Consider the following 228,077-nt stretch of genomic DNA (forward strand, 5'->3'; position numbering starts at 1 on the left):
GGAGATCGAGAACACGTCTTCCACCGGCATCAGGAACGCCTTGTCCAGCACGCGCACCGGCTCAGGGATGTAGCTGTCCAGCGCATCCACCAGCGCAATGATCGCCGGCACGCCGATGTCCGACTGGTCGCCTTCCAGCGCCAGCTTGGCCGATCCCTTGATGATCGGGGTGTCGTCGCCCGGGAATTCGTACTTGCTGAGCAGTTCGCGTACTTCCATCTCCACCAACTCGAGCAGTTCAGCGTCGTCCACCATGTCGGCCTTGTTCAGGAACACGACGATGTACGGCACGCCCACCTGACGGCTCAGCAGGATGTGTTCGCGCGTCTGCGGCATCGGGCCATCCGCGGCCGAGCACACCAGGATCGCACCGTCCATCTGCGCCGCACCCGTGATCATGTTCTTCACGTAGTCGGCGTGGCCCGGGCAGTCCACATGGGCGTAGTGGCGGTTCGGCGATTCGTATTCCACGTGCGCCGTCGAGATCGTGATACCGCGCGCCTTCTCTTCCGGCGCCGCATCGATCTGGTCGTAGCCCTTGAACTCACCGCCAAAACGATCCGCTCCCACCTTCGTCAGCGCCGCCGTCAGCGTCGTCTTGCCGTGGTCCACGTGGCCAATCGTCCCCACGTTTACGTGCGGCTTGGTGCGTTCGAATTTACCCTTTGCCATGAGCGCTACATCCCAATGGAGTCTGAGTGATAAGGAAACCTAAACGAGCTATCAGGCGATACCGCTTGTAGCCAATGCGTGGTGCTCATGACTGGAATCGAACCAGCGACCTCTTCCTTACCAAGGAAGTGCTCTACCGACTGAGCTACATGAGCACAAAAAACTTGAGTGACGAGATCAATGGAGCGGGAGACGGGAATCGAACCCGCACCATCAGCTTGGAAGGCTGAGGTTCTACCATTGAACTACTCCCGCTCGGTGCGGAACTCGTCTCTCGACCGCATCGGCGCATTCAACCGCTTTTGCGATCTGCCTTCCAGTCTGACCACAGTCACCCGTGGCAATCGACTGGTGGAGGGAGGTGGATTCGAACCACCGAAGGCGTGAGCCAGCAGATTTACAGTCTGCCCCCGTTGGCCGCTTGGGTATCCCTCCAACAAAGAACGGCTATTGTGTGGATCGGGGCTTGGTGTGTCAACACCTTGACGAGCGAAACGGCCGATTTTTCGTGACTTTTCCGGACGAAGCAGCGCGTTGCTTCAGTCGTTTCCCGCACCGCGCGTATCGACCAATTGCGCCATGCTCTTGGATATCTCCAGTAGATGCCTTGCCTGCTCCTGCAACCGGCGCTCGTTTTCATCGCGCGGTGTCCACGGCGGCACGGGTGTGGGCTTGCCCTCAGGCTTGTCCAGCGCGACGAACACCATCACACAGCTGGTTGCCAGCCGCTCCTCGCCGCTACGCAGATCGCGCGCCAGCACATCCACCGCCATCTGCATGCTGGAGGTACCTGTGTAGATCAATTTAGCCCGAACGCTGACCAGATCGCCGATCAGGATTGGCTTGACGAACTGGATGCCGCTCACCGCCGCCGTGACGCAATATGCGCCACTCCAACCCACGGCACAGGCGTAGCCGGCCTGGTCGATCCACTTCATCACCATGCCGCCGTGCACCTTGCCGCCGAAATTCACATCGGAAGGCTGGGCAAGGAAACGGAATGTGACTTCGTGTTGCTGGCCTGACATGGGATCTCCAACCGATACGCCGACGCGGGGGCTGCATTATGCCCGCTTGCTACGCTGCATCGGCAACCGCAGGCTCATGGGTGTAGTGATTACGCCATTCGGCGAAGGCCGTTCTGGGCCGTCCGCATGAAAACCGAGACGAACGTATACAGGCACGGCACAACGCGTGGCATTGAGCGTGAATCGTCGAGTGCCGGCACGCCGAATCGCATCATGCAATGTACGCTGCCAAAGTCGGCGCGCGATGCCCTGCCCTTGATAGCGCGTACTGACGTAAAAATGCACGAGATGGCTGTCATCGCGCGTGGCCGCGACACCGACCAGCACGTCGCCCAAATAGGCCAAGTGGAAGCGCTGGCCATCCATGATCTTCTGACGCAGTATCTTGGCCGAAAGACGCGCGAGCAATTCGCGGCCAATTTTGCGCGACTGATCGGGCAATACCCATCGCTGTACGACGCGACGACTGAGTACGCCGATGGCGCGCGCATCATCCGTTTGTGCGAGTCGTATCCGCAATACATCTTGAGACATCGGCATCTACTCCATGCACCGGGGTACATGCTCGCATGAAAAAAGCCCCGCTTACGCGGGGCTTCAAACCTCAGACGTTGAACAGGAAGTGCATCACGTCACCATCCTTCACGACATATTCCTTGCCTTCCTTGCGCAGCTTGCCGGCTGACGCAGCACCCGACTCGCCCTTGTACTGAATGAAGTCATCGTAGGAAACCGTTTCTGCGCGAATGAAGCCACGCTCGAAATCCGTGTGAATCACGCCCGCAGCTTGTGGCGCAGTGAAGCCGCGCTTGATGGTCCATGCACGCACTTCCTTCACACCGGCAGTGAAGTAGGTCTGCAGATTGAGCAGCTTGTAACCGGCCCGAATCACACGGTTGAGACCGGGTTCTTCCAGGCCAAGATCCTTGAGAAATTCGTCACGGTCGGCATCATCGAGCTGCGAGAGCTCCTCCTCGATGGCCGCACACACCGGCACCACTTCAGCACCTTCAGCGATGGCACGGGCACGCACGGCGTCAAGATGCGGATTATTTTCGAAACCGTCCTCGCGCACGTTGGCGATGTACATCAAAGGCTTCAACGTGAGCAGAAACAGATCACGCACCAGCGCCTTTTCATCTTCATCGAGGCCCAGGCTACGCGCCGTCTTGCCCTCATTGAGGCCTGCAGCGAGCTTTTGCAGCACCGGCTTCTTGGCCAGCGCTTCCTTGTCATTGGCCTTGGCGGCGCGCTCGGCACGATTCAGTGCCTTTTCAACGGAATCGAGGTCAGCCAGTGCCAGCTCGGTATCGATGGTTTCGATATCCGCGATCGGATCGACCTTGCCGGCCACATGAATGATGTCGCCGTGTTCGAAGCAGCGCACGACATGTGCAATGGCATCCACTTCGCGAATATGCGCCAGGAATTTGTTGCCCAGGCCCTCACCTTTCGAAGCACCGGCCACCAGACCGGCGATGTCGACGAACTCGACGGCGGTGGGAATCACCTTCTGCGGATTGACGATGTCCGACAACGCCTGCAGACGCGGATCAGGCACCGGGACCACGCCCACGTTCGGCTCGATCGTGCAGAACGGGAAGTTCGCCGCAGCAATACCCGCCTTGGTCAGCGCATTGAACAAGGTGGATTTGCCGACGTTAGGCAGGCCGACGATGCCGCATTTGATGCCCATGGTTTGTTGATCCGGATATGAAACTGAAAAGGGAAATAGTAAACGGCCATCGGCCGTTCAACGCATTGCTGGTGTATGCAACTGCTGCATCGCCTTGTCGAACTGCCCATCAACCGCCAGCGGCAGTACGTTCAGCGCGCGAGCCATGCCGTCCAGCATCGCGTCTTCATCATTGGCGGAGGGGGGACCCAGCACCCAGGACGTGACTTGATCCTTGTGGCCGGGATGACCGATGCCAAGGCGCAGTCGATGAAATTTGCCATGACCAAGATGAGCCATGATGTCGCGCAAACCATTCTGACCACCGTGACCGCCATCGAACTTAAGGCGCACAGCACCGGCGGGCAGATCCAGATCGTCATGCGCGACCAGGCACTCCTCCGGCTCAATCTTGTAGTAACGCAGCGCTGAAACGACGGCGATGCCGCTCTTGTTCATGAAGGTGGCGGGCTTCAGCAGCCACACCGATTCACCGCCGATGCGCAGCTTGCAGATTTCCCCATGCAATTTGCCGTCGAAGCCGAAGCGCTCGTTCTGCCCCGCTGCCAGGGCGTCAACAAACCAGAACCCGGCATTGTGCCGGGTTCTGAGGTATTCGGTACCGGGATTACCCAGTCCGACGATGAGTCGTAGGCCTGCCATGGGTCGGAAGTTCGCCGCGAGGTTGGCCCCTCACCCCTCCCCCTCTCCCGGAAGGGGGAGAGGCAAGTTCGAGGAGAAGCGAATTACTTCTTGGTTTCCTTGGGAGCCTCGGCAGCCGGCTGGCCCTCGGCACCTTCGGCGGCCGGTGCTTCTTCCACTTCTTCCTGCACCGTCACAGCGGACACTACTGCCACGTCGTGATCGACACCCAGGTGCAGTGCCGGGATTTCCACGTTCGCCGATAGCTTGAGCTGCGACAAATGGATGATGTCGCCGGGCTTCAGATCAGCCAGGTCGAGTTCGATGAACTCCGGCAGATCCTTCGGCAAGCAGGAAACTTCCACTTCGTTGAGGTTGTGCGAGATCACCACGCCCGAGGCCTTGCCGGCCGGGGACTTTTCCTGATTCAGGAAGTGGACCGGCACATTCACGCGGATCGCTTCGTTCTCGTTGATGCGCTGGAAGTCCATGTGCAGCATCTGGTGCTTGAACGGATGCTTCTGCCAGTCGCGCACCAGCACCTTCTGCACCTTGCCGTCGACGTTCAGGTCAAGCACGGAGGAGAAGAACCACTCGTGGCGGGCGGCGAGCAGGATGGTGTTGTGCTCGATCTGGATGCTCTCTGCGGCCTGGCCCGCACCGTAAACCACTGCGGGCACGAAGGACGCACGACGCAGGCGGCGGCTCGCACCTTTCCCCTCGTCTTTGCGTGCTTGCGCCGCGATTTCATGAGTCTTAGCCATGTTGGTATTGCCTTGGGTTGGAAAGCCGCCTCACGGCAGCTGAACTGACTCTCCCGCGACCAGGAGAGCCGGAATGCCCACGAAGGCGGGCAGAAAAGAGCGAAATGATACACGAAATCCGCGAACAGCTCCCTCTCCCCCTCGGGAGAGCAAGAAAGGCGGCCGTGCTTTTAGTCGATGTAGAGCGAACTGACCGACTCACCGAAGGCGATACGCCGGATCGTCTCCGCCAGCAGTTCCGCCACCGAAAGCTGGCGAATCTTGGCGCAATTCCTTGCGTCCTCGCGCAATGGCAGGGTGTTGGTGACCACAAGTTGGTCCAACTGCGACCCTTCGATGTTGCGGATCGCCGCACCGGACAGCACCGGGTGCACGCAGTAAGCGACCACCTTGCGAGCCCCCCGCTCCTTCAGCGCCGCGGCAGCAGCACACAAGGTACCGGCGGTGTCGACAATGTCGTCCACCATCACGCAAGTCTTGCCTTCCACGTCGCCGATGATGTTCATCACCGTGGCCACGTTGGCCTTGGGACGGCGCTTGTCGATGATGGCCAGGTCAGCGTCATCAAGGCGCTTGGCGATGGCGCGCGCGCGCACCACGCCGCCTACGTCCGGACTGACCACGATCAGGTCGTCCATGCTGTAGCTGCGCCAGATGTCCGCCAGCAGGATTGGCGAGGCGTAGACATTGTCCACTGGCACGTCGAAGAAGCCCTGGATCTGGTCGGCGTGCAGGTCGACGGTAAGCACACGATCCACACCGGCCGTACCGATCAGGCGGGCCACTAGCTTGGCAGTAATCGGCACGCGCGCCGAGCGCGGGCGGCGATCCTGGCGGGCATAGCCGAAGTAAGGAATGACTGCCGTGACACTGGCCGCCGAGGCGCGCTTGAGCGCATCGACCAGGGTCAGGAGCTCGAACAGATTCTCCGCGCTCGGCGCGCCGGTCGGCTGCAGCACGAACACTTCCTGGCGGCGAACGTTCTCTTCGATCTCGATCTGGACTTCGCCATCGCTGAACTTGCCGGCCAAGGCCTTCCCCAGCGGGATTCCCAGGCGATGAGCGATATCCTCGGCCAGGGCACGGTGCGCATTGCCGGTAAACAGCATCGGGCTGGACGTATCCACGATTGTTTCCTCAGAACCAGGCCATTGAGTGAGCTACGGTTGAAAGGCGCAGTCCCCGCTCCCTTCAACTACCCCTCCGGTACATGTCCGAATGGAGCTTGAAAAACGTCGAGCACACAAGTGCCCGAGGTGATGCAATCCATCCTTAAGACTGCGCAAACAGGGGGTCGAACGACCCCCTATGAGAAATGGCTGGGGCGGTAGGATTCGAACCTACGCATGCGGGAATCAAAATCCCGTGCCTTAACCAGCTTGGCGACGCCCCAGTATTCGTTGGCTTTTTACCCCCGGCTCAGCGTAGTGACCGGGAAGCAAAGAAAGAAAATTGTGGCGGGGAGCGCCATGCGTGTCAATTCAAATTGCTGACCGCGTGTGTGCGGTGAGAACCCCTCAAGCCCAAAGTGTGCGTGACATGAACACGCGAAGTTCGTCCGGGAATCCGTTTTCGCGGTCACGCTCGCGTGCATAGGCGAAGGCGGGGTCACTCTTGTCAACGACCATAAAGCCATGTCTGGCGTAGAACGGCGCGTTCCACGGCACGTCGGGCAGCGTACCGAGATCGATGCGCCGATAGCCTTTCTCCTCTGCCCACGCGCAAGCGTGTTCGAGCAGCGCCGAGCCGATGCCGCGCCGATGAAATGCCGGCAACACGTCGATCTCGGCCACGCTGACGACATCGCCATGCAACTCCACGTCGAGCCACACGAAGCCCACCACATCGCCACTCGCTTCGTCCACGGCCACCCAAACGAAGCCGCGCCGGATTTCTTCGGCCAGCAAGTCTTTCGGAATGGAAAGACGCGCATAGAACCGCCAAGCCGGGTGATCACGGAACAACTGCACCGCCTCGCGCTCGATGTCGCAGATGACATCGACATGAGCAGCCGTGGCGCGTTGAATACGAAATGACATCGGCGCAGTTCCTAGGCCTGGTTGATGCGAAGCATTCACTGCAAGCTCCACGACTCGATCGCCAGCTTCACCTTGTATGGCGGCTTGTCTGCAAACACTTTCGCCGGCAGCGGCGGCTGGCGTGTTGTATCCCAAGCGGGATAGCTCACTGTCCACCCATCCTGTAACAGCACCGAGGGGAGGCGGTTGTCGCCAAAACTCAGATCAGCCTGCGCACCCTGCGCCCGCAAGCCGAGCACCCAGGCGCGTAGTTCATCAAGTGGAACTTCCCAACGCAGTGCTCGGCGCATCAAGCTCTCTGCATCCGGCCCGCGTTGAGGGCCGCCCTCCGCGCCATCCAGTTCCGCCCCGTCTGGACCACCGGTCAGCCGATAGCTCTTACCGGAAATAGGCAGGCGGAAGACGAACTCATAGCGATCGCCATCCTGTGTCCAGGTGAATGTGCCGCTGCCACCGTCCTGCGCGCTGTATATACCCAACTTACCTTGCAGAACCCAATGGTCGGCATTCGCCAGCTGCTGCTCGCGAGCTTCCTGCTGCGCCATCGCGGCCGCATCGCCCTTGTTGCGCACCAACGGCGTCGTTGCGCACGCAGCCAGCAGCAGCGGCACGAGCGCTGCAAACACGCGAAGGAAAGATTTCATGTCCCGAGCCGCTTCAAGGTTTGCTGCAGGGTGGCATTCTGCGGATCCATGTTGCGCACTTCATCGAATACTTGCTGCGCCTGATTGCGATGCCCCTGTTTCCACAGTACTTCGCCGAGATGGACACCGACATCAGCATCCTTGCCCGTCTGCCACGCGCTGCGCAGCACAGCGACAGCCTGATCAAGATGACCCAGCCGGTACTGCAGCCAGCCCCATGAATCGGCGATGGAAGGATCATTCGGCTTCGCCGCACGCGCCGCGGCGATCAGCTGTTCCGCTTCCGGCAGATCACGATCCGCATCGGCAAGCGTGAAACCCAACGCATTGCTGGCGTCGATGTCGCCAGGCTTGAGCTCCAGCAGGCGACGGAAGTCCGAGACGGCAGGATCGATCTTGCCAATTTCCGCGTACGCCAACCCGCGTCCGTACAGCAGATCCGGATCGTCCGGCGCCACCTGCAGCGCGTGAGTGAACGAATCGATGGCTTCGGTGTAGCGCTTCTCGCGCAGGTAAAGGTCGGCATCCACCTCATAGGCACGACGCAATTGCGCAGGCTGGTCGAGGTAATCCGTCTGCATTTCGGCCAGTTGCTGATGCGCTTCCGCACTCCGGCCCAGGTCCTGCAGCAGGATCGCGCTGCGCAGATCGGAGTCAAAAGCATGGTCATCGTCGTCCGGCACCTGGTCGTACCACTTCAGCGCGTCTTCCTTGCGGCCAAGCACCTCGGCGAGCTGGCCGAGCAGATAGGCGCTGGTGTTGCGCACGTCATCCGGCGCCTGCGACAGCTGCGCGTAGACCCGCTGCAGCGTCTTGTCGTCCTTTGCATTGGCCGCCAGGGCAGCACGCAACGCGTAGGTCTGTGCGTTTTGCGGACCTTTTTCGAGCAGTTGGGTCGCCTGCGCGTACTGGCCGCTCTGCCCCAGCAAGGATGCGTAGGTGAGCCGCAGGCCGATATTGTTCGGGTCCTTCACCTGTGCCTGGCGCAACAGGTTGAGGCCGCCGGAGCGGTCGCCATTGTTGAGCTTCAGCTGCGCGGCCCAGGCGTACGTCTCAGCCGTGCCGAAACGCTTCAAGGCGCCATCCGCGATCTGCTGCGCGTAGACATGCCGGTTCAATTGTTCGCCCAGTTCGCTCATCGCCAGCCACGCCTTGGGATCGGCTGGGAGATGGTCGGGTGTAGCCAGGGACTCAAGCAGGTTCCCAGCGAGGGCCGGGTCACGGCTACCGATCAGCACGCGGCCGAACATGCGCCAAGCGTCCTTGTCGCCACTGGTGATCAGCAACGACAGCTGCTGCCGGGCTTCCTCCGTCTTACCCTGCTCCACCGCCAGCTGAGCCCGCGCCTGTGCCAGCTGTGCGGGTGTTGCACCAAGCTTTTGCCAACGGTCGATACCACGCTGTGCCGCGTCCGGATCATGGATGGCGACGGCCAAGGCAACGGCTTTGCTGGCCACCTCGGGGTCGTTGGAGATCATCATCGCCTTGTCATAAGCCTGCGATGCGGCCTTGAGATCGGCGCTCGACAACGCCAATTCACCGGCCAGCAACTGGGCCAGCAAGTCGTGATCCGTGTCCGGCGTCGCCACCACCATCCGCGCCAGCGGCTGCGCCGACGCCGCCGATGGGGTGTTCGACCGCTGTGGTACCGCCGCACATCCGGCCAGCCCAAGTACGACCAACCCACCAGCTACAAACCGCCGCACTTGCTTGAACTCGACCGTCCCGCTCAGCACACTATTCCTCCAACCAATTCGCCATTTTGGCGCACTTAGGGATGCTCAGATCATTCATGCGCAGGCGTAAAATGAATCTGAGCACACCTAGTCTACGCCGGCCCACGCCCGTCGCCCTCACTCGCATCACGTCATGAAGCTGATCGCCCTCGGGCTCAACCATCTCACCGCGCCGGTCAGCCTGCGCGAACAGGTGGCGTTCGACGAGGACGCGACCAGCGCCGCCTTGTGCGAACTTGCGCGCGAACCCGGCATTGACGAAGCGCTGATCCTCTCCACCTGCAACCGCACCGAACTTTACGTCAGCGTAACGGCCGGCGCGGAAAACGTCCCGCAGGAGTGGCTAAGCCGTCACCACCGTCTGACTCCCGGCAAGCTTGACGAGTTCCTGTATCGCCATGATGACGAGGCGGCCGTGAGACATATGTTTCGGGTCGCCACCGGCCTGGATTCGATGGTGCTCGGCGAACCGCAGATTCTCGGCCAGGTCAAGGACGCCTACCAGCAGGCCCGCGACGCTCACGCGCTGAAGACGCCGATGGATCGCCTGCTGCAGCACACCTTCTCGGTCGCCAAACGCGTGCGCACTGATACTCGCATCGGGGCGCATACCGTGTCGGTAGCATTCACCGCGGTGCGGCTGGCCGAACGCGTTTTTACAGACCTGCGCCAAGCCTGCGTGCTGCTGATCGGCGCGGGGGACACCATCGAGCTGGCCTCACGTCACCTGGCCGAAAAGCAAGTGCGCCGACTGATCGTCGCCAATCGCACATTGGAAAACGCGCAAGAGCTTGCGGGCAGGTACGGCGGCTACGCCATCTCGCTGCATGATCTGCCGCAGCATCTTGCCGAAGCAGACATCGTGATCGCTTCTACGGCTGCACGGCAGCCCGTGCTGACGCGCACCGTGGTGGAAAAAGCCATCGCCGCGCGCCGCCGCAAGCCGATGTTCATGGTCGACATCGCCGTACCGCGCGATATCGAACCTGCGGTCGGCGAGTTGCCGGACGTCTATCTCTACGGCATCGACGACCTGCGTCAGGTCATCGACGACAACCGCCGTTCGCGCGAAAACGCCGCACGCGAGGCCGATGCGATCATCGATCTGCAAGTCGAACGCTACATGTCCTGGCGCCGTGCGTTGACCGTGCGCAATCCCGCCGTCGACCTGCGTGCGCACGCCGAAATCTATCGCGACCAGGTGTTGGAAAAGGCGCGTGCCATGCTCGCGCGCGGCAAGTCGCCGGATGAAGCGCTGGCGTTCCTGGCCAACACCCTGACCAACAAATTGCTGCACCATCCCAGCGCGCGGTTGCGCGAGGCCACCCTCAGCGGCGACTACGATCTGCTGCATGCTGCGGGCCGTCTATACGGCCTGGGTGAAGACGAAAAAGTCGGGACGAGCGACGAATAGCGAGTGCGGCTGGCTGCCGCGTTACGTGTGTTCTCGCTTGTCCCCCCCTACTCTTTCGCCGCCCATGACACCTTCCATTCGCAGCAAACTCGAAGCCACCGTCGAACGCCACGAAGAACTCGCCCTGCTGCTTAGCCAGCCCGATGTGCTGGCCGACAACGCGCGTTTCCGCGAACTGTCGCGTGAATACGCCCAGCTTCAGCCGGTCGCCGATGCCATGCGCGAACTGGCCAACACCGAACACGAACTCGACGACGCGCGCGCCATGCTGGATGACCCCGAACTGCGCGACATGGCCGCCGAGGACATCGCGCGCCTGGAAACCCGCCTAGCCCAACTCGACGGCGAACTGCAACTGCTGCTGATCCCCAAGGATCCACGCGACGAAGCCAACCTGTTCCTCGAAGTACGCGCCGGCTCCGGCGGCGATGAAGCCGCCATCTTCGCCGGCGACCTGTTCCGCATGTACACCCGCTACGCCGAACGCCAGCGCTGGCAGGTGGAGGTGCTCAGCGAAAACCCCGGGGAATACGGCGGCTATAAAGAAATCATCGCCCGCATCGAAGGCAAGGGCGCCTATTCCCGGCTCAAATTCGAATCGGGCGTGCATTGTGTGAAGCGTGTGCCGGTGACCGAATCACAAGGTCGCGTACACACCTCCACCGCCACCGTGGCCGTGCTGCCGGAGATGGACGAGATCGAAGACATCGATATTTCGCCTGCGGACCTAAAGGTCGACACCTTCCGCGCCTCCGGCGCCGGCGGCCAGCACGTCAACAAGACCGATTCGGCGATCCGCATCACGCATCTGCCCAGCGGCATCGTGGTGGAATGCCAGGACGAACGCAGCCAGCACAAAAACCGCGCCCGCGCGATGAGCCTGCTCAAGGCACGCCTGCTGGACGAGGCACAGTCCAAGCAGACTGCCGAGCAAGCGCAGTCGCGGCGCCTGCAGGTAGGCACCGGCGATCGCAGCCAACGTATCCGTACTTATCGCTACAAGGACAACCTGATCACCGACCATCGCATCGGCCTGGACCTGCATAACCTGCCAGATGTGATGCAAGGCCACCTGGACGAGCTGTTCGGCTCGCTAACCAGGGAACATCAGGCGGATGAGTTGAAATCGCTCGGCGGCCATTGACGGCTAAGGCCCGTAGGTTGGGGTGCAAACCCCAACATTGCGATGCCCATTTAAGACCCCGAGGTTGGGGTTTGCACCCCAACCTACGAGTGAAGTTCGCAGTACTCTAAAGCTAGTTACAGGGGCCAGTCTTACCAGCTCGTCGCGCCAGCGCTGATGGCAGGCTTCTTCATCTTGATGCACTGCCGCCAGCCAATGACCGACGCCCCACTCACCGACATCACCTCCACCCTGCAAAAGCTCAGCGAATTGCTGCAGCGTGATGCCAACGAGGAAGCGGCCCAATTTGCCGCCGCAGCGCGGCGGCAATTCCCGGTATCGGCCGAGCTGATTCGTTTGCATGGCGTAGCGCTGTTACGTCTGGATCGCCGCCGCGACGCGCAAACGGCGCTGAATCGCGCCGCGGAACTCGCCCCGAACGACGTCGAGCTGCAGTGCAATCTCGCCAGCCTTGCCATGGCCGACGGCCGTCTCAGCGCCGCCATCGAGCGCCTGCAGAAAGCACTGGTCAAAGCGCCGGGACATCCGGCATTGCTGCAAGCGCTGGGCACGGCGTACATGTCCACCGGCCAGCGCGTACAGGGGCGCGATGCGTTTGCGCAGGCCTTGCAAAGCATGCCGCAGCACCCGGCCCTGCGCCTCAACCTTGCCGGAGCGGAAATGGAGCTGGGGCGTTATGCAGAAGCCGAGCCCCTGGTCCGCCAGGTGTTGCAGCAAGCGCCCAATACCGAGTTCGCCCACGCCATGCTCGGACATCTGCTGCATCTGCAGCGCCGGCCGCAAGAAGGCGCCGCTTCACTGTTACAGGCCGGCAAGCTGGCGCCGAACAACGTGCAGCACATGTTCCAGGCAGCATTGATGCTGGACGAAGCCGGCGACCTGACCGCTGCACACGATGCTTTTACCGAAGCCCTGGCGCGCGCACCCGATTCGGTACCGGTGATGGCGCAATTGTTGTTTGTGCGACGCCGTCTGTGCCGCTGGCAAGACATCGACGCACTCAGCGAGCGTGTCATCCGCGCCGTCTCAGAAGACAGCCCAGGCGTCCATCCGTTCGCTTTTCTTAGCGAAGATGTCGATGCCGAGCTGCAACTGCGCTGCGCAAAAAACTATGCATCGCTCATCGAAAACCAGGCAGCCGGGTTCCGCCAGCAACTGAATCTGCGCCACGCACTACCCATGCCGGACACCCCGGTCCGTGTCGGCATGCTGGTAGAAGGCTTGAACGAATCCGCCTTTGGCCAACACATTGTCGCCATGATCGAGGCCTTGTCCGATAGCGATCTGGACATCCACCTGTTCGCCACCACGCCCGACGACGGCAGCGCGGTACGGCGGCGCCTTTCCGCGACAGCGACATTGCACGACGTCTCCGCACTGAATCGCGTCCAGGTCGCGCAACGCATTCATGGTGCAGCGATCGAAATCCTGTTTGATCTCAATGGCTATCGCAGCCGCGGCAATGCGGAACTGATGGCCTTGTGCCCAGCGCCCATCCAAGTCGGCTGGCTAGGCTACATCGGCAGTTCCGGCGCGCAGTGGATGGATTATCTGCTTTCCGATGCGATCACACTGCCGCGCGAATTGCGCCAACACGTCTTCGAAAAGGTGGTGCGCCTGCCGCGCTGCCACCAGCCGAACGACCCGAATCGCGCCCAGGCGGAAGTTCCCTCGCGAGCGGCCTGTGGCTTGCCGGAGCAAGGCGTCGTGTTCGCTTGCTTCAACGAGACGCAAGCGATCAACCCGGGCGTATTCGCACGCTGCATGCTTATCCTGCAACAGGTTCCGGGTAGCGTGCTGTGGCTGCTTACGGGACCTGCGAACACGGACGACCACCTACGGCAAGCGGCGCTCGCGCTCGATATCGCGCCCGAGCGGCTGATCTTCATGCCGCGCATGCCGTATGCGGAATACCTGGCGCGCTACGCGCACGTGGATCTATACCTGGATACGCTGCCCATCAATTCGCGCGCACCTGCTTCGGATGCACTTTGGGCAGGCTGTCCGGTGCTCACCCGCACCGGCGAAACCATGGCATCGCGCACGGTCACGAGTCTGCTCCACCACCTCGGACTGCCCGAGTTGATCCTGGGCGACAACACATCATTCATTGGCATGGCCACCGCGCTAGGCAATGATCCGGAAGCGCTGGCGACACTGCGCCAGCACATCATGCAACAGCGCAGCAAACATCCATTGTTCGACGTGCAAGGTTTCGCAGCGGATTTTCGGCGCGCTGTGTTGGCAATCAGCGCGCGCTATCGCATCGGACGGCCACCTGCAGATATCGACTTGCAATAGGTCGAACAACAGGCAAGCCGCTAGAAAACGAGAAATCCTTTCGACACTTCACCTTCGTGCTTGTGGCGGCTCACCTCCGCCACCCTCGCGGCCGGCGGTCCATGCTGCAGCCATTGCTCGAGTTCGAGCAGTGCTTCGTCGCTGCCACTGGCAACCACTTCCACCCGGCCATCGCTCAGATTGCGCGCATGCCCCTGCAAGCCGCGGCGTTGTGCCTCGTTACGGGCGCTGGCACGAAAAAACACACCTTGCACCTTGCCGCTGACCACGAAACGCGCAGTGCTCATAAGCTTATTTTCCGATGGCTGCACTCAACGAAGCCGACGTCACCGGCCCCATGAAATGCTTGGCCACCTTGCCGTCAGGCCCGATCAAGTAAGTGGTTGGCAAGCCAAGCGGTTCATCGAAATCCGTCAACGGCTTGTCCATGGTGACCTGCGCCACCGGAAAGCTCACCGGATGCTTAACCAGGAAGGCGCGAATGTCGGCAGGATCGGTATCGTCATACGCAATGCCGATGGCGCGTACATTGGGGTGCGTCTTCACGAACTGCGAAATATCCGGCAATTCCTTGATGCATGGCACGCACCACGTCGCCCAGAAATTCACGATCACCCAATGCCCTCGCTCGGTAGCCAGGTCGTATGGCTTGCCATCCAGTGTCGTCACCTTGAGTGAAGGCTGGGTCGGCATGGCGGCATAAACGGGCGCAGCCAGCAGACATACCGCCAGCAGCAGAGACGATGCGAACCACTTCATGTTTCCGATTCCTGTGTTTGTGAGATCTGGCGCGAAGCGGCCAGCGAAGGGGTGACAGGATAAACTTTGTCCAGATGCGCCCCCAGTGTGGCATCCAGCGAATGTGCCAGCCGGGTAAGCAGCGCCAGCAATTCCGGCGGCAGCTTGATGCCCGAAGCAGCCGCCTGCTCGACCGGATTCAAAGGCAGGCGATAACCGCTGTGCCGATAGACGTGCAGCAGATCGGTACTGTCCAGGCTGCGCACCAGCGACAAGCCCCCTGATTCGCTGCGTTGGATGAGGCCTCCACGCAGCAGGTCATCAAAATAGGTGGCGATCGCCTCGCTGCGCAGACAGGGTTCGGCTTCGCGAATGGTGAGCAGGTCCACGCATCGTCCGGCACGTTGCGCGTCCACAAAATGGCGCAACACCACCAGCAGCCCCAGGAATTCCGAGCCTTCCGGCAATGCGTCGCATGGCTTCTGGTATTCGAATGCGGATACGGCTGCCGATACCGACGCGCACAGGATCACGATCACCCACGAGAAGTAAATCCACAGCAGCAGCAGTGGGATAATCGCCAACGCACCATAGATCTGCTGATAGTTGTGCGCGCTGCGCACGTAGTGCGTGAAGATCCAGCGCGCGATCTCGAACAAGATTGCACCCAGCATGGCGCCCATCGCGGTGTGCTTCTTGTTGACGCGTCGATTGGGAACCGTGGTGTAAAGCAGCCACAGGGTGAAAAACGTCACCACGAACGGCAGCGCTTTCAGCAATTCCTGCCCGATGCCAAGCTGCTCGCCGGCACTACGCAGCATCGGCACTGCCGCGACGTAGGACGTTAGTGCAATGCCACCAACCACCAGGATCGGCCCGAGGGTGAGCGCTGCCCAATACAGCAGCAGACGCGGCCCCCATGGGCGATGCTGGCGTACCTTCCAGATACGATTCAAACGGTCTTCGATGCTGATCATCATCGATACCGCACTGAACAGCATCACCAGAATACTGATGCCGGTCAGCTTGCTGGCGTTGGCGGCGAAATCCAGCAGTGCCTTCTGTACGGTCTCGCCCGCCGCTGGCACGAAATTGCTGAAGACAAAATTGATCAGCGTATCGCGCGCTTCCTCGAACATCGGAAACGCCGCGAACATGGCCAGCACCGCCACGGTAAGCGGCACCAGCGAAACCAGCGTGGTGTAGGAAAGCGCGCCGGCCGTCTCGAAGCATTTGTCATCGAGAAAGCGTTGCCACAGAAAGTGGCCAAATGTCGACGTGCGATGGCGGTCAAAATGCAGGTTCATACGCGAAATCTGCTCAACATCCTTATATCTCGCCCGTACACTACCCCATCCCGTTCCCATGTCCCAAACGATGAGCGACATCCTGATCCTGTACTACAGCCGCAACGGCCATACCGCCCAGCTAGCACGCCTGATGGCGCGGGGTGTGGAGGAGATTCCAGGCATGCGCGCTCGCCTGCGCCAGGTACCGCCGGTGGCACCGATCACCGAAATCGCGCAACCGCCGGAGCCGGAGGAAGGCGCGCCCTACGTCACCCGTCAGGATCTGCACGAATGCGTGGGCCTGGCCTTGGGTAGCCCGACCCGCTTCGGCAACATGGCCGCCCCCTTGAAGCACTTCCTGGACAGCACCGGCGCCGAATGGGCCAGCGGCGCGCTGGTCGGCAAGCCGGCCGCCGTGTTCACCGCCACCAGCACCATGCACGGCGGCCAGGAATCCACCCTGCTGAGCATGGCGTTGCCCTTGCTCCATCACGGCATGCTGCTGCTGGGTATTCCCTATACCGAACCGGCGCTTACTCATACGCTGAGCGGCGGCACACCGTACGGTGCCAGCCATGTGGCCGGCCCCAAAGGCGACAACAGCATCAGCGAGCATGAGCGAGAACTTGCTCGTGCACTCGGCCGGCGGCTGGCGGACACCGCCCGTAAGCTGGCCGCCAACGCATGAGCACCAACCTTCGCATCGGCATGGCAGCCTGGATGGCACTGATTCTGCTCCAATGCGTCTGGTATGGATGGCTGTTTCCGCCACAACACATGCCAGTGTGGCTGGCCTTGGGTATCACGGTCATTCCCTTGCTACTGCCGTTCCTGGCCATCGGCAACGCACGGCGCGCCTTGCTCTGGGTGGGCATGCTCAGCCTTCCGTATTTCTGTCATGGCATTGCCGAAAGCTGGAGTTCGGCGCAGGAGCGCGTGCCGGCCTTGCTCGAAGTGCTACTTGCGTTGCTGCTGATTGGTGCACTTGGCGCAGGCGTAAAGCGCCGGCAAAAAGCGTAGATTGGGGTGCAAACCCCGACATGGCGATGAGCATGGCAACGTTGGGGTTTGCACCCCAACCTACGAGCGGGGCCTGGATTTGGTAGGTTAGGCGCAGACTTGCTGAGGTAGCCACCATGGGATTCCTGCAAGACGCTCCGCAGCTTGCGCATCCATATCGCAGTGATCGCTTGTTGACCGCCCTGCTCGATCGCGTGCTGCCCAAAGAGCGGCGTACCGCGCTGGATGCCGATCTCGATGCCCTGGGCGACTACGCCCTGATGGCCTTCGAGCGCAGCCATCGCAGTACGCGCCGCAAACCCATACTGACGCAATGGGATGCCTGGGGCCGCCGGGTGGATCGCGTCGAACTAACTACGGCGTGGCTTGAAGGCCCCGAACTCACGACACGTCACGCGATTCTCGCCGCCGGGCACGAATCGCACGAATTCGCGCGATTGGAAGAGTTTGCCCGCGCCTACCTCTATCACGTCGCCAGCGAGTTCTACACCTGCCCGCTGGCGATGACCGACGGCGCCGCCACCGCCTTGAAAGCCTCCGGCAATCAGGCCTTGATCGATCGCGCTTTGCCGCATTTTCTCAGCCGAGATGCCAGCCAGTTCTGGCTGTCCGGACAATGGATGACCGAGAACACTGGTGGCTCCGATGTAAGCAACACCGAAACCGTCGCCAAGCAGGATGCCGAAGGCCATTGGCGCCTGTATGGGCGCAAATGGTTTAGTTCGGCCGTAGTGGGCGAAGCAGCGTTGGCGTTGGCTCGGCCCGAAGGTGCCGGCGGCGGTGCCGCGACGCTGGCGTTGTTCTACGTGGAAACCATGAACGGTCATGACCGCAAGCCGGAACTGGTCATCGATCGCCTGAAGGACAAGCTCGGCACGCACGAACTGCCAACGGCAGAAATCCATCTGGAAGGTTTGCCCGCCTGGCCGTTAGGTGACCTCGCCCACGGTGTTCGTCAGGTCGCCCCAATGCTCAACATCACGCGCACCTGGAACGCGATCGGCGCTGTCGCCAGCATGGCGCGCGCCATCAGCCTTGCGCGCGATTACGCACGGCGGCGCCAGGCGTTTGGACGTCCATTGCTCCAGCAACCTTTGCACGCGCAAACACTCGCCGACATGCAGGCCGAATTCGAAGCTGCCTTCGCGCTCGTATTTGAAGTAGCACATCTACTGGGGCGCGTGGAGCAAGGTGTTGCCACGCCACAGGAAGCCGATTCGCTGCGCCTGCTCACGCCACTGGTGAAATTGTGGACCGGCAAGATGGCCGTGAATCTTTGTTCGGAAGCGCTGGAATGTTTCGGCGGCGCCGGCTACATCGAAGATACCGGCCTGCCGCAGTTGCTACGCGACGCGCAGGTGTATGCCATCTGGGAAGGCACCACCAATGTGCTGTCGCTGGACAGCCTGCGTGCGCTGGGCAGCAATGATAGTTTCGCCGCCTTGCGCAAATTGATCGGCCAATGGTTGCGGCCTGCGCACAACACGCAAGCGTCATTCACCGTGCAAGCTGCGCTGGATGCCGCCGCCATGCATCTGGACGGCAAGAAGGTCGACCGACCGACGCTGGAGGCCGGCGCACGCGGCGTCGCTATCACCTTGGCACGCTGCACGGCAGCAGCGCTGTTGGCACGCCAGGATGCCTGGTCATCCGCACACGGCGACAAGCGCCCAGCGGCGGCTCTGCGCCGTTTCCTGGGCCACGGTCTGCTACGGCTTTCCGACATCGACGGCGAAGATACCGGCCTGCTGCTGGAATGATCGCCTACGCCAGACCAGCTAGAATGCGCAGCCACCCTCTTCACGCGCCTACGATCATGCAGCATCTGACCATCGTCACCACCGGCGGCACCATCGACAAGATCTACTTCGACGACAAGTCGGACTACAAGATCGGCGCACCGCAAATCGGCGAGATCCTGAGCCAGCTTGGCGTAGCGTTTCAGTTCGACGTGATTCCGATTCTGCGCAAGGACAGCCTGCACATCACGCAGGAAGACCGCGCCTTGATCCGTTCCACTATCGAAGCGCAGCCGAACCGCCACGTACTGGTCACGCACGGAACCGATACGATGGTGGAAACCGCAAGGGAACTCGCCACTCTCAAGGGCAAGGTGATCGTGCTCACCGGTGCATTGAATCCGGCGCGCTTTCAGGGTTCGGATGCGGTGTTCAATATCGGCTGTGCAGTAGCTGCCGTGCAGACACTGCCAGATGGCGTTTATATCGCCATGAACGGTCGTGTGTGGGACCCCGCCAAGGTGCGCAAGAATCGCGATGCGAATCGCTTCGAGGAAGTGCACAACTGACGTAGGTTGGGGTGCAAACCCCAACATTGCCATCTACCCGCGCATCAAGGTGTTGGGGTTTACACCCCAACCTACTTAAAGCATCCCTGTTTCGAGCTTCGCCACTTCCGACATCATCGAGTGATTCCACGGCGGATCGAATACCAGGTCGACATCCGCCTCCTTGATCGTCGGAACCAATTCGAGCTTGGTGCGCGCATCGTCGATCAGCACGTCGCCCATGCCGCAGCCCGGTGCGGTGAGCGTCATCTTCACGTACACCTTGCGCTCCTCGGGAGCGGTGGTTTCCAGGCTTACGTCGTAGACCAAACCCAGTTCCACCACGTTGATCGGGATCTCCGGATCAAACACGGTGCGCAGTTGCTGCCACACCAGCGCTTCCACGTCGGCATCCGTCGCGTCGTCGGGGAGTTGCAGCGGCGGCGGCGGTTCCTTGCCCAGTGCATCGGCGTCGTTGCCGGCAATACGGAACAGGTTGCCTTCCACGTACACGGTAAAACTGCCGCCGAGCGCCTGTGTGATGTAGCCCACCTGGCCGGCCGGCAACACCACGTTCTCGCCCTGGGGCACCATGACTGCGCTGCAATCCCGTTCCAGGGTGAAAGGCTCGCTGCTAAGACTGAAACCGCTCATGTCATTTCTTGGAATAATCGTGGAGGCATAGCCGGCCCGGGGCATTCCGGCTCTCTATTATGCCGGCCGCGGATAGGGACTGTCCTTCACATCAGGCTGAATCGGCCGAATCTCAAGGGAAGATGGGCCTGATTTCGGCCCAATCAAGCTAAGATGCCCGCTTTGCTTTAACGCAGGACCTCGCGTGACCGTGCTCCCCGTCATCCGTAGTAACCGCCCATGATCGTGCGCCAGATCGTCGGCGAATGTTTCGCCTTGTGTTGCGCGGTCATGCTCGGCCTGGCCGCTGGCGCCGTCTGGCTGGTACCTACCGCGTACTTGCACCGGCCGCTGCCTTGGTTCGCCGTGCCGGCCGGCTGGCTGCTCGGCATCGCGATCAGGCAGTGGGTACACAACAAGAAGTGGAATGCCGCGCTGTTGGCTGTGCTCGCCACGGTGGTAGCAAGCGTATACATCCGCGTGCTGATCACTGCCGCCAATATTTCCGCCATGACAGATTACGGCTTGGTCGATGCCGCGCGCATCGCCGGCCTGTCGATGCTGCTGGATTTCACGCGACTTACGGTGAGCAAGCTCGATATCGCTTGGAGCTTGGTGGGCGTGGTAGTTGCGGCGGTGACGGCCATGCGTTCGCCCGCCGCCGCCCCACGCAAGGCACGTTAGCCATCCAGCGTCTTCAGTTCTGCCACTAGCTGGCCAGCTGCTGCCTGGCCATCGCCATACAGCATTCGCGCGTTGTCGGCATAGAACAGCGCGTTCTCGATACCCGCAAAGCCGGTGCCTTTGCCGCGCTTGACCACGATCACCTGCTTCGCATCGGCAACGTCGAGAATCGGCATGCCGTAGATCGGCGATGCGGGATCCGTCTTTGCCACCGGATTGACCACATCGTTGGCACCGATCACCAGTGCGACATCGGTGACGGGAAATTCCGGGTTGATGTCTTCCATGTCTACGATCAGGTCGTACGGCACGCCCGCCTCGGCGAGCAACACATTCATATGTCCCGGCATGCGGCCGGCTACCGGGTGAATGGCGAACTTCACCTTCACGCCGCGCGAAATAAGCAGTTGCGCAAACTCCCACACTTTGTGCTGCGCCTGCGCGACCGCCATGCCATAGCCCGGCACAATCACCACGCGTTCGGCATAAGCCATCATCACGGCGGCGTCGGCGGCTTCGATCGGTTTCTGGCTGCCGCTGATCGCCTGCGCCTCACCGCCCACTACCGCACCGAAACTGCCGAACAGCACGTTGCCGATCGAGCGGTTCATCGCCTTCGCCATCAGCTGCGTCAGCAGGGTGCCGGCGGCGCCGACCACCATGCCGGCAATGATCATGGCTTCGTTTTGCAGCACGTAACCTTCGAACGCCACCGCCAGACCCGTAAAGGCGTTGTAGAGCGAAATCACGACCGGCATATCCGCACCGCCGATCGGCAGCGTCATCAACAAGCCGAACAGCAAGGCGAGCACGAAGAACGCACAAACCAGCGCAATGGTGAGATGCCCCGTGGCCAGCATCACGCCGATCACCACTGCGCCCGCCAGCACCAGCAGGTTCACGATCTGCTGGCCGGGGAAGACAAAGCGCCTGTCCAGCCAGCCCTGCAGTTTGGCGAATGCAATCAGCGAACCGGAAAAACTCACCGAACCGATCAGCGCACCCAGCACGCCCAAGGCCAGCGCCACCGGACTCAGCGGTGCGACAGCGGTTGCGCCATGCAGCGGTGACCAGCTTTCCGGCATCAGTGGAAAGGTGTTCGGCGCCACGACGCGAACAGCAAGATCCTGCGCATGGCTGACCAGTTCCGAAGCGCCGATCGCCGCGGCCGCACCACCACCCATGCCGTTATAGAGCGCCACCATTTGCGGCATGGCAGTCATCGCCACCCGCCGACCCGACCACCAGGCCGCTGATACGCCGATCAGCACGGCGGCGACGATCAGCCCACGGTTCTGCATGTCTGGAAGCAGCAAGGTCGCCACCACCGCCAGCAACATGCCGAAACCAGCCCACACGATGCCGCCGCGCGCCGTGCGTGGGGAACTCATGCGCTTCAGGCCAAGGATGAAAAGAAGAGCAGCGATGAAATAGCAGGCGTCGATCAGGGTCTGTGGCCAAGCCATCACTTGGCCTCCTTGCTGTCCGGAGCGGGCTTGCTGGTCTTGAACATCTCCAGCATGCGCTCGGTGACCACATAGCCACCTGCCGCGTTGCCGGCGCCCAGAAGTACGCCAATGAAGCCGATCGCAAGTTCAAACGATGTATGCGCATGACCTAGCGCTATCATGGCTCCAACCAGCACAATGCCGTGGATGAAGTTGGAACCGGACATCAACGGCGTGTGCAGAATCACCGGCACCCGCGCGATGATTTCGTAGCCGGTGAACGCGGCCAGCATGAAGATATAAAGCGCCAGGAACCCGTCCAGCATGTGCTTCCCCCGCCAATCGGTCATATTCGCCGCATCATACGGTGAGCGGGACGCTGCAATCCATGGCATTCCGCCGCATGGCGGGGTCGGTAACGTGGCCGTAAAGTCAACCCGGCCGGCTTCTGCGCGTTGATGGCGAGAGTCGAACAGATGGAGCCTCAGGATGCTCGCCCGGACGATTCAGAGAACGGCGCCATGAACAGCGTCTCGGCTGTTTTCGAGGCGGAACTTCTTGCGCAGAACGGCCAGGCCGTGCCTGCGACCCTGGATGCGTTTCTGGCGAGCATGGAGCGCCGGGCCTTCCGCATGGCCGAGCTGCACCTTGGCAACCGCGAGGACGCGCTGGATGCCGTGCAGGACGCCATGCTCCGTCTGGTCAAGCATTACCGTAACAAGCCCGCAGAGGAATGGACGCCACTGTTCTGGGGCATCCTGCGCCGGCGCATCGTGGATTTGCAGCGTCGCCGCAAGGTGCGCTCTATCGTGGTCGGCTGGCTGGGTGGTGGCCACGACGACGACGGCGACGAACTACCGGCTTGGGAACCGGCCGATACCGGCCCCGATCCACTGGAAAAACTACATGGCGAACAGTCCTATGCGGACTTGGCCGCCGCGGTGAAGAAACTTCCCCAGCGTCAGCGCGAAGCCTTCATCCTGCGGGTACTCGAAGGATTGGACGTGGCGGATACCGCCATGGCGATGGGCTGCTCGGAAGGCAGCGTAAAAACACACCTCTCGCGGGCCATGCAACACCTGCGCGAGCAACTGGAGGAGTGGCGATGAACTCGTCCGACAAACAATTCGAACAGCGGGCTCGCGCGCGCTACCAGGAGGCGATCCAAAGCATCGATCCGGTCACGGCCGGACGTCTGCGCGCTGCACGCCGCACGGCCCTCGAAGCCGCTACCGTGCAAGCCTCGCCGGGTCATCGCGCACGCGTGCTGCTGCCGGTGGGTGCACTGGCCGCCATGGCGCTTGCCGCGCTGATAGTCTGGCAGCCGTCGCCGCAGCCACAGCCCGAAAACAAGCAAGCGGCAGCGACCGAGCAGGAAAATGAATATCTTCCGCCGGAAGCCGATAAAGCCGATCCCGGCCTTTACCAAAACCTCGATTTCTACAGCTGGCTCGCTGCGAACAACAGCGACCAGACCAAACGCTGATCCATGCTGCCACGAAGAGTACGCCTGCCAACGCTGCTGGTCTTTCTGCTCGGTCTGATGATCGCGGCACCGTCGTATGCGCAAGGCGCTCGTCCGTGGGGCAGCTTGAGCCCGCAGCAGCAATATCTGCTTGGCCCGCTGCAATCGCAGTGGAATACGCTGCCGCCGCAACGGCAGGAACACATGATCCAACGCACGCAGGACTGGATGAAGCTGCCGCCGGAGCGCCAGCAGGAAATCCGCGATCGTATCCAGCGTTGGCAGCAGATGACGCCCGCTCAGCGCGAGCAGGCGCGCCAGAACCAGCACCTGTACGACACCCTGCCGGCTGAAAAACAGCAGCAGTTGCACGATGCGTTCAAACGCTACCAGCAGCTTCCGCCCGACCAGCGCGAAGAGCTGCGCCGACGTTGGCTACAACAGTCACCCGAGCAGAAGCGACAATGGCTGGATCACATGGGACCTGGTTCAACCCTACCCGCGGGGCGCGCTTTCGGCATGCCCCGCGGTCGGCATTGATGGCAGTCGGTTCGTTACCGTCTGGTCCTACGCACTGAACAAAATCTCGCCCTGGCGCGTTACGCAGCTCTTTGCTACCAGCTCGTCGTTGAAGTCCGGTTGTAGCGCGCCATCGCGGATCAGCAACTCGGCAAAGTTGTAGATATTTCGCGCATACATCTCTGAGGCATGCAGTGGCGCGCCAGCAGCAAGATTGAGCGGCCCTAGAATGGTCACGTCGCCATGCTCAACGCGTTCGCCCGGGTGAGTCAGCTCGCAATTGCCGCCGCTCTCAGCAGCCAGATCAACGATCAAAGCGCCCGGCTTCATGCCCTCGACCATTGCCGTCGTGAGAATCTTCGGCGCAGCACGCCCCGGCACGGCCGCCGTGGTGACCACGGCATCGAAAGCCTTCAAGTGTTCCGCCAGCGCCTGTTGCTGCGCCGCGCGCTCTTCGGCGGTGAGTTCGCGCGCATAGCCGCCGCTGCCCGCTGCGCTGACACCCAGCTCCAGAAACTTTGCACCCAGCGATTCCACTTGCTCACGTGTTTCGGGGCGCACGTCATAACCTTCGATCTGCGCACCCAGGCGACGCGCTGTAGCAATCGCTTGCAAGCCGGCCACGCCCGCACCAATCACCAGTACCCGCGAAGGCCGAATGGTGCCGGCGGCAGTGGTCAGCATGGGGAAGAATTTCGGAGCGCTTTCAGCCGCGATCAGCATGGCGCGATACCCCGCCACAGCAGCTTGCGAGCTCAACACGTCCATCGCCTGCGCGCGCGTGGTACGTGGCAACAGTTCCAGCGCGAAAGCCGTCAGCTTTTTCTGTGAGAGTGCCGCGACGCGTGCAACTGCACCGTGCGGGCGCAGCTGACCCAGTACAACCGTGTTCTCGCGCAAATCGGCGAGCGCCGCGTCATCGGGTGGCAATACGCAGGCCAGCAAATCGGCCTGGGCCAACACCTGCGCCAGATCGGCAAACTCGGCATCCGCATAGCTCGCATCCGGAAACCCTGCCGCCTTGCCCGCATCGCGTTCGAGCAGCACGCGCAGCCCTTTGCCGCGCAGTTTCTTTGCCACTTCCGGCGTGATCGCCACGCGGCGTTCGCCGGCAGCGGTTTCACGCAATGCGGACACGGTGATCGACATCGGCCATCTCCTGCGGATGAGTCTTCTCATCGTAGCCGAAGCGCGGGGTAGACTGACCAGCCCCGAGCCGGGAAAACGAGGAGCACCGATGCCCGAGCAGATCGATGGCAGCACCCTGTTGGAGCTTGCCCGTAGTGCGCGCGATCTGGCCTATGCGCCTTACTCGCACTTCCATGTCGGCGCTGCCTTGCAAACCAAGGATGGCCTCGTATTTCCTGGTTGCAACGTGGAAAACGCAGCCTACGGCTTGTGCAATTGCGCCGAGCGCACGGCCCTCTTCAGTGCCATGGCCGCCGGCTGCAAGCCTGGCGATTTCAGCGCCATCGCCGTTATTGCCGATACACCGGAACCTGTCACCCCGTGCGGCTCCTGCCGCCAAGTACTGGCCGAGCTCTGCCCGGCGGACATGCCGGTGCTGCTGGCCAATACGGCCGGCTCGACGCGGCAGACGACCGTGGAAGCTCTGCTGCCCGACGGATTCCGGCTAGTCCTTGCGGGTTGAATCTGCAGCGCGCAGCAACTGCTCCAGCGCGCCATCGAATGCGCGCGGATCGTCCACGAAGACAGCATGTCGCGTATTCGGCACAGCGATGAAAACCGCACCATGGATGCTCTCGGCCATTTGCTTCTGTGCATCGAGAAGCGGTGAATTCGCCGACGCAATGACTAGCGCCGGGCGATCGATCTTCTGCAAAGCCGGGCGACGATCGGTACCGAAGATGTCCGACACCAGCATGGCTGCACCCACGGCGGGCGGCGTACGTTGCGCCTGCGCGATCACGGCATCGATGTTGGCCGGTGGTCGCTGGAAGATGGAGCGCACCATGCCGGCGTTGTAGTCGGCCGGCTGCGCTGCATACCGCGAGAGGCCCGTAAGAATGGCCTTGCTGAACGGCTTGCGCAGATCCAGTTCGCTGGTACCCGCGGAAACCGGTGAATCCACGAATACAACGCCGGCAAGTGAAGCGGTACCGAACTGCTGCACATATGCGGCGACATCCTGCGCACCTTGCGACCATCCCACCAGCACACATCGGTCGATATGCAGCGATGCGAGCAATTCGTGCAGATCCTGTGCACGGCGCTCTGGCGTGTTGCCGGTCAGCATGATCGACGACTCGCCTTGAGAGCGTGAATCCACCGCAATCACATGCCGGTGATCGGAGAATCGCTGCAACTGTTCGTGCCAAAGCGATGCCGTCAGCGTCCAGCCGGGAATCAACACCAGGGCCGGTGCCGAACCGTCTCCACCAGCCTGCAAATAGTGGATACGCGCGCCGTCGTCAGTGGTGACATAAGCGTCACGGATCGCCATCTCGCTGGCGTAAGAAACGGGTATCAGCGCAACCACCAGGCTCGCGACCAAGCCTTGCATCAGCTTCATACGGTGCACTCCTTGGACGATGGCGCGCATCGTACGCCCGGCGAAAAACGGCGTCTGCGTGACTGAAAGGCATCGTGACAAGCTGCAAACGGTTGTACGATAAGTTATTTCCCAAGCCCGACTCCCTATGCTCGACGCACTCTCCCTGCTGCAGCAACGCCATTCCGCACCTTCACGCCAGCTTGGCGAACCCGCGCCTGATGCAGCTACCTTGCGCACCTTGCTGGAAGCGGCCATTCGCGTACCTGATCATGGCAAGCTCGTGCCCTTCCGGCTGATTGCCATGCGCGACGAAGCCAAGCTGAAGTTCGGCGCCTTGTTGACCGAGCGCGCCATCCGGCGCGATCCGAATCTGCCCGACTCCAAGCGCGAAAAAGAGCGCCTGCGCTATACCTTTGCTCCGCTGGTCATGGTGGTGATTGCGCGCCTCGACCAGGAGAATGGCATTCCGGAAATCGAACAGAAGCTGTGCGCCGGCAACGTGGCCTACAACATTTTGCAAGGCGCGTATGCGCTCGGCTTCGGCGCGCAGTGGCTGACCGGCTGGGCCGCCTATGATGATGAAGTTGCCGAACTGCTCGGCCTGGCGAAGCACGAATGCGTGATCGGCTTCGTGCACATCGGCACACCACAGGCCGAGATTCCCGATCGCGATCGCCCTGCCCTCGACGATCTATTTACCGAATGGAAGGGCTGAGTACGTGTCCACCTTGCCTACTGCGCACTTGATCGACGGCAGCCTGTATGTGTTTCGCGCCTGGCATTCGATGCCTGACGAGTTTCACGATGCCGACGGCCACCCCGTCAATGCCGTGCACGGCTATACACGTTTTCTGTGCGAGCTGCTGGAACGCGAAGGCCCGACGCATCTGGCGGTAGCGTTCGATGCTTCGCTCACCACCTCGTTCCGCAACGCCATCTATCCGGCATACAAGGCGAACCGCGAATTGCCCCCGCCCGATTTGGAACGCCAATTCGTATTGTGCCGCGCCGTCACCGAAGCGCTCGGCATCCGCGTGATGATCGATCACAGCTTCGAAGCGGATGACCTGATCGGCAGCGCGCTATGGGGCCTGCGTGCACACGGCTTCCGCAGCGTGATCGTCTCGGCGGACAAGGATTTCGGCCAACTGCTAGGTGAGCATGACGAGCAATGGGATTTCGCGCGCAACCTGCGCTGGGGTCCTGCCGGCGTATTCGATCGCCTGGGCGTGCATCCGGTGCAAGTGGCGGATTTCCTGGCCCTATGCGGCGATGCGGTCGACAACATTCCCGGTGTGCCTGGCATCGGCGCAAAAACGGCTGCGGCATTGCTCGCGCATTTTGGCAGTCTGGACGAATTGCTTGATCGTGTGGATGAAGTGCCTTTCCTGCGCCTGCGCGGTGCGGCCAGCTGCGCGGCAAAACTGCGCGAACACGCCGAAGCAGCGAGACTGTATCGCCGGCTCACCCGCATCGCCCTGGATGCCCCCTTCGACGGCGGCGCGGAAACACTGATTCGCCAACGCAGCAACACGGCGCTCGAATCCTTGTGCGAGCAACTGCGCTTCGGACCGCTGACGCGCACCCGTTTGCGCACACTCAATGGCGCCTGAGTTTTTCGAGATCTTGAAATGAACGACATCAACCGCAAACCCGAAGACGCCAGCGCACCCTCCGAGATGCTTTACCAAGGACGCTGGCTGCGACTGCGCCGCCGCGGTCGCTGGGAATACGCCGAGCGCAATAATCCTGGCGGCGCGGTGATCATTCTCGCTGTGACGCCCGACGACAACATCCTGTTCGTCGAGCAGTACCGCGTTGCCATCCAACAGTTCACCATCGAGATGCCAGCCGGCTTGGTCGGCGATCTGGCCGATCAGGAACACGAAGGCTCTCTGATCGCCGCGCAACGAGAGCTGGAAGAGGAAACCGGCTATCGCTGCAGCCGCGTTACTTTCGTGCATGAAGGCCCCACATCATCCGGCATGAGCAACGAGATGATCGCGTTCGTGCGCGCACATGATCTGGTCAAGGTGAGCGACGGCGGTGGCGACGTGACCGAGAACATCACGGTGCACGAAGTACCGCGGCAAGAGGCGGGCGCATGGCTGCTGGCACGTGCGAAAGAAGGTTATTCGATCGATCCGAAGCTGTTTGCAGGCTTGTGGTTGATCGAGCACGCGGCGTTGTTCGGCTGAACCTCCTTCCTCCCCTGCCGGCAGGGGAGGATGACCCCGCAAGCTTTCAACTAACCCATGGTGCCGTCGCTGACCTGTCGTATTGCAACGTCATGCTCATCCAGCTCGGACAAGCGCAGCGTTTGCAGATTTCTTTTCAGCACCAGCGCCCAGCACTTGAGATCCTGCACGGCTAATGCGCTCTCCTGCAGCAGCAGATCGCTGTCGTCATCTTCCTCATACGGTTCAGGCGAGGCGAGATGCTGGGAAGCTGCTGGATGCGGCTTGCCCATGAAGGCGGTAACCTCGGATGCCTGGATGACGGAGTCGATGATCTGAAGCATTTGCACACCGGCCTGCTCCATCACCATAAGGCCCTGGCGAATGCGCTCCACACTGTCGGCGATGACGTTGTCGATCTGTTTGCACGTGGCCGAGCCGCGCTGGGCGTTTTTCAGAACCTGGTTGGCGAGCAGGGAAAAGTGATGTGCTTCCTGAAAATTCGCTGCACGCGACGGGAAAAGTTTTGATGTGGTGTGTTCCACCTCATCGATCAGCCTGACCACGTCATGCGACAACTCACTGAACACGCGTGCATTGTCGACCAGCTCAAAAGCAATGCTTCTGCCCCTGCCCAGCGAGAATGATCCGGATGATTTATCGCCCCTGATGCAGGTGTACTTCTTTGCCGCGCCCGGCTCATCATGCGAGCAAGCAGCATGGGTTTGAAAGGCGGCATTCCTGCATCGATGACTTGGAGCGCCGCCGTCTTCGGCCACGCGAGTGCGCTTGAGTGAAACGCGCCACTTCCTTGTCAATTTGAAACATTTTGCATTGCGCATGTGAGGTACCCCCCGGCATGCCTATCGATGATCAGGCATGTCGATGATCCGGCTCGTGCGAGCACCGACTGAGAAACAGGGGAAGTCAGGAACCCTTGGCTCTATCACCCAGCTCTATGTGTCCGGTTCATGGGTCCAAGCCGCCCTCGGTGGGCCTGGAATCCGTGCACCCGTCTGTGAGTGCCCCTTTCATCTCCCCGCGACGCCGTTTCCGCTCCCTGCGACATCGCCGCTGTGTTCATCAGCGAAATGTATGTTCATAGGCGTTGTAGTCCAACGCCAACTCGGGTGCAAGGGGGTAAGGCGGCCTTTAGCCGGGCATGGCCATTCAGATCGCAAACGGATAACGCAACTACATGTATTAAAACGAGAAAAGCGTTGCGCCAGCCTGGCAAGCCGTAAAAAACCGCAAAGGCGCCTGCGAAAAATCTTAAATTTTGTCGCAACGCATTGATCGGTAGGTTGGGATGTAACCCCAACATCGCCCCGTGTGATGCGCAGGATGTTGGGGTTTGCACCCCAACTTACGTGGCAGCCTTCAACGCACGCGCTCTCCAAAACGCCAGGGCCGCGCCAACCACCGCCAAGCCAAACCAGGCAGCCGCTGTCGAGTTGTCATTGCCCAACCACAGCACCGTATCGACGGCACCGACCACCAGCACTGCGATGGCCGGCGCGAGAATCGGATCGACGCGCCGGTAGTACCAGCGCAACAGCAAGCTCGCGCCCAGCCCGGCCAGCAGCACTGCTAGCACGCGACGAAGCCAGGGGTGCTCGGGCGGCAGCGGTGTATCGGAAAAAATATCGGACAGTGGCACGTCGCCAGATTGCACCGCATAGCCGGCACCATCCGTTGCATCGTCGGCAGGAACCAGCTTGTTGCCTTCCACCTTCGCCACGATAGTGACGGTTTGCACCGGCACCGCTTCCCACGTCACACGCAAATCGCCGACTTGCGGACGCGACGGCTCGGGGCTGGTGACCAGGCCACCGTTATAGAGACTGAAACTCGCGGCAAGATTGCTTGGCAGTCTGCGCAAATCCGGCGCAACCGACTCGCTACCGGTCAAGGCATGTACCAATGCCGGGGCGAGCACGAAATTGTTCACACGCACCAGGCCCGCATCGAATTGCGCGCCATCGAGTGGAAATTTGCCTGGATTGGTATGGCCTTCCGGGTGAACAAAGTGGCTGGAATCGATGGGGTGATCCTGCCAATCCTGCTCATATGTCGGGTCACCGCCATAACGAAGCTCGCGCCACTGAAACATCTGCACGTGGCGAATCAACACCGGCTGGTCCGTCTGCTGATTGAATTGCTGGTCGAGCGGCGCCTCCACCACTTGCAAGGGGCCGACCACGCGCACCATGAAACCCTGCATACCGGCGTCGGGGAGACCACGGCTGCCCAGATCAAGCACGTCACCACCATGGCGTTTCATCTGCGCGCTGTAATCAAGCTGCCCTCGTTCGACTACCGCTCCCACGCCTGCTCCGAGTAGCAGCAACACTGCTCCCAAGGCAGGCAATAGCAATTCTCGGATGGAGAGTGGCTTTCGCTCGCCGCTCATCGAGGCTCCAGTGGCTATGGATTCAAACGACGCCGCGCAGTTCGGGCTGCTCGTCGGTCGTACCATAGCGCCCGCGCTCGTCGCGTGTCACGCGGGCCATCGCGCAAGCGTGGTCGTGCGTAAAAAACAGCCGCACGTTGCGCGCGAACTTGTCTTCAAGGAACGCTCGCTTTTCATCGATGAGCGCTTCCGGATAACGGTCATAGCCCATGGTGATGGGCAGATGCACCCAGGAACGCCCTGGAATGAGGTCAGCGCAAAAAACCACGCCGGCCACTTCCGCCAGCATCAGGCCTGGCGTATGCCCATCCGAGAAAGAGAAGCGCACCGCGCGCCCAAGCGTCTGCGAATATTCGCCCGCCACCAGCTCCAGCCGCCCGCTGTCCTGCAGCAGATGCTGCAACTCAGGAACGAAAGAAGCGCGGTCGCGTGGATGCGGCTTCAACGCGCGTTGCCAGTGCTGCGCGCCGACCAGGAAGCGCGCGTGCGGGAACAACAGCTGCGGCGGTTTGCCTTCCTCCCACGCCGCGAGCAAACCGCCGGCGTGGTCGAAATGCAGGTGCGAAAGCACCACCACGTCGATGTCTTCATGCGACAGGCCGACTGCCGCCAGCGATTCGAGCAGCACGTGCCGGCTTTCCACCACGCCATAGCGTTCGCGCAGCGCCGGTTCGAAGAACGCGCCGATGCCCGTTTCGAACAGCACGTTGCGGCCTTCCAGATCCTTGACCAGCAGACAGCGACAGGCGAGTGGAATACGGTTGGATTCGTCCGGCTCGATCCACCGCGACCACATGGCCTTCGGCGCGTTGCCGAACATGGCGCCGCCGTCGAGTTTTTGCGTGTTGCCGTTGAGAGACCACAGTTGCATGACGAATTCCGGAAAGCCGCTTTCGAGTGCTTCGCACCGCTTATTAAAACCGAACCCCGGCATTCGCCGGGGTGACGGGTGTGTAAGTTTTTCGCCTATCCAGGTTTCAAAGGAAGGACAAGCGCTTTACTGCACCTTGCCCAGCCCATCATCCCTGCGTGGATCGCTCGCAGCATCCAGCTTGTTGGTGCGCCGGTCCCAGATCACAACATTCATGAAGCCCCACGGCCCGCGCTCCTTGAAGCTGTAACCCATCTGCGTCAACGCATTGGTGGTCTCTGCATCAAAAGCGCCCGGCTCGACCATGACGACATCCGGCATAAATTGATGGTGGAAGCGCTTCTTCGCCACGACTTGATGCGCATCGCCGCCATCGATGAACGCAAGGATGCCTTCCAACACCTGCGTGATGATGGTGGAACCGCCGGGTGAACCAATCACTGCCGTGCGATCCGGGCCGATCACGATGCTCGGCGACATCGACGACAGCATGCGCTTGCCGGGCTCAGGCGCGTTCGCCGTGCTGCCCAGCAGGCCATACACGTTCGGCTTGTTCGGCACCAACGCAAAATCGTCCATCTCGTCGTTGAGCAACACGCCGGTGCCCTTCGCGACGAAGGTGGAGCCAAGCAGATAGTTCACCGTAGAAGTGATCGCGACCATGTTGCCGTCGGCATCAATGATCGAAAAATGTGTGGTGTGCATGCCCGGGTCCTGGCCGCCTGAAGGCGCCAGCATCGAGGAAGGCGTCGCTTTGTCCGGCAGGATGCTCTGACGCAAGCCATCGGCGTAGTACGGCGACAACAGCATGTTCAGCGGCATCTTCACGAAATCCGGGTCGCCCAGATAATCGTTGTGGTCGCGGAACGCACGGCGCATCGCTTCGATCGTCAGATGAACGCGATGCGCTTGATCCAGCTTGCTGAGGTCGAAGCCAGAAAGAATGTTGAGGATTTCGGCAATCGCCACACCGCCAGACGACGGCGGCGGTGCGGTGATGATCTTGTAGCCGTGATAGTCGATGGTGATCGGCGTGCGTTCCTTCACGCGATAGGAGGCCAAGTCCTTCAGCGTCCAGTTTCCACCGGCTGCGTGTACGGCATCGACCAGCTTCTGGGCCGTTTCACCGCTGTAGAAACCGGCATCACCATAGTTCGCCAGCAGCTCCAGCGTGTGAGCCTGACCTGGATCGCGCCAGGTTTCGCCCGCGGCGGGTGCGTTGCCATTGGGCAGGAATTTCTCCGCAGAAGCGGGCCAGCGTTCGAGGTTCTTCTGTTCTTCCTTGATCGCACCGAGCAAACGGTCATCCGGCTTGAAGCCATCCCGGGCGGTACGGATAGCCGGTGCCAGCGACGCGGAAAGCGGCAGCTTGCCGTAGTTTTTGGCCAGCCACACCAGTCCGGCCGGCTCGCCGGGAATGCCGGCCGACAGCGGCCCCTTCAGCGCGGTATCGCGATTGGGCGTGCCGTCCGGATTGAGATAGTCCTTGGGATTGACGGCCGCCGGTGCCGTTTCGCGCGCATCGATGAACACGGTGCGCTTGTTGCCGGCGATGTACATGGTGGCCATGAAGCCGCCGCCGATACCGGAGCTTTCCGGCTCCACCACCGACAGCGTGGACGCCACCGCGATAGCCGCGTCGAAGGCATTGCCGCCCTTGGCCAGTACTTCAAACCCCGCTTCGGTGGCGAGCTTGTTGGCACTCGCGATGCCGGCATGGCCGGGACGTTCCGCCAGCTGTGCCGCTTGAGTGGATGGGGTGGGCTGGTCGGCGGCACATGCGCCGCTTGTTCCCAGTAAAAAACCTAGCAGCAGCACATGCCAACGCAACGCAAGCTTCATCCCTTGGCCTCCATCAGATGTTTGTATTTGTCTTCGAGCTGCTCGCGCGTTTCGGTATGCGCGGGATCGATGATGATGCATTCCACCGGACACACGACCACGCATTGCGGCTCATCGTGATGGCCGATGCACTCGGTGCACAACGCGGGGTCGATGACGTAGTAGTCCTCGCCGAGCGAAATCGCCTTGTTCGGGCAGACGGGTTCGCAGACGTCGCAGTTGACGCAGGTATCGAGGATCTTGAGGGACATGCCGGGTTAGTTTACATGGGCTGGCTGGAGGTTGTGCGAAGCAGCAACGGAGCCATCCATCTCAAAGGAGCGTGCTCGTCATTCCGGCACACAGGCCGGAATGACGGCGCGGAACGGTGCAACCTGGGGCAACATTGCCCCGCACCTTCCCCAGTTTTACATCTCGATGTAGCGAACCGTCGCATTCGTCGGCTTCAGCACATCTTCCACGCGCTGTTCGTCGGCTTTGTCGCCGATCACGACCACGATCACGCCCTTGAACGAACCCGCCTTGGCATCCTTGAAGGCGGTGGTCACGACGTCAGCCGTTTTGCCCGAATCCGGGCCGCCGACTGCCAGCAGGTTACCCGGCAGCACGCCGCGGGCCACGATGTCCTGGATGTTGCTGAGCTGGCGGTCGCGTGCGTCCTTGGCGTCGTCGGTGTCGCCGGCCGGCACCAGATAGGCATACGGCTGCGGCGCAGTCATACCCTGCATGTTGCTCTGCACGATCTGGCCGAGATAAGCACCCCAGGCCTTGGAGTCGTTCGGATCGCTAGGCTTGGTCAGCTTTTGCGGCTGCTGTGCCTGCTGCTGGGCCTGATCCTGCTGGTTGTTGCAGGCAGACAGTGCCAGGCAGCCGGTCAACGCAAGGGCGGTGGCGATGAGAGTGAGTTTACGCATAGTTATCCCCTTCGGTTTCGGGTTGCTTTTTTTGCCAGCGCTGCCGCATGGCCTGTTGGACCGCGGGATGCACGAAACCGGAAATGTCGCCGCCAAGGCGACCAATTTCGCGTACCAGCGAGGAAGAAATAAAGCTGTACTGCTCGGCTGGCGTCAAGAATAGCGTCTCAGCCTGCGGAATGAGATGACGGTTCATGCTCGCCAACTGGAATTCGTATTCGAAATCCGACACAGCACGCAAACCGCGAATGATCACCCCAGCACCAAGTTCACTGACCATCTGGGCCAGCAGGCAATCGAAGCCACGCACTTCCACGTTGGGCAGATCCGCCAACGCCAGACGCGCCAGCGTGATGCGCTCCTGCAGCGAAAAGCCCGGACCTTTGTTCGGGCTTTCGGCCACGGCCACGATGATGCGTTCGAACAAAGGCGCGGCGCGCGCGACGAGATCTGCATGGCCGTTGGTGATCGGGTCGAAGGTGCCCGGATAGACGGCGAGACGCTTGTTGACCGGCGGCTGGTTCACTTAGGAAGGCAAGACGGGCAGGGAAAGCACTAGCTTAACGGAACGCTTTGCGAGCGGCGATAGAGCGCATAGCGCACGTCACCGGCATGACCCTCGCGATGCGACACCCAGTTCGGCGGCAGTGCGAGGGATTGCCCCCGCGGAGATTCGACATAAATCTGTGCGGCATCAGCCAGCCAGCCACCCTGCTCCAGTTGCTGTGCCAGCGGCGTCCAAAGCTGCAAGGCAAATGGCGGATCGAGAAACGCCAGCCCGAACGGCCGCGGTGCACCGTGCAGAAAATGCATTGCATCCACCGCGACTACATCCGCGCCCTCCGCCTTTAGCCGGGCAAGGTTGCCACGCAAGGCTTCCGCCGCGGCTCGCTCCGGCTCCACGAACTGTACGGCCGCAGCACCACGCGAAAGGGCCTCGATACCCAGCGCGCCAGTGCCTGCGCACAGGTCCAGCGCCCGCACACCGGCGATGGTTGGCGCCAGCCAATTGAACAGGGTTTCACGCACACGCTCCGATGTCGGCCGCAGACCAGGAAGATCAGGCACGTTCAAGCGCGAATTACGCAGATTGCCGCCGATGATGCGGATTCGTCCTGGCATGGCCTTCATGCGCCGGCGCCCTCAGCAGGCAGTACGGGTCGGGGTGTTAGCATTCGCCCATTGTCTTTGAACTAACCCCCTCATGCTCAAGTTCTGGAAAAAGAAGCCCGCCGACCAGGGGGCCGGGGAAAACGAAGAAGTGACCACGCAGGCACCCGCCGAAGAAGTGCGGGCATCCGAGCCGGTGGCACCTGTGGCGGAGATTGCCATCCCCGTTGAACCCGCGGCCGAGGCAACGCCAGCCAAGCGCAGCTGGCGCGAGCGCCTGTCAGGCAGCGGCTTTGCACGCGGGCTTTCTTCCTTGTTCTCGCGCAACCCCAAGCTCGACGACAACCTGCTGGACGAGCTGGAAACCACACTGATCACCGCCGATGTCGGTATCGAAACCAGCACCTCGCTGGTGGAAAACCTCCGCAAGCGCATGCACAAGCGCGAGTTCGCCGACGCCGGCGCCCTGCTGCAAGCGCTGCGGCAGGAACTGGTCACGTTGCTCAAGCCGGTGCAAAAGCCGCTCGATATCAACGGCCGCAAACCGTTCGTGGTGCTTACCGTCGGCATCAATGGCGTGGGCAAGACCACCACGATCGGCAAGCTGGCACGCCGTTGGCGTGACGAAAACCACCAAGTGCTGCTGGCTGCCGGCGACACCTTCCGCGCCGCCGCGGTGGAACAGCTCAAGACCTGGGGCGAGCGCAATCAGGTGCCCGTCATTTCGCAGGGCCAGGATGCCGACGCCGCCAGCGTGATCTTCGATGCGCTGCAGGCCGCGCGTTCGCGCAACGCTGACGTACTGGTCGCCGACACAGCCGGCCGCCTGCACACGCAAGGCGGCCTGATGGACGAACTGGGCAAGATCGCGCGCGTGCTCAAGAAAATCGACACGGAAGCGCCGCACGAAGTACTGATGGTGATCGACGGCACCACCGGCCAGAACGCCGTGAACCAGGTGCGCCAGTTCCGCCAGATCGTGGGCGTCACCGGTCTGGTAGTCACTAAGCTCGACGGCACCGCCAAGGGCGGCGTGGTATTCGCGCTGGCGCGCGAATTCGGCTTGCCGATCCGCTTTGTCGGCCTGGGTGAAACCGCCACGGACCTGCGCGTGTTCGATGCGGATGCCTATGTCGACGGACTGCTCCCCGCCGATTTCGCGCGAGCCTGATGACGATCCCACGTCCACTGCGACTGCTACTGATAACGCTCGCCAGTTTCATCGGCGCCATCGTGCTGGTGGTGCTGGTGGGGCTATACCTGCTGCTGCAACCTGATCGCTTTACCGCCATGCTGAAACAGCATGCGCGCGAGGCCGGCTTGCAGCTCACACTCTCCAGCCCGGCCAGCCCCACGCTGTTTCCACGCCCGGCCCTGCAACTGGAAGGCATCACCCTCACAGCGAGCGACGCCGGCCCCAATGCCATGCCGATCCTGCTGGCCGCCAACGGCCGGCTCGTACTGCCATGGCGCACGCTGTTCGACCGCCAGGTGGTGATCTCGCACATGCAGATCAATTCGCCGCGCGTGGATTTGGACGCGCTGCAAGCGTGGCTGATGAACCTGCCCCAATCCGCCACGGTGCCGGACGAAATTCCGCGTATCGCCACCGGCGTGCGCATTCGCAACGGCAGCGTGGTGCAGAACAACAGCGAGTGGCTGAGCGACGTATCGCTCGACACCGGACGACTCGCACCCGGGCAAGCCTTCTGGGTGAATCTGTCCGCCAAGGAAACTGACGGCACACCGCTGCAATGGCAGCTCTCCAGCGTACCCAGCATTGCCGATGGTGCGCTGAAGCTTGATGCCATCGACATCCACGTGGCCGACAGCAGCGCCACCAACTTGCACCTCACCGGTCACGCGCGCTGGGCCGGCCTAGCGAACGCATCGCTGCAACTGCAAGGCAAGCTCCATCTCGCCGGTGAAGGCGACTACGATTCGGCGGTCATGCTTACGCCCGCTGCGCAAGGCAAGCCTTTGCTGCTGCACCTGAAGCTGCTCGGCACCGACAACCATATCGATCTCGAACTGCCACCGCTTGCGTTAGCGCAGTGGTGGAATCAGCTCGCCAATCCGCAAGGGCCGAGGCTGTCTACGCCTCCGGGTAATGGCCAGGTCGACATGGCTACGCTGGATGTGGGCAAGGTCCATATCGAAGGACTGAGCGTGCAAACCGGCGATGCCATACCCGCCGCCGCGGAAAGCTCTGCGCCCCCTGCCACTCCTGTAGCCCCACGACCGCAGTGACTCCTTTCGCCTCCACCCTGCTCGCCTGGTTCGATCACCACGGCCGTCACGACCTGCCCTGGCAGCATCCGCGCGATGCCTACCGCGTGTGGCTGTCGGAAATCATGTTGCAGCAGACGCAGGTGGTAACGGTCATTCCCTACTTCCAGCGCTTCGTATCGCAACTGCCCACATTGCCCGATCTTGCTGCGGCGGATGAAGACACGGTGCTCGCATTGTGGTCAGGGCTTGGCTACTACCGTCGCGCCCGCTTTCTGCATCGCGCAGCGCAAGTGTGCGTGGAAAAACACGGCGGCGAATTGCCGCGCGATTTCGATGCACTGGCGGCGCTGCCGGGCATCGGCCGCTCCACCGCAGGCGCCGTCCTTGCACAGGCCTATGGATTGCGTTTCCCTATTCTCGATGGCAACGTCAAACGCGTGCTTACGCGCTACCACGGCATCGCAGGCCACCCGAGCGAGCGTGACGTCGAGAAGCAGCTCTGGCTACACGCCGCTGCGCATACACCAGGCGAACGTACAGCTGACTACACGCAGGCGATCATGGACTTGGGTGCGACCGTCTGCGTACGCACGCGTCCGTTGTGTGCGATGTGTCCCATGCGCAGCGATTGCGTTGCCCACCGCGACAATCTCACCGCGCAGCTACCCACGCCCAAGCCAGGCAAGGCGATTCCCACACGCAACACCACCATGCTGATCCTGCGCGACACCGATGGTCGCGTGCTCCTGCAACGACGCGGTGCGCAAGGCGTTTGGTCAGGCCTGTGGAGCCTTCCGGAAGCCGACGGCACTGACGGCGCCTGGCGTGAAGCACAACGTCATGCACGCATCGACGACGCCCAAGCGCTGACGCCCTTCATGCATGTCTTCAGTCACTATCGCCTGCAAATCCAGCCGCTGCTGTTCGATGGCGCGACACCTGCACACGCCATCGCCGATAATGCCGACCTGCGCTGGTGCACGCTTGCAGAACTACCCTCACTAGGCCTGCCCGCGCCCGTGCGCTCGTTGCTGACGGCACTGCCCGAACCCACCGCGTTGTAACCAACAAGTAGAGATATTCCGATGAGCCGTACCGTTCATTGCGCCAAACTCGGCATCGATGCCGAAGGCCTGGACTTCGCCCCCTGGCCGGGGCCGCTGGGGCAGCGCGTTTTTGCCGAGATTTCCAAGCCTGCATGGCAGCAATGGCTGGCGCACCAGACCATGCTGATCAACGAATACCGCCTCAACCCGCTCGATCCGAAGGCACGCCAGTTTCTGGGTGGGGAGATGGAGAAATTCCTGTTCGGCGGCGAAGCCAAGAAGCCGGAGGGCTATAAGCCACCCGCGGCCGAGTCTTGACGTATTCCTCGCCATCCGATTTAATGAGCGGCTCCCATGCAACGCATGGCACCCTTGTGGCCGGGTAGCTCAGTTGGTAGAGCAGGGGATTGAAAATCCCCGTGTCGGCGGTTCGATTCCGTCCCCGGCCACCATCATTTTTAAGTGGCAAGTTAATAATTTAAGTCACTTTCAAAGCCCACCCATGAGGTGGGCTTTTTGTTCCATGCGTCACGCATGTAACACCCCTGTCTGGCTGTGCGCAAGCAAAGTACACCTTCTCTACGAAAGTGCCATTTTTCCATGTGGCACCCCCGAAGCACGGTTGCTTGAGCAATAAAACATGCTCAACGCGCGCGATGTTTCTAGCCTGAAACAGCAGACCCAAATATCCGCCTCACCATGATGGTCGGCCCGCGTGAAGTATTCGCAGGTTCGATGGATGCATCCACCTCAGCAAACACACCCAGGCTCGCTACGGTTCGATTCCAGTAATCAGCCAACCACTGCGCCTTTTCCAGCACGCTCCCCTTGTCCTCTCGTAAGCGACGACAAATGAAGTCGCGAACTCGCTGCGCGGGATCATCCATGATCACTTTTCCAGCATAGATAGGTTCATGCGTATAGCGCGAAAACCTCATGAGGAAATGTAGGAACCACCGTTCTTGGCCGTCCTGCTGAAAGCAAGCCAGACAACTTTCCCCGTACCCCTTCACATCATCCATCACTTCCGGTGAGCACAACACCATGGGATGGCGTGCTCCGGCATCCCGATCACTTTCGAGCACATAGGCTCTGTTGAGGGCTGTACCAAACACAAAGTCCTTATCGTGATGAGCGTTTCCCACTGTGAAACCTCCACGTACAAGAACATCGTGTTGAAGCAGGTTGAAGGTGAGCATATCGATGGACGCGGTCATCTCTGAAAGGCCCAACGCAGTTCGGGCTGCGGAAATCACGATGCAGTCGGAGAAATGCGTAAGTCGCATGTCCACCGCGGGTGGTTTCGCACAAACTGTCCTTCACCAACCTCAAAGCCCCTTCTAATCTCAGTTTCGCATCAAAAATGGAAACTGAGCGAAAGCCATATCATTGATTTCATCAAAGATCGCTTGATCGCCTGTTGTCCGATCAGTGGGATGAACGGTCAAGGTCAAGTAGTAGTTCTTCTTATCATGCTTGGCGAAAACGATCCATTCGCCGGTGAGTTTTTTTTGGCTTGCCCGTTCTTCCATCGCTCCATGCGTCAAGGCGCTGGCAAGTTCATGGATCATTTCTTTGGTTACTACCGGTGACTCCGCCGCATCAAAGATCCGTTTAACTGTTGCCTCGACCTTTTTCGGTGGCATATGGCTTGCGATGTTCTTAGGGATGAACCGCGCCGAGAAAAAATGCTGGTGCCACAACCCTTTCAGCGGCTCTTTGCTAAATTGGGTAGGAGCTTTCGTTTCGATAGCATCGTGGGACAAACCTTCAAGACGCTTCAACTCTTGAAGAATGAAGTTAGCCTCTATTCCTTCTATGGTCGTATAAAGAACAAACTTAAATACAAACAACAAGGAATATCGACCAGGCGCGATGTTGTCCAAACCAACATCCTTTGCGAACCTTTCGAGTTCTGTATCTTCGATCTGTAGCATGCGCCCGTCAGCCAGCTGAGTTTTATATGTGGACAAACTCATTCCCCTTTCTCTTCTATGGCCGCGAGCTTCCCTTGTATTAGGCTTTTAGCTTCATCCAAGGGTTCTCGCTGAGTAACGAAGCCAATAACATTTTCTAGTTTATCTACCAGCAAGGAAAGTGCGCGAAGACCGCCAGCATCACTAATCTCCGAGGCGGCCTCACGAATGGCCTTAAATGCCTTAGCGTTCACTGATGTGTGTGTATCCATGATAGTCATCTCTCTAAAAATGGAAAACGTCAAGGGTTTGGATTAATAGCTGACGTGCAACACATGAAATAAATGCACGCCCCCTAAGAACCCGTCATGTCGGAAGGCTTAGGAAATACACTTTTTAGGTAGTCACGAAACGCGATACGGGTATTGCGCGGCTCTTGGAATAGATCACTCTTTTCTTGGTCATCCGCCGTGGATACATAGCAGACACCCACCATCGCCAGATGCGCAAGTGCGAGCGCATTACCCACGACTTCTACGATCTCTCCCGGTTCTGTTCGGAAACCGATTTGTTCGTTGGTATAGGTAATCAGCGTAGATTTCCCGCCATGAACCATCCCACACAGCACATCCCATGAATATTGAACCATGTCGACGATCTTTGTGCTGGAGCCGACCGCCAACACATCACCCACCAAGGGGGCAAGTGTCTTGTGGTTAAGCCGCTTCGATTGCCCATCTTTGTTGGGGCGCTTTGGCATCTCGTCGTGTTTGATGAAATACTCCACCTCATCGTCCGTTGCCTCTTTCGCAAAGAACGCGCCCCGCAACAAGGTTTCGATCTGAACACGATGAAGCGCCAATGAGGACGAACCAAACTCCCACGGATGAATAGCGATCAGAAGGGCTAGGGCGTGCGCATGATCGATAGATGCTCGTAAAAGTGCGACGGATAGAGCATTCCGTTTTGACGCCGGTATAGGAAAGCCAGCGATTGCAACAAGCACGGCTTTTATCGCCGCTACTGCGAGATCGGCTGCCTGTTTTGTCTGCTCCATTCGAATAGGCGCTTGTGGCGTTGGTGAAGCCATCCCCTACCCCTTAGACGAACAAAACGCCTTCACGATGGCTTCCGCAGGCGTGTTTGGCGTCGCCATCATCTTGTTCATCACCTTCTCGCTTGAAACAGGTTGTCCAGCCTGCGCATCGCGGTACAGCATGCGCTGATCGACCAGAACAAACCCACTCACGCAACCTGCCGTCACATGTTCGCGGGCAATCGCATAGGTTTGTCCCGTCATCTCGTTCGTGCGCGGAGTGGCATAAACCCACTCAATCATTCCACCATGGTCCCCAGGCTTCGCCACAGTGGCATAGAGTTCCCAAGCTCCATCACCAGATCCACCGGAAGCAATCTTTTTCCACGTCACCTTGTACTGAAAAGTCGCAACACAACCGGTTCGCTCAACATTCGTATATTCCATGCTGCCATCCGGCTTCTGGCACCGGTACACAGCACCGCTGATCTCCGACGGCGGGCGGTTGCTGAGTTGCGCCATGCTCACCGTAGGAACGGTCAACCCACCAATCGCCAAGAACAAACCTATCGCCCATCCCAAACTGGTGCCGCGAACAGAACGCATCTCCATCCCCCGTTAGTAGGCGCTGGCCTCATGGTCGATCTGGTTCATCTCATCGGTATCCTGCTTAATTGTGCTGCCAACATCATCCATTTCACGAAGAACAATGGACTTGGCCGCCTGATAGTTTTTCTCGGCATCCAACTCCTGTACGCACGCGCTCAACTGTTCTTGACCGGCATGACAAGGACTAGCCGAAATCGCTGCATCAAACTGCCCAATATGGGTGTGCCCGCGATCCAGGTACTGCCCCCATGGAATGTCAAACTGGGTGAGTTGCACACTCAACTGACTGATACGGACAGCAACCTGTGATGCTTGAACACTACCCTTCGGGTAGTTCTTCTGGATGTTCAAGTCGTGCCGCGCCGCCGTCATGACCTTATCGTGTCCGTTGTGGAACGGAGACAGATCGTGGTGCTCTTGAACCATCGACGCGTACTTGTTCAACGCGTTGGCTAAATCTTGTACCCGCTGGTTGGCATTGTTGATCGCTGCCTGCTTTGCGTTCTCCGCAGCTATCTCTTGCTGCTTTTCCTGGTCAAGTTGCTGCTGCTGTGCGTTAGCCTGCTGAATGGCATTGCCTTCTTCACCTAACCGCTGGATCGCCGTTTGGTACGCCTCGGGCGAGGACAAAGCGAACCGTTCAATGCCATTGGGCTGGGTCACAGTAATAACCCCATGCTCCGCCGTGCCTGACATGTTGGTTGGCACCGCAAAAGCCTCATTGGCCTTGCCGATCAACGTCAACGCGTGCCCGTCGGTGTTGCCCGAAATATTGAGCGTGAACCGCTCCGAGCTACCGTCGGGTTTGATATCGAAGTGATTGAGCGTGCCCAGCAACTGACCATCTGGGGATTGAGTGATCTGGAGCAGCTCCACGAATTGCGGTCCCTGCGCCACATACGCCCCGGAGACGGTGTGCGGCGAACAGCCAGCCACCATCAACGCCAACACAACCTCACACCCACCCCGTCGGATGACTGCCATGAAGGCCCCCTGCTCCCTAGGCTCGGTCCATTCTATGGCAAGGCTGCTGACCTGCGCCCAGGGAATACGAAGACCACACACACGGGACGAGGAAGCGACCGGCGAGGCTGCGGACATCTTCCATGCCTTGGCTCTGAGCCCCCGTTTTGGCGCCCTGCGCCGCCTGTCCATGTACCATCGGCTTATGTAAGAGGTATGTAACAGGGTTTGAGGGGGTACCAGAGGGTAAAAAAGGGAAATCCTGAAAATCAGGCCTACGAAAAATCAATGGCTTAGCAATGAAAATCCGCAATATTTTCGTAGAGCTAAATCTTGAAAATCCCCGTGTCGGCGGTTCGATTCCGTCCCCGGCCACCATAAAATCAAACATTTAAGTCAATCGGGCCACTTGGCCCGTTTTTATTTCTGGCGCTGTTAACCGTTTGTTCGCCGTTCGCTCAATAGCGATAACTCGTCGACAAACGCAACTCTACAAGTTATCTACAGACTTACTGTCTCGTGACGTGAGACGGCTCCGCGTAGCATTGATTGCGCGGCCTCGCGGCCATGTCGTCATCCAATCGCTCAGGAGTCCAGAACATGCACATGCAAATAGAGGTCTCGCACGAATGGCGCGAAAACGTCGTCGTGAACGGCGAAACGTTTGGGCTTTTGTTCAACGCTACACGCAAGCAAGGGCACGTCACGGCGAATCATGTGCTAGCGACTCGCGAGGGTAATCTCCCGGCGATTCTGCTGCCCGACATGGACGCCCCGGGAACGTGGGACGACGCTTATCCCATCCTGATAGGTGGGGCGACCCAAAATCTGCGGCATCAACTTGCCGGCAGCAACGATGTTCGACACGGTGGCGCGGTCCTTGTGGGCATGTTCCTTGTGACGAGCGTCGAGACGGGAACTGCCGGAGCCAATGGTGTCGAATGGCGTTCGACGTGGTGCCTACATCGCTCGCCTAGTGGCAATGGGCGAGACTGGCAGAGGCACGAACTACTACCAACCGCCGGCAGCTTTACGAAAAGGGAGCATGCCGTAAACGCGGGCATGGAGGCAGGCATCATTCGCGCTCGCGAGATTCAAGGCAATGAATCACTTCAGCCGCAAGCATGGCGCTTACCGTTTCCGGAAGTCGAGCCTTATGACGCGGTGCGCCTGAAGGGAGACATGACTTGATCCACGAGAGCTGCTACTGGAAGTTGCCGCTTCTTGAGGCTGCGACAAGGCTCCAGGCTCTTACCGGCCCGGGTGAGTTGGGCGAGGAACAGTTGGCACAAATAGAGCGAGACTTGTTTATCAGCTTCTACGCCATTCGGAAGTTGCTAGAAGCGCCAGCGAAGCTCACTGATGCAGCGCATGCTCTAAATGTAAGCCTGACCTGTCATCCGAACAGGGAGCCAGTTACGCACCGGAACAATCATAAGATCGACGAGTTATATGACTTAGACGTTGCCACTCCAACAACGTTGCCTATCCGGTCAGCTTGCAACCAGATCATTCACAGCTTCGTATTTACGATTTGCGAACGGGAGCATGGGGGTCTAGCTGGCGTCTTCTTTGCCTCCGACCGGAACAAGAACTCTCAGCTTTATTTCCTCGATGCCGCTGAAATAGTCAAAACATTCGAGCATATCGGCAACGACAAACCCGTTTCGATCAAATGGTCATGTGACCCGAGGACGGGCAAAGAGACGATGGAGGTCAGGTGAACCGCGAAATCGGAGCCTGTTTTCCGCCTTGTAGACAAGGGTATCGGTCAGCAGCAGCGTTGTTTTACACCCCAACCGCAAGGGGTGGTGGAGCCCATTCAGGGGTTTCTTAATGAAGGGTTTCTTTTCGCCCCGACCTTGGTACTAGCGGTGTTGTGTCTACTAGGCGTTGGCCTAGGGGTGCAAAGGGATCGAAGCGCGAAGCATGTGTCACTGTCGCCAAGTAGCATGCCGTAACTACATAACTGGTTACGCGGAAAATGGGCGTAGCTTCACTACCGGACGTAGTGCCGGGTACGATTTACTCCGTTCGCGTGCCAAGCGGGCCAACTAAGCGCACCCTCCCTAGAGCTGAGGTGTGCTTGGGACCACTTGAAATTCAACATACCGATTTCGTGCTCGTCCTTTCGGTATGTCATTACTCGCGACAGGTTCATGACTGCCATGCCCCTCAGGTGGCAACAGCATGCTGGTTGGAACACCGTTAGCAACCATCCAATTGAACACCAACTCTGCACGCCGAAGTGATAGCGCCTCACACGCCTTCCCACTGCACTCTTTGCTATCGGTGTGTCCAACAATTTTGACCCGGTGCGGAGGCTTCAGGGATTTAATTGCATCGGCGTCGTTCTTCAGCACTTGCAAGGATTCGTTAGAGCCCACCAATGACGCATCCAGGGTGCCACCTTTTGCAGGCACGCCATCATTGAAAAATACAGCATCAATCGAGAAGTCCGTTGAGAATGCCGTTTGGGAGGACGCGCAAGCCATCAGCCCCAAAATCAGGCCTGTCAACATGGAGTTCTTAGTCCAACGCAGTTTCATGCCTTAGCTCTTCCGATTAGTGACCCATATCAACGTGGGTGGACCAAGTCGCCCTGTTTTTGTATCGCGTTCCAGTTGATACCACCACCATAAGTCCAGATGTTGCCCATACCACTGATTTCAGGGTACTGCTGGGCTTGGTCGAAGTAAGCCTTGCTGGTGTACGCATTAACTTCCGAATCGTTGACGGAAATGGGGTGTCCCGTCGCGTCGCCTTCGATGTCATCGACCAAATGCTGGCCCTTATGCGCACTTGGCCTGCAGTTGTCGAAGCTTTCCGTGCCAACTTCAGCCTCTACGAATCCGAATTCAATTTTGAAAACGGTGAGGAAAATAAACTGACAGGCAAGCTTGCGTCTGTGGCCTCATCTGCTCGGCGGCAAACCCAAAGGCTTCTTCAGAACGTGACTTTTGCGTGAGTGTTCGGTGAGTGTTCCGACACTGCACTAAATCCTAGAGCGGACACAGATACGCCACAGGAAGCAGGTCACCGCCTTTTCGGTTATAAGTGGCCGAATTGGCGCATTGACCCTGGAGGGTGGCAGTCGCATGCAGGCGTCCACGCAATCCACTGCAACGGTGGCATTGCCACGATGGCGCCGCCAGCTGTCCGTGACTGCGGTCGTGGCAGCAGCCACCACGTTCGGCCTGACGTATAGCCTTTCCGCGCCGCTTATCGCGATGAGTCTGGTCACGCGCGGCTATTCCAGCATATTTGTCGGCGTGAACGCGGCGATGCATGCGCTAGGGGTGTTGCTGGCGGCCCCGTTGTTGCCTGGATTGGCAGCACGATTCGGTGCGCGCCGCCTGACGGTACTGGCATTGGTTTTGGCTGGCGTGCTGCTGTTTCTGTTCCAGGTGTGGCCGGTTGTCTGGATATGGTTTCCACTGCGCATCATGCTGGGGGCTGCTGCCGAAGCGCTGTTCGTGATGTCAGAGACGTGGACCAACGTGCTGAGCGACGAGCATACGCGCGGGCGCACGATGGCCATCTATACCGCCGCCTTGTCGTTGGGCATGGTGTTGGGGCCTGCCTTGTTATCGCAGATCGGCGTCAACGATCGCGCCTTTACCGTCGGTGCAGCGATAGCCGTTGCCGCGGTGGTTTTTGTGGCTCCGCCGTGGGTACTGGCTCCCGGCCACAGCGAGCCTGAACGGGCGCAGCCGATGCGCTACGTAAAGCTCGCTCCCATCGCCATCGCTACTACAGTTCTCAATGCCGGTGTCGAAACAGCGGGCTTATCGTTTATCGCTCTATACGCGACGGGCATGGGTTGGAACGAAGATCGCGCAATGCAGCTGATCTCGACTTTGATGCTCGGCGCAATCGTTCTGCAAATCCCGATCGGCTGGCTCGCCGACAAGATGGATAGGCGGCGACTCGTGTTGATACTCGCCTGGATTTCCGCTTTTACAGCGCTGCTGTGGCCGTTTGCTCTCAAGGAAACACAGTTGGCATTTGCCATGGTGTTCGTTTGGGGCGGTTTGTTCGTCGGTATTTATACGGTGATGCTCGCCATGGTAGGCAGCAGCTTCCAGGGAAACGATCTTGTCGGCGTTTACGCGGTCATGGGATTGGCGTGGGGCGCCGGTGCTTTGATCGGACCGAGCCTGGCGGGCGTAGCTATGCTGGCCAGCGGACAGTTGGGTTTGCCAGGCATCATTGCTGCGGCCTGCGCTTTATTTGCCATATTCGTGATGCGATCGCGGAGCAGCACATGAATGCCAATCCTGGGCGAGAAGCGATGCACGAGGTGACATTGTGGTCCGCCTGATCTTGCTGCTGCTTGGTCACGATTTCACTCGGCGCCGCTGGCTGATGCTGGCATTGGTCGGGCTTATCTGGACCGTACTTGGTGCGGCTATTTTCGTCGATGCATTGGATGGGGTGGCCTATTTTCCCATCCATGTTTTCGGCTATCTGCTGCTAATCGAGGCCGTGGTGACGCTGGTGGTGTCGCCGCCTGGTGCCGATACGCGTGTCGTATTGCGCAAGGCACGCGGCGTCGTGTTTCTATTGTTCGGCCTTCTGGTGGTCGATGAGCATCACGCGGCAAATGTCATTCTTGCGATGTTGTTTGGCATTGCATTCCTGGCCGATGGCATTTTTCGCATGGCAGCCGCGGTTGTGGTGCGTTTCCCCGGTTGGCGGCTGTCGTTCCTAACGGGGCTGTTCGAAGTCGGTTTTGCCATCTTCATGTTTGAACCGTATCCCACGTTCTATGCAGGCACGCTGCCCTATTGCATCGGCATGGGTATTTTTCTTTCGGGCTGTGGTTTGGTGCGGCAAGCAATTCGCCTGAAGCGGCTTCCACGGCAAGCGACGGCAGCACGGTGGCGTTCGCGTGATTTGGCCATCCATGGGGCCTTGCTTACCGATGTGGAAGAGGGTGTTTCCGAACAAGAAGGGGAGCTGATCGTGCATGTGTGGACGCCGGCCGGCTCGGTGGACGAACCGGTGCCGCAACCTGTGATCGATCGCTACATCGCGGCCGTTGATAGCAAGGGCGTGATTTCAACCGGGCATGCGGCCCTGGAGGCGGCGCCGGACATCTACATCAGTCACTATCCCAAGGTCGAAATCGATCGATCGCAAACGGATTTCTCGCACGCGCTTCGTGCGACAGCGGATAACGATGTACCAGGCCGTTTCCAGCCTAGTTACCTCGTGGAGGCGACAGGGTGGTGCAATGCTACAGCCGAAGTGCGCTTTGGACGTTATAACCGCGCTCGCCTGGTGGCATTTTGGGAACACTATCGCAGCAACGACACATACAACCTTACCAATCGCAACTGCTCCAGCACGGTAGCCCACGCGCTGGAGGCGGCGCTGGAAGGTTCGCTTGCCCAATCCGGTTCAGGTTTGAACGTTTTCTTGCGTGCGGTGTTCAATCCGGAATTGTGGGTCGCTGCCCAATTGGAGCGACGGGCACGAGCGATGGCGTGGACACCGGGCCTTGTGCTCGATTACGCACGCACGTTGCGCGCAGCCATCCAACCCACACCGCTGGGATGGTCTACTTTGGTAAGCCAAAGCGCGCGATTCTGGCGTATTGTTCGACGCCACGAGCCGGTGCGGGATGTCGAGGCGATTCGCCATGAGGTGAAACGTCCTCATTGATTCGAGCCGCGTAGACATCGAATTTCCCTCGCCATGGTTCTCGACGATTTTGTTTTGAATCTTATGTCCGACCCAACCGACCTTGGCGGACGGGAAGCTCAAAATGAAAACGCTGCCAGAGGCCTGCGGCGGGATCTGGCGCGACAGCTCCGACACAGCCCGGGACCGCGTCCTTTACTTTCAATGAGTTAACGAATGAGCTGAAATGCGGCGACATATTACGAACAGCTTAAATGGGGATTGAAAATCCCCGTGTCGACCGTTCGATTCCGTTCTCGCCACCATCGCATTCCATGATTTAGCCCGCTCATCGAGCGGGCTTTTTCGTTTCAGAACATGACCCATGGCATTTGACGGCAGCGCCATTCCTGACAAATGATCGGGACAGGGAAATAGTCAGACTTTTCAAATGACCCATGGGGATGGGTCCATCACGACTGGGAACACTTAAAACCCAGCGCACAGGGAGAGCGGTAACGCGAGCAGCCGATACAGGGAAGCAAAAACCGGCATTGCCTTTTCAGCAAGCATGGCGTGAGCCGATGGCCGTCCATGACGGCCACTGCGGCTAGCGCAACTCGATTGTCACTCGTGAAACAGGAGTTTTCATGTACAGCAACAAATGCTTCAAAACCAGTTGGTCGCTTTCCCTGTGTAACGCGGCCATCATCATTGCACTGGGTGTCGTCAGTTCTGTGTCTCCATCGGCCGTGCGTGCACAGTCGACGACTGCCTCCATCTTCGGCCAAGCGCCCGCTGGAGAAACCGTAACGGCGCACAGCTCGGAGGGTATGCAACGCCACGACACCGTGAACAAAAAAGGCCGCTACAAGATCAACTCGCTGCCGGCAGGTGATTACACGGTGACGTTGCAGAAAGACGGGCAAACAGTCGACACGCGCTCCAATATTCCGCTGATCGTAGGCCGAGGCGCCGAAGTCGACTTCGCATGCCCCGGCGACCACTGCGAAGCATCCGCAAACCGCTAAAGCGACACAAACTGCTTGAGACAGACCCAACGTCGTCGCCATGCAAACCTGCATGCGACGACGATTGGTATCGACAGCACCCCATCAGCAAGTGCACGCACTGAACGTCACATGGTGCACAGCATGAACACTCCCCTACTTCGCTAATCTTTTCTTCACCCGCGATTGATTGCTGGCGACCAAGACTCCCAGGCAATCACAGGCAGCGAGGGCAAGTCCGTGAAGAAAATCGCTTCATTGACCATGGCATTGGCATTGGGCTGTGCCGGCGTGGCCATGGCGCAAGATGAGCGTGCGTTGACACAACAACAAATCGTCACGCAGTTGACCCAGCAGGGCTACACGGACGTTCACGATGTCGATTTCAGGGATGGCGTGTGGACAGCGCGCGCTCGCAGTGGCGACGGGTCACATGTGAAGTTGCGCGTGGATCCGCTCACCGGCCAGGCTTATCCGAACAAGCAGGTTTCGCGCATGAACGAAAAAGACGTGCGCGCCATGCTTTCGTCGGAAGGCTTTACGCAGGTGCATGATGTTGACTTCACGCATGGCGTTTGGACAGCCGAGGCGAAGAACAATGCCGGCGTGCGCGTATCGTTGCAGATCGATGCGGACTCGGGTCGCATCATCGGCACGAACTGAGCATGGCGGCCATCCCTCGGCTGGCCGTGATGAAATACACGGCCAGCCACATGCAAGTGCCTGTCACAGCGACGTCGAAAGATCCGTCACCCAATCCGGCAGCACACCGATGATGACTGCCTCCAATTGGTGATCAGTGCCGGTGATGATCAGCACGCCTACCAGCACGATCAACACGCCGAGCACTCGCCTGCCCCGCGTACCCGCCTCCATCAAGCGCCCGCGCCAGCGCGCCATCAAAGTCTGTGCGAACAACGCAAGGATCAGCAGCACGGTGGCAATGCCGAGCGCGAAGGCGCCCATCACCAGCGCAACCTGGCCCAGGTCCTTGCCCTGCGCAGCAAGTACCGTCGCCGCACCGAGGGTTGGCCCAACACAGGGACTCCACACCAGCCCGAGCAGCACGCCAATACCCGCCTGCCCCGCCAGTCCAAACTGTTCCAGCCGTGCCTGCCGTTCGCCCGCCCAGTTGGCCAACGGCCCTGCCGCGTGCTCGAACAACGCTTGCAATCGCGGCACGACAAGCACCACGCCCACGATTAAAAGCAGCACGGCGCTCCACAGGCGAATCGTCGTTGGATTCAAGCCAGCAGACGCACCAATGGTGGCAATAGCGAAACCCGTGAGAGTGAATGACGCCACCAACCCCAGCGCCAGCGCGAGCGGCCCCCAGCGATGACGTTGTGCCGCGCTGCCGAGCACGATGGGAATCAGCGGCAGCACGCACGGCGAAAGGATGGTCAACGCACCTGCAGCGTAGGCGACGGCTGGACTTAGACTGCCGCTCATGCGCGTACTCCGGAACGAACGGAACACTCGGGCTTACGGATCAACATGTTCAACTCCTTGTGAAACCTCTATCCACTTTTCGTTGAACAACATCGCCAGGTTACGTGTAACCCCATGCGTTTTGCAGCGAATACTCCTGTGCCACCGCAACAAGAAGGATCTGTCCATGTCTTTTCTCCGCAAGCTCTCCCTCGCCCTGGTGTTTGGCCTGATTACCGCCGCGCCGCTGATGGCGCAACCCATCCAGCCCTTCACCACCGCTGCGCTGAAAGCCGCGCAAGCCGCCGGCAAACCCGTCCTGGTCGACGCGTACGCGAGCTGGTGCCCCACCTGCCGCAAGCAGGCGCCCACGATCGATGCACTTGCCAAGGACCCTGCCTTCGACAAGCTGGTGATCTTGCGCCTGGACTACGACAACCAGACAGCGGAAAAGCGTGCACTTGGCATCGTCCAGCAAAGCACGCTGATTACCTTCCATGGCAGCAAGGAGACCGGCCGCGAGGTTGGCATTACCGATCCCGATCAGATCAGGAAACTGGCGCAATCGGCGCTGCAATAAGCCTCGCTGCCTGCAAGCTATCGGCCCGCATGGGCCGATAGCTTTATGCTGCGCCGATTCACCGGGAGGGCGGATCATGATCAAACGATGCAGCGCCACGGCGGCGTTAGTGCTCACGCTCTCCGCCTGTACATCCATGCCTTCCGACAACACCCACGCATGGGTGAATTACGCGTGCAGTGATGGACAGACGGTACAGGCCACCTACCCGGATACCAACACTGCCGTGATCAAGCTCGAAGGCGAAACCCACACCTTGCATATCGCCATTTCGGGCAGCGGTGCCCGCTATATCGGCGAAGGCTGGCAATGGTGGACCAAGGGTATGCACGATGGCCTGCTTGCACCGCTCGCAACAGGCGAAAGCATCGCCAGCGCAGCCGGCATTGCCTGCCATGCCGGCTGATTTCACAAGTTCCTAACGAGCGCCGCACGTAAATCACTAAAGCATCACGCTTCGCCATCGTAGTGACGCATGGGAATAATCCTCCCGTCATCACCGTGCGCGATGCTTTCACCATCGGTTTGAGAGCATATCCCGATGGTTTCGCAGTATGTTTTTCCCTCCAGCCGTGGCTTGTTTCGCATCGTCAAGCATGGCCACCGCTGGCGTTCGTTGGTCGAGGCAAAGGAAGTGGCTCGGCATGATTCCGCCGAAGCAGCGTTGGATGCGCTGCTTGAGGCTTGTCCACAGGCGCGCTTGCCGCAGACGCTGAGTGAATGGCGCTACGTCGCTGAAGCTGCGTATTTGCCGCATGCACGTCTGGCACGTGCCACCAATGGCATACGGGTTATTGGCATCGATCCTTCGCAACCGCGCGTGCGCCGCTCGCGTCGCGCCGGGGGTCGGCCAAGTCGTGACGTGACTGATCATGGATGATCGGTCACGGCCTCACGTAGGTTGGGGTGCAAACCCCAACATCACCTTGCATGGAGACATGGCAATGTTGGGGTTTGCACCCCAACCTACGATGCTACGATGCAGGCGTCATTCATTCCTTCGCGTTGATCACTTCCAAAAAATCCCGCCCGTAGCGCTTGAGCTTCGCCTCACCCACGCCGCTGATCGAGGCAAGTTCATCTTCGTTCTCCGGCATCGCACGCAGCATCGCCAAGAGCGTGGCGTCATGAAAAATCACATAAGCCGGCACACCGTGCTGCTTGGCCAAGCGCGAACGCAAGCCACGCAGCGCATCCCACATGGGTTGCTCGTAGGCTTCTATTCCCAAGCTCGCGCCCGTCACCAATTGGCTGTCGCGACGGCGTGAAGCACGGCGCACAGGGCGCGTTTCCTCGCGCATATGGATCGATTGCTTGCCGACCAATACATCACGACTGGCCGCGGTAAGACGCAAGGTTCCAAAACCTTCCGCATCTGTCGACAGCAAGCCTGCAGCCAGCAATTGGCGAAATACCGAACGCCACTGCTTTTCATCCATGTCAGCGCCAATGCCGAACGTGGTCAGGCGATCATGCCCAAGCTGGCTCATGCGTTCGCTGTCGATGCCGCGCAAAATATCGATCACGTGTCCCGCGCCAAATCGCTGGCCGCTGCGGTACACCGCTGACAGCGCTTTCTGCGAGGGGACGGTTGCATCCCAGGTCTTGGGTGGGTTGAGGCAGTTGTCGCAATGCCCGCAAGGGCCTTCGAAGGTTTCGCCAAACGCAGCCAGTAACAATTGGCGGCGGCATTTTGTGGTTTCGGCATAGCAAAGCAAGGAATCCAGCTTGGAGCGTTCGATGCGTTTGCGCTCATCGCCCGATTCGGACTGCGCGATCATCTGGCTCATCGCCACCATGTCGGACAGGCCATAAATCATCCATGCATCGGCCGGCAAACTATCGCGACCTGCACGGCCGGTTTCCTGGTAATAGCCTTCCATGCTGCGTGGCAAATCCAGGTGGGCGACGAAACGCACGTCTGGCTTGTCGATGCCCATGCCGAACGCAACCGTCGCCACCATCACGATGCTGTCTTCGCGCAGGAAACGTTGCTGATTCGCCATACGTGTCGCCGCATCGAGACCCGCGTGGTACGGCAACGCTTCGATGCCAGCGTCCTTGAGCCACTCCGCCGTGTCATCGACTTTGCGGCGGCTAAAGCAATAGACGATACCGGCATCGCCCCGGTGACCGTCCAGAAAACTCAACAATTGGCTGCGCGGATTGTGGCGCTGCGTGACGGCGTAGCGGATGTTCGGCCGGTCGAAGCTGGAAACGAACTGACGCGCATCCTGCAGCGCCAAACGCTCGACGATTTCATCGCGCGTGCGCGGATCGGCCGTAGCCGTAAGCGCCATGCGCGGCACCTGCGGATAGCGCTGGTGCAGAATCGTCAGCTCGCGATATTCAGGGCGGAAATCGTGCCCCCATTGCGAAACGCAATGCGCTTCGTCGATGGCGAACAGCGCCGTTTCCGTACGATCGAGCAGCTCAAGAAAGCGCGCGGTGAGCAAGCGTTCCGGCGCCACGTAAAGCAAATCCAGTTCGTTGGCGGAGAGCTTGCGCTCCATGTCGCGCTGCTCCTGGGCATCCAGGCTGGAGTTGAGATAAGCCGCTGCCACGCCTGCTTCGCGCAGCGCATCCACCTGGTCGTGCATCAATGCGATCAGCGGCGACACCACGATGCCGGTGCCCTGCCGCAGCAAGGCCGGAATTTGATAGCACAGCGATTTGCCGCCGCCAGTCGGCATCAGCACCAGCGCATCGCCACCTTCGGCGACATGCTCGACGATGGCTTGCTGGTGACCGCGAAAGTGCGAATAACCGAAGACGCTTTGGAGGATTTCTAGGGGCGTGGCGGGCATGCTTCTTTTTTCTCCCTCTTCCGTGTGGAGAAGGTTGGGGTGAGGGGCAACCTGGCAACTAAGCTTATGTCTTTCGTCCAAAGCATCGAGTAAGGGCGCGCGTCAGCGATTGCCGCCGTGACAAGCCCGGCCACTCACTTCCAACGCTCTCTCCGAACAGGAAGGGAACTTAGGGTAAACCCCACAACTCCCGATCCACATTCGCATCCAGTCCAAAGCGGGCTAGCGGCACGCGGCCGTTCTTCACTTCCACGCCTTCCGCACGCAATAACCGGCTTTGCTCACGAAAACCGCGGCTACCGGGCGGCATGGCGATCTGCCCGTTGGAACGCAGCACGCGGAACCACGGCAGCGTCATGCCATCGGGCACCTCGCCCAGCAACCGCCCAACCAATCGGGCCCGACCCGGCAGGCCGGCACGTGCTGCGATGGCGCCATAACTGGCGACGCGGCCCGGTGGAATGGCCGCGATGGCCTCAAAGACTTTCAGGTATTCCGGCTTCATGACAGCGTGCACTTTACGCGGATTTGATCCGCCCAATCCCGACTCGTGGCAAAGTAGCAGCGTACCGTATCCCGTCAGGGTAACCGCATGCATCACTTCGAAGCCGTGCGCTCACTGGTCGGCAGCCTGCATACGTTGCGGCGGAACGATCCGTACGTGATCAGCTTCGACCTGAGCCTGCCGCACGGCCGCCATCAAGGCATCTACCTGGCCGAACTGGAAGACGAGAACGGCCGCCGCTACCTACGGATATCCACCCCGATCGGCCCGCTGGCTGGCACCGATCCCAAGCGCTGCCTGCGCTTCAACTGGGAGCAACGTGTCGGTTTTCTGGCGGTGACAGACCTGGGCGGCGCCCCTTACCTGCATCTGTGCGAGAACCGCCCGTACGAGCTGGTTACCGCGCTCGAGCTCAAGCGCCTGATCAGCGAACTGGGCACCCTGGGTGATCAGCTGGAGCAGTTGATCGTCGATAGTGGTGACAGCTTCTAGTAGGTTGGGGTGCAAACCCCAACATCGTGATGCTTCCGGGCACGGCCATGTTGGGGTTTACACCCCAACCTGCAACATCACCCAAGCTGCCGCGCTACGTAGATAAATCCATACGCGATCAGGGCCGTCACCGGCAAGGTGAGTATCCACGCCCACACCATGCGCTCCACCACCGACCAGCGGATCGCATTGAAGCGCTTGGCGGAGCCCACGCCCATGATCGAGGACGACACCACGTGCGTGGTCGAGACCGGCAGGCCGAACGCTGAAGCGCTCAGAATCACCAGCGCCGAACTGCCCTCCGCCGCGAAACCGTTGATCGGATGCAGCTTCACCATCTTGTGGCCGAGCGTCTTGATGATGCGCCAGCCACCGCCCGCCGTACCACCAGCCATGGTGAGTGCGCAGAGCGCAGCGACCCAGTGCGGCACGGTGAAGCCGCCGGCCGCGGATTCGTGGATACGCAGGAACGACAGCCACGCCGGCAGATGATCGAACCGCCCTGCCGCGGTGGCGCTGGCCAGCGCCAGGGCGATGATGCCCATGCTCTTCTGCGCGTCGTTCATGCCGTGCGCCAGACCCATCGCACTGGCCGACAAGATCTGCACCTTGCCGAATACGCTGTTCACGAACGGCGTGCGGCCCAGATGGCGCAGCAACCCTTTGCTTGAAGCGAACCATGCCAGCAGCGCATACAGGCCGCCCATCAATAGAAAGCCCAGGATGAAGCCCATCACCGGTGAGACCACCATCGGCATCACCACTTTCGGCAACACACCCTTGCCTTCCCACCAGTGCAGGCCATCCTGCGCCCAGATCACGGCCTCGAAGTTGCCGCCGGCTTCCGCGATGGCAGCGCCGACCAGTGCGCCGACCAGCGCATGGCTGGAACTGGACGGCAAACCCAGCCACCAGGTGATCAGATTCCACACGATGGCCGCGAGCAACGCACAGATCAAAAGCTCCGGCCCCGCATGCACCACGCCCGTATTGACGATGCCGGCTGCAATGGTCGCCGCCACCGCCGTGCCCCACATGGCACCGATCATGTTGGTGACTGCCGCAAGCAATACCGCCTGACCCGGTGACAGCACCTTGGTGGCTACGACGGTGGCGATGGAGTTGGCGGTGTCGTGAAAGCCGTTGATGTAGGTGAAGATGAGCGCAATCAGCACGACCGCGATGACCAGGCCGAGACTCATGCGCGCACTCCCGTCAGTGCGCGCCAGGCATGAGATGAAACCTGCAAGGCATGCTCCTCAGGAGTTCTTCAATACGATGGAATAGACGATGTTGCCTACGTCGCGGCAGCGGTCGATGGCCTTTTCGATCAGCTCGAACAGATCCTTGGCCAGCATGGCGCGCATGGCGTCATCGCTTTCGAGATAGAGCGTGCGGTAGGGTGCCAGCAGCATGCGATCGCCCTCCGATTCCAGCGTCTGCATGCGATCCTGCAGTTTCTTCACCGGATCGATGCGCAGGCCACGGCGCAGCTCGCCGATCATCTCCACCACCACGTCGGTAGAGCGCGTCAGCACGAGGGTGCGCTGGCTGAAGTCCACGCCTTGCAGGCGGTTGGTGACGATGGCGTAGCGTTCGGCGAACTTCTCCACGCTTTTGGGGATTTTGTACAACGCGCTGTTGAGCGCCTCGATGTCCTCGCGATCCAGCGCCGTGACGAAGGTATTCACCAGCTCTTCGCTGATCTGCGTGGCCAGCGCCTTCTCCCGCTTGCGGGCGGCGGCGAAGGCGGCCATGACCGGCGTGTGGTCGGCCAGGGAAACCAGTTCATGCAGCGCCTTGGCGCTTTCGCGAGCTGCTTCGGCGCTCTGTTCCAGCAGACCGTAGAACTTGTCGCCTTTGCCGAAAATCGTCTGGAGTGAAAACATGCGGGGAATCTGGGCAGGAAAGGGATAAATATTTCCGGAATGTTACAGGAGCCCCCTGCCGCACCGCACCACCCGAGCCTCCCCTGGGGCTATCCCGAGACCTGGCTAGGTGCCTTACACTGGTCGGTATGCCCGCACCTGATGCCCTGTCGCGATGCTGACCACCATCGCGCTCGTCCTCCTCCTCGCCCTTTGCAACGGTTTCTTCGCGCTATCGGAAATGGCGCTGGTTGCCTCGCGCAAAAGCCGGCTCAAGCAAATGGCCCGCACCAGTCGCCGGGCCCGGGTTGCGCTGCGGCACGCCGAGGCGCCAGAACACTTCCTCTCCACGGTGCAGGTGGGTATCACCCTGGTGATGCTGATCACCGGCTCGGTGGCTGGCGACGCCATCGGCAAGCACATTGGGGACATGTTGCATGACGGCAGCATCGCCTGGCTGGTGCCTTACACGCGGCTCATCGGCGTGGTGCTCGGCTTCATGGTGATCTCCTTCATCCAGATCGTGATCGGCGAGCTGGTACCCAAGCGCCTGGCACTGTCCGCACCGGAGAAGGTGTCGAGCCTCGTCGGCATGCCGATGCTGGTGCTGTCACGGGCTTGCGCGCCGTTCGTGTGGATGCTCAACCGCTCCAGCGGCCTGCTGCTGAAACTTTTTCGCGTGAAGGATCGCGGCGACACCGCCGCCACCGAAGAAGAAATCCGCCTGCTGGTGGCCGAAAGCACCGAACAAGGCGTGCTCGATGCCGATGAGCAAGCCATGGTCAATCGCGTGCTGCGCCTGGGTGATCGCACCGTGGACAGCGTGATGACACCGCGCATGCGCATCGCCTGGCTCGATATGAACGCATCGATGGAAGAAAACCTGGAAGTGCTGCGGGAAACGTCCTACTCGCGCTATCCGGTCTATCGCGGGGATGAAAGCGACATCGTCGGCGTGATGGAAGTAAAGAGCCTGCTTGGCGGCATCGCCAAGGGCAAGCTGGAATTGTTCCGCACGCTCGCCAAGCCGCTATACGTACCTGGCACCGCACGCGCGCTCGATCTGCTGGAAGAATTCCGCGACGCCGAAACGCCGATGGCCCTGGTGGTGGATGAATACGGCGACATCGACGGCGTAGTCACACTCAACGATCTGCTCGCCGCAGTCGTCGGCGCCAGCCAGCTTGGTCATGGCAGCGGCGAAGAACACTCGCCCATCGTGCAACGCGAAGATGGCTCCTGGCTGATCGACGGCGCACTTTCCACCGACGATCTGCGCGAACTGCTGCACCTGGATCATCTGCCCGGCGAAGATGAGCACGATTTCCGCACCGCCGCCGGCATGGTGATGGCGGCGCTGGGCCATATTCCGCAAACGGGCGAAGTGTTCGCATGGCGCGGCATTCGCTTTGAGGTGGTGGACCTGGATGGTGCGCGTATCGACAAGCTGCTGGTGACGCCGGCGCCGCACATCGAACTCGCTGACGACGAGCAATGACGCGTAGGTTGGGGTGCAAACCCCAACATGGCCATGTCAATCAGGATCACGGTGTTGGGGTTTGCACCCCAACCTACGAATGAACCCCGCACTCGTAGCTACTTCTTGTCGTTAGCCAACCTCGCCATCCGCTGCGCATCCGCCAAAATCCCATGCAACATGCGCAGCTCGCGCTCATCCATCTGCGCACGCAAAAACAACTTGCGCAAACGCAACATGATCATGGTCGGCGAGCGCCCCTTGTGAAAATCGATATCGTCCAGCGTCTGCGCAATATGCTCGAAGAATCGCTCCATCTGCGCCGCATCGGCCGGCGGCTCGTCATGCAGCGGCGGCGGTGCCGGTAGCTTCTCGCCCAGCAAAACCAGGCGACATTCGTAAGCCATCACCTGAACCGCCTGCGCGAGATTCAGCGAGCTGAAATCGTCCACGCTGGGAATGCGCACCATCGCGTGGCAACGCGCCAGCTCCTCGTTCTCCAACCCGGTGCGTTCGTTGCCGAACACCAGCGCCACCTGCTCGCCACGCTCCGCCGCGGCCAGCGCCTGCGCAGCTGCCTCGCGCGGCGTGAGTTCCGGCAAGTTCACCCCGCGACGCCGCGCGGACAGGCCCAACGAAAAGCTCGCTCCAGCCAAGGCATCCACCAAGCCGGCATGCACGCGTGCCCCGTCCAGCACGTCATCCGCGCCCGCCGCCATGGCCGACACCTCCCGATCGGGAAAACGATGCGGTGAAACCAGTTCCATGCGCGTAAAGCCCATGGTCCGGATGGCCCGCGCCGCGCTGCCGATATTGCCTGGATGCGAGGTGCGAACGAGGACAAAGCGGAAACGGTTGGGAAGGTCGGCGATAACGCTCATGCGACAAACATCAGGCATTTATGAGGGTGGCAAGAATAGTCGAGGCGCCGCGAGAAGGGGGTGGCATCCGCTTGCCGGTCCTGCAATCGCTCGCCCCTCCCTGGCCGCTCTGCTATGATTACCGGTCGCTAACCCGTTCTTTTGCCAAGTCAAAGCCATGACCAGACCCGCCGTCAACGTCGCGGTACGCGCCGCGCGCTCCGCTGGTAACGTGATTCTGCGTTACATGAATCGCATCGACGGCCTTAACGTCGTCGAGAAGCAGCGCATGGACTTTGCATCCGAAGTCGACCGGCTGGCCGAGGCCGAAATCGTCAAAGAACTACGCCGCGCCTACCCCACCCACGCCATCCTCGCCGAAGAAGGCGGCGCGATCGGCAAAAGCCCGCTGGTGTGGGTCATCGATCCGCTGGATGGCACGCACAACTACCTGCGCGGCATTCCCCATTTCAGCGTCTCCATCGCCATGCTCGACAAGGGCGAGCCGGTGTACGCCGTGGTGTTCGATCCGCTGCGCGACGAACTGTTCACCGCCAGCAAAGGCGATGGCGCTTACCTCAATGACCGCCGCATCCGCGTCGGCAAGCGCGAAAACCTCAACGGCGCCATGATCGGCACCGGTTTCCCCTACCGCCAGCGCGCGCACCTGGATTCGCAATTGGCGATGACACGCGCCCTGCTCGGCCAGGCCGAAGACATCCGCCGTTCCGGTTCCGCCGCACTCGATCTCGCCTATACCGCCGCCGGCCGCTATGACGGCTTCTTCGAAATCGGCCTGAAGCCCTGGGACATGGCCGCCGGCGTGCTGCTGGTCCGCGAAGCCGGCGGTCAGTACTGCGACTTCGCAGGACGCGACGGCATTCCCGAAAGCGGCAACATCGTTGCGGGCAACCACCACGTCGTGAAAGCGATGCTGGAAGCAATCGGTGCAAACGCAACGCCGGCCTTGTTGCGAGCCTGACCGTAGGTTGGGGTGCAAACCCCAACACTGCCATGCCTGTCATCACGCCAAGTTGGGGTTTACACCCCAACCTGCTAACGCGTGCGAGCCGCCAACTCGTTTCAAACGAAAAAACTCACACAGCGCACCCACCAAAGATGTGAGGCATGAATAGCCAAGCGCGCACAAGACGGCTGCTCATTGGCTGATATCTGACAGCACTACCTGCGCCGGTATGATTTTTCCTCATTCATGGGGAACACCGGCACGACGATGGAGCTCAAGCTTTTTCGGCATGGATGCCTGCGGGCAGCAATGCTTTTAACCACTCTCGCGCTTTCTGCATGCGGCACGCCCGCCGCCAAGGATTTTGGCGGCCGCTGGCGACCTATCAACCAGCTTCCCACCAGCACGACGGCGATTCCGCTGAATCCGCCCTATGTCTTCTTCGCCGCGCCCACGGACATCACGCTCCGAACGATGCTGGCACGGTGGGCCAAAGACAACAGCCTGGATCTGTCTTACGAGCTAGGTAACGACTACACCCTGGTGCAGCCAGTCACGCAGGTGCGAACCGCCGACCTGCGCAGCGCGGTCGAGCAGTTGAATGCGATTTATGCGTCTTCGTTATTGCTTGTCAGCATCACCCATCACCAGATCTTGGTACAGCCCGTTTCCGCAAGCGCGCCGGCCACGACACCTGATGCGTCGACATCCCAACGATAGCGATCAATACCCCGTAAACAGCGATTACTTGAGTTACGACTCTTTGCAGGTCTTGCCATGTCAAGCAAAAAATCGCGCGGCTCCCATATCGACAAATCGATAGCCGCTGCCGTCAACTTCGAAGTCACCATTGCCGACATTGCCAAGCGCAGTGAACGACGCGCATGGCTCATCGCCGCGGTTTCGATCGTGCTGTCACTGATTCTTTTAGGCGGCTATTTCTATTTGCTGCCGCTCAAGGAAAAGGTGCCTTACGTCGTCATGGCCGATGCCTATACTGGCACCAGTTCGGTAGCGCGCCTTACCGGCGACTTCGCGCATCGTCAGATCACCACCAGCGAAGCCATCAATCGCAGCAACGTGGCGCACTTCGTGTTGGCGCGCGAATCCTACGACTGGGGCACCATTAGCATGCGCGATTGGCCCACCGTACTCACCATGGCCGCGCCGGACGTCGCGGCGGCATATCGCAACTGGCTATCGCAGACCAACACGGAAGGTCCACTTGCCATGTACGGCAAGAACCAATCGATACGCATAAAAATCCTCAGCATCGTCCTGAACGACAGCACACCCAACCAAACGCCAAAAAGTGCCACGGTGCGATTCCAGCGCCTGCTGTTCAACAACAGCAGCGGCGCTACCCAACCGCTGGACAGCAAGATCGCGACCCTGGTTTTCACCTATAAGCCAGATCTGCAAATGAATGATCAATACCGCGTCGAGAACCCGCTCGGCTTCCAGGTCACCCATTACCGCGTGGACGATGATTACGACACGCGCCCGCCGCCGAGCACTCCAACCAACGCGCAGCCCGCCGCATTGCCGGTTCCCACTGAAGAGAACACCACGCCTGATCCTTCCGGCAACACACCTGCGCCAGTTCCTTCACCGAGCCCTGCACAGACGCAATCCATCAGCCCCAAGGCCAATCGAACCCTCCAGGAAATCGGCGCCCGATGAACATGTCGATCCGAAACATCTTGCCGGTCATGTTGAGCCTCGCCTGCATGGCACTCACCACGCCTGCATCTGCCCAGGTGGTACAGCAGTACGAATACAAGTCCGACGCGATCTATCCCGTTCGCGCCGGACTTGGCATCACCACGCAGATCGAGCTGAGCCCACACGAAAAGATTCTCGATTTCAGTACCGGCTTCAGCAACGGCTGGGATCTGACGCGCCGCGAAAACGTGTTTTATCTCAGGCCCAAGAACGTCGACGTGGATACCAACATGCTGATCCGCACCGCCACCCACTCCTACATCTTCGAATTGAAGGTGGTCGCCACCGATTGGAAAACGCTGGATCAGGCCAAGCGTGAAGGCGTGCAATACAAGATCAGCTTCACATATCCGGCCAATGCCAGCTTCTCCGATCAGGTAACCAAGCTGGATAAAACACCGGAGCTCGACGTGTCCCTGGTCAAGGGCCGCGATTACAACTTCCACTACGACTACGCTGTGCGCAATGACAAGACACCGTGGCTGGTGCCCGTCTACGTGTATGACGATGGCCAGTTCACCTATATCAAGCTGAGCGATTTGAAGCAATTTCCCAGCGGCAATTTTCCCGCTGTCTACATGCGCGAAACCGCTCATGGGCAGGATGCGCTGGTTAACACCACCGTCGAAGGCAACACCATCATCGTGCACGGCACCTATCCCTACTTGGTCGTTCGACATGGCGACGATGTGGTCGGCTTGAGAAGGAACGCCCCGTGAGCGCGCATATCCCCAACAATTCCAACCAACAAGCACAAGACAGCAACGCCTATAGCAACCGCTATCTGCACACCCCTGCGCCCGACCTGGATGCCGGCACGCCCGTCCTGAAGTCACACGACATGGCGCGCCTCAACAAACGCGCAATGATCTTCATGGGTTTGATGGCAGCGATGCTGGTGTTGTTCGGCATCACATTCCTCAAGAACAGCATGGGACATAAACCCGAGGCCAAGCCCAAAGCGGAAACGGTCGTGGTGCCGGAAGCACCTCATACATTGGCGCCTCCGCCGCCAGCCCCCACTGCGGCACCTTCATCGCCCGCCACGCCACCGATCGGCCTGATCAACAAGCCATCGGTACCGGTACTGTCGCAAGTCCCGGCACGACAAGGTCTCACGCTCCTTGAACGGCGCATGCAGGATGCGAGCGCAGCAGGCGGCGCATCCGGTGACGGCCTGCAGAATCTGGCCACCCATCTTAGTGTGCCCGGCAATTCGTCAGCGCACATCGTGCCGGATACGCCAACCAGCGCGCAGCCGCTAACCAACCCCGAAACCCTGATGACGCGCGGCACCTACATCCGGTGCGTGCTGGAAACACGCATCATCAGCGACATTCCCGGCTTCACCTCATGCATCGTCACCGAGCCGGTGTATTCCTTTACCGGCCGCCGCCTGTTGCTGCCCAAGGGCTCCAAGGTACTTGGCAAGTACGAAAGCGGCCCACAGGGCAACCGCATGGTGGTGATCTGGGATCGCATCATCACGCCCAACGGCATCGACGTGAACATGGCCAGCCCTGGCGTGGATGAACTGGGCGGCGCCGGCCATCCCGGGCACCTTGACGAGCATTGGGCCAGCCGCATCAGTTCTGCCCTGTTGGTCAGCCTGCTCAGCGACGCGTTCTCGTATGAGGCTGCCAAACATGGCCCCAACACCGCCAGCATTTCCAATGGCGTGGTGGTGCAGACGCCGTTCCAAAGCAACACCGCGCAGACCTTGCAACAGCTTGCCGACCAGGCCGTACGCAAGTCGGCCAATCGTCCCGCTACCGTCACCATCAACCAAGGCACCATCGTCAACGTCTACGTCGCCAAGGACGTGGATTTCAGTGGCGTGGTCGCACGTTTTTAGACAAGTGACACAAGGATTGATCGCACATGGACGCGACAACGGATATTGCCCAGGTATCGCACGATTTTCTCCAATACCAATACGAGGTTTTGGGCATACGTGAATTCATGACCTCGCCTGACGTCACCGAAATCTGCATCAATCGTCCTGGCGAGCTGTACCTGGAAACGCGCAACGGCTGGCAGCGGATGGAAGTGCCTACACTGACGTTCGAGCGTGCACGCCAGTTCTGCACGGCGGTCGTCAACGAAAGCAACACCGGGCAGCGCATCACCGATACCGATCCGGCAGTTTCGCTCACCTTCCCCACTGGCCAGCGAGCGCAGTTCGTGATTCCACCCGCCTGCGCGGCGGAAACCGTCTCCATCACCATCCGTTTGCCCGCCAAGCACACCATGACGCTCGATCAATACCAGCAGGATGGCTTCTTCGATCATGTGCTGGAAGAAGGGCGGCAGCTTTCCGAGCACGACAAGCAACTGCTGCAACTGCGCGCGGAGCGCAACTACGCGGAATTCTTCAAGCAGGCGGTACTGCACAAGAAAAACATCGTCGTCTCCGGTGCCACTGGCAGCGGCAAAACCACATTCATGAAATCGCTGGTGCATCACATCCCGACAGAAGAACGTCTGGTCACTATCGAAGACGCGCGCGAGCTGTTCATTCCCCAGCCCAATGTGGTGCACTTGCTGTACTCCAAAGGGGGACAAAGCACGAGCAACGTCACCGCCAAGAGCTGCATGGAAGCCTGTCTGCGCATGAAGCCGGACCGCATCATTCTGGCGGAGCTGCGCGGCGACGAATCGTTCTATTTCATCCGCAATTGCGCATCGGGCCATCCCGGCTCCATCACCAGCTGCCACGCGGGCAGCACCGAGCAGACCTGGGATCAGCTGGCGTTGATGGTGAAGGCTTCCGTCGAGGGCGCGGGGCTGGAATTCGCCACCATCAAGCAACTCTTGAAGATGACCATCGACATCATCGTGCATATCAAGGCGCACGCCGGCCGCCGCTATATCACCGGCATCGATTTCGATCTGGCACGTAGCCATTGACCTGGTACATCGGAGGACACACCCATGCTTCCCGGATTGGAACTGATGACCTGCCCCAACCTGGCCGTATCGCCGGATGTGATGCGCCATCTGGCAAGCATCGAGTCCAGTCACAACCCTTATGCCATCGGCGTGGTCAACGGCCAGTTACAACGCCAACCGGAAAACCTCGCCGAAGCGATCGCCACGGCAAACATGCTCGAAGCCGAGGGCTACAACTACTCCGTGGGCGTGGCGCAAATCAATCGCGCCAATCTCGCCAAATACGGTCTCGATACCTACGAAAAAGCCTTCGACGCCTGCCTCAACCTCGCCGTGGGTTCGCGCATCCTTGCCGATTGCTACGTCAGCGCAGGCCAAAATTGGGGCAAGGCGTTCAGCTGTTACTACTCCGGCAACTTCGTCACCGGCTTCCGCGATGGCTATGTGCAGAAGGTCTACGAATCCATCGGCCGTAGCCTGCAAGTTGCACAAGCCAGCCCCATTCCATTGACCAACACAACGGGTGGAACGAACAACACCGACCCATCGATCAAACAGCCGATGGTGCTCAAGGAAAGCCCTTCGTATCGCGTTACGTTGCGCAGCGTGGCCCTGGACACCGCAACCAACACGCCGCAACTCCAAGCCACTTCACCGACAGATGCCGTGACTGCGACACCCACGTCAGTGCAACCGTCAGCGTCGGATGTCTTTGTGCCGATCGTACACAGCCCCGGTGATCCGACTACACCACTGCCAGCAGATGCCCACAGTACCGAAGCAGGCAACGCGACATCATCCCCAACTATCAAATCGGACGCGGATCCAACCGATCTGCAGCAGATGGGGAAAGACGATGCCTTCGTATTTTGAGTTCATGCATGTCTATGGACATGACGCATAGCGCATCCGTGCGCATCCACCCAACGAAAGGAAACCAACCCATGATTTCAAGGAATCGCTTGTCCCGCATCCATTCACTGACGTTGCTCGTGCTGGCCGCATCGCTGGTTCTGCCCAGCATGGGTTTCGCGCAAGATGCCAGCGAACTCACCCAGACCACCTGCGGCTTTTTCAGCAACATCAACACGGTGCTCAACGCCATCTCGATCGTGGTGGTCACGATCGCGGTCATGTTCTCTGGCTACAAAGTGGCCTTCAGCCATGCACGCATCGCCGAGGTGACGCCCGTGCTGATCGGCGCCATCCTCATCGGTGCAGCCAGCCAGATTGCCAAGCTGTTCCTCTCCGGCTCCGCCGGCTCCTCGCAATGCCAGGCCACTACCGGCCTCATTCCGCACGGCTTCGATCATGTCGCCGCAGTGGTCTACGCGGTGTTACCGCTGGTCTGACGCATGCACAAGAACGCCCTATTCCGCGGCTGTACGCGCCCGCCCATGTTCATGGGCGTGCCGTACATACCGTTCATCCTCGGCGTGGGCACCTGCTTGTTGCTGTCGATGTACTTCAACCTGCTGTTCCTGCTGCTGTTGCCGCCCGTCATCTTCGTGATGCGGCAGATGGCCAAACGCGACGAAATGATCTTCCGGCTGTTCGGGCTGCGCCTGCAGTTTCGCACCCGCGTACGCAACCTCAAGCAGCACGGTGACGAGTGGGTTTTCACGCCCAACAGTTACCGCGGACACAAGCCAAAACCCTGACACCACGGCCGCCCTTACGGCGGCCCTTACACGATCACATGCATGTTCAGCCCTGACGCTCCCATCAGCGACTTCATTCCCTTCTCCACCCACGTCTCGTCCCACGTGGTCAAGACCACGGGCGGCGACTTCCTCATCACGTGGCGCATGGGGGGCCTGCCTTTCGTAGGTCGCGAAGAGTGGGAGCTGGAGCACCGCCACAACAGCTTCAACCGCCTGCTGCAAACCCTGCGTGCACCGGACTTCGCCAATGTCGCCTTCTGGAGCCACGACATACGTCGCCGCAGCCGCATCGCGCATTCACCGCATTTCCGCCAAGCCTTCAACCAGCAGCTCTCCGACGGCTATTTCAACAAGCTGTCGCAAGAAACGCTGATGCAGAACGAGCTGTACCTCACCATGCTCTACCGGCCCATCGTTACCGGCAAACGCCTCGTCGCCAGATCGGCCGATCTGGCCCAGCTGGAAGCCGAACAGGCACAGGCCGTCGCCAAGGTGATGGAGCTGGCCGACAACGTCGAGGCCGCGCTCAAAGACTATGCGCCCCGCCAGCTAGGCATGGTGGAAGGCAGCAACGGCGTGATCTTCTCCGAGACCCTGGCCTTGTTCGGCTACCTGCTCAACCGCATCAATGATCCCGTGCCCGTGCTCAAGGCACCCGCGTATGCCTATCTGCCGGTAAGCCGCCATCGCTTTGCCAGCAAGAGCGGCGATTTCGTGATCACCACGCCCGAAGGCCGTCACCACTTCGGCGCGCTGCTCAATATCAAGGAATATCCCGAAGGCACCTATCCCGGCGTGCTCAACGATTTGAAGTATCTGGATTTCGAGTACGTGGTCACGCACTCCTTCAGCCCCATGGGCCGCCACGACGCACTAAAAGCGTTGGAGCGCACCAAGGGCATGATGATTTCGTCCGGCGACAAGGCAGTCAGCCAAATCATCGAACTGGACCAAGCAATGGACCAACTCGCCTCCGGCAACTTTGTGCTCGGCGAATACCACTTCACCATCGCGGTCTACGCACCCGACCAGAACACGCTCGCGCGTCATCTGGCCACCACGCGCGCCGCCCTGTCCAACGCCGGCTTCGTGTCGGTAAAAGAAGACCTCGCCTCCACCGCAGCGTTCTATGCGCAGCTGCCGGCCAACTGGCGCTATCGCACGCGCCTGGCCAACGTCAGCTCACTCAACTTCCTCGGCTTGTCGCCCCTGCACAACTTCGCCGGCGGCAAACCCGCTCACAATCCCTGGGGCGACTGCGTGACCGTACTGCAGGCCAGCAACGGCCAGCCTTATTACTTCAACTTCCACGCCACACATCCGTCGGAGAAATCCCTTGGCGAAAAAGCCATCGGCAATAGCTTGGTGATCGGCAAATCCGGCACCGGCAAAACGGCGCTGATCAATTTCCTGCTCAGCCAGGCGCAGAAGTTCGACCCGTGCCCCACCATTTTCTTCTTCGACAAGGATCGCGGTGCGGAGATTTTCGTGCGTGCCTGCGGCGGCACTTACTTCGCCATCGAAAACGGCCAACCCACCGGCTTCAATCCATTCCAGTGCAAAGCCAACCAGGAAAACATCCAGTTCCTGATGGAACTGGTGAAGATTCTCGGTGGCAAAAGCGTCTACAGCGCCGGTGAAGAGCAAGACATTCACCGCGCCGTCACCAACGTGCTCGACACGCCTGCGCACCTGCGTACCCTCACCAACCTGCAAAAGAGCCTGCCCAACCTCGGCGAAGACAGCCTGTTCGCACGCTTGCGCAAATGGACCGCCGGCAACGCCCTCGGCTGGGTCTTCGACAATCCCACCGACGCCATCGATCTCTCCCGCACGCCGATGGTGGCCTTCGACTACACCGACCTTTTGGATAACGCCCAGATTCGCGTACCGGTCATCCACTACCTGCTGCATCGCCTGGAATCGCTGATCGACGGCCGCCCGCTGATCTATGTGATGGACGAATTCTGGAAAGTGCTGGAAGGCGACAGTGGCCTGAAAGACTTCGCCAAGAACAAACAGAAAACCATCCGCAAACAGAACGGTCTCGGCATCTTCGCCACGCAAAGCCCGGAAGACGCACTTTCCAGTGATATCGCTGTCGCCCTGATCGAACAGACCGCCACCATGATCCTGCTGCCCAATCCCAACGCCAGCCGCGAGGATTACATCGAAGGGCTAAAGCTCACCGAAGCCGAATACCAGGAGGTCGTGAACCTGGATGAGCGCTCGCGGAAGTTCCTCGTCAAGCAAGGGCATGCCGCCGCGGTGTGCCAGCTGGATTTGAACGGACTCGACGATGCGCTGGCGGTGATCTCGGCCAGCACCGACAACATCCAGATTCTGCATGAGCTGCTTAAAGAACATGCCCAGGCAGCGGGTGTGAAGGTGGACGCGTTGCGGCCGGAGCAGTGGTTGGCGGCGTTTTATGAACATCGTAAGGGGCGCGGCAAAGCGAATGCTGCGATGCCTGCGCACACCCAGCGCTCCGAATGAATTACAAGGAGAAATCACTCATGTGTCGTTTTGCCCCTCGTCTTCGCCAAACCGATTTGATCCTCGGCCTGGGCTTGGCTCTCGGCCTCACTGCCACCTCCGCCTCCGCACAGACTGAGGTGGTGATCGATCCCTCAGCCATCGCCCAGAGCATAACCAACCTAGGCGAGGAGTTAGCCCAGATGCAGAAGCTATGGCAACTGGGGCAAGACCAGCTCAACCAGTTGGTCAGTACCATCGACGGCCTGCGCAACCTTTCTCCCGGTTTCAGCAGCCCGGCCTTGCAATCCATCAGCGACAGCCAGCGTAACGACCTCATCCGAATGAATTGCAAGACCACATCGGGCGGCCTTATCGGCAGCGCCTTGGACGCCCTGTTCTCCAGCTCATCATCCATCCAGGAACGCCAGCAAGCAATCTGCGCACAGATCGTTGCCACTCAAATCGATAAGTACAACCTGACCGTAGAGATGCTCAAGAACGTAGAGCAGCAAAGCAATTTCTTCACGGAAATTGCCGGCATCATCGGAAATATCAAGAGCATTGCGGACTCCGGCCGCATCGCCGCCCACGCGCAGTCCTACAGCAATGCACTCACCACCGATATGGCCAACTGGCGTACGCAGATGGATGCCAAGGATGCCATCATCCGCAACCTGCAGGCACAACAGGCTGTACTCGGCCGTGCCGCCCTCAATGGCAACGGCGCCTCCGACGCGATCAGCACAGGTGTATTGCTGGGTGTGCTCCAGGGGCTGAAATGAATCACTCTGCCGACGACCGGAACGCCATCTCAAGCTCAAGACAAACCTGCGCGCCTAAAGATGGATTGGCCACTACTGATCGCGCATTCGTCGTTCCAATGAAAGCTGAAATTCAATATCTCTCTTTTGAAAAGATGCTGACGCCAAGCTTTTCTCGCGACTCAAACCCGAGCATAGCCATGAGTGCGAGAACAAGGATGCTTGCTCATGCTTAATACAGATTTCGTTTTCTTCGTCATCATTTACAATTGGCTGGACAAGGAAATCGGAATTTTCACCGATCACCTCTTCGGCAACGCCATGCAATGGGTCGCCGCCATGGCCTACGTGCTGGTCACCCTGTGGATCATGTTCACTGGCTACCGCGCCCTCACCGGCACCCTGCATGAACCGCTCATGGCCACGGTCGTGCGCATGGCCAAGGTGGTGGTGATCATGAGCGCCGCTACTTCCATGTCCTTCTTCGGCTCTAGCCTCAGCGATTTCGTTACCAAGGATCTCAACCACAGCATCAACCAACTCGTTACCGGTGACGACGCCAGCATCAACGCATCCATCGATCGAAACCTCGCCATTACAGAAGTCGCGATGACGGCTATCGATGCTGTGCAACTAGGCACCGGCGACGCCGCCGATCAATCGGCCGCCAGTGATAAGTCCATGAGCAAGTACCTGGCTATGTTCGGAACGGCTGGTCCACCTCTCACCGCTGCCACCATGTTGCTCATGTACCGCTTTGCCATAGCATTGTTCATCGGTCTTGGCCCCATCTTCATCCTGTGCCTGATGTTCGACCAAACCAAGACATTGTTTCAGCGCTGGCTAATGTACGGCATCAGCACCCTATTCTCCATGGCTGTGCTCAACGTGGTGGTCGCCATGGTTATGAAGCTTAGCCTGGCCATTGCCGGCGCTGTATGGACGGGCAAGCTTCTCAGCAAGTTTCTGTTTGATCAGCAGCAGGGCATCACGCATGTCTCACTAGAACAAGGCGGCATTGGGCTGATTCTTACTATGTTGATCATTACCGTGCCACCCATGGCTGCGAACTTTTTTCAGGGGACGCTGGGTAACTTCATGCATTACTCAGGATTTGGAAATGGAAATGAAAAGTGGAAGAAAGTGAATGTTATAAAAAATAATACCAATTTATCATAAATTCAAATTAAAAATGATAAAGACATTGACAACATGATACCTCTCAAATCCATTCTTACTGCGATCTATGGATATTTTCAAGACAACATTTTTTACAATCAAACCAAGGAATTATCATGAATAAAAACATGATTAAATGGATAATAGGCGCAACATTACTTTTAGTCACCACCTTGACACACGCACAAGCTGGCCCATGCCCTCCTGGCATGAGCGAATACCCCGGCTCCAACGGCATTCCTTCATGCGGCCCACTTCGCTCCGATTACGAACAACCGAAAGGCTATTGGGCAGACCAATGGGCCGCGGTAGCAAGAAGCAACAATGGGACTGATGGTTTCGCATTAGATCAACCCAACGAAGAAACTGCCAAACAAGCCTCCCTTGAGAACTGCACGGTAATGGGTGGCACACAATGCGCGGTAGAAGTTACTTACAAAAATACCTGCATCGCAGTCGCCAAAGGCGTTGACGAGGCTGGCCAAGCACACAGCACCATATCCACTGCAGGAACACCCAGAGGGGCGATGAAAGAAGCCCTGAAGACATGTAAGAAGACATCGGAAAAACACAGCTGTCAACTCTCTGGTATCGCATGCGGCCTTCCCAAATGGGTCAGCTACTAACATCAAGTAATACGACAATCACTCATAAGCAAAACGATGCTCATTTTCTTTTTTGCAAGTATCGCTTTCAAAGGAGGTTGATTTGAAACGATTCTTCGATGCCATGCGGCACAACCTTCCACGAAGCACGCCAGGCGCACTGTACGCATTGATTCTCATAACAGGATGCTCAAATGCCATGACAAGCCCCCATTTTCAATTTGGCGAAGGTGATGCGGTCCGCAATACGTTTCCGCTGAAGTTCAAAGAGCACAACTTCAGTGCATTTTGCTACAACACCATTGGCTGCAAAGTGTTTTATGCGGGAATGTACATGACCCGAGATGACGACAATGAGAAGTCTCCGCCACCTCCGCCAGAGCTCCTAAAAAACATGCGCGCGGGGCATCTTGCCATCGATAATTTTCCGCCGCCCGCTATCGTTACGTGGCGTTCGCTGGACGGCGTAGCCCATGAGGCCAAGGTTGATATCGGGGCAATCTTCAAAGATCGACGTATTTTGCACCATGCTCCAGAACAGGAGATTCCTGCGGAAACAGCAGCACTTGATGGCGCCAATATCATCCTTCTGGTGATCGATCGCACCATCAGTGTCTACATGAAAACGACGATCTATTTGAAGAAGCCTCGCGACCCATCGAATCCACTAAGCAATACATCGCATGAAATGACTCTGGCTTACACCCACACCTACTGAGCTCAAGGAACACAAGGATGACCGAGAAACACAGAGTAGGTCCCGATGGCATTCTCGAAGACGGTACTCGACTGATTCCAGTCACACGTCAGGATTTTGTGCTGTACGACCAGGCGCAGCAGTCGCTGAGTCATCTGTCGGCACCAGTACTTCTTCACACCGATAATCCACATGAGCGCCTGTTTATTGCCAATTTTGACGGCACAGGAAACGATGCCGAACATGATCCCGGGCACATTACAACCATCGGTGTTTTCCAAAGCGTGCTGGAAACACTCACCAACCAAAACCCGCACATCGCATCTCAATATATTTCGGGACCCGGAACCCAATCTCATCTGTTGTCTCGCATTGCCGACAGTGCACTCGGCTACACCTACGACCGACGAGTTGAAACCATGTACGGCTTATTTATCCGCCAGGTTCGTCAATGGCGCGAAGAAGATCCCGATGTCCAAATCCGCGTCGTCGCCACGGGTTTCAGCCGAGGCGCCGAACAAGCCGCCGGCTTCACCCGCCTGGTGCACGAGCGCGGCATTCAAGATCCCGCAGGCGAAAAGATCCACCATCATCTCTTCCGCTCCAACACTGTCACCTACAACACCCCGCCCCTGGTAGCACCCGGCCAAATCCCTCAAGCCGTCATACTAATCGATCCAGTCGGCACCGGCCGTCCGCACAGCCGTGATCGCCAGCTGCCACCATCGGTAGTCTCCGGTTTCCAACTCACTGCGCGCGACGAACGACGTGATGCTTTCCCCGAAACGCTCATCATTCCGCTGGGAACTTCCGACGATGGTCGCTTTCTAGACGTCACCGTACCCGGCGCACATTCCGATCTGGGCGGCAGCTACCACCACGACGGCCTGGCCATTCTCAATCGCAACATGGCAGTGGATTATCTCAACGCGCTCAGCGATACGCCTTTGCTTCAGAAGCAGGCTGAGCCGCAGGACTTGCAACACTACATGATCCACCGTTCGGAGGATCACCAGGTTTTCTACGGCACTCGGTACGTGCGCGAACACGGCGAACGCGCCGAGCGCGGTGTGCAAATCGGAGCCCCCGACTGCCGTGCGACCCTGGCGTGTTTGCCACCGGAGCCCGTCGATGCGGCCATGGCTGCACAGTTGGCGGATCGCCACCCGGTCAGCATTGCACCGCTACCCTCGCCACCACAGGCGGTGTCGACACTTATGCAAACCGCCGTTGAGCCGCCTCTGGAACAACAACGATTACAGGAACTGCAACAGCTGCAAGAACTGCTGCGCTGGCAGAGACACCCGCACATGCACGACCAAGCCACATTACAGCAACGCGAACCGATGCAGGGAGTTGAAGCCGCCACCGCGCACCGCGTCGACGTCTCTGCCATCACCTCGCACAGCTCCATCGATGACATGTTCGAGGCGCTGTACCAAGCCACCGTCACAGAGGATCACGCAGCCATCAGCGCCGTGTCCCAAGCCTATCGGGAATCCCAGCATGGTCAGGCGTTTCTGCAGATGGGCAGGGATTACAACCAGCAACGCGAGATGGAGCAACAAACCATCCAGCAGAAGATGGTTCGCCAAGGGCCGGCCATGAGCCGCTGATTGCATTCGTCAAAAGGAACTCTCATGTCTACATTGGAAGTCAAGGCGCTGGCACTGCAGCTCAGCACTGCCATCGATGGAATGGAGAAGCGCATCGATCACGCCGCACGGCAATCGCTACAGGCAACCCGGGCGCTCGATCTGCAGTCGAAGCAATCGCTGGAAACAATCAACAACCTCGTTCAACAAGCACTGGAGCAATTTCGCCAAGGCGCCAGGCAAGCGATCGAAGAAGGCGTTCGCGATGCCATGGGGGAACTCGATCAAGCGATACAGGAGGGCGCCAGCCGGATGGATCGTGCTGTCTCGCAACTGGACCAGCGCACGCAGCACATCGGTCGCTTCAACGTTTTACACGCGTGGAAGACTTTTGTTGCCAGCGCACTGTGCTCGCTCGCTGTCATTACGGTGGCCATCTACGCAGGGTGGCAAGCCCATACGGATATCAAGCGCTCGGAATGGGTGCAGCAGATCAATGCTGCTGTCGAGGCCGGGCATTTGACGATCTGCCCAGAGGGTGGCCTGTGCGTGCAGGTGAACAGCAAGTGGGTGCGGTTGAGCGGCAAATAACTTCGCTCAGTTCAACAACACTAGGAAGCCGAATATCAGGTGCCGGTAAGCCTTGAGGAGCGCCTCCGAACCTCTCCGGTCAAGCAGACCAAAGCTCAGCGGCATGCCCATTGAACCTTCCCGGCATGAACGATGCTCTTGCGGTGATTTCCACCTCCACCGACAACATCGACGTCATGTATGAGGTTATACGCGAACGCGCCAATGCCGAAGGACTGGCGGTAGACGACCTGCAGTTAGAGCAGTGCTTGCCTGCGCGCAACTGCGGCGGCCCGAAATCGCGCTGCTCCGGTCCGATCCGGTGACGTAGATGTTATGCACGCACCAATCCAGCCAAACTAGCGCCGATAGCGTGACGAAGATCCTGATCTCGTCATGCTTTTGTTCGCCATCGCAGACGGCATACAAGTAATAAGGTTCGTATGGCCCAATAAGCGAAGGGATGCGGGATAGCTGATTGGCAAAAGCGATTTAAACGATTTTTACCCAGCTTATTACAGACTTTCGCTACAAAATTATCGGCACATACCGCCTGTATCCAAATCGCATCAGATTGGATATTAAAACCAGGGTCCGATTTCGAGCGGTGCACGGTTATCAAAAGAGCCGTGCGGACGTTCTTTTGCCAAGCAAAAACAAGGGAGTTGTCATGCAAAGCTATCGATTGAAGAGCGGTTTTAGAATGTTTGGCATTTTAGCCACAACGCTATTGGCGGGGTGCGCTCAGATGCAAGTAGGGGGAGGCAAGAATCCTGTTGGCGGTTCGGCTGCGGGCTCTGCTAGTACAGGAGCGGCGAGCAAGCTGGAACATTGCCCGCGTCCGCTCGGCACACTAGCAGTGGAAGAAAACATCAATGATCCCTGGTATGCGGTACTTACCCAGCAATACAAACTGCCATCGACCGTCCCGCTGATTCGCCTGATGGTGCAACAGAGTAACTGCTTCGTTGTCGTCGACCGGGGTCGAGCGATGGATTCGATGATGGGCGAACGTGGCCTGGCTGCGTCGGGCGAGCTACGCGGTTCAAGCCATATGGGACACGGCCAGATGGTCGCGGCGGATTACATCGTCACGCCTTCCATCCAGTTTTCGGAGCATACCGGTGGCGCACAGGGGGCTCTCTCCGCTATTGGCGGCAGCTATGGCGCAATCCTTGGTGCTGTTGCAGCCTCCATGAAGAGCAGCGAAGCATCCACCACCATGATGCTGACGGATACGCGCTCGGGTGTGCAGGTTGCGGCAGCACAGGGCAGTGCCAAGAACATCGACTTTGCCGGAGGTGCCCTGCTAGGGCAGTTTGGAACGGGCGGTGCAAACATGGGGGCTTATAGCCAGACGCCTGAAGGTAAAGTTATCGCAGCAGCTTTCCTGGACGCCTACAACCAGATGGTGCAATCCGTTCGCAATTATGCACCACAGCGCGTTGCCGGCGGCCTGGGCACGGGTGGGGTATTGGCTGTCGACGGCGCGAGCAAGCAAGGGACCGGCGGCAGCTATTCGCTTGCAGACGCCCAGCGCAAGCTGGCAGAACTCGGGCTGTACACGAGCAAGGTCGATGGCCTGCCCGGCCCTGGAACGAGCCACGCGATCAGCACGTTCCAGCAAGCCAACGGTTTGTCCGTTACAGGTCAACTCGACGCGGCAACTGTCAACGCATTGCAAGCACGCTAAGCTTTGCTGAAAGCGCCTGGCGAAAAATCGCCGGGCGCTTTGCTTAATTTGGGCAAAGCGAAAGTCCATATCGTGGACTTCAGGAAGGAAGCCGCTTTTTTTCAAGCTTGCACTCCGCGGCAATAAGCCAGCGTACCCAATGAAGCCTTCACGCCCCTGTTCAACCATCAACCGGAAGGCGTGCGCCGTCGGCGAAGCTGAGTGAATTCCGAAAATTCCCACCGGCGAAACGCAACGACAGCACTGCACCCATCGCGAACATTCAGAGGAAGGCGGGCATCCAGGCGCGCCAATTGCTCGAATTCCTCGATAAGTCGAGCCATCGCTGCCTGCATCCGCGCACGCGATCCCTCAGACAGTGCTGCGCCGACAAAATGAAAGGCGTCGCCCGGGCCATCAAACCGCTCGCCAAAAAATTCCGGCAGTACGCGGGTGATAAAATAACGATGTACCGGCCCATCCTTGCGCCAGGAAAAGTTACGCGCAGTGAGCTTGCGAATGCGGTCAGGCGGACGATATTCGATGATCTTCAGTGCATCGAGCTTCAGAAGTAGCGAAACCAGTTCGTTTTCGTCGATCTTGAAGGTCGACATGATTTCGCTAAAGCGCCAGTTGTTGAGAATCAGATAAGTCGTTAGCAACAGCTTGGGGTCAGCAACCAGCGATGCCTCTTGCTTTTGGCTGAGTTCGGTAATGGTCACCCCAGTGACGCGCCCATTGCCGATCAGGTCTTCCAGGCTCAGGCCGAGAATTTCACAGATATCATCTAGCCGCTGCAGGCTAAAGCCGCCGCGGCTGAGATCACGCTTGATGGTGGGTTCGCTCACCCCGAGTTGGGCAGCAAGCTCGCGATAAGTGATACCGCGGTGGCGCAGCTCGGCACGAATGGATTGCACAAGAATGGCGGAAGCGGACATATCAACATTCTTGATACCAGATGATCACAAAGTATCATATTTCGATACCATGGAGATCGCGTTGCTGCCATTTGGAATCAGAGCATTGTTTGGCGGCAGTTGCCTGACGCAACCTTAGTTCCGGCTGCTGATACGTCAGCAAACATGGAGGGGAACGACTTACATGCTATCGGTGCAAATACTGGGAACGGGGGAATACGTACCCACGCGCTGCGTCTATTCCTCAACGCTGGACGAGCGCTGGCATAAGCCCGCGGGCTGGACATCCCGGCACGCCGGCATCGAACGCCGCTATTACGCCACCGAGGATGAGACCACCTCTCTGATGGCCGCGCGGGCAGCGCAAGCGGCACTGACGGCGGCCAGTCTCGAAGCTGGGCAGCTCGATTGCATCGTGTCGGCGTGCAGCGTGATGGAGCAGGCCATTCCCTGCTCCGCGGCGCTTATCCAGCGACAACTCGGTTTGGGCGAAAGCGGCATTCCTGCATTCGACATCAACGCTACCTGCCTTAGCTTTCTGGCCGCGCTGGATACCATGAGCATGGCTATCGCTGCCGGCCGCTATCGCTACGTGCTCATTGTTTCCAGCGAAATCGCCTCAGCGGGATTGCGCGAAGACGATGCAGAAACCGCGATGTTGTTCGGCGACGGCGCCGGTGCGGTCGTGCTTGGGCCCACCACTGCACACAGCGGCACGGGCATCCAAGGCACTCACTTCGAGACATACGCGATCGGCGCCGAACTCTGCCAAGTGCGCTCCGGTGGTACGCGCATCAGGCCGCGCAAGGATATGCAGGCGTTTCTGGATGGTGCGTGTTTCGAAATGCAAGGTCGTCATACCTATCGCATGGCGGCGCAGCGGCTACCGGCCTTCCTGGAGCGGCTGTTTACGCGTGCGGGCGTCTCGCTTAGCAGCATTGATCGCATCATCCCGCACCAGGCCAGTGCCAAGGCACTCGCGCATCTTGAAAACCTGCTCAAAGTGCCAGCCGGAAAACTGGTGAAGGTTCTCGCCGAGCGCGGCAATCAGATGGCAGCCTCGATTCCGGTGACCCTGCATCACGCCGTCGCTACCGGCAAAGTGAAGCGCGGTGACGCCATCGCTCTGATTGGCTCCGGCGCTGGGCTTTCGTTCGGCGGCGTCATTCTTACTTATTGATATGGCGCGCATTCTCGTCACCGGTGCATCGGGGTTTATCGGCTCGCATGTTGCACGCGCGCTTTCGGTTGCAGGTCACGATGTACTGGCAACTGGCAGGGACGTTACACGGCTGGCCGGGTTCGCTATGTCACCCATCACGGTTGCTACGGCAGATATAGCAAGTGACCCGCTTGAAAAACTGGTGGCGAGTCGTGATGCCGTGGTCCATTGCGCCGCGTTGTCGTCACCCTGGGGCGCCCGCGGCGCATTTCAGCGCGCCAACGTCCATGCCACCGGGCGCCTGCTCCATGCTGCCCATGAAGCAGGTGTTGGGCGCTTCGTGCATCTGTCATCGCCCAGTATTTATTTCCGGCTGGCTGATCAGTTCAACATCCCCGAAGCCTTCACGCCGCCCAGACGATGGATCAATGCGTATGCGGAGACAAAGTGGCAATCCGAACAACGCGTGGCCGATACACGATACGCTGCCATGTCGCGCATCATCCTGCGCCCGCGGGCGGTGTTCGGTGAAGGTGATCGAGCCATCTTCCCGCGCATATTGAATCTGGCCAGGCGCGGCTGGTTTCCGCAGATCGGCAACGGCCAGGCGCTGATCGATACCACGTATGTGGGCAATGTCGCCGATGCCGTGGTCACCGCGCTATCGGTACCAGCCAACCCCACCACCAAGGTATTCAACATCACCAATGGCGAACCGATGCCGGTGCGCGAATTGTTGAATCAACTGTTCGCGGCGCTGGATATGAAAGTGCGATGGGTGCAGCTTCCCCGCCCGGTCGCCGTGACCCTCGGCACGCTGGCGGAAGGTATCGCACGCATTCGCCCCGGTCAGCCCGAACCACGTTTGAGCCGCTACGGCGTCGGCGTGCTCGGCTACACGCAGACCTTGGACATTTCACACGCGCGCACGGTACTTGGCTACCAACCACGCGTGTCGATCGATGAAGGCATCCGGCGCTTCAGTCAATGGTGGAGAGCACATGGTCCACATTGAGTGGCGAACTTACGAAGCTGGCCACTGCGTGCATCCACAAGGCAGTACGCGTCGCGGTAGCCCCTGGAAAATGACCTGTTTTCCTGCGCTGACCTTTCTGCTGCGCCATCCAACATTCGGCGCCATGTTGTTTGATACGGGTTACTCGCAACACTTTTTCGACGCGACACACCGCCTACCCGAACGTCTCTATCGCGCGATAACGCCGCCGCGTCTTGGCGAAAAGGAAAGCCTCCACAATCAGCTCGATCGTGATGGCATCGCATCGCACCATATTGCCGCCGTCATGCTTTCGCATCTGCATGGTGACCACATGGGTGGGCTGCACGACTTTCCGCATTCAACCATTCTGTGCTCGCGCGAAGGATGGAATGACCTGCGCGCGCATAGCCGGTTTGGCGCACTCAAACGAGGGCTTCTACCTGCCCTGCTGCCGGCCGATTTCGAACAGCGGGTGCAGTGGATTGAAGATCTGTCGCCTGTCGCACTATCCGATGCCTTCGCGGAATTCCAGACCGGCTACGACCTCTTAGGTGACGGCAGCATGTTGGCCATCGCTTTGCCGGGACATGCCGCTGGCCACTATGGCCTGTTGTTCCAGGCATCGAACGGTGAGCAGGTGTTTCTGATTGCCGATGCGGCATGGTCTTCCCAGGCATTGCTCGACGGCATTCCGCCTCCGGGCATCGTGACATCCTGGCTCGGCGATACGCCTTCGTATCTCGCCACGCTGGCACGCCTGCAGCGGCTGCGGCAATCCGACCCTGCCTTGCGCATCGTCCCTTCGCATTGCGAAGAGCATCGACCGCCATGAATCGGTTGAAGGATGCGATAGCTGTAGCGTTGCATTACCTGTCGGCGCGACGGCTGAAGCGCTTGCGAACGCGTGAGCAGATCGAAGCACATCAGCAACACCGCTGGCAGATGATGCGTACGCGCATCGCGAACGCTTCTCCCTTTTACGCCGCTTACCGGAACCTGCCGTTGGCGCAATGGCCGCTGATGGAAAAGCACGAATGGATGCAGCACTTCGACACCATCAACACAGCCGGCATCACGCTCTCACAGGCTTATGCGCTGGCGGAGCGCGCCGAGCACACGCGCGATTTCCGGCCGGCCCTAGGCGATATCAGTGTCGGCCTGTCCACGGGCACATCCGGCGCACGGGGCGTGTTCCTGGCCAGCAGCGCTGAGCGCCATCGCTGGGCGGCAACCATGCTTGCCAAACTGCTGCCTGAGGGATTGCTGGCACGCGAACGCGTAGCGCTGCTACTGCGCGCAGGCAGCAACTTGTACGACACGATGCATGGCGCCCGGCTGCAGTTCCGCTATATCGACCTGCTTCAGCCGTTCGACACGGTGCTGCGGCAACTGGAAAACTATGCACCAACCATCCTGGTAGGCCCGGCGCAGGCGCTGGTTCTGGTGGCCCGCGCGCCACGGAACGGTGGCGCACGTATCACACCGCGTCGTGTCATCTCTGCGGCAGAAGTACTCGATCCAATGGATCGCGCAGAAATGGAGCGTGCATGGGGAATTCGGATCGAACAGATCTACCAGGCTACCGAAGGCTTTCTCGGCCAGACCTGCATGCATGGCGCGATCCACCTCAACGAGGACTGCATCATCGTCGAGCACGACTGGGTCGACCAGGCGCATCGCCGCTTCGTACCGATCATCACTGATCTTTACCGTTTTACGCAGCCGGTGATCCGTTATCGCCTCAACGACATTCTGGTGGAGAGCGCCGCTCCCTGCCCCTGCGGCTCGCCGCATATCGCGCTGGAACGTATTGAAGGACGTGAGGACGATATCGTTTGGTTGGGCAACGAAACGAATACCAGTCTCGTACCTGTTTTCGCCGATAGCCTTACACGAGCCATATTGAATGCCGATCCGGCGATTCAGGATTATCAAATCGAGCAGCGCGATGCGAATACGTTTGCTATCGCCGTTGAACCGGCACCCGATGCCGCTCGCCAGCAGGCCATCCGCCTCGCGCTAAACGCCTTTTTCTCGACACTTCGAATGCCTATGCCGATCATCATGTTTTGCGACATGCCCAAGCGTGAGCTCGGCAGCAAACGACGGCGAGTACGCGGCCTACCAGCCTTGCGAGACCGAAAGCATGCGTAAGGTGTTTATTCTCGGAGGACGGTCGCCTGTGGCGCTCGATCACACTCGACGCTTCGCTGCGCAAGGTTGGCAAGTCATCGTCGGCGACAGCGTGCCGTGCCGGATTTCGACTTGGTCGCGCGCAGCGCATGCAAGCGTGGCACTGCCATCAGCGCGATATGGTATTCGCGAGTATGCACGCGCACTGAATCGAGTGGTAGACGCTCATCAGATCGACCTGGTGCTGCCTACGTGTGAGGAGGTGTTTTACCTGGCCCGCGCTCGCCCTGCACTACCGCGGCAGGTGCGCATTCTGGTGGACGACTTCGACATGCTCGCGACGTTGCACAGCAAGTGGCGCTTTCTGGAAGCAGCCCAGGACTGTGGCGTGATCGTTCCGGAAAGCGCCCTTGTAAACAGCATTGATGAAGCGCACGAATGGGCCAAGGACCGTCCGGTAGCGATCAAACCGGAATTTTCGCGTTTCGGCGTGCACGTGCGCCTGTATCCCGACGGCATTCCACAGGATGCACGACCGTTCGAACTGGACACGAAGTGGGTCGTGCAATCGTATTGCCGAGGCAAGGAATTGTGCTCCTACAGTGTCGTCGATCAGGGGCGCGTATTGGCGCACGTCACCTATCGGCCAAGCTATCGCATCAACGCCAGCTCCAGTTACGTGTTTGAGGTGTGCAACGCGCCGGGCATTGAAGCATTCGTTGAAAGCTTTGCACGCAAAATCCGCTACACCGGCCAGTTGTCATTCGATTGGATCGAATCCGACCAGGGCAGCTACCAGGTACTGGAGTGCAATCCGCGTGCGATCAGCGGCGTGCATCTGTTTGCCATGCATGATGCTCTGCCAGCTGCCTTGATGGGCGAAGCGGATGCCTGCATCAAGCCCAGCCTCATAGAAATGCGAATGATTGCAGCGGTGATGCTGGCGGCCGGTGTATGGCAGCCGTTACGACAACGACCGCTGGGCGAATGGTGGCGCGATTTCCAGGGCGCTCGTGATGTCATTGCGATCAAGGGTGATCGCATGCCTCTGCTTGGAGGCCTGCTGGATCTTGTATCGTACGCACGCATCGCCGTACAGCAACGATGCACCATGCGACAGGCATCCACGCGCGACACCGAATGGGACGGCGAGGCACTCGATACGCCATGACCGTGCTACCGGATGTCTCGCTGGATGAATTCAATGCACGGGCTGCAGCATTTCTCGCACTGCACCGGCAGTCGCCCAGCGAGTCGCTTATCAAAAATCTGCACACTCGTGTCGAATCGATCAGCGCGGGTAATGCGTGCTTACCCGTCACCGTCAACCATGCCGAAACCGATAATGCGTGGGTGTGCTCGCCCTACACGACTTACTGCAGTTACGCGATCGAGGAAACGGCCAGGCTTGGCCGTCCCGTGCTTACCCGGCCGTTGAGCAGACTCATCCATTGCATGGGAGCACTATTGAAACGGGCCGAGATCGACCGCGCTGTCGCGATAAACAACTGGCTCGTATCCACGAATTGCTATCCACGCCTGCGAGACGTGGACATCGACCAGGCGATCGATGAGGCCAAATCGCGTTGGCCAGATCACGCTATCTGGTTCCGATCGCTCAATGCAGCGCATCACGCGGATTGGCTGCACGCATTGGCCGATCGCGGCGGCATGCTTCTACCAAGCCGACAGGTTTATCTGTTTGAAAACATCGCCGAGCTGGTCAGACAGCACACGGACTTAAAGCGCGATATTTCTCTTTTACGACGTAAAGATGGCTTCGTGTGCGAACGAATATTGGATAACGAAACGGATTTCGTGCGCGCCGAAGAGCTCTACGACGACCTCTACATCCAAAAGTATTCCCGCCTTAACCCGCAATATCGTCACCCGCTGATCATGGCATGGAGTAAAGCCGGCTTGCTGCAACTATTCGGCTTGCGCGATACCGCTGGGATTTTGCAGGGGGTCGTTGGTTTGTTCGCTTTCGGCAACCTGATTACGTCCCCCATCGTGGGCTACAACACCCATCTTCCGCAGAAAGTCGGCCTTTATCGCAGACTGGCTGCCTGCGTGCTGCGCGAAGGGGCCACGCATGGACGACTGGTCAATCTCAGCGCAGGTGTTGCGCATTTCAAGCGTCAACGCGGCGGACGGCCCGCGCTCGAATACAGCGCCGTACTGGTCGACCATCTGCCGCCGCACAGACGAAGAGCCATCCAGGCGCTGGGTTTCCTGACGCGAAATATCGGTATTCCCATCATGCGGAAATTCAAACTATGAGCGCCTGGGCTGCACATCTGGAGCATCGCTGGTTTGCCGTGGCGCTGGCGGCGAAGATCGGGCGCAAACCGGTGCGGGCCATGTTGCTCGATCGGCCCATCGTACTTGCGCGCCTGAACGGCCAGCGCGTGGCAGGTTTTCAGGATCGCTGCCCACATCGTCATGCACCGCTTTCCCAGGGGCGGGTGATCGACGGCACGCTGCAATGTCCGTATCACGGCTGGCGTTTCGACGAGCGAGGCAAGCTGCAGGAGTTGCCCGGCGCACCACCGGGTACTTGTATGCCGGGCGTACACGCACGAGCGATTTCCGTTGTTGAGTATGACGGCTTGATCTGGGTGCGCTACGCCAAGGAGGGCGACGAGGATATTCCCGCTCGCGTTCGCGCACTCGCACCGGGCGATCGGAAGTTTCTGTGGCAGACGACCTGGCACGCGCATATTGTGGATGCACTGGAAAACGTGCTCGATCCATTGCACACCCATTTCGTGCACACCGGCCTGGTGCGACGAAAAGCTGCCAGACAGTCGATGCAGGTCAGCCTGCACGCAGATTCGGAAGGGTTTGTGGTGGATTATGTTGGCCAGAGTACACAATCTGGACTTCTGTACCGTCTGTTCGAATCACCGCGCGAAAGCGAGCGCGCCTGTTTTAGCGCTCCCGGTACGGCACAGCTCAACTATCACTACCGCAACGGCAGCCGCGCATGCATTTCGCTGCACTTCAGTCCGGAAACAACGGACCGGACGCGTCTGACTGGCATGCTTCATCTCGAAGGACGGCGCGTTCCAGCATGGATGGTGAGTGCATTCGTGTGGCCCTTCATCCGCAAAGTCGCCCAGCAGGATCAACGCATGCTCGCGATGCAGATAAGCAACAGCCGGATATTTCCCGACCGGAAGGATGTCATCACACGCTTCGACGTGGTGCGCAAACATCTGCTTAGCGCATGGAGCAGTCCGGAAGACGCAGCCGCCTATCCGCTCGGCGACTGCGAGACGACCCTCATGCTTTGATCGGTACGGCTGGACCGCTATGCCGCTTGATGACACACCGCTTCAATATTGTGCCCATCCGGATCCAGCACGTACGCAGCGTAATAATGCTCGTGGTAATGCGGCCGAACGCCCGGCGCACCATTATCGCGGCCACCCGCAGCCATGGCCGCCAGGTAGAACGCATCGACCATCGCACGGGTTTCTACACGAAATGCCACGTGGATGGCCGGCTGATTGGGCACACCTTTGCTGATCCAGAAATCCGGCTTGGGCGGCTCACCGAACCCGGCCACATCGGTGTAGCCCGTTACGGAGGCTGGGAATTCCATCAATAACGCGTAGCCAATGGCGGAGAGCGCCTTGACGTAGAACGCCTTGCTCTTTTCGAAATCACGTACAGAGACACCGGTGTGATCGATCATGCTTGCTCCTGGTAAACATTCACTCGGGCAGATTGAGCTGCCACGACACGCCAAAGCGATCATTGGCCCAACCAAACCTTTTACTGAAACCGTAATTGTCGAGCGGCATAAGCACCTTTCCACCAGCCGCGAGCAGGGAAAAAACCCACTCCAGGTTTGCCTCGCTATCCACATCGATGAACAACGAGAGCGACGGCGTAAACGTGAAGCCATGTTCTATCGGGCTGTCGGAACAATAAAAGGACCGCCCGCACAACGTGAATTGCGCTTTTTTTATCTTGCCTTCTTTGCCGACATCATGAGCACCCCAACGCTCCACTGAAACAATTCGGGAGTCATCGAACAAGGAAACGTAGAACTGCATCGCTTCTTCGGCAGCGCCTTCGAACATCAAAAAGGGAGTAATGGTGTGTGCCATCAGTCGAACTCCTCATGTTGTGGCAGCTCATCGGTAATCGTGTACCACGGCGCCTTCGAGCCGACAAAAATATGTGCAGTCGGCCGTATCGATGGCTCATCGGTCAGAGTACCCAAGGTAACGTGCACGTATTCCCCGTTACGAACAACGGAATACAGCAACGACCCACAGCACTGGCAATGAACGTCATGCCCGTGCTCGTCGCCAAATAGCAAAAGCGCTTCCTGCCCCTTGGTAAGGCTGAGCTTGGTCCGTTCAATGCCAGCAAACGGCTTGAAGGCAGAACCGGTGGCCTTCCGGCATTGCGAGCAATGGCAGTTCAGCGCATAGACAAAGCGATCCTCGACGCAATACTGGACATGGCCACACAGGCATTCGCCCGAAAGCATTCGAGCTGGGCTTGCTTCAGGAACATTCGCACTCATGCCTACTTTCCTCTGACAACCCAGACGGAACGCAAGAGACATTCAATGTGGCGAGTGATCGGCCTCGCGCAAGAACGTCCGCAGGAAAGGTACGGTAACTCGCCGCTGCGCCGCCAGTGACGCCTGGTCCAACCGGTCGAGCAGATCAAGCAATGCGCCCAGGTCGCGCGCATAGCGGGCAAACAACCAATCCAGCACGCTCTCGTTCAGCTCAATGCCACGCAATGCGGCTTGTTGCTTGAGTACTTCGCGGCGTTCGCCATCGTCGAGCGGCTTCAAGGCGAATTGCGTGCAGGCACCGAGCCGGGAGCGCAGGTCCGGCAACATGAGTGGCAGCTGCGTGGGCACGGCTTGTGCGGTGAAGATCAGCGCGGTGCCTTCGGCGCGAGCGCGGTTGTAGAGATCGAACAAGGCATGTTCGGCCTCGCGTTCGCCAGCCAGCGCATCCAGATCGTCGAACGCGATGAACTGGCTGCCCGCGACACCGCGGATCGCCATGAAGTGCTCGCGCAGGTTCTTCAAGGGTAGGTATTGCACGGTGCGTCCGGCTTCGTGTGCCGCCTGGCATGCCGCCATGAGCAGATGACTCTTGCCGCTGCCTGTTGCGCCGCTCAGGTACAGCCACGGTGCGCCGGGCTGCGTGGCAAGCACCTGCACGGCAGCCAGCGCGACCGCATTGGCGCCGGCATGAAAATGCTCGAAGCGCTGGCGGCGAGGCCAGCGCAACCCCAGTGGCAACTGCGCGGTCATGGTTTGTCGCTGTGTCCGGCGACGTGCACCGGCGTCTCGCCATGTTCTTGAACGGTTACGTCGATTTCAGCAATGGCGCTATCGGGCGCGCCTTTCTCGGTGTAGAGATCACTGAGCCTGTAGCGCTGCGCAAGATAGCGCAGCAATACCAGAATCACCGACGCGGCCGGCAACGCAAGCAACACGCCGAGAAAACCGAACAGGTAGCCACCGGCCAGCACGGCGAAGATCACCGCGACGGGATGCAGGCCGATCTTCTCGCCCACCAGCCGCGGCACCAACACATAACCTTCCAGCAGTTGCCCCACCACGAACACGCCCACCACCATCAACAGGTGCGTCCAGTCGCCATGTTGCACCAGCGACGCGATGATCGCCGCAACAAAACCGGTGATGAAGCCAAGATAGGGCACGAAACTGAGCAAGCCGGCGACCATGCCGATCAGCGGTCCCACTGAAATGCCCACGAGTGTCAGGGCAACACCGTAGTAGATGGCCAGCGCCAGCATCACCAGCAGTTGCCCGCGCACGAACGCACCGAGCACGGAATCGGATTCGCGCGCCAGATGTGCAACGGTCGGCTCAATCGAGCGCGGCAACATGCGATCGACCCATGCGACCAGCCGGTCCCAATCGCGCAACAGGTAGAACCACACCACCGGAATCAGTACCAGGTTGGTGAGCCACGCAACGATACCCACGCTGGAGCGCGAAATGGTGCCTATCACCGTACCGATGGAACCGATGTGTTGCTTGATCTGGTCGACCAGCCGGTCGGTGTCGAATGCCTTGGGATCCAGATGCAACTTGGCCTGTACCCACGGCAAGGCCGTGTCCTTGCCCCACTCCACGTAGCGGGGGAAGTTCTGCACCAGGTTTTCGATCTGCCGCGCAATCAACGGCACCAGCAACAACAGGGCTGCCGCGATCACCAGGATCAGCACCACGAACACGATGCCCACCGCCAAGGTGCGCCCCAAGCCGAACCGCTCCAGCCGATCGGCTAGCGGATCGCTGAGGTAGGCCAGCATGGCGGCCACGGCGAACGGCATCAGCACCGGTGCGAGCAGCCATACCAGCAGCCCGATGGTGATGATGATCGCCAGCATCTGCCAGCGGCGGGACGTCTCTTGGCTTATGGACACAAACGGCTCGTCAGGGAGGGGCGAACGGAAGCAAGTGTGGCTGATGTGAGGGGCCGTTCAAAGCCTTGCGGTCTCGCGGCGAGGCGCGTCCGTCACCCCAGCCTGCTTCCCGGTGGAGAGAGAGCGTTGGTATGTCGCGCCTGCCAAGCTCGATGCGACCAATAAAGTACGTAGTGTGCGCCGCTCGCCACGCACAGCACGGCCACCAGCCAGGCCAACACCGACGACCGCAGCACGGGCCAGTGCGCCAGCGCCAGCAAGACGGTTAGCAAATAGATGATCTGCGCGAGCGTGCAAGCTTTGGATAGCAGGCTGGGCCGTGGTTCGATCGGGCCGATCAGCACGCGCCAGCCGAGCGCACCCAGGGCGATCATCCCATCGCGGCCGCATACGATCACCGCCAGCCAGACAGGCGCTTCCTGCCGCCATGCCAGGATCACGAAGCAAGCGATCAGCAACAGCTTGTCGGCGACCGCATCGAGTATTCCGCCGAGCCGGCTCTGCCAGCCATAGTGACGCGCCAGAAAACCATCCAGTCCGTCCGATGCGCCAGCCACCGCGACCAGCAGCAGCGCGAGAGACCATTGCTCATGCCACAGCAGCCAGCAGATGGGCACTACCAGCAGCACCCGCAACATGGAGATGGCGTTGGGCAGATGCCGCCAAGGCGATTGCGACGCTGTCGGCATCGCGGCGGTCACGACGAACTTAATGCAACCAGCGCAGGCTGGCGTCCGCGCCATCGTGGGAATCGCCTGCCATCACGCGCCCGCCAGCGGCAAGGTTGGTGACGAGGTTATCCAGCGGCATACCTGCCTTCACCGACAACATCACGCCGTCGTCCTGGGCGCCAACCGTGGCGATGGTTCGTACGGAAGGATCGGCACGCAACGTGGCGAGCAGGCTGGCGTAATCCATCGCCGAATGCAGGCCAGACACCCACAACGTGCCGTTCACGTCGGCGGTGGCGATCACGTTGAGCGCCTGGCCCAGCCGGCCGGTGGCACTTTGGCCGGCATCGGCGAACAAGCCGTTCTGGTCGGTGCCCTGTGCGTTCCAGTGCTGGGACTGCCCGCCGCTGATCAGCGTCCAGTCGGCACTGTTTGCATGCAGGTCGCCGATCAGCACCAGGCCCGTGTGATAAATCCGGCTGATCGCGGACAAGGCAGCAGGATCGGCGCCCGCCAGCTTGCCCAGGTCTGGCAACTGCGAGGGATCGTCGGCATAACTCACCTGATAGCCACCTTTGTTGATCGCACCGGTAAGCGCACCGAGTTCATTCTGATTGAGCAGATGACCGTCACCGGCCTTCACCACCAGCAACAGCGGCGGCCTGACGCCGGCCGTGGTGGCGCCCAGTTGGGTGACCAGGCGTTGCACCGCGCCCTGATCGAAACTGACGGTCAGCGTGAAGGTGGGCGGGTTGCCGCCGTCGGCCTGATACTGGAACTGCTTCACGATGCCTGCAGCATTCTGCAAGGCCTCGGGATAGCCGGGCTTGCTGCTCAGATCCTGGCCGCCGGAGACGCGCACCAGCACCTGTCCCAATGCCGATTGGAATGCCTGGCTACGTTGCGCCGCACTGGTGTCAGTGACCGGTATCACGACGGTGTACGGCGAGTTGGTGGTCTGCCCTCGCGCCATCGGGGCGAGCCCCAGGGCGAGACCAAACAGCAGCAGGGCGATCGGCAAACGTGGCAGACGCATGTCAGGGGGCCGTATTCAGGTCAGGGGTCAAGGGATGATCTGATGAGTTCTGCGTAGGCGGCATGATGTCCAGAAGGCCCGCAGGGTGTGTTGCGTGGCGCAGAGCAGACTGGCCGTCTGTTCAAGTCGCGCGGCGCAGCCTGCGGGCCTTCTGGACATCACCCTTCGGGCCGGCACTGTCCGTCCGCATACCTTCGGCCCATCGTCTCGACAGACGGCCAGTCTGACTTCGCCGATGGTCCTGTGGTCTGCGAACGGACAGTGCCGGTGACGCCCACGCAGAACTCATCAGAGCATCCCGAAGTCTGCCCAATCCAGCCCTTAACGTCTATCATTGGACGTTTCTTCAAGCTCAGGTTGGCCATGTCCGACGCCCTTACCTACCGCGCCGCAGGCGTGGATATCGATGCCGGCAATGCCGTGGTCGAACGTATCAAGCCGCTTGTGAAGCGCACCTTTCGTCCGGAGGTGATGGGCGGACTGGGCGGCTTCGGCGGCCTGTTCAACCTGGGCACGAGCTACAAGGAGCCGGTGCTGGTCTCAGGCACCGACGGCGTGGGCACCAAGCTCAAGCTGGCTCAGCAGTTGAACCGCCACGACACCATCGGCATCGACCTGGTGGGCATGTGCGTGAACGACGTGCTGGTGCAGGGCGCCGAGCCCTTGTTCTTCCTCGACTACTTCGCCACCGGCAAGTTGGACGTGGATACCACCGTGGCCGTGGTCGGCGGTATCGCCAAGGGTTGCGAACTGGCCGGCTGCGCGCTGATCGGCGGCGAAACCGCCGAAATGCCCGACATGTATCCGCCGGGTGAATACGACCTGGCCGGTTTCACCGTCGGCGCGGTGGAAAAGGAAGCGTTGCTCAGTGGCGACAGTGTCGTAGCCGGTGACGTGATCCTGGCTGTGGCGTCGTCCGGCCCGCATTCCAATGGTTATTCGCTGATCCGCAAGATCGTCGAACGCGCAGGCAACCCGCTGGAGCTGGACCTCGGTGGCGTGAAGCTGGCCGATGCGCTGATGGCACCGACCACGATCTATGTAAAGCCGGTGCTGGAACTGCTGAAGTCTGTGTCTGTGCATGGCATGGCGCATATCACCGGCGGCGGCCTGAAAGAAAACATCATCCGCGTGGTGCCGGATGGCCTCGGCCTCAAGCTTGATGCCTCCGCCATCGTGCTGCCGCCGGTGTTCGATTGGCTGATGCGCGAGGGCAAGGTTGCACGCGAAGAGATGTGGCGCACGTTCAATTGCGGCGTGGGCTTTACCGTGTTGCTGCCGCGTGATGCGGTGAGTGCGGCGTCGGCATTGCTGGCCAAGCATGATTTGAAGAGCTGGGTGATTGGCGAGGTGGTGCAGGCACAAGCGGACGAGCGCGTGCATATTGGTTGAGACTTTCAACAATCTCGCGATAGAGCCCTGTGGCCGTCATTCCCGCGAAAGCGGGAATCCATGTTGGCTCTGATGCAAAAAGCAAAAATGGATTCCCGCTTTCGCGGGAATGACGGCCGGCAAGAACACCTTCTAATCGATCACCGAACATGCCCGCACCACTCCGCATCGCAGTCCTCGCCTCCGGCCGCGGCAGCAACTTCGCCGCGCTGCTGGCCGCGCGCGAACGCAGCGAACTGCCGGTGGAATTCGTGCTCGTCGCCAGCGACAAGGCCGACGCACCCGTGCTGCAATTCGCACAAAGCGCGGGCGTGCCAACCACCGTGCTCGATCCGCGTGGGTACAGCGACCGCCGTGCCTACGACGTCGCCCTGTTCGATCGCATCGGCGCCAGCAAACCAGACTTGCTCGTGCTGGCCGGCTTCATGCGCATCATCGATGGCGAAGCGTTGAAACCGTGGACAGGCCGGATGATCAACATCCACCCTTCCCTGCTACCCAAATACCGCGGCCTGCATACACACCGGCGCGCGCTGAAAGCCGGCGATCTCGAACACGGCGCAAGCGTGCATTACGTAACGGCTGAACTCGATGGCGGCCCGGTGATTGCCCAAACCATCTTGCCGATCGAAGCCGGCGACAACGAAAACACGCTGGCTGCACGCTTGCTGCCCTTGGAGCATCAACTGCTACCGGCGGTTGTCGCGCTGCTTGCTGCAGGCAGGCTGGCACTAAGCGAAGAAGGCATCACGTTCGACAATCAGCCACTTCGCAAACCCTTGCGATGGAAAGACGGCGAGCTCGTTCGCTAATCGCCATCAGGCGTTCAGCCTTCGCGCGTACACTGCCGACCCATGCGCACACACAACCTCCCCCGCTCCCTCCTCGCCGGCCTTGCGCTGGCTGTCTCCACCGCTGCGTTCGCCGCACAGCCGACACCGTTCACGGCCACCTACGCTGTGACAAGTCAGGGCCAGCCGATGGGTGAAGCGACCATCACGCTGAAATCGCTAGGCAACGGCCAATACGAATACAGCAACCAGATACAAGGCACGTCTGGCTTGGCGGCAGCACTGGGCGCCAACTCCAGTGATGTCACTCGCTTCCGCTGGAATGGCAATACGCCCGAGACCGAAAGCTATATGTCCAAGGTCGTTGCATTCAAAGTCAAGCAACGCAGCATGCAGGTGAACTGGAATACCAAGCAGGTAAGCGTGGACGAGGGCAAAGGTGTCACGAACTACGCCGCGGTTCCGGGCATGGTTGATCGCAATACCATCTCGTATGCACTTGGCTTGGCACTGCACAATGGCAATCAGAACGTGACCTTGCCGGTAGGCGTGAAGCAGCACGTGGAGCAGCAGCAATTCAAGGTGCAAGGCACCGAGAGCGTGAAAGTGCCGGCCGGGAGCTTCCAAGCTGAGCGCGTGACGCGCACCGATTCGGACAAGCACTTCGAAGCATGGTATGTGCCGGCTAAATATCCGCTGCCGGTGAAACTTGCGCAGAGCGATGGCGGGGATTTGACGTTGGAACTGGTGCGTTACAGCTCGCCGTAAATCACGTAGGTTGGGGTGTAAACCCCAACATGGTATGTATCCAGAATGGCGGTGTTGGGGTTTGCACCCCAACCTACGTCACGTCGGCAAACGACGAATCCGCGCCCCAAGCGTACTGAGCTTCTCTTCGATGTTCTCGTAACCACGATCGATGTGATACACGCGATCTACCGTGGTGTCGCCTTGAGCGACCAGTCCCGCCAACACCAGACACGCCGAGGCGCGCAGGTCAGTGGCCATGATCGGCGCACCGCTCATCTTGTCCACGCCGCGGATGATCGCGGTGTTACCTTCCAAGCGAATATCCGCACCCAGACGCTGCAATTCATGCGCGTGCATGAAGCGGTTCTCGAACACGGTTTCGGTAATCACGCCAACGCCCTCCGCCACACAATTGAGCGCGGTGAACTGCGCCTGCATGTCGGTAGGGAACGCGGGATACGGCGCGGTGGTGATGTTCACCGCCTTCGGGCGACGCCCTTGCATGTCCAACTCGATCCAATCCGGACCGGTGGAAACGTGTGCGCCGGCTTCTTCCAGCTTCACCAGCACCGCATCGAGCGTATTCGCGCGTGCATTGCGGGCACGGATCTTGCCGCCGGTCATCGCGGCGCCGACCAGGAAAGTGCCGGTTTCGATGCGATCGGGCAGCACTTCGTAATGGCCGCCATGCAGGCGTTCCACACCGTGGATCACCAGGGTGGAAGTGCCCGCGCCTTCGATCTGCGCGCCCAGCGTATTGAGGCAATTGGCCAGGTCGACCACTTCCGGTTCCTGCGCCGCGTTTTCGATGATGCTGGTGCCATCGGCGAGTACCGCCGCCATCATCACGTTCTCGGTACCGGTAACGGTCACCATGTCCATCATGATGCGCGCGCCCTTCAGGCGCTTGGCGCGGGCCTTGATGTAGCCGTTCTCGACGTCGATCTCCGCACCCAGTGCCTGCAGGCCGCGGATGTGCTGATCCACCGGACGCGAGCCGATCTGGCAACCACCGGGCAGCGACACCTCCGCCTGGCCGAAGCGCGCCACCAGCGGCCCCAGTACCAGGATCGATGCGCGCATGGTCTTCACCAGCTCGTACGGCGCGAAGTAACGGTTGGTGGAACGCGGGTCCACCTGGATCTTCATACGGTCGTCCAGCACCAGTTGCACGCCCATCTGGCCGAGCAGTTCCATGGTGGTGGTGACGTCGTGCAGGTGGGGCACGTTGCTGATCGTGACCGGCTCATCGGCCAGCAGGCAGGAAGCGAGGATCGGCAGCACGGCGTTCTTGGCGCCGGAAATGCCCACTTCACCGCGTAGCGGCTCACCGCCGCTGATCAGGATTTTTGCCATGGGTGAATCCTTGAAATAGGTGACGCCCGGCGCGGCGGCGTCAACGGCGCGCAGCGGCTTCATCGGGTGTCAGAGTCTTGAGTGCGAGCGCGTGGATGGCGCCTCCCATGAGGTCGCCGAGGGTGCCATACACCAGGCGGTGCCGCGCCAAGGGCAGCTTGCCCTTGAACTGCTCGGCCACAACTTCCGCCTCGAAGTGCACCCCATCGTCCCCCTGCACGCTTGCCTTGGCGCCGGGCAGACCCGTTTCAATCATTGCCTGGATGCTGGCTGCGTCCATCGGTTTTCCAAATACTTGCGATGCTGAACGCCGGTTGCCAACCCGTACAGGTGGAACCATCGGCGACAGGCATCAAGATAGAATGCGAATATGCCATGTTAATGGAAATCCGCTGTCGCAGAAACGACACAGTGTGTCGCCGCCCTGTCCAGCCCGCTGCCGAGGACGCATGAACGCACCCATCGCCAAGCCCAAATCCACCCGGGTGGACGCTGCCGCCGTCGTGCGCAGCGCACGCACGGTCATCGCCACCGAGGCCGCCGCCATCCGCGCGCTGGAGCCGCGCATCGACCAGACTTTCGTCGACGCCTGCCGGCTGATCCTGGGCTGCAAGGGACGCGTGGTGGTGACCGGCATGGGTAAGTCCGGGCATGTGGGGCGCAAGATCGCCGCCACCCTGGCCTCCACCGGCACGCCGGCGTTCTTTGTGCATCCGGGCGAAGCCAGCCATGGCGACCTGGGCATGATTTTGCCGCAGGATGTGGTGCTGGCCCTGTCCAACTCGGGCGAAACCGACGAAATCCTGTTCATCCTTCCGGTGATCAAGCGCCAGGGCATTCCGCTGATCGCCATCACGGGCAATCCCGATTCCTCCCTCGCCGGCCAGGCCGACGTGCACTTGGATGCCGGTATCTCGGCCGAAGCCTGCCCACTGGGCCTGGCCCCCACCGCCAGCACCACGGCGGCGTTGGTGATGGGTGATGCCCTCGCCATCGCGCTGCTGGAAGCGCGCGGGTTTACCTCCGAGGACTTCGCGCGTTCCCATCCCGCGGGCAGCCTGGGGCGCCGTCTGTTGCTGCACATCAGCGATGTGATGCACACCGGCCCAGGCATCCCGATGATCCACCCGGATGCCACGATCACCGAAGCCCTGATGGAAATGACCCGCAAACATCTCGGCATGACTGCCGTCGTCGACAGCGAACAGCGCCTGCTGGGCGTGTTCACCGACGGCGACCTGCGCCGCGCGCTGGACGACGATGGCGTCGACCTGCGCAATGCGCACGTCAGCGATCTGATGACGCGCGGCCCGAAGGTGATCGGCGCCGACAAGCTGGCCATCGAAGCGGCCCAGCTGATGGAGAAATACCAGATTCACGCCCTGCTGGTGGTCGACCACACACAACGCGTGGTCGGCGCTCTCAACATTCACGACCTGCTGCGCGCACGCGTGGTTTAAACAGGCCCGGATACCGCATGGATTATCTTTCCAACTTGCCTGCCGACGTGCTTGCCCGCGCCGCCAGGATTCGCCTGGCCGCGTTCGACGTGGACGGCACGCTCACCGACGGCCGCCTGTGGTACAGCGAAAGCGGCCACGAAACCAAGGTATTCCACGTGCATGACGGCCTCGGCCTGAAGCGCCTGCAGTCGCACGGCGTGCAAGTCGCCATCGTCAGCGCTCGCATCAGCCATCCGGTCGCCTTGCGCGCGGAAGAACTCAACATTGCGCATGTGTACCAAGGACAGACGGACAAACGCGAATGCTTGCGCCAGATGCTGGAAGCACTGGAACTCACGCCCGAAGAGGCCGCCTTCATCGGCGATGACCTGCCCGATCTGCCTGCCATGCAGATCGCTGGCTTGGCCGTTGCCGTCGCCAACGCGCACCCGTGGGTGGCGCAGCGTGCGCACTACCAGACGCATCTCGGCGGCGGCATGGGCGCGGTGCGCGAAGTGTGCGATCTGATCCTGCATGCGCAGGGCAAGAGTGCGGCAGAACAGGAGCACTGGCGGTGAACCTGCGCCAATTCCTGCGCGACAACCGCACCAACGTCGCGATCGCACTGCTTGCCATTGCCGCGCCGGCCAGCTGGATGCTGCGCAGCTGGGTGGTGGGCGAGCCGCCGGTGAACGAATTCATCGGCCCGCCGATTTCCGATTACGTGCTCTACAACGCCACCGTGTGGAGCTATGACACCAACGGCTTGCATAGTTTCACCATGACCGCACCGCGCATGGATCGCCGCGGCGGCGACGAATCGCTCTACATCAATGCGCCGGTATTCGAGATCGCCTCGAAAAACCCCGGCGTGCCGGATTGGCACGGCAATGCGCCCTTCGGCTGGGTCAACAAGGGGGGCACGGAAATGCGGCTGGACGGCGCGGTGTACATGCATCGCCCTGCCTACGCACAAGGTCCCATGGCAACATTATGTACCTCCAATGTCACCGGCTGGCCGAAAGAGAACCGCATGCAAACCGCGGATCAGGCCACGATGACGCAGGGAGCCAGCGTGATGTACGGCGTCGGCATGCGTGCCAGCCTCAACGATAACCATTTGGAGTTGCTCCATGACGTGCACGGCGTGCTGTATTCGAGCCAGAACAATGCTACGGCTAAGCCTGTTGACTGCAGGAATCTTGTCGCTGCAGCCGGCGCTGGCAAGGCAGGATGATCGCAACCAGCCGATCCACGTCGTGCATGCCGAAAGCTTCGACGGTTACAACCAGCCCAACAGCATCAGCACGTTCACCGACAACGTGCTGATCACCCAGGGCACGATGAAGCTCACCGGCGCATTGGCCAAGATCTATACGGCCAAGGAAGACACATCCGTCGACCACGTCATCGTGACCGGCACGCCACAAAAGCGTCCGCACATCGAACAGATCGACGACAACGGCAACCTGATGACCGGCGATGCCGATCAGCTGTATTACGACAACGTCAACGGCATCGCGATCCTGACCGGCAACGCCATCGTGCATCAGCAGAACAAGGGCGATGCGCACGGTGCCAAGCTCACCTACAACACGCAAACCAGCTACATGGTCGGCGAAAGCAACGGCGCAGGTCCGGTCACCATGACCTTCCTGCCCAAGCAGAAGCCCCTGCCGCCGCCGAAGCACGGCGCCGCGCCGGCAACGTCACCCGCCGCGCCAGCCAAGCCGGCTGCCAAACCTGCATCGTCATCCAGCACCAGCGCGCCGGCCTCCGCCAGCAGCGCCTCCAAGGAATAACCATTACATGCTGTCCGCAGAAGGCCTGCAAAAAAGTTTCCGTGCGCGCATGGTTGTGCGCGACTTCGCGTTCTCGATCCGTCAGGGCGAAGTGGTCGGCCTGCTCGGCCCCAACGGCGCCGGCAAAACCACCTGTTTCTACATGATCGTAGGCCTGATCGAAGCGGATGCCGGGGCGATCAAACTCGACAAGCAGGACATCACCGGCCTGCCCATGCATGCACGCGCCAAGCTCGGCATCGGCTACCTGCCGCAGGAAGCGTCGGTGTTTCGCCGCCTCAGCGTGGCCGACAACATCATGGCGGTGTTGGAATTGCGTGAAGGCCTGGACCAGCGCAAGCGCGATGCCGAACTGGAAAGCCTGTTGGATGAGCTGAAAATCGCGCATATCGCCGGCCAGAAGGGCATCAGCCTGTCCGGCGGCGAACGCCGCCGCGTGGAGATTGCGCGCGCGCTGGCCGCACAACCGCGCTACATGCTGCTGGACGAACCGTTCGCTGGCGTGGACCCGATTTCAGTGGGTGAAATCCAGCGCATCGTGCGGCACCTGAAGGAACGCGGCATCGGCGTGCTGATCACCGACCATAACGTGCGCGAGACATTGGGCATCTGCGATCGCGCCTACATCATGAACGAAGGTGAGGTGCTCTCGCGCGGCACGCCGGCACATATCCTGGCCGACGAACGGGTCCGCGAAGTGTATCTGGGGCGCGAATTCCGGCTTTGAGCAGCCGCCCCAAAAGCTAGGTAAATACTCCAACTTTTTTACCGGCACAAGTCTAATTTGAGCCGCTTCACATCCGCGTATAAAGCGGCACTACATGGCGCCTGTCAACTATGGCCGGCGCTCCGCCGAGGGGTTAGGATGAAGCCAGTTAAACCCTTTTGGCAGGCATGAAACCAGGGCTTCAGTTCCGTCTCAATCAACAGTTGGCTCTTACGCCGCAATTGCAACAGGCCATCCGGCTGCTGCAGTTGTCGCAACTGGAGCTGGCAGCCGAACTGCGTCAGCTCGCCGAGAGCAACCCCCTGCTCGAGTTCGCGGAAGACGCGACGGAAGAACAGGGCGAAACCGAAGTCGACGGCGAATACGACAACGAATTCGAATCGCTGGCCTCGGTGAGCAGCGATGCGGCACCCGGTGGCAGCGATGCCAACGATGAGGCCCCCGAGTGGACCGAGCCTGAGATCAGCTCCGACGAGCCGATCGATTTCTCCTCCAGCAACGGCAGCGGCAACGGTTCGGGCAACCGCGACGAAGAAGGCATGGAGCCGCAGAACGCAGCGGCCGAGTCGCTGCAGGAACACCTGCTGTGGCAGCTTAATCTCACGCCGATGGAACCGCGCGCGAAAGCGATCGCCACGGTGCTGATCGATGCGCTCAATACGGACGGCTATCTCGGCGAAGGCATCGATGCTGTGCTTGCTGCGCTGCCACCGCATCTGAAGGCAACCGTCGAGGAAGTGGAAGCAGTGCGCCGCCGGTTGCAGCACTTCGATCCCGCTGGTGTCGCCAGCATCGATCTTCCCGATTGCTTGCGCGCGCAACTCGAACAGTTCGATCCCAGCACGCCGTTTCGCGATCTTGCCTTGCGCATCGTCGAGCAGGAATTGGAACTCCTGGCCCGCAACGACATGGCCAAACTGGCCCGTCGCCTGCACGCCACCGAGGAAGAAACCACCGGCGCCGCCATCCTCATCCGCAGCCTGGACCCGCGTCCGGGCGCGGCGATGGATACCACGCCGGTGGAATACGTAGCGCCTGATGTCTACGCGCGCAAAGATGGCACACGCTGGCGCGTGCTGATGAATCCGGACAGCCAGCCCAAACTCAGCCTCAACCAGCACTACTGCAGCCTGATCGCACAAGCGCGCGGCGACGACGCCAGCTGGATGCGCGGCCAACTGCAGGAGGCGCGCTGGCTGATTAAAAGTTTGGAATCCCGTGCCGAAACACTCCTGAAGGTCGCCGAAGCAATCGTGCGAAGGCAGAGCGCCTTCCTGGACTACGGTCCGGAAGCGATGCAGCCGCTGGTGCTACGCGAAGTAGCCGAGGAGGTGGGTATGCATGAATCAACCATTTCACGTGTTACCACGCGCAAATACATTCACACGCCGCGCGGCACTTACGAGCTGAAGTATTTCTTCTCCAGCGGCGTGTCCACTGAAGACGGCGGCAGCGCGTCTGCCACTGCCATCCAGGCCATGCTGCGCAAACTTGTCGACAACGAAGATCCGCGCAAGCCGCTCTCCGATCAGGCACTCGCCGAGGAACTGCACAACAAAGGCATCCAGGTAGCGCGCCGTACGGTCGCGAAATACCGGGAAATCCTGCGTATTCCCAGCTCCAGCGAACGACAGCGCAATAGCTGACATGTCTGCACTCCGGTCACGCCGGGAACTTGCGGCACGGCAAAACAATCCCATATGCAGAGTTAAGGTCTAGCTTCACGGTGCAACGATCGGCTCCACGTTTTTCGATCCGCGCACTGATCAACGCCGCCACTGGCGGCCAGTTCCAAGAAGGAGGCGTAGCCATGCAATTCCAACTCAGCGGTCAGAAGATCGAAGTCACAGCGGCCCTTCGCAATCATGCCGAAGCCAAGCTCGATCGATTGACTCGCCTCGACGAACGCATCGTTGGCCTGAATGTCGTGCTCTCAGTCGACAAGCTGCAGCACTGTGCAGAAGGCACGCTGAAGGTTCCAGGCAAATCGCTGCACGCCGCAGCCACCGAAAACGACATGTACGCCTCCATTGACGTGTTGTTCGACAAACTTGTTGACCAGCTTCGCCGCTATCGAGAAAAGCTGCACGATAAACATCCGCATGAAGTGCGCGAGGCCCGACAATACGGGTAATCGCATGCGCCCCTTCCCCTCTCCCGTTCGTTACGTATTACTCCCTCCCCTGCTTGCAGGGGAGGGCCGGGGCGGGGTTGCATGGGCTTGCCACATAGATTGAGTTCAACGCGAGATTCGCTTCACCCCACCCCAACCATCCCCTACTGCACGTAGGGGAGAGGGCAAAAAACCCGCCGCTTCGTCCAAACTGGCACAATGTTCCCCGCCGCCGCCCTCTCCGAGGCAGCCACGCGGCGCAAAGGGAACTTCCTTGGACCGCCTTACCGCACGACAACTCTTCGACGACATCCACGAGCGCATGGCGCTGCGGTGGGTTGCTGGCATGCGCGGCGAAACGCGCGTGCTCGAATACGGCTCCACGCCAGCCCGACGCCCGTCGCTGGTGGGTTATCTCAATGTGATCTATCCCAACAAGATCCAGATCATCGGCACCGAGGAGCTGAGCTTTCTCGACAGCCTGGATTCGCGCCAACGCTGGGAAGTGGTCCACAAGGCGGCCGCCACGCAGCCGGTCGCCTTCATCGTCACCAAAGACCAGGCCATTCCCGCCGACCTGCGCGAAGTGGCAGAAGAAACCAACACACCGCTGTGGATCAGCGCCAAGCGCGGCCATGAGCTGCTGACCTGGATGCAATACCACCTGGCGCGCACCATGGCACCGCGCCTCACTTTGCACGGCGTGCTGCTGGAAGTGTTTTCCATCGGCGTGCTGATCACCGGCGAAGCCGGCTCCGGCAAAAGCGAGCTGGCGCTGGAACTGATCAGCCGCGGCCATCGCCTGGTCGCCGACGATGCGCCCGAATTTACGCTGATTGCACCGGACGTGATCGACGGCGCCTGCCCCGAACTCCTGCAGGACCTGCTCGAAGTGCGCGGCCTGGGCGTGCTCAATGTGCGCGAGATGTTCGGCCACACATCGGTCAAGACATCCAAATACCTGCGCCTGGTGATCCATCTCAAACCGTTGCGCGACGGCGAAAACGTCGATGCGCTCACGCGTCTTACCGGCGACGTGGGCCATCGCGACATTTTCGACGTGAAGATGCCGATGATCACCCTGCCCGTCGCCCCCGGCCGCAACCTGGCGGTACTGGTGGAAGCGGCAGTGCGCAGCCATATGTTGAAAAGCAAGGGCATCGACCCTGCACAGAGCTTCATGGACCGGCAAGCCCATCAGATGCGTCGTCTGCCCCCCTGGTGAACGCATGAGCCAATACGAAGCATTGATTTCCAGCGACGATCCGAATGCCATCCACCTGGTGGTGCTCACCGGCATGTCCGGCGGCGGCAAAACGGTGGCCCTGCGCGCGCTGGAAGATCTTGAGTTCTACTGCGTCGACAACCTGCCCAGCGCCTTGCTGCCGCAACTGGTGGAAGCGGCCACGCGTGGCGACAGCCATCGCCGCCGCATTGCCGTCGGCGTGGACGTGCGCAATCGCGATGAAGACTTCCGGCACATGCCCAAGGTGCTGTCGGTGTTGGCTGCCACCGTGCAAGTGCATTTGATCTTCATCGACTGCAACGACGCCGTACTCACCAAGCGCTATTCGGAAACCCGCCGGCGACACCCGTTGGCCGTTCGCGGCCGGTCACTCGCCGACGCCATTGCCGAAGAACGCCGGCTGCTGCGGCCACTGATGGCCATTGCCGAGCGCGTGATCGATTCCAGCGATCTGAATGTGCATCAACTGCGTCGATTGATTGCGACCGGCTATGCGCAGACCACGGCCGGCCTCACGCTGATGTTCCAGTCGTTCGCGTTTCGGCGCGGCTTGCCGCTGGATTCGGATTTCGTCTTCGATGCGCGCTGCCTGCCCAATCCGCACTGGGAACCCACGCTGCGCCCGCTGTCCGGCAAGGACGGCCCGGTGCGCGAATTCCTGGAACGCCAGCCGGTCGTAGGCGAATACTTCGACGACACCGTGCGCTGGCTGGATGCCTGGCTGCCCCGCTTCGAAGCGGATGATCGCAGCTACGTCACCATTTCCATCGGCTGCACCGGCGGCCGCCACCGTTCGGTATACCTGGTCGAGAAACTCGCCGCGCACTATCGCACCACGCGCGAAGGGGTTCTCACTTTCCATCGCGAACTTGAGTGATGTTTATGCTGTCTTTCACAAACCCAAACGAAGCCGCGGCATCATGAGCGTCGGCGTGCTTCTGATGACCCACGAGTCGGTCGGCCAGGCGCTGGTCAAAGCAGCACGTCATGTGTTGCCGAAACTGCCGCTTAGGGTGGCCACCGTGGAAGTGCCGGCACGGGCCGATCCGGATGTCATGCGCACGCTCACTGCCAAGCATGCGCGCGAACTGGATCAAGGCGAGGGTGTGCTGGTGCTGGCCGATCTGTATGGCGCGACGCCCTGCAATATCGGGCTGTCGTTGAGTGCGGTGGGCGTAAGGCTGCGCTGTGTTTCGGGATTGAACCTGCCCATGCTGCTGCGCGTACTCAACTACGCCGACAAGCCGCTGGACGAACTTGCGGAAATCGCGGCCAGCGGCGGTCGCGGAGGAATCTTCATCGATCATGCTTGAAAAAGAAATCGTCGTCTCCAACAAACTGGGCTTGCATGCCCGCGCATCGGCCAAGCTGGTGCAGCTCGTGCAAAGTTTCAAATCCACCGTCTGGTTGATCAGCAAAGGACGCGAAGTGAATGCGCAAAGCATCATGGGCGTGATGATGTTGGCCGCGGGCATCGGCACACCGCTGACGGTGCGCGCCGACGGCCCGGATGAATCGGCGGCGCTCGGCGCGGTGATCGATCTGTTTGAACGCAAATTCGACGAAGGGGCGTGAATGAGGCAAGGAACAGGAAACAAGGAACGGAAAACGTCATCGCCGCGACGTATTGCACGCTTGCGCGGTGCTGACATGCTCCATTCCCTGCTCCCTGTTCTGCACGCCGCCGCCGGGAGGCGCCCATGAGGCAAATCCTCGCCGGCACCATGGCCTCGCGCGGCATGACCCTGGGCCGTGCCCGCCTTGTGCAGCCCAGCCGCTACCTCGTCGATACACGCCCGCTCGCTGAAGAAGAAATTCCCTCCGAACTCGAACGCCTGCATGCCGCACTGGATACCGCGCGGCAGGAGCTGCACGAGTTGCGCGGCAAGTTGCATGGCGCCTTGGCGCGCGAAGTCAACGAATTCATCGATGCGCACAGCCTGCTGCTGGACGACGCGGAACTGATCCGCGGCCTCGACGAAATGATCACCATCGGCCGCTACCGCGCCGGTGCCGCGTTGAAGAAACAACGCGACCGTCTCGCCGGCGTTTTCAGTGCCATGGACGATCCTTATCTGCGCAGCCGCATGGAAGACGTCGATCAAGTCATCGGCCGCGTCATCTCCGCACTGCAACGCCAAACGAGTGCGGAAGAACGCAAGCTCGCCGCCCGCGTCGGCGAAATTCTCGTGGCCGACACCATCGCGCCGGCCGACATGGCGCACCTCGCCGGCAACGGCTTGCTCGGCGTCATCACCAGCTCCGGCAGCCCGTATTCGCACAGCGCCATTCTCGCGCGCAGCCTCAACCTGCCCATGCTGGTGGGTACGCGCGATGCGCTCTCCACCATCCACGACGATGACCTGATCCTGCTCGACACCGAGCGTGGCGAAGCCGTGCTGCATCCCACCGCGCAAGATCTCGCGCGCTACCGCTCATGGCAGCGCGAAGCCGCATTGGAAGGACGCCGCCTCGCCAGCCTGGCCAATGCGCCCACGCAAACACGCGACGGCATCAGCGTGCGCCTGCTGGCCAATGCCGAATCGGCCAGCGACGTGGCCCTCGCCCGTACCCGCGGCGCGGATGGCGTCGGTCTGTATCGCACGGAATTTCTATTCCTGCGCCACAAGGGTTTGCCCTCGGAAGACGAACAGTTCATTGCCTACCGCGACGTGGTCTTGGGCATGGGCGGCGCGCCGGTCACCATCCGCACGCTCGATCTGGGCGCCGACAAGGCCGATGCTGCGGGCCTGGTCATCCGTGGCGAAGAAAATCCCGCGCTGGGTGTGCGCGGCGTGCGTTTGTCGTTGCGTCATCCCGCCGTGTTCACCACGCAGATCCGCGCCATCCTGCGCGCCGCCTGCTACGGCCCGGTACGCGTGCTGGTGCCGATGGTCACGCAGCCGGACGAACTCATCGCCGTCCGCACGCTGTTCAAACTCGCGCGCCAGGAACTCAAGCGCGAAAACATCGACCTGCCGGAAAAACTCCCGCTCGGCGCAATGATCGAAGTGCCTGCCGCCGCCATCAACGTGCGCGCCCTGCTCGAGCACTCCGACTTCCTCGCCATCGGCACCAACGACCTGGCGCAATACGTGCTCGCCGCCGACCGTGGCAACGATGCGCTCGACAACATCTACAACCCGCTGCAACCCGCGCTGCTGCGCTTGCTCTCGCACGTGATTTCAGCAGGCCGTCGAGCCGGCAAACCGGTGAGCTTGTGCGGCGAGATCGGCGGCGACGAAAACTTCACCGCCTTGCTGCTCGCGCTGGGCCTGTGCGAATTCAGCATGCACCCCAGCCGCATCCTGCTCGTACGCGATCGGCTCGCCACACTCGATCACGCCAAACTGCGCAGCTACGCGCCGCGCTTGATTCGCGCACGCACACACGAAGAAGCGGAAGCCCTGCTCGCTTCCATTACCACCACCTGCCCCGAGTCGGCGTAGGTTGGGGTGCAAACCCCAACATCGTTATCCAGCTGACATGGCAACGTTGGGGTTTGCACCCCAACCTACGGCAAGCAGCCTATTGGCGAAGATAGTTTCGTGGCGCATCGTCATCCCGGCGAAAGCTGGGACCCAGTGTCTTTACCCAGGCCTTCGCCGGGGGCGACGATCCAGAACTTCCCTGGCAGTTAATCCAGGCTTTCCAGTATCCGATACGCAAGCCGAAGCCTTGCTGCCGTAGGGTGATTACGGTTGGCCAGTATCACGATGCCGATCTTCTTCGCGGGTACAAACACCACATAAGAACCGAATCCATTGGTGGCGCCGGTCTTGTTGACCAGTACATCCTGCTGCGCTGCCAGCGGCGGCTCCAAGCGCGTAACGGCGTTGTCCTGCAAAATCATCTTCGCCGCATTGCTTTCCAGCAGCGTATGGAGTTGCACCGGATAGTCCATCTGCTCCCAGATCAGATCCTGTGTCATCGGCCCGACTTTGAAATAACCGACGTGCGTCTGATCGAGTGCCTGTCGAAGCCTCGGTTCCACTTCGACCAACCCGAGGTTGGCCTCCACGACATGCAACATGTCCTTGGCGTTGCTCTTTACGCCGTAAGCCTCGTCCGCCAGCACGCCAGGATTGAGGCGAACAGGTTTGTTGTCGCTGTTATAACCCTGTGCGTAGAGCGACATCTTGTCCGTCGGCACATGGAGGTAGGTGTTGGATAACCCGAGCTTGGAAAACACCAGCTTCTGCATGGCCACATCGAATGGCATTTGCAGGCTCTTCGCCGTAATCATGCCGAGCATGCCGATGCTGGGGTTGGCGTAAGTGCGCGCGGTGCCGGGGGCATACCGCGGTTTCCAGTGCTTGAAATAGTCCATCAACTGGGCCGTGTCGTGAACGTCATCCGGCACCTGCAACGGAAAGCCGCCCGCCGTATGCGTACCCAACTCGAGCAAGGTCACCTTGTTGAAGTCGCTACCCGCCAGTTGCGGCACATACTTGCTCGGATGATCACTCAAAGAGAGTCGACCCTCAGCTTGCGCATAAGAAGTCAGCGTCGCGGTAAACGTCTTGCTGACCGAACCAAGTTCAAACAGCGTGTCGCTGGTGACCTTCTGCCTCGTTTCCCGGGATGCCACGCCGTAGTTGTAGAACCGCTGCTTGCCCTGCACGGTGATCGCAATCGCCATACCGGGAATATCGTTTTGCTGCATGAAGGCTTGCGCGGCATCCGCAACCGTTGCATCCAGATCGTGCGCAGGTGATGCGGCGACTGCGCTACTGACCACGGCAACACCGGCCATCAGCACCGTTATCGTACGAATGCTTTCCATGAATCGCGTCATGACTACTCCTATGTCCATGCTTAATCGGCGTAATAGAAGAAAATCATAGTTCGACTAACGAGGCAAACACGGGGCACGCATGTGGCTGTTGCGAGATGCTAGGCGGCCGCGAAGGTCCACCGTTGACTTGGGAGGTACGACGACTTTCGTGGCGACCTAAAAAAATGGCCGGTGTCCAAGACACCGGCCCAATTCGACCTGAGGAGTTTTTTTATCGCTGAAACTGCTTAGAGATCGAAGCCAAAGCCCACACCCACGTTGGCATCCGAACCGCTGACCGCACCGCCGATGCTGAAGCGGGCGCGTTCGTTGATGGCCTTGGCGTAACCCACCGCCAGAGCAGACTGGCCACTTTGGTAACCAACGCCCATGGAGACGCGGCCCTTGCCCGGCATCACGCCCGCGGAGTTGATCGCCATCTGCGTGCTGGCCGCGCTCATCGCGCCCATGCCGCTGATGCGCTTGTCCATCTGATGGAACTTCTGGTTCGCCCAATCCTTCACGCCATTGACCGCATCCTGCACCTGGCCCCAGTTCGCCGCGTCGGTACGCTGCGTGCCGGCTGCCACGTTGGTGATCTGGCGCTCGTTACCTTCCGAACCCACCGATACGGTGTTGTCGCGATCGGCCACCGAGCCTGCACCCAAGGCCACCGAGTTGTTGCCGGTAGCGCTGGCGTTGGAACCCAGCGCGGTGCTGTTCTGGCCCGTGGCGCTGGCGCTTTCGCCCACCGCCGTGCTGCCCGCACCGGAGGCCACTGCATTGGCACCATTGGCCGTGCTGTTGGTACCCGTGGCCGCCGAGTTGGCACCCGTCGCCGTGCTGTTGCTGCCGGACGCGACCGCATTGGCACCGTTGGCGGTGCTGTTGTCGCCCGAAGCCACCGAGCCCGCACCCGTCGCCGTGCTGCTAGCGCCGGAGGCCACCGAACCGTTACCCACCGCCGTGCTGTTATCGCCCGACGCGTTGGAACCGTTGCCAATCGCTGTGCTGCCGTTGCCGGACGCATTCGCACCGTCGCCGATCACCACGCTGTTGTCGCCCGAACCGGGGTTGGGGCCATAACCCGGTGTGCCGCCGCCGCCCTCGCCCGGACCGCCGATCGTGCCATCGGCAATGCCCTGCTCGATCGTACCGACACGGCCATCCAGATCGCTGTACTGGTTGCTGAGGTTGTTGTATTGGCTGTTGAGCGCGTCGTACTGGCTCTGGAAGTTCTGCTGCATGTCGAACAACTGGCCGCCGTTCACCGCCTGCATGCTGCCGGCCGCGACCAGGCCCGGTGCCAGGTTGTTGATCACGGTGCCGTTCGTGCCGCCCAGCGTCGCCGAGGTCAAGGCGTGATCGTCGTACGAGATCACCGTCATCGGATCGCCGGAAGGATCGTACAGACCGGCCGCCTTCAACTGCGACATCGTCACCACGTCGTCATCGCCGACGCCGTTTTCCACGCCAGTGATCCTGCGCATGCCGTCAGTGCCGGTGAAATCCACCAGGCCGCCACCGCTATTGCCTGCAACCGTGATCAGGCCCGTGGTGGCATCCTGCTTGACCAGACCCACCGCGCCGTTGCTGATATCGCTCTGCAACTGGCCGATGTTGGTTTCGTTGGTGGTCACACGGCCATCCAAGTTCGTCACGCTGGTGGAGAGGTTGCTCACATTCGTATTGAGCGTGCCGATGTCGGCAGTGTTCTTAGAGATATTGCCGTTAGCCGTGGTCAGCGCGGTATCCAGCCCTTGCAGCGCGTCAGTGATAGTGCTTGACGTGCCACCATTGGCCAAGTTGTAGGTAGGACCGGTAACGTTGCCATTTGCATCCATGGTGGCGCCCAGCGCGGTCAGCGCAGGCGACAGCTGGTTGACGTTTACCGCGTCGGTGCCGCTCACGCCATTGGCCATATTCACGATCTTGCTGTTCGTGGTGCCGTTACCGACTGAAACCGTATTGGCCTGATTGGCGACTGCGCCGGCACCCAAGGCAACAGCGTTCGACGCCGTGGCGCTGGCGCTTTGGCCGATGGCAATGGAAGTAGCACCGGACACGGTCGCAGCCTCGCCGAGGGCTACAGAGCCGCTACCCGCACTGGTTACAGAGGAGGACTCACCGATGGCGATGGAGTGAAGAGCTGATGCGTTCGCCGCCTGGACATTACTGCCACCAATCGCGACTGAGCCGTTGCCAGCCGCGACGGTACCGCTGCCTACCGCAGTAGCTCCTACACCAGATGCGTTCGCAGATTGGCCAAAGGCAACGGCATCATTGCCGGAAGCGGCGGAACTTGCACCGATGGCGATGCTATTCAAATTCGTTGCATTGGCACCGTTGCCGAGAGCGATGGTGCTGTCAGCCGTTGCATTGGACGACGCACCGATCGCAACGGCTTGGTTGCCGGTTGCACTCACGTTGTATCCCCCGGCAAATGAAGCCGTACCGGTCGTCTCCGTGCCAAGTGAAGAAGCCTCTCCGATATAAGTGGAGTTGGCACCCGTTGCACGTGCGTTATTACCAATCGCGGTGGATGAATCACCTATGGCCTGGGCTCCGCTGCCATAAGCAGAGGATGAGATACCCGAAGCAGTGGTGTTATTGCCAACCGCCGTGCTGTAGTCACCGCTTGCATTACCTCCACCCGCGCCATAGTTGGCGGTGGCGAGCGTGCCGACACTGCCCGTTACGCTAACGGAATCGACCGTACACGCGCCACGAGCATCCAGTACACCAGCTTGCCCATTGGACGTCATACAAGACGTACCAGGCACAACTGTGCCTTTCGCCATGACGGCATTGCCGCCGAAACCAAAACCAAGGGCGATCGCCATGACAAGCGCACCGACAACGCGGCTCTTCTTCTTGCGGCCCTTGGCCAGCTCAGAAGCCGCCACGAACGAACCGGTGGTCGCATTCCAGACAAGCTTGTAAATCGTATTCATAAAAATGTCCTCAAAACTCAGGTCGAAGGGGATGCCGTCTTCGGCATCGCGAATGGCCAGGGTCGAGGTGACGCCATAAGCCGGTTGGTATCGAACGCGGCGTCCTGTTGAAGCCGCTGAGACAAACGATGGCGAGTGCGGTGGTTATCAAAAACCCGCATCGAAACGCATGCCGTTACATGCATTGCCATCGGTTCGACTAGGACATTTCAGACGAGACCAGTCTTCGTGGACATAAAAAAACTACGAGATCGACCATGCACACGCGGCCAATCACTGCGCATACGGCGCGGATTCAAGCTGTTGAATGAAATCTCAAAAAAGAGTGATGTAAAACGAAACCTGAGCCATCGGTCGCTTGCACATGGCTTCTGCATGGCACACGAATCAGCACTCATATGGAACAACTTCTACAGTTGTCGCAATACTTTGTTGATGCTTTGCGCGGGCGTTTTGGTATCTGAGAGAGGCGCTAAAAAAGTCTAAATTACCTCAGCGTCATTCCGGCGAAGGCGCACTGCTGTCCGGGGAAGTTTCGTAGTACCTCACCGTCATTCCGGCGAAGGCCGAGGCGCTTTACAACAGCGAAGCTGGTCAATCCATGTCGAGTCTAGCCATGGATCGGCGATTACCTTTACTCCGCATGGATATAAATGGATTCCGGCCTTCGCCGGAATGACGATAAGGCAAGATTGAAGACTATGGTGAGAACAAGTTCCTCGCTGCATTCCTTTGCAAAAAGTGCCTATAGAACGGCGGTTTTATGAGCTTCAGCAAAATCTTCCTCGGACAGCAATGGGCGAAGGCCGGAATGACGCTGAGGTAAAAATGCCAAGTATTGGCCGCGAAAAAGCCCATCCTTGAACAGCTCGAAAAACGTGGGGATACCTCAGCGTCTGATGCCGTGGCCGGCATCGCGAATGGCCAGGGTCGAAGTGACGCCATGAGCCGGTGGCATCGCGACGTTGGGGTTTTCATCCAACCTGCTTGCTACTGCTCTTTCTTAACCTGATGCGAATGTTTCTTGCGACCCTGCTTCGCATCCGCATTTCCCGTCAAGCCATGGGTGAGCGTTTCCCATCGATAGTGAAATTCCCCACTGGTAGGTCTTGTCTGTTCCAGGAATTTCTGTGTTTCCGGCAGGCTCATTCCCTGTCGGATGGCATAGTGGTTGTAGCCGATTTCAAGCGTACCGATCATGCCGTGGTTGATCACCACGTCCTGGGGTGGAGTACCGCACGACAAAGCCGGCGGAGATCCGCCATTCTGAAATCGCGCGTGAAATTCCATCGCCTTGGTGATGCGCTCCGCTTCTGCCCCATACAAATCCACGCCTTGGATACGTGCCGTCTCGGCGGCGTTAATGATGGCCGCAAAACCGTAGGCGACATGCCCTTCATCGCGACATGTTTCCTGTGACAAGCCATCGATCCAATCACTCGGGACAAACCACTGCTTGACGATTTGCGTGTCATTGCGGGGGCACCACGGCGTACGGCGCGGAAGCGGTCCATCGGATTTCAGATAGATATAGGCGGGAACCAGTCCGCGCCATTTGGCCACGGCGTCATCGAAAAGCGTTGTATTGCGATTGAAGACCGCGATATTGAGCATGGCTTCAATGCCGCTAGCATGCCAATTGCCGTTGTAGCAGGCATATTTACTTTGGGTATCGAACATCTGCTCGATGGATGGCAGATATTGATCCTTGAACATCTTCGCAACTTTGTCCTTGTCATCTTGCGACCAGTAGTTGCCACCGTCCGGGCCGCCGCCTGGATCGTAGTATTTGACGATCTCCGCGGCCCGGGTAAATAGCTCCGCCGCCCAAGCCGCTTGCAAGGGGGCGTTTTCATTGGTGTGCCCGCCCTTCAGGGTATTCGCCCACGCATTGAGAATGTCGACGGCATTCGTCGCGTACTTTTTGTTTCGGGTGTATCGCCATAACAAGGCTTGCGTGTAGGCGGCCGTTGCATCATCGGTTTCTTCGTGGCAGCCGTTGTCAGGGTTCGAGCTTGACCCGCAGTCCACGGTTTCCCTGGGATGGGGTACGTAATCCAAGTTGGTATATTTCGCGTTGCCGTTCGACAACACCAACGCCAGCGCCGATTTCCATGGCTCTTGACCGATATGATCACGAACGTAGTTCAACTGATTATTGGTCACCAACACGCCAGGATGGACCAGCACCGTCTGTGCCACCACCTGACCCGAAACGAATAGCCCCAACAGAAGACAACCGGCTGTTCGACGCATACATCCTCCTAATCCATGATCAGTCAGGACGCGACAACAAACACCTCTCACACTGAATGCAAAAAAGCCTCGAGCGCCGCACCACGATATTTCTCGCGATGTAAAAGTATTGAGAGCTTTCTGCTCAAATCGAGGAACGGTGTTTTCAGTGCGGCCAGTCTTCCCGTCGCCAGCGCATCGGTCACCGCCACTTGTGGCAAGCAGGCGATGCCAAGCCCGGCGGCAACCGCCTGCTTGATGGCTTCGATCTGATCCAGCTCCATCACCGTTTCGCCTGGCGGCAGTTGCGCCAAGGCGCGTTCAGTGGTGATACGCGTCGCGGAACCGTGTTCGCGCAGGATCCAGCGCGCACCGGCGAAGTGTTCGGGCTTCAATGCACGCTTTTTTGCCAAGGGATGATCGGGTGGCGCGCACACCAGCAGCACATCGTCGCGCCAGGGACGCGCTTCCAGCAGCGGGTGCGTGACCGGGCCTTCCACGCAACCGACATCGAGGCTGTGATCGAGTACGGCAGCGGCAATGTCATCCGTATTCGCCACACGCAGACGAATGGCCACGTGGGGATGTCCGCGCACGAAATCGCCTAGCAACTCGCCAACAAGATAGTTGCCGACCGTGTTGCTCGCGCCGACACGCAGTTCACCGGCTAACGCTGCTGTCTTGCCGGTAGCGCGGCGCCCGAATTCGGCATGGCGCTCCAGCAGTTCCTGCGCCAGCGGCAGCAGTTCGCGCCCGCGCGCGTTGAGGCGCAGCCGGCCGCGCTCGCGGTCGAACACGGGGGCGTCCAGCTGCCGCTCCATTTCGGCCAGGGCCATGCTGGCGGCCGGCTGGGTGAGGTGCAGCCGCTCAGCGGCGGCGCGCACGCTGCCGTGCAGGGCAATCTGCACGAATACATCGAGCTGACGCAGGCTGACGTTGAGCATAAGCCAAGTTTATACACTTGATTAGATATTTCAAATTTTCCTAATACATGACGAATTGGAAAATGGCGCAGTCCCCACGGAACTGCCCGTCATGAACGCCGTATCCCTTCCCACCACGTCCCCCGCCCTGCAAGTTCGCGCCTCCGGTCTGTTGCTGGCCATCGCCATCGCCCTGGCGGCCTGGTGGCTGGGGCGCCAGGTGCCACTGATTGGCGGTCCGGTGTTCGGCATCGTGATCGGCATTGCGGTACGCAACCTGCTCTCGCCGGGTGAGCGCTTCAACCCGGGCATCCAGTTCGCCAGCAAGCAGATTTTGCAATGGTCGATCATCGCGCTTGGTTTTGGGCTGAGCCTCACGCAGGTGGCCAAGACCGGATTGGAATCGCTATCGGTGACGCTGGTGACCATGACGGTGGCCTTCGGGTCGGCATGGCTGCTTGGCCGCGTACTTAAAGTGCACGACAAGCTGAAGGTGCTGATCGGCGTGGGTACGGCGATCTGCGGCGGTTCGGCGATTGCCGCGGTGACACCGATCATCAAGCCGGACGATCACGACACCGCGTTCGCGATTTCCACCATCTTCCTGTTCAACATCGTGGCCGTGTTGCTGTTCCCGCTACTGGGGCACGCGCTGCATCTTTCCGATCTGGGTTTCGGCCTGTGGGCGGGTACGGCGATCAACGATACGTCTTCGGTGGTGGCTGCCGGTTACAGCTACAGCACCACGGCCGGTGATTACGCCACCATCGTGAAGCTGACGCGCGCTACGCTGATCATTCCGATCTGCCTGGTGCTCGCCATTGTGGTGGCGATGCGTGAAAAGCGTGCCGCGAAGCATGCCGGCGTGGTCAGCGACTTCAAGCTGAGCCGCATCTTTCCGTGGTTCATCCTGTGGTTCCTGGTGGCTTCGGCCGTGCGCACGGCGGGCTTTGTGCCCAGCGAGATCCAGCCGGCGATCCATGTGGCGGCGGAGTTCATGATCATCGTGGCGCTTACCGCGATCGGCCTGTCGGCGAACCTGCGCAAGATGGCGTCGACGGGCGTGCGGCCGATTCTGCTGGGGTTGGGTGTATGGGCGGCGGTGTCGGTGAGCAGCTTGCTGGTGCAGTGGGTGATCGGACAGCTGTAGGTTGGGTGCAAACCCCAACGCCATCACATGCATTCCGATGTTGGGGTTTGCACCCCAACCTACGCCCGCCCTTGCTCCGTCAACGTCAGCGCCACTTTGTCGCGCAAATACACCGGCAAGGCATGCTCTGGCGCCACCGCACGACCCGCATTGAATTCACGCACGGCCAGCGTCGCGACATGAAGTGCTTGCGGATAACAGCTGCCATCGGCCGAACGTGGCGCAGCGCCCAACCTGGCCAGTAATACATCTTTGTACGTCGCCCAACCGGAACCGGCCACGTTCCAGGCATCAGCCTGCGGCAACATCAAGGCATCGGGCAGGCAAACGCACTCTTCGTCCAACGCGATCAAGCCGCCTTCATCGTCACGTCGATAGCAGGCTGCGTAGATCTCGCCCATGCGCGCGTCGATCACGGCAAGAATCGCCGCATCGTCTTCCGGCGCTTCCAGGGCCAGCGCGGCGAGTGAAGAAACGGTGACCACCGGCCGATCCAGCGCCAGCGCCATGCCCTGCGCCAGCGATACCGCCAACCTCACGCCGGTGAAGGCACCAGGGCCGCGCCCTACGGCGATGGCATCCAGCGCATGCTTGCCGATCCCCGCTTCCGCCAGCAATTCATCCGCCATCGGCAGCACCCGCTCGGCGTGGCGACGCGGTGCCAGTTCGCTGCGAGCGATCACGGTTTCGCCGTGCACCAGGGCGACGGAGCAGGCTTCGGTGGCGGTTTCGATGGCGAGCAGGTTCATCGCGGCATTCTCGCACTCCACGCTCCGGCACGCATGCCGCTGCCTCTCGGCAAGCTCAATAGCGCTTGGCTTTCGGGTTGTAATAACCCGTATCACTCGCCTCCAGCAATGTGCGCATCGCCGGCCCGATGTGCTTGAAGCCATGCGCCGCCAACACTTCCTTCTTGCCCGGGATGTCGTATTGGCCGGATACGCCTTCGCGCTGTGCACCAATCGGCAAATCCGCCGGCCGCGGCAATTGTTCCGGCCAATGCTGGGCGTGCAACGTGAGCGGCGGACACCAGTGACGGTTATCCGGATGCACCGGCTCACGCTCCTTGATGTGAAGCACGGCACTCGCGCCAAATTCCGCGACAAAGGCGTGATAGAAGTCGTACTCCAGCGTGTTCTCGAACGTCGGCTGGATACCGTCGATCACCTTGAAGAAACGCGGATCGTTGCGTGCGATAAAGAACTGCGTGGACAGCGTCTGCTTGCGCTTGATGCCGAAGTCGTTGCCCAACGCATTAAGCACCTTCGCCGCGCCCAGTTTCACTTTCGCGAAGGGATGATTGAGACGCCGCCATTGCACACGTTGATCGGTGCTCCACGTCGATGCCGCGAGATGCGCTTCAGGATGGCGATCCAGCAGATCGATGTAGCGCTGGATGACGCCCTGGTCGAATACCCAGGTATCCGCCTCGACGTGCACCAGATATTGCGGGTTATAAACCTCCACCGCCGCACGGCAGGACTGGCGCAGCAGGTTCAGCGCGCCTTCGATGATGGAACGCGGCTGGCAGCGCACCAGCACGTCCTCCATGTGCGGCTCGTAGGTGGGATCGGAGCAGGCGTGCACGATCAGCCACGGCTCGGGATAGTTGAGCTTGATGATTTCCTGGTTGATACGCGCGCAATCGGGGCGTTCGTGGTTGGTCATGCAGACCACCACTTTGGGGCGATGCTCGGTTGCAGCCAGCTTTGGAAGACCCGCCGTGGCAATATCGACTTCGTTTCGTACTTCCATGCGCCCCTGTCCGGACGGGAGTGGTGAAATCAGTCAAGAACTATAGCTCCTTTCAAATCCCTCTCTCCGGAAAGGCTGCAAAAAACCCTTCAACCGTCGTCCCGGCGCACGCCGGGACCCAGTGTCTTGATGGGCCGACAAAGTCGCTGGAGCCCGGCGTTCGCCGGGGCGACGGGTCCGGCGTCGCTTTGGCACATCCCCACCCGGCCCTTACAATAAGAGTTTCTGTGTCTATCCACGCGTGCCTGCCCACCCGGCGCGCCAATGCGAGTCCCCGATGGAAAAGAGTTTCGAGCCCCGCCCGATCGAGTCGAAGTGGTATGCCCGCTGGGAGCAAAGCGGTGTATTCCACCCGCCCGGCCACGGCGAGCCGTACTGCATCCTGCTGCCGCCGCCGAACGTCACCGGCACCTTGCACATGGGCCACGCGTTTCAGCAGACCGTGATGGACATGCTGATCCGCTACCAGCGCATGCGCGGCATGAACACGCTGTGGCAGGTCGGCACCGACCACGCCGGCATCGCCACGCAGAAAATCGTGGAGAACCAGCTCGCGGTAGAGAGCAAGAGCCGCCACGACCTGGGCCGCGAACCTTTCGTAGAACGCGTGTGGCAGTGGAAGGAAGAATCTGGCTCCACCATCACCAACCAGATGCGCCGCCTCGGCGTGGCCGCCGACTGGTCGCGCGAGCGCTTCACCATGGACGAAGGGCTGTCGGCCGCCGTGCGCAAGGTGTTCGTGGAGTGGTACCGCGCGGGCCTGATCTACCGCGGCAATCGCCTGGTGAACTGGGACCCGGTGCTGGGCACGGCCGTGTCCGATCTGGAAGTGAACAATGTCGAGCGCGACGGGCACATGTGGTCGATTCGCTATCCGGTGACCGATAGCGACGAAAGCCTCGTCGTCGCCACCACGCGTCCGGAAACCATGCTCGGCGACGTCGCAGTCGCCGTGCATCCGGACGACGAGCGCTATCAGCACCTGATCGGCAAGACACTGACGTTGCCGCTCTCAGGCCGCCAGATTCCGGTGATCGCCGATGACTATGTCGATCGCGAATTCGGCACTGGTTGCGTGAAGATCACGCCTGCGCATGATTTCAATGACTACGCCATCGGTCAGCGCCACAAGCTCGCGCCGATCGAGATCTTCACGCTCGATGCGAAGATCAACGGCAATGCGCCTGCGAAGTATCAGGGCATGGATCGCTACGAGGCACGCAAGGCCGTGCTCGCCGATCTCGAAACGGCCGAACTGTTGGTGGAAACCAAACCGCACAAACTGCAGGTGCCGGTCAGCCAGCGCTCGGATGCAGTGATCGAACCGATGCTCACCGACCAGTGGTTCGTCGATCTCACCAGCGAGAAAGGTCGTAGCGCGATCACCGAACCTGCGCTTGATGCAGTGCGCTCAGGCGCGATCAAGTTCGTCCCGGAAAACTGGACGACGACCTACACGCAATGGCTGGAAAACATCCAGGACTGGTGCATCAGCCGCCAACTGTGGTGGGGCCATCGCATTCCGGCGTGGTATGACGGGGCCGGCAATATTTTCGTCGGCGAAGACGAAGCCGATGCGCGCAAGCATGCTTCCATCGAACCCGTTGGTGCGTTGAAGCAAGATGAGGATGTACTCGACACCTGGTTCAGCTCCGCACTGTGGCCGTTCTCCACCCTGGGCTGGCCGTTCCACGGCGAGGTGAAGAACGAACGCGGCGACGTGATCGCGAACTGGGAACGCGACAAGCTCTTTCTGCCCAGCGCCGTATTGGTCACCGGCTTCGACATCATCTTCTTCTGGGTCGCGCGCATGGTGATGGCGACTTTGTACTTCACCAAGCAGGTGCCGTTCCGCGAGGTGTACATCAACGCTATCGTGCGCGATGCGGAAGGCCAGAAGATGTCCAAGTCCAAGGGCAACACGCTGGACCCGTTGGACCTGATCGACGGCATCGAGCTGGAGCCGCTGGTCGAGAAATCCACCAAGTCGCTGCTGATTCCGCAGGTGCGTGAGAAGGTGGAAAAGCGCATCCGCAAGGATTATCCGCAAGGCATTTCCGCCATCGGCACCGATGCGTTGCGATTTACTTTCGCGGCGCTAGCCAGCTACAGCCGCACGATCAATTTCGATCTCAAGCGTGCGGAAGGTTACAAGGCGTTCTGCAACAAACTGTGGAATGCGGCGCGCTTCGTGCTGATGAATCTGCCGGAAGGCGAATTGCCCGCGCCGGCTGGTGCGCCGGTCACTGAAGCGGAGCGCTGGATTCTCACGCGCTTGAAGCACACGCTGGTGGAGGTGGAGCAGCACTTCGTCACTTATCGTTTCGACCTGCTGGCGCAGGCGCTGTATGAGTTCGTGTGGAACGAATACTGCGACTGGTTCCTGGAACTGTCCAAGCCGGCCTTGAACGGCGACGATGCCGTTGCCGCGGCGTCGACGCGCCATACGCTGCTGGTGGTGCTGGAAACCGTACTGCGCGCGCTGCATCCGATCATTCCGTTTATCACCGAGGAAATCTGGCAATCGGTGGCGCCGAAGCTCGGTATTCAGGCTGAAAGCATCTTCCTGTGCCAGTGGCCGAATGCTGGCGAGATGGCCGCAGATGAAGCAGCGACCGCCGAGATCGAGTGGTACAAGAACGTGCTGAGCGGTATTCGCCGCATCCGCGCGGAAATGAACATCGCGCCCGGCAAGACCATTCCCTTGCTGCTGGCCGATGGTGATGCCAGCGATCGTGCACGCGCCGCCAAGTTCGCTGCACAAATCAGCTTCCTTGCGCGCGTGGAAGCACCACAGTGGATTGCCACCGGCGCGGACGAACCCGCTGCCGCCGCAGCCGTGGTCGGCACGCTGCGCGTGCTGATTCCTCTTGCCGGCCTGATCGATCTCGACGCTGAGAAAACACGCCTGAGCAAGGAAATCGCCAAGATCGAAGGCGAAATCAAGAAGTGCGAGAACAAGCTGGGCAATGCCAACTTCGTGGCGAATGCACCGACGGAAGTGGTGGCGCAGGAGCGGCAGCGTATTGCGGATTGGGGGACGCAGTTGGGTGCGTTGCGTGAGCAGATGCGCAAGCTCGGCTGATACGCGATGCCTCCTACTCCCTCTCCCCTCCGGGGAGAGGGTTGGGGTGAGGGGCAAATCTCGCCGATAAATTCGCTCATTCCGCACCGTCATTCCGGCGAAGGCCGGAATCCATGGCGAGTGCGAAGCATGGATTCCGGCCTTCGCCGGAATGACGGTGCGCTTAAGACATGTAGGTTGGGGTGCAAACCCCAACATCGCGCAGTATGGAGATGACAATGTTGGGGTTTGCACCCCAACCTACGACGGAAACTCCAACGCCATCACGATCGCATCCTCGCGCCCATCATGCGCCGGGTAATACCTCGGCCGTCGCCCGATCTCATGGAAACCCAGCGACACATACAGCGCCTGCGCATTCGGATTGGACGGCCGCACTTCCAGAAACACCCGCTCGGCACCATTCCAGCGCGCGATATCCAGCAGGCGTTTCATCAAGTGTCGACCAAAACCCTGCCCGCGCTGATCCGGCGCAATGCACACGTTCAACACGTGCGCCTCGCCCGCGCCGATCGAAAGAATGCCGTAGCCGATGATTCTTCCTGCCAGACACAGCACCCAGGATGGATGCCCCGCCTTCAGGCAATCGCCGAAGATGCCCAGGCTCCACGGAAACGCATAGGAAGCATGTTCCAGCTCGCTGACTCGCGGCAGGTCTTCCCGCCGCATCGCGCGCATCTCCAGTGAGGGGCGCGCGACCGCAACCATCATTGGCCCCCGGCCGCCAGGGCGCGGCGCAGGGTACGCAACGCCTGCCATAGTCGCCGCTTGGCGCTGGCCTGCGTGAGGATGTCCGCGGGCGTATCGGCCAGCACGATATGCGCGTCGCGCATGACTTGCGCCGGCAGCGCACGTCCAAGCGCGTGGGCCTGGGCCTGACCGAAGACCAGATAGGCCGGCACGTGCGGTACTTGCATGGTTTCGTCGCCGAGCGCCTCGATGCGCGGAGCACGCGCAAGCTGGGCGCCGAAAGCCGATAGCGCGCGCCCGAGCAGATCGAGCTCACGCACCGCGCAGCCGGTCGGCAGCACCACCACAACACCGGCGCTGGCCGATGCCTGTTGAACGTCAGCGGATTGGACAGGCGACGCGGCAGGTGCCGTCCCGACGACCGTCCGCCGTTGCCACGCCACCACGCCTAATGTGCGCAGCACGCGGGCGCGATGCACCGGGCTGGCAACGACAGCGCTCATACCGCTCCACGGCGCGAACGCTTGCGATGCGTGGCAAGCCCCCACACCGTCACCACCGGTCCGGACAGCAGGAATAGCGAAAACACCGCCAGCAGCACGCGCGGCGGATCGACGAAGAACGGCACCAGGATCAGCACGGCCATCAGGATCCACAGGAACGGCACCTTGTCGCCCATCGGCAAGGACTTGAAGCTGTAATAGCGGAAGCGGCTCACCATCAGCAAGCCCACGATTACCGCCATGAACGGCATGACCATGTTGAGATCGTCGCCGCCGTAGCCCCAGCTATCCATGCTCCACACGAACGACATGCATACCGCCGCCGCCGCCGGGCTGGGCAGACCCTGGAAATAGCGCTTGTCGGCGACGCCCACCTGGGTGTTGAAACGCGCCAGGCGCAGCGCGGCGCAGACGGCGTAGATAAAGGCTGCCGCCCAGCCGATCTTGCCCGGCAACGGCCCGAACTCGCGCAGGCTGGAGAGCGACCAGTTGTACATCACCAGCGAAGGCGCCAGGCCGAAGCTCACCAGGTCGGAAAGCGAGTCGTATTGCACGCCGAATTCGCTCTGCGTGTGGGTGAGGCGCGCCACGCGGCCGTCGATGCCATCCAGCAGGGCCGCCACGAACACGGCAATGGCCGCGTCGGTAAAACGCCCGCCAATGCTCACGACAATGGCGTAGAAACCGGCGAACATGGCGCCGGTGGTGAACAGGTTCGGCAGGAGGTAAATACCGCGATGCCGCGGCACCTTGGCTGGTGTCGTCTCGGTCATGAAGCCATCCATGATGGAATGGAGCCAGTTTAGCAGGGTGGTGGGCGGCGCTTTCAGGGCCGCAGACGAGGAGCCGCACCGAACAATCGTGCGAGCCAGCACGTTCCCGATACTCCGTCCGCATTGCCCGCTTGAGTCCCAACCGCGCCGGTTGTTAACTAGCCGTGTTTTCCACCTTCCCGCTTTTTGGAGTCTGCTCATGCGTCGACTGTCCATTGCTCTGGCGCTGCTGTTGGTCGCGCCCCTGGCCTGCGCCCAGGTCTACAAGTGGACCGACGCCCATGGCACCGTCCACTACTCCGAATCCCCGCCGCCGACCGGCACCAAGTACTCCCAGGTCAGCATCAGCACCGGCAGCTCCGCGCCGGCATCCGATAACGCCACGCCGGCTTCCACTTCCACAAGCAGCAGCAATAGCAACGACTCTTCGCAGAGTGGCAATACCGCGCAACAGGGCAACGTGGCTGACACCCCGGAGAACCGCGCCAAACTGTGCACCTCGCTGAAGGCAAACATCACCACGCTGCAGGGCAGCGGCCCCGTGGTCATGACCGGTACCGGCGGCCAGCAGCAGTTGCTCAATCAGGATCAGCGCAAGCAGCAATTGGATGCCAGCCAGTCGCAGTACAGCCAGTACTGCGCGAATCAGTAACTCGCAGGTTGGGGTGCAAACCCCAACATCGCCATGTTCATCGGATCGGTATGTTGGGGTTTGCACCCCAACCTACGAAGATCGCCTGCTGCACTCAAACTGCCGGCTATAATCGACGCTTTATCCCGATAGCCGACCCGTCCCCATGCGCCTTAGCCAATTCCACCTGGCCACCGTCAAGGAAGTCCCTGCCGATGCCGAGATCGCCAGCCACCAGCTGATGATCCGCGCCGGCATGATCCGCAAGCTCGCCTCCGGCCTGTACACCTGGTCGCCGCTGGGTCTGCGCGTGTTGCGCAAGGTGGAAGCGGTCGTGCGCGAGGAAATGAACCGCGCCGGTGCGATCGAAATGCTGATGCCGTCGGTGCAGCCGCGTGAATTGTGGGAAGAAACCGGCCGCTGGGAAAAATTCGGCGGGCAGTTGCTCAAGATCAAAGATCGCAAGGAGCAGGAGTTCTGTTACGGCCCCACGCATGAAGAAGTCGTCACCGATTTCGCGCGCAACGAGCTGAAGAGCTACAAGCAGCTGCCGATCAACTTCTATCAGATCCAGACCAAGTTCCGCGACGAAATCCGTCCGCGCTTCGGCGTCATGCGCGCGCGCGAATTCCTGATGAAGGATGCGTACTCTTTCCATCTCACACAGGAATCGCTCGGCGAAACCTACGATGCGATGTACCAGGCATACACGCGCATCTTCACCCGCCTCGGGCTGAAGTTCCGCGCCGTGCAGGCGGATACCGGTGCCATCGGTGGCAACGCCAGCCACGAATTCCAGGTCTTGGCCGATTCTGGCGAAGACGTGCTCGCCTTCTCCGATGGTTCCGAGTACGCCGCCAACCTCGAAAAAGCCGAAGCCGTCGCGCCCGCCCTCAGCCGCCCTGCTCCTTCGGCTGCGCTGCAGCGCGTGGACACGCCGCGCGTGCGCACCGTGGAGGACGTCACCAAGCACTTCGGCATCACCGCCGACCATGTCTTGAAGACCTTGCTGGTGCGCGGCAAGGACGGCCTGGTGGCGCTGTGCCTGCGCGGCGATCACGAGATCAACGAGGTGAAGGCCGGCAAGCTTGCCGAGTTGCCGGGCGAATCCGTGCTGGCTTCCGACGAAGAAATCCTCGCCGCCGTCGGTGTGCGTCCTGGCTTCATCGGCCCCGTGGGCCTACCCGGCAACATCCCCGTGATCGTCGACCGCAGCGCAGCGGTGCTGGCCGATTTCGTGTGTGGCGGCAATGCCAACGATACCCATTACACCGGCGCCAACTGGGAACGTGATGCGCGCATCACACGCGTGGAAGACCTTCGCCAGGTGGTCGCGGGCGATCCCTCGCCGGATGGCCACGGCACGCTGCGGATCGCACGTGGCATCGAAGTCGGCCACGTATTCCAGCTCGGCAGCAAATATGCCGAAGCGCTCAATGCCACCGTGCTCGACGACCAGGGCAAGAAGCAGGTGATGCTGATGGGCTGCTACGGCATCGGCGTCAGCCGCATCGCCGCCGCCGCCATCGAACAGTGCCATGACGACGCCGGCATCATCTGGCCCGAGCCGATGGCGCCCTGGCGCGTGGCGGTATGCGTGATCAATCCCAAGAACGCGCCGGACGTACATGCCGCTGCCGAATCGCTTTACGACGAACTTAGCGCACGCGGCATTGAAACCGTGTGGGACGACCGCGGCCTGCGCCCCGGCGCGATGTTCGCCGATATGGAACTGATCGGCATTCCGCATCGCGTGGTGGTCAGCGAACGCGGCCTCGCCGCCGGCACATTGGAATATCGCGCGCGCACCGCGAGTGAGAGCAGTGCCATTACGCGTGATGAGCTATTTGAAATTTTGGCTGGTTAGGCTGTCCTGAAGATACGCCCCACACGACCGTCATTCCCGCGAAAGCGGGAATGACGGTCTTCTGGAAATTCGGGTACAGCGCTGCAAGCCTGCATTTGCATCGTGCCAAACACAAGGCCGCCCAGAGCGGCCTTTTTCATGTCATCGATGGCTTCATTAGCTGAAGGAAAATCATTTTTCCTACACAGCCATGCTTTACAATTTTGCAATTAATGCGAGAAAATCGAAAATGCGCCCGGGCATTTACTTCTAAATCAATAGCCCGGAATGTCCTGCTCATTTCTCTTTTACCGGAGCCCACCTTATGGCCATTGATATCAAGAGCCTCAACCATAATCAGCTCAATGACCTGATTCAGAAGGCGCAAGCGCGCCAGCAAGAACTCGAGAAAGAAAAAGTCTCCCGCGTGCGCGAAAAGGTGTTCGCCTTGCTGAAGGCCGAAGGCATCAGCTTTGAAGAAGTATTCGGCGGCGGTGGTGTCGTTCGCGGCAAGCGTCGCGGCACTGGCACCGTGGCACCGAAATATCGCAATCCGGCCGATCCGGAACAGACCTGGTCGGGCCGCGGCAAGCGTCCGCGCTGGTTCAACGATGCGTTGAAGGCCGGCAAGAAGGAAAAGGATCTGGCGATCTGATTTTTTTCGGATTGGGGTTGCAAGAAAACGCCGGCCTCACAGCCGGCGTTTTTGTAGGTTGGGGTGCAAACCCCAACATTGCCATGCATAAGAGCGTTGGGGTTTACACCCCAACCTACAACGACCTTCTCGGCGCAATCAGCAACTCGCCAAACATCAACCCCGCCACCAGCGAAATCAAAATCGTCACCAGCAGCACGGCGGAATCAAAGCCCAGCGATGCATTGCGCTCGAGCAAATAGGAAACACTGCGAAACCCCACACTTCCCGGCACCAGCAGCAAAATGCCTGGTTCGCGGATCACCGCACCAGGGCGTCCGGCATAACGCGCGTACACATTCGCCAAGGCGCTCAGCAAGAGTCCGCCGAGAAACACACCGAACGGCGCACCGTTCAAATTCGAGGAAATGGCGCCACCCAGGCGCGTCGCCAAATAGCCAACCATCACTGCCATGATCACCGCTGCCCAATCACGCCAGGCCGCGCGGAACAGCATGGCAAACGCGATCGCCGCCACCAGCAGGGCCGGATAATCCACCCACTCCGGCAACGCAGGCAGCGCGAAATCGCGCGGCTCGATGCCGAACACCGCGCATATCTGGGTCGCCGCCACCGTACCGAAGGTGAGCTTGAGCAAAGTCGACATCGCCCCGCCCATGCGGGCCATCCCCGCCACCAGATGCAAGCTGGAAATCTCGCGCACCGCCGTCGTCAACGACATGCCGGGCACCAGCACGATCAGGCCGGCCAGCACCACCGACTTGATTGCCAGCGGCACCACGAAGGCGCTGAAGACGATCGCGACCAAAGTAGCCACCATGGCGCAGATCGCGTCGCTGGCCACCTGCAAACGCGGGCGCGTGGCCGACAGGATGGTGATCATGCCGATGATCAGCCCTACGAAACCCGCGACGCAAAGATCCACCCACGAGCTATGCAGAAACAGCGCATCGATGGCCGCTGCGGACAAGCCGTAACTGATGATCACGCCAGCCTGCTGACGCGGCGTGTCCGGCAGCTCCAGCGCGCGCAACAGGCGAAAACCTTCACGCAAATCGAGCTCACCGTTGATCACCCGATCGGCAATCTCGTCGGCGCGGCACAGCTTGTCCAGGTTCACATCGCCCGGCAGCAGGCGGATCACCTGGGTGACCTGCGCTATGCGCGCCTCATCACCGTGCGCAAGATCCGAGAAGGAAATAATGATGGCGGTAGGGCTGGACCACACATCCGCACTCAGACCGATGCGCTGCGCCGATCCGCTGATCGCCATCTCCAGGCGCGGCGACGCAGCACCGTATTTATGCAGGCGCGTGGCAAGTTCCACCAAAAAGGCGATACGGGTATTGAGCGCCGTGGTGGCGAAGGTCGGCAACGTCGATCGGATGGCGGATGTAGGCATAGCGCCATTGTTACCGTAAGTGCCGCTGCATTTAAGCCCTCTCCCCTTCAAGGAGAGGGCGCAACGCGCCTCAAGCCGGCCGCACCTTCAACGTCGCCCCTTCCACCGCCACCACTTCCACCGTGCTGCCCGCCGGCAAATCCGGCCCGCTGACCAGCCACTGCCCGTCGCCGACCTTGGCCTTGCCGCGCCCGTTGACGATGGCTTCGATCAACACGTATCGCCGACCAATCAACTGCTCCCCACGCCGGTTGAGCCGTCCGTCATCCTGCTCGCCTTTCTGCAACGCCGGCCGCACGGCATACCAATAGACCGCGCACGACACGAACGCCAGCACCACGAACACGATCGCCTGGACCAGCATCGACAGCCCCGGCAACAGCAGCACCAGCAAGCCCGTAGCGGCAGCACCGATGCCAATCCACAGCATGAAATAGCCAGGCATGATCACCTCGATGGCGATCAGCACCAGCGCAACGATCCACCAGAGGTAATGCGCAGCGACGCTCATGTGGATATCCCCTAGTGCTCAGCTCATCGACGGCGGCGTGCGGCGCGTTGCAGCCAGCTTCTCCTGCTGCTGCCCTAGCGACTCTTTCGCCAGCTCCGCAATGCCCGCCAGCGAACCGAGAATGCCCGTAGCCTCAACCGGCAACAGCAGCATTTTCTGATTGGGCGAATTGGCCATTTCCTTCAGCGCCTCGACATACTTGTTGGCGACGAAGTAATTCAACGCATTGATGTTGCCGCTGGCGATCGCATCGGATACCAGCTTGGTGGCTTGCGCCTCGGCTTCGGCAAGACGAATGCGCGCTTCCGCCTCGCGGAACGCCGCTTCCTTTTTGCCATCCGCAGCCAGAATCGCCGATTGTTTCTCGCCATCGGCCTTCAGAATCGCTGCTTGACGCAGACCTTCGGCCTCCAGAATCTGCGCGCGTTTCTCGCGCTCCGCTTTCATCTGGCGCGCCATCGAATCGACCAGGTCGCGCGGCGGCGCAATGTCCTTGATCTCGATGCGGTTGACCTTGACGCCCCAGGGATGGGTAGCTTCGTCCACCACGGTAAGCAATTTCGCGTTGATCGCATCGCGCTGGCTGAGCGACTCGTCCAGGTCCAGCGAGCCGAGCACGGTGCGGATGTTTGTCATCACCAGCGCAAGCGCAGCCTGCTCCAGATTGGCCACTTCATACGCGGCCTTGGCGGCATCCAATACTTGATAGAACACCACGCCATCCACGCGCACCACGGCGTTGTCCTTGGTGATCACATCCTGGCTTGGTACGTCCAGCACCTGCTCCATCATGTTCATCTTGCGACCGATGTCGTAGATGAAGGGAATCAGGAAGTGCAGGCCCGGTGTCAGCGTGCGCGTGTATCGCCCAAAGCGCTCCACCGTCCATTCGTAACCTTGCGGCACGATACGCACCAGCTTCGCCAGCACGATGATCGCCACCACCACGACTACCAACGCAAAAATACTGCCCATGGCATGTCCTCCTTGTTGACTTGCAGGAGTATAGGGCAGCGCCTTGGACAGCGTGGCGCTCGCTGACGTGTGCGTCTTGGCTTGCAGGGGAAGCCGTAGATCTCGGCAAGCAACAAACGCTATGCGCTTGAACAAGATGCGTAGGTTGGGGTGCAAACCCCAACGTGGCGATCTTGATGGGCATGGCAATGTTGGGGTTTGCACCCCAACCTACGCATTACCCAGCACCTGTCGGCTGCGGCAACAACAAGGTCACACGCAACCCGCCATCCTCGCGATTGGCCAAGGCAATCCGCCCGCCATGCGCCTCGCTGATCTCGCGCGCCAGTGCCAGGCCCAATCCCGTACCCGAGCGCTTGGTGGAATAGAACGGCAACAGTGCCTGCGCCAATACCGCCTCGCTCATGCCAGGGCCGCGGTCACCCACCTCGATACGCAGCTCGTGGCCCACGATGCTGAGCGCCAGGGTCACGCCTTCTGGTGCACTACCCGACTCATGCGCATTCTTCACCAGGTTGATCAACACCTGCTCGATCTGCACCGGATCAAACAAACCCGGTTGCGTTGGAGCATGGCCCACCAACTGAAAATGACAATGCAACGCCAGCGCATCCAGGAACGGTTTCCATTCCACCGCCACCATGCGCGGTGCCGGCAGCTTGGCGAAACGCGCATAACCATCAATAAAACCATGCAAGTGACGTGCACGCTCGCCAATGGTGGCAAACACACCCGGCAGCCGCTGCACATCGCCCCGTCGTGCCAGTTCAGCGCCGGAATGCGCCAACGACGAAATCGGTGCCAGCGAGTTGTTCAACTCATGGCTGACGACACGGATCACGCGCTTCCACGCCGCCACCTCCTGCCGCGACAATTCACGCGTCATGCGGCGGAACAATTGCAGGCGATGCGGCCGTCCTTGCAAACGGAAAGCGCGCTGCGAGAGATGGAATGTTTCTTCGCTGCCATCCATTTCCACACTGAACAACGCGTCTTCCGAACCCTCCGTGGCCTTGCGCAACGCTTCGGGCATATCGGCGATCAGGTTGGCGAAGTGCAGGCCATTGAGGCTGCGCCCTTCATTGAACAGATGCCGCGCCGCGATGTTGGCATAGGCGACACGGCCGCTACTGTCGGTCAGCACCAGGGCCACCGGCGTGTTCTGCACCACGGTATCCAACAACAACTCGCGTTGCGCCAGGTTCTGTCGCTGTTCGCGCAGCGTCTGTCCCAACTCGTTATGCACACGCACGAGATCGCCAAGTTCGTCGTGTCGGTTGAGTGCGAGGGAAATGCTGAAATCACCGTCACGATAACTCGCCACCGCACCTTCCAGGGCACGCAGCAGGCGCTTCACCGGATCCATCACGATATGCGCGAACCACCACGACAGCGGCGCCAGAATCGCTACGCAGATGACGATCGCTTCCGTGCGGCTGGGCGTCGCCACCTGCAGCGGCAGTTCGTGACGCACCCACGCCAGGATGGCCGGTAGAGGCCACTGCGTGACGCCGACATAGACCAGCGCGCCCGTCAGCGCGGCCAAGGCCAGCAAGAAGGCGAGGCGTGCTTCCAGCGATCTCAGGCGCATGGGGTGATGCTGATGTGATGGCTGGAAGGAGGCATGGACGGTCTCCGCTTGAAGTGCGGTTGTTCTACACGTTGCTGCCTACGTACGCCACTGCCGGAAGCCTGTAGGTTGGGGTGCGAACCCCAACGTTGCCATGCTCATGTTGCGCGATGTTGGGGTTTGCACCCCAACCTACGATGGCGTTCCGACCGACCGCTCGCGCGAGATTGCTCCTCACGCTTGCGTCATCAACCCATACCGCTCCATGCGCCGATACAACGCCTGCCTCGACAATCCCAACGTCTGCGCCGCACGGCTCACTACACCATCCGCCTTCTGCAGCGCCGCCTCCACCACCTCGCGGCTGGGCTCGTCCAGATTGCGTACCGCTGCTGCGCCGGCATGCAGCGGCAGGTTGAGCAATTCGGGCGTGATCGGGCCGCTGCCGGCCAGCAAGGCGGCACGCTCGATCGCGTTTTTCAGCTCACGCACATTGCCCGGCCATGTATAGGTGAGCAAAGCCTCGCGCGCCGCCTCGCTGAGTTGCGCGCGGCCGGCGAGGAAATGCTCGGCCAGCGGCAGGATGTCGTCGATGCGCTCGACCAACGGCGGCAGATTCACGTCGATCACGTTGAGGCGGTAATAGAGATCCTCGCGGAACGTGCCCGCGCGAATCATGCCCTTCAGATCCGCATTGGTCGCACTCAGCACACGCACCTTCACCTTGCGCGTGCGGCCGGAGCCCAGCCGCTCGAACTGCCCGGTTTCCAGCACACGCAGCAACTTCATCTGGCCCGGCAGCGGCAGGTTGCCGATTTCATCGAGGAACAACGTGCCGCCATCGGCCAGCTCGAAGCGCCCTTCACGCGCCTTGTTGGCGCCGGTGTAAGCGCCGGCTTCCGCACCGAACAGTTCCGCCTCGATCAGCTCGCCCGGCAAGGCGCCGCAGTTCACCGCGACGAAGGGACCGTTCTTCACCGACGAGTTGGCATGCACGATGGCCGCGATGCGCTCCTTGCCGGAACCATTGGGACCGGTGATCAACACCGGCACCTCCGAACGCGCCACCTGGCAAGCCAGGTCGATCGTGCGCGCCATCGCTTCGGAAGCGAACACCAGGCCGTCGAGCTCATAGCGGCGCTGCAAGTCTTCGCGGCGCTTGCGGCGCTCCATGCGCGTGCGATTCACCTCGCGCGTGGATTCCGACAGCTCCAGCAGGTTTTCCACCGTGGCCAGCAGCTTGGCGTCATCCCAAGGCTTGGCCAGGTAGTCGGCCGCGCCGGCCTTCACCAGCTCCACCGCGGTTTCCAGATGGGTCCACGCAGTGAGCAGGATCACCGGTAGATCCGCATAGCGCTGGCGGATGGCGCGGAACAGCTCCACACCCTCCTCGCCGGAGGTGGTGTCGGCCGTGAAATTCATGTCCTGGATCACTACGTCCACGGACTGGCGCGCCAAGGTGGCCAGGCCGTCGTCCGGCGTCAGCGCTACCACGGGTCGCACGTCGTGAAGCGAAAGCAGCAGTGACAGCGCCTCGCCCACGGCCGGATTGTCATCGATGATCAGTACGGTACGCATTCGTCGTCTACACATGCAGGCATGGATGCCGCTCCCGCCGGAAAGGTTGCCATGCCAAATGGCCTACGTACATCAAAACCGGCGAGGTCATGTTCCATGGTCAGTGAATGGCCGGCAGTCTGGCCCCTTCCAGACGCTGGCGTGCCTTGATGTACTGGTCACGCGGCATCTGAACCAGGAGCGGCGACTTCGCCGGATCGAACCACACGATCAGCTGCTCGACGTCTCCCTTCGGCATGGCGGTACATCCCACCGTACCCTGGCCGGCCCCACGCCAGACATGCAGGAAAATGCAGGAACCACCGGCGGGCCTGGTTGGGTTGGTGTTGTGGTCGACGTACACGCCCCAGTGATAGAGCTCGTCATGTCGCAGCATGTGCTCGGAACTGTTCCAGTCCGGCGCGTTGATGTGCTGACGGTCGACGATGCGGTTGTAGTGCTGCGAGGCCGCATCATCCACGCACTCGACCGATGGCGTCAGTTGCACGTAAGACATGCGCGACCCCGCCAGCAACTGCGGCTCGTATCCGAATGCCTTGCCCAGCGAAAACACACCCGCCGGCGCCTTGCTGTCCCCTTCCCGCTTGATCGGATCACCCGCACCGGCGCCCAGCCGTTCGTTGCTGATCAAGCCACTCCCCCACGCCAGCCCGGCCTTGCCCACCACGATGGGAAACGGCTGCCCCACTGCCATCCACGTATCGTGCGGCCCGCTGCGTTCAAATCGATGCAGCGTGCCGCTCACGCTGTTCCAGTCGGCGGTGGTGACGACCACCATCTGGCGCGTGTCGTCGAGCGCGTCATGCGCTTGTGCGGGGAATGCGGGAAACAAGCCGGCCGCACAGATAGCCAACAGGGAAAAGCGAAGCCATGAGCTCATAAGCTTGGGGACTCCAGCAAGAATGGTGCTTATTTAAGCGTGCATCGCGATCACGACGAAAGACTGTCTCTGCTTTCATCGGGATCCCCTATACCATCGGCATGATTCATCTCATGAATCATCTTACCCACAAGCCATCCGCTTGATATTCATGAAGCCAGGTCAGACGGATCGCGTCGCCACCACCGGCGGCACAGCCGCTGCACGCATGGCTGGCCCCTGTACCGCAAGTTGCCCAAGCACCCACAAGGTCACGACACAGCACGGCAGGTAATACCAAGGCATCAACCGCATCTCGTAATGCTTGATCAGATAGATGTTGATGGCGAACGCCAAACCCATACCGATCGCCACACCTGCCGTGGTCAGCAAGAAATTTTCGAGCCGGAAGTAACCAAGGATCTGTCCGCGCGTGGCGCCTACCGCACGACGAATGCCGATCTGCCTGCGCCGCTGCTGCACCCAGAAACTTGTCAGGCCCATGATGCCGAAGGCTGTCACGGCCAACATCACGGCACATACCACTACCAGCGTCCAGGCCAGGCTGCTTGCATCGGCAAAATACTGGTCGCGCATATCCGTGTAGCGCTGCCCTTTTATCCGCGCTGAGGGATAGAGCTGATGCAGCTTGGCTACGGCAGCCTTGAGCACACGGTCGCGATCTCTTGGCGTACTGCGCAGCACGTAGTCGTTGACCGGATTGGCCGGCCCCAGTGAACCCAGCGCGCTCGCCGGGCTGATCGGGAAGAACACACTGTTGTAGAACCCCCTCCCGCCGGCATCACGCGTTCCGTCATCGGAGCACAGCACATCGTCCACCACGCCCACCACGGCGTACCAAAGCGCATCGGAATACAGGAGCTTGCCTAACGCCGACTGCCTCGGCCACATACGCTTGGCCAAACTGGCCGTAATCACCACGGCATGACCACTCGACACGAGTTCGCCATTGAGCGTGCTGTTGGCGTATTCATCGGCATCGAAGAAACGCCCTTCGATCAGGTGCAGCCCCATCGCCTTATCCGCGCCCTCGCCTACCAGGTAGTACTCGACATAGGCATTACGGATATCGTTCATCGTGGCACCCGGATGCATACCGAAACTCCATGTAAGACCCGAGTTGTCCAGCGGCATATCACTACTAGTCGCCACCGCACGCACGCCCGGGATGTTGCGCAATGCTGCAAGATCACGCGGGATGTCGCTTGCGGCAGTCTTCACCTCCGAACCGGAGATGCGCACGACGCTGATGCCACCTTCGTCGATCGCATTGCGAAGGCGGATGTCATCCATGTTCTGGCCGATCATGGACATGGCATTGCACAGCACGCCACAGGCCAGTGCGATTTCCGCAATGATCAAAAAGGCCGTCGTACGGTGCGCGCGAAGGCTGGCCAGAATCGGGCGAATGGCCATATCCATTTCAACCCGCCTTGATCTGCGAGGCCGGTGCCACGCCGCTGGCACGCCATGAAGGCAGCAGGCCGGCAAGCAGACTGGCCGCCAATGCCACTACGAAAGTCAGCAGGAACATCTTTGGGTCCAACCGCGCCAGGCTCGCGTATTCGGCCGGCTGATGCCGTGTGCCCCACAAACCCAGTTCGGCAAACAATAGGCCCAGCACGCCGCCAGCCACGCCTATCAATGCCGCCTCCATCATGAATTGGGCGAAGATGTGGCCACGCGTCGCACCCAATGCACGCCGCACACCAATCTCCTGTGATCGGCGCAAGCATTTGGCCAGCAACAAGCCAACCGTATTCACCACGCAGACCAGCAGGAAACCAAAGGCGAGTCCCGCCTTCAGTTTTACGCTATGCGGCACCAGTTCTTCCCGGTGCATCAGCTGGGTCAAATCAGGCAAGGCCGTGTCAGAGCGATAAAACTGCCCTTGCTTGATCTGATCACGCACATAGCCATCCAAAAGATTCCGGTAGTGCGCCACCGCTTCAGCACTATCAAGCTCCACCCAGAATCCGAGCCATGTGCATGGCATGGCTCTTGGATCACGCTGGTCACCCGTGCCGAAACACTGGCCCGGCATACCGCCGATACCAGCATCCAGCGCAGCCTCCAAGGGCATGAACACAGCATCACCATCGCCGAACGTATGTCCGTCCAATTCCGCACCATAGAAGCGCGGCTGAGGCGCCCAGTGCTTCAGCACGCCAACAATACGAAAATCGTGACCGTGGATGCGGACGCTTCGGCCGACGCTGTCAGCACCACCAAATAGTTGGTCATTGATATAGCCTGCAATGACGACGACACGCTGGTGTGCGGCATCATCGCCCACATTCCATCCGGCACCAAACTGGAAGGGCGAATCAAACATGGGGAAAAAGTCCGCCGTGGTCAGCACCCCATTGCCCCAGATCGGCTCTACGCCATCCGACTTCGTGACGCCTACCGTCGCAGCACTCACCAGGGCCTGACGATCAGCACGATGCAGCTGTAGCAGATTCATGGCATCGCGATAGGTCAGTGTAAACGGTGGCTGGGTCTGGCCGGACACGTAACCGTCCTGGGGAAACGGATCGATCTGCGGATGAAATAGCCGCCCGCTTTTTCCAGGCAAGGGATTGCCGGACAGGAGCGTCGCTACCGTCAACGTGGTGATCGACGCGCCGATGCCCAACGCCAGGGTAAGCACCATCAACAGCGTCAGCACTTTGTTGTGTTTCAGACTGCGTACTGCCAGATCCAGGTAGTAACCGAACATCCCGATACCTCATCGACCAACTGCCGGATAGAAAGCTCGCCTATACCGATCGCGTCGCCACCACCGGCGGCACAGCCGCTGCGCGCATGGCTGGAGCAAGCACACCGGCCTGCCCGATCGCCAGCATCACGGCGGCCCCGACCGGTAGATACGTCCAAGGCAAATGCGGCAGCTCGTAGTAATGCATGAGCAGGATGTTGCCGGCATAGGCGAGCACCATTCCGATGATGATGCCGGTGCCGACAATCAACAGGTTTTCTACGAGGAAGTCACGCAATATGTGTGCGCGGCGCGCGCCAAGGGCGCGGCGTATGCCGATCTGCCGGGTACGGCGCTGCACCCAGAAACCGGTAAGGCCCATGATGCCCACCAGCGTGACGATCACGATCGCCAGCACCATGCCCAGCAGCAGCCATAGTGCGGCACGGGCATTCTTGAAGGCATCGTTGCGTTTTTGGACATAGGTCTGCACGCGCGCTCGCGCACCGCCTGCGGTCGCGCCACCGAATTGACGCTTGATCGCATTTTTCACGCCTTGCAGCGCGATGTCGCGCATCGCCGGATCCACGCGTACGGCGTAGCTCAACATGGCTGTATTGCCGATATTGCGAGCCAGCAGCACGGTGTAATCGGCACGTCCATCCGTTGCCAGGCCAAGCTCGTTGCGCAGCAAGTGTTTGACCACACCTACCACTTGATAACCATGATCACTCTTGTCGTTTGGATCGGGATCATGCAGCCATTGTCCAACGGCGGGCGTTGCACCAAACAATTTATCGGCCAAGGCCTGCGTAATGATCACGGGCTGCGTGACGCCGGTATCCCAATCCGAATCAGGGCCATTGCTGGCGCCTAAACCCCATGGCCGATACTCGCTGGGCAGAAAATCCCGTCCAGCCACCATTTCCAGTCCCAGCGTCTGCACCAGATTTTTGCCAAAGAACGCGTTGACGCCAACCGCCGCATGCGTCGCCCCCTGCAGATTGACCATCAGCGACGCGATGCTCACCATTGGCAGCCCAAACCCGGATGACGCAGCACGCACTCCAGGCACCGCGCGCAGCGCGTCTTCTCCGGCAACGGATTCGGCCGCCGTGTAAGTACGCCCCTGCGCAGCCAGGTTATCCACCAAAATCAGGTTGTCGGCATCCACGCCACTGGGCGCCAGCATCGGCTCCAAGCGCTGCCAAGCCAGGAAAAACACATTGCAAAGAATGGCGCATGCCAAGGCTACCTGCAGCAGAACCAGCGCAGGCATCAAGCTATGTCGACGCATTGGAGCCAGGATGATACGCATGCATGTGCTCCTCAAGCGCTTTTGACTTGCAAGCCAGGTTGCACCATCGACACCCGCCACGATGGCAACAAGCCCACCAACACGCCGACAGCAAGAGCGAGTGCGAACAGTGCCGCAAACATCGCCACATCGAGCCGGGCCAGATCGGTGAAGCCCTGATCCTGCATCCGCAGCAAAGCCAGCCCCAACAAGGTGAGTGGCCACGCCAATACCCCGCCAAGCAGACAAACCATGCCGGCCTCGAACAAGTGGTGCAGCATCACCGCGCGCCGTGACGCCCCCAGCGCGCGCCGAATACCGACCTCGGCGCCGCGCCGCATGAACTTCGCCGCCAGCAAGCCCGCCACGTTCACCATGCATAACAGCAAAAACGAACCGGCCAACAAGACGTTGAGCCGCACGTTGTCCGGTATCGCGTTCTGTAGCGTCAACCACCGCTGCACGCTCAACAATTGCGACTGCGGTTTCTTGCCAAAGCTTCCCAGCGGCTGCTGTTGCGCGTAGTGATCGAGAAAGCTGCGGTATGCGGTGACCTCCTGCGGCGTGTCGAGCTGCACCCAGAAGGCCAGCCATTCGCAATGCATCGGATCAACGGCAATGTACTGCTTGCTTTTTTCCGTCACGTCATCGCAACCGTCGGTACTGGAAGACGCCAGACCAACATCGATGGCTGCGCCGAAAGGCACGAAAATGCTTTCACGCTCATTGCCACTGAAAGTCCAGGCATTCAGGCCATAGAAGTGAGGTTGCGGCGCATAAGGCTGACTGACGCCGATCACGCGGAAAGCATGGTGCTTGATCTGCACCACCCGGCCGATGGCCTTCGGCGTGCCGAACAGTTTTTGCGCCAGCTCACTATCGATAACGGCAACCGGCGTGCGTGCTGCATCCTCCGCCGCGGTCCAATTGCGCCCGTCCTGCAATGCGACGCCGAACATCGGAATGAAATCGCTGCTCGTGGCCAGCAGCTGCTCATTGGATGGCTCCCCCTTGTCGCCCCCGACCTGCGCGTCCAGGTCGGCCATCGCGGCCTGCAGCGTTCCTTTGTGTGCCGCCAGCAATGCCTCGGCGTCCGGCGTCTTCAGACGCTTGTAATCATAGGTGGCCCAGTCGCTATCCAGAGACCGGTACGTCTGCGACTTGGCCAGTACTGTATCGACCCAGGCGAGATGGAGATGCTGGCTACGCCCACGCAATGGATCGGCGGACAGCATGTGCAGCAGCGCCAACGTCGTCATGCTCGCGGCCAGGCCAATCGCCACCGTCAGCACGGCCAGTGCCGTGGTCTTCGGATAACGGCGCAAGCCCCGCAAGGCCAGTTCCATGCTGTATCCCATCATAGACAACGTCGCTCCCCTGTTCCTGTCGCAAGCAAATACCCACTACGCCGTCATACGGATCGCGTCGCCACCACCGGCGGTACCGCCGCCGCACGCAATGCCGGCCCAAGCACCGCAGCCTGTCCAAGGCACCAGAGCAGCATCGCGCCCACCGGCAAGTAAGTGAGCGGCAGACGCGGCAGCTCGTAATGCACGATCAGGAACAGGTTGATGCCGTAGGCCAGCACCATGCCGAGCACGATGCCGAACGTGGTGAGCAGAAAATTCTCGGTTTGAAAATAGGTGAGGATGTGCCCGCGCGTGGCGCCCAGCGCACGGCGCACGCCGATGCTGCGATTGCGCTGCGACACCCAGAAGCTGGCCAGACCAACGATGCCCAGCGCGGTGACAACCAGCAGCGCCAGGCAGACGCCCATCAGGATGCCTGCCATGGCTCGATCGTTACGAAAGAAGTTGTAGCGCATCTGGTCCCAGGTGCCGCTGTCCAGCACGATGCGGTTGGGATCGAGCGCGTTGAGCTTGGCGAGCGCCGCCTTCAACACGCGCTCGCGGTCCTTCGGGTCGCAGCGCAGTACGTAATACGAACCCGCCGACATCGACAGGCGCACCGGATGGATCAGGCTGTACTGGGCACCTCGCTCCAGCAGATTCGGGCGCACCAGTCCTTTCACGACGCCGACCACGGTGAGCGCGAAGTTCCTGCCGATGTAAACCTGTTTGCCCAGTGGATTTTGTCCGGGCCAAAGCCGGTCGGCCACGGCACGGGTGATCAGCACCGACGTGGGTATCTCTTTCATATCTCCGGTTTGCAGCGCCTTGTCGATCTTGTCCAGATCGCGGTATTCCTCGGGGTTGAACGCACGCCCGGCCTCAAGCTGCACACCCAAGGTGGAAAGCAGGTTCTCGCCGAAATATTGCGTGGCATCCATCGTTTCCATCTGTTGGGCCGGATCGAGCCACAAGCTGGAGTTCGAGGAAGAACCACTCATCGGCAAATGGTCGATGATCATCGCCGATTTGACGCCCTGCACTTCCCTCAGTCCGGCCAGGTCAGCCTCCGTACGCGCCATCGCATCAGGACGGGCGCCGATAAAGGCCAGCTGCAGGTAGACCAGCTCGTGCTCGGCGATGTAACTGGGTATCGCCATGCGCTCCAGGCGCTGGCTGATCAGGAAAATGGCGTTGCACACGATGGCGCAGGTGAGCGCGATTTGCGCGATCAGCAGAAACACCGTGAATTTGTGGCGCCCGAGCGTCGCGAGAATGGGTTTGATGTCCATGTCAGTTCGCCTTCAATTGCAGCGCCGGTGTGATCCGGCATGCACGCCAGGCCGGCAGCAAACCCGCCAGCAAACTGGCGCAGACCGCAAGCCCAAACGTCGTCAGCAGCATGCTTGAGTCCATATGCGCCAGCCTGGCGTAGTCCGTCGGCTGCTGGCGTACCAGCCACAAGCCGAACAACGCCAACAGCAAGCCGAGCGTGCCGCCAACCACGCCCACCACACCCGACTCCATCAGCAATTGCCCAAACAGCGCGCGTTGCGAAGCTCCCAAGGCGCGGCGCACACCTAGCTCGCCGGCACGGCGCATGAACTTCGACAGCATCAGGCCCACCGTATTGACCAGGCAGACCACGAGAAAGCCCAACGCCAGCCATACCTGCAGGCGTGTATCGCTAGGCACCACTTGCTGGTAATCCAGCCACTGCATCACATTGCGCAGGCGCACGTTAGGCGGGCGCAGGAATCGCCCTGCCGCATGCTGCTCCTGCGAGTAATGCACCAGAAAATCCTGATAGGCCGCCGCCTGCTGCGGCGTGTCGAGCTGCACCCAGAACTGCAGCCACACGCAAGACGCGTGCTCAAGCGTGTTGTTGTCGCCACCGCCATTGCCCCAGCAGTCCGTGTTGCCGGCGTGGTCCATGCGCACATCGCGCGACGTCGACAAGGGCAGGAATATATCCTCGTCGTCGGCATAGCTGCCCATATAGATCTGGTAGAAATGCGGTTGCGGGTGCCATGCGCCAAGTACGCCGATAATGCGGAAGGCGGTTTCCTGCAGCCGCAGCGTCTTGCCCACGCTGTTCTGGCCACCGAACAACTTGTCGTTCAACTTCGCACTGATCACCACCACGCGCGCCTTGCTGTCGTCCTCGATCGAACCCCAGGCATTGCCGTACTGAAACGGCACGTCGAACATCGGGAAGAAATCCGCCGATGTGTACAGCGCCATCGCATGAAACGGATAGATGCTCGACTGTGCCGGCTGCAGCGGCACCATCCCTCCGGTCATCAAGGCTTGTCGCGTGGCGCGCTTTGCGTGCAACAGATACATGCCGTCGATCCAGCTGACCTGATCCGGCGGTTCGACATTCGGCTCGTAATCGGCCATGTCACGCGGATCGATCTGCGGGTAATACAACGATGCGCTACGTCCCGGCAGCGGATCGCCGGACAACACATGCAACACCGTCAACGTGGTCATGCTGGCACCGATACCCATGGCGATGGCAAGCACCATCAAACCGGTCAGCACTTTGTTGCGCCGGAGGCTGCGTACCGCCATATCCAGGTAATAACCGAACATGTTCCCTCTCCCCTATATGGTCCGCGTTGCTTCCACTGGCGGTACGGAGGCGGCGCGCAAGGCCGGACCGAGCACGGCCAACTGGCCAAGCAGCCATAGCGCTGCAGCACCGCCACCCAGGTAATACCAAGGCATGCGGCTCACTTCGTAATGACGCATCAGATAGATGTTGATGGCGAAGGCCAGCACCAGGCCGAGCAACACCCCCGCGGTGCTCAGCAAAAAGTTCTCGGTCTGGAAGTAAGCCAGGATCTGTCGGCAGGAAGCGCCGACGGCGCGGCGTATGCCGATCTGCTTGCGGCGCTGTCCGACCCAGAAGCTGGTAAGGCCGACAATGCCCAGCGCGGTCACGGCCAGCATCACCACGCATACCAGCACGAGCATCCAGGCCAGATTGCGGCTGCCGGCAAAATAATCCGCGCGCACGTCGGCAAAGGTTTTCCCTTCCAGCACTGCGCCGGGCTCCAGCTTGCCGAGTGTTTGCATGGCCTGCTGCAAAACGTGGTCGCGATCGGCGGGATCGCTGCGCAAGATGTAGTTGTTCAATTCGGCACTGGGGCGCTGCGGAAAGAACACGCTGGAATATTTTCCGGACACGCCGGCGAAGCTCGGATCCTGCGCGATCACGTCGGCGACCACACCAATCACCGTCCAGGTATTGATGTCACTGTAGATTTGCTGCCCCAGCGCGCTCTGCCCCGGCCACCAGCGTTTGGCGTCGCTTTGATTGACCAGCACGACATGGCTGGCGGATTGATGGTTGGGCAGCAGTTCGCCCTGCGCGTATTCCTCGTCGGTGAAATAACGCCCTTGCAATAGCTTGAGCCCAAGGGCCTGCTCGGCGCCTTTGCCGATGAGATAGACCGAGCTGTTGACCTGTGGCTCCTCGTTCGGCTTGCTGGCAAAGCCGTTGAACATGGCGTCCGGCCCCAGAGGAGGCTCATTGATCGCCGCCACGGTTTTCACACCGGGCATCGCCCGCAAAGCGGCCACGTCGCGGGACACGCTATCGGCAGCCAGCCGGCCATCCAGGCCACCGATATGGATGACCGACACGCCTTGCTCATCGATGGCGTTCGGCGCACGCCCGTCGATCACGCATTGGGCGACCATGAACACGGCATTGCACAACACTGCACAGGCCAGCGCGATCTCCAGCACGATAAGCAAGGCCGGGACGCGATGCTTGTGCAGGCTGGCGAGAATCGGGCGGATTTCCATGCGTGATCCTCAGGCCGACTTCAGCTGCGGGGCGGGCGTCACGACACAGGCGCGCCATGCCGGCAGGATGCCGGCAACGAGGCTTGCCATCAGTGCCACGGCAAACGTGCACAAGAACATCTGGCCATTCAGATGCGCCAGACTGGCGTACTCGGCAGGTTGCTGGCGGATGCACCACAAGCCGAACAACGCAAACATCAAGCCCAGCCCGCCACCGACCAGGCCGATCAACCCGGCCTCCGCCATGAATTGCGCAAAGATCGCCGCGCGTGAAGCACCCAGGGCCCGCCGCACCCCAATCTCGTTCGTACGGCGCAAACATTTGGCCAGCAGCAGACCCACCGTGTTGACCATGCAGATCAGCAAAAAGCTGAAGGCAAGTCCGGTTTGCATGCGCACATTATCGGGAACCACCTGCTGGCTATCGAGCCATGGCATCAGGCCGGACAAGCCGATGCGCGATCGCTGGAAACGCCCCAGCGCAACCTGTTGCTCGGCGTAGCTGGCCAGAAAGGATTGGTACGCAGAGACTGCTGCCGCATCCGGCAATTGCACCCATAGCCCCAACCAGATAGTCGGCGAGTTCTCGATGACCTGCTTGTCACCGGCCGCGTAAGACATGCTGTTGATCGGATCCATGCCCGCCGCCCTGGCCGACTGCAATGGCAGGAACACCGCCTCACCCTTGCCGTAGTTGGGACCGCCCAGGTACAACGAATAGAAGCGAGGCTGCGGCGCCCAGTGCCGAAGCACGCCAATGATGCGGAAGTCCTGATCGTTGATGCGCAAACTGCGGCCGACACTGTTGGCGCCGCCGAACAGCTGATCATTGAGGTAGTCGGCGATCACCACCACCTTGGCGCGATTGTCGTCGTCCGCAGCGCTCCATCCGCTGCCATATTGAAATGGCGCCTCGAACATGCTGAAGAAATCAGCGGTGGCCATCACGCCATTGCTGAAGAATGGGCGTTGCTGCGTGGTCGTGGGTATCAGCTTGACCCGGGTCATCGCCATCGCCGCCTGGTGCTCGGCCCGATGTGCGTGCAGCAGATTCATGGCGTCGGTGTAGGTCGTCAGCCAGGGCAATTTGCCGCTGCGGGAGAACGGGCGATCCTTGGGATAGGGATCAAGCTGCACATAAAACAACTGCCCGCTCTTTTGCGGCAGCGGATCGCCGGACAGCAGCCGCAACACGGTGAGTGTCGTCATCGATGCGCCGATGCCAAGCGCCAAGGTGACCACCATCAAAAGGGTGAGCACCTTGTTGCGCTTGAAACTACGCAGCGCCAGATCGAGGTAGTAGCCCAGCATATCCTCGTTTCCCTCGCCTGGCTGGCGTCACGCCGCGCGCGTCGCCACCACCGGCGGCACATTCGACGCACGCCGCGCTGGTACGAAGACCGCGATCTGCCCTAGCGTCACCACCACGGCAAGACCAACCAGCACGTAGTAGGCCGGCATGCTCTCCATCTCGAACTTGCTCATCAGCAGCCGGTTCAATCCCACCGCCAAGGCAACGCCGACCACGGCGCCGCCACCGGCGATCATCAGATTTTCCAACTGGAAATAATGCAGGATGTCGATCTTCCTCGCGCCCAGCGCACGACGCACCCCGATCTGGCGGTGACGCTGGCCCACCCAGAAGCTGGTGAGGCCCACGATGCCGGCTGCCGTCACGGCGAGCAGGATCAAGCAGATCACGCCCATCAGCACCGCCATGCCGATATCCGCGCGATAGGCTTCGGCGCGAATATCCTTGAACGACTTGACGCTGTCGTCATCAAGCACACGCATGGGATTGACGGCGTACAACTTCGACGGCACCGCACGCATCACGTCATCGAGCCTCCCCGGCTTGGTGCGCACCGCATAGCGTGAAAAATTGGAATTCAAGCGAACCGGTTCGATGGTGGAATTCCACACGAAACTGCTGGCCCAACTGCTTACGGAAGGCACCTGCAAACGTTCCACCTCACCGATGACCGTGCTCGGCGTGCTCGAGCCATCCAGGTACACCACCTTGCCCACCGCATCGCTGTTTGGAAACAGCTTGTCGGCAAGCGGTTTGGTGATGATCACCAGATTCGCTTCGCTGGGATCACGGAATCCCTTGTTGGTCACGTCCGCGGCCGTGAAGTTGCGCCCGGCGATCAGATGCAGGCCCAGCGTCTTCATCAGGTTTTCGTCGCCAAAGTAATACGTCGTACGCGCATTGCCCGCGCGAAGCTCCGCGCCCGGCTTCAATGACATGGCGCCATTCCAGCTCGACGGGAACAGCGGCAGCGAATTGATCGGGGTGACGGACTCGACATCCGGCATCGAGCGCAGGGCACTGATATCCTCGTTCATCATGGCGTCGAGCTTCTGGATACTGGCCGGATCGTCGCCGTTCGGCGCACCCACCCACTGCTGGGTGATCATGAACAGATTGCTTTCATCCAGCCCGGTCGGGCGCTGCACGTTCTGGACACGCGCATAGATGATGAAGACCGCATTGCAGACAATGGCCAGCGTCAAGGCAATCTGCAGCGCGATCAGCACCACGCCCGCCTTGTGCTTGCGCAATGCCGCGATCATGGGATGCAAGGTCATGGCAGCGTCTCCTCAGTTCGTTTTCAGCTGCAGCGCAGGCTGCACGCGCGAGGCGCGGAAAGTGGGATAAAGCCCGGCCAGCATGGTGGCGATGATGGCCACTGCCAGGGTGAGCGCCAACAAATTCAGATCGACACGCGCGAGCGAGGCGATTTCCTTCGGCAGCACCCAACTTATGCCGTGGATACCGATCCAGGTCAGCAGCAGGCCGAGCACGCCGCCGGTCAGGCCCACCGTACCGGCCTCGACCAGGAACTGCGTATAGATGGCCATACGCGGCGCGCCCAGCGCACGGCGTACGCCAATCTCGGAACTGCGGCGCAGGAACTTGGCCAGCAGCAGGCCGGCGGTGTTCACCAGGCAGGCGATCAGCAGACCGAGCGCCACCACCAGGGATATCTTGGTGTCGCTCGGTACCACGTGCTCGGACTCCAGCCATGCCGGCAGATCACGCAAGCGGTTGTTCAAGGGCCAGTTGAATCGGCCGGACGCTTTCTGGTCGTTGAAATAGCCGTCCAGATAATTCTTGTAGGAAGACACGGCGGCCTTATCGTCCAGCTCCACCATGTAGGAAATCCAGACACAGGACGACTGCTGCAGGCCGACGAAGCCCGAGCCCTTCGGAATCTCCGAACAATTGGTGTTGCCATCGTTCTGCATATCGACGTCGATGGCGCGCGTAAACGGCAGGAACACATCTTCCTGGTCGGCGGTGAAGCCGCCGGTATTCACCACGTCGTAATACACCGGCTTGGGTGTCCAGTTATCCAGCACGCCGACGATGCGATAGTCCTTGCCATCGATGTCGAGCGTCTTGCCTACGCTGTTGTTGCCGCCAAACAACTTCTGGTTGAGCTTGGCGTTGATCACCACGACGGCGGCGCGTTGCGCATCGCTGTCGGCCGCCCAGGCGCTGCCATACTTGAACGGCACGTCCAGCATCGCGAAAAACTCGCTGTAGACCGCATGCCCGCCCACGTTGATCGGATGCATGTGCGCGTCAGGCGGCACGATCGATGGCGATACGCGATACATCGCGGACTGGTACTTGCCGCGATGGTCGCGCATCAAGGCAGTCGCATCGAGGTAGTCCATCGCATCCGGCGGATCGTTGTTGTTGGTCGCATCAAGACGGCCCTTGGGGCCCCACATATCGATCTGCGGTACGAACAGCCGCGACGATTTCCACGGAATCGGATCACCCGACACCGCGCGGAACACCGAATAGCTGGTCATGGACGCCGCCACCCCGAAGCCGACGATCAAGATCATCAACGCGGTGAGGCCCGGACTTCTTTTTAGACTTCTTATTGCCAGATCAAAGTAATAGCCAAGCATGTGCTATCTCCCCGTTTTCCGTTGAATATTCCTGCGCCAAAAAATGCCGTCCTTCATACCGATCGTGTTGCTTCCACCGGCGACACGCGCGATGCGCGCAGCGCAGGAGCCAGCACGGCCGCCTGCCCCAGCAACAACAGCGCCGCCACACCGGCCAACACGTAACCCGCACCAAGCCGGTCCATTTCAAACTGCTTCATCAGCCAGAGATTCAAGCCGATCGCCAACACGCCCCCCATCACCACGCCGGCGACGGCGATCAGCAGATTCTCGGTGAGGAAGTAACTGAGAATGTCGTGTTGCGTGGCGCCGAGTGCACGCCGCACGCCGATCTGCTTGCGGCGCTGGCCGACCCAGAAGCTGCTCAATCCGACAATGCCGGCGCCGGTAACCAATAGCAGCACCACACTGATGCCGCTCATCAGAATGGCCATGCCGCGATCATCGCGATAGGCCTCTTCGCGCACCTGCGCAAAGCTGCGCACACCATCCTTGGGGCTGATGACGCGCATGCGGTTGGCGGCGTACAGGGCGGCGCGGACATGCTGACGCACCTCGTCCAGCTGACCCGGCTGCACACGCACCACATAGTGCGTGATCGGCGTGAGCTGGCGATAAGGCACCAGCGTGGAGCAATCCGCCCATTTGGCCATGCTGTTGTCCACCCAGGGCGTACGCAGGCGGTCGACGACACCGATCACCATGCTTGGCGAGGCACTGATGTAGACAGGCTTGCCGATCGCCGACTCGTGCGGAAACATCTGCATCGCCAGCGCGCGCGTGATGATGATCACGGCAGGCCGCATATAACCTTTTCCATCGAGCAGACCGATCTCATCCGCACGGAAATTGCGCCCCTCCACCAATTTCAAGCCCAGCGTCGATAGCGTGTTCTCATCGCTGTAGTACGTCGCCGCACTGGTGACGTATTTGAGCTTTTCCGGTGAATGCCCCACGCCCATGACATTGCCGCCGTTGCCCAACGGATAGGCATTGGTGGCATAGACGTTCGCCACACCCGGCACGCGGCGCAGCGTGTCCAGATCCGCAGCGGTCAGCGATGCCATCTGATCGGCATTCGGTTTGCCTGCCCATTCATTGCCGATCACCAGCAAGCTGGCTTCGTCGATACCGCTGGGTTGCGACAGGCGCGCCAGCCGCGCCTGGACGATGAACAAGGCATTGCAGACGATCGCCAACGTCAGCGCAATTTGCGCGGCAATCAGCAAGGTGCCGGCCTTGTGGTGTCGAAGTGCAGCGAGAACGGGTCCAATCTGCATCGTCATCGCCTCAATTCGATTTCAGCTGCCACGCCGGCTGCACGTGCGCCGCGCGCCAGGTGGGATAGAACGCCGCAGCCACCGTCGCCACCAGTGCACACAGCAGGGTCAGACCCATCAGGCTCACGCTCATATGCGCCAGGCGTGCAATGTCCGGATCAAAAACCAGCCCAATGCTGAGCATGCCGATACCGGTAAACAGCAGACCTGCCACGCCGCCGGCAACCCCCACCATGGCGGCCTCGGCCAGAAACTGCAGCCATATTTCGCGACGCGACGCGCCCAGCGCACGGCGCACACCGATTTCGCCGGCGCGGCGCATGAATTTCGCTAGTAGCAAGCCCACCGTGTTCACCAGGCACACCAGGAAGAAACCCAGCGACAGCAGCAGGGACATGCGCGTTGCCGGTGGCACCACCTTTTCCTGCTGCAACCATTGGGTGAGATCGAACAATGCCGTCTTGGCCGGCCAGTGAAAGCGCCCCGCTCGATTCTGTTCGGCCACATAGCCTTGCAGATAGCCGCGATAGGCCTGCACGGCAGTACTGTCGGGCAGCTCGACCCAGAACGACACCCACGCGCAGCCCGAACGCAGCCAGCCATCCCAGCCGGGATCGCGCCCCGTCGTCCCGCGGCAAAGGTCGTTGCCGCTGGTGTCGGTGTGCGTATCGACGGCGTGCGTGAACGGCAGAATGAAATCCGGCGGATCGCTGAAGCCATCGTCATTGTTGACGTCGTAGAAACGCGGCCGGGGATTCCAGTCGGCCATGACCCCGACGATCCGATAATCGTGATCATCCAGCCGCAATGAGCGGCCCACACTGTTGGCGCCACCGAACACTTGTTGATTCAACTGGCTGCTGATCACTACGACGGCTGCGTGCGCATCATCCTGCGCGTGGTCCCAGCCGCTCCCATAAACAAAGGGCGCCTCGAACATGGGAAAGAAATCGGCATAAGCCGCATAACCGTCGACATGAAACGGTTCGCGCGAGACGTCATCCGGTATCAATGTATGGTTTATCGGATAGATCGCCGTTTGCCGCGCTCCCTTGCGATCGCGCATCAGCGCCATGGCGTCCGTGTAAGTGAGCGCATCCGGTATATCACTGCCATCGATGCGAGCCTGCGGTCCCCACGGGTCGATCTGCGGTACGAACAGCCGCGATGACTTGTCCGGCAACGGATTGGCGGATACCGCGCGAAACACGGCAAACGTCGTCATGGATGCAGCCACGCCCACGCCGATGGCCAGCACCATCAGTACGGTGAGCACCGGGTTGCGCCGCAGGCTGCGCAGTCCGAGCCGGAGATAGTAGGCAAGCATCCTGTTCTTCACTCCCCTTTCCGTTGGCGCGAATGCCGGCTCATGCGGGGCGCGTCGCTTCGATCGGCGGCACGCGCGATGCGCGCAGCGCCGGTGCAAAGACCGCGCCCTGCCCCAACAACAACAAGATCACGATGCCGCCCAGCACGTAGGTCAGCGGCAAGACGCTTAGCGTGAAACGCGTGACCAGCCAGAGATTGAGACCGAAGGTCAGCAGCACGCCGAGCGCCACGCCAGCCAGGCTGATCAGCAGGTTTTCCGTCATGAAGTAACTGAGGATGTCGCGGTGGGTGGCGCCGAGCGCGCGGCGCACGCCGATCTGCCGCCGCCGCTGCCCCACCCAGAAGCTGGTGAGGCCTACGATGCCGGCTGCCGTGATGGCCAGCAGCACCGCGCAGATGATGCTCATGAGAATCGCCATGCCACGGTCGCGCTCAAACGCACGATGGCGGACTTCGGCAAAGCTGAGCACACCATCCTTGGAATCGATCATGCGCATACGATTTTCCGCGTACAGCGCCTTGGGTGCTGCGCGCATGGCGGCCGTAAGCTGGCCCGGCTTGGTGCGCACGATGTAGTACCCGCCCCACGGCATGGCCATGCGAATGGGCACCACCATCGATTCCCCGGCGTAAGGCACGCTCCATGTACCCACGTCGGATCGTTGCAAGACATCCACGATGCCGACGATGGTGACGGGTGCACTGGTCATCGCGTAGAAGCTCTTGCCGAGCGCATCGCCATGCGGATACAGCTTGTCGGCCAACGGCTTGCTGACAATCGCCACCGAGGGATTCATTTTTTCGCGCAAGCCACGGCTCTGCACTTCGTCCGGACGGAAGTCGCGCCCGGCGATCAGCTTCTCGCCGAGGGCGCCGAGAAAATGCTCGTCGCCGGCAAAGTACGACGCGTCGGTCGTCTCCGTGCGCTGGTCCGGCTTCAAGGTGATCAAGTTATCCCAGCCGCCGCCCTTAAAGGGATACTGGTTGCTGGGGGTCACGTCCTGCACGCCAGGCACTTGGCGCAGCGCGGCTAGATCTTCCTGGATTCTCTCCAACGCCTCCTGCGTGGAGTACTGCTCTCCCCACAGGTTCTGTATCACGAATATGTTGGCTTCATCGACGCCGCTTGGTTCGTTCATGCGCGACAGGCGCTGATGGATGATGAATAGGGCGTTGCAGACGATCGCCAGGGTCAGCGCAATCTGCAGGGCGATCAGGATCGTACCGGCCTTGTGGCGGCGCAGCGCGGCGAGAATGGGCTGGATATCCATGAATGCTCCCCGGCCTCAGTTGGACTTCAATTGCCAGGCCGGCTGCACTTGCGCAGCACGCCAAGCGGGATAGAACGCTGCTGCCACCGTGGCGAAAATGGCCACCGCGAAAGTCAGCCCGATGAGCGATACATCCACATGTGCGAGTCGCGCTATGTCGGGTTCGAACAGCAGGCCCACGCCGGACATGCCGCCTATGGTCAACAGCAATCCCAGCAGACCGCCGGCCAACCCGACCGCTGCCGCCTCAACCAGGTATTGCGCATAGATTTCATGTCGGGTCGCTCCCAGCGCGCGGCGCACACCGATCTCGCCCGAGCGACGCATGAATTTCGCCAGCAACAACCCGACCGTGTTGACCAGGCAGATGACGAAGAAGCACATCGCCACGATCAGCGAAATGCGGCTCTCGGGCGGTACGACGTGCTGGACGTCAAGCCACTTCATGACATCGGGCAAGCGCACATTCGCTACCCAACCGAAACGACCGGCGCGCTGTTGGTCGGCGGAATAGCTTTCTAGGAATTGACGATAACGCGCAACATCGTTCGACGAGTCCAGTTCCACCCATGGCATCAGCCAGACACAATTGCTTTGCAGGAATTCATCCCAGCCGTTGTAAGTAATCGTTCCACGGCAGCTGTTCCTGCCGGCGTTATCGGCCCTCAGGTCCAGGGCACGATTGAGCACCAGATAAAAATCCGGCGGATCGTTAAAGCCGCTTTCGCCCCAAGCATCGTAAAAGCGCGGTGAGGGATCCCAGTGCTTGCTAACACCGACGATGCGGTAGTCATGTCCGGACAACGTGATGCTCTTGCCCACGCTGTTGGCACCGCCAAACATGCGCTGATTGAATTCCTGGGTCAGTACGATGTCGGCCGCACGGTTATCGTCTTCGGTGGCGTCCCAGCCACTGCCGTACAGGAAAGGCACATCGAACATCGTGAAGAAGTCAGCTGTGGCGGCAAAGCCCTGGGTCGATACCGGCACACTGTTGGCGTCATGCGGAAGGGCGGACAACATGACCTGGTATATCAGGGCCATGCGTGACGCCTGGTGCGCCTTCATCAAGGCCATCGCATCGACATAATTCAATGCGCCAGGCGGTTCGCCTTTTTCGTTGTATTGCGGTCCCCAGCTGTCGATCTGCGGCACGAACAGCCGCGAAGATTTTTCTGGAATCGGATCACCGGAAACGGCACGGAATACCGAGTAGGTAATCATCGACGCCGCCACGCCAAAACCGATCGCCATCACCATCAGTGCGGTGAGCATGGGGTTGCGCTTGAGACTGCGCACGCCGAGTTGGAAATAGTAAGTCAGCATGGATATCCGCTACTCCCCTTTCCGCTGATATGAAGTGTGTTCATGCCGTTCTCGTCGCTTCAATCGGCGACACGCGAGAGGCGCGCAACGCCGGGGCAAACACGGCACCTTGCCCAAGCAACAGCAACGCGATCGCCGCGACAAGCAAGTAGCTGCCCGACAAATACGCCACGCCGTAATGCGTCACCATCCACAGATTGATGCCGATGGCCAACAACGTGCCGACGACGATGCCGCCCACCGCAATCAGCAGGTTCTCGGTCATGAAATAGCTGAGAATGTCGCCCTGCGTTGCCCCCAATGCACGCCGAACGCCGATCTGCCGACGCCGCTGGCCGACCCAGAAACTGGTGAGGCCGACGATGCCTGCCGCGGTAATCGCAAGCAGTACCGCGCTGACGATCACCAGGAGAACGGCCATGCCGTAGTCGCGCTCGTAGGCTTTCGCGCGTACCTTTGCAAAGGTCACTTCCCCATCGTTGGCGTAGAAGATGCGCATGCGGTTCTGCGCAATCAGTGCTTTCGGGGCCTCGCGCATCGCCGCGGCGAGCTGCCCAGGACGAGCGCGGATCAGGTAATGGATATAGCCGCTGCCGACCTCCCGCATGGGCACGAGCACGGCGTTGTAGGCAAAGGCATTGTCGTCGCTGTCCATCATGTGCGACTGCAAGGTGTCGCTGATGCCGATGATTGTGGACGGCGTATTGTTGTTGGTGGCGTAGATCTGCTTGCCGAGTGCATCGCCCTTGGGGAAAAGCAAGGTCGCCAGATCTTTGCTGACGATAATCACGGGCCATGAAGCCATGGTTTGGATCGAGAGCGCCTGAACTTCGTTGGCCGTAAAGTTGCGCCCCGCGATCAACTTCACGCCCAGGGTATTGAGCGTGTGATCATCCGACAGATAGATCGACGAGTCCGTGGTCATATGGATCTGATCCGGCTTCATGCGGATGATGTTGTCCCAGCCGCTGCCGTGAAGCGGAAAGCTGTTGAGCGCCGTCGCATCCTCCACGCTGCCAAGCTGAAGCAGGGCATCCAGGTCGGCTTGAATTTGCACCGCCGTCTCATGGTCGGACAGGTTGCCCGCCCATACATTGGATATCACGAAAAGATTGGTTTCATTCACACCCGACGGACGGCTGACGCGAGCCATGCGTCCATGGATGATGAACAGCGCATTGCACACAATCGCCAGCGTCAAGGCGATTTGAAATCCGATCAGAATGGTGCCTGCCTTGTGGCGGCGCATCGCGGCGAGTATGGGCTTGATCTGCATCGTCATCGCCTCAGTTGGACTTCAGCTGCCACGCCGGCTGCACTTGCGCCGCGCGCCAGGTCGGATAGAACGCGGCGACAACCGTGGTCAATACCGCCACGACGAGCGTCGTGACCAACAGCGATACGTCAATGTGCGCCAGCCTCGCCACGTCCGGCTCGAACAACAAGCCGACGCCCTGCATGCCCGCCACGGTCAGCAACAGGCCCAGCACGCCACCCGCCAGCCCGACGGCAGCGGCCTCCATCAAGAACTGTGCATACACTTCGCGGCGGGTTGCACCGAGCGCACGGCGCACGCCGATTTCCGACGAGCGGCGCATGAATTTGGCAAGCAGCAGGCCAATGGTATTGACCAGGCAAATGATGAAGAACCCGATCGACACGAACAATGAAATGCGGCTTTCCGATGGCACTACTTTCTTGTATGCCATCCATTCGGTCACATTGCGCAGACGTACGTTAGGCGCCCAGTGGAAGCGTCCAGCTCGCTGCTGTTCGGCGGCGTAAGCCACAAGAAACGTTTTGTATTGCTGCGCATCGGCCTGGGTCGGCAATGCCGCCCAGAACGGAATCCAGGCACATTCGCGATGCAGCCATTCTTCATCGCTTGAGAAATGCATCGGAGGACCACCGCAATTATTGCGTCCCGTCATGCCGACGCGCAGGTCGATGGCCCGATTGAAAACGATGAACACCTGGGGCGGATCGGGATAAAACTCCATGCCGTCGTAGGCGTCGTAATAGCGCGGCTTCGGATCCCAGTGGTTCGTCACGCCCACGATGCGATAGGTATGCATAGCCAGCGTGACATCGCGGCCGACACTGTTGGCGCCGCCGAACAGTCTCTTGTTCAGCTCGTTGCTGATCACGGCGACGGACGCATGCGCGTCGTCATCGGCATTCGTCCATGGCGAACCGTATTGGAATGGCACGTCGAACATCGTGAAGAAATCGGCGCTGGTGGCGTAGCCATAGGCCGTGATCGGGAGATCGTTGGGGTTCTGTGGTAGCACGGAAGGCCCGATGTCGTACAGCAAGGTTTGATGCGGCGCCTTGTGGGCCTGCATCAGTGCGACGGCATCGGTGTAGTTGAGCGCTTCCGGCGGCTCGTTGGGTGGATCGTCGTATTGCGGGCCGCGGTCATCGACCTGCACGTTGTAGAGCTGGCTGGATTTCCACGGAATGGGGTTACCCGATACCACGCGGAATACCGACCAGGTGATCATGGAAGCGGCCACGCCAAAAGCGATGGCCATCACCATCAACGCGGTGAGCACAGGATTGCGCTTGAGGCTGCGCAGACCGAGTTGGAGGTAGTAGGCGAACATGCGTATCTCTGGCGAAGCCTGTTTAACGTGTCGTAATTCCACGTATCTCCATGGCCGTCATTCCCGCGAAAGCGGGAATCCATCTTGCTCTGATGCATCCTTGAATATGGATTCCCGCTTTCGCGGGAATGACGGCCTGCTGGATAACGTTCATCATGGCCAGTGCCGCTGCGTCGAAAACGGTCGACACTGAACCCTCCCCTGCACGCAGGGGAGGGAGTTATCAGCCCCGTACTTGTCCCGCCGCCGCGGCATACGCGGTGTGGAAGCGCGGATCCTCCGCCAAATCCACCACCTGACCATCGATGATGTGCACGTTGCGCTGCGCACGCGCCGCCAATTCCGGATCGTGCGTCACCATCACGATGGTGGCGCCATCGCGGTGGATTTCTTCCAGCAGCTCCATCACGCCGCGCGCCATCTGCGTATCCAAATTACCGGTCGGTTCGTCGGCGAGCAGCAAGCGCGGGCTGCCGGCGAGTGCACGCGCAATCGCCACGCGCTGTTGCTGACCGCCGGACAGTTCGGCCGGATAGTGCTTGGCGCGCGAAGCCAGGCCAACGCGTTCCAGCGCACCCATGATGCGTTCCTTGCGCTCCGGTGCCTTCATGCCGCGGTAGCGCAGCGGTACTTCCACGTTGTCGAACACATTGAGGTCGGGAATCAGGTTGAAGGCCTGGAAGATGAAGCCGATCTTTTCGTTGCGGATCTTCGAGCGCGCGTTGTCGTCGAGGTTGCTGACGTCGAGGTTGTCCAAGTGATACGTGCCGCCGGTGAAGGTTTCGAGCAAACCGGCGATGGTGAGGAAGGTGGTTTTGCCCGAACCGGACGGACCGGTCACGGCGACGAATTCGCCTTCCTTCACGTCGATATTGAAATCGCGAAGCGCGTAGGTTTCCACCACTTCGGTGCGGTAGACCTTGGAGAGGTGCGTCATTTTCAGCATGGTGTCATTCCTTCTGGGTTTGGCCATTAACGGCTTATCACGACGCGCTGCGCGCCTTTGAAGTTGTCGGTACCGGAGATCACGATGTTGTCGCCTTCTTTGAGCCCATCGAGGATCTCCACCTTGTCGATGCTGCTTTCGCCTGCACGGATCGGCGTCTTGGTGGCGATGCCATCGCGCACGACGTACGCATAGCTGCCGCCGGATTCGTCCACGAAGGAACCGCGTTGCACAGTGAGTACGTTGTCGCGGTGGTCGAGCAGGATGCGCACGGACAGGCGCTGGTTCTGGCGCAGCTGCTTGGGCGTGCCGCCTTCGAAGCGTACGCGTGCTGCCACTTCGCCATTCACCACTTCCGGCGAGATCGCACTGACCAGGCCTTTCCAGGTATTGCCGTTGCCGCTGATTTCGCCACCCATGCCGACAGCGAGGTCGCGTGCAAAACTTTCCGGCACCTTCACTTCCACTTCCAGCGCAGAGAGATCGATCACGCTGAGCAGTTGTGCATCCTTGGCTACGGTTGCGCGTTCGGCGATGAACAACTGGCCCACCTGGCCATCCACCGGCGAGCGCACATTGAGGTTGTCGACTTGACGCTGCAGATCCTGGACCATCAGCACCTGACGGTCGTGCGCAAGCTTCTTGGCCTTGATGTCGAAGACGCCGGTGTCGTTACCCAGATTCAGGTCGCCCTGCGCATGCGCCAGTGTGATCTTGGCTTTCTCCAGCGCGTCGTTGGCCCTGTCCACTTCCATCTGCGGCACGCCGCCGAGCTTGTAGGCGTTGTCGTAACGCTGATAATCACGCGCAGCGGTTTCTTCGTCGATCTTGGCGTTGTCGTACGCCTTCTGCATTTGGGACTGCTTCTGGCGCGCGTCGATCTGCGCGCGTTGATAATCCACTTCCATCGCATCGGCGTTGGACTCTTCCTGGGCGAGCTTGTTGATCAGCTCCGGGCTGTCGATCACCGCCAGTATCTGCCCTTTCTTCACCGTGTCGCCAGCATGCACTTTCAGTGTGACGGCGCCGCCGTAGGTGGCATACATCGTCGGGCTCACCGCCGCCACCACCTGGCCTTCGGCCGCGATGTCGCGCACGAAGGGGCCACGTTCCACGGTGGCGAATGCCAGCCTGGATGCGCTGACCGAGGAGTCGGCGGAAAAAAGACGCGTGACGCCGGGCAGGAAGAACGCCAATGCGATCACGACGGCCACCGCACCGCCGATCCACAAGAGCTTCTTCTTGGGATTGGACTTGACCTCGATCAGTTTGTCCTGGGCGGAAGTGTCACGAATCATGGATGTGGTCCTTGGCCGCGGACAGTGCGGCCCCACACCAGGATGAGCAATCCGCGTGCCAGCGCGCGGACGGTAAATTACCGAATTAATTTCAATGGCTTACCCAGGCAAAAGCATCGGACCCTGCTGTCCGCGGACACTCGCCGGACAGTGGACAGACGCTCGAGGCGGAGGTTGGGTTTTACACCCCGACCTGCACGCTTGCTGCGGGCAGTTGGATCCTGGCCCGGTCTCTACTTACGCGCTTGACGGCACTCATCATCCGGCAAGCTTGTAGCTGGCGAGCCGGTTGAGGCTGATGCCTTGTTCGGCGGCTTGAATGGCGAGGTGGCGATGCAGCTCGCTGGGAATGCGCACTCGGAACTCACCGCTATAGCGCTTATCGGCAATCGGCTCAGGAATTTCTTCGCCCGATGCCCGCATATCCTCAACGGCTTCGGCAACTACTTTGCGAATGCCTTTCAATGCCGCCTCAGGCGTTCCTGCAAGCCAGGAGAGGCTGGGAAATTCAGCACACAATCCCACGTGCTCGCCGTCGTCCGGCGACCAGGTGACACGGTAGGTGTAATGATCATTCACGGTTACTTCTCCTGAGATTTTGCTTTTCGCCACGTAGCCGTACTCGCTCCTTTCCTTAGTCACTTCCTGAGCTCCTTGAGCTTCTCAATGGCAAGCAGTACCTGCTTGACCTGATACGCCTTGGCTTTTCCGCGTGCATTCTGGATGTTGATCCGCGGATCACCGGTCCATGGCGTCTTGTAGACCGCGTGGCTGGTTCCATGCTGGCGAGGTTTGCCAAAGAAATGCGTACACAGCTTTTGAAGGTCGCTGAACTGGACATTGGCCGGTTGGCGCTTCATGTCTTCCATGAGGGCGTCGAGCTTCTCCATGGACAGATGGTGCCAATAATGGAACCGCTTGGCAATCGCTCTGCAGTAACCGCGACAGACCTACGAGAGCATTGCCCGCCCACATCCGCTGCGGGCAGTTGGGAGATGGAAAGCACTTAGGGAATAAGCACGGCAGATTCGGCGTGTGCAATACGGTTGGCGATGCGACCACCGAGTTGCGACAACACGGGTGAAGCGTCCTGTTCCAGCAGCATCAAGCCGGCAACTTCGCGCAGGTGAAAGCTCACCACGCTGGCACAGCCGGGCCGCCAGGGTTGCGTATCGGAAGGCGGAGAAACGGCGGCGCAGGCTGCGGTCAAGGCATCCCAGGCGAGATAGTCCGTATCCGGCAGCAAGTGCCACCGCGCTCGTGTACGGCCGCACACATCGACACACTCGCACCATTCGCGCGGGCCGTCGTCAGTGACCACGCTGACGGCAATCAGCCAGTGCGCACTCAGCAAGGGCAGGAAAGCGCACTGCGCCAACAGTCCTTGCGGCAAGTCGTCCAGTGTGGCCAGGTTCGATGCCGCATGCAGATAAAGCACGCTGCCGAGTCCTGGCAACGCTTCGATCAATGCACGCGGCGTGATACGCCGGGCACGCCGCGACACCACGGTGTGCGGCGCGCGGCGGCAAAGCGAAGGGGAATGAGCGGCGAGCCAGCCGAACATGGCGATCTCCTGCGTGAGACCCGGCTGGCATACGTGCTGGCGGAACGGGTTGGACGATGTTCTGAGGAATTACTTGGTAAGGATCAGCTTGCCGTTACGCGTGAGGCGCAAATGGTATTCGCTGCCCATGTGCTGGATGACGAGCTCGCGCTCGCCCGCCAGCAGGCGCTGGCTGGAAATGCGGCGAAGCGGTGTCGCCGGGGTGCCGGGTTCGGCCGTGCTGGCCAGCATCGGTGGCTGCGGCAAACGGGAAAGGGTGAGTAGCGTGCCGGTAGTGGACATGACTGGACTCCATCGTCGGGTAACGATTGAATGATAATGATTCTCATTTGTGAGTCAAGCCGGTATTCGTCGCCATGAGCGGATCCCGGCCGACGGAACGGTTTCCCCCAGGCAGGCGCCCTTCGCCTAGGAAATCACCGGCGACATGGCATCGTCACCGCCGGCGCTCACCGCATGGCGCATACGGCTGAGCAGCCATGGAAGCGTCACCGCAAGCAGGTAGAACTTGGACGCGAAGAATTTGTTGCCCAGACAATGGCGATGCTCCTCCAGCCATGTCGCTGCACCCGGCAACACCGCCCGTGCTTGCAGGGCAAAAGCATGCACTTGTTCGAAGCGTTGCCGTGCCAGGCCTGGCACGTTGAAACGGAATGAACCTTTGTTCTGCACATAGGGCAGACGCTGAAAGCGCTGCGCGATATAGCGACGCTGCAGTACCTTGTTCAGACCACCCGGGCCGATAAGGCGGTCATCCGGAACCTCGTTGAAGATCCACTCGCACAGCGGCTTGTCGCAATACGGATAAGCCATGCGCAAACCCATCGCCTTCGCGGAATACATGCTTTTGGCGAACCCGCCCGCTTCCAGCATGACAAGGACGATACGCCGCACGCCCTCCGCCGACCGCGCGGCGCGCACATCGTCCTGGAAAACGTCCATGCGCTTGCGCGAGTGCGTGGATGCGTTCCAGCCAAACAACCCGTTCACTTCGTGGTCGCTGAAACGCGAACCCGGGATATGACGCTCGAACCGGTTCATTTGCAGGCTGGCAAGCGCAAAGCAAAGTTTGAAGTTCTGGCGAATGAAGGGATATGTGAGCCATGCGCCGGGTATGGGCGCCTGCCTTGCCAGCCCTATGATCAGATGGTCTCGCAGATGCATGGGCACGCCGAAGAACAGATCCACGCCCATGCCATCGATGATGCCATCGCCTTGCTGCCGGCCGATTTCGGTTGCCAGGTCGGCATACGACAACAGAGCAAAATCCGCGGTCAGCAGAGGCATGCGCGGCACCATGGCAAGGTAACGGTCGTACGCGCGCCCCGGATCACATACCAAGGCTTCATGCCGCAGGCCAAGCTGGCGTGCGACAAAACGCGCCGACGCGACTTCGTTCTCCTCCCGTCCACCCAGATAGGTGAGACAGGTCGTGTCCGGACGCACGTCAGCGACGGCAATCGCCACGGAGGTGGAATCCTTGCCGCCGCTCTGCAAAAACCAGGGAGCCTTGAGGCTGGCCGTGCTTCGTTGCACGGCCTGTGAGAGCAACTGGTGATAAGTCCGCAGCAGGGTTTCGTCGCTTACGGTGTGGGAGAGAGGCCGCGCGGCAGCCAGCACAGACTGATAGACGAAATGAAAGCGCAACTCGTCTTCCCTGTCCTGCTGCGTGGCGAAGCCGGTCGTCATGATTTTTACGTCACGATAGATCGTGTGCGGCGGGTAGACGAAGGAATTTCGCAGCAAGTCGGCAAGCGAAACCATGTCGATCGATGCGCTCGCCGCCGCATCGGCGGTATCCAGGACAGAAAAATCCACGTCCCCGGCGTAAGGACTGGCGCGTATGTGCGTTTGCTTGAAGAGGGACGATGCTACGTACGGCCATTCGCGCGGCGACATATTCATGGGAGCACCTGATGGATTCAGCGGCACACAGTCGCTGGCACGCTGACGTACCGCGCGCTACAAAACTCAAGACCGGCCTGATCGGCGTTGTATTCCAGCTAAGCAATACGCATACCGTTCCCTGCCCTGCCGTCGTCGATGAGCGAGCAGTGAGTGCTGCCAAGCAAGACGCGACACCATCAGGTAATCCGAAGGTCGGTGCCTGCTGACGGAAAAAAGGTTGCGTTCGCATGGTGCGTGCTCAATAAGGAACGCGGCAAGCAACGAACGATCACGTTTAGCACACGCAATCTGGCCCGGTTTTTTTTAATCTGTCACGGTTTTTTTCGTGATCGCGCGCGCATCTTGCCAAGCGTTCGAGGCTTAGCATCCCGCCGCCGCATAGTGCGGCCAACGAGGAGAGCAGCATGAAACGTCTAGCATTAGCAGGTTTGTGCGCATTGTTGTTTGCGGGCCATGCGATGGCTCAGACGACGTGCTCCAATGCCACGCTCACAGGCACTTATGCCGGCATTAGCACGTCAGGAACTCTTGCTGGGTTATTGGGCGCCACGGCCATCCCCATTTATATCGAAGCGCAGGTCAAGTCCAACGGTACCGGCACGGCCACTGCCAACATCAACTACACCACTGTCGGTGGTGCCGTGAGTTCGGGAACGACTGAATCGGTCACCTTCACCATCAATAGCGACTGCAGTCTCACCGGCTCAGCGGTTATCGCAGGCATACCGGCAACATTGGTGGGTCACATTAACCCTTCCGGCGACACGGCTTATGTTGTCAGCCAAACAGTCGGGATCGGACTCAACGGGGTGTTGCACAAGGTCGATTGAAGTTTTAAAAGCGAGAGCGGCAGCAGCCGCTCTCGTTCTGCTCCAAGCAGATCATCAAGCCAGCACCTGCTCGATCCTTTCTTTCAAAGCCAGGTCAAACCGCGGCAACAGTTCCAGCGCACCCAGGTTTTGCTCCAGCTGTTCCTTCTTGCTTGCGCCCAGCAACACCGTCGACACGTTCGGATTGGCCAGACACCACGCGATCGCAAGTTGCGCCGGCGTGGCACCGACTTCTGCGGCAATCGCAGGCAGATGCTTTACCTTCTCCACGCGCTCTTCACCCTCGCCCAGCACCAGATCGCGCAACCACTCGTAACCCGGCTGCGTGAGGCGTGAGCCGTCCGGAACACCCTGGTTGTATTTGCCGCTCAACAAGCCTGATGCCAGCGGCGACCAGGTCGTGGTGCCCATGCCATAGCTGGCATACAGCGGCGCGTATTCGTGCTCCACACGTTCGCGGTGCAGCAGGTTGTACTGCGGCTGTTCCACCACCGGCGCATACATGTGCATGGCTTGCGCGATGCGGTGTGCTTCGTGAATCGCTGCAGCGGGCCATTCGCTGGTGCCCCAGTACAACACCTTGCCTTGGCGGATCAGCGTATCCATCGCCGCGACGGTTTCCTCAATCGGCGTTTCCGGATCGGGGCGATGGCAGAAATAAAGATCAAGATGCCCCACGCGCAAACGTTCCAGCGCCTGATGGCAAGCCTCGATCACATGCTTGCGCGACAAGCCGCGCTGCGTAGGCCGTGGCTTTTCTGCCGCACCGAAATACACCTTGCTCGAAACGCAATAGCTGTCGCGCGGAAAGCGAAGATCCGCCAACACGTCGCCCATCAGGCGCTCGGCGTCGCCGTGGTTGTAGGTTTCGGCGTTGTCGAAAAAGTTGACGCCGTGATCCCAGGCCATCGCCAGCAAGTCGCGCGCATCGGATCGGCCGACCTGGCGGCCGAACGTCACCCATGCACCGAAGGACAGCGCGGATAGCTGCAAACCGGTGCGGCCAAGACGACGGTATTGCATGGGGGGCTCCTTATTTTCTTGGCCGCCGCTCCTGCGAAAGCGGAAATGACGGCCCCGACTTCAATCAGTGAATCTGGAAATCAGTGATGATGCTGTCAACGGTCCGCTGCTGATTATGCGAACGCAGTGTGACAGCCACGGCATATTTATCGAGATACGCCAGCGTTACCTTGTCGGTCTCGATGCCGTTGGTGTCGATGACCCGGCAGTTCAATTCAATCGCCTGTCCGTCGATGGATGGGTTGAGCCGCGAAGCGCTGTAGCTTTTACCACTGTCACACAGGAACTGGCCTGGGTCCTGGAAGGTTTGGCCGCCCGTCATGCCATAGAGGTAGACGAAGGCGAAATGACCGCTGCTGCCGGTATCGAAGCGCAGCAGCTTGCGCGCCGCCTGTACGGGCGGAATGGTGTTGGCCTGCGGGGGAATGCCTTGCGTCAAGAACGGCAAATAGCCGCGATAAGTAAGCTCAAGCTGTGTCGCGACGGTATTGCCCTTGTCGTCCTGCACGGCTTCTATGCGACGCACCAGGCCGTGGCCGGCGTTTTCCAACGTCATCGCCGTGCTGAATTTGGAAGGTTGCTGGTGATCGGGTGACGTGACCGTATCACTGGTATGCAGGGTGATTTTCGTGAATGGCACGGGCGCGAGCTTCGCTTGCGTGATCGCGGCTTGCACATCGGGGGTAAGCGCGTCGAAGCTGAAGTGCTGCGTGAGATACGCCGACGCATCCGCCGCAGGGGCCTGCGGCGGCGGCGGCACCGCGTCTTGTGCGTGCGCGGCACCCGCGGCCACGAGCAGTGAAACGATCGCCGAGGCCGTCAGCCTTTTCGTCCATGCCATGCCCATGGCTGCTCACCTTAAGTGCTTGAAGAAGCGCCTACGATAACAAGGTCATCGCATATTCCGTTAGCCGCAAGCTGTTGCGCCTGGATACACCGCCGCATCCTGCCGATGCCGGGCGCATTACGCGTAGACAAGCACCAGCTTCAGTACGATGGCGGCGAAAACGCCGGCGACGACGTCATCCACCATCACGCCGAGCCCACCTTTCAGGTGTTTGTCCAGGTAACGGATCGGCCATGGCTTCCACACATCGAACAGGCGGAACAGCACGAAGCCGAGTATGACCGCCCACCACGGCGCCAGCAGCGCAGGCAGCAAGGCGATCCATTGGCCGATGAATTCGTCCCACACCAGGCTGCGGTGATCGTCGACGCCCAAGGCGCGGCCGGCAACATCGCAGGCCCATACGCCGATGGCAAAACCGATCACGATGATCAGCGCATTGAGCGGCCACGACAGCTGACGCAACAGCAGCCAGGGCAGGATCGCAGCGAGCGAACCGAACGTACCCTGCGCGACCGGCGCGAGTCCGGAACCGAAGCCGCAGGCCAGCCAGCCGGCTGGCGTCGAAAGCAATACACGGCGTTGCCCGGATGTAAGGACTTTGCGTTCGTTCATGCGCTGAAGTGATCCCAGCCTTGGCGGCCCGATAGACGATGTCCTTCACAATCACGCACCGTGACGCCCTCGCCTTCCACGATACAGCCGATACGCGTGGCACCGCAGCCGAGCTTCGCCAGATCCGCTTGCACCACGGCAACCTGCTGCACCGGCACGGTGAAGCACAATTCGTAATCGTCGCCGCCACTCAGGGCGAAGTCACGCGAGGTGGCTTCGTCGAACAGATCAAGCAAGGCCGATGAACGTGGCAGCAAGGCCGCATCGATCTCGGCACCGACATGGCTGGCTGTGCAGATATGACCGAGATCGGCAAGCAGGCCATCGGAAACGTCGATGCATGCGCTAGCGCGTCCGCGCAGGGCGAGACCTGCTGCAACACGCGGTGTAGGGCGGTTGAGGCGTTCGATCAGATGGTGAGTTTGTGTATCGTCGCGATGATTCTTCTGCTGCACGCATTGCAGCCCACCGGCAGCGTCACCCAACGCGCCAGTAACCAGCACCGCATCGCCCACTTGTGCGCCTGCACGCGTGAGCGCTTTGCCGGGTGGTACGAAACCATGCACTGCCACGCTGATCGTCAACGTGCCGCGGGTGGTGTCGCCACCGATCAGCGCAAGGCGATACGTTTGTGCAAGTTGCGCGAAGCCTTTGGCAAAACCGTCGACAAAAGCCTCGTCTGCATTCGGCAAGGTCAATGCCAGCAGCGCCCAGGCCGGTGTTGCACCCATGGCCGCAAGGTCGGACAGATTGACGGCGAGCGCCTTCCAGCCGATATCGGCAGCGGGCGTGCCAACGGGGAAATGCACGCCTTCGACCATGGTGTCGATGGCAACGGCCAGCTCCTGGCCAGGCGGTACGGTGAGCAGTGCGGCGTCATCGCCGATGCCCAGGCGCACATCGTCGCGATGTTGCGCGGTGAGGTCGCGGATGCGGTCGATGAGGGAGAATTCCATGGGTTTGCTATGGCCTCTTCGAACGCAGGCATCCACGCTTGCTTAATTGCTTGATCTTGCCTCTCGTCATTCCGGCGAAAGCCGGAATCCAGTCGAAATAAACCGTCCGAAGGACACAATATCATTTGATATTGAGTGCTTCGCACAACGTATTTGAACTGGATTCCGGCTTTCGCCGGAATGACGACTGGGCAAGACATACCATCACGCCAAGCCCAGAGCTCTCGCCCGAATGCTGGTCAGCCCTGCTTCTCCGTACCCCTAAGCTGCGCCGCCAGCTTGTCCAGCACACCGTTCACATAGCTGTGCCCATGATCCGCCCCGAAGCGCTTGGTCACCTCGATCGCCTCGTTGATGATCACGCGATACGGCACGTCCGGCCGATACTTCAACTCATACCCAGCCAGGCGCAGTGCGGCGCGCTCCACCGGATCGATCTGCTCGACATCGCGGTCGATGTACGGCTTCAGCGCGTCATCCAGTTCGGCAACGTGCTGCTCCACGCCACGCAGCAGATCCTCGAAGTACTCCAGGTCCGCCACTTCCATGTCCTGCTCATGGCGAAACTGGTCGATCACCGACTTCATCGAGCTGCCGCTCATCTGCCAGGCATACAGCGCCTGCAAGGCGCGGCGACGGGCGCGCGAGCGCGCCGCCAGATCGATGCCTTCGGGACGCGGGTGCATTACAGCTTTCCGTACAGATTGACCATCTCAAGCGCAGCGATGGCAGCATCGGCACCCTTGTTGCCGGCCTTGGTCCCGGAGCGCTCGATGGCCTGTTCGATGGTGTCGGTCGTGAGCACGCCGAAGGACACCGGCACGCCCGAACCCAGTGCGGCCTGGGTCAACGCCTTGGCACATTCGCCGGCGACGAAATCGAAATGCGGCGTGGAGCCGCGGATCACCGCACCCAGCGCGATCACCGCGGCGTAGTTGCCCGAGTGCGCCAGCTTGTGCGCGGCCAGGCCGATTTCCCATGCGCCCGGTACGCGGATCACGTCGATGGCGTCATCGCTTACGCCGTGACGCACCAGGGCGTCGCGTGCACCGGCGACCAGCGGTTCGACGACAAAGCCGTTGAAGCGGCCGGCGACAATGGCAAAACGGCCCTTGGGCGTGGCGAAATCGCCTTCGATGATCTTCATGCTGCGTGGATTCCTTTGAACGGGCGGCTCGGCCCTCGGCGAGCCCGCTATTTTACGGGTTTGCTCGCGGGCTTGCTTGCTGAGTGCCCGTCAGGCCATGGAAGGTTCGTGGCTGCGGCGTAGATACGGGTAGCCATGGAAATCCAGGCTGGCCCGCCGCCCCACCACGCGCAGCCGCGCAGGCACGCCGAATGGCAGGGTGAATTTGTCCGCCTCGTGGCCGAACGGCATGCTCGATAACACCGGAATACCCGCGATACGGCGAATCTGGTTGAAGCCGTCGGCCAGGTCGTAGCCGTTGTCATAAGGGGCCGGGCGGCATTGGGTGAAATCGCCCAGGATCAGCGCCCGCTGCTGCTTCAGCACACCGGACAAATGGAGCTGATAGAGCAGCCGCTCGATCCGGAACGGCGGCTCGCCAATGTCTTCCACGAACAGGATGCCGCCCTCGATACGCGGGAAGTAAGGCGTCTGCAGCAGGCTGCACAGCATGGCGAGGTTGCCACCCCATAGCGGTCCCTCCACCGCCAACTCCGCCGCCTCCCCGCAATCCCAGCTGGCGTTGCCGTGCGGTGAACTGAGCGTTCGCCAGAAATGCCGCCAGGTCAGCGGGCTGAGCCGCTGCGCACCAAAATCCGGGCCCAGCATCGGCCCGCCGAAGGTGACGAGGCCACTCCTGGCATACAACGCCATCTGCAACGCCGTGAAATCGCTGTGACCGACCAAGGCGATCGGTTGGCCGGCCAGGCGCTCGCGCAAGGCGTCGTAATGCAGATGCTCCAGCAGACGCGTGGCACCGTAGCCGCCACGAATCGACACGGCGATATCCGGCAAGGTATCCAGCGTGGCCAGGTGGTTGATATCAGCCGTGCGTTGCACATCGCTGCCGGCGTAACGCAGTTCCGTGCGATCGATCACCTCCGCGCCGTCCACCAGGCAGTTGGCATCACTTAGGCGCTTGATGCCGCGTGTCATGGCTTCGCGGTCGTGGGGGTAGCCGGATGGCGCAATGAGGCGGATGTGGCAGGAGGTTGGTGCCTGCATGGCTGGCTTTGACGTTTCGTGGATGAGGAAGGGCAATCTATACCATTCCAACAGACCGGCCTCAGATCTGTTGCGGCGTGACGCGGATGAATCGTGGCGTGGCGATGATGCTCGATCTTGCCTCACCGTCATTCCGGCGAACGCCGGAATCCAGTGCAAATGCGTTGTGCGAAGCACACAACATAAATAGTAATCGTGTCCTTTGGACGCGTATTTAGACTGGATTCCGGCGTTCGCCGGAATGACGGTGAGGTAATAACAGGTATTGTTGCGGGATTTACCACGCTCACCGCCAACCTACTTCAAGGCGCCATCGTCCCAGCAGCAACCGTCGCCGCACCATTCAACACAAAATCCCGCGACGAATGCCCCACCTGGATCGGATAACTCCCCGCCGCAATCTTCCATTGATGCCCCGGCACGTCGAACGTCGCCAGCAAGCGCGGATCGATGGTGACGGAAACCGTGCGGCTCTGCCCCGGCTGCAGCAACACCTTCTCGAACCCTGCCAGCCGGTGCGGCGCTTCACCGATGTCGCCCGGCAAGCTCACATAAACCTGCGGCGTATCTTTGCCTTCATGCTGGCCGACGTTGCTCACCTTGAAGCTGACCGTGACGTGGTCGCCTTGCGTGCTGACATGCAGATCGCTGTAGTCGAAGCGGCTGTAGGAAAGACCGAAACCAAACGGGAACAGCGGCTGCAGGTTTTTCTTGTCGAACCACTTGTAGCCGACGGCAGCGCCGTCAATGTTGTAGTCGACTTCCTGCGCGTTGGTGATCTGCGGGCGCGGCAGTTGTTGTTCGTCCTGCGGGAAGGTGACGGGTAGATGGCCTGACGGATTCACCTTGCCGGTGAGCACGCCGGCAATCGCTTCGCCGCCGCGTGCGCCGGGATACCAGGCTTCCACCACCGCACCAACCTTCGACAACCATGGCATCTTCACCGGGCCGCCGTTTTCCAGCACCACCACGCTGTGCGTGTTAGCGGCGGCAACTGCACCGATCAAGGCATCCTGCTTGTCCGGCAACGCTAGATTCGGTTGATCGACGCCTTCGCACGTCCATTGCGTGGCAAACACAACAACCACGTCGGACGATTTCGCCAAAGCTGCCGCTTTCGCAGGATCGCTGCCGTCGTCGTAGACGATCTTCGCGTCCGGCAGCAGTTTCTGCAGCGACTTCATCGGCGACGACGGGTCATACACCTTCCACTGCCAATCCGGCCCCTTTACCGCCGGAATGGCCGGGCCACCGATCGGCCACACTTCAGCCGAGCCACCGCCCGACAGCACGCCGGCATCGGCATGGCCACCGATGATCGCCACGGTCTTGATGTCCTTGTGCAAGGGCAACTGGTCGTGATCGTTCTTCAGCAGCACGATCCCTTCTTCCGCGGCGTGCTGCGCGACCAGTGCATCGGCTTCGACATCCAAGGGCTTCTTCACCGGCGGATGTTCAAACAGGCCTACGGCATACATGGAACGCAGGATGCGATGCGTCATGTCTTCCAGCCGGCTTTTCGGAATATCGCCCTTCTGGATCGCCTGCAGCAGCGGCGTGCCGAAGCTGCTGGACATCTGTCCCAAGCTGAAGCCGGTGCCATGATCGATGCCGGAGACCTGGTCGGTGCCGGCCATCGCATCCTGCACGCCGTGGTCGGCGCCCCAGTCGGTCATCACCCAGCCTGGGTATTTCCAATCGCCTTTGAGGATGTCATCCAACAGATGTTTGTTGGAGCAATCCCATACGCCGTTGACCTTGTTGTAGCCGCACATCACCGAACCGGGATGGCCGTCTTCAATGGCCAGCTCGAACGCAAGCAGATCCGACTCGCGCATGGCGGCTTCGTCGATGTTGGAGCTGACGGTCAGGCGGTTGGTCTCCTGATCGTTCAAGGCGTAATGCTTGATGGTGGAAATCACGTGCTGCGACTGGATACCGCGAATTTCGCCGCCATCGATACGGGCAGCAAGCAGCGGATCTTCGCCAAGGTATTCGAACGTGCGTCCATCACGCGGCTCGCGCGTGAGATTGATGCCGCCGGCCAACAGCACGTTGATGCCCTGCCGGTGCGCTTCGTCACCGATCATGCGGCCGCCTGCATACGCCATCTGCGGATTCCAGGTGGCAGCGATGCCGAGCGTCGAGGGCAGTGGCGTGGCGTTGCCTGCCTCCCCGCGCACGTGCGCCGGTTGCTTGCCCGGCCCCTGATCGATCGGATAGTTGTGCACGCCGATGCTGGCGTCGTTCTCCTGCAAGGCAGGAATGCCCAGCTTCGACAGCGCCGGCACGTAACCCGCCGCACCGATGCTGCCCGGCGGTTGCTGCAAGACCATCATGTCGTTGAAGCTCTGCACCATGTGGTGCATGTCCTCCAGCGACATGCGCTTGACCAGCTTGGCGGCACGCTGATCCGCGGATGAAGCCGGCTGATCGGCGAGTGCCGGTGTCAGGCAGGCCAGCGAAAGCGCAGTGAACAGGGTGGTGCGGGCGAAAGCGGCGGTACGCGACAGGCGGGCGAGCTTCATCCTGATTCCTTCCTTCGGGCTGGTTTCAACCCGGCGAAGGATGCCACGAAGTGAAGCGAGTGGTAGTGATGAATATGGCCAGTTACGCTTACGATCCTTGAGGCCACGCTTACCCTCAACGGCCGCCATTCCCGCGCAAGCGGGAATCCATCTTGCTCTGATGCAGCGTAAAAATGGATTCCCGCTTGCGCGGGAATGACGGCCTCCAGGGAGTTACGAGGCGAATCGCTATTCGGCGTATTCGACGAATTCCAGGCCGTATCCCGCCAGTCCCACCAGCTTGCGCGGCGTACCGAGCACGCGCAGGCGGTGCACGCCCAGGTCGGTCAGCATCTGCGCGCCCAACCCCAACTGCCGCCATTCCTGATGATGGTCGCTGGGCTCCTGCTGCACAGGTTGCCGGTTGAGGCGGCGAAGCAAGACATCCGCCGTATCCTCGCCGGACAGCACCAGCAGCACACCGCGGTTCTCGTCGGCGATGCGGCGCAAGGCCGCCGTGACGGTAAGGCCAAGATCCTCGCGCTGCAGATGCAATACGTCGGACAAGGTGTTGCGTACGTGCACGCGGCTCAAGACCGGCTGGCCGTCATCCACCTTGCCGCGTACCAGGGCGAAGTGCAGGCCATGACGAATCGCATCGCGATAAGCCACCAGGCGGAACGAACCGAACTCGGTTTGCACCTCTTCTTCGTACACGCGCTGGACGGTCTTTTCGGTTTCCATGCGGTAGCGGATCAGGTCGGCGATGGAACCGATCTTGAGCCCGTGCTTCTTCGCAAATATTTCCAGCTCGGGGCGGCGCGCCATCGAGCCGTCTTCGTGCAGCACTTCGATCAGCACCGATGACGGTTCCAGGCCGGCGAGTGCCGCGAGATCACAGCCGGCTTCGGTATGTCCCGCACGCGTCAGTACGCCGCCGGGCTGCGCGGTCAGCGGAAAAACATGGCCGGGCTGCGAGAGATCTTGGGGTTTTGCATCCGACTTCACCGCCACCTGGATGGTACGCGCGCGATCGTGCGCGGAGATGCCGGTGGTGACACCTTCCGCCGCCTCGATCGAGACCGTGAAGTTGGTGTGGTACGGCGAGGTGTTGTCGCTCACCATCGGCCGCAAGCCAAGCTGGCGCGTACGCTGTTCGGTAAGCGTCAAACACAACAGGCCGCGCGCCTCGCGCACCATGAAGTTGATGTCTTCGGGCCGCACCATTTGCGCAGCCATGATCAGATCACCCTCGTTCTCGCGGTCTTCGTCGTCGACGATCACGACCATGCGGCCAGCGCGGATGTCTTCGAGGATTTCGGGGATGGTATTGAATGCCATGTTCTATTCCTTGAGGACTTATGCAAAACCGTGCTGCTTGAGAAACGCTTCATCGATCCGCGGCGCTCCGCCGCCGGCGACCAAGCGCTCCACGTAGCGCGCCACCACATCCACTTCGATATTCACCGCATCACCGGCTTTGCGCGCATGAAAGGCCGTGTGTTCCACCGTATGGGGAATAAGGTTGACGCCGAAGCGATTGCCGTTGACCTCGTTGACGGTGAGGCTGGTGCCGTCGATGCACACGGAACCTTTCGATGCGATGTAGCGCGACAACTGCGCCGGCACTTCGAATGTCCAGCGCAACGAGCGGCCATCCGGCGCTATGGAAACAACTTTGCCCACGCCGTCGACATGGCCGGAGACCAGATGGCCACCCAACCGGTCCGCGAGCCGCAACGCTTTTTCAAGATTTACCGCATCGCCGGGCTTGTGTTTGCCTAGCACGGTCAGCGACAGCGTCTCGTTGGAGACGTCAGCCGCGAAGCCGCGCGATTCCAGCGTGACGACCGTAAGACACACACCGGATACCGCGATGCTGTCGCCCAGTTGCACATCGGAAAGATCCAGATCGCCGGTATCGACGTGCAGCCGCACGTCACCGCCGCGTGGTTCCAGCCGCGCAATGCGGCCGACGCTTTGAATGATGCCGGTAAACATCAGCGCACCTCCCCTGGGGGGACGGCTGGAGCTTGGTTGTAATGCTTAGACATGAACGTTCTCCACGAAATACCTGTTGTGGGAACGCCCCAAGGCAAATGGCACGTGCACCGCTACACGCGATGCATGGTGCCGTCTTCTTTCATCCGGACTGTGACCGTCGGCTCCGGCATTGGACCGGATCTGCTGACCTTCCGGCGTGACCGGAAGCGCTCGCGGGCTTGAGCCTTACGGCCCCTACCGCCGGTGGGGAATTTCGCCCCGCCCTGAAGACGTTTGTAGTGAGTGCCGAAATCGGCCGGCGAAGTTTAGCACTGAATGGGGCGGCGGCCGTTCACCTGGGTGGATGGTGTGTACTCGACTCTGCACAGGTTGGGGTGCAAACCCTGAGATATCCCCACGTTTTTTGCCCGTTATGCCGGAGAAGTCCTGGGTTTACATGAAGTTTGTTTCGAAGCCAGTCGTCATTCCGGCCTTCGCCGGAATGACGGTTCGCTCTGAAACAACAGTGACCTGAACTCCAACTTTTCCGCTTGGACAACGCAAAAAACGTGGGGATATCTCAGGGTGCAAACCCACGATCGTCATCCGCGCGTACACGGCTAGGCAAACACCTGCCCCGTCTGCTGCCGGTAATCACGCAGCACCTGGTCCATCACCCAACTGGTGCGGGCTGCAGACTCTGCAGTCGAAGGGCAGGCCCCTTTCTGTCCGCTCAGTTCCGCCACGATGGTTTCGATCAGCGGCTGCTGGATATGCGGAGGATTCGGAACGGCATATTCCTGCGTGCCTTGTTCGCTCTCCACGCGGATCGGGCTGTCACCAAAGGTGGCGAACACGATGCGCCCCGCGCCGCCGATCACTTCGACGCGGTCTTTGTGCCGGTGGCTGGCGAAATTCCAAATGCCAGTGCCCAGCATGCCGTTGCCGAAAGCAAAGGACATGGCGACGCTGTCCTCAGCAGGATAAGCGCCAAGCTGATTGCTGGCTTGTCCGCTGGCCATCACGATGGGGCCGAACAGCCAATCGAGAATATCGAGCGTGTGGCAACCGATATCCATGAAGATGCCGCCACCGGCAAGCTCCGGCTGCACGCGCCAAGGCAAATGGGTACGGTCGTGGTAACGCGGATGATGCGGCTCGTGCAGCACGATGTTGACGATGCGTGGCACACCTACCACACGCTGTTCGAACAGCAGCTCACGCACTTTGCGAAAGCGCGGCAGGCAGCGGCGATAGTACGCGACGAACACCGGCACGCCAGCATTTTGGCCAGCGCGAAGAATCGCCTGGCATTCCGCATGATCGCGTGCCATCGGCTTTTCCACGTAGACCGGCTTGCCTGCGGCAATGGCCATCAGCGCATACGATTTATGCGAGGAGGGCGGCGTGGCGACGTAGACGGCGTTGACTTCCGAGTCGGCGATCAAGGCAGCGGCATCGTCATACCATCGCGGCACACCGTGTCTCTGCGCGTAGTCGCGCGCCTTGTCGCCATCGCGACGCATCACCGCCGCCAGTGTTGAACCCTCGATGCGATTGAACGCCGGGCCACTTTTGACTTCGGTGACATCACCGCACCCGATGATGCCCCAGCGGATGGTTGCCGTGGTCATGTTGTTACTCCGAATCGTTGCGGACGAATTCAAACAGCAGGCCGCAAGCGCAAGCGCAGGTCTTGGCCGAGAGCACGGGTATCCAGCACGTTGAGCTTCCAGCGCGCGGTCATATCCGCCAGCGGAGGCAAAGCCAGCAAGGGCCTTGCGGTATCGCCCAGCAGCAGCGGCGCCATGTAGATCAGCAACTCATCGGCCAGGCCGGCGGCAAACAAGGCGCCGCATAAAGTGGGGCCGGCTTCGACGTGCAGCTCGCTGCAATGGCGTCCAGCCAGCAAGGCCAGCACGGCTTGCAGATCAAGCGCTTCGTGCTGTTCGGCGACGGCGATGCATTCCACGCGCGCGAAACGGTCGTCCGTGGCCGCCGCCGACGTTGAATGAAGAACGAGCGTGGGCGTTTGGCCGTCCAAAACATGACTGCCGGCGGGAGTGCGGAGATGGCGGTCGAGGACGACTCGCAAGGGAGAATAGGTGCGGCTCGATGGCTCCGCTTCTGCAGGCAGCCGCACGGTGAGCTGCGGATTGTCGGCAAGCACCGTGCCGATGCCCGTAAGAATGGCCGAACTGCGCGCCCGCCAGCGTTGCACGTCCGCCCGTGCTGCCTCTCCGGTAATCCATTTCGACTCGCCGTTCGCCAACGCGGTACGGCCATCCAGACTCATCGCCAATTTCACCCGCACCCAGGGACGGTGGCGTTCGATCCGGCTGAAAAAACCCAGGTTGATCTCCCTCGCGGCATCCCGCATCAAGCCGCTTTCCACGGTGATACCTGCGGAACGTAGCTTGGCGATGCCCTGCCCGGCTACCTGGGGAAACGGGTCTTCCGCGGCAATGACCACCCGGCTGACACCGGCGGCGATCAGCGCATCGGCGCAAGGAGGCGTTCGACCGTGATGGGCACAAGGTTCCAACGTGACATAAGCGGTGGCGCCGCGTGCTTCGTCTTTTGCTTCCCGCAATGCATACACCTCGGCGTGCGGTTCACCGGCGCGCTCGTGCCAGCCCTGCCCCACCACCCGTTCGCCGCGGGCAATGACGCAACCCACGCGCGGGTTGGGTTGGGTGGTGTAGAGGCCACGTTCGGCCAGGCGCAACGCCTGAGCCATGTGCATAGCATCGACGACGGAAACTGTCATAGAAGCGTCTGAATATGGTTATGCAAGATCGTCAGTGTGCGGGATCGCCCGGCATTTGTCGCGCGGACGAATTCGGGAGTAGCCTAGAAATCTTATCCGCGGACAGGCCATGGACATGATCTACGACAATATTCTCGACACCATCGGTAACACGCCCATCGTCCGCCTGCATCGCGTGGCGCCCAAGCACGTGACGCTCTATGCAAAGGTGGAAGCATTTAATCCTGGCGGTTCGGTGAAGGACCGCCTGGCCATTGCCATCATTCTCGATGCGGAAAAGAAAGGCCTGCTCAAACCGGGCGATACGGTGGTGGAAGCCACGTCGGGCAACACTGGCGTGGCGCTGGCGATGGTATGCGCCTCGCGCGGTTATCGCTTCGTGGCCATCATGACCGAGACCTTCTCGGTCGAACGCCGCAAATTGATGCGTGCTTACGGTGCCAAAGTCATCCTGACACCCGCTGCCGAACGTGGCACGGGCATGGTGCGGCGCGCGGAGGAATTGGCAAAGAAGCATGGCTGGTTCCTGGCCCGGCAGTTCCAGAATCCGGCCAATCCGGCTTACCACCGCAACACCACCGCGGCGGAAATCCTGCGTGATTTCGCCGGCAAACGGCTGGATGCATTTGTGACCGGCTGGGGCACGGGCGGCACGCTGACCGGCGTGGGTGAAGTGCTGAAGGTGGCTCGTCCCGAAGTGAAGATCGTCGTCTCCGAACCGGCGGGTGCATCCATGCTGCTGGACAAGCCATGGCAGCCGCACAAGATCCAGGGCTGGACGCCGGATTTCGTGCCGGAGGTGCTCAACCGCAACGTGTTCGACGTGGATCTGCCGGTGGATGAGGTGGTGGCTCGCGATACATCGCGCCGCCTTGCCAAGGAAGAAGGGATTTTTGTCGGCATCTCTGCCGGCGCTACTGTGGCCGCCGCGCTTCAATACGCGGAAAAGGCTGAGGAAGGTAGCGTGATTCTGGCGATGTTGCCGGATACGGGGGAGCGGTATTTGTCGACCTTCTTGTTTGAGGGCGTGGAAGAAGGGTCGGATGATGCTTGGCTGGAGAGTTTAGGCTAAGCGCTGAGGTGATCTCACCTCACCGTCATTCCACCGTGGACCGATCGTAGGTTGGGGTGCAAACCCCAACATCGCGCGGTGTGGAGATGGCAATGTTGGGGTTTGCACCCCAACCTACCGTAACTCAACCCTTGCGATGTCCCCGCTTTGCCGCAGCCGCCGCTCCGGCTTCACCCAGCAACGACAACTGCAAACTCTCCAGCCCCGGCAAATCACGTTCCAGCTTTTCGATCTCTTCGCGGAACGCATGCACGTCTTCAAACTTGCGATAGACGGACGCAAAGCGCACGTAAGCAACCTGATCGAGCTTCTTCAGTTCGCGCATCACCAGCTCGCCCACATAGCGCGACGGCACTTCACGCTCGCCGCTCCTGCGCAGATCGTCGATCACCGCGCGCACCGCAGCGTCCACGTCATGACTGGCTACCGGGCGTTTCTGCAAGGCGCGCTCGAAGCTGGTGCGCAGCTTGCGCTCGTCAAAACTCTCCCGCCGCTCGCCGCTCTTCACGATCGCCGGCAGTTTCAGCTCAGCCGTTTCGAACGTATTGAAGCGTTCACCGCACTGCGGACACTCGCGACGGCGACGCACCGTAGCACCATCGTCGGCAAGGCGTGAATCGATCACGCGGGTGTCTTCGTGCTGGCAGAAAGGGCAATGCATGAGTTAGGCAGCTTTCTCGATACGTAGCTCGCTCGCCACTTTGACGAATGCCTTGACCAGTGGCGGGCAAACACCCTGCAAGGCGTCGCGTTCGTGCTGGAACAGCGTCGCAATGAAGAACGGATGATCGTCCAATTCCAAGGCCCGCACATCATCCTGTTCGTCAACGGCCGCAACACGAAGAGGATGATCGCCTATCGCCTCGCGGAAGCCACTGCCCAAGCCGTAGCGGCAGTGATAACCCTCTTCAATCTCATCGGCCTGGTAAATGGCAGCGATGCGCGAACCTGGCAGTAACTTCACCGTGTCGCGCACTTCGACCAGACCGCAGCTCAGCGGCACAATGACGGGGCGTGCTGCATCTGGAGCAGTTTCGGCATGTTCCGCATCCGCCCAGCCAAGCACATGACGGGCGTATTCCACCACCGCGTGCTGAAAACCGCCGCATGTTCCCAGATAAGGCACCTGTGCTTCACGCGCATGGCGGATGGCCGTCAGGGCGCCGTCCATGCTGCGATATGGGCTCGCAGGTATGCACCACAGCGCATCGAAGGCCTCCAGCGCATGGCCGTCTCCCACCGTCTCGGTGCCGACCCAATGCAACTGGACCGGCACACCGGTCGCTTCGGCTGCCATCGCAAGCGCGACGGGAATCGCGCGATGCGCCACCACGCCGTCGTCACGATCACCGATCAAACCGATGTGCACGGTTTCCATCACACTCATCCGTAAACGGGGAACTTTTTGCACTGTGCCGACGCCTTCTCGCGCACGGCGTTGATCACGCTTTCATCGGCGGGTGCATCCAGCACGTCGCAGATCCACTGCGTGAGTTCCACCACGTCCGCTTCCTTGTAGCCGCGTGTGGTGATGGCCGGCGTGCCGACGCGCAGGCCGGAGGTGACGAACGGCGAGCGTGGATCGTTCGGTACAGCGTTCTTGTTGACGGTGATGTGCGCCTTGCCCAGCGCGGCTTCCGCATCCTTGCCGGTGACTTCGCGGCCGATCAGGTCGATCAGCATCAAGTGGTTTTCGGTGCCACCGGAGACGACCTTGTAGCCACGCTCGATCAGCGTCTTGGCCATGGCCTTGGCGTTCTTCACCACCTGCGCCTGGTACTCCTTGAAGGCTGGTTCAAGCGCTTCCTTGAATGCAACCGCCTTGGCGGCGATCACATGCATCAGCGGGCCGCCCTGGATGCCGGGGAACACGATGGATTGCAGCTTCTTTTCCAGCTCCTCGCTGGCGCCCTGGGCGATCACGAAACCGCCGCGCGGGCCGCGCAAGGTCTTATGCGTGGTGGAGGTCACCACGTGTGCATGCGGCAGCGGGCTGGGGTAGACGCCCGCTGCAATCAGGCCGGCCACGTGCGCCATGTCGACGAACAGGTAAGCGCCGACCTTGTCGGCAATGGCGCGGAAGCGCGCCCAGTCCATCACCTGCGAATAGGCGCTGAAGCCGGCCACGATCATCTTCGGCTTGTGCTCGATGGCGAGGCGTTCCACTTCGTCGTAATCGACCAGGCCTTGCTCGTTCACGCCGTACTGCACTGCGTTGAGCAGCTTGCCGGAGATATTGACCTTGGCGCCGTGAGTCAGGTGGCCACCGTGCGCCAGGCTCATGCCGAGAATGGTGTCGCCCGGATTGAGCAGCGCGAAGTACACCGCCTGGTTGGCCTGCGAGCCGGAATGCGGCTGCACGTTGGCGTAGGTGGCGCCGAACAGTTGCTTCAGGCGCTCGATGGCCAGGCGTTCGGCCACGTCGACGTATTCGCAGCCGCCGTAATAGCGCTTGCCCGGATAGCCTTCGGCGTATTTGTTGGTGAGCACCGAGCCCTGGGCTTCCAGTACGCGCGGGCTGGCGTAGTTCTCCGAAGCGATCAGCTCGACGTGATCCTCCTGGCGGCGGGCTTCGTCGGCAATGGCTTTGGCCAGCTCGTCGTCATAGCCGGCAATCGTTTGCTGCTTCGGGAACATTCGGGCCTCGTGGGGTGGCGTGGGACGGGGTTAAGACTTCAAAGTGTAATAGTCGGGGGGCTTTGCGGCCACCGTGGCATAACCGGAACACGCGTTTTCGCGCAGCCGCAATTTGCGCACAACCTATTGTTTCACCTTAAAAAACTGAATCGACATGTGCCGCTGTACGCACACCTGGCGCGCAATCATGCCAATGAGTCACAAGGACATAAGTGCAGGTTGGGGGTGCAAATCCCAACGTCGGCCTGCATGGCGATGGCAGTGTTGGGGTTTGCACCCCAACCTACACACCCTGCGTTCGCTGTTTCGCCACCGCGCTCACCATCACGTAGCTGATGATCATCAGCAGAAACCATGATCCCAGTTTCGACAGCGGCACCATGCGCCAACCGTGATGCTGCATGGGATAACGCCATGCGGCACTGAAAGTGCCGATGTTTTCGGCGAACCAAATGAACATCGCCACAAGCAGGAAACCCAGCAGCAGCGGCATGCGCCGATGCACATGGCGAATGCGGAAATAAACCCAGGTACGCCCGAACAGCAACGTCACCGCCGCAAACAACAGCCATCGCAAATCAGGTAGAAAGTGATGCGTGAAAAAGTTCGCATAGATCGCCACGGCCAACCACGCCGTTGCTGCAAACGGCGGATGCCGCGTGAACCGGAAATCGAACAGCCGCCAAGCCCGTGCGATGTAGCTACCCACCGAGGCATACATAAAGCCGCTGAACAAAGGCACGCCGCCGATGCGCAGCAGCGATGGCTCCGGATAAATCCACGATCCTACTGAGGTCTTGAAAACTTCCATCACCGTGCCGACGAGGTGGAAGAGCAGGATTACCTTCGCCTCTTCCAACGTTTCCAATCGGCTGACAATGAGTACGCACTGGATCAGCAACGCAGCGAGGGTGAGAAAGTCGTAGCGCGCCAACGCGGCATGCGGCGGGTAGAACGCCCAGGAGAGTCCAAGCAGCAACAGCATGCTGCCGCCGAACAAACATGCCGACGCCTGCTTGACGCCGAAGCAGACGAATTCATGCAAGACCACGGCAAGACGGCCACGCGAATGCGCCCACCTTCCAGCGCGCTCATCCCAGTGGCGCAGCACGCAAAGCACCTTGAGGAATCCGGTTTCTGTCGCCATTCGCCCTGCCACCACGCGTGTCGCCTGCTTGGCCGGCAAGCCTGGCAGTACGGTATGGCTCGGCGAGCGTAGAAAGTGGCGAACAGGTGACCATCGGCTCGCAAGAAGGCGGCGAGCCTCGCCACACCGTCACCGGCGCTTACGCATAAACCGCTATAATCGGACGTTTGATACCCACGCCTTTGCGCGTCGCCTGTCCCAACGGGCCGGTCACGCGCATGCCTACGGAGCCAGCATGCAATACATCTACACCATGAACGGGGTCAGCAAGATCGTTCCCCCGAAGCGCCAGATCATCAAGGACATTTCGCTGAGCTTCTTCCCGGGCGCCAAGATCGGCCTGCTGGGCTTGAACGGCGCGGGCAAGTCCACGGTGCTGCGCATCATGGCTGGCGTCGACAAGGACTTCCAGGGCGAGGCCCGTCCGCAGCCGGGCATCAAGGTCGGCTACCTGGCGCAGGAGCCGGAGCTGGATCCGGAGAAGACCGTCCGCCAGGCAGTGGAAGAAGGTGTGTCGGTGATCTTCGACGCCCAGAAGCGCCTCGAAGAGGTCTACGCCGCCTACGGCGAAGAAGGCGCGGATTTCGACAAGCTCGCCGCCGAGCAGCAGCAACTGGAAAACATCCTGGCCGTGAACGACGCGCACGCGCTGGAGCGCCAGCTCGAAGTGGCCGCCGACGCGCTGCGCCTGCCCGCGTGGGACGCCAAGATCGGCCCGCTCTCCGGTGGTGAAAAGCGCCGCGTGGCACTGTGCCGCCTGCTGCTTTCCAAGCCGGACATGCTGCTGCTCGACGAACCGACCAACCACTTGGACGCCGAATCGGTGGAATGGCTGGAGCACTTCCTGCAGGACTACCCCGGCACCGTGGTGGCCGTCACCCACGATCGCTACTTCCTCGACAACGCCGCCGAGTGGATTCTGGAACTCGACCGCGGCCGCGGTATTCCGTGGAAGGGCAACTACACCGAGTGGCTGGAACAGAAAGACCAGCGCCTGAAGCAAGAAGCGCAGCAGGAAAAATCACGCCAGAAGGCCATCGAAAAAGAACTGGAGTGGGTGCGCTCCGCCGCCAAGGGTCGCCAGTCCAAGGGCAAGGCGCGCTTGAACCGCTTCGAAGAGCTGAACGCGGTCGAATACCAGCGCCGCAACGAAACCAACGAAATCTTCATTCCGCCGGGCGAGCGCCTGGGCCAGGAAGTGATCGAGTTCAAGAACGTCACCAAGTCCTTCGGCGATCGACTGCTGATTGATGACCTGTCTTTCAAAGTGCCGCCGGGCGCCATCGTCGGCGTGATCGGTCCGAACGGCGCGGGCAAATCCACGCTGATGAAGCTGATCACGGGCGTCGAGAAGCCCGACAACGGCGAAGTGAAGATCGGCCATACCGTCAAGCTCGCCTACGTCGACCAGTCGCGCGGCGCGCTCGATGCGAAAAACAACGTGTGGCAGGAAGTCTCGGGCGGGTCGGACATCCTCACCATCGGCAACTTCGAAATCCAGTCGCGCGCCTATATCGGCCGCTTCAATTTCAAGGGCACCGATCAGCAAAAGATCGTCGGCAATCTGTCCGGCGGTGAACGCGGCCGCCTGCATATGGCCAAGACACTGCTGCAGGGCGGCAACGTGCTGCTGCTCGACGAACCGTCGAACGACCTGGATATCGAAACCTTGCGCGCACTGGAAGATGCGTTGCTGGAGTTCCCAGGCTGCGCGATGGTGATTTCGCATGATCGCTGGTTCCTCGACCGCATCGCGACGCACATCATCGCGTTCGAAGGCGACTCGCATGTGGAATTCTTCCCGGGCAACTACAACGAGTATGAGGCGGACAAGAAGCGTCGTCTGGGCGATGAGGCTGCGAAGCCGCATCGGGTGAAGTACAAGAAGCTGGCCTGACCTGCCCCCTCCCCTGCTTGCAGGGGAGGGCTGGGGTGGGGTGGCGAGCGAAAGCTCGCGTCTCGGCTTTGCCGGACTGAACCTCAGGCATGATTGAGCATCTTCGCGAGATTCGCTTCACCCCACCCCAACCCTCCCCTACTGCACGTAGGGGAGGGAGCAGATTGCGACAGCGCAGAAACTACAACGCTTACATCAATTCGTAGTTTGGCAAGGAGAGAGACCCATGCATTTCATGCAATCCCTGCAAGCCGCATGGACCCTCAACAACTCCCTCGTCTGCGTTGGCCTCGACCCCGAACCCGCCAAATTTCCCGCGCATCTCAAAGGCCGCCCTGATGCGGTATTCGACTTTTGCGCCGCGATCGTCGACGCCACCGCCGACCTGGTCTGCAGCTACAAACCGCAAATCGCCCACTTCGCGGCCCTGCGCGCAGAAGTAGCGCTGGAACGCCTGATCGCGCACATCCACGCCAAGCATCCGCGCATACCAGTGATCCTCGATGCCAAGCGCGGCGATATCGGCAGCACGGCGCAGCATTACGTCACCGAAGCATTCGAACGTTTCGGTGCCGATGCGGTAACGCTGAACCCTTATCTCGGCCGCGATTCCGCGCAGCCATTCCTCGATCGCGCAGACAAAGGCGTGATCTTGCTTTGCCACACATCCAATCCCGGCGCTGCCGATCTGCAGGACTTGGACGTGGCCGGTAAGCCGCTTTACCAGCATGTCGCGCGCATCATTGCGCAGGAATGGAATACGCACGGCAATTGCGCCCTGGTTACCGGCGCCACGTATCCGGAACAACTGGCCGAGGTGCGCGCACTGATCGGCGATACGCCATTGCTGGTCCCCGGGATCGGCGCGCAAGGCGGCGACGTGCAAGCCGTGGTACGCAACGGCCAGACCGTCGCCGGCACCGGCCTGATGATCAATTCATCCCGCGCGATTCTTTATGCCGGCAATGATGAGAATTTTGCCGACGCGGCGCGCAAGGCAACACTCGACCTGCGCGACAGCATCAATCAGTATCGGATGCGTTGATTCATCCGACACTTTTTCTTTCGAGGAACGCGCATCCATGCCGAACTTCGATCGTGACATCAATCTGCAACGAAGACGCTGGCTGCAGGCAGCGAGCGTGTCGCTGGGCGCCGCTGCAATAGGAACCTTGCCTTGCACACTCCGCGCCGCATCGGCGTCGCGCTCGCGCCTCATTCTGCTGGGCACGGCTGGCGGCCCCACGCCGAAACCGACGCGTTCCGCGCCAGCCAATGCGGTCGTGGTCGACGGTGTCATCTATGTGATCGATTGCGGCAACGGCATCGCTCGCCAGATGGTGAAGGCAGGGCTGGATCTCGGCGCTATCCGGCAGGTTTTCATCACGCATCAGCATTCGGACCACAACGCTGATTACGGCAACCTGCTGTGGCTGGCCTGGGCAGCCAAGCTGCACACACGGGTCGATACCTGGGGACCGCCGCCACTCATCGAGATGACACGGCTGTTCCTGCAGATGAACGACTATGACATCCGCATCCGGATGGCCGATGAGGGGCGCCCGCCGCTGGCACCGCTGATTGTGCCGCATGAAATCACCCAGGGCGGTGTGGTGATGCAGGATGAGCGCGTCAAGGTGACGGCTGCACTGGTGCAGCATCCGCCGGTATCACCTGCCTTTGCCTACCGCTTCGACTGCCCGGATCGCTCCATCGTTTTTTCCGGCGACACACGGCCTTCGGAAAACCTGGTCAGACTCGCGCACGGTGCGGACGTGCTGGTGCATGAAGTGATGTATCTGCCGGCGTTGGACAAGCTGATCGCCAGCGAGCCCCATGCCAAGACGCTGCGCGAGCACTTGCTGGCCAGCCACACCACCACTGAACAGGTGGGGCGCATCGCCACCGAGGCCGGCGTGAAAACGCTGGTGCTCAACCACTTTGTGCCGGGTGGCGACCCCAGCCTTACCGATGAGGTATGGCGTGAAGCGGTTGCTCCGCACTTCAAGGGTCGGCTGATCGTCGGGCGTGATTTGATGGAAATCTGATCGTCCGGAACTGTCCCTCGTTTGCCAGTGCTGTAGGTTGGGTTAGCGCAGCGTAACCCAACATTTTCGGGCGGCATTGTTGGGTTACGCTGCGCTAACCCAACCTACGACTGGCGTCCTAGCTCCCAATGCTGGGACATTGCCAGTCTTAAGCCACTCCGCGCACCTGTTTCCAGCTCTCCCCCGCCCAACGGCACTGTGTCAGTATCACCCGCGGAAATCGGCCCTTGCGCCGGTCGGGGAATCCTCAAGAGGGAACGTATGCGGACGTTGAATGAGCAGGCTCGGGACGTGGTCTCAAAAACTTGCGGTTTTATGCAGCGGGCAATGTTGACGGTGGGGTTGGTCGTACTGGCGCTGGGTTCGGTACAGCGCGTTTATGCCGCCAGCCCCGATCCATCGCTGGTATCGAAAATCAACGCGGCCACGTTCGAAGTGGTGATTCCACGCGCGGTAGATGATCCACTCACTTACGAAAAGCCGCTGCCGTTCGATTTGCTGCCGTATGAGGAACGCACCGACAAATATTTTTCCGTCGGCACCGCCTTTTCGATCGGGCATAACCACTACGTCACCGCGGGTCACGTGTTGCTCGCCGCGGTGGGTGATCTCACCGGTGCACCGGCGCTGCGCGACGCCAGCGGCCATGTATACGCCATCGACAAAATCGAGAAATTCTCCCTGCAGCAGGACTTCGTGATGTTCTCGCTGAAGGAGCAGCCCAAAGCCAATGCCGCGCTGGCCACGAACACCAAGGCCGCGTTGAACAGCGTGGTGTATGCGGTAGGCAATGCGCTGGGCACCGGCGTGGTGATTCGCGACGGCCTATATACCTCCGATACGCCGGAAGACGAAAACGGCCGTTGGAAATGGATGCGCTTTTCCGCCGCCGCATCGCCCGGCAACAGCGGTGGCCCGCTGCTCGATCAGGATGGCAAAGTCATCGGCGTCGTGCTGATGAAATCGCCCAACGAGAACCTCAACTACGCGCTGCCGATCGGCGAAGTGCTCAACGCCTCGGACAATCAGGCGGTGATGGACAAGCGCATGACCTATCAGCTGGACGTGGTGGAAGACACCCTGACCGGCACGTTCAAGGCCCAGTTCCCGTTGCCGGCGAGCTACGAGGATTTCAGCAGCACGTATCTGAAGCTGCTCTACACCCAAGGTGACAAGGAGCTGAAAGAGCTGCTGCAACAGCAAGGCAACGATCTGTTCCCGCACGGTGCCGGCTCCAACCACATCCTGCACGACACGCCGGAGCTGAGCCTGTTTCCCGAGCTGATCGTGCGCAACCGCAGCGGTCAGTGGACGTACACGGGACGCGAACTCAACCGCGTGCCGCTCAGCGGCAACGGTTACGTGGCCAGCGGTTACGTAGGCCACAACTTCCTGATGCATCTGCGCCGCCCCGACGACATGAAGGCGGCCACGTTCTACAACGATCCCAAGCAGATGATGGATCTGGTCCTGAAAACCGGCTTCTGGACACGCGAAGTCGGCCCGGAAAGGATCAAGATCACGTCGCTGGGCAATCCAGTCAGCAACACAAGCTATACGGACAACTGGCAACGTCACTGGAAAGTGCTGGTGTGGTCGCTGCCGTACATCAATGCGCAAATGGCCGTGTTTGCTCTGCCGGTGCCGGATGGTTACGCCATCATGATGCGTATGACACCTTCCATGAGCACGCATGACAGCCTGGCCGACATGACCGCGCTCACCGATTTCTTCAATGTCGACTACGGCGCCACGCTCGCGCAGTGGAAGGAATTCCTTGCCGAACCATCCCTGCTGCCTGACGTGTTGAAGGATGCGAACATCAATTTCGACTACGGCAAGCAACTCAGCTACGACTCCAGCAACATTGCTTTCAACTACCCATCCACGCTGCAACCGATCGCACCGGACAACATGCTTTCAGTGGGCGTCGGCTATTACCAGGACCACGGCAAATTCGCGCTGCAGACTGGCGTGATCGAGATTCGCAAGAACATCACCGATCCCGACCGCATCAGCATCAAGCGGCACATCGCTCCCAGCCCTGATCTCGATGACAACTTCAAGGAAGCCTGGGGCAAGTTGCAGCACAAACAGCATCCGTTCGACGGTGTGCCGTACAACGATGGCGACGAGATGGATGTGGCGACGGTGATCAAGGCACCCGACGGTGATGCAGCATCCGAGTTGTACACCGCGTTCTATGCCACTCAGGGAACGCACAAGCCGGAAGCGATGAAGGCGAAACTGAAGCTGTTGACGCAGCAGTTCAAGGTGAAGTCGCACTGACGCAAAAACGCCTCCTCCCCTGCTTGCAGGGGAGGAGGCGGCAAGCGAAGCTCGCTTTTGGCTGCACCGGGCATCAGCTTGAGTCACACAACTGAAACCTTCAGCCCCATGTGATGCATCACGTCCGCCCGTTACGTAGGTTGGGGGGAAACCCCAACATGGCGCGAAAAGTGGCATGGCGACGTTGGGGTTTGCACCCCAGCCTACGACTGCATCTTGCCTACTTGTCGACTTCCATTCGCACTCCCCTCATCTTTATTTCCGATAATGACCAGCCGGCCCTCCAAGCTGGCCCGATTTCCATGACCCCATAAGGATCGACGCGTGAACTTGTGGTTCCTGATTTTTTTGAGCGTGCTGCAGGGCGTAACCGAGCTTTTCCCCGTCAGCAGCCTTGGCCACACCCTATTGGTTCCTGCGCTGTTCGGCGTGCACATCGATAAGCATGCGCCGCAGCTGATTCCCTTTCTGGTCGCCTTGCATCTGGGCACGGCGCTGGCGCTGCTGGTTTATTTCCGCCATCGCTGGATCGCGCTGACTCGCGGCTTCTTCGCTTCGTTGGCGGGTCGCCACAATGATGAAGGGCACATGATGTGGGCGTTGATCATCGGCACGATTCCCGCCTGCGTGGTGGGGCTGTTGCTGGAAAAGCGGCTGGAGATGGTGTTCAAGGACCTGCGCATCGTCGCCGTGGCGTTGATCGCCAACGGCGTGCTGCTGTGGCTGGGCGATCGCCTGGAGCGTACGCGCCAGCACAAGGCGCCGGAGAAGCTCAATTTTCGCCAGGCCTTCCTGGTTGGGCTGGCGCAGATAGGTGCGTTGATTCCAGGCTTCTCGCGCAGCGGTCTCACCATGATTGCCGGTTCCGCCACGGGGCTGGACAAGGAAAAGGCTGCCGAATTTTCCTTCCTGCTCGGCACGCCGATCATTCTCGCCGCAGGTGTGCTGGAAATTCCGAAACTGTTCAAGGCACCGGAGCAACTGGGCACTGCCTTGCTCGGCGGCGTGCTGACGGCAATCGCGGCATGGTTCAGCCTGCGCTTCCTGATGCACTACTTCGAAGGCCGTGGGCGGCTATCGTCGTTCGGCACGTACTGCGTGATCGCGGGCGCGTTGTTCCTCGGCTGGTTCTTGCTGCATCCCCAGCCAACCTGAGCGTATGGCTCATCCTGGCGGTTCGACTGTCCAGCGCGCCGCCACGAAGTCGATGAATGCCCGCGTGCGCGCAGGCAACTGCTTCGACGGCGACCATACGATGTGCAGTGGCAGCCCCGGCAGCTGCCAATCGTCCAGCACGGTCTCCAGTCGCCGCTGGTCCAGCAAACTTCGCACTTGCCATAGCGCCGCCACGCCGATGCCCAGTCCGGCGATGGCCGCTGCGTTACAAGCCGCGGCGTTGTCGGCGCTGAAACGTCCGTGTACTTCCACGGCTTGCTTGCGACCACCGCGGCGATAGTCCCATCGTTGCGGCACGGGTTCGGCCGTTCGACGCACGATGCACGCGTGCTTGCGCAGATCGGCCGGCGTGCGCGGATAGCCGTGACGCGCGAAATAACCAGGCGCGCCGATCGTCACCATGCGCAGCATGCCCAGTTGGCGCGCGTGCAGGCGGCTTGCAGGTAATTCGCCGAGCCGAACCGCAGCGTCCAGTTTTTCGCGCTGCAGATCGGCGCGATGATCGGCCACCACCAACTCCACGTGCACGTCCGGGTAGCGCTCCATGAAAGCCGCAACTACCGGCACCAGGTAGGGCGCACTGAATTGGGTGGAACCGCCGACGCGCAGCAGGCCATCGATGCGCGCACCATGGTCGGCCAGCTCCGAGCGCGCCAGATCGATATCCGCCAACGCGGTTTTGATGCGCGCATGAAATGCCAGCCCGGCATCACTGGGCTGCGCACGGCGCGTCGTGCGTTGAATCAATTCCACGCCCAGCTCGCTTTCCAATGCCGCCAACGAGCGGCTCACCGCCTGCAGCGAACGCTGCAGATGCCGCGCGGCGGCACTGAGATTGCCCTGTTCCACCACGGCAATGAAAACGCGGTAGTCATCCAGGCTGGCCATGCCGATTCTCCCGATTTTCGGAATGATGCTTCCATCTTAGTGGCGATTCTCCCGAATGGCGCAGCTCCTCAAAATGAGCACCGGTCCTTCATTGGAGAGCGCTTCCATGTCCAGCTTGCTTCCCGCCGCCATCGATGATGTATGGAAACAAGTGCATCAGCATGGCTCGTTCGAAGATCCCGAATGGCTTGCCGCGTATCGCGAGACAGTGCCATGAACAACGCTGTCGCATCGCCAGCGCCGGTTCGATTGTTTGCGGTAGCGACCGCGGTCATCGTGCTGAGCCTGTACCAGGCGCAGCCATTGATTGGCATGATGACGCGCTCGCTCCACCTCACGCCGGCTGTCGCGGGACTCATATCCACGCTGACGCTGCTGGGTTATGCGTGTGGGTTGTTCTTGTTGGTACCGCTGTGCGACGTGTGCGAGAACCGCTCGCTGGTTCTCGCCACGTTGTTCGCCAATGCGTTGACCTTGTTGCTCGCCGCCTGCCCGATACCGGCTGCTGCATTTCTTGTCGCCAGCGGCTTGACGGGTTTCACCGCGACGGCGATTCAAATGCTGATCCCCATGGCCGCGGCGATGGTGCCGGAGGCACAGCGTGGCCGGGTGATCGGCAACGTCATGAGCGGATTGATCCTTGGCGTATTGCTTTCGCGTCCGCTTGCCAGCGTTGTGGCGGGGCGTTTCGGATGGCGCATGAGCTATTGGGTGCTGGCCGCTGCGGTGGGTGTGCTCACGCTCCTGTTGGCAAAGATGTTGCCACGCCGGTCGCCGCCGCATGCCGGCCGTTATGTTGCGCTGCTGTCTTCCATGGCCGGTTTGTTGCGCGAAGAACCCGTGTTACGCCGGCGTGCCTTTGCAGCGGCGCTTTGCTTTGCGGCCTTCAACGCGTTCTGGAGTACGGTGGTATTGCGCCTTTCGAGCGCACCCTTCGGGCTGAGCGCGGATGGCGTTGCCATCTACGCCCTGGTAGGCGTGAGCGGCGCGTTGGCTGCCCCGTTTGCTGGAAGACTAGGCGACCGCGGTTTTGACCGCATAGGTACGCACGCCGCGCGGATGGCCGTCGTACTTGCCATGGCGCTGGCCTGGATCGGCGGCGTGCTGACCACGCATCTGTCCCCGGCTCTATCGCTGAGCCTGCTGGTGATGGCAGCGATCCTGCTCGATGCGGGAACCATCGCCGACCAGGCGCTGGGGCGCCGTGCGGTGAACCTGCTTCGACCCGAAGCGCGCGGACGAATCAACGCACTGTTCACCGGCATCTTCTTCATGGGCGGCGCGCTGGGTTCCGCCTTGGCAGGTGTTGTGTGGGCGCGTGCAGGATGGCATGGCGTCTGCCTTGAGGCCATCGCGTTCGCCGTAGCAGCCCTGGTTTATGGCATGCGCCGCCACAGCACCGCGGTGTTGCTCGCTACCGAAGATTCCTGACGTATCAATCGTCCGCTTTCGGATCCATGCCGGGGAACAACACCTCGGTAAACCCGAACTTGGTGAAGTCGGTAATACGCGACGGATACAAGCGCCCGATCAAATGATCGCATTCGTGCTGCACCACGCGTGCATGGAAGCCATCTGCCGTGCGATCGATGCGCTCGCCCTTCGGATCGATGCCTTCGTAGCGAATCAACGAATAGCGATTCACGGCACCGCGCAAGCCCGGTACGGAAAGGCATCCCTCCCAGCCTTCCTCCATGTCCTGCGACAGCGGCGTGATGACCGGATTGAGCAGGATGGTTTGCGGTACCGGCGGGGCATCCGGATAACGCTCCGATTGATCGAAACCAAAAATCACCAGTTGCAGGTCCACGCCGATTTGTGGCGCGGCAAGCCCAACACCGCCGGCGGCATGCATGGTTTCGAACATATCGGCAATCAGCGCATCGAGTTCGGCGCCGCCGATCATGCTTTCGGGTACGGGCGGAGCGACGCGCAACAGACGCGGATCGCCCATCTTCAGAATGTCGCGGATCATGCCAACCTCGCAGGGGATATTGCTTGTTGCCCGAAAGTCTAACTGCGGACGGCACGGCATGAACGCAAGCTGCTCCGGCAGCTTGTCCTTGCCGTTCTGTCATGAAATGCGCTTGATCCGGTATTGACCCCTGCCCCGGACAGGAAGAACCTTAGCCCAGTCCAGGAATCCGGAGTTCTCATATGGCTACCATCGCAATGAGACCGACCAGCGTGGCGGGCAGGATTCTATGGGCCGCCATCGCCATGATCGGCGCCGCCTGCCTGGCGGTGATTGCCTTGCGCCGCGGCGAACCGGTCAACGCCATCTGGCTGGTGGCCGCGGCCGTGGCGATCTTCCTGATCGGCTACCGCTTCTACGGCAAGTTCATCGAGCACCGCGTGCTGCAGATGGATCCCACCCGCGCGCCACCTTCGGTGCTGCGCAACGACGGGCTCGATTACGTGCCCACCGACAAATGGGTGGTGTTCGGCCACCACTTCGCTGCGATTGCCGGCGCCGGCCCGCTGGTAGGTCCGGTGCTGGCCGCACAGATGGGTTATCTACCCGGCACCTTGTGGATCCTGTTCGGCGTGGTGCTGGGTGGTGCGGTGCAAGATTTCATGGTGCTGGGCCTCTCGGTACGACGCGATGCCCGCTCGCTGGGCCATATGCTGCGCGAGGAACTCGGCGCATTGGCCGGCGTCGTGGCCATGTTCGGCCTGCTGGCGCTGATGATGATCGTGCTGGCGGTGCTGGCGCTGGTGGTGGTAAAGGCGCTGACGCACAGTCCTTGGGGTACGTTCTCGGTCGCCTGCACGATACCCATCGCGCTGCTGATGGGTGTGTACCTGCGCTGGCTGCGTCCCGGGCGCATTCTGGAAGTGTCACTGATCGGCCTGGTGCTGTTGCTGGCGTCGATTGCTTACGGTTCACACATTGCGACCACGCCGGAGCTTGCGAAGCTATTCGATTTCGATGCGGCGACACTGGCATGGCTGCTGATCATCTATGGCTTCGTCGCCTCGGTGTTGCCGGTGTGGCTGCTGCTGGCACCACGTGATTACCTGTCCACCTTCCTGAAGATCGGCACGATCCTGCTGTTGGCGATCGCGATCATCTTCGCCGCACCGCAGTTGCAGTTGCCGGCAGTATCGCGCTTTATCGATGGCACCGGCCCGGTGTTCCAGGGTCAGCTGTTCCCGTTCCTGTTCATCACCATCGCCTGCGGTTCAGTGTCGGGCTGGCACTCGATCATCGCTTCGGGCACCACGCCGAAGCTGCTGTCGAATGAAGGCGAGGCACGCATGGTGGGTTACGGCGGCATGCTGATGGAAGCCTTCGTGGCGATCATGGCCTTGATCGCGGCAGCCTCGCTGCACCCTGGCGTGTATTTCGCGATGAACTCGCCTTCGGCGTTGATTGGCACCACGGTGGACCACGCCGCCAGTGTGATCAGCCAATGGGGCTTCGTGGTCACGCCGGATGAGCTGACACGCACCGCAAAAGACATCGGTGAAACCAGCATCCTCAGCCGTGCCGGTGGCGCACCTACGCTGGCGGTGGGCATGGCGCAGCTGCTGCACAACATCCTTCCCGGCGAAGGCATGGTGGCGTTCTGGTATCACTACGCGATCCTGTTCGAAGCACTGTTTATTCTCACCACGGTGGATGCGGGCACGCGCGTGGGCCGCTTCATGATCCAGGAGATCGCGGGGCTGGTGCACGAGCCGCTGAAGAGCACCGAGTCGTGGATCGGCAACGTGCTTGCCACCACGATCTGTGTGGCCTTGTGGGGTTACTTCCTGTACCAGGGTGCGGTCGATCCCCTGGGCGGCATCAATACCCTGTGGCCATTGTTCGGCATTGCCAACCAGATGCTGGCAGCGATCGCGCTGATGCTCGCCACGGTCGTCACGGTGAAACTCAAGCGCGAACGCTATGCGTGGGTGCCGGGCATTCCGGCGGCGTGGCTGGTCATCTGCACACTCACAGCGGGTTTCGAAAAACTGACCGGTTCGATCAGCTTTACTGCTTCCGCGCAGAAGTACCAGGACGCGATGAATGCCGGCAAGTTGCTGGCGCCGGCCAAATCCTTGGGTGAAATGCAGCGCATCATCACCAACAACAGCGTAGATGCGACGCTGACGGCCGTGTTCGTACTGCTGGTGTTGACGATGCTCGGTTTCAGCATCTTCGCCATCCTGAAGGCCGTGCGCAGCAGCGCACCAACGGCGCACGAAGCACCGCGTGTCGCGCTGGCCAGCGTTACAAGCGGGAGTACCTGAGCCATGACACTCCAGAAACTGTGGCAGCGCCTGGTCCAAACCGCCCGCCTGAGCTGTGGCGTACCTGACTATGACGTCTACGTCGCCCATCTGCGCGCCCATCATCCGGAGCGCAAAATTCCCACTTACGCTGAGTTCTTCCGCGATCGGCAAACGGCGCGCTACAAGGGCACAGGGGGGCGCTGCTGCTGACCCTGTCGTTTGTCACGCTGGAAATTCAAGGCCATGTCCTTATTGAAGAGGACATGGCCTTGTTATTTCTACCCGCGATTAAACTGTTTCTGTTCACCCGAACCATGGCCCTGGGCGCCCTCGCATGACCAAGCCCGTTTCCGAGATCGAACGCCGGCACAGTTTGGGCTTGCGCGTCATCGCCATCTACAAGGCAATCAAATCGGTGAGCCTGATCTTTGTGGCCTTCGTCGCGTTCGGCCTGCACAAGGAACAGAACTTCGAACACCTGGTGCACGCACTGGAGCATCTGTCATTGCAGGACAGCAGCGGCATGCGCTGGCGCCTGGTCGGTTTGCTGCAGCAATGGGGACCTAGCAAGTTCATGGCTGCAGGCATCGTGGCGCTGGCCTATGCGGCGATTTTCGCGACCGAAGGCACGGGCCTGTGGCTACGCAAGCACTGGGCAGAATGGTTCACCGTGATCGCCACCGGATCGCTGATCCCGGTGGAGGCGTACGAAATGTTCCACAAGTTCAGCTGGCTGAAGCTGGGTGCGTTGATTGGCAACATCGTGATCGTGATCTATTTGATTCGCCTCGCGATGCAGCCTCACGGACGCAAGCTTTAATTTTGTTTATCTAGGGATGCTCTGATCTATTCCACGTACCCGCCACCACACTGTATGCGCGCCTCGGTTTGCACCGACGGTGAAGGCATACTGGTTGTATGTCGAGACGGCGGGGCGAAGCGAGGCGCGCATACAGTGTGGCCCTAACTTTTTGAATGATATGAAGGGGTGACGTCCAGAAGGCCCGCAGGCTGTGCCGCGCGGCTTGCCAAGACGGCCAGTCTTCCCTGCGCCGCGCAACACACCCTGCGAGCCTTCTGGACGTCATGCCGGGCACGTGGAATAGATCAGAGCATCCCTAGGCCGTGTCCACACAAAGACATCGTCTTGTCGTAACGACCTGCGGTTAGACTTGTCCCTTTCACCCGAGCCATCGCCCTGGGCACCCCCACATGACCAAGCCCGTTTCCGAGATCGAAGCCCGACACGGCTTCGGCCTGCGCGTGATCGCCGTCTACGAGGTGATCAAAACGTTGTGCCTGATCCTGGTGGCCTTCGTTGCGTTCGGCCTGCACCAGGAACAAAACTTCGAGCGCCTGGTACACACGCTGGAGCATCTTTCGTTGCAGGACAGCAGCGGCATGCGCTGGCGCATGGTGGAATTACTGCAGGAAATGGGGCCCAGCAAGTTCATGGCCATCGGTATCGTGGCACTGGGCTACGCAGCGATCTTCGCAACAGAAGGCATCGGCTTGTGGCTGCGCAAGCACTGGGCTGAATGGTTCACCGTGATCGCCACCGCGTCGCTGATTCCGGTGGAGGCGTACGAGGTGTTCCACAAGTTCAACTGGCTGAAGCTGGGTGCGTTGATCGGCAATATCGCGATCGTGATTTACCTGGTCCGCATTGCGATGCAACCGCACGGGCGAAAACCCTCGTAGGTTGGGTTAGCGCAGCGTAACCCAACGATTTCGCGCCGAGCATGTTGGGTTGCGCGACGCTACACCTCGTGATGGATTGCTTCGGCCGGCAGCTCGCGACGTGGCATCAGCTCCACCAGGTACATCGCAGCCAGCACCAGGCCACCACCGCACAGCATGCGCCAGGTGAGCACGTCACTACCGAACGCTACGGCAAACGCCGCCGCGAAAACCGGCTCGGTGGTCATCACGATGGCGGCACGCGTGGCCTGCAAATGCGCCTGAGCCCAGGTCTGCATCAACATCGCACCTGCACCAGCCACCAGCGCCATATAGAGCACGGCAATCCATGCATTGCGATCAGGCGGCAACACCGGGCCGCCATGACCTGCGGTAGCAAGCAGGCAAACGAGCGCGATCACCGCCATCTGCACGGCAGACAGGCCGAACGCTTCGTCAGCGCGTGACCAATGCCCCAGCGCCACGATGTGCAAGCCATATAGCAAGGCCGAAGCGAGCGTCAGCCATACGCCGAGATCGACGGAAAAACCATTGAGCGAAAGCAGCGCCAGACCCAGCGTTGCCAGGCCGACCGCCAGCCACACCATGGCCGGCATGCGTTGGCGCAGCAGTAGGGTGGCAAGTATCGGCGTGAACACCACATACATGCCCGTTACGAAGCCGCTGACGCTGGGCGAGATCAGAGCCAGGCCCCAGGTCTGCAGCAGCTGGCCGCAGCCATAGATCGCTCCCAGTGCCATACCACGCCAAAGCTGCCTGCGTTCCAGCCGTGCTACGTGGCGATGGAACAATCCGAACATGGCGATGGCAGCGATGATGAAGCGCACGGCAAGAAAATCCGCCACCGGCATGCGATCGACCACGCCTTTGATCAGCACGAAGGTGGAGCCCCACACGGCGGTCATGGCCAGCAGCCCCAGGGTTGCCAGCAGACCGATGCGCGATGGGCTACTCATCGACGAACCATCCGCACCCATTGTCCAGGAATTTTCAGCAGGAACCGGCACCAGATGCCCAGCCACACCACGGCGGCAGTGAGCGGATTGCGTGCAGCCGGATCGAACTTGCGGAACCAGCGCCACATGCCTCGATGCTTGTGATAGCTCACGAACACGGGCCGATGCCGGCTCGATCCACCTTTGCCGTGCAGCACGCGAACATCGCCAGCCAGCAGTACGCGCCAGCCCGCATCACGCACACGGCGGCACAGATCGAGATCTTCGCAATGCAGGAAATACGTTTCGTCGAAACCGTGCAGCAGTTCGAACACGCGCAACGGCATCAGCATGACCGCGCCGGAAATGGCTTCCGCCTCTACCAGCTGATCGGGAATCTCCTTCGCATTCACCCCGCCGCTGCGCTTGAACAGCGTGGCGAGTGCACGCCTGATCAGGGGATCGCGGCGGAATGAGGCGGGATCGGGCACACCTTGCGCATCGCACACTACCGCACCGACAAGGCCGACCTTTTTCTCGTTGGCGAGCACATCCAGCAAGCGCTGCAAGGCATCCTGGTCGATCAGGCAATCGGGATTGAGGATCAGCAAGGTCTCGCCATGTGCCTGGGCGGCGGCACGATTGACTGCCGGGCCGAAACCGAGGTTGGCATGGTTGTAGATCACCTTGAGACGCGGGTCGCTTTCATGCGCACGAGCGATCGCCTGCGGAATGCTATCCGACGATGCGTTGTCGATCAGCAGCACTTCGAGTGGCATCGTGCATGCCAGCACGCTTCTTACGCAGTCGCGCAGGCTCGGGCCGCTGTCGGCGGAAACGATGATGACGCTGAGTTGCAGTTTTGATGAATCGAGTGCAGGCATGGTCGGGCGATGGATTCAGGTGCGGCGATCGTATCGTGGACTCGTAGGCTGGGGTGCAAACCCCAGCGCTGTGATTCTAGGAGGCAGGACCATGGTGGGGTTTGCACCCCAACCTACGGCTCGTCGATCACGTCCTGCCCTAACACATGCGAGAGCGCCAACGGCGGCTGCTCTTCGTCGCGACTCAGCCAGGCCTCGTCGGCATGCCAGCCGTACAATTGCCAATCTCGCAGCCGGTACGGCTTGTCGTGGGCGCGATCGTACAGCACTACGCCACGCCATGCCGCCATCGGCCATGCAAGCCAACGCGCTCCTGGTGCGATCGATACCTGTGGTTCGACATGGTCGATGCGTGCGTCTACACCGATCCGGCAGCTATGCGCGCCGACCATCGTCACATCAGCGGGAGCATCCGGTGACGTGCCGTCCAGCGCTATCCAATACGGCGCCTGCAATTCGATAAGGGTATCGGCGGGACCGATCGGCGCCAACGCCAATTCTTTCCAGTCCGGCGATGCTGCCGCGATGGCTGCACTGCGCCGGGGCTTATGGTCCTGCCAGGATTCGAGCAGCACCAGCACCGAGAAACCAGCCAGCGCCGCGAGCGCCGTCAAAGTGAGGCCGAGCCTATGGTTGTCGAAAGCGAGATAGGCGGCGACCAGCAAACCGGCAAGACCCCACCGCAAGGCATATCGGAGGAAGCCGTGATAACGCTGCAAGCGAGGCAATTGAATCGCCTGGATGGCGGCCAATCCCGACAACAGCGGCAAACCGGCCCACCACGGCATCAAGCCAAGCAAAACGGCCCAGGCGATGGCCAGCAACCAGGCCAGCCATCGACGCCGCTGTGCGGCAAACGTCAGCCGCACCACACCCTTGCGTTACGGAACATGCGCATCCACGGCGAATCCTCGCCCCAGTTATCCGGATGCCAGCTCATCTGCACGCTGCGGAACACGCGCTCCGGATGCGGCATCAGGATCGTCACGCGCCCATCCGCCGCAGTGAAGCCGGCGAGGCCGCCCGGCGAACCGTTGGGATTGAGCGGATAGTGTTCGGTGGGTTTGCCGCGGTTGTCGACGAAGCGCACGGCACTGCCTGCTTTCGAAGGGCTGCAGGACGCCGGAAACACGACGCGGCCCTCGCCATGCGCCACCACGACCGGAATACGCGAGCCGTTCATGCCCTTGAAGAAGATGCTGGGCGAATCCAGCACTTCGAGCGTGGCCAGGCGCGCTTCGTATTGCTCGGAGGCGTTACGCAAGAACTTCGGCCAGTGCTGCGCATCAGGAATGATGTCTTTCAACTGGCTCATCATCTGGCAGCCGTTGCACACGCCCAATGCGAACTTGGTGCTGTCGGCAAAGAAGGTGCTGAATTCTGCGCGCAGCATGTCGTTGTAAAGAATCGATGCTGCCCAGCCACGGCCAGCGCCGAGCACGTCGCCGAAGGAGAAGCCGCCGCACGCTGCAAAGCCGCGGAAATCTCTCAGCTTGATGCGCCCGCTGGCGAGATCGGACATGTGCACGTCCACCGCGTCGAAGCCCGCGCGCGTGAATGCCGCAGCCATCTCGACCTGGCCGTTCACACCTTGCTCGCGCAGGATCGCTACGCGCGGACGCGCCGCTTTGTTGATGTACAGGGCGGCGATGTCATCCGCCGGATCAAATGTCAGCTTCGGACTGATGCCTGCATCGGCATCGTCGATACGCCATTCCAGCTCCGCATCCGCGCTGACGGGGTTGTCGCGCAGACGTTGCATCGCGTGGCTGGTTTCATTCCACGCCTTGAACAGCTGCGTCCAGTTCCACTTGAACAGCGTTTCCTTGTTGAGGAAAAGCTTGATGCCGAGCTTTTCCTTCGGACGGCCGATGCGATTGCTCATGCCGGCCAGGCCATGCTTGATCAGCAACGACTCGAACGCTTCGCGGTTGGCCGTGGCCACTTGCAGCACCGCGCCGAGTTCTTCATTGAACAACGCGCGCAGCGTGGCTTCGGCCCAGCCATCCAAGGTAATTTCCAGGCCGCAACGGCCGGCGAAAGCCATTTCCAGCAGCGTGATGATCACGCCGCCGTCGGAGCGATCGTGATAGGCCAGCAACATGCCTGCACGATTCGCTTCCTGCACCAGATCGAACAGCGCTTTCAGGCGCTTGGCGTCATCCAGATCGGGCGGCATGCCGCCGCCACGATTGAATACCTGGGTAAGCGCAGAGCCACCGAGGCGGCCGCGGCCTGCGCCGAGATCGATCAGCCACAGATCGGAATCGCCGCGATCGAGCCGCAATTGCGGCGTAAGCGTGCGACGAACATCACTGACGCGCGTAAAGCCGGTAATGACCAGCGACACCGGCGCCACCGTGCGCTGCGGCGTATCGCCGTCGTGCCACACGGTTTGCATGGATAGCGAATCCTTGCCAACCGGAATGGAAATATCCAGCTCCGGACATAGCTCCATGCCCACGGCCTTCACCGCATCGAACAAGGCAGCGTCTTCGCCTGGGTGATTCACGGCCGCCATCCAGTTGGCGGAAAGACGCACTTCGTTCAAATGATCGATCGGCGCTGCGGCAAGATTGGTGATGGCCTCGCCCACGGCAAGACGCGCAGCTGCCGCGCTGTTGAGCAGCGCCACCGGCGCGCGTTCGGCTATCGCCATCGCTTCGCCCTGGTAGCCTTCGAAATCCACCAGCGTCACGGCGCAATCGGCCACCGGCACCTGCCACGGGCCGACCATCGGATCGCGTGCGCACAAGCCGCCCACGGTGCGATCGCCGATGGTGATAAGAAAACTCTTGCTGCCCACCGTCGGCAGGCGCAGCACGCGCATCAGCGCCTCGTCCATGCCGATGCCGCTGAGATCCGGAATCAAATCGATACGCGGCTTGATGTGCTTGGTATCGCGATGCATGCGCGGCGCTTTGCCGAACAGCACATCCATCGGCAGATCGATCACCGTCAGGTTGCGACGCGGATCGGTAACACGCAGCACGCGCTCCTTGGTGGCAGTGCCGACCACGGCATACGGGCAACGTTCGCGTGCGCAGAATGCTTCAAACTGCGGCACGTGTTCTTGCTCGATCGCCAGTACGTAACGCTCTTGCGATTCGTTGCTCCACACCTGCATCGGCGAGAGCGAGGGGTCGTCGCAGGGCACTTTCGACAAATCGATCTCGCCGCCTACGCCGGCATCGTTGAGCAATTCGGGGATGGCGTTGGACAAGCCGCCTGCGCCGACGTCGTGGATGCTGACAATGGGATTGTGCTCGCCCAGCGACCAGCAGCTATCGATGACTTGCTGGCAACGGCGCTCCATTTCCGCGTTGTCGCGTTGCACGGAGGCGAAGTCGAGTTCCGCGCTGGACGCACCGGATGCCATCGACGACGCCGCGCCACCACCCAAACCAATCAGCATGGCCGGGCCGCCGAGCACGATCACCGCATGTCCCGGCTGCAGCTCGCGCTTCTGCACGTGTTCGCTGCGCATGTTGGCAAGGCCGCCGGCGATCATGATCGGCTTGTCATAGCCGCGACGTACGCCGGCTTCGCCGGTTTCATGCTCGTAAGTGCGGAAGTAGCCGCCCAGGCAGGGACGGCCGAATTCGTTGTTGAAGGCGGCGGCGCCGAGCGGACCATCGCGCATGATTTCGAACGCGCTGGCCATGCGTGGCGGCAGCGGGCGTTCGACTTCCCATGGTTGCGGCGAGCCAGGAATGCGCAGATCCGATACGGAGAAACCGGTAAGGCCGGCTTTTGGCTTGGCGCCGCGGCCGGTGGCACCTTCGTCGCGAATCTCGCCGCCCGCACCAGTGGCGGCACCCGGCCAGGGTGCGATCGCGGTGGGATGGTTGTGCGTTTCCACCTTGATCGCATATTCGATGCGCTCTTCGCTTGCACGCCACACACCGTCGTCGCCGCAGACGAAACGCTTGCCGGGATGGCCTTCGATCACGGCCGCATTGTCTTTGTAAGCGGAAAGCGTGTAGGCAGGTGAATGCTGGTGCGTGTTCTTGATCATGGCGAACAGGCTTTTCTCCTGCGCTTCGCCATCCAGCGTCCAACTGGCGTTGAACACCTTGTGACGGCAATGCTCGGAGTTAGCCTGCGCGAACATGAAGAGTTCGGCATCGGTTGGATCACGGCCGAGTTCGGCATAACGCGCGGCCAGGTAATCGATCTCGTCATCGGCCAGCGCCAGGCCCAGGTCGGTATTGGCACGGGCGAGTGCTGCGCGCGGGTCGGTGCCCAACCTGATGTGCACCAGATCGCCCGGCTGCCCGGCAAGGAACAAGCCCTGCGCCTGCTCCAGGCGGGTGAGCACCGATTGCGTCATCGCGTCATGCAGCACCCCGAGCACGTCGCGGTAGCTTGCATCGTCGGTGGCCGGCAGGCCGCTTACCTGATAGGCCGTACCGCGCTCGACCCGGCGCGCGTCGAAGCCGCAGTCATGCAGGATATCGGTGGCCTTGCTCGACCATGGGGAAATCGTGCCCAGTCGCGGCACTACCCACAGCGAAGCCATGTCCGGCTTGCTGTCCTTGGCCTCCAGCGCCTCCAGCAAGCGCTGGCGCTGCTCGCCTTCCGGCTCGGCGGCCGCATCGATGACATAGACAAACCAGCAGGCCTGCACGCGGGTGCCACGGTGCAGGGCATCCAGGCGGGCATTGAGACGGTCAAGACGAAAAGGCGAGAGGGCGCTCTGCCCGTCGAGTGCGATCATTGCGGGGGGAAAAGGCGCTAAGCGATAGAAGCGCCGTATTCTACCTGAGCGGCGCCTATCCCTGCGCAGAGAGGGCTCGCGGGGCCTGGTTAGAGCTCGTCCCGCACCCGCATGAACCGTGCAAAGCGCGGCTTGCCACCGGCTGTCTTGCCCTGGTACCGGAACGTCACTGTGCTGCCGACCGGTGGCGGGCCGTGGCGTTGCTCGTCGGTAAAACCGGTGCCGATGCGAAAACGCGTGCCATCCGGCAGTTCCACCAGCAGCGAACCCATCATGCCGGCGTATTTGCCCTTGCCGGGCACATGAGCGACCACGCGGGCTTCGGCATCGTCGAAAGGCTTGAGCTTGAGCAAATCGCCCGTGCGGCCGGCGCGATACAGCGAGGCGCCACGGTGCAACACCAAACCTTCACCACCACCCTGCACGATGTCGTCGAGTTTGCGTTGCAGCTCGGCCGCATTGGCGACTTTGAACTGCGACACCGCCTGCACCCATGGACAATCAATCTGCGCCACAAGCTTCTGCAATACGGGAATGCGCTGATCGAACGTCCCCGGATGTGCAGGCAGGTCGAACACCATGTAGCGCATATGGCGCCATGCCTCGTCATCGGCAGACTGCTGGCGGATAGTGGACGAGGCTTGCTCGAATCGGTCACGCCCCGCCCACAACTCACCATCCATCGGCGTCTTGGGCAATTTGGCGGTAAACCACGCAGGCGCTGGAATGATTGCCCCACTGCGCGTGCGCAGTGTCTCGCCATCCCAATAGCCGCGCACGCCGTCGTACTTTTCGCTGACCCAGTAATCGCTGAGCGTAATGCCGGCATGATAGACATTCGCCAACATCACCGGCGACGGCGTGAGCGTCGCCGGATAAGCCGGCGCAACCAGGGTCAACCCAATCAACAGCGACAGGGTACGTATCACACCTGCCGAACGTTTCGCTTTACGCATGACACTTCCCTGTGAACGACGCAGCCGTTACGACGGCATGCGTCGATGTCGATAGATCAACTACCCTTTCCGGAATGCGCCTGCACCGCTTGCAGCATGTCCTGCGGTGACAGATAACCGCCGATCAAGGTGCCGTCCTCGGCGTAGACTGCCGGCGTGCCGGTCACGCCAAGCCGCAGGCCGAGATCGAATTGATCCTTGACCGGATTCTTGCAATCGGCAGGCTTCGGATCGCGGCCTTTCTTTGCTTCCGTGAAGGCATCGTTGCGGTCGGCGGAGCACCAGATCGACACCATTTCCTTGTACGTCTTGGTTAGCTGACCATCGTCGCCGGTGACGCCGGCACGCGGCCACGCCAGGTATTGCACGGCAATGCCTTCCTTGTTGATGGCCTTGATCTGCTCGTGCAGCACACGGCAATAGGGGCACGTCACGTCGGTGAACACGGTGACCGTGTACTTGGGATTCGGTGGCGCAAACACGATGCGATCCGACATCGGCACTGTGGCGAGTTGTGTCTTGCGATAGGCAGCCCAGGCGTCGTCGGTCAGGCTGGTACCCTTGCTGGCATCGATCAGCTCACCGTTGATCACGTACTTGCCATCGTTGCTGATGTACACCAGATGCCCCGACGCGATCACCTGATAGAAACCCGGTATCGGCGCTGGCGTGATCTGGTCGATCTTCGCCTTGGGGACGAGCTTCAACAACGTCTGGCGCACCACGCTTTCAGGTGTGTTGGCGACGGGAGGCGGTGTAGAAACCGTAGCCTGGGCCAGCGCCGCGCCTGCATGCAGGGTTAGTACGCCCATGCAAAGCAGCCAGAACTTCTTGGACATACAACCTCTTGCCAGGGCGGCTAAGTGAGAGAAATGCGGTAAGTATCGCATATCGACCGCAACGGCCCGCTAGGAAAACCCTGATCTGGTTGTCTCATCACACTTCGCTAACCACGAGGGTGATGCTGCGCGTGCAGTCGCTTCAAACCTTCTTTCGCCACCAGCGTATAAATTTGCGTGGTGCTCAATGCGCTGTGCCCCAGCAGCATTTGCAAGGCACGCAGATCCGCACCGTGATTCAGCAAATGCGTGGCGAATGAATGCCGCAACACATGCGGTGAAATGCGCTTGCTGTTGATGCCCACCGAGATGGCATGGCGTTTGACCAGCGTCCAAAACATCTGCCGCGTCATGCCCTCGCCGCGCTTGCTCAGGAACAGTGCTGGCGGTTGCCGGCCTTTGGCAAGCACCGGGCGCGCCTGGGTGAGATATGACTGGATGTATTCCAGCGCCACCTCGCCAACCGGTACCAATCGATCCTTGCCACCTTTGCCGGTCACGCGCAGCACACCTTGGCGAGGGTTGAGTGCGGCCAGCGGTAGCTCCACCAGTTCGGAAACGCGCAGTCCCGAGGCGTACATCAGCTCAAGCATGGCGCGGTCGCGCAAACCCAACGTGGTCGATATGTCGGGAGCATGCAGGAGGCCTTCCACTTCGCGTTCGGCGAGCGCTTTAGGCAAGCTGCGCGGTGTCTTGGGACGCTCGATCAACAACGTGGGATCTTCGAAGCCGGGTTCATTGCGCGCCATCGACGCATAGAAACGGCGGAACGCGGACTGGCGCCGCGCCATCGAACGCACTGCCACCGGTTGTGAGCCGTGAAAAGCCGAGATGTCCTCACGCCGCGCCGTGCGCAGCATTCGTTCGCGCGTCGCCAGCCAGCGCGACAACGCTTCGAGGTCCTGGCGATAGGCCTGCAGCGTGCGTTCGGCCAGGCCGTCTTCGGACCAGACGCGTTCGAGGAAGGCCGCGATTTCCAGCTCGTCCGCTTCAGCAATGGCAACCGGCTCTTTACTCGTGTTCTGTTTCATGCGCACGATGCTCGGTGTTACGCACAGGTAGTGCAAGCGTGATGCGGCATCCACACATTTTCGGAGTCGATGATCGACCATGACGCAAGCGACCACGATCGATACGGCCTGCCCGCTATGGCGACGCCTGCTCGCCCTGCTCTACGACCTGGTCGCGGTGCTGGCCATCGTGATGGTGGTGGGATTGCTGTGCCAGCTCGCCACCCATGGCCAGCTGATCACCACCGGTGCGCAGGTGCATATCGCGTGGTGGTACCAGCCGCTGCAAGGCTTGGTGGTGGCGGCGTATTTTCTGGTGTCGTGGCTGCGTGGCGGCCAGACATTGGGTATGCGGCCATGGCGCATCCGTGTCACGACCAACAACGGCGCGCGGCTAACAGTGCAGCAAGCGCTGCTGCGGCTGATCATCGCCGCCCTGCCCTTGTTGCTGCTGTTGCTGGCACCCGCGGTAGGCCTTCGCACAGCGCTTTGGACAATCGCTGCAGCGTGGTGTGTATGGTTCGCGGCAGCGCTTTTCGACTATCGCGCCCGGACGGTGCACGACTTGGTGGCCGGCTCCGAGGTACGGCGGATTCGCTGAAATCGCCGTCGCTGGCCGCCTGAGACACATCAATCTATAACTCATTGATACACAAGGCAGCCGCAGCCTGTCGCAATGCAGCATTACCACACATAAACGGCTATGATATGACTTTAGCCGCCAGTGCCCGACGACCATGCTTTACCAGCTCCATGAATGGCAACGCGCCTTCCTCGGCCCCTTGAGCCACTACGCCGAAGCCAGCGCCCGCATGCTCACCGATCCCAGCAGTCCCCTGGCCCAGTTGCCGGGCGCGCAGCGCATGGCGGCGGGCTACGAGCTGATCCACCGGCTGGGCAAGGATTACGAAAAGCCGGCCTTCGGCATCCACAGCATCTCCAATGCGCAAGGCAACCAGATCGCGATCATCGAGCGCATCGACCTGGAGACGCCCTTCTGCCAACTCCGCCGGTTCAAGCGTTTCAGTGACGATCCGGAAACCATCGAGAAGATGAAGTCCGAACCGGTCGTGCTGGTGGTGGCGCCGCTGTCCGGCCATCACTCCACGCTGTTGCGCGACACGGTGCGTGCGCTGCTGCAGGACCACAAGGTGTACATCACCGACTGGACCGACGCGCGCATGATTCCCGCCTCGGCCGGTCCGTTCCATCTGGACGACTACGTCGCGACCATCGAGAACTTCATCCGCCACATTGGCGCTGAATCGCTGCACGTGATCTCGGTATGCCAGCCGACCGTACCGGTGCTGGTCGCGATTTCGCTGATGGCCGCGCGCGGTGAAGCCACGCCACGCAGCATGACCATGATGGGCGGCCCGATCGATCCGCGCCGCAGCCCCACCAGCGTGAACAACCTGGCGACGCAGCAACCGCTGAGCTGGTTCCGCGGCAACGTGATCCACACGGTGCCGATCAACTATCCGGGCCATGGCCGCGAAGTGTATCCGGGCTTTCTGCAGCACGCCGGTTTCGTGGCGATGAATCCAGGCCGCCATCTGAGTTCGCACTGGGATTTCTATCTCAATCTTTTGCGCGGCGACCTGGACGACGCCGAATCGCACCGCAAGTTCTACGACGAATACAACGCCGTGCTCGACATGCCGGCGGAGTATTACCTGGATACGATCAACACCGTGTTCCAGCAATTCCTGCTGCCGCGTGGACTGTGGGACGTAAATGGCGAACGTGTGGATCCCAGCGCGATCAAACGCACCAGCCTGCTCACCGTCGAAGGCGAGCTGGACGATATTTCCGGCATCGGCCAGACCGAAGCAGCGCATGATCTGTGCACCGGCATTCCAGCTTCGCGCCGGGCGCATCGCGTCATCGAAGGTGCCGGTCACTACGGCATCTTCAGCGGCCGGCGCTGGCGCGAAGTGGTGTATCCGCAGGTACGTGACTTTATCCGCCGCTCGGAGTTGGCGCTGGTATCCAGCAAACGCGCCTGATCGCAGGTTGCAAGCACATGGCCGTCATTCCCAAAGCGGGAATGGCGGCCAACTTTTTAGCGGCCAAAGAACGCCGCAAACGCCTTGATCACGCGTTCGACGCCTGCATCATCGACATCCAGATGCGTCACCAGACGCAAGGTCGGCAAATATCCGATGCTGATGCGTATCGAAGCGGCACGCAGATGCGTATCCAGTTCGCGCAGCCGTTCGGCCGGCACGTCAATGAACACCATATTGGTGTGCTGACCAAGCAGCTTGATGCCCGCAATCTCGCTCAGGCCATTGGCCAAGCGCACAGCACGCGCGTGATCGTCCGCGAGGCGCGCCACATGGTGGTCCAGCGCATATGAGCATGCGGCCGCCAGGATGCCGGCCTGGCGCCAGCCGCCGCCTGCCACCTTGCGCCAGCGCCGTGCCTTCTCGACCAACACGGCGGAGCCGACCAGCACCGAACCGACCGGCGCGCCCAATCCTTTCGACAGACACACCGAAACACTGTCGAAGTGCTGTGCGATGTTACGTGGCGAAACGCCGCCCGCTACCGCTGCGTTGTAGAGCCGCGCACCGTCCAGATGCAAGGCCAGCCCGCGCTCGCGGGTGAAATCGCGGGCAGCATGCAGATAATCCTGTGGAATCACACGACCGTGCCAGGTGTTTTCCAGCGCCAGTAGACGGGTACGCGCGAAATGGGGATCGATCGGCTTGATCGCCGCCGTCACCTTGTCCAGCGGCAGCGTGCCGTCGACGTCGTGTGGAATGGGCTGTGGCTGGATCGAACCCAGCACTGCCGCGCCGCCACCTTCGAATTTGTAAGTGTGCGCATCGGCACCGACGATGTATTCATCGCCACGCTCGCAATGCGACATCAGGGCCAGCAGGTTCGATTGCGTGCCGGATGGGACGAACAATCCCGCCTCGAAACCGAGATCGGCGGCAAGACGTTGCTGTAGCGCATTGACGGTGGGGTCTTCGCCATAGACATCATCGCCGACCTCGGCGTCGAGCATGGCGTCGCGCATGGCGCGTGTCGGCTTGGTAACGGTGTCGCTGCGCAGGTCGATCCAGTCCATGGCGTCCTCATTGGGTGAGTGGGGTATCTATGACTTTGCCGGGTACCGTGACTGCGGGCAAGCCACGTAGGCTGGGTGCAAACCCCAACTTGACGCCATGTCATACATGACGATGTTGGGGTTTACACCACCTACGGGCTACGCGCTTATCGCCTCTCGCCATAACGCCGGCGGCAGGATCGCGAACAAACCTTCGCGTTGCGTGCGTCGGGCCAGGCGCAGCAACTCCTCGTCGCGTGTGAGCAATGCTCGTGCGCGAGCCTGGTAGGCAAGTTCCAGGAATTTCTGATCGTCACGATCACGGCAGCGCGGCAGCACCACACCGTCGTTTCTTACGAGGGTGTCCGAGGGCGCGATGCCATGCACGTACCGGTCAAAAGTCGCAATGGCTTGCAGGCGTCGCCGCTCATCCAGCTTCAACTGTGGATATGTCAGCACGGCGTGCCATTCGGCCCGGCAGTCCTCGCGGGTGACTAGCTCGACGTCACCCGCGCGCACCGCTTCCAGCAACGCGACACATTGCGGGTCTTCAAAGACAAACAGATCGAGGCATACGTTGGTGTCAGGCACGAACCGCAATGCGCCGGACACCTCACGCATTTTTACGGAAGTAGAACCAGGCGATGAACACCATCAGGAACGCCGGCAACACGTTCGCAGCCAGCGGCGGAATGCCGTACACCGTACCGAAGCTCACGATGGCCTTCTGCACGAAGTACCAGCTGATGGCGATGATCATGCCCATGAAAATTCGCTTACCCAGGCCGCCCGAGCGCAGCGCGCCGAAGGCGAACGGCATGGTGCACAACACCAACACCATCACGTTGAGCGGATACATCACGCGCCCCCAGAACGGTGTCTCGTAGGGCCGGGTGTTTTCGCCGTTCTTACGCTTGTAGGTGATGATGTGCTGCAGATCGCGCATGGCCAGGTACTGCGGCTGCACCAGCGACTGCTGCAGCACTTCCGGATCGAGCCTGGAATCCCAGCGTTCGTTGGCGGAAGTACTGCTGTGCACGCCGTTGTCGTCCATCGTGGTGGTGCGCACGTGGTCGAGTACCCATTGCTTGCCGACTTGCTCGGCCGTACTGGCCTCATCGAAGCGGCTCAGCTGCCGGCCATCGGGCGTGAGCGTGAATACGCGTACATCGCTCAGCTGTACGAAGGAGTGATCGCCCGCATTGCGCAGCGCGCTGTTCTTGGCGTTGATGATGCGGTCCCCATCGCGCGCCCACAAACCGCTGCTGGTAAGCCCGAGGTTGCCGCCGGAACGCAGACGCAATTGCAAAGCCTGCGCCTGCTGGTCGCCCCATGGCCCGACGGTTTCGCCCATGACGACCACGCCGGCCACCAGCACCGCCACCACACCCACCGCCGATACGGCAATACGCAAGCGCGACATGCCTGCCGCGCGCAAGGCGGTCAACTCGCCGGTGGAGGCCAGGCCGCCGAGCCCCATCAATCCGCCGATCAGCGCCGCAAAGCTGAACATCTCGTACATGCGGCGCGGAATCGTCACCACGATGTAGAAAATGGCATTGCTGAGCGTGTAGCCGTTGCGTCCGATGAAACCGAGCTGGCGCACGAACTGGATCATCGCATCCAGGCCCACCAGCACCAGCCACACCATCAGCAACGAACCGAAGACGGTCATGCCGATCAGCCAATCGACGCGCTTGATGCGCAAGCTAGCCATCAGGCCCTCGCCTTGCGCGGCGCACGCGCTGCATACTGATTGCGGAAATTCCAAGCGGCAATCGCAAACAATCCAAGACTGAGCAACCACATCGGTGTGGCGTGGTGCCAGTGTCCCTTGGCTAGCTGACCGCGGCACAAGGCGAGCAAGTTGTAGTAGAGGAAGAAGCCGAGCACGGCGATGAGCATGCGTCCGTAGCGTGGTTCACGCGGCGTCTGCTTCGACAGCGGCATCGCCAGCATCAGCAACGCCAGCGTCATCAGCGGCACCACCGTGCGCCACGCGAATTCGGCACGCGCATCGGGCGTGGTGTTGCGCAAGAGATCAGACATATCGAGGTTGTGAATCGGATCCGTTTCATCATCTGACTGGATCGCCGACAGCGCGCTATCGTTGCGCTCGTACTTCATGCGGCGCCAGTTGTCTGCACCCAGCGGAATCTCGTATTGCCAGCCGTCGTACAGCGCCAGGTAGCGATTGCTGCTGTCGCTGTTGGAGTAGAGGTTGCCGTGCTGGCCGGTGGCCATCTTCATCACCAGGCTGCCATCCTTGTTGGTGCGTTCGGCGGCGATGAAGGTACGGCCCAGCTTCTGGCCGTCGCGGCTCAGCGTATCGACCAGGATGATGCCGCCCTTGCCTGGCAGCTCGGTAAAGCGGCCCGCATCGAGACCCGCAGCAATGATGGAACGGTTGGCGGCTGCAACCAGGTTGTCGGATGTGCGTGCCGACCAGGGGCCCAGCCACATCGACACCGCACTGACCAGCACGAGCATGATCACCGCCACGATCGCCATGGGTCGCAGCAACCCGCCCATGCCCATGCCCGAGGAAGCCAGCACATGCATTTCGCTTTCGCGGTACATGCGCCCGAAGGTCTGCAGCACGCCCAGGAAGCCCGCCAGCGGCAGCATGCTGGACAAGGTGTCGACCATGTTCAGCCCCAGCACCTGGAACATCACACTGGCGGGGAAGCTGCCCTTGGCCACCTGTTCGAGCACGTGCGCGAAGGTGGTGCCGGCCATGATCACCAGCAGCACGACGACCGTGGCACCGATGGTCGTACCCAGTTCGCGCAGAAAATACCGGTCTAGGATGCTCAGCATGCGATAGAATTATGGGTTCCGTGCCTCGCCAGTCCTGGCAGGCAAACCCGTAGTCTAGCCGGTTCGGTGCGTGCCGGTCTTCCCGCAGGAACTTGACGATGACGCTTCAATTCAGCCCAGCCTCCGCCGCCCCCGAAACCGTCGACACCCCGTGCGTGGTGGTCGGCGTCTACGAAAATGGCCTGCTCACCAGCGCCGCGGCACGCGTGGACAGCGCGGCCGGCGGTGCGATCAAACGCCAGGTGGAAAGCGGCGACATCAACGGCAAGGCCGGCAGCACGACCCTGCTGTTCGCACCCGAAGGCGTGCAGGCCAAGCGCGTGCTGGTCGTCGGCCTGGGTGGCCAGAAGGGTTTCGATGCGGCGCGCTTTCAGAAGGTGAACCTGGAAGCAGCGCGTGCGCTCACGCGTCTGCCGATCGACAGCGCCGTGTCCTTCCTCGCCGAAGCCGACGTCCCCGGGCGTGATGCCGCATGGCGCGTGCGCACCGCTGCGCTGGCGGCCGATTACGCCACTTACCGCTACACCGCCACCTTCAAGCCGCGTGAGAAGACCGGCCAGCCGGAACTGCTCAGCATGGGCTTCGCCACGGACGCACAGGCGGGTCTGGATCAGGCCGTGGCCATTGCCGAAGGCGTGCGTTTCGCACGCGAACTGGCCAATTTGCCGCCAAATATCTGCAACCCGGCGTATATCGCCGAGCAGGCCGTGAAGTTTGCCGACGCCCATGCAGACAACCAAGTCAGCTGCAAGGTGCTCGATCACGAAGAAATGGAACGCCTCGGCTTCGGCTCACTGCTGGCCGTCGGCCGCGGCTCCGCCAACAAGCCGAAACTGATCGTGCTCGAGTACAAGGGCGCCGCCGCAGACGAGAAGCCTTACGCCCTGGTCGGCAAGGGCATCACCTTCGACACCGGCGGCATCAGCCTCAAGCCCGGCCCGGGCATGGAGGAAATGAAATTCGACATGGGTGGTGCAGCCGGTGTGCTCGGCGCATTCGTGTCAGCCGTGAAACTGGGTCTGAAGATCAATCTCGTCTGCGTGGTGCCGGCGGTGGAAAACATGCCCGATGGCGACAGCTATCGTCCCAGCGACGTGCTTACCAGCCTGTCCGGCCTCACCATCGAAGTGCTCAACACCGATGCCGAAGGCCGTCTGATTCTCTGCGACGCGCTGACCTACACCGCGCAAACCTTCCAGCCCAAAGTACTGATCGACGCTGCCACGCTGACTGGCGCCTGCGTGATCGCACTGGGCAAGTACGCCAGCGGCCTGATGAGCAAGCACGACGACTTGGCCGAAGAGCTGTTGAGCGCAGGCGACATCTCGCTCGACCGCGCCTGGCGGCTGCCGCTGTGGGACGACTATCAGGTGCAGTTGGAATCCGGCTTTGCCGACGTCGCCAACATTGGCGGCAAGAACGCCGGTGCCATCACGGCCGGCTGCTTCCTCTCGCGTTTCACCGAAGGCCAGCGCTGGGCGCATCTGGATATCGCCGGCACGGCGTGGGATGAAGGCCGCAAGGGCCTGGCCACCGGTCGGCCGGTGCCGCTGCTGGCGCAGTGGTTGATCGACCGCGCCGGCTGATCAAGCCTGGGAACAGAAGCCTTACGGCTTCTGTTCCCTTCCCTATTTCGCCATTGACGACGATGCCCCGCGCCGACTTCTACCTCATCGCCAAGCCGCGTTTCAGCGAGCAACCGCTGTTGCTCGTGTGCGAACTGGCGCGCAAAGCGTTCGCCGCGCAACAACCCACGCTCATCCTCACGCGTGATTTCGAGCAGGCAGAAGCATTGGATGAGCTGCTGTGGTCGTTCGACGACGACACCTATATTCCGCATCAGCTTGCCGGCGATGACGACGACACGCATACGGCCGTGCTGATTGCCCCGCCCGGTGTCGACACACCTGCGCGCCCGCTGATCATCAACCTGCGCGAACAATGTCCACAGAGCTACGGCGAGCGCGTGCTGGAGGTCGTGGCGGCGAACCCTGAAGAACGCGAAGGCTCGCGTGTACGTTGGCGCGAGTATCAGCGGCTGGGCTTTGAAGTGAACAAGCACGACATGTGATGCGGCCCGGCAATGGGCGTGCCGGCTTACGCTAGATGAGTCTGTTTTGAAGCGGCCGCGCGTGCCGCCATCGCGTCCTGCATCGCCGAGGCCAGTTGCATACCGTTCAACGGTTTGTGCAAGAACGCGTCGATGCCCACCTGACGTCCACGCATGATCTCCTCCTTATCGCCACGCACCGTCAAGGCAACGATCGGCACGTGTTCGCCGATGACTTCACCGTGACGTATCAATTGCGCCACCTGGAATCCATCGATACCAGGCAGATCCAGCTCAAGCAGCATCACGTCGCACGGTTCCGTAGCCAGTTCCGCCAAGGCATTCAGGCCGTGATTGGCATGGCGCACGCAGTGCCCCTGATATTCGAGCATCGCGCGAACGGTATCCGCAATCGTGGGATCCCCTTCCACCAGCAAGACATTCAGCACGCGCCGGTGACTGCGATCCGATTCATCCCGCGCCGTTGCCGGCGCAATTTCCAAAGGCAAACGCACGTGGAACGTGCTGCCTTCACCCAGGGTCGAATCCAGCGTCATACGGCCGCCCATCAGCCCGACCAGTTCGTTGCAGATTGCCAAGCCCAGGCCGCTGCCGATGCTGCGTTGCGGACCATCGTCCTGCTCGAAACGGCTGAACAAGCGCACGCGGCTGGTTTCGGAGATGCCGGGGCCGGTATCGCTCACGTCCAGCGACAACATGTCATCCGTCCAACTGACATGGATACGGATGCCGCCACGCTCGGTGAACTTCACCGCGTTGTTGACCAGGTTGAACAGCACCTGGCGAATACGCAACGCGTCGCCGATCAGCAAGGCAGGCACGTCTTCATCGACATGCAACTCGAGTGTCAGGCGCTTAGCGTGCGCAGCACCTCTTTGCAGGCGCACGACATCCTGCAATACCGGCCGCAGTTCGAATGGCGTCGGATCCAGCACGAGCTTGCCGGCTTCGATGCGCGCCAGATCCAGCGCATCGTTCAATAGCTTGAGCAACAGGTTGCTCGCGCGCTGCATGGATTCGGCATATTCGCGCTGCGTATCGTTCAAGGGCGTGGCCAGCAACAACTCGGCCATGCCCATCATGCCCGTCATCGGCGTGCGGATTTCGTGACTGAGCGTGGCAAGGAAGCGGCTCTTGGCGGCGCTCGCCTGCTCGGCGATCTGGTGCCGCTGTTCCGCGAACAGAATGCGGCGGCGGTGCGCCAAGCGGCGGCGCCACGCGTGCATCACCAGAAAGCCCAGGGCCACGATGACGCACACATAAAGCAGCCATGCCCACCAGCGCAGCCACGGCGGCGCTTGCACGACGATGTGCAACGGCGCGGCAAGCTGGACCCACTCACCCTCTGAGCTGCGCGCCATGACATCGAGGGTGTAGTTGCCACTGCCAAGGCCAGTGAATTCGCGCTCGCCATGGTTGTCGCGATCCACCCAGTCGCTGTCGAAACCATTGAGACGGAATCGATACTGATTGGCCGAAGGATTGATGTACGAGAACAACGTAGCCTGGATGTGCAACTGACTGTCGCGCCAGCTGACGCGGATCGGCTGCGGATTCAAAGGCAGATACCGCAACATCCCCTTGTGCTGCACGGTGATCCCCGTCACCGACAACGTAGACGGCAAGGGCGGCGGGTCCACCTTGTCCGGATCGAATCCAACCACACCGCCGTTCGTCGCCGCATAGAGATAGCCATTGGGCAGCAACGCATAACCGCGGTCGAACTCGCCATTCGCAAGGCCATTCTGCAAACCGACATGGTAGAAGCTGCCCTTTGCAGGATCGTAGCGCCACAGTCCTTCGATGCTGAAAATCCACACGCGTCCCAGGCAATCGAGGTCCACGTCCACGGCACGCAAGGATGGCCAGCCGTGTTCGGCGTCTACCGTCTTGTCCAGCACCATGCGCTGGCCATCGTGGTGGTAATGCGACAGGCCATCCTCGGTGGCCACCCAGACACCGGTGCGATCGAAGTCGAACGCATCAATGGCTTTGCCGACAGGAATGCCCGGCACCATCACGAAACGGTTGCGTGTCCGATCGAACCACATCAGGCCGCCATCGCTGGCGTACCAGAACGTGTCCTTGTAGAGCGTCATCTGGCTGCCCCACATCACCTTTTCGTTCGGCTTGTCCATGTCCACCGGCGACACCGCCAGCGTTTCCGGATCAATGCGGAAAATGCCGTCACCGAAGGTACGCGCGTACATCATGCCGTCGGGGCCGGGTTCGACCTCGAGCGGACGATCAAGCACCTTGTGTTGCGGATCGACCTGGTCGAGCCGGTTGTGCACATAGTCGTAGCGATACAACGCGCCCTGCTGATCGATCCACAGGCGCTGGCGGAAATCTTCGGTCATGCCGACCACATCGCCGCCGAGCCCGTCGAGAATGTGTTCGACCTTGCCGGTCACAGGGTCCAACCGGTCGACGCGGCCATCGCGTTCCCCTACCCATACGTGCCGGCCATCGCGGCCGCGCGCCATGCTGGTGGCCATCGAATCACGCAGGCTGTCGGGATCGTCGGGAATGTGCGTGAAACGGCTGAAGCGGTTCCAGCCGGGAGCGAGATAGGCAACACCGCCCTCGAATGTCGTTACCCACAGGCCGCCTTCACGATCGACCAGCGTCTGCCATATCCAGATACCCGGCAGATTGCCATGCAGTAACGGCTGATTGACCAATTGAATGACGGGCGCATCCGGGCTCATCTGCAGATACATGCCACGCTGAGTGCCGATCCACAGGTGACCGGCCTTGTCGCGCGTGCTGGTCATCACGTTGGTCTTGTGCGGAATGGTCGGTTCGCCAAACAGTCGGGCCACGTCGTCCGGTCCGACCATCAACAAACCTTGCCCGGTGGCAACCCGCACTTCATTGCCCTTGCCATTGATGCGCCAGGCATCCATCGATTGGCCGGGGTCTGCAGGCTTGATGCGTACGAAGCCACCATCAGCTTCGCGGCGAAACACACCGCGATCGGAACCCACCCACAGGCGTCCCTTGGGGTCGACATACAACGTAGCTACTGTCCCAAAATCGCTGGGGTACAGACCGAGCAAGGGATTGGTGACATGCTCGAAACCCTGGCCATCGGGCAGCATGCGATCCAGACCGTCGCCGGTGCCAACCCAGATCGTGCCGTCCGGCGTTTGCACGATCACCCACACCTGATCGCTGGCCAGGCTTTGTGGATTGCCCGGATCGTGTCCCCAGTGCGTGAATTTGCCTGTCGCAGCGTCGTAGCGATTCAAGCCGGCGTCCAGGCTGCCAGCCCAGAGCTTGCCTTGCTGGTCGACCAGCAAGGTCGAAATCTCGTTGTTGTAAAGCGAGTCCGGATCGTTCTCGATGTGCCGGAACACCTGGAAGCGCACGCCATCGAAACGGGCAAGGCCGCCCTTGGTGCCGAACCACATGGCGCCGTCATGATCCTGGACTACGGTGTAGACGACGCTGCTGGGCAGTCCATCCTGGGTGCCATAGCGGCGGAACTGGGGCGTCGGCAACGGCGCGAGGTCGGACGCATGAGTAGCCGCCGGCGGAGCCGGTGGGTTTGCCACAGATGCCGCTGCAGCACCGCCGGACGCCGACGCACCCAGCAGCAAAGCCAGCCCCAACATGAAAACCGCCACGAATCGGCCCTCACCCTCAAGCACGTCAGGCGAAGCAGTCACCCTACCCGTGCGCGTCGCAAAGAGAAATCATGCCAGTTCCGTCTGACTGTCGCACGTGTTGTTCATGGCAATGCAACAATCCGTTTCTGTCCGTGCGCTGGCGGAGCCAAAACGTTTCCGCCAGACTCCTAGGATGAACCTTCGCCGCCACGCCAATCTGTTGCTGACGTCATGTTTTGGCTGTCTGTCCATGCAACCTGCGCTTGCGGCGTCCGACAATTATCGCTACGACACGGTGCACAGCCAGATCGTCTTCAGCATCGACCACGATGGTTTCTCACGCCCACTGGGAAGGCTGCATATCGCCCAGGGCTCGCTGCGCTTCGATCCTGACGACTGGTCAAAATCCAGTACCGAGCTGGATATCGACATGCGCAGCCTGGACATGGGCGACGCCAGCTGGAACGACGCGGCATGCAAAACCTCGCTGCTCGATTGCAAGACCTATCCGACCGCGCACTTCGTCAGCACGTCGGTGGAACGCAAGGACGATACGCACGGCATGCTGCACGGCACACTCACCCTGCACGGCGTGAGCCAGCCGATCGATATGCCCTTTCGCGTCAATCGCATCGGCAAGACGATCTATGGCCTGCACACGGTGGCCGGTTTTTCCGCCACGGCCATGCTTGATCGCACTGTGTTCGGCATCAACGGCTTTCCCAATGCCATCGGCCATAGCGTTGCGATCTGGCTGGAACTTGAGGGCATTCGCGACAGTTCAAACAACGATAAGGAGCATCCATGAGTTTGCGTAGTGACGGCCGCCAGTGGGGTTCGGTCGCCAAGTTCTTTCATTGGATCGTCGCCCTGGGGATTCTCGGCAACGGTATATGGGGCTTGCTGATGACCGGCATGGCACCCTCGATGAGCAAGATCAGCATTTATGCCCTGCACAAGTCGATCGGCCTGACCGTGCTGGCGCTGTTTGCATTGCGCCTGGCCTGGCGGCTGTATGACGGCGCACCGCCTGACGAACCCATGCCGCGTTGGCAGCGTGTAGTGGCGCACCTCACGCACGCATTGCTGTACGCGTTCATCCTCGCCATGCCGTTGAGCGGCTGGTTGTTCAACTCGCTGCACGGTTATCCGCTGCAGTGGTTCAAACTGTTCAATCTGCCGGCGCTGGCGGCGAAGAACGACGATCTTTCGCATCTCGCGGGCGAGGTGCACGAATGGTTGTTCTACCTGTTGCTGCTTGTGCTGGCGGGACACGTCGGCGCCGCCTTGAAACACCATTTCTTTGAACGGGACAACGTATTGCGACGCATGCTGCCCTTCGCTCGCGTGCGTCAAAGCAAGACAACTTCAGGAGAGCTCACATGAATATCCGTATTTCTTCCCTTGCCCTGTTGCTTGCCTTGGCAACGCCATGCATCGCCAGCGCTGCCGATTACACCGTGCAATCGGGTAGCACGCTTGGCTTCACCAGCAACTTCCAGGGCAGCAGCTTCGATGGCCACTTCGGCAAATGGACCGCCGCGATCAGCTACGACGCAACGAAGTTGGCCACGTCGAAATTCGACGTGACGGTCGATCTTGCCAGCGCCAAGACCGGCGACAATGATCGCGACAGTGCGCTGCCTGGGGCAGATTTCTTCAACGTGGCGAAATACCCGCAAGCCCACTTCGTCACTACCGCATTCCATCAGCAAGGTAGCCAGGTGGTTGCTGATGGCATGCTGACCTTGCGCGGCGTGACCAAGCCGGTGAGCTTGAATGTCGTGTTCAAGCCGCAGGGCAACGGCGGCACGCTGGATGTAAGTGGCACGGTGAAGCGGCTGGATTTCGGCGTGGGCGGCGGACAGTACGCCGATACGTCGGTGATTGGGCCGGATGTGAAAGTAACCGCGCATCTAGTACTTAGCTCAAAATAATGCCGTAGGTTGGGGTGCAAACCCCAACATGGCGTGATGGCAAATTATGGCGATGTTGGGGTTTGCACCCCAACCTACGTCTATCGCTCGGCAATGATCCAGCGCGCCACCGCCACCGCATCGAACGGCCAGTCCAATTCACGCCCCGTGCGCACCTCGCACAGCACCGGCACCCGGGTGCCGTAGCGGCGCTCCAGCTCTTCACTGTCATCGACCCACACGCTATCGAAATCGGGCAAGCGCGCCTCGGCCAATACGGCCAATGCGATGTCGCACAGGTGACAGTAATCGCGTTGATAAAGCACGAAATCGGCCATACGTGCGCTTGCAGAATGCCCCGGCGGAAATGCCCGCGTAGAATAGCCCGTTCATCCCCGTCATCGCAGTGCCCCCACATGGCTGTCAGCGCCTTTGATATCTTCAAGATCGGCATCGGCCCGTCTTCCTCCCACACCGTAGGCCCCATGCGTGCGGCAGCCCGCTTTTCCGAGCGTTGGCTGGAGGAAAAAGGCGCACTGGATCGCGTCACCCGCGTGCGCGCGGAGCTGTATGGATCGCTGGCGATGACCGGCCGCGGACATGGCACCGACAAGGCCGTCATTCTTGGCTTCGAAGGTGAACACCCGGATACGGTCGATCCCGATCAGATTCCCGAGATTCTCAAGCGTGTGCGCACCACGCATCGCATCCGCGTGCTCGGCAAGCATGAGATCGATTTCGACGAAAAGCGCGACCTGGTGTTCAACAAGCGCCAGAAGCTGCCGTTCCACACCAACGGCATGCGCTTTACGGCCTATGATGCCGACGGCAACGAACTGGCGACGCGCGACTACTACTCCGTCGGTGGCGGTTTCGTGGTCAACCACGATGAGGCAGCGGAAGATCGCATCGTCGCCGACACCACCGAACAACCCTACCCTTTCCACACGGGTGAGCAATTGCTGGCGCTATGCGAGCAGCATGGCCTGACCATTCCGCAGCTGATGATGGAAAACGAGAAGGTCTGGCGCAGCGAAGCGGAAGTACGTGCCGGCCTGCTGACGATCTGGAAGGCCATGCAGGGTTGCGTCGAGCGAGGCCTGCGTTCGCCGGGCACGCTGCCGGGCGGCCTCAAGGTATCGCGCCGCGCGCCGGCCATGGCGTCGGAATTGCGCAACCAGCCCGAAGCATCGCTCAAGGATCCGCTCACCATTCTCGACTGGGTAAACCTCTACGCGCTGGCGGTGAACGAGGAAAACGCTGCAGGCGGACGCGTCGTCACCGCACCGACCAACGGCGCTGCGGGCATCGTGCCGGCCGTGCTGCATTACTACCATCGCTTCTGCCCCAAGTCCGACGAACACGGCGTGGTCGATTTTCTGCTTACGGCGGCAGCGATCGGCATTCTCTACAAAGAGAACGCCTCCATCTCCGGCGCCGAAGTCGGCTGCCAAGGTGAAGTCGGTGTCGCATGCTCGATGGCTGCCGGCGGTCTTACTGCGGCGCTAGGCGGCAGCATTCACCAGATCGAGAACGCCGCTGAAATCGGCATGGAACACAACCTCGGCCTCACCTGCGATCCCATCGGCGGACTGGTGCAAATTCCATGCATTGAGCGCAACGCCATGGGCGCCGTCAAAGCCATCAACGCCAGCCGCATGGCGCTGAAGAGCGATGGCAAGCATCGCGTATCGCTCGACAAGGTGATCAAGACCATGCGCGATACGGGTCTTGATATGAAGGACAAGTACAAGGAAACGTCGCGTGGCGGGTTAGCGGTGAACGTGATCGAGTGCTGAGGTAGGTTGGGGTGCAAACCCCAACATTGCCACGTACACCGTTGCGTTGGGGTTTGCACCCCAACCTACATTCAACGCTCGAAGACGATGCTGGCAATCGCCCCGTTGGCATCTGTGCGCGGCTTCATGGAGACATCCCAGCCGTAGAGTTCGCACAGGCGTCGCACAATCGCCAATCCCAGGCCGGCGCCACTGCCACCCGCACCTTCACCACGCACGCCACGCTGGAACAGACGCTCCGCGTCTTCGGGTTTGATGCCGGGGCCGGTGTCGATGATGTCGATGCGGCCTTTTCCGACCTCCACCGTGACACGGCCTTCCAGCGTGTATTTGATGGCGTTGCCGATCAGATTGGTGAGTGCTACCGATAGCACGGAAGCGGGTGCATTGACGGTCACCGAATCGTTCTGCAGCAGCTCGACTTCGATCGGCTTGTCCCGAATTTGCGGACGCTGGCTGTCGATGACGTCGGTAGCCACTTTCGCGATGTCGGTGATTTCGCCCCGCGTAGGTCCGCGGCGTTCGGCGCGCGACAGCAGCAAAAGCGCTTCGATCAGCTCGGTCGCCTGACGTGATGCTCGCTCGATGCGCTTCAAGCGTTCGCGCAGTTTGTCGGTGAGATCAGGCGAACCTTGCAGCAGTTCGGTGGTGCTGGAAATCACGGCCAGCGGCGTGCGCAACTCGTGGCTGACATCGGAATTGAATTCGCGGTCGCGCTCGACCATCGCCGTGAGGCGCGTGGAGTATTCATCGAGCGCCTGCGCAAGCTCACCCACTTCGTCATCGGCAAAATGGGGTGCCAGCAGTTCGGCACGCCCCGCCTTGCGAAAGTCACGCAGACGATGCGCCAGCTCGGTAACCGGCTTGAGTACTTTGCGCGACAGCCACATGCCGATCGCCAGCGACAGCAGGCTGAACAAAATGACGGAAGCGATCAGCGATGTGATGAGCTGGCGCTTGCCTAGGTCCTCACGACTGATGTCATAACTGATGAAACCGATCAGACCATATTTGCGCGCGACCGCAAGCTTGTAATGTCTGGGGTGGCCGTCCTTGTCCACGTCGTGCATGTCGTACACGCCAGTTGCAAGGTTCTGCCAGCCGAGCGGTGCCTTGTAGATGGTACGGTCGCTCCACATCCAGGCGTCGATTAGGCGCGATCCCACCGGCTGACCGGGATTGCTATGCGCATTTTCGACCGCCTGATCGACATCGCTTTGCAGACTCGCATTGACCAGCTGATTCTCGACCTTGGCGCGCACATACAACGACGCAGCCGCGAACAACGCGCTGAGGCCAAAACCAAACAGCGCGAATGAGATCAGCAGTCGAAATCGCAGCTTACGCCTGGACTGCATCCGGATCGACCATGCGGTAACCGATGCCGTGTCGTGTATGGATCAACGCCTTTTCGAACGGCTTGTCGATCGCGGCGCGCAACCCGTGGATGTGTACACGCAGACTGTCGCTGTCGGGCAGTTCCTCGCCCCACACCTTCTGCTCCAGGTCCTGGCGCGTGACCACGGAGGGGCTGGCCTCCATCAACGCCTGTAGAAGCTTCAGGCCGATCGGGTTGAGCTGGATGGACTTGCCGTCGCGGGTCACCGTGAGGGTGTCCAGGTTGTAGGTCAGGTCGGCCACCTTCAGCACCCGGCTCTGTGGACCTTTGCCACGGCGCGCCAGCACTTCCAGGCGCGCGGCCAGTTCCTGCAGGGCGAAGGGCTTGGTCATGTAATCGTCCGCGCCGGACTCGAAGCCGGTGAGCTTCTGTTCGAGCGCATCGCGGGCGGTCAGCATCAGTACCGGCGTTTGCTTATGGGCTTCATGGCGAAGCTTGCGGGCCACGTCCAGGCCATCCATGCCCGGCAGGGTCAGGTCGAGCACGATGACGTCGAAGTCATGCACCACGGCCAGATGCAGACCGGTGACGCCATCTCCGGCGAAATCCACGACGTGGCCACGATCTTCCAGATAATCGCCAATGTTGGTGGCGATATCGCTGTTATCTTCAATCACTAGAACGCGCATGCGTTTCTCCGCTACGCAACCGGCGCACCGGCCGGGACGTCTCCAAGCTTAACGAGTGCGCGGCGCAAATGTTAAGCGCCATGCTGAACGCCAGCATTCGGAAGGGGCATCGGACAAAGAAAAAGCCCGGATACCGCGACCGTGCGTCGCTGCACCCGGGCTGAAGCTACTGCCCCGATACCGTCGTCTGCTGTCGCCCTTGCGATTGAAGTAGCGAGCAAACAAACAGTGAGACCTTTATAGGGGTCAGGCAGTTACGTGGCAGTTAACCCGCACTCACTGCTTGGTTAATGGGGCAACATCCTTGGGATTTGTGTTGTCGGCGTGAAAACAGCTAAGCACGCTTCGGCGTCTTGCCAACGTGCCGCTCCAGATGACGAATGATGTGTTCGGCCACATTCACGCCCGATGCCGCTTCGATGCCTTCCAGTCCCGGCGATGCGTTGACCTCCAGCAGCAGCGGACCGCGCTTGGAGCGCAGCAGGTCGACGCCGGCGATGCCCAAACCCAGGGCCTCGGCGGCATCCACCGCAATGCGCTTTTCTGCAGTGGTCAACTTGGCGGCTACGGCAGTGCCTCCACGGTGCAGGTTGGCGCGGAATTCACCGGCCACCGCTTCGCGCTGCATCGCCGCAACCACCTGCCCACCGACCACGAAGCAGCGCAGATCGCTGCCCTTGGCTTCGGCGATGAACTCCTGCACCAGGAAGTTGGCGTACAGGCCACGGAAGGCCTCCACCACGCTTTGCGAGGCGCTGCGTTTTTCCGCCAGCACCACGCCGGTACCCTGGCTGCCTTCGTTGAGCTTGATCACGTGCGGCGGATCACCCAGCATGTCCAGCACGTCGGTGGTGTCGTCCGGGTTGTCTCCAAAGACCGTGACCGGCATGTCCAGACCTTTTGCGGCAAGAATCTGCAGACAGCGCAGTTTGTCACGTGCGCGCAGCACGGCGTCGGACGAATTGGGGGTGTACACGCCCATCATCTCAAGTTGGCGCAGCACCGCCGTACCGTAAAACGTGCTCGACGTGCCAATGCGTGGAATCGCTGCATCGATGTCGTGCAACGCCTTGCCCTTGTAGCGGATCTCCACCTCACCTGGCGAGATGCGCACATAGCACCGCAGCGGATCGAGCACGCGCACGACATGGCCGCGCTCGCGCGCCACCTCGACCAGACGCTGGGTGGAATACAGCCGCGCATTGCGCGAGAGGACAGCGATTTTCATGGCTTTTGCACCATAGTATGCGCGGGCTTGGGCAGGGTGTAGGAGAGTGCAGGGTCGACCTTGAAGCGCCCGACCAGGGCGGTGCGCCCCAATAGCATAGGAAACAGCATGTGCCGTCGATCCGTCAGATTTATGTCAACCTCGAAACGCTGGCCAGCCAGCATCACTTCGGTACGAATGAACCAACGCTCACTGCGCCCCCCGCCGGTGTCGACCACCACACGCCGATCGCAGGCTGGCGCCTCGCATTGCACCTGGCGTGCCGATCGACGGCCAAGCCCCACCATGAAGCGCAGCCATGTCTGCTCATCACGCGTAAAGGTTTCCAGTTCGTCCACGTGAAGCGAACTACTGCGCGCACCGGTATCCAGTTTGACCTTGAGCGAAGCGATGCCGAACTGCGGCAATGCCAAGCGTTCCCGCCAACCGAGGGTAATCACATCCGCCATGTCAGCTCACGCTGTCGGGTTGGGAAATCTCAGTGGGGACCGGAGAGGGATGCTTGGAGCGGGTGAAGGGAACAATAAGTGCACCTTAACTCGTTGATTAAAAACCATCTCTAAGCGAAGACTTGCCAGAAATGGCTCTCCAAGAGAGCGTCGATTATCACACATATTATTGATACTCATCACCCGCATTGACAATGAAGATGCTCGCCATGCGCCGCCGTCACCATCCGACGGCCTGCTTGTCACGGCTGCGCTGCAAAGCCGCCGGCCTGATTGCACTTGCGGAACTCGGCCTAATCACGCTCAGGAACGGAATGCCTGAACTTCGTCGGACTTGAAGTGCTCTTAATCAAGAGTGTCCCGATCAGCCCACGGAGGCGGCGCGTCGATGAAATCCACACACAACTCCCTACTCTACCTAGCTATGGCAACCTTGATGACGGGTCCTGCCGCCGCAGCCGATCTCATCAATTTCTGGAACAACCCGCAGAAAGGCGGAAACAGTTTCAACGGAGCACCACCGGACCAGGCTTATTTCAATGCGCTTGCGGAAACCGGTGCGACCTGGGTGCGCCTGACCTTCAGCAAATGGGAAGGAGAGGGGCGCGATTTTCTTGTTGGTGACGCCGATCATTATGATGGACTGAAGACTGCGGATCTCGCGGTCCTGCGCAAGACGCTTGACGCGGCACAGACGGCTGGCCTCAAGGTCGCCATCGTTCCTTTGGTACTGCCAGGAGCGCGTTGGACGCAGCAAAACCAGGGCAAATTTGACGATCGCCTGTGGACCGATCCCGCCTTTGCCAACCAGGCAGTGCGCTTCTGGAGAGATCTTGCCGCTGCGCTGAAAGACCACCCGGCAGTGGCGGCCTATAACCTCATCAACGAACCTGCGCCTGAAAAAAACACTGACCTTCCCGAAACCGCATCCATGCACGATCTCGAAGCCTGGCAGAAAGAACAAGCAGGGGGACCTCACGATCTATTGACGCTCTACGAAAGAATGATCGAGGCCATTCGTGCCGTCGATAAGCTCACACCCATCATGGTCGATAGCGGATTCCACGCCGGCTCACGCTCGCTCGCGGCATGGCCCCGAACACTGGACGACGACAAGCTGCTCTATGCCTTTCACATGTATGAGCCCTATGAGGCAACCAGTTCGCCGAACATGAGGCGCGAGAAGCCCTTGCGCTACCCAGGCACGACAACCGACTACGCCGACGGCACCTGGATATGGAACCGCAAGGGCGTCGCCAAGTATGTCGACCTGGCATTCGATTGGGCAAAGAAACATGAGATCAAACCCAATCGCGTGGTGGTCGGCGAATTTGGCTGCATGCGTCGCTGGACGGATTGCGGCCCTTATCTTGTCGATGTGATCGACGCCATCGATGCCCGTGGCGGCCACTGGGCTTTCTATGCTTTCCGCGAAGATATATGGGATGGCATGGATTACGAACTACCATTCAGCCTTAAACCAGGTCGGTTCTACCAATTCACGGAACAAGGCAAGAGCGAGGAGCTGCCACGAAACGGAGTACTGATGCAGCTGCTAAAAACTCGCATGCGCCGCTAGGGGTGCTTGTGCTGGCGTCAGATCCACATTTTCCCTTACCCCGGTTCGCGCGTGAGCTGCCACAAGGCGCGCATGAAGAGCTTGGGTTTCACCGGACCGCAGACCTCCAACATCTCAGTGATGTTCAAGGTAGCGTTCGTAGCACCGATTTTCTGACCTACCCATAATCCACGCTGTGCGATGGTCAGGGGTAGCGACATAGGCTGTTCGTAACTCACTCAGCATATCCTTGCGAAGGCATGCACCTCGGTCATGGCTGTGCGCAAATGTCTTTGCCATGACCAGCCGCATTGTGGTGAACATGTCTATATGTCATGCGGTATTCTTATCTAGAATCAGGTGTCTTGACGGGCGTGAAGTGGGAATCTCACGCAGAGCCTGCGTAGGTTGGGGTGCGAACCCCAACATGGCATGGCGATAAGCATGGCGATGTTGGGGTTCGCACTCCAACCTGCGAACACAAGGCAAGATCAAGCGTTACCACAAACCGGACATCTTCTCTTAACCCGCTGTAGTGAACAGCCTGGCTAAGGTCCGGCACCCATCAGATGAAGCAATATCCGATGATACGGCCTAATCGCGCTGCTGCTCGGGTGTGGAATGAGTCTTCCATGTAATCGGACGCGGGTCGGCAACCGTGTTTTTTTCCTGAGAGAAGTCGCCATATTGCGGCGCTATATCCGGATCATCTTCCCAGCTGGCCTGCTGCGTGAACTTGCCTGTCTTCCGATTGAACTTCAGATAATGGTGGGCGGTTTTGCCGCCCCAGTCGGATGAAGGAAGCGATATGTAATGAACCGAATACTCTTCATCATTCACATGGCCACGCACGACATACACACCGTAGTGCTCCTCCCCTTGCGAAATGATCTTGTACATGCCGTTGTCATAATAAAACAACGTCGCATCAGGAAAGGGCTTCTTTTCATACATTTTTCTGTAGAAAAGCTTCTGCTGGATCGTAGGCTTGCCCAACTGGACACTGATTGACGCTTGTTCAGTGGTGTCATTTCCAACAGGCGAAAGAGGCATGGCGGCCAACATCAAGAAGGAGATAAACATATTTTTCTCGTTACGGTAGCGATTTTTCTGGAAGCGACGCCCATCTTTGACAAAAAATGGACGCACACCAGCGTAAGCACGCTTGAACTTCGCGTCAAAGGGGAACGCCATCAAATAGCAAAACCAAGGCCGTTTCTACCGTAATCTTCTCGATCTTTATCGTAAGCGTAAGCTGACATTTCTTGCTTGCATCGCATCCCTGACTTCTCCTGCATATAGCCGCATAAAAGTGCACATCAATTGCGTGCTATTCAAGCGCATATAGGGTTGACAGTTGATATGACTCTACTACCAACATACTCGTCGACTTTGCAACACCTGTCAGGCAAATCCCGTGCTGCCTATCCCTCTACAACACTATGGCGAAAATTTCTGCCATACATATGTATCGCATACGCCAGGTCGCATTGATCGATAGTTCGCGCAGGGCACACGGAAGTTCCTAGGGTATGAAAAAAGCCGGGACCCATGGCGCTAGCCACTTCTTGCAAGCGCCATGGGTCTTGGCACTCGCCCCGACTCCTTCAATCGCGTCACCTGATTCATGTCTCTTGCCCGCGGATGCACGCCAGCATTTCGTCCGCAGTGGGTGCACCGTTAAACGGACATCATCAGACCACCAAGCCTGGCATAACCATTCGCGGCCTAAACCTTCATCGGCCATACCCAGCAAAGTGGCCATATCTTCTGTTGTCACGAGCCGGTCCATGTCACGCAGTGACATCACTGCCACCAGGCAGCACATAACGGAGGTTGCCGTCCCGGTCGTAGCACGGCAAGGGCAATTGATCTGTGTCGCGGCGATCAATCTCCACCCGCACAGGGCATTGCAACGTCCCATATGAACTGGACCTGCGCAGATGCGGTATCCAACCCTGCAGGGTGCGAGTGCCGAAGTGTTCCGTTTTAAGCATAACGATCATCCTTTTTTCGTTGAACTCAACAATGCCAGTCCTGGCAGCGAACATGTGGCCTGTATCAATCGGGCTGTAACCGCTTTCGCTGACGTACAACGTCGGTGCTACCTCCCACCGTGGCCTACGCAGGTTGCGCCTGGTCGTACATGACACGGGGTGTAGGTGTTGGATCGTCACGCCCAGGTTGCCAGCCTCCGCACCACGACACTCAGGGTCCACCGCGGCCTCTCTCGGCAGCACACCGACCTGCGCTGACCACCACGAACATGCGTACCCAGCCGCTATTGGCGCAGTTGGCGGAAATGAGTTTTCATCAATAGCAAGGCTTCATTGCAGACGATGCCCTACTGCATCTAATGCAGAAAACGCGAGGATGATGCATGCTCATTGATAACTGATCACAACCATAATATCGCTGGAGACTGCACCGGCCGTTGGCGTGCCGGTACGCCAGTAAGAAACACTTAGAGGAAGCGTGGCCGTGCCGCTGGACGCATCGACATCGATCGTGCGCTGATCCCAGCTGTCATTGGCGGGAAGGATGTGCCTTTGTCCATTGATGTTCCATGCCAATCCCACATCGATACCCTTCGCCCCATCTGCAGCCATGTTGGCAAAGCGATGGCCATCCGCTGACGATGGTGTTCCGCTAAATGTAAAACTGGCAATCGATACACCCTGACAAACAGCGCTGATCAAGAAATCCTTATAGCCAAAACCTTCATGCGATGCTGGAACATTCTTGAGCTGAAACGTATCCAGCACGACCTTGGCAACGGTAATGTCAAGATTGCAAGTGGGATGGGAGACGACAATATCCAACCCACCCAATAGAAGCGTGCCAAGCAGCGTAAGGGAATTAAAAAGGGGTACGCTACCTTTGGCACTCGGAACGTAGGCTTCGGTCGCATAGTCACGCCCAACTAGAGCACCAGGAAACCTGCCCGTAGCAATGGGACCCGTCTTTACAAGTTGCATGCTGGTATTAAGTGGCCCCAAGGCACTGTAGACCCCGAAAAATCCTTTGGCACCGCTACTCGGACTATCCGCTTGTGCCAATACAGGGCTTGTTTGCGCAGTTAAGGCTTGGCCATTCCAAAGAATAAGACGCACGCCAATGCCCGGATAGCCTGTCTCCCAGACGTCATTAAATCCGGACGCCAGCGATAGCGGTGTGGTCAGGGTAATGTTGCGGACCACGGGGTTGCCTATGGGAACGTTGCGGCAAATCATCCTGCTGCTCGTGCGGACGGTGAAGTTACGATCAACAAGCTGCTCCCCCACCCCTAATGATGATGGAACCACCAGCGAACCTGCTCCGGGCGTAAACGTCGCGTCGGACGGCGTATAAGTGCAAGAAGCATTACCCCGGGCAGAAGCTTGATGTGAGGTCATCGCTATGACCAAAGCAAAGCACGGCTTCCACCCAATAGAAGATGTTCTTGCATACCCTTTGGAGCGCACGGAAATTCGCGTACTTGTGACAAAGCTTTGCGCTCGAACGCGAGCTGCAAGGCCGTTTAATAATGTCGCCATCATGGATTCATTTCCTCTTGATCAGACAAGGCTGACAAAAGCGCATCATTTAGAAAGTCGATAGCTTCCAGGTAATAGATAACGATAAGGGAGGCATGGCCAGCCGTGCTCAATGCATGAATCGCATCGAACGAACGCCGGTGCTGCTTGCCTTGCGGTGGCAAGTCTGATCAGCGCGCACCGCGGTTTGCACCGATGGCGAAGGCATACTGGTGGTATGTCTAGACCGCAGGGCGAAGTGAGGCGCGCATACAGTGTGGCGGCGGATGCGTGGAATGGATCAGAGCATGCCTAGTGGCTACCACCCGACTGCCAAACCCACACCCACAGACACATCGCTGGATGAAGCCGAACCGCCAAACGACAGATTTACGTTCGGCCGAAGTTGGCGTGAATAACCAATGGCAACCGCAGATTGCCCCCCCTGATTGCCCACACCTACGCCCAACCGGTTCTTGGTTTCCAACCCTTGCGCGCTGAACGCCATCTGCCCGTAAGCAGCGCTCATCGCCCCCATGCGATTGATGCGCCTGTCGATTTGATGAAACTTCTGGTTAGCCCAATCCGTTACGTTATTGACCGTATCCTGCACCTGGCCCCAGTTAGCGGCATCGGTACGCTGCGTAGCGGCTGCTACATGGGTGATCTGGCGTTCGTTTCCGTCTGAGCCCACTGACACCGTGTTGTCGCGGTCGGCGATGGAGTTGGCACCCAGCGCCACTGAATTATTGCCCGTAGCTTTGGCATTGAATCCCAACGCAACACTGTTCTCGCCCGATGCGCTAGAGCTTGCACCCACAGCCGTGCTACCGCTAGCAGAAGCTACCGCACTCACCCCGGTGGCGGTACTGCCGGTGCCCGAAGCGACTGCACCGACGCCCGCTGCCGTGCTGTTGTCACCCGAAGCCACGCTGCCGTTGCCGATTGCAGTGCTATAGGAGCCCGATGCACCAGCGCCAGCCCCAACCTCCATACTGTTTTCACCCGAACCGCCGCGCGGGCCGTAGACGGGATCACCTCTGCCGATCGTGCCGTCGGCAATGCCCTGTTCAATATTGCCCACGCGGCCGTTTAGGTCACCCACCTGGTTATTAAGCCAGTCAAACTGATTTTGAACGTTCTCTTGCAGATCAAACAGCTGACCACCATTCACGGCCTGCATGCTGTCAGCCGCAATCAAGCCGCCTTTCAGATTGTCGATCAACGTACCACCCATACCACCCAGCGTAGCCGTGCTGAGCGTGAAATCGTCGTACACCAGCGCGCCAAGCTGCTTGCCGTTGGCATCGATCAAACCCGCCGCCTTGAGTTGCGCGATGGTCACCGCATCGCTGTCATCCACGCCGTTGGCGACGTTGGTGAGCTTTACCGGCGACGTTGTGCCGGCACCGCCCAAGGTGATCTGCGACTTCGTCGCTGGATCGTCATACAGCACGGCACCCGCCGCAACATGACCGATCTGCGTTCTCAAGCCGGCAATGTCGTTGGTATTCGTGATGACACGACCATCGAGATTGGAAAAGGCGCCTTCCACACCGCCCGCCACCGATTCACCATTGAGCTCATAGATCGGTGTCGTGATGGAACCATCCGGGGCAACAAGAGATCCACCACCCAACGCAACAACCATGCTGTCGGCGGTGCCGAACAGCTGCGCACCATTGATCGCATCGGTGCTGCGTGCACTGACGTTACCGCTGGCCACATTAGCGAGAGCTACCGGCACGACTGCCCCCGTGCCGCCCAACGTCACCTTTCGCTTGGTCGCGGGATCGTCGTAAAGCACCGCGCCGCCAGCCACATCGCCGAGCTGGGTCGTCAAATCAGCAATGTCGTTGGTGTTTTTAATGACACGACCATCGAGATTGATGAAGGCACCTTCCACGCCGCCCGCCACCGGCTTGCCGTCGAGCGTATAACTCGGCACCGTGATCGAGCCATCCGTGCTCACAGCGGAACCGCCACCCAATGCAACCGTCACACTGTGCGCGGTGCCGAACAGTTGCGAGCCGTTAATCGCATCCCTGCTGTTCGTATTGACGTTGCCGTTGGCGACGTTCGTAAGCCTCACGGGCGATGTTGAACCGGCACCACCCAGAGTAACCTGCGTCTTGCTGGACGAATCGTCGTACTGCACGCCACTGGCTGCGGTATGGGATATCGCGTTGTCCAATTCAGTGAGCGCGCCCCCGATCGTCGTCTGCGCCCCGCCATTGGCCAGGTGATAGACAGGCCCATCGAGAAGACCAGTCGTGGCATCGAGTGATGCGTTGCCACCAAGCGCCGCCGTCACTGAGGAAAGCTGCCTGACGTTCACGGCATCCGTGGCTTGCGTGCCTTCAGCCACATGAGTGATCTGGCGCGTCAAGGTGCTGTTACCTACCGACAAGCTGTACGCCCGGTCGGTAGCCGACGATTCGCCAATGGCAATGGCTTCGTCGTGGGAGGCAGTCGCGGCTTCGCCAATCGCTATAGCGTGAACGGCTGTAGCTTGAGCAGCCGTTGCTGCAGCTTGGCTGCCGCCGATAGCGATGGAGGCGTAGCCCACCGCATTCGCATACTGACCGATAGCGACGGATGAGTTGCCGGATGCCGACGTGTTATGCCCTATGGCGGTGGCACCCTCTGTAGTCGCTTGTGAGCTGACACCCAGGGCAGTCGTTCCTGCCGCTGTAGCATTGGCCAATGAACCGATTGCCGTGGCATTGCCAGCCGCTGCCAGGCTTCCTTGGCCAATGGCTGTGGTACTGATATCGCTAGCGGAAGCCGATTCCCCTACCACTACGGCACCATCGCCTTCCGCGATGGCGCCATAACCTACGGCAGTGGCTCCTGAACCGATGGCATTTGCGCTCGAACCCAACGCCGTAGCATTTAACTGCGTTGCATTCGCCCAGCTCCCCACCGTCAGCGAACTATACCCCGTCGCGGATGCCTGATATCCCACGGCGGTTGAACTACCGAGGCCTTCTGCAGTCGCGTTAGCTCCCAGGGCAACCGTTCCGGTATGGCCGGCCGACGCGTTTTGTCCGAGAGCCACCGAGGCACTGGCATAAGCAAATGCGGTATCACCAATGGCGACCGCACCCGTCGATCCGTCAGCACTACTATAAGTACTCGCATTATTGCCGATAATCACGGCATTGCCGACAGCCTTGCCCAATACATGACTCGGCGAGTATTGATCGGTAGCGTTTGCGCCGATGACAATGGAATTGGCTCCATTCGCCGATCCACCACCCGCCTGATAAGCGGCCAGCACTCCGATGTCGGAACGGAAGGCAGCGACTACGCCGTCATTTTCGGCGCAAATGCCCAATGCATCCAACGAGCCCTCACGTCCCTCCGCAGAGTGGCATATGTCAGTGGCTGAGACAGCACCTGCCGATCCACCCATCAGCATGGTCGCCATGGCGATCATCGCCTTCTTCCGCTTCACCGTCTTTTTGTGGCTCTTTGCCAACTCGGACGCAACGACGAACGAGCCCGTGGCAGCGTTCCATACAAGCTTGTAAACCCTATTCAATTGAAGTGCCTCATAACTCGTGTCAACGTACATACCGCCGTCAACGCCGCGAATAACTGCGCCGACATGGCAGGCGTGCCCGCAGCGCCAGTTCATCATCGTGTCCAGCCTTGGCCATTGGCGTACGCTTTATTGGAAACGCATCATGGAGATGCGATGATTTCCGGTGCGAATGCCCTGATGCCCTTTGCAACAGTTTCTATGCATGGCTGCAAAAGAATAAAATTTCTTTGCTTCATTCGGTGGTAACGGAGTACCGCACATCTTTATCAATCTAAAATTCGTCGCGACATCGCTCGGCATCATTGGCAGTGTCATGAGTAGTAGACACATGAAAAACAATGCGAAGAACATTAGATCGCCATGCGAAAACTGTTTTCCCAATTACCATACTTAAGACGCCGCCCTTCATTGACAAATACATGATTAAGCGGCATCACGTAACGCCAAAAATGCTAACTTTTTTTCAGCTCATTAATCATAGTTATTAAGACGTGGATACACTCGCATTTTCATCGAGGCGCAGCCATTTATCGCACTCTTATCCTTAGGTTTATCCAAGTTTTTGCCCGCCATTCCATCGA

General features: G+C 60.4%; 225 protein-coding genes, 5 tRNA genes and 1 riboswitch. Of the genes, 100 read left to right on the forward strand and 130 right to left on the reverse strand.

Annotation, left to right across the window (positions count from 1 at the left end; all coding sequences use genetic code 11):
* The 14 genes from IEX75_RS03610 to IEX75_RS03675 all read right to left on the reverse strand — a co-directional run.
* A partial coding sequence (locus IEX75_RS03610; protein WP_188792876.1) for a GTP-binding protein occupies nucleotides 1-672 on the reverse strand: 672 nt, incomplete at its 3' end.
* Between the two features lie 79 nt (nucleotides 673-751).
* A tRNA-Thr gene (locus IEX75_RS03615) sits at nucleotides 752-827 on the reverse strand.
* Between the two features lie 26 nt (nucleotides 828-853).
* A tRNA-Gly gene (locus tag IEX75_RS03620) sits at nucleotides 854-927 on the reverse strand.
* 94 nt (nucleotides 928-1,021) lie between these two features.
* Nucleotides 1,022-1,107: transfer RNA gene (locus IEX75_RS03625), tRNA-Tyr, on the reverse strand.
* A 104-nt stretch (nucleotides 1,108-1,211) separates the two neighbouring features.
* A complete protein-coding gene (locus IEX75_RS03630) occupies nucleotides 1,212-1,700 on the reverse strand; it encodes an acyl-CoA thioesterase (RefSeq protein WP_188792877.1) in 489 nt (162 codons plus the stop codon).
* Between the two features lie 36 nt (nucleotides 1,701-1,736).
* Nucleotides 1,737-2,234, reverse strand: coding sequence for a GNAT family N-acetyltransferase (locus tag IEX75_RS03635; protein ID WP_229720617.1), 498 nt, complete (start codon nucleotides 2,232-2,234; stop codon nucleotides 1,737-1,739).
* A 70-nt stretch (nucleotides 2,235-2,304) separates the two neighbouring features.
* Nucleotides 2,305-3,396, reverse strand: a complete 1,092-nt coding sequence (gene ychF / locus IEX75_RS03640; RefSeq protein WP_188792879.1) for a redox-regulated ATPase YchF — start codon at nucleotides 3,394-3,396, stop codon at nucleotides 2,305-2,307.
* Nucleotides 3,397-3,453: 57 nt separating this feature from the next.
* Nucleotides 3,454-4,038 (reverse strand): aminoacyl-tRNA hydrolase, encoded by a 585-nt coding sequence (gene pth, locus IEX75_RS03645; protein ID WP_188792880.1) that lies wholly within the window; start codon nucleotides 4,036-4,038, stop codon nucleotides 3,454-3,456.
* A gap of 83 nt (nucleotides 4,039-4,121) precedes the next feature.
* Nucleotides 4,122-4,781: a 50S ribosomal protein L25/general stress protein Ctc gene (locus IEX75_RS03650; protein ID WP_188792881.1), complete on the reverse strand. Its 660-nt coding sequence runs from the start codon at nucleotides 4,779-4,781 to the stop codon at nucleotides 4,122-4,124.
* 170 nt (nucleotides 4,782-4,951) lie between these two features.
* On the reverse strand, nucleotides 4,952-5,908 hold the full coding sequence (locus IEX75_RS03655) for a ribose-phosphate diphosphokinase (protein ID WP_423373140.1): 957 nt from the start codon (nucleotides 5,906-5,908) through the stop codon (nucleotides 4,952-4,954).
* Between the two features lie 189 nt (nucleotides 5,909-6,097).
* Nucleotides 6,098-6,174: transfer RNA gene (locus tag IEX75_RS03660), tRNA-Gln, on the reverse strand.
* Nucleotides 6,175-6,298: 124 nt separating this feature from the next.
* On the reverse strand, nucleotides 6,299-6,820 hold the full coding sequence (locus tag IEX75_RS03665) for a GNAT family N-acetyltransferase (protein ID WP_188792882.1): 522 nt from the start codon (nucleotides 6,818-6,820) through the stop codon (nucleotides 6,299-6,301).
* Between the two features lie 35 nt (nucleotides 6,821-6,855).
* Nucleotides 6,856-7,464, reverse strand: coding sequence for a lipoprotein insertase outer membrane protein LolB (gene lolB / locus IEX75_RS03670; RefSeq protein WP_188792883.1), 609 nt, complete (start codon nucleotides 7,462-7,464; stop codon nucleotides 6,856-6,858).
* A complete protein-coding gene (locus IEX75_RS03675) occupies nucleotides 7,461-9,200 on the reverse strand; it encodes a tetratricopeptide repeat protein (RefSeq protein WP_188792884.1) in 1,740 nt (579 codons plus the stop codon). The genes lolB and IEX75_RS03675 overlap by 4 nt, the downstream gene beginning before the upstream one ends.
* Nucleotides 9,201-9,333: 133 nt before the next feature.
* Here IEX75_RS03675 and hemA point away from each other — a divergent pair, with 133 nt between their 5' ends.
* The 3 genes from hemA (at nucleotide 9,334) to IEX75_RS03690 (ending at nucleotide 14,059) form a co-directional block, all read left to right on the forward strand.
* On the forward strand, nucleotides 9,334-10,614 hold the full coding sequence (hemA, locus tag IEX75_RS03680) for a glutamyl-tRNA reductase (protein ID WP_188792885.1): 1,281 nt from the start codon (nucleotides 9,334-9,336) through the stop codon (nucleotides 10,612-10,614).
* 64 nt (nucleotides 10,615-10,678) lie between these two features.
* A complete protein-coding gene (prfA, locus tag IEX75_RS03685) occupies nucleotides 10,679-11,758 on the forward strand; it encodes a peptide chain release factor 1 (protein ID WP_188792886.1) in 1,080 nt (359 codons plus the stop codon).
* A gap of 195 nt (nucleotides 11,759-11,953) precedes the next feature.
* A complete protein-coding gene (locus IEX75_RS03690) occupies nucleotides 11,954-14,059 on the forward strand; it encodes an O-linked N-acetylglucosamine transferase, SPINDLY family protein (protein WP_188792887.1) in 2,106 nt (701 codons plus the stop codon).
* A gap of 20 nt (nucleotides 14,060-14,079) precedes the next feature.
* Here the strand turns inward: IEX75_RS03690 and IEX75_RS03695 are convergent, their stop codons facing one another.
* The 3 genes from IEX75_RS03695 to IEX75_RS03705 are packed head-to-tail and all read right to left on the reverse strand — an operon-like array spanning nucleotide 14,080 to nucleotide 16,104.
* Nucleotides 14,080-14,346 (reverse strand): acylphosphatase, encoded by a 267-nt coding sequence (locus IEX75_RS03695; RefSeq protein ID WP_188792888.1) that lies wholly within the window; start codon nucleotides 14,344-14,346, stop codon nucleotides 14,080-14,082.
* Between the two features lie 4 nt (nucleotides 14,347-14,350).
* Entirely contained in the window at nucleotides 14,351-14,818 is a 468-nt protein-coding gene (locus tag IEX75_RS03700; protein WP_188792889.1) for a TlpA family protein disulfide reductase, read from the reverse strand.
* Nucleotides 14,815-16,104, reverse strand: a complete 1,290-nt coding sequence (locus tag IEX75_RS03705; protein WP_188792890.1) for a YihY family inner membrane protein — start codon at nucleotides 16,102-16,104, stop codon at nucleotides 14,815-14,817. The genes IEX75_RS03700 and IEX75_RS03705 overlap by 4 nt, the downstream gene beginning before the upstream one ends.
* 70 nt (nucleotides 16,105-16,174) lie before the next feature.
* Between IEX75_RS03705 and wrbA the strand changes: the two genes are divergently transcribed.
* From wrbA to IEX75_RS03725, 4 genes are all read left to right on the forward strand, one after another.
* Entirely contained in the window at nucleotides 16,175-16,774 is a 600-nt protein-coding gene (gene wrbA, locus IEX75_RS03710; protein WP_188792891.1) for an NAD(P)H:quinone oxidoreductase, read from the forward strand.
* Nucleotides 16,771-17,106, forward strand: coding sequence for a DUF2069 domain-containing protein (locus IEX75_RS03715; RefSeq protein ID WP_188792892.1), 336 nt, complete (start codon nucleotides 16,771-16,773; stop codon nucleotides 17,104-17,106). Before wrbA ends, IEX75_RS03715 begins: the two co-directional genes overlap by 4 nt.
* Nucleotides 17,107-17,222: 116 nt before the next feature.
* Nucleotides 17,223-18,866 carry an acyl-CoA dehydrogenase family protein gene (locus tag IEX75_RS03720; protein WP_188792893.1) on the forward strand — a complete coding sequence of 548 codons (1,644 nt, stop codon included), beginning with the start codon at nucleotides 17,223-17,225 and terminating at the stop codon, nucleotides 18,864-18,866.
* A 56-nt stretch (nucleotides 18,867-18,922) separates the two neighbouring features.
* The gene (locus tag IEX75_RS03725; RefSeq protein ID WP_188792894.1) at nucleotides 18,923-19,414 is read left to right on the forward strand and encodes an asparaginase domain-containing protein; all 492 of its coding nucleotides are present in this window, start codon (nucleotides 18,923-18,925) and stop codon (nucleotides 19,412-19,414) included.
* A 75-nt stretch (nucleotides 19,415-19,489) separates the two neighbouring features.
* Here IEX75_RS03725 and sufT read toward each other — a convergent pair whose 3' ends face one another.
* Nucleotides 19,490-20,047: a putative Fe-S cluster assembly protein SufT gene (gene sufT, locus IEX75_RS03730; protein ID WP_188792895.1), complete on the reverse strand. Its 558-nt coding sequence runs from the start codon at nucleotides 20,045-20,047 to the stop codon at nucleotides 19,490-19,492.
* Between the two features lie 219 nt (nucleotides 20,048-20,266).
* Here sufT and IEX75_RS03735 point away from each other — a divergent pair, with 219 nt between their 5' ends.
* Nucleotides 20,267-20,710 (forward strand): hypothetical protein, encoded by a 444-nt coding sequence (locus IEX75_RS03735; RefSeq protein WP_188792896.1) that lies wholly within the window; start codon nucleotides 20,267-20,269, stop codon nucleotides 20,708-20,710.
* Here the strand turns inward: IEX75_RS03735 and IEX75_RS03740 are convergent.
* Nucleotides 20,707-22,176: an NAD(P)(+) transhydrogenase (Re/Si-specific) subunit beta gene (locus IEX75_RS03740; RefSeq protein WP_188792897.1), complete on the reverse strand. Its 1,470-nt coding sequence runs from the start codon at nucleotides 22,174-22,176 to the stop codon at nucleotides 20,707-20,709. The genes IEX75_RS03735 and IEX75_RS03740 overlap by 4 nt on opposite strands.
* A complete protein-coding gene (locus IEX75_RS03745) occupies nucleotides 22,176-22,484 on the reverse strand; it encodes an NAD(P) transhydrogenase subunit alpha part 2 (protein WP_188792898.1) in 309 nt (102 codons plus the stop codon). The genes IEX75_RS03740 and IEX75_RS03745 overlap by 1 nt, the downstream gene beginning before the upstream one ends.
* A 195-nt stretch (nucleotides 22,485-22,679) precedes the next feature.
* On the opposite strand from IEX75_RS03745, the gene IEX75_RS03750 reads away from it, so the two are divergent.
* Genes IEX75_RS03750 through IEX75_RS03760 form a run of 3 tightly spaced genes read left to right on the forward strand, consistent with a single transcriptional unit; the run spans nucleotide 22,680 to nucleotide 24,163 of the window.
* Entirely contained in the window at nucleotides 22,680-23,267 is a 588-nt protein-coding gene (locus tag IEX75_RS03750) for an RNA polymerase sigma factor (protein WP_229720618.1), read from the forward strand.
* Nucleotides 23,264-23,644, forward strand: coding sequence for a hypothetical protein (locus tag IEX75_RS03755; RefSeq protein WP_188792900.1), 381 nt, complete (start codon nucleotides 23,264-23,266; stop codon nucleotides 23,642-23,644). The genes IEX75_RS03750 and IEX75_RS03755 overlap by 4 nt, the downstream gene beginning before the upstream one ends.
* Nucleotides 23,645-23,647: 3 nt before the next feature.
* Nucleotides 23,648-24,163 (forward strand): DUF3106 domain-containing protein, encoded by a 516-nt coding sequence (locus IEX75_RS03760; protein WP_188792901.1) that lies wholly within the window; start codon nucleotides 23,648-23,650, stop codon nucleotides 24,161-24,163.
* Between the two features lie 27 nt (nucleotides 24,164-24,190).
* On the opposite strand, the gene IEX75_RS03765 is transcribed toward IEX75_RS03760, so the two are convergent.
* A complete protein-coding gene (locus IEX75_RS03765) occupies nucleotides 24,191-25,291 on the reverse strand; it encodes an NAD(P) transhydrogenase subunit alpha (protein ID WP_188792902.1) in 1,101 nt (366 codons plus the stop codon).
* 88 nt (nucleotides 25,292-25,379) lie between these two features.
* Between IEX75_RS03765 and cdd the strand changes: the two genes are divergently transcribed.
* Nucleotides 25,380-25,793: a cytidine deaminase gene (gene cdd, locus IEX75_RS03770; RefSeq protein WP_188792903.1), complete on the forward strand. Its 414-nt coding sequence runs from the start codon at nucleotides 25,380-25,382 to the stop codon at nucleotides 25,791-25,793.
* Here the strand turns inward: cdd and IEX75_RS03775 are convergent.
* Nucleotides 25,776-26,675, reverse strand: coding sequence for an alpha/beta fold hydrolase (locus tag IEX75_RS03775; protein ID WP_188792904.1), 900 nt, complete (start codon nucleotides 26,673-26,675; stop codon nucleotides 25,776-25,778). The two genes, cdd and IEX75_RS03775, sit on opposite strands and share 18 nt — an antisense overlap.
* 127 nt (nucleotides 26,676-26,802) lie before the next feature.
* On the opposite strand from IEX75_RS03775, the gene IEX75_RS03780 reads away from it, so the two are divergent.
* Genes IEX75_RS03780 through IEX75_RS03790 form a run of 3 tightly spaced genes read left to right on the forward strand, consistent with a single transcriptional unit; the run spans nucleotide 26,803 to nucleotide 28,855 of the window.
* The gene (locus IEX75_RS03780; RefSeq protein WP_188792905.1) at nucleotides 26,803-27,372 is read left to right on the forward strand and encodes a nitroreductase family protein; all 570 of its coding nucleotides are present in this window, start codon (nucleotides 26,803-26,805) and stop codon (nucleotides 27,370-27,372) included.
* Between the two features lie 4 nt (nucleotides 27,373-27,376).
* Nucleotides 27,377-28,270 (forward strand): 5'-3' exonuclease, encoded by an 894-nt coding sequence (locus IEX75_RS03785; RefSeq protein ID WP_268236461.1) that lies wholly within the window; start codon nucleotides 27,377-27,379, stop codon nucleotides 28,268-28,270.
* A gap of 18 nt (nucleotides 28,271-28,288) precedes the next feature.
* Complete coding sequence (locus tag IEX75_RS03790) at nucleotides 28,289-28,855, forward strand: NUDIX hydrolase (protein ID WP_188792906.1); 567 nt, start codon at nucleotides 28,289-28,291, stop codon at nucleotides 28,853-28,855.
* Nucleotides 28,856-28,905: 50 nt separating this feature from the next.
* Here the strand turns inward: IEX75_RS03790 and IEX75_RS03795 are convergent, their stop codons facing one another.
* The 8 genes from IEX75_RS03795 to rsmD form a co-directional block, all read right to left on the reverse strand.
* On the reverse strand, nucleotides 28,906-29,676 hold the full coding sequence (locus IEX75_RS03795; RefSeq protein ID WP_188792907.1) for a methyl-accepting chemotaxis protein: 771 nt from the start codon (nucleotides 29,674-29,676) through the stop codon (nucleotides 28,906-28,908).
* A 524-nt stretch (nucleotides 29,677-30,200) separates the two neighbouring features.
* Complete coding sequence (locus tag IEX75_RS03800) at nucleotides 30,201-31,247, reverse strand: TMEM43 family protein (RefSeq protein WP_188792908.1); 1,047 nt, start codon at nucleotides 31,245-31,247, stop codon at nucleotides 30,201-30,203.
* 22 nt (nucleotides 31,248-31,269) lie between these two features.
* A complete protein-coding gene (locus tag IEX75_RS03805; RefSeq protein ID WP_188792909.1) occupies nucleotides 31,270-32,118 on the reverse strand; it encodes an MBL fold metallo-hydrolase in 849 nt (282 codons plus the stop codon).
* 126 nt (nucleotides 32,119-32,244) lie between these two features.
* Nucleotides 32,245-33,960, reverse strand: coding sequence for a gamma-glutamyltransferase (ggt, locus tag IEX75_RS03810; RefSeq protein ID WP_188792910.1), 1,716 nt, complete (start codon nucleotides 33,958-33,960; stop codon nucleotides 32,245-32,247).
* Entirely contained in the window at nucleotides 33,957-34,211 is a 255-nt protein-coding gene (locus tag IEX75_RS03815) for a YfhL family 4Fe-4S dicluster ferredoxin (protein ID WP_188792911.1), read from the reverse strand. The genes ggt and IEX75_RS03815 overlap by 4 nt, the downstream gene beginning before the upstream one ends.
* 156 nt (nucleotides 34,212-34,367) lie before the next feature.
* Nucleotides 34,368-34,874, reverse strand: a complete 507-nt coding sequence (locus IEX75_RS03820) for a hypothetical protein (RefSeq protein WP_188792912.1) — start codon at nucleotides 34,872-34,874, stop codon at nucleotides 34,368-34,370.
* Nucleotides 34,867-35,400, reverse strand: a complete 534-nt coding sequence (coaD, locus tag IEX75_RS03825) for a pantetheine-phosphate adenylyltransferase (protein ID WP_188792913.1) — start codon at nucleotides 35,398-35,400, stop codon at nucleotides 34,867-34,869. Before coaD ends, IEX75_RS03820 begins: the two co-directional genes overlap by 8 nt.
* Before the next feature lie 29 nt (nucleotides 35,401-35,429).
* Nucleotides 35,430-36,005: a 16S rRNA (guanine(966)-N(2))-methyltransferase RsmD gene (gene rsmD, locus IEX75_RS03830; protein WP_188792914.1), complete on the reverse strand. Its 576-nt coding sequence runs from the start codon at nucleotides 36,003-36,005 to the stop codon at nucleotides 35,430-35,432.
* A 73-nt stretch (nucleotides 36,006-36,078) separates the two neighbouring features.
* Here rsmD and ftsY point away from each other — a divergent pair, with 73 nt between their 5' ends.
* From ftsY to IEX75_RS03855, 5 genes are all read left to right on the forward strand, one after another.
* Entirely contained in the window at nucleotides 36,079-37,155 is a 1,077-nt protein-coding gene (gene ftsY, locus IEX75_RS03835; protein ID WP_188792915.1) for a signal recognition particle-docking protein FtsY, read from the forward strand.
* Nucleotides 37,155-38,234, forward strand: coding sequence for an AsmA family protein (locus IEX75_RS03840; protein WP_188792916.1), 1,080 nt, complete (start codon nucleotides 37,155-37,157; stop codon nucleotides 38,232-38,234). Before ftsY ends, IEX75_RS03840 begins: the two co-directional genes overlap by 1 nt.
* Nucleotides 38,231-39,280, forward strand: a complete 1,050-nt coding sequence (gene mutY / locus IEX75_RS03845) for an A/G-specific adenine glycosylase (protein ID WP_188792917.1) — start codon at nucleotides 38,231-38,233, stop codon at nucleotides 39,278-39,280. The genes IEX75_RS03840 and mutY overlap by 4 nt, the downstream gene beginning before the upstream one ends.
* A 21-nt stretch (nucleotides 39,281-39,301) precedes the next feature.
* Nucleotides 39,302-39,580, forward strand: a complete 279-nt coding sequence (locus IEX75_RS03850; protein WP_188792918.1) for an oxidative damage protection protein — start codon at nucleotides 39,302-39,304, stop codon at nucleotides 39,578-39,580.
* A gap of 58 nt (nucleotides 39,581-39,638) precedes the next feature.
* Nucleotides 39,639-39,714, forward strand: a tRNA-Phe gene (locus tag IEX75_RS03855).
* A 210-nt stretch (nucleotides 39,715-39,924) separates the two neighbouring features.
* Here the strand turns inward: IEX75_RS03855 and IEX75_RS03860 are convergent.
* The 6 genes from IEX75_RS03860 to IEX75_RS03885 form a co-directional block, all read right to left on the reverse strand.
* The gene (locus tag IEX75_RS03860; RefSeq protein WP_229720619.1) at nucleotides 39,925-40,479 is read right to left on the reverse strand and encodes a hypothetical protein; all 555 of its coding nucleotides are present in this window, start codon (nucleotides 40,477-40,479) and stop codon (nucleotides 39,925-39,927) included.
* Between the two features lie 129 nt (nucleotides 40,480-40,608).
* Nucleotides 40,609-41,241: a hypothetical protein gene (locus IEX75_RS03865; protein ID WP_188792920.1), complete on the reverse strand. Its 633-nt coding sequence runs from the start codon at nucleotides 41,239-41,241 to the stop codon at nucleotides 40,609-40,611.
* Nucleotides 41,238-41,450, reverse strand: a complete 213-nt coding sequence (locus IEX75_RS03870) for a hypothetical protein (protein WP_188792921.1) — start codon at nucleotides 41,448-41,450, stop codon at nucleotides 41,238-41,240. The genes IEX75_RS03865 and IEX75_RS03870 overlap by 4 nt, the downstream gene beginning before the upstream one ends.
* Nucleotides 41,451-41,533: 83 nt before the next feature.
* Entirely contained in the window at nucleotides 41,534-42,268 is a 735-nt protein-coding gene (locus IEX75_RS03875; RefSeq protein WP_188792922.1) for a DUF6988 family protein, read from the reverse strand.
* A gap of 3 nt (nucleotides 42,269-42,271) precedes the next feature.
* Nucleotides 42,272-42,820, reverse strand: coding sequence for a hypothetical protein (locus IEX75_RS03880; RefSeq protein WP_188792923.1), 549 nt, complete (start codon nucleotides 42,818-42,820; stop codon nucleotides 42,272-42,274).
* Between the two features lie 12 nt (nucleotides 42,821-42,832).
* Nucleotides 42,833-43,807: a hypothetical protein gene (locus tag IEX75_RS03885; protein WP_188792924.1), complete on the reverse strand. Its 975-nt coding sequence runs from the start codon at nucleotides 43,805-43,807 to the stop codon at nucleotides 42,833-42,835.
* 579 nt (nucleotides 43,808-44,386) lie between these two features.
* Between IEX75_RS03885 and IEX75_RS03890 the strand changes: the two genes are divergently transcribed.
* The gene (locus IEX75_RS03890) at nucleotides 44,387-44,977 is read left to right on the forward strand and encodes a hypothetical protein (protein WP_188792925.1); all 591 of its coding nucleotides are present in this window, start codon (nucleotides 44,387-44,389) and stop codon (nucleotides 44,975-44,977) included.
* Nucleotides 44,974-45,510, forward strand: a complete 537-nt coding sequence (locus IEX75_RS03895; protein WP_188792926.1) for a hypothetical protein — start codon at nucleotides 44,974-44,976, stop codon at nucleotides 45,508-45,510. Before IEX75_RS03890 ends, IEX75_RS03895 begins: the two co-directional genes overlap by 4 nt.
* Before the next feature lie 345 nt (nucleotides 45,511-45,855).
* On the opposite strand, the gene IEX75_RS03900 is transcribed toward IEX75_RS03895, so the two are convergent.
* Nucleotides 45,856-46,335, reverse strand: a complete 480-nt coding sequence (locus tag IEX75_RS03900) for an OmpA family protein (protein WP_188792927.1) — start codon at nucleotides 46,333-46,335, stop codon at nucleotides 45,856-45,858.
* A gap of 38 nt (nucleotides 46,336-46,373) precedes the next feature.
* On the opposite strand from IEX75_RS03900, the gene IEX75_RS03905 reads away from it, so the two are divergent.
* The 5 genes from IEX75_RS03905 to IEX75_RS03925 all read left to right on the forward strand — a co-directional run bounded on the left by IEX75_RS03905 (nucleotide 46,374) and on the right by IEX75_RS03925 (nucleotide 51,087).
* Nucleotides 46,374-46,754, forward strand: coding sequence for a hypothetical protein (locus IEX75_RS03905; RefSeq protein WP_188792928.1), 381 nt, complete (start codon nucleotides 46,374-46,376; stop codon nucleotides 46,752-46,754).
* A gap of 130 nt (nucleotides 46,755-46,884) precedes the next feature.
* Nucleotides 46,885-48,057, forward strand: a complete 1,173-nt coding sequence (locus IEX75_RS03910) for an MFS transporter (RefSeq protein ID WP_188792929.1) — start codon at nucleotides 46,885-46,887, stop codon at nucleotides 48,055-48,057.
* A gap of 40 nt (nucleotides 48,058-48,097) precedes the next feature.
* Nucleotides 48,098-49,456, forward strand: coding sequence for an HdeD family acid-resistance protein (locus tag IEX75_RS03915; RefSeq protein WP_188792930.1), 1,359 nt, complete (start codon nucleotides 48,098-48,100; stop codon nucleotides 49,454-49,456).
* 608 nt (nucleotides 49,457-50,064) lie between these two features.
* Nucleotides 50,065-50,445 carry a carboxypeptidase-like regulatory domain-containing protein gene (locus IEX75_RS03920; RefSeq protein WP_188792931.1) on the forward strand — a complete coding sequence of 127 codons (381 nt, stop codon included), beginning with the start codon at nucleotides 50,065-50,067 and terminating at the stop codon, nucleotides 50,443-50,445.
* A 219-nt stretch (nucleotides 50,446-50,664) separates the two neighbouring features.
* Nucleotides 50,665-51,087 (forward strand): PepSY domain-containing protein, encoded by a 423-nt coding sequence (locus tag IEX75_RS03925; RefSeq protein WP_229720620.1) that lies wholly within the window; start codon nucleotides 50,665-50,667, stop codon nucleotides 51,085-51,087.
* 63 nt (nucleotides 51,088-51,150) lie between these two features.
* Here the strand turns inward: IEX75_RS03925 and IEX75_RS03930 are convergent, their stop codons facing one another.
* Entirely contained in the window at nucleotides 51,151-51,876 is a 726-nt protein-coding gene (locus IEX75_RS03930; RefSeq protein ID WP_188792932.1) for a cytochrome c biogenesis CcdA family protein, read from the reverse strand.
* Nucleotides 51,877-52,042: 166 nt separating this feature from the next.
* Here IEX75_RS03930 and IEX75_RS03935 point away from each other — a divergent pair, with 166 nt between their 5' ends.
* The 3 genes from IEX75_RS03935 to IEX75_RS03945 all read left to right on the forward strand — a co-directional run bounded on the left by IEX75_RS03935 (nucleotide 52,043) and on the right by IEX75_RS03945 (nucleotide 53,315).
* Nucleotides 52,043-52,435 carry a thioredoxin family protein gene (locus IEX75_RS03935; RefSeq protein WP_188792933.1) on the forward strand — a complete coding sequence of 131 codons (393 nt, stop codon included), beginning with the start codon at nucleotides 52,043-52,045 and terminating at the stop codon, nucleotides 52,433-52,435.
* 76 nt (nucleotides 52,436-52,511) lie between these two features.
* Nucleotides 52,512-52,841, forward strand: a complete 330-nt coding sequence (locus IEX75_RS03940) for an MliC family protein (RefSeq protein WP_188792934.1) — start codon at nucleotides 52,512-52,514, stop codon at nucleotides 52,839-52,841.
* Between the two features lie 135 nt (nucleotides 52,842-52,976).
* A complete protein-coding gene (locus tag IEX75_RS03945; RefSeq protein WP_188792935.1) occupies nucleotides 52,977-53,315 on the forward strand; it encodes a hypothetical protein in 339 nt (112 codons plus the stop codon).
* Nucleotides 53,316-53,427: 112 nt separating this feature from the next.
* Here the strand turns inward: IEX75_RS03945 and recQ are convergent, their stop codons facing one another.
* Both recQ and IEX75_RS03955 read right to left on the reverse strand, forming a co-directional pair.
* Nucleotides 53,428-55,242 (reverse strand): DNA helicase RecQ, encoded by a 1,815-nt coding sequence (gene recQ, locus IEX75_RS03950; protein ID WP_188792936.1) that lies wholly within the window; start codon nucleotides 55,240-55,242, stop codon nucleotides 53,428-53,430.
* A gap of 169 nt (nucleotides 55,243-55,411) precedes the next feature.
* Nucleotides 55,412-55,747 (reverse strand): MGMT family protein, encoded by a 336-nt coding sequence (locus tag IEX75_RS03955; RefSeq protein ID WP_188792937.1) that lies wholly within the window; start codon nucleotides 55,745-55,747, stop codon nucleotides 55,412-55,414.
* Nucleotides 55,748-55,834: 87 nt separating this feature from the next.
* Between IEX75_RS03955 and IEX75_RS03960 the strand changes: the two genes are divergently transcribed.
* A complete protein-coding gene (locus IEX75_RS03960) occupies nucleotides 55,835-56,239 on the forward strand; it encodes a hypothetical protein (protein ID WP_188792938.1) in 405 nt (134 codons plus the stop codon).
* Between the two features lie 77 nt (nucleotides 56,240-56,316).
* Here the strand turns inward: IEX75_RS03960 and IEX75_RS03965 are convergent, their stop codons facing one another.
* Together IEX75_RS03965 and IEX75_RS03970 are read right to left on the reverse strand one after the other, a co-directional pair.
* Complete coding sequence (locus tag IEX75_RS03965; protein ID WP_188792939.1) at nucleotides 56,317-57,441, reverse strand: inorganic phosphate transporter; 1,125 nt, start codon at nucleotides 57,439-57,441, stop codon at nucleotides 56,317-56,319.
* A gap of 57 nt (nucleotides 57,442-57,498) precedes the next feature.
* Nucleotides 57,499-58,128, reverse strand: coding sequence for a DUF47 domain-containing protein (locus tag IEX75_RS03970; RefSeq protein ID WP_188792940.1), 630 nt, complete (start codon nucleotides 58,126-58,128; stop codon nucleotides 57,499-57,501).
* Nucleotides 58,129-58,282: 154 nt separating this feature from the next.
* Here IEX75_RS03970 and IEX75_RS03975 point away from each other — a divergent pair, with 154 nt between their 5' ends.
* Nucleotides 58,283-59,605, forward strand: a complete 1,323-nt coding sequence (locus IEX75_RS03975; protein WP_188792941.1) for a hemolysin family protein — start codon at nucleotides 58,283-58,285, stop codon at nucleotides 59,603-59,605.
* A 98-nt stretch (nucleotides 59,606-59,703) separates the two neighbouring features.
* Here IEX75_RS03975 and IEX75_RS03980 read toward each other — a convergent pair whose 3' ends face one another.
* Nucleotides 59,704-60,465 carry an RNA methyltransferase gene (locus IEX75_RS03980; RefSeq protein ID WP_188792942.1) on the reverse strand — a complete coding sequence of 254 codons (762 nt, stop codon included), beginning with the start codon at nucleotides 60,463-60,465 and terminating at the stop codon, nucleotides 59,704-59,706.
* Between the two features lie 157 nt (nucleotides 60,466-60,622).
* On the opposite strand from IEX75_RS03980, the gene IEX75_RS03985 reads away from it, so the two are divergent.
* The 19 genes from IEX75_RS03985 (at nucleotide 60,623) to IEX75_RS04075 (ending at nucleotide 77,270) form a co-directional block, all read left to right on the forward strand.
* Nucleotides 60,623-61,426 carry an inositol monophosphatase family protein gene (locus IEX75_RS03985; protein ID WP_188792943.1) on the forward strand — a complete coding sequence of 268 codons (804 nt, stop codon included), beginning with the start codon at nucleotides 60,623-60,625 and terminating at the stop codon, nucleotides 61,424-61,426.
* A gap of 294 nt (nucleotides 61,427-61,720) precedes the next feature.
* On the forward strand, nucleotides 61,721-62,131 hold the full coding sequence (locus IEX75_RS03990) for a hypothetical protein (RefSeq protein ID WP_188792944.1): 411 nt from the start codon (nucleotides 61,721-61,723) through the stop codon (nucleotides 62,129-62,131).
* 57 nt (nucleotides 62,132-62,188) lie between these two features.
* Complete coding sequence (locus IEX75_RS03995; protein WP_188792945.1) at nucleotides 62,189-63,094, forward strand: VirB8 family type IV secretion system protein; 906 nt, start codon at nucleotides 62,189-62,191, stop codon at nucleotides 63,092-63,094.
* 2 nt (nucleotides 63,095-63,096) lie between these two features.
* Entirely contained in the window at nucleotides 63,097-63,855 is a 759-nt protein-coding gene (locus IEX75_RS04000; protein WP_188794306.1) for a TrbG/VirB9 family P-type conjugative transfer protein, read from the forward strand.
* The gene (locus tag IEX75_RS04005; RefSeq protein ID WP_229720621.1) at nucleotides 63,852-64,991 is read left to right on the forward strand and encodes a TrbI/VirB10 family protein; all 1,140 of its coding nucleotides are present in this window, start codon (nucleotides 63,852-63,854) and stop codon (nucleotides 64,989-64,991) included. Before IEX75_RS04000 ends, IEX75_RS04005 begins: the two co-directional genes overlap by 4 nt.
* A 26-nt stretch (nucleotides 64,992-65,017) precedes the next feature.
* Nucleotides 65,018-66,046, forward strand: coding sequence for a P-type DNA transfer ATPase VirB11 (virB11, locus tag IEX75_RS04010; protein ID WP_188792946.1), 1,029 nt, complete (start codon nucleotides 65,018-65,020; stop codon nucleotides 66,044-66,046).
* 24 nt (nucleotides 66,047-66,070) lie between these two features.
* A complete protein-coding gene (locus IEX75_RS24370; RefSeq protein WP_188792947.1) occupies nucleotides 66,071-66,901 on the forward strand; it encodes a lytic transglycosylase domain-containing protein in 831 nt (276 codons plus the stop codon).
* Between the two features lie 71 nt (nucleotides 66,902-66,972).
* A complete protein-coding gene (locus IEX75_RS04020; protein ID WP_188792948.1) occupies nucleotides 66,973-67,380 on the forward strand; it encodes a TrbC/VirB2 family protein in 408 nt (135 codons plus the stop codon).
* A gap of 3 nt (nucleotides 67,381-67,383) precedes the next feature.
* A complete protein-coding gene (locus tag IEX75_RS04025) occupies nucleotides 67,384-67,689 on the forward strand; it encodes a VirB3 family type IV secretion system protein (RefSeq protein WP_188792949.1) in 306 nt (101 codons plus the stop codon).
* Nucleotides 67,690-67,731: 42 nt separating this feature from the next.
* Nucleotides 67,732-70,188, forward strand: a complete 2,457-nt coding sequence (locus tag IEX75_RS04030; RefSeq protein ID WP_188792950.1) for a VirB4 family type IV secretion/conjugal transfer ATPase — start codon at nucleotides 67,732-67,734, stop codon at nucleotides 70,186-70,188.
* Nucleotides 70,185-70,952, forward strand: coding sequence for a TrbJ/VirB5 family protein (locus IEX75_RS04035; protein ID WP_188792951.1), 768 nt, complete (start codon nucleotides 70,185-70,187; stop codon nucleotides 70,950-70,952). The genes IEX75_RS04030 and IEX75_RS04035 overlap by 4 nt, the downstream gene beginning before the upstream one ends.
* Nucleotides 70,949-71,167 (forward strand): hypothetical protein, encoded by a 219-nt coding sequence (locus IEX75_RS04040; protein WP_188792952.1) that lies wholly within the window; start codon nucleotides 70,949-70,951, stop codon nucleotides 71,165-71,167. Before IEX75_RS04035 ends, IEX75_RS04040 begins: the two co-directional genes overlap by 4 nt.
* The gene (locus IEX75_RS04045) at nucleotides 71,160-72,110 is read left to right on the forward strand and encodes a TrbL/VirB6 family protein (protein ID WP_188792953.1); all 951 of its coding nucleotides are present in this window, start codon (nucleotides 71,160-71,162) and stop codon (nucleotides 72,108-72,110) included. The genes IEX75_RS04040 and IEX75_RS04045 overlap by 8 nt, the downstream gene beginning before the upstream one ends.
* A 116-nt stretch (nucleotides 72,111-72,226) precedes the next feature.
* Nucleotides 72,227-72,736 (forward strand): DUF4189 domain-containing protein, encoded by a 510-nt coding sequence (locus tag IEX75_RS04050; protein WP_188792954.1) that lies wholly within the window; start codon nucleotides 72,227-72,229, stop codon nucleotides 72,734-72,736.
* An 82-nt stretch (nucleotides 72,737-72,818) separates the two neighbouring features.
* Nucleotides 72,819-73,433 (forward strand): hypothetical protein, encoded by a 615-nt coding sequence (locus IEX75_RS04055; protein ID WP_188792955.1) that lies wholly within the window; start codon nucleotides 72,819-72,821, stop codon nucleotides 73,431-73,433.
* Nucleotides 73,434-73,450: 17 nt separating this feature from the next.
* On the forward strand, nucleotides 73,451-75,028 hold the full coding sequence (locus IEX75_RS04060; protein ID WP_188792956.1) for a phospholipase effector Tle1 domain-containing protein: 1,578 nt from the start codon (nucleotides 73,451-73,453) through the stop codon (nucleotides 75,026-75,028).
* Between the two features lie 24 nt (nucleotides 75,029-75,052).
* The gene (locus IEX75_RS04065) at nucleotides 75,053-75,598 is read left to right on the forward strand and encodes a hypothetical protein (protein WP_188792957.1); all 546 of its coding nucleotides are present in this window, start codon (nucleotides 75,053-75,055) and stop codon (nucleotides 75,596-75,598) included.
* 125 nt (nucleotides 75,599-75,723) lie between these two features.
* Nucleotides 75,724-75,903 carry a hypothetical protein gene (locus IEX75_RS04070; RefSeq protein ID WP_188792958.1) on the forward strand — a complete coding sequence of 60 codons (180 nt, stop codon included), beginning with the start codon at nucleotides 75,724-75,726 and terminating at the stop codon, nucleotides 75,901-75,903.
* Between the two features lie 422 nt (nucleotides 75,904-76,325).
* Entirely contained in the window at nucleotides 76,326-77,270 is a 945-nt protein-coding gene (locus IEX75_RS04075) for a peptidoglycan-binding protein (protein ID WP_229720622.1), read from the forward strand.
* A 167-nt stretch (nucleotides 77,271-77,437) separates the two neighbouring features.
* Here the strand turns inward: IEX75_RS04075 and IEX75_RS04080 are convergent, their stop codons facing one another.
* Nucleotides 77,438-78,187, reverse strand: coding sequence for a helix-turn-helix domain-containing protein (locus IEX75_RS04080; protein ID WP_188792959.1), 750 nt, complete (start codon nucleotides 78,185-78,187; stop codon nucleotides 77,438-77,440).
* Nucleotides 78,188-78,350: 163 nt separating this feature from the next.
* Between IEX75_RS04080 and IEX75_RS04085 the strand changes: the two genes are divergently transcribed.
* The 7 genes from IEX75_RS04085 to IEX75_RS04115 all read left to right on the forward strand — a co-directional run bounded on the left by IEX75_RS04085 (nucleotide 78,351) and on the right by IEX75_RS04115 (nucleotide 85,757).
* Entirely contained in the window at nucleotides 78,351-79,346 is a 996-nt protein-coding gene (locus tag IEX75_RS04085; RefSeq protein ID WP_188792960.1) for a beta-ketoacyl-ACP synthase 3, read from the forward strand.
* Nucleotide 79,347: 1 nt separating this feature from the next.
* Nucleotides 79,348-80,343, forward strand: coding sequence for an NAD-dependent epimerase/dehydratase family protein (locus tag IEX75_RS04090; RefSeq protein ID WP_188792961.1), 996 nt, complete (start codon nucleotides 79,348-79,350; stop codon nucleotides 80,341-80,343).
* A complete protein-coding gene (locus IEX75_RS04095; RefSeq protein WP_188792962.1) occupies nucleotides 80,330-81,157 on the forward strand; it encodes an MBL fold metallo-hydrolase in 828 nt (275 codons plus the stop codon). The genes IEX75_RS04090 and IEX75_RS04095 overlap by 14 nt, the downstream gene beginning before the upstream one ends.
* Nucleotides 81,154-82,479 carry a F390 synthetase-related protein gene (locus IEX75_RS04100; RefSeq protein WP_188792963.1) on the forward strand — a complete coding sequence of 442 codons (1,326 nt, stop codon included), beginning with the start codon at nucleotides 81,154-81,156 and terminating at the stop codon, nucleotides 82,477-82,479. The genes IEX75_RS04095 and IEX75_RS04100 overlap by 4 nt, the downstream gene beginning before the upstream one ends.
* Nucleotides 82,472-83,629: an ATP-grasp domain-containing protein gene (locus tag IEX75_RS04105; RefSeq protein WP_188792964.1), complete on the forward strand. Its 1,158-nt coding sequence runs from the start codon at nucleotides 82,472-82,474 to the stop codon at nucleotides 83,627-83,629. The genes IEX75_RS04100 and IEX75_RS04105 overlap by 8 nt, the downstream gene beginning before the upstream one ends.
* Before the next feature lie 296 nt (nucleotides 83,630-83,925).
* The gene (locus IEX75_RS04110; protein WP_188792965.1) at nucleotides 83,926-84,741 is read left to right on the forward strand and encodes a hypothetical protein; all 816 of its coding nucleotides are present in this window, start codon (nucleotides 83,926-83,928) and stop codon (nucleotides 84,739-84,741) included.
* Nucleotides 84,738-85,757 (forward strand): Rieske 2Fe-2S domain-containing protein, encoded by a 1,020-nt coding sequence (locus tag IEX75_RS04115; RefSeq protein ID WP_188792966.1) that lies wholly within the window; start codon nucleotides 84,738-84,740, stop codon nucleotides 85,755-85,757. Before IEX75_RS04110 ends, IEX75_RS04115 begins: the two co-directional genes overlap by 4 nt.
* Before the next feature lie 17 nt (nucleotides 85,758-85,774).
* Here the strand turns inward: IEX75_RS04115 and IEX75_RS04120 are convergent, their stop codons facing one another.
* The 7 genes from IEX75_RS04120 to IEX75_RS04150 all read right to left on the reverse strand — a co-directional run bounded on the left by IEX75_RS04120 (nucleotide 85,775) and on the right by IEX75_RS04150 (nucleotide 90,606).
* Nucleotides 85,775-86,161, reverse strand: coding sequence for a VOC family protein (locus IEX75_RS04120; RefSeq protein ID WP_188792967.1), 387 nt, complete (start codon nucleotides 86,159-86,161; stop codon nucleotides 85,775-85,777).
* A gap of 19 nt (nucleotides 86,162-86,180) precedes the next feature.
* Nucleotides 86,181-86,579, reverse strand: coding sequence for a VOC family protein (locus IEX75_RS04125; protein WP_188792968.1), 399 nt, complete (start codon nucleotides 86,577-86,579; stop codon nucleotides 86,181-86,183).
* The gene (locus IEX75_RS04130) at nucleotides 86,579-87,004 is read right to left on the reverse strand and encodes a GFA family protein (protein WP_229720623.1); all 426 of its coding nucleotides are present in this window, start codon (nucleotides 87,002-87,004) and stop codon (nucleotides 86,579-86,581) included. Before IEX75_RS04130 ends, IEX75_RS04125 begins: the two co-directional genes overlap by 1 nt.
* A gap of 42 nt (nucleotides 87,005-87,046) precedes the next feature.
* A complete protein-coding gene (gene hda, locus IEX75_RS04135) occupies nucleotides 87,047-87,754 on the reverse strand; it encodes a DnaA regulatory inactivator Hda (RefSeq protein ID WP_188792969.1) in 708 nt (235 codons plus the stop codon).
* The gene (locus tag IEX75_RS04140; protein WP_229720624.1) at nucleotides 87,751-88,899 is read right to left on the reverse strand and encodes an AI-2E family transporter; all 1,149 of its coding nucleotides are present in this window, start codon (nucleotides 88,897-88,899) and stop codon (nucleotides 87,751-87,753) included. The genes hda and IEX75_RS04140 overlap by 4 nt, the downstream gene beginning before the upstream one ends.
* Nucleotides 88,900-88,991: 92 nt before the next feature.
* Nucleotides 88,992-89,600 carry a CDP-alcohol phosphatidyltransferase family protein gene (locus IEX75_RS04145; protein WP_229720625.1) on the reverse strand — a complete coding sequence of 203 codons (609 nt, stop codon included), beginning with the start codon at nucleotides 89,598-89,600 and terminating at the stop codon, nucleotides 88,992-88,994.
* Between the two features lie 7 nt (nucleotides 89,601-89,607).
* Complete coding sequence (locus IEX75_RS04150; RefSeq protein WP_188792970.1) at nucleotides 89,608-90,606, reverse strand: DUF2066 domain-containing protein; 999 nt, start codon at nucleotides 90,604-90,606, stop codon at nucleotides 89,608-89,610.
* Between the two features lie 363 nt (nucleotides 90,607-90,969).
* On the opposite strand from IEX75_RS04150, the gene purM reads away from it, so the two are divergent.
* From purM to IEX75_RS04165, 3 genes are all read left to right on the forward strand, one after another.
* Complete coding sequence (purM, locus tag IEX75_RS04155) at nucleotides 90,970-91,998, forward strand: phosphoribosylformylglycinamidine cyclo-ligase (RefSeq protein WP_188792971.1); 1,029 nt, start codon at nucleotides 90,970-90,972, stop codon at nucleotides 91,996-91,998.
* A 149-nt stretch (nucleotides 91,999-92,147) separates the two neighbouring features.
* Complete coding sequence (purN, locus tag IEX75_RS04160; RefSeq protein ID WP_188792972.1) at nucleotides 92,148-92,810, forward strand: phosphoribosylglycinamide formyltransferase; 663 nt, start codon at nucleotides 92,148-92,150, stop codon at nucleotides 92,808-92,810.
* Between the two features lie 42 nt (nucleotides 92,811-92,852).
* Nucleotides 92,853-93,557: a DUF3108 domain-containing protein gene (locus IEX75_RS04165; RefSeq protein WP_188792973.1), complete on the forward strand. Its 705-nt coding sequence runs from the start codon at nucleotides 92,853-92,855 to the stop codon at nucleotides 93,555-93,557.
* Between the two features lie 78 nt (nucleotides 93,558-93,635).
* Here IEX75_RS04165 and murA read toward each other — a convergent pair whose 3' ends face one another.
* Together murA and IEX75_RS04175 are read right to left on the reverse strand one after the other, a co-directional pair.
* Complete coding sequence (murA, locus tag IEX75_RS04170) at nucleotides 93,636-94,895, reverse strand: UDP-N-acetylglucosamine 1-carboxyvinyltransferase (RefSeq protein ID WP_188794312.1); 1,260 nt, start codon at nucleotides 94,893-94,895, stop codon at nucleotides 93,636-93,638.
* Nucleotides 94,896-94,935: 40 nt separating this feature from the next.
* Complete coding sequence (locus IEX75_RS04175) at nucleotides 94,936-95,175, reverse strand: BolA family protein (protein ID WP_188792974.1); 240 nt, start codon at nucleotides 95,173-95,175, stop codon at nucleotides 94,936-94,938.
* 169 nt (nucleotides 95,176-95,344) lie between these two features.
* On the opposite strand from IEX75_RS04175, the gene IEX75_RS04180 reads away from it, so the two are divergent.
* The 12 genes from IEX75_RS04180 to ptsP all read left to right on the forward strand — a co-directional run bounded on the left by IEX75_RS04180 (nucleotide 95,345) and on the right by ptsP (nucleotide 105,674).
* Entirely contained in the window at nucleotides 95,345-96,355 is a 1,011-nt protein-coding gene (locus tag IEX75_RS04180; protein ID WP_188792975.1) for a KpsF/GutQ family sugar-phosphate isomerase, read from the forward strand.
* Nucleotides 96,356-96,372: 17 nt separating this feature from the next.
* Nucleotides 96,373-96,915, forward strand: coding sequence for a KdsC family phosphatase (locus IEX75_RS04185; protein ID WP_188792976.1), 543 nt, complete (start codon nucleotides 96,373-96,375; stop codon nucleotides 96,913-96,915).
* Entirely contained in the window at nucleotides 96,912-97,574 is a 663-nt protein-coding gene (lptC, locus tag IEX75_RS04190; protein ID WP_188792977.1) for an LPS export ABC transporter periplasmic protein LptC, read from the forward strand. The genes IEX75_RS04185 and lptC overlap by 4 nt, the downstream gene beginning before the upstream one ends.
* The gene (gene lptA, locus IEX75_RS04195; protein ID WP_229720626.1) at nucleotides 97,540-98,139 is read left to right on the forward strand and encodes a lipopolysaccharide transport periplasmic protein LptA; all 600 of its coding nucleotides are present in this window, start codon (nucleotides 97,540-97,542) and stop codon (nucleotides 98,137-98,139) included. Before lptC ends, lptA begins: the two co-directional genes overlap by 35 nt.
* A gap of 7 nt (nucleotides 98,140-98,146) precedes the next feature.
* Nucleotides 98,147-98,866, forward strand: a complete 720-nt coding sequence (lptB, locus tag IEX75_RS04200) for an LPS export ABC transporter ATP-binding protein (protein ID WP_188792979.1) — start codon at nucleotides 98,147-98,149, stop codon at nucleotides 98,864-98,866.
* A 167-nt stretch (nucleotides 98,867-99,033) separates the two neighbouring features.
* Nucleotides 99,034-100,512 (forward strand): RNA polymerase factor sigma-54, encoded by a 1,479-nt coding sequence (locus IEX75_RS04205; RefSeq protein ID WP_188792980.1) that lies wholly within the window; start codon nucleotides 99,034-99,036, stop codon nucleotides 100,510-100,512.
* A 164-nt stretch (nucleotides 100,513-100,676) separates the two neighbouring features.
* Nucleotides 100,677-101,000 carry a ribosome hibernation-promoting factor, HPF/YfiA family gene (hpf, locus tag IEX75_RS04210; RefSeq protein ID WP_188792981.1) on the forward strand — a complete coding sequence of 108 codons (324 nt, stop codon included), beginning with the start codon at nucleotides 100,677-100,679 and terminating at the stop codon, nucleotides 100,998-101,000.
* Between the two features lie 253 nt (nucleotides 101,001-101,253).
* On the forward strand, nucleotides 101,254-102,204 hold the full coding sequence (hprK, locus tag IEX75_RS04215; RefSeq protein ID WP_188792982.1) for an HPr(Ser) kinase/phosphatase: 951 nt from the start codon (nucleotides 101,254-101,256) through the stop codon (nucleotides 102,202-102,204).
* A gap of 4 nt (nucleotides 102,205-102,208) precedes the next feature.
* Nucleotides 102,209-103,102, forward strand: coding sequence for an RNase adapter RapZ (gene rapZ, locus IEX75_RS04220; protein WP_188792983.1), 894 nt, complete (start codon nucleotides 102,209-102,211; stop codon nucleotides 103,100-103,102).
* A 43-nt stretch (nucleotides 103,103-103,145) separates the two neighbouring features.
* Nucleotides 103,146-103,538 (forward strand): PTS sugar transporter subunit IIA, encoded by a 393-nt coding sequence (locus tag IEX75_RS04225; protein WP_188792984.1) that lies wholly within the window; start codon nucleotides 103,146-103,148, stop codon nucleotides 103,536-103,538.
* Entirely contained in the window at nucleotides 103,531-103,800 is a 270-nt protein-coding gene (locus IEX75_RS04230) for an HPr family phosphocarrier protein (RefSeq protein WP_188792985.1), read from the forward strand. The genes IEX75_RS04225 and IEX75_RS04230 overlap by 8 nt, the downstream gene beginning before the upstream one ends.
* 125 nt (nucleotides 103,801-103,925) lie before the next feature.
* The gene (ptsP, locus tag IEX75_RS04235; protein ID WP_188792986.1) at nucleotides 103,926-105,674 is read left to right on the forward strand and encodes a phosphoenolpyruvate--protein phosphotransferase; all 1,749 of its coding nucleotides are present in this window, start codon (nucleotides 103,926-103,928) and stop codon (nucleotides 105,672-105,674) included.
* A 188-nt stretch (nucleotides 105,675-105,862) separates the two neighbouring features.
* Here ptsP and ampC read toward each other — a convergent pair whose 3' ends face one another.
* The 4 genes from ampC to IEX75_RS04255 all read right to left on the reverse strand — a co-directional run bounded on the left by ampC (nucleotide 105,863) and on the right by IEX75_RS04255 (nucleotide 113,135).
* On the reverse strand, nucleotides 105,863-106,981 hold the full coding sequence (ampC, locus tag IEX75_RS04240) for a class C beta-lactamase (RefSeq protein ID WP_423373276.1): 1,119 nt from the start codon (nucleotides 106,979-106,981) through the stop codon (nucleotides 105,863-105,865).
* 269 nt (nucleotides 106,982-107,250) lie between these two features.
* A complete protein-coding gene (locus IEX75_RS04245) occupies nucleotides 107,251-109,956 on the reverse strand; it encodes an ESPR-type extended signal peptide-containing protein (RefSeq protein WP_188792987.1) in 2,706 nt (901 codons plus the stop codon).
* 990 nt (nucleotides 109,957-110,946) lie between these two features.
* Complete coding sequence (locus tag IEX75_RS04250) at nucleotides 110,947-112,158, reverse strand: alginate lyase family protein (RefSeq protein ID WP_188792988.1); 1,212 nt, start codon at nucleotides 112,156-112,158, stop codon at nucleotides 110,947-110,949.
* A 101-nt stretch (nucleotides 112,159-112,259) separates the two neighbouring features.
* Entirely contained in the window at nucleotides 112,260-113,135 is an 876-nt protein-coding gene (locus IEX75_RS04255; RefSeq protein ID WP_188792989.1) for a LysR substrate-binding domain-containing protein, read from the reverse strand.
* A gap of 91 nt (nucleotides 113,136-113,226) precedes the next feature.
* Between IEX75_RS04255 and IEX75_RS04260 the strand changes: the two genes are divergently transcribed.
* Complete coding sequence (locus IEX75_RS04260) at nucleotides 113,227-114,264, forward strand: YeiH family protein (RefSeq protein ID WP_188792990.1); 1,038 nt, start codon at nucleotides 113,227-113,229, stop codon at nucleotides 114,262-114,264.
* A 59-nt stretch (nucleotides 114,265-114,323) separates the two neighbouring features.
* Here the strand turns inward: IEX75_RS04260 and tsaB are convergent, their stop codons facing one another.
* Both tsaB and IEX75_RS04270 read right to left on the reverse strand, forming a co-directional pair.
* Nucleotides 114,324-115,013 carry a tRNA (adenosine(37)-N6)-threonylcarbamoyltransferase complex dimerization subunit type 1 TsaB gene (gene tsaB / locus IEX75_RS04265; RefSeq protein WP_188792991.1) on the reverse strand — a complete coding sequence of 230 codons (690 nt, stop codon included), beginning with the start codon at nucleotides 115,011-115,013 and terminating at the stop codon, nucleotides 114,324-114,326.
* 55 nt (nucleotides 115,014-115,068) lie between these two features.
* Nucleotides 115,069-116,019 (reverse strand): hypothetical protein, encoded by a 951-nt coding sequence (locus IEX75_RS04270; RefSeq protein WP_188792992.1) that lies wholly within the window; start codon nucleotides 116,017-116,019, stop codon nucleotides 115,069-115,071.
* Nucleotides 116,020-116,296: 277 nt separating this feature from the next.
* Between IEX75_RS04270 and IEX75_RS04275 the strand changes: the two genes are divergently transcribed.
* Nucleotides 116,297-119,104, forward strand: a complete 2,808-nt coding sequence (locus tag IEX75_RS04275) for a valine--tRNA ligase (protein WP_188792993.1) — start codon at nucleotides 116,297-116,299, stop codon at nucleotides 119,102-119,104.
* A gap of 240 nt (nucleotides 119,105-119,344) precedes the next feature.
* On the opposite strand, the gene rimI is transcribed toward IEX75_RS04275, so the two are convergent.
* From rimI to pssA, 3 genes are read right to left on the reverse strand one after another with little or no spacing between them, the layout of a single operon-like run.
* Complete coding sequence (gene rimI, locus IEX75_RS04280; protein WP_188794314.1) at nucleotides 119,345-119,812, reverse strand: ribosomal protein S18-alanine N-acetyltransferase; 468 nt, start codon at nucleotides 119,810-119,812, stop codon at nucleotides 119,345-119,347.
* Entirely contained in the window at nucleotides 119,812-120,297 is a 486-nt protein-coding gene (locus tag IEX75_RS04285) for a hypothetical protein (RefSeq protein ID WP_188792994.1), read from the reverse strand. The genes rimI and IEX75_RS04285 overlap by 1 nt, the downstream gene beginning before the upstream one ends.
* A complete protein-coding gene (gene pssA, locus IEX75_RS04290) occupies nucleotides 120,294-121,070 on the reverse strand; it encodes a CDP-diacylglycerol--serine O-phosphatidyltransferase (RefSeq protein WP_188792995.1) in 777 nt (258 codons plus the stop codon). Before pssA ends, IEX75_RS04285 begins: the two co-directional genes overlap by 4 nt.
* A gap of 199 nt (nucleotides 121,071-121,269) precedes the next feature.
* Here pssA and IEX75_RS04295 point away from each other — a divergent pair, with 199 nt between their 5' ends.
* The 3 genes from IEX75_RS04295 to IEX75_RS04305 all read left to right on the forward strand — a co-directional run bounded on the left by IEX75_RS04295 (nucleotide 121,270) and on the right by IEX75_RS04305 (nucleotide 124,202).
* Nucleotides 121,270-121,722 carry a DUF4124 domain-containing protein gene (locus IEX75_RS04295; protein WP_188792996.1) on the forward strand — a complete coding sequence of 151 codons (453 nt, stop codon included), beginning with the start codon at nucleotides 121,270-121,272 and terminating at the stop codon, nucleotides 121,720-121,722.
* Nucleotides 121,723-121,867: 145 nt separating this feature from the next.
* On the forward strand, nucleotides 121,868-123,568 hold the full coding sequence (locus IEX75_RS04300; RefSeq protein ID WP_188792997.1) for a proline--tRNA ligase: 1,701 nt from the start codon (nucleotides 121,868-121,870) through the stop codon (nucleotides 123,566-123,568).
* Nucleotides 123,569-123,872: 304 nt separating this feature from the next.
* The gene (locus IEX75_RS04305) at nucleotides 123,873-124,202 is read left to right on the forward strand and encodes an H-NS histone family protein (protein ID WP_188792998.1); all 330 of its coding nucleotides are present in this window, start codon (nucleotides 123,873-123,875) and stop codon (nucleotides 124,200-124,202) included.
* A 115-nt stretch (nucleotides 124,203-124,317) separates the two neighbouring features.
* On the opposite strand, the gene IEX75_RS04310 is transcribed toward IEX75_RS04305, so the two are convergent.
* From IEX75_RS04310 to IEX75_RS04450, 29 genes are all read right to left on the reverse strand, one after another.
* On the reverse strand, nucleotides 124,318-125,604 hold the full coding sequence (locus IEX75_RS04310) for a threonine/serine exporter family protein (RefSeq protein ID WP_188792999.1): 1,287 nt from the start codon (nucleotides 125,602-125,604) through the stop codon (nucleotides 124,318-124,320).
* 70 nt (nucleotides 125,605-125,674) lie between these two features.
* Nucleotides 125,675-126,115, reverse strand: coding sequence for an NfeD family protein (locus tag IEX75_RS04315; protein WP_188793000.1), 441 nt, complete (start codon nucleotides 126,113-126,115; stop codon nucleotides 125,675-125,677).
* A gap of 18 nt (nucleotides 126,116-126,133) precedes the next feature.
* Entirely contained in the window at nucleotides 126,134-127,090 is a 957-nt protein-coding gene (locus IEX75_RS04320; protein WP_188793001.1) for an SPFH domain-containing protein, read from the reverse strand.
* A 217-nt stretch (nucleotides 127,091-127,307) separates the two neighbouring features.
* Nucleotides 127,308-128,681, reverse strand: coding sequence for a sensor histidine kinase (locus IEX75_RS04325; protein WP_188793002.1), 1,374 nt, complete (start codon nucleotides 128,679-128,681; stop codon nucleotides 127,308-127,310).
* A 213-nt stretch (nucleotides 128,682-128,894) separates the two neighbouring features.
* Nucleotides 128,895-130,238 (reverse strand): sigma-54-dependent transcriptional regulator, encoded by a 1,344-nt coding sequence (locus IEX75_RS04330; RefSeq protein ID WP_188793003.1) that lies wholly within the window; start codon nucleotides 130,236-130,238, stop codon nucleotides 128,895-128,897.
* A 100-nt stretch (nucleotides 130,239-130,338) separates the two neighbouring features.
* Entirely contained in the window at nucleotides 130,339-131,118 is a 780-nt protein-coding gene (locus IEX75_RS04335) for a L,D-transpeptidase family protein (RefSeq protein WP_188793004.1), read from the reverse strand.
* Nucleotides 131,119-131,280: 162 nt separating this feature from the next.
* Nucleotides 131,281-132,540 carry an ABC transporter permease gene (locus IEX75_RS04340; RefSeq protein WP_229720628.1) on the reverse strand — a complete coding sequence of 420 codons (1,260 nt, stop codon included), beginning with the start codon at nucleotides 132,538-132,540 and terminating at the stop codon, nucleotides 131,281-131,283.
* Nucleotide 132,541: 1 nt separating this feature from the next.
* Complete coding sequence (locus tag IEX75_RS04345) at nucleotides 132,542-133,840, reverse strand: ABC transporter permease (RefSeq protein WP_188793005.1); 1,299 nt, start codon at nucleotides 133,838-133,840, stop codon at nucleotides 132,542-132,544.
* A gap of 40 nt (nucleotides 133,841-133,880) precedes the next feature.
* Nucleotides 133,881-135,137: an ABC transporter permease gene (locus tag IEX75_RS04350; RefSeq protein WP_229720629.1), complete on the reverse strand. Its 1,257-nt coding sequence runs from the start codon at nucleotides 135,135-135,137 to the stop codon at nucleotides 133,881-133,883.
* Nucleotides 135,138-135,148: 11 nt separating this feature from the next.
* A complete protein-coding gene (locus IEX75_RS04355) occupies nucleotides 135,149-136,462 on the reverse strand; it encodes an ABC transporter permease (protein ID WP_229720630.1) in 1,314 nt (437 codons plus the stop codon).
* A 65-nt stretch (nucleotides 136,463-136,527) separates the two neighbouring features.
* Entirely contained in the window at nucleotides 136,528-137,757 is a 1,230-nt protein-coding gene (locus IEX75_RS04360; protein ID WP_188793007.1) for an ABC transporter permease, read from the reverse strand.
* A gap of 1 nt (nucleotide 137,758) precedes the next feature.
* Nucleotides 137,759-139,063 carry an ABC transporter permease gene (locus IEX75_RS04365; protein ID WP_188793008.1) on the reverse strand — a complete coding sequence of 435 codons (1,305 nt, stop codon included), beginning with the start codon at nucleotides 139,061-139,063 and terminating at the stop codon, nucleotides 137,759-137,761.
* 12 nt (nucleotides 139,064-139,075) lie between these two features.
* Nucleotides 139,076-140,284 carry an ABC transporter permease gene (locus IEX75_RS04370; protein WP_188793009.1) on the reverse strand — a complete coding sequence of 403 codons (1,209 nt, stop codon included), beginning with the start codon at nucleotides 140,282-140,284 and terminating at the stop codon, nucleotides 139,076-139,078.
* A 9-nt stretch (nucleotides 140,285-140,293) separates the two neighbouring features.
* Nucleotides 140,294-141,595, reverse strand: a complete 1,302-nt coding sequence (locus IEX75_RS04375) for an ABC transporter permease (protein WP_188793010.1) — start codon at nucleotides 141,593-141,595, stop codon at nucleotides 140,294-140,296.
* A gap of 27 nt (nucleotides 141,596-141,622) precedes the next feature.
* Nucleotides 141,623-142,876: an ABC transporter permease gene (locus IEX75_RS04380; protein WP_188793011.1), complete on the reverse strand. Its 1,254-nt coding sequence runs from the start codon at nucleotides 142,874-142,876 to the stop codon at nucleotides 141,623-141,625.
* A 12-nt stretch (nucleotides 142,877-142,888) separates the two neighbouring features.
* On the reverse strand, nucleotides 142,889-144,214 hold the full coding sequence (locus IEX75_RS04385) for an ABC transporter permease (RefSeq protein ID WP_188793012.1): 1,326 nt from the start codon (nucleotides 144,212-144,214) through the stop codon (nucleotides 142,889-142,891).
* 53 nt (nucleotides 144,215-144,267) lie between these two features.
* Nucleotides 144,268-145,494, reverse strand: a complete 1,227-nt coding sequence (locus tag IEX75_RS04390) for an ABC transporter permease (protein ID WP_308422102.1) — start codon at nucleotides 145,492-145,494, stop codon at nucleotides 144,268-144,270.
* A 10-nt stretch (nucleotides 145,495-145,504) separates the two neighbouring features.
* Nucleotides 145,505-146,821, reverse strand: coding sequence for an ABC transporter permease (locus tag IEX75_RS04395; RefSeq protein WP_188794317.1), 1,317 nt, complete (start codon nucleotides 146,819-146,821; stop codon nucleotides 145,505-145,507).
* A gap of 40 nt (nucleotides 146,822-146,861) precedes the next feature.
* Nucleotides 146,862-148,094 carry an ABC transporter permease gene (locus IEX75_RS04400; RefSeq protein ID WP_188793014.1) on the reverse strand — a complete coding sequence of 411 codons (1,233 nt, stop codon included), beginning with the start codon at nucleotides 148,092-148,094 and terminating at the stop codon, nucleotides 146,862-146,864.
* A gap of 15 nt (nucleotides 148,095-148,109) precedes the next feature.
* Nucleotides 148,110-149,420: an ABC transporter permease gene (locus IEX75_RS04405; protein WP_188793015.1), complete on the reverse strand. Its 1,311-nt coding sequence runs from the start codon at nucleotides 149,418-149,420 to the stop codon at nucleotides 148,110-148,112.
* 40 nt (nucleotides 149,421-149,460) lie between these two features.
* On the reverse strand, nucleotides 149,461-150,696 hold the full coding sequence (locus IEX75_RS04410; RefSeq protein ID WP_308422103.1) for an ABC transporter permease: 1,236 nt from the start codon (nucleotides 150,694-150,696) through the stop codon (nucleotides 149,461-149,463).
* 10 nt (nucleotides 150,697-150,706) lie between these two features.
* Nucleotides 150,707-152,026, reverse strand: a complete 1,320-nt coding sequence (locus tag IEX75_RS04415) for an ABC transporter permease (protein WP_188793017.1) — start codon at nucleotides 152,024-152,026, stop codon at nucleotides 150,707-150,709.
* Nucleotides 152,027-152,249: 223 nt separating this feature from the next.
* Nucleotides 152,250-152,972, reverse strand: coding sequence for an ABC transporter ATP-binding protein (locus IEX75_RS04420; protein WP_188793018.1), 723 nt, complete (start codon nucleotides 152,970-152,972; stop codon nucleotides 152,250-152,252).
* Nucleotides 152,973-152,998: 26 nt separating this feature from the next.
* Nucleotides 152,999-154,270, reverse strand: coding sequence for an efflux RND transporter periplasmic adaptor subunit (locus tag IEX75_RS04425; protein ID WP_188793019.1), 1,272 nt, complete (start codon nucleotides 154,268-154,270; stop codon nucleotides 152,999-153,001).
* A 258-nt stretch (nucleotides 154,271-154,528) separates the two neighbouring features.
* The gene (locus IEX75_RS04430; RefSeq protein WP_188793020.1) at nucleotides 154,529-154,849 is read right to left on the reverse strand and encodes a type II toxin-antitoxin system HicB family antitoxin; all 321 of its coding nucleotides are present in this window, start codon (nucleotides 154,847-154,849) and stop codon (nucleotides 154,529-154,531) included.
* Between the two features lie 59 nt (nucleotides 154,850-154,908).
* The gene (locus IEX75_RS04435; protein ID WP_188793021.1) at nucleotides 154,909-155,160 is read right to left on the reverse strand and encodes a toxin HicA; all 252 of its coding nucleotides are present in this window, start codon (nucleotides 155,158-155,160) and stop codon (nucleotides 154,909-154,911) included.
* 116 nt (nucleotides 155,161-155,276) lie between these two features.
* Nucleotides 155,277-155,834: a hypothetical protein gene (locus IEX75_RS04440; RefSeq protein WP_188793022.1), complete on the reverse strand. Its 558-nt coding sequence runs from the start codon at nucleotides 155,832-155,834 to the stop codon at nucleotides 155,277-155,279.
* Between the two features lie 69 nt (nucleotides 155,835-155,903).
* Nucleotides 155,904-156,116 carry a hemin uptake protein HemP gene (hemP, locus tag IEX75_RS04445; RefSeq protein ID WP_423373132.1) on the reverse strand — a complete coding sequence of 71 codons (213 nt, stop codon included), beginning with the start codon at nucleotides 156,114-156,116 and terminating at the stop codon, nucleotides 155,904-155,906.
* Nucleotides 156,117-156,242: 126 nt separating this feature from the next.
* Complete coding sequence (locus IEX75_RS04450; RefSeq protein WP_188793023.1) at nucleotides 156,243-157,739, reverse strand: asparagine synthase-related protein; 1,497 nt, start codon at nucleotides 157,737-157,739, stop codon at nucleotides 156,243-156,245.
* Between the two features lie 11 nt (nucleotides 157,740-157,750).
* Here IEX75_RS04450 and IEX75_RS04455 point away from each other — a divergent pair, with 11 nt between their 5' ends.
* Nucleotides 157,751-157,948 carry a hypothetical protein gene (locus IEX75_RS04455; RefSeq protein ID WP_188793024.1) on the forward strand — a complete coding sequence of 66 codons (198 nt, stop codon included), beginning with the start codon at nucleotides 157,751-157,753 and terminating at the stop codon, nucleotides 157,946-157,948.
* A 198-nt stretch (nucleotides 157,949-158,146) separates the two neighbouring features.
* A complete protein-coding gene (locus IEX75_RS04460; RefSeq protein ID WP_188793025.1) occupies nucleotides 158,147-158,572 on the forward strand; it encodes a hypothetical protein in 426 nt (141 codons plus the stop codon).
* 54 nt (nucleotides 158,573-158,626) lie between these two features.
* Here IEX75_RS04460 and IEX75_RS04465 read toward each other — a convergent pair whose 3' ends face one another.
* The 12 genes from IEX75_RS04465 to ribD form a co-directional block, all read right to left on the reverse strand.
* On the reverse strand, nucleotides 158,627-159,595 hold the full coding sequence (locus IEX75_RS04465; protein ID WP_188793026.1) for a potassium channel beta subunit family protein: 969 nt from the start codon (nucleotides 159,593-159,595) through the stop codon (nucleotides 158,627-158,629).
* Nucleotides 159,596-159,659: 64 nt separating this feature from the next.
* The gene (locus IEX75_RS04470) at nucleotides 159,660-160,436 is read right to left on the reverse strand and encodes a hypothetical protein (protein ID WP_188793027.1); all 777 of its coding nucleotides are present in this window, start codon (nucleotides 160,434-160,436) and stop codon (nucleotides 159,660-159,662) included.
* Between the two features lie 123 nt (nucleotides 160,437-160,559).
* Nucleotides 160,560-161,057: a phosphatidylglycerophosphatase A family protein gene (locus tag IEX75_RS04475; protein WP_188793028.1), complete on the reverse strand. Its 498-nt coding sequence runs from the start codon at nucleotides 161,055-161,057 to the stop codon at nucleotides 160,560-160,562.
* Entirely contained in the window at nucleotides 161,054-162,013 is a 960-nt protein-coding gene (gene thiL / locus IEX75_RS04480) for a thiamine-phosphate kinase (RefSeq protein WP_188793029.1), read from the reverse strand. The genes IEX75_RS04475 and thiL overlap by 4 nt, the downstream gene beginning before the upstream one ends.
* Nucleotides 162,014-162,252: 239 nt before the next feature.
* Nucleotides 162,253-162,699, reverse strand: coding sequence for a transcription antitermination factor NusB (nusB, locus tag IEX75_RS04485; protein WP_188793030.1), 447 nt, complete (start codon nucleotides 162,697-162,699; stop codon nucleotides 162,253-162,255).
* Nucleotides 162,699-163,160, reverse strand: coding sequence for a 6,7-dimethyl-8-ribityllumazine synthase (gene ribH, locus IEX75_RS04490; protein WP_188793031.1), 462 nt, complete (start codon nucleotides 163,158-163,160; stop codon nucleotides 162,699-162,701). The genes nusB and ribH overlap by 1 nt, the downstream gene beginning before the upstream one ends.
* Before the next feature lie 90 nt (nucleotides 163,161-163,250).
* Nucleotides 163,251-164,204 (reverse strand): muramoyltetrapeptide carboxypeptidase, encoded by a 954-nt coding sequence (gene ldcA / locus IEX75_RS04495; RefSeq protein ID WP_188793032.1) that lies wholly within the window; start codon nucleotides 164,202-164,204, stop codon nucleotides 163,251-163,253.
* Nucleotides 164,205-164,506: 302 nt separating this feature from the next.
* Complete coding sequence (locus IEX75_RS04500) at nucleotides 164,507-166,732, reverse strand: beta-glucosidase family protein (RefSeq protein ID WP_188793033.1); 2,226 nt, start codon at nucleotides 166,730-166,732, stop codon at nucleotides 164,507-164,509.
* 228 nt (nucleotides 166,733-166,960) lie between these two features.
* Complete coding sequence (gene ribBA / locus IEX75_RS04505) at nucleotides 166,961-168,052, reverse strand: bifunctional 3,4-dihydroxy-2-butanone-4-phosphate synthase/GTP cyclohydrolase II (RefSeq protein ID WP_188793034.1); 1,092 nt, start codon at nucleotides 168,050-168,052, stop codon at nucleotides 166,961-166,963.
* Between the two features lie 18 nt (nucleotides 168,053-168,070).
* Nucleotides 168,071-168,712 (reverse strand): riboflavin synthase, encoded by a 642-nt coding sequence (locus tag IEX75_RS04510; protein WP_188793035.1) that lies wholly within the window; start codon nucleotides 168,710-168,712, stop codon nucleotides 168,071-168,073.
* Nucleotides 168,713-168,842: 130 nt separating this feature from the next.
* Nucleotides 168,843-168,990, reverse strand: a riboswitch (FMN riboswitch).
* A 324-nt stretch (nucleotides 168,991-169,314) separates the two neighbouring features.
* Nucleotides 169,315-170,328, reverse strand: a complete 1,014-nt coding sequence (locus IEX75_RS04515) for a Gfo/Idh/MocA family protein (RefSeq protein WP_188793036.1) — start codon at nucleotides 170,326-170,328, stop codon at nucleotides 169,315-169,317.
* 29 nt (nucleotides 170,329-170,357) lie between these two features.
* Entirely contained in the window at nucleotides 170,358-171,464 is a 1,107-nt protein-coding gene (gene ribD, locus IEX75_RS04520; protein ID WP_423373131.1) for a bifunctional diaminohydroxyphosphoribosylaminopyrimidine deaminase/5-amino-6-(5-phosphoribosylamino)uracil reductase RibD, read from the reverse strand.
* Between the two features lie 115 nt (nucleotides 171,465-171,579).
* On the opposite strand from ribD, the gene cysK reads away from it, so the two are divergent.
* Nucleotides 171,580-172,536 (forward strand): cysteine synthase A, encoded by a 957-nt coding sequence (gene cysK, locus IEX75_RS04525; RefSeq protein WP_188794320.1) that lies wholly within the window; start codon nucleotides 171,580-171,582, stop codon nucleotides 172,534-172,536.
* Between the two features lie 124 nt (nucleotides 172,537-172,660).
* On the opposite strand, the gene nrdR is transcribed toward cysK, so the two are convergent.
* The 4 genes from nrdR to IEX75_RS04545 form a co-directional block, all read right to left on the reverse strand.
* The gene (nrdR, locus tag IEX75_RS04530; protein ID WP_188793037.1) at nucleotides 172,661-173,197 is read right to left on the reverse strand and encodes a transcriptional regulator NrdR; all 537 of its coding nucleotides are present in this window, start codon (nucleotides 173,195-173,197) and stop codon (nucleotides 172,661-172,663) included.
* A gap of 3 nt (nucleotides 173,198-173,200) precedes the next feature.
* Nucleotides 173,201-173,914: a CTP synthase C-terminal region-related (seleno)protein gene (locus tag IEX75_RS04535; RefSeq protein ID WP_188793038.1), complete on the reverse strand. Its 714-nt coding sequence runs from the start codon at nucleotides 173,912-173,914 to the stop codon at nucleotides 173,201-173,203.
* 5 nt (nucleotides 173,915-173,919) lie between these two features.
* Entirely contained in the window at nucleotides 173,920-175,173 is a 1,254-nt protein-coding gene (glyA, locus tag IEX75_RS04540; protein ID WP_188793039.1) for a serine hydroxymethyltransferase, read from the reverse strand.
* A gap of 283 nt (nucleotides 175,174-175,456) precedes the next feature.
* Nucleotides 175,457-176,320 carry a DUF817 domain-containing protein gene (locus IEX75_RS04545; protein WP_188793040.1) on the reverse strand — a complete coding sequence of 288 codons (864 nt, stop codon included), beginning with the start codon at nucleotides 176,318-176,320 and terminating at the stop codon, nucleotides 175,457-175,459.
* Nucleotides 176,321-176,555: 235 nt separating this feature from the next.
* Between IEX75_RS04545 and ettA the strand changes: the two genes are divergently transcribed.
* From ettA to IEX75_RS04570, 5 genes are all read left to right on the forward strand, one after another.
* On the forward strand, nucleotides 176,556-178,217 hold the full coding sequence (gene ettA, locus IEX75_RS04550) for an energy-dependent translational throttle protein EttA (protein WP_188793041.1): 1,662 nt from the start codon (nucleotides 176,556-176,558) through the stop codon (nucleotides 178,215-178,217).
* Nucleotides 178,218-178,443: 226 nt separating this feature from the next.
* A complete protein-coding gene (gene pyrF, locus IEX75_RS04555) occupies nucleotides 178,444-179,262 on the forward strand; it encodes an orotidine-5'-phosphate decarboxylase (protein WP_188793042.1) in 819 nt (272 codons plus the stop codon).
* 37 nt (nucleotides 179,263-179,299) lie between these two features.
* The gene (locus IEX75_RS04560) at nucleotides 179,300-180,265 is read left to right on the forward strand and encodes an MBL fold metallo-hydrolase (protein WP_188793043.1); all 966 of its coding nucleotides are present in this window, start codon (nucleotides 179,300-179,302) and stop codon (nucleotides 180,263-180,265) included.
* A 327-nt stretch (nucleotides 180,266-180,592) separates the two neighbouring features.
* Nucleotides 180,593-182,554 carry a S1 family peptidase gene (locus tag IEX75_RS04565; RefSeq protein ID WP_229720631.1) on the forward strand — a complete coding sequence of 654 codons (1,962 nt, stop codon included), beginning with the start codon at nucleotides 180,593-180,595 and terminating at the stop codon, nucleotides 182,552-182,554.
* Nucleotides 182,555-182,878: 324 nt separating this feature from the next.
* Nucleotides 182,879-183,709 carry an undecaprenyl-diphosphate phosphatase gene (locus IEX75_RS04570; RefSeq protein WP_188793045.1) on the forward strand — a complete coding sequence of 277 codons (831 nt, stop codon included), beginning with the start codon at nucleotides 182,879-182,881 and terminating at the stop codon, nucleotides 183,707-183,709.
* Nucleotides 183,710-183,718: 9 nt separating this feature from the next.
* Here the strand turns inward: IEX75_RS04570 and IEX75_RS04575 are convergent, their stop codons facing one another.
* Nucleotides 183,719-184,618, reverse strand: a complete 900-nt coding sequence (locus IEX75_RS04575) for a LysR family transcriptional regulator (RefSeq protein WP_188793046.1) — start codon at nucleotides 184,616-184,618, stop codon at nucleotides 183,719-183,721.
* 213 nt (nucleotides 184,619-184,831) lie between these two features.
* Here IEX75_RS04575 and IEX75_RS04580 point away from each other — a divergent pair, with 213 nt between their 5' ends.
* Nucleotides 184,832-186,049, forward strand: coding sequence for an MFS transporter (locus IEX75_RS04580; RefSeq protein ID WP_229720632.1), 1,218 nt, complete (start codon nucleotides 184,832-184,834; stop codon nucleotides 186,047-186,049).
* Nucleotides 186,050-186,053: 4 nt separating this feature from the next.
* Here the strand turns inward: IEX75_RS04580 and def are convergent, their stop codons facing one another.
* Nucleotides 186,054-186,593 carry a peptide deformylase gene (gene def, locus IEX75_RS04585; RefSeq protein ID WP_188793048.1) on the reverse strand — a complete coding sequence of 180 codons (540 nt, stop codon included), beginning with the start codon at nucleotides 186,591-186,593 and terminating at the stop codon, nucleotides 186,054-186,056.
* Between the two features lie 182 nt (nucleotides 186,594-186,775).
* Here def and IEX75_RS04590 point away from each other — a divergent pair, with 182 nt between their 5' ends.
* The 4 genes from IEX75_RS04590 to IEX75_RS04605 all read left to right on the forward strand — a co-directional run bounded on the left by IEX75_RS04590 (nucleotide 186,776) and on the right by IEX75_RS04605 (nucleotide 190,543).
* Nucleotides 186,776-188,860 carry a carbon starvation CstA family protein gene (locus tag IEX75_RS04590; protein ID WP_229720633.1) on the forward strand — a complete coding sequence of 695 codons (2,085 nt, stop codon included), beginning with the start codon at nucleotides 186,776-186,778 and terminating at the stop codon, nucleotides 188,858-188,860.
* A 3-nt stretch (nucleotides 188,861-188,863) separates the two neighbouring features.
* On the forward strand, nucleotides 188,864-189,052 hold the full coding sequence (locus IEX75_RS04595) for a YbdD/YjiX family protein (RefSeq protein ID WP_188793049.1): 189 nt from the start codon (nucleotides 188,864-188,866) through the stop codon (nucleotides 189,050-189,052).
* 124 nt (nucleotides 189,053-189,176) lie between these two features.
* Nucleotides 189,177-189,662, forward strand: coding sequence for a DUF2127 domain-containing protein (locus IEX75_RS04600; RefSeq protein ID WP_188793050.1), 486 nt, complete (start codon nucleotides 189,177-189,179; stop codon nucleotides 189,660-189,662).
* A gap of 392 nt (nucleotides 189,663-190,054) precedes the next feature.
* Complete coding sequence (locus tag IEX75_RS04605; protein ID WP_188793051.1) at nucleotides 190,055-190,543, forward strand: DUF2127 domain-containing protein; 489 nt, start codon at nucleotides 190,055-190,057, stop codon at nucleotides 190,541-190,543.
* A gap of 59 nt (nucleotides 190,544-190,602) precedes the next feature.
* Here IEX75_RS04605 and IEX75_RS04610 read toward each other — a convergent pair whose 3' ends face one another.
* The 7 genes from IEX75_RS04610 to xerD all read right to left on the reverse strand — a co-directional run bounded on the left by IEX75_RS04610 (nucleotide 190,603) and on the right by xerD (nucleotide 199,908).
* Nucleotides 190,603-191,499, reverse strand: coding sequence for a DMT family transporter (locus IEX75_RS04610; RefSeq protein WP_188793052.1), 897 nt, complete (start codon nucleotides 191,497-191,499; stop codon nucleotides 190,603-190,605).
* Nucleotides 191,496-192,362, reverse strand: a complete 867-nt coding sequence (locus tag IEX75_RS04615) for a glycosyltransferase family 2 protein (RefSeq protein WP_188793053.1) — start codon at nucleotides 192,360-192,362, stop codon at nucleotides 191,496-191,498. The genes IEX75_RS04610 and IEX75_RS04615 overlap by 4 nt, the downstream gene beginning before the upstream one ends.
* A gap of 113 nt (nucleotides 192,363-192,475) precedes the next feature.
* Entirely contained in the window at nucleotides 192,476-193,231 is a 756-nt protein-coding gene (locus IEX75_RS04620) for a hypothetical protein (protein WP_188793054.1), read from the reverse strand.
* Nucleotides 193,222-197,082: a phosphoribosylformylglycinamidine synthase gene (gene purL, locus IEX75_RS04625; protein ID WP_188793055.1), complete on the reverse strand. Its 3,861-nt coding sequence runs from the start codon at nucleotides 197,080-197,082 to the stop codon at nucleotides 193,222-193,224. Before purL ends, IEX75_RS04620 begins: the two co-directional genes overlap by 10 nt.
* Before the next feature lie 89 nt (nucleotides 197,083-197,171).
* Nucleotides 197,172-198,038, reverse strand: a complete 867-nt coding sequence (locus tag IEX75_RS04630; RefSeq protein ID WP_188793056.1) for a DNA ligase — start codon at nucleotides 198,036-198,038, stop codon at nucleotides 197,172-197,174.
* Nucleotides 198,039-198,094: 56 nt separating this feature from the next.
* Nucleotides 198,095-198,877 (reverse strand): disulfide isomerase DsbC N-terminal domain-containing protein, encoded by a 783-nt coding sequence (locus tag IEX75_RS04635; protein WP_188793057.1) that lies wholly within the window; start codon nucleotides 198,875-198,877, stop codon nucleotides 198,095-198,097.
* A 107-nt stretch (nucleotides 198,878-198,984) separates the two neighbouring features.
* Nucleotides 198,985-199,908, reverse strand: coding sequence for a site-specific tyrosine recombinase XerD (gene xerD, locus IEX75_RS04640; RefSeq protein ID WP_188793058.1), 924 nt, complete (start codon nucleotides 199,906-199,908; stop codon nucleotides 198,985-198,987).
* Between the two features lie 79 nt (nucleotides 199,909-199,987).
* Between xerD and IEX75_RS04645 the strand changes: the two genes are divergently transcribed.
* Both IEX75_RS04645 and IEX75_RS04650 read left to right on the forward strand, forming a co-directional pair.
* Nucleotides 199,988-200,488, forward strand: coding sequence for an RDD family protein (locus tag IEX75_RS04645; protein WP_188793059.1), 501 nt, complete (start codon nucleotides 199,988-199,990; stop codon nucleotides 200,486-200,488).
* Nucleotides 200,489-200,624: 136 nt separating this feature from the next.
* A complete protein-coding gene (locus IEX75_RS04650; protein ID WP_188793060.1) occupies nucleotides 200,625-201,896 on the forward strand; it encodes a polyhydroxyalkanoate depolymerase in 1,272 nt (423 codons plus the stop codon).
* A 56-nt stretch (nucleotides 201,897-201,952) separates the two neighbouring features.
* On the opposite strand, the gene ltaE is transcribed toward IEX75_RS04650, so the two are convergent.
* The 4 genes from ltaE to lptF form a co-directional block, all read right to left on the reverse strand.
* Nucleotides 201,953-202,969: a low-specificity L-threonine aldolase gene (gene ltaE, locus IEX75_RS04655; RefSeq protein WP_188793061.1), complete on the reverse strand. Its 1,017-nt coding sequence runs from the start codon at nucleotides 202,967-202,969 to the stop codon at nucleotides 201,953-201,955.
* Between the two features lie 138 nt (nucleotides 202,970-203,107).
* On the reverse strand, nucleotides 203,108-203,539 hold the full coding sequence (locus tag IEX75_RS04660; RefSeq protein WP_229720634.1) for a putative toxin-antitoxin system toxin component, PIN family: 432 nt from the start codon (nucleotides 203,537-203,539) through the stop codon (nucleotides 203,108-203,110).
* A 22-nt stretch (nucleotides 203,540-203,561) separates the two neighbouring features.
* The gene (gene lptG, locus IEX75_RS04665; RefSeq protein ID WP_188793063.1) at nucleotides 203,562-204,665 is read right to left on the reverse strand and encodes an LPS export ABC transporter permease LptG; all 1,104 of its coding nucleotides are present in this window, start codon (nucleotides 204,663-204,665) and stop codon (nucleotides 203,562-203,564) included.
* Nucleotides 204,665-205,768 (reverse strand): LPS export ABC transporter permease LptF, encoded by a 1,104-nt coding sequence (gene lptF, locus IEX75_RS04670; protein ID WP_188793064.1) that lies wholly within the window; start codon nucleotides 205,766-205,768, stop codon nucleotides 204,665-204,667. The genes lptG and lptF overlap by 1 nt, the downstream gene beginning before the upstream one ends.
* 98 nt (nucleotides 205,769-205,866) lie before the next feature.
* Here lptF and IEX75_RS04675 point away from each other — a divergent pair, with 98 nt between their 5' ends.
* Together IEX75_RS04675 and IEX75_RS04680 are read left to right on the forward strand one after the other, a co-directional pair.
* A complete protein-coding gene (locus tag IEX75_RS04675; RefSeq protein WP_188793065.1) occupies nucleotides 205,867-207,354 on the forward strand; it encodes a leucyl aminopeptidase in 1,488 nt (495 codons plus the stop codon).
* Nucleotides 207,355-207,416: 62 nt separating this feature from the next.
* Nucleotides 207,417-207,839, forward strand: coding sequence for a DNA polymerase III subunit chi (locus tag IEX75_RS04680; protein WP_188793066.1), 423 nt, complete (start codon nucleotides 207,417-207,419; stop codon nucleotides 207,837-207,839).
* 26 nt (nucleotides 207,840-207,865) lie between these two features.
* Here the strand turns inward: IEX75_RS04680 and IEX75_RS04685 are convergent, their stop codons facing one another.
* Nucleotides 207,866-211,459, reverse strand: a complete 3,594-nt coding sequence (locus IEX75_RS04685) for a hybrid sensor histidine kinase/response regulator (protein ID WP_188793067.1) — start codon at nucleotides 211,457-211,459, stop codon at nucleotides 207,866-207,868.
* A 187-nt stretch (nucleotides 211,460-211,646) separates the two neighbouring features.
* Between IEX75_RS04685 and IEX75_RS04690 the strand changes: the two genes are divergently transcribed.
* The 3 genes from IEX75_RS04690 to IEX75_RS04700 are packed head-to-tail and all read left to right on the forward strand — an operon-like array spanning nucleotide 211,647 to nucleotide 213,390.
* Nucleotides 211,647-212,261: a YceI family protein gene (locus IEX75_RS04690; protein WP_188793068.1), complete on the forward strand. Its 615-nt coding sequence runs from the start codon at nucleotides 211,647-211,649 to the stop codon at nucleotides 212,259-212,261.
* Nucleotides 212,258-212,839 (forward strand): cytochrome b, encoded by a 582-nt coding sequence (locus IEX75_RS04695; RefSeq protein WP_188793069.1) that lies wholly within the window; start codon nucleotides 212,258-212,260, stop codon nucleotides 212,837-212,839. Before IEX75_RS04690 ends, IEX75_RS04695 begins: the two co-directional genes overlap by 4 nt.
* 8 nt (nucleotides 212,840-212,847) lie before the next feature.
* Complete coding sequence (locus tag IEX75_RS04700; protein ID WP_188794322.1) at nucleotides 212,848-213,390, forward strand: YceI family protein; 543 nt, start codon at nucleotides 212,848-212,850, stop codon at nucleotides 213,388-213,390.
* Between the two features lie 80 nt (nucleotides 213,391-213,470).
* Here the strand turns inward: IEX75_RS04700 and IEX75_RS04705 are convergent, their stop codons facing one another.
* Nucleotides 213,471-213,707 (reverse strand): glutaredoxin family protein, encoded by a 237-nt coding sequence (locus IEX75_RS04705; protein ID WP_188793070.1) that lies wholly within the window; start codon nucleotides 213,705-213,707, stop codon nucleotides 213,471-213,473.
* Between the two features lie 78 nt (nucleotides 213,708-213,785).
* Here IEX75_RS04705 and IEX75_RS04710 point away from each other — a divergent pair, with 78 nt between their 5' ends.
* Nucleotides 213,786-215,168, forward strand: coding sequence for an L-serine ammonia-lyase (locus IEX75_RS04710; RefSeq protein WP_188793071.1), 1,383 nt, complete (start codon nucleotides 213,786-213,788; stop codon nucleotides 215,166-215,168).
* A 71-nt stretch (nucleotides 215,169-215,239) separates the two neighbouring features.
* Here IEX75_RS04710 and IEX75_RS04715 read toward each other — a convergent pair whose 3' ends face one another.
* The 4 genes from IEX75_RS04715 to IEX75_RS04730 all read right to left on the reverse strand — a co-directional run bounded on the left by IEX75_RS04715 (nucleotide 215,240) and on the right by IEX75_RS04730 (nucleotide 218,873).
* A complete protein-coding gene (locus IEX75_RS04715; protein WP_188793072.1) occupies nucleotides 215,240-216,526 on the reverse strand; it encodes a sensor histidine kinase in 1,287 nt (428 codons plus the stop codon).
* A complete protein-coding gene (locus IEX75_RS04720) occupies nucleotides 216,510-217,196 on the reverse strand; it encodes a response regulator transcription factor (RefSeq protein WP_115494911.1) in 687 nt (228 codons plus the stop codon). The genes IEX75_RS04715 and IEX75_RS04720 overlap by 17 nt, the downstream gene beginning before the upstream one ends.
* Before the next feature lie 334 nt (nucleotides 217,197-217,530).
* On the reverse strand, nucleotides 217,531-218,424 hold the full coding sequence (gene rimK / locus IEX75_RS04725) for a 30S ribosomal protein S6--L-glutamate ligase (protein WP_188793073.1): 894 nt from the start codon (nucleotides 218,422-218,424) through the stop codon (nucleotides 217,531-217,533).
* Entirely contained in the window at nucleotides 218,421-218,873 is a 453-nt protein-coding gene (locus tag IEX75_RS04730) for an ATP-dependent zinc protease family protein (RefSeq protein WP_188793074.1), read from the reverse strand. Before IEX75_RS04730 ends, rimK begins: the two co-directional genes overlap by 4 nt.
* Nucleotides 218,874-219,261: 388 nt before the next feature.
* Here IEX75_RS04730 and IEX75_RS04735 point away from each other — a divergent pair, with 388 nt between their 5' ends.
* The gene (locus IEX75_RS04735; protein WP_188793075.1) at nucleotides 219,262-220,452 is read left to right on the forward strand and encodes a glycoside hydrolase family 5 protein; all 1,191 of its coding nucleotides are present in this window, start codon (nucleotides 219,262-219,264) and stop codon (nucleotides 220,450-220,452) included.
* 35 nt (nucleotides 220,453-220,487) lie between these two features.
* Here IEX75_RS04735 and IEX75_RS04740 read toward each other — a convergent pair whose 3' ends face one another.
* From IEX75_RS04740 to IEX75_RS04755, 4 genes are all read right to left on the reverse strand, one after another.
* Nucleotides 220,488-220,652, reverse strand: coding sequence for a hypothetical protein (locus tag IEX75_RS04740; protein WP_188793076.1), 165 nt, complete (start codon nucleotides 220,650-220,652; stop codon nucleotides 220,488-220,490).
* A gap of 373 nt (nucleotides 220,653-221,025) precedes the next feature.
* Nucleotides 221,026-221,625: a hypothetical protein gene (locus IEX75_RS04745; RefSeq protein WP_229720635.1), complete on the reverse strand. Its 600-nt coding sequence runs from the start codon at nucleotides 221,623-221,625 to the stop codon at nucleotides 221,026-221,028.
* 1,190 nt (nucleotides 221,626-222,815) lie between these two features.
* Entirely contained in the window at nucleotides 222,816-223,970 is a 1,155-nt protein-coding gene (locus IEX75_RS04750) for a fimbrial protein (RefSeq protein ID WP_188793077.1), read from the reverse strand.
* 295 nt (nucleotides 223,971-224,265) lie between these two features.
* Nucleotides 224,266-227,430 (reverse strand): YadA-like family protein, encoded by a 3,165-nt coding sequence (locus tag IEX75_RS04755; protein ID WP_423373323.1) that lies wholly within the window; start codon nucleotides 227,428-227,430, stop codon nucleotides 224,266-224,268.
* Nucleotides 227,431-228,077: the final 647 nt, after the last annotated feature.

The organism is Dyella nitratireducens, from assembly GCF_014642835.1.
Lineage (GTDB): Bacteria > Pseudomonadota > Gammaproteobacteria > Xanthomonadales > Rhodanobacteraceae > Dyella_B > Dyella_B nitratireducens.

Coding starts and splice junctions, on each gene's coding strand:
- IEX75_RS03630 (WP_188792877.1), bottom strand. CDS start 1,700: ATGTCAGGCCAGCAACACGAAGTCACATTCCGTTTCCTTGCCCAGCCT.
- IEX75_RS03635 (WP_229720617.1), bottom strand. CDS start 2,234: ATGTCTCAAGATGTATTGCGGATACGACTCGCACAAACGGATGATGCG.
- ychF (WP_188792879.1), bottom strand. CDS start 3,396: ATGGGCATCAAATGCGGCATCGTCGGCCTGCCTAACGTCGGCAAATCC.
- pth (WP_188792880.1), bottom strand. CDS start 4,038: ATGGCAGGCCTACGACTCATCGTCGGACTGGGTAATCCCGGTACCGAA.
- IEX75_RS03650 (WP_188792881.1), bottom strand. CDS start 4,781: ATGGCTAAGACTCATGAAATCGCGGCGCAAGCACGCAAAGACGAGGGG.
- IEX75_RS03665 (WP_188792882.1), bottom strand. CDS start 6,820: ATGTCATTTCGTATTCAACGCGCCACGGCTGCTCATGTCGATGTCATC.
- lolB (WP_188792883.1), bottom strand. CDS start 7,464: ATGAAATCTTTCCTTCGCGTGTTTGCAGCGCTCGTGCCGCTGCTGCTG.
- hemA (WP_188792885.1), top strand. CDS start 9,334: ATGAAGCTGATCGCCCTCGGGCTCAACCATCTCACCGCGCCGGTCAGC.
- prfA (WP_188792886.1), top strand. CDS start 10,679: ATGACACCTTCCATTCGCAGCAAACTCGAAGCCACCGTCGAACGCCAC.
- IEX75_RS03690 (WP_188792887.1), top strand. CDS start 11,954: ATGACCGACGCCCCACTCACCGACATCACCTCCACCCTGCAAAAGCTC.
- IEX75_RS03695 (WP_188792888.1), bottom strand. CDS start 14,346: ATGAGCACTGCGCGTTTCGTGGTCAGCGGCAAGGTGCAAGGTGTGTTT.
- IEX75_RS03700 (WP_188792889.1), bottom strand. CDS start 14,818: ATGAAGTGGTTCGCATCGTCTCTGCTGCTGGCGGTATGTCTGCTGGCT.
- IEX75_RS03705 (WP_188792890.1), bottom strand. CDS start 16,104: ATGAACCTGCATTTTGACCGCCATCGCACGTCGACATTTGGCCACTTT.
- wrbA (WP_188792891.1), top strand. CDS start 16,175: ATGAGCGACATCCTGATCCTGTACTACAGCCGCAACGGCCATACCGCC.
- IEX75_RS03715 (WP_188792892.1), top strand. CDS start 16,771: ATGAGCACCAACCTTCGCATCGGCATGGCAGCCTGGATGGCACTGATT.
- IEX75_RS03720 (WP_188792893.1), top strand. CDS start 17,223: ATGGGATTCCTGCAAGACGCTCCGCAGCTTGCGCATCCATATCGCAGT.
- IEX75_RS03725 (WP_188792894.1), top strand. CDS start 18,923: ATGCAGCATCTGACCATCGTCACCACCGGCGGCACCATCGACAAGATC.
- sufT (WP_188792895.1), bottom strand. CDS start 20,047: ATGAGCGGTTTCAGTCTTAGCAGCGAGCCTTTCACCCTGGAACGGGAT.
- IEX75_RS03735 (WP_188792896.1), top strand. CDS start 20,267: ATGATCGTGCGCCAGATCGTCGGCGAATGTTTCGCCTTGTGTTGCGCG.
- IEX75_RS03740 (WP_188792897.1), bottom strand. CDS start 22,176: ATGGCTTGGCCACAGACCCTGATCGACGCCTGCTATTTCATCGCTGCT.
- IEX75_RS03745 (WP_188792898.1), bottom strand. CDS start 22,484: ATGCTGGACGGGTTCCTGGCGCTTTATATCTTCATGCTGGCCGCGTTC.
- IEX75_RS03750 (WP_229720618.1), top strand. CDS start 22,680: ATGAACAGCGTCTCGGCTGTTTTCGAGGCGGAACTTCTTGCGCAGAAC.
- IEX75_RS03755 (WP_188792900.1), top strand. CDS start 23,264: ATGAACTCGTCCGACAAACAATTCGAACAGCGGGCTCGCGCGCGCTAC.
- IEX75_RS03760 (WP_188792901.1), top strand. CDS start 23,648: ATGCTGCCACGAAGAGTACGCCTGCCAACGCTGCTGGTCTTTCTGCTC.
- IEX75_RS03765 (WP_188792902.1), bottom strand. CDS start 25,291: ATGTCGATCACCGTGTCCGCATTGCGTGAAACCGCTGCCGGCGAACGC.
- cdd (WP_188792903.1), top strand. CDS start 25,380: ATGCCCGAGCAGATCGATGGCAGCACCCTGTTGGAGCTTGCCCGTAGT.
- IEX75_RS03775 (WP_188792904.1), bottom strand. CDS start 26,675: ATGAAGCTGATGCAAGGCTTGGTCGCGAGCCTGGTGGTTGCGCTGATA.
- IEX75_RS03780 (WP_188792905.1), top strand. CDS start 26,803: ATGCTCGACGCACTCTCCCTGCTGCAGCAACGCCATTCCGCACCTTCA.
- IEX75_RS03790 (WP_188792906.1), top strand. CDS start 28,289: ATGAACGACATCAACCGCAAACCCGAAGACGCCAGCGCACCCTCCGAG.
- IEX75_RS03795 (WP_188792907.1), bottom strand. CDS start 29,676: ATGCGCAATGCAAAATGTTTCAAATTGACAAGGAAGTGGCGCGTTTCA.
- IEX75_RS03800 (WP_188792908.1), bottom strand. CDS start 31,247: ATGAGCGGCGAGCGAAAGCCACTCTCCATCCGAGAATTGCTATTGCCT.
- IEX75_RS03805 (WP_188792909.1), bottom strand. CDS start 32,118: ATGCAACTGTGGTCTCTCAACGGCAACACGCAAAAACTCGACGGCGGC.
- ggt (WP_188792910.1), bottom strand. CDS start 33,960: ATGAAGCTTGCGTTGCGTTGGCATGTGCTGCTGCTAGGTTTTTTACTG.
- IEX75_RS03815 (WP_188792911.1), bottom strand. CDS start 34,211: ATGTCCCTCAAGATCCTCGATACCTGCGTCAACTGCGACGTCTGCGAA.
- IEX75_RS03820 (WP_188792912.1), bottom strand. CDS start 34,874: ATGCGTAAACTCACTCTCATCGCCACCGCCCTTGCGTTGACCGGCTGC.
- rsmD (WP_188792914.1), bottom strand. CDS start 36,005: ATGAAGGCCATGCCAGGACGAATCCGCATCATCGGCGGCAATCTGCGT.
- ftsY (WP_188792915.1), top strand. CDS start 36,079: ATGCTCAAGTTCTGGAAAAAGAAGCCCGCCGACCAGGGGGCCGGGGAA.
- IEX75_RS03840 (WP_188792916.1), top strand. CDS start 37,155: ATGACGATCCCACGTCCACTGCGACTGCTACTGATAACGCTCGCCAGT.
- IEX75_RS03850 (WP_188792918.1), top strand. CDS start 39,302: ATGAGCCGTACCGTTCATTGCGCCAAACTCGGCATCGATGCCGAAGGC.
- IEX75_RS03860 (WP_229720619.1), bottom strand. CDS start 40,479: ATGACCGCGTCCATCGATATGCTCACCTTCAACCTGCTTCAACACGAT.
- IEX75_RS03865 (WP_188792920.1), bottom strand. CDS start 41,241: ATGAGTTTGTCCACATATAAAACTCAGCTGGCTGACGGGCGCATGCTA.
- IEX75_RS03870 (WP_188792921.1), bottom strand. CDS start 41,450: ATGGATACACACACATCAGTGAACGCTAAGGCATTTAAGGCCATTCGT.
- IEX75_RS03875 (WP_188792922.1), bottom strand. CDS start 42,268: ATGGCTTCACCAACGCCACAAGCGCCTATTCGAATGGAGCAGACAAAA.
- IEX75_RS03880 (WP_188792923.1), bottom strand. CDS start 42,820: ATGCGTTCTGTTCGCGGCACCAGTTTGGGATGGGCGATAGGTTTGTTC.
- IEX75_RS03885 (WP_188792924.1), bottom strand. CDS start 43,807: ATGGCAGTCATCCGACGGGGTGGGTGTGAGGTTGTGTTGGCGTTGATG.
- IEX75_RS03890 (WP_188792925.1), top strand. CDS start 44,387: ATGCACATGCAAATAGAGGTCTCGCACGAATGGCGCGAAAACGTCGTC.
- IEX75_RS03900 (WP_188792927.1), bottom strand. CDS start 46,335: ATGAAACTGCGTTGGACTAAGAACTCCATGTTGACAGGCCTGATTTTG.
- IEX75_RS03910 (WP_188792929.1), top strand. CDS start 46,885: ATGCAGGCGTCCACGCAATCCACTGCAACGGTGGCATTGCCACGATGG.
- IEX75_RS03920 (WP_188792931.1), top strand. CDS start 50,065: ATGTACAGCAACAAATGCTTCAAAACCAGTTGGTCGCTTTCCCTGTGT.
- IEX75_RS03930 (WP_188792932.1), bottom strand. CDS start 51,876: ATGAGCGGCAGTCTAAGTCCAGCCGTCGCCTACGCTGCAGGTGCGTTG.
- IEX75_RS03935 (WP_188792933.1), top strand. CDS start 52,043: ATGTCTTTTCTCCGCAAGCTCTCCCTCGCCCTGGTGTTTGGCCTGATT.
- IEX75_RS03940 (WP_188792934.1), top strand. CDS start 52,512: ATGATCAAACGATGCAGCGCCACGGCGGCGTTAGTGCTCACGCTCTCC.
- IEX75_RS03945 (WP_188792935.1), top strand. CDS start 52,977: ATGGTTTCGCAGTATGTTTTTCCCTCCAGCCGTGGCTTGTTTCGCATC.
- recQ (WP_188792936.1), bottom strand. CDS start 55,242: ATGCCCGCCACGCCCCTAGAAATCCTCCAAAGCGTCTTCGGTTATTCG.
- IEX75_RS03955 (WP_188792937.1), bottom strand. CDS start 55,747: ATGAAGCCGGAATACCTGAAAGTCTTTGAGGCCATCGCGGCCATTCCA.
- IEX75_RS03960 (WP_188792938.1), top strand. CDS start 55,835: ATGCATCACTTCGAAGCCGTGCGCTCACTGGTCGGCAGCCTGCATACG.
- IEX75_RS03965 (WP_188792939.1), bottom strand. CDS start 57,441: ATGAGTCTCGGCCTGGTCATCGCGGTCGTGCTGATTGCGCTCATCTTC.
- IEX75_RS03970 (WP_188792940.1), bottom strand. CDS start 58,128: ATGTTTTCACTCCAGACGATTTTCGGCAAAGGCGACAAGTTCTACGGT.
- IEX75_RS03975 (WP_188792941.1), top strand. CDS start 58,283: ATGCTGACCACCATCGCGCTCGTCCTCCTCCTCGCCCTTTGCAACGGT.
- IEX75_RS03980 (WP_188792942.1), bottom strand. CDS start 60,465: ATGAGCGTTATCGCCGACCTTCCCAACCGTTTCCGCTTTGTCCTCGTT.
- IEX75_RS03985 (WP_188792943.1), top strand. CDS start 60,623: ATGACCAGACCCGCCGTCAACGTCGCGGTACGCGCCGCGCGCTCCGCT.
- IEX75_RS03990 (WP_188792944.1), top strand. CDS start 61,721: ATGCTTTTAACCACTCTCGCGCTTTCTGCATGCGGCACGCCCGCCGCC.
- IEX75_RS03995 (WP_188792945.1), top strand. CDS start 62,189: ATGTCAAGCAAAAAATCGCGCGGCTCCCATATCGACAAATCGATAGCC.
- IEX75_RS04000 (WP_188794306.1), top strand. CDS start 63,097: ATGTCGATCCGAAACATCTTGCCGGTCATGTTGAGCCTCGCCTGCATG.
- virB11 (WP_188792946.1), top strand. CDS start 65,018: ATGGACGCGACAACGGATATTGCCCAGGTATCGCACGATTTTCTCCAA.
- IEX75_RS24370 (WP_188792947.1), top strand. CDS start 66,071: ATGCTTCCCGGATTGGAACTGATGACCTGCCCCAACCTGGCCGTATCG.
- IEX75_RS04020 (WP_188792948.1), top strand. CDS start 66,973: ATGATTTCAAGGAATCGCTTGTCCCGCATCCATTCACTGACGTTGCTC.
- IEX75_RS04025 (WP_188792949.1), top strand. CDS start 67,384: ATGCACAAGAACGCCCTATTCCGCGGCTGTACGCGCCCGCCCATGTTC.
- IEX75_RS04030 (WP_188792950.1), top strand. CDS start 67,732: ATGTTCAGCCCTGACGCTCCCATCAGCGACTTCATTCCCTTCTCCACC.
- IEX75_RS04035 (WP_188792951.1), top strand. CDS start 70,185: ATGAATTACAAGGAGAAATCACTCATGTGTCGTTTTGCCCCTCGTCTT.
- IEX75_RS04040 (WP_188792952.1), top strand. CDS start 70,949: ATGAATCACTCTGCCGACGACCGGAACGCCATCTCAAGCTCAAGACAA.
- IEX75_RS04045 (WP_188792953.1), top strand. CDS start 71,160: ATGCTTAATACAGATTTCGTTTTCTTCGTCATCATTTACAATTGGCTG.
- IEX75_RS04050 (WP_188792954.1), top strand. CDS start 72,227: ATGAATAAAAACATGATTAAATGGATAATAGGCGCAACATTACTTTTA.
- IEX75_RS04060 (WP_188792956.1), top strand. CDS start 73,451: ATGACCGAGAAACACAGAGTAGGTCCCGATGGCATTCTCGAAGACGGT.
- IEX75_RS04065 (WP_188792957.1), top strand. CDS start 75,053: ATGTCTACATTGGAAGTCAAGGCGCTGGCACTGCAGCTCAGCACTGCC.
- IEX75_RS04070 (WP_188792958.1), top strand. CDS start 75,724: ATGAACGATGCTCTTGCGGTGATTTCCACCTCCACCGACAACATCGAC.
- IEX75_RS04075 (WP_229720622.1), top strand. CDS start 76,326: ATGCAAGTAGGGGGAGGCAAGAATCCTGTTGGCGGTTCGGCTGCGGGC.
- IEX75_RS04080 (WP_188792959.1), bottom strand. CDS start 78,187: ATGTCCGCTTCCGCCATTCTTGTGCAATCCATTCGTGCCGAGCTGCGC.
- IEX75_RS04085 (WP_188792960.1), top strand. CDS start 78,351: ATGCTATCGGTGCAAATACTGGGAACGGGGGAATACGTACCCACGCGC.
- IEX75_RS04090 (WP_188792961.1), top strand. CDS start 79,348: ATGGCGCGCATTCTCGTCACCGGTGCATCGGGGTTTATCGGCTCGCAT.
- IEX75_RS04095 (WP_188792962.1), top strand. CDS start 80,330: ATGGTCCACATTGAGTGGCGAACTTACGAAGCTGGCCACTGCGTGCAT.
- IEX75_RS04100 (WP_188792963.1), top strand. CDS start 81,154: ATGAATCGGTTGAAGGATGCGATAGCTGTAGCGTTGCATTACCTGTCG.
- IEX75_RS04105 (WP_188792964.1), top strand. CDS start 82,472: ATGCGTAAGGTGTTTATTCTCGGAGGACGGTCGCCTGTGGCGCTCGAT.
- IEX75_RS04115 (WP_188792966.1), top strand. CDS start 84,738: ATGAGCGCCTGGGCTGCACATCTGGAGCATCGCTGGTTTGCCGTGGCG.
- IEX75_RS04120 (WP_188792967.1), bottom strand. CDS start 86,161: ATGATCGATCACACCGGTGTCTCTGTACGTGATTTCGAAAAGAGCAAG.
- IEX75_RS04125 (WP_188792968.1), bottom strand. CDS start 86,579: ATGGCACACACCATTACTCCCTTTTTGATGTTCGAAGGCGCTGCCGAA.
- IEX75_RS04130 (WP_229720623.1), bottom strand. CDS start 87,004: ATGAGTGCGAATGTTCCTGAAGCAAGCCCAGCTCGAATGCTTTCGGGC.
- hda (WP_188792969.1), bottom strand. CDS start 87,754: ATGACCGCGCAGTTGCCACTGGGGTTGCGCTGGCCTCGCCGCCAGCGC.
- IEX75_RS04150 (WP_188792970.1), bottom strand. CDS start 90,606: ATGCGTCTGCCACGTTTGCCGATCGCCCTGCTGCTGTTTGGTCTCGCC.
- purM (WP_188792971.1), top strand. CDS start 90,970: ATGTCCGACGCCCTTACCTACCGCGCCGCAGGCGTGGATATCGATGCC.
- purN (WP_188792972.1), top strand. CDS start 92,148: ATGCCCGCACCACTCCGCATCGCAGTCCTCGCCTCCGGCCGCGGCAGC.
- IEX75_RS04165 (WP_188792973.1), top strand. CDS start 92,853: ATGCGCACACACAACCTCCCCCGCTCCCTCCTCGCCGGCCTTGCGCTG.
- murA (WP_188794312.1), bottom strand. CDS start 94,895: ATGGCAAAAATCCTGATCAGCGGCGGTGAGCCGCTACGCGGTGAAGTG.
- IEX75_RS04175 (WP_188792974.1), bottom strand. CDS start 95,175: ATGGACGCAGCCAGCATCCAGGCAATGATTGAAACGGGTCTGCCCGGC.
- IEX75_RS04180 (WP_188792975.1), top strand. CDS start 95,345: ATGAACGCACCCATCGCCAAGCCCAAATCCACCCGGGTGGACGCTGCC.
- IEX75_RS04185 (WP_188792976.1), top strand. CDS start 96,373: ATGGATTATCTTTCCAACTTGCCTGCCGACGTGCTTGCCCGCGCCGCC.
- lptB (WP_188792979.1), top strand. CDS start 98,147: ATGCTGTCCGCAGAAGGCCTGCAAAAAAGTTTCCGTGCGCGCATGGTT.
- IEX75_RS04205 (WP_188792980.1), top strand. CDS start 99,034: ATGAAACCAGGGCTTCAGTTCCGTCTCAATCAACAGTTGGCTCTTACG.
- hpf (WP_188792981.1), top strand. CDS start 100,677: ATGCAATTCCAACTCAGCGGTCAGAAGATCGAAGTCACAGCGGCCCTT.
- rapZ (WP_188792983.1), top strand. CDS start 102,209: ATGAGCCAATACGAAGCATTGATTTCCAGCGACGATCCGAATGCCATC.
- IEX75_RS04225 (WP_188792984.1), top strand. CDS start 103,146: ATGAGCGTCGGCGTGCTTCTGATGACCCACGAGTCGGTCGGCCAGGCG.
- IEX75_RS04230 (WP_188792985.1), top strand. CDS start 103,531: ATGCTTGAAAAAGAAATCGTCGTCTCCAACAAACTGGGCTTGCATGCC.
- ptsP (WP_188792986.1), top strand. CDS start 103,926: ATGAGGCAAATCCTCGCCGGCACCATGGCCTCGCGCGGCATGACCCTG.
- ampC (WP_423373276.1), bottom strand. CDS start 106,981: ATGGCCGGTGTTGCCGTGGTCAGTAGCGCAGTCGCCGCATCACCTGCG.
- IEX75_RS04245 (WP_188792987.1), bottom strand. CDS start 109,956: ATGAATACGATTTACAAGCTTGTCTGGAATGCGACCACCGGTTCGTTC.
- IEX75_RS04255 (WP_188792989.1), bottom strand. CDS start 113,135: ATGCTCAACGTCAGCCTGCGTCAGCTCGATGTATTCGTGCAGATTGCC.
- IEX75_RS04260 (WP_188792990.1), top strand. CDS start 113,227: ATGAACGCCGTATCCCTTCCCACCACGTCCCCCGCCCTGCAAGTTCGC.
- tsaB (WP_188792991.1), bottom strand. CDS start 115,013: ATGAACCTGCTCGCCATCGAAACCGCCACCGAAGCCTGCTCCGTCGCC.
- IEX75_RS04270 (WP_188792992.1), bottom strand. CDS start 116,019: ATGGAAGTACGAAACGAAGTCGATATTGCCACGGCGGGTCTTCCAAAG.
- IEX75_RS04275 (WP_188792993.1), top strand. CDS start 116,297: ATGGAAAAGAGTTTCGAGCCCCGCCCGATCGAGTCGAAGTGGTATGCC.
- rimI (WP_188794314.1), bottom strand. CDS start 119,812: ATGGTTGCGGTCGCGCGCCCCTCACTGGAGATGCGCGCGATGCGGCGG.
- IEX75_RS04285 (WP_188792994.1), bottom strand. CDS start 120,297: ATGAGCGCTGTCGTTGCCAGCCCGGTGCATCGCGCCCGCGTGCTGCGC.
- pssA (WP_188792995.1), bottom strand. CDS start 121,070: ATGACCGAGACGACACCAGCCAAGGTGCCGCGGCATCGCGGTATTTAC.
- IEX75_RS04295 (WP_188792996.1), top strand. CDS start 121,270: ATGCGTCGACTGTCCATTGCTCTGGCGCTGCTGTTGGTCGCGCCCCTG.
- IEX75_RS04300 (WP_188792997.1), top strand. CDS start 121,868: ATGCGCCTTAGCCAATTCCACCTGGCCACCGTCAAGGAAGTCCCTGCC.
- IEX75_RS04305 (WP_188792998.1), top strand. CDS start 123,873: ATGGCCATTGATATCAAGAGCCTCAACCATAATCAGCTCAATGACCTG.
- IEX75_RS04310 (WP_188792999.1), bottom strand. CDS start 125,604: ATGCCTACATCCGCCATCCGATCGACGTTGCCGACCTTCGCCACCACG.
- IEX75_RS04315 (WP_188793000.1), bottom strand. CDS start 126,115: ATGAGCGTCGCTGCGCATTACCTCTGGTGGATCGTTGCGCTGGTGCTG.
- IEX75_RS04320 (WP_188793001.1), bottom strand. CDS start 127,090: ATGGGCAGTATTTTTGCGTTGGTAGTCGTGGTGGTGGCGATCATCGTG.
- IEX75_RS04325 (WP_188793002.1), bottom strand. CDS start 128,681: ATGCGCCTGAGATCGCTGGAAGCACGCCTCGCCTTCTTGCTGGCCTTG.
- IEX75_RS04330 (WP_188793003.1), bottom strand. CDS start 130,238: ATGCGTACCGTACTGATCATCGATGACAATCCGGCCGTGGGCGAGGCG.
- IEX75_RS04335 (WP_188793004.1), bottom strand. CDS start 131,118: ATGAGCTCATGGCTTCGCTTTTCCCTGTTGGCTATCTGTGCGGCCGGC.
- IEX75_RS04340 (WP_229720628.1), bottom strand. CDS start 132,540: ATGGATATGGCCATTCGCCCGATTCTGGCCAGCCTTCGCGCGCACCGT.
- IEX75_RS04345 (WP_188793005.1), bottom strand. CDS start 133,840: ATGTTCGGTTACTACCTGGATCTGGCAGTACGCAGTCTGAAACACAAC.
- IEX75_RS04350 (WP_229720629.1), bottom strand. CDS start 135,137: ATGCGTATCATCCTGGCTCCAATGCGTCGACATAGCTTGATGCCTGCG.
- IEX75_RS04355 (WP_229720630.1), bottom strand. CDS start 136,462: ATGGAACTGGCCTTGCGGGGCTTGCGCCGTTATCCGAAGACCACGGCA.
- IEX75_RS04360 (WP_188793007.1), bottom strand. CDS start 137,757: ATGGACATCAAACCCATTCTCGCGACGCTCGGGCGCCACAAATTCACG.
- IEX75_RS04365 (WP_188793008.1), bottom strand. CDS start 139,063: ATGTTCGGTTATTACCTGGATATGGCGGTACGCAGCCTCCGGCGCAAC.
- IEX75_RS04370 (WP_188793009.1), bottom strand. CDS start 140,284: ATGGAAATCCGCCCGATTCTCGCCAGCCTGCACAAGCATCGCGTCCCG.
- IEX75_RS04375 (WP_188793010.1), bottom strand. CDS start 141,595: ATGCTGGGCTACTACCTCGATCTGGCGCTGCGTAGTTTCAAGCGCAAC.
- IEX75_RS04380 (WP_188793011.1), bottom strand. CDS start 142,876: ATGACCTTGCATCCCATGATCGCGGCATTGCGCAAGCACAAGGCGGGC.
- IEX75_RS04385 (WP_188793012.1), bottom strand. CDS start 144,214: ATGCTTGGCTATTACTTTGATCTGGCAATAAGAAGTCTAAAAAGAAGT.
- IEX75_RS04390 (WP_308422102.1), bottom strand. CDS start 145,494: ATGCAGATTGGACCCGTTCTCGCTGCACTTCGACACCACAAGGCCGGC.
- IEX75_RS04395 (WP_188794317.1), bottom strand. CDS start 146,821: ATGCTTGCCTACTATCTCCGGCTCGGACTGCGCAGCCTGCGGCGCAAC.
- IEX75_RS04400 (WP_188793014.1), bottom strand. CDS start 148,094: ATGGATATCCAGCCCATTCTCGCCGCGCTGCGCCGCCACAAGGCCGGT.
- IEX75_RS04405 (WP_188793015.1), bottom strand. CDS start 149,420: ATGCTGACTTACTATTTCCAACTCGGCGTGCGCAGTCTCAAGCGCAAC.
- IEX75_RS04410 (WP_308422103.1), bottom strand. CDS start 150,696: ATGCAGATCAAGCCCATACTCGCCGCGATGCGCCGCCACAAGGCAGGC.
- IEX75_RS04415 (WP_188793017.1), bottom strand. CDS start 152,026: ATGTTCGCCTACTACCTCCAACTCGGTCTGCGCAGCCTCAAGCGCAAT.
- IEX75_RS04420 (WP_188793018.1), bottom strand. CDS start 152,972: ATGCTGAAAATGACGCACCTCTCCAAGGTCTACCGCACCGAAGTGGTG.
- IEX75_RS04425 (WP_188793019.1), bottom strand. CDS start 154,270: ATGATTCGTGACACTTCCGCCCAGGACAAACTGATCGAGGTCAAGTCC.
- IEX75_RS04435 (WP_188793021.1), bottom strand. CDS start 155,160: ATGGAGAAGCTCGACGCCCTCATGGAAGACATGAAGCGCCAACCGGCC.
- IEX75_RS04440 (WP_188793022.1), bottom strand. CDS start 155,834: ATGTTCGGCTGGCTCGCCGCTCATTCCCCTTCGCTTTGCCGCCGCGCG.
- hemP (WP_423373132.1), bottom strand. CDS start 156,116: ATGTCCACTACCGGCACGCTACTCACCCTTTCCCGTTTGCCGCAGCCA.
- IEX75_RS04450 (WP_188793023.1), bottom strand. CDS start 157,739: ATGAATATGTCGCCGCGCGAATGGCCGTACGTAGCATCGTCCCTCTTC.
- IEX75_RS04455 (WP_188793024.1), top strand. CDS start 157,751: ATGGATTCAGCGGCACACAGTCGCTGGCACGCTGACGTACCGCGCGCT.
- IEX75_RS04460 (WP_188793025.1), top strand. CDS start 158,147: ATGAAACGTCTAGCATTAGCAGGTTTGTGCGCATTGTTGTTTGCGGGC.
- IEX75_RS04465 (WP_188793026.1), bottom strand. CDS start 159,595: ATGCAATACCGTCGTCTTGGCCGCACCGGTTTGCAGCTATCCGCGCTG.
- IEX75_RS04470 (WP_188793027.1), bottom strand. CDS start 160,436: ATGGCATGGACGAAAAGGCTGACGGCCTCGGCGATCGTTTCACTGCTC.
- IEX75_RS04475 (WP_188793028.1), bottom strand. CDS start 161,057: ATGAACGAACGCAAAGTCCTTACATCCGGGCAACGCCGTGTATTGCTT.
- thiL (WP_188793029.1), bottom strand. CDS start 162,013: ATGGAATTCTCCCTCATCGACCGCATCCGCGACCTCACCGCGCAACAT.
- nusB (WP_188793030.1), bottom strand. CDS start 162,699: ATGCACCCGCGTCCCGAAGGCATCGATCTGGCGGCGCGCTCGCGCGCC.
- ribH (WP_188793031.1), bottom strand. CDS start 163,160: ATGAAGATCATCGAAGGCGATTTCGCCACGCCCAAGGGCCGTTTTGCC.
- ldcA (WP_188793032.1), bottom strand. CDS start 164,204: ATGCAGGCACCAACCTCCTGCCACATCCGCCTCATTGCGCCATCCGGC.
- IEX75_RS04500 (WP_188793033.1), bottom strand. CDS start 166,732: ATGAAGCTCGCCCGCCTGTCGCGTACCGCCGCTTTCGCCCGCACCACC.
- ribBA (WP_188793034.1), bottom strand. CDS start 168,052: ATGGCATTCAATACCATCCCCGAAATCCTCGAAGACATCCGCGCTGGC.
- IEX75_RS04510 (WP_188793035.1), bottom strand. CDS start 168,712: ATGTTTACCGGCATCATTCAAAGCGTCGGCCGCATTGCGCGGCTGGAA.
- IEX75_RS04515 (WP_188793036.1), bottom strand. CDS start 170,328: ATGACCACGGCAACCATCCGCTGGGGCATCATCGGGTGCGGTGATGTC.
- ribD (WP_423373131.1), bottom strand. CDS start 171,464: ATGACAGTTTCCGTCGTCGATGCTATGCACATGGCTCAGGCGTTGCGC.
- cysK (WP_188794320.1), top strand. CDS start 171,580: ATGATCTACGACAATATTCTCGACACCATCGGTAACACGCCCATCGTC.
- nrdR (WP_188793037.1), bottom strand. CDS start 173,197: ATGCATTGCCCTTTCTGCCAGCACGAAGACACCCGCGTGATCGATTCA.
- IEX75_RS04535 (WP_188793038.1), bottom strand. CDS start 173,914: ATGGAAACCGTGCACATCGGTTTGATCGGTGATCGTGACGACGGCGTG.
- glyA (WP_188793039.1), bottom strand. CDS start 175,173: ATGTTCCCGAAGCAGCAAACGATTGCCGGCTATGACGACGAGCTGGCC.
- IEX75_RS04545 (WP_188793040.1), bottom strand. CDS start 176,320: ATGGCGACAGAAACCGGATTCCTCAAGGTGCTTTGCGTGCTGCGCCAC.
- ettA (WP_188793041.1), top strand. CDS start 176,556: ATGCAATACATCTACACCATGAACGGGGTCAGCAAGATCGTTCCCCCG.
- pyrF (WP_188793042.1), top strand. CDS start 178,444: ATGCATTTCATGCAATCCCTGCAAGCCGCATGGACCCTCAACAACTCC.
- IEX75_RS04560 (WP_188793043.1), top strand. CDS start 179,300: ATGCCGAACTTCGATCGTGACATCAATCTGCAACGAAGACGCTGGCTG.
- IEX75_RS04565 (WP_229720631.1), top strand. CDS start 180,593: ATGTTGACGGTGGGGTTGGTCGTACTGGCGCTGGGTTCGGTACAGCGC.
- IEX75_RS04575 (WP_188793046.1), bottom strand. CDS start 184,618: ATGGCCAGCCTGGATGACTACCGCGTTTTCATTGCCGTGGTGGAACAG.
- IEX75_RS04580 (WP_229720632.1), top strand. CDS start 184,832: ATGAACAACGCTGTCGCATCGCCAGCGCCGGTTCGATTGTTTGCGGTA.
- def (WP_188793048.1), bottom strand. CDS start 186,593: ATGATCCGCGACATTCTGAAGATGGGCGATCCGCGTCTGTTGCGCGTC.
- IEX75_RS04590 (WP_229720633.1), top strand. CDS start 186,776: ATGGCTACCATCGCAATGAGACCGACCAGCGTGGCGGGCAGGATTCTA.
- IEX75_RS04595 (WP_188793049.1), top strand. CDS start 188,864: ATGACACTCCAGAAACTGTGGCAGCGCCTGGTCCAAACCGCCCGCCTG.
- IEX75_RS04600 (WP_188793050.1), top strand. CDS start 189,177: ATGACCAAGCCCGTTTCCGAGATCGAACGCCGGCACAGTTTGGGCTTG.
- IEX75_RS04605 (WP_188793051.1), top strand. CDS start 190,055: ATGACCAAGCCCGTTTCCGAGATCGAAGCCCGACACGGCTTCGGCCTG.
- IEX75_RS04610 (WP_188793052.1), bottom strand. CDS start 191,499: ATGAGTAGCCCATCGCGCATCGGTCTGCTGGCAACCCTGGGGCTGCTG.
- IEX75_RS04615 (WP_188793053.1), bottom strand. CDS start 192,362: ATGCCTGCACTCGATTCATCAAAACTGCAACTCAGCGTCATCATCGTT.
- purL (WP_188793055.1), bottom strand. CDS start 197,082: ATGATCGCACTCGACGGGCAGAGCGCCCTCTCGCCTTTTCGTCTTGAC.
- IEX75_RS04630 (WP_188793056.1), bottom strand. CDS start 198,038: ATGCGTAAAGCGAAACGTTCGGCAGGTGTGATACGTACCCTGTCGCTG.
- IEX75_RS04635 (WP_188793057.1), bottom strand. CDS start 198,877: ATGTCCAAGAAGTTCTGGCTGCTTTGCATGGGCGTACTAACCCTGCAT.
- xerD (WP_188793058.1), bottom strand. CDS start 199,908: ATGAAACAGAACACGAGTAAAGAGCCGGTTGCCATTGCTGAAGCGGAC.
- IEX75_RS04645 (WP_188793059.1), top strand. CDS start 199,988: ATGACGCAAGCGACCACGATCGATACGGCCTGCCCGCTATGGCGACGC.
- IEX75_RS04650 (WP_188793060.1), top strand. CDS start 200,625: ATGCTTTACCAGCTCCATGAATGGCAACGCGCCTTCCTCGGCCCCTTG.
- ltaE (WP_188793061.1), bottom strand. CDS start 202,969: ATGGACTGGATCGACCTGCGCAGCGACACCGTTACCAAGCCGACACGC.
- lptG (WP_188793063.1), bottom strand. CDS start 204,665: ATGGCTAGCTTGCGCATCAAGCGCGTCGATTGGCTGATCGGCATGACC.
- lptF (WP_188793064.1), bottom strand. CDS start 205,768: ATGCTGAGCATCCTAGACCGGTATTTTCTGCGCGAACTGGGTACGACC.
- IEX75_RS04675 (WP_188793065.1), top strand. CDS start 205,867: ATGACGCTTCAATTCAGCCCAGCCTCCGCCGCCCCCGAAACCGTCGAC.
- IEX75_RS04680 (WP_188793066.1), top strand. CDS start 207,417: ATGCCCCGCGCCGACTTCTACCTCATCGCCAAGCCGCGTTTCAGCGAG.
- IEX75_RS04685 (WP_188793067.1), bottom strand. CDS start 211,459: ATGTTGGGGCTGGCTTTGCTGCTGGGTGCGTCGGCGTCCGGCGGTGCT.
- IEX75_RS04690 (WP_188793068.1), top strand. CDS start 211,647: ATGAACCTTCGCCGCCACGCCAATCTGTTGCTGACGTCATGTTTTGGC.
- IEX75_RS04695 (WP_188793069.1), top strand. CDS start 212,258: ATGAGTTTGCGTAGTGACGGCCGCCAGTGGGGTTCGGTCGCCAAGTTC.
- IEX75_RS04705 (WP_188793070.1), bottom strand. CDS start 213,707: ATGGCCGATTTCGTGCTTTATCAACGCGATTACTGTCACCTGTGCGAC.
- IEX75_RS04710 (WP_188793071.1), top strand. CDS start 213,786: ATGGCTGTCAGCGCCTTTGATATCTTCAAGATCGGCATCGGCCCGTCT.
- IEX75_RS04715 (WP_188793072.1), bottom strand. CDS start 216,526: ATGCAGTCCAGGCGTAAGCTGCGATTTCGACTGCTGATCTCATTCGCG.
- IEX75_RS04720 (WP_115494911.1), bottom strand. CDS start 217,196: ATGCGCGTTCTAGTGATTGAAGATAACAGCGATATCGCCACCAACATT.
- rimK (WP_188793073.1), bottom strand. CDS start 218,424: ATGAAAATCGCTGTCCTCTCGCGCAATGCGCGGCTGTATTCCACCCAG.
- IEX75_RS04730 (WP_188793074.1), bottom strand. CDS start 218,873: ATGGCGGATGTGATTACCCTCGGTTGGCGGGAACGCTTGGCATTGCCG.
- IEX75_RS04735 (WP_188793075.1), top strand. CDS start 219,262: ATGAAATCCACACACAACTCCCTACTCTACCTAGCTATGGCAACCTTG.
- IEX75_RS04740 (WP_188793076.1), bottom strand. CDS start 220,652: ATGTCGCTACCCCTGACCATCGCACAGCGTGGATTATGGGTAGGTCAG.
- IEX75_RS04745 (WP_229720635.1), bottom strand. CDS start 221,625: ATGGCGTTCCCCTTTGACGCGAAGTTCAAGCGTGCTTACGCTGGTGTG.
- IEX75_RS04750 (WP_188793077.1), bottom strand. CDS start 223,970: ATGATGGCGACATTATTAAACGGCCTTGCAGCTCGCGTTCGAGCGCAA.